At 64.5% G+C, this 227,860-nt stretch carries 204 protein-coding genes and 4 pseudogenes (2 of these 208 running past the window's edge); 125 read left to right on the plus strand and 83 right to left on the minus strand.

Features of this window, described 5'->3' with window-relative positions; translation table 11 throughout:
• A protein-coding gene (locus ACVWYQ_RS35580; protein ID WP_456727031.1) for a CYTH and CHAD domain-containing protein crosses the window boundary here: on the minus strand, positions 1-204 show its 5' end (the start). Its footprint begins 1,311 nt before the window's first position; only the first 204 of its 1,515 coding nucleotides appear in the window; it begins with the start codon at positions 202-204; its stop codon lies beyond the left edge, outside the window.
• A gap of 113 nt (positions 205-317) precedes the next feature.
• The gene (locus tag ACVWYQ_RS35585; RefSeq protein WP_456727032.1) at positions 318-566 is read right to left on the minus strand and encodes a hypothetical protein; all 249 of its coding nucleotides are present in this window, start codon (positions 564-566) and stop codon (positions 318-320) included.
• A 675-nt stretch (positions 567-1,241) separates the two neighbouring features.
• Between ACVWYQ_RS35585 and ACVWYQ_RS35590 the strand changes: the two genes are divergently transcribed.
• From ACVWYQ_RS35590 to ACVWYQ_RS35610, 5 genes are all read left to right on the plus strand, one after another.
• Positions 1,242-2,690, plus strand: a complete 1,449-nt coding sequence (locus ACVWYQ_RS35590) for a DUF1254 domain-containing protein (protein ID WP_271542306.1) — start codon at positions 1,242-1,244, stop codon at positions 2,688-2,690.
• A gap of 78 nt (positions 2,691-2,768) precedes the next feature.
• A complete protein-coding gene (locus ACVWYQ_RS35595) occupies positions 2,769-4,211 on the plus strand; it encodes a DUF1254 domain-containing protein (RefSeq protein WP_271542304.1) in 1,443 nt (480 codons plus the stop codon).
• A gap of 134 nt (positions 4,212-4,345) precedes the next feature.
• Positions 4,346-5,350 carry an HAD family hydrolase gene (locus ACVWYQ_RS35600; RefSeq protein ID WP_404546280.1) on the plus strand — a complete coding sequence of 335 codons (1,005 nt, stop codon included), beginning with the start codon at positions 4,346-4,348 and terminating at the stop codon, positions 5,348-5,350.
• A 277-nt stretch (positions 5,351-5,627) separates the two neighbouring features.
• Positions 5,628-6,617: a SphA family protein gene (locus ACVWYQ_RS35605; protein ID WP_404542851.1), complete on the plus strand. Its 990-nt coding sequence runs from the start codon at positions 5,628-5,630 to the stop codon at positions 6,615-6,617.
• 27 nt (positions 6,618-6,644) lie between these two features.
• Complete coding sequence (locus ACVWYQ_RS35610) at positions 6,645-7,076, plus strand: DUF2721 domain-containing protein (RefSeq protein WP_404542850.1); 432 nt, start codon at positions 6,645-6,647, stop codon at positions 7,074-7,076.
• Between the two features lie 410 nt (positions 7,077-7,486).
• Here ACVWYQ_RS35610 and ACVWYQ_RS35615 read toward each other — a convergent pair whose 3' ends face one another.
• Positions 7,487-7,786, minus strand: coding sequence for an HGGxSTG domain-containing protein (locus ACVWYQ_RS35615; RefSeq protein WP_456727033.1), 300 nt, complete (start codon positions 7,784-7,786; stop codon positions 7,487-7,489).
• Positions 7,753-8,388, minus strand: a complete 636-nt coding sequence (locus tag ACVWYQ_RS35620; RefSeq protein WP_456727034.1) for a hypothetical protein — start codon at positions 8,386-8,388, stop codon at positions 7,753-7,755. Before ACVWYQ_RS35620 ends, ACVWYQ_RS35615 begins: the two co-directional genes overlap by 34 nt.
• A gap of 430 nt (positions 8,389-8,818) precedes the next feature.
• Between ACVWYQ_RS35620 and ACVWYQ_RS35625 the strand changes: the two genes are divergently transcribed.
• Positions 8,819-9,802 carry a Bug family tripartite tricarboxylate transporter substrate binding protein gene (locus tag ACVWYQ_RS35625; RefSeq protein WP_456727035.1) on the plus strand — a complete coding sequence of 328 codons (984 nt, stop codon included), beginning with the start codon at positions 8,819-8,821 and terminating at the stop codon, positions 9,800-9,802.
• A gap of 11 nt (positions 9,803-9,813) precedes the next feature.
• Here ACVWYQ_RS35625 and ACVWYQ_RS35630 read toward each other — a convergent pair whose 3' ends face one another.
• Positions 9,814-10,272 (minus strand): NUDIX domain-containing protein, encoded by a 459-nt coding sequence (locus ACVWYQ_RS35630; protein ID WP_157287046.1) that lies wholly within the window; start codon positions 10,270-10,272, stop codon positions 9,814-9,816.
• Between the two features lie 86 nt (positions 10,273-10,358).
• Here ACVWYQ_RS35630 and ACVWYQ_RS35635 point away from each other — a divergent pair, with 86 nt between their 5' ends.
• Complete coding sequence (locus ACVWYQ_RS35635) at positions 10,359-11,423, plus strand: DUF1236 domain-containing protein (protein WP_456727036.1); 1,065 nt, start codon at positions 10,359-10,361, stop codon at positions 11,421-11,423.
• 42 nt (positions 11,424-11,465) lie between these two features.
• Here the strand turns inward: ACVWYQ_RS35635 and ACVWYQ_RS35640 are convergent, their stop codons facing one another.
• The gene (locus ACVWYQ_RS35640) at positions 11,466-12,428 is read right to left on the minus strand and encodes a lytic transglycosylase domain-containing protein (RefSeq protein ID WP_271545637.1); all 963 of its coding nucleotides are present in this window, start codon (positions 12,426-12,428) and stop codon (positions 11,466-11,468) included.
• Positions 12,429-12,606: 178 nt separating this feature from the next.
• Between ACVWYQ_RS35640 and ACVWYQ_RS35645 the strand changes: the two genes are divergently transcribed.
• Positions 12,607-13,644, plus strand: a complete 1,038-nt coding sequence (locus ACVWYQ_RS35645) for a L,D-transpeptidase family protein (protein WP_439099740.1) — start codon at positions 12,607-12,609, stop codon at positions 13,642-13,644.
• Here ACVWYQ_RS35645 and ACVWYQ_RS35650 read toward each other — a convergent pair.
• From ACVWYQ_RS35650 to ACVWYQ_RS35660, 3 genes are all read right to left on the minus strand, one after another.
• Positions 13,641-13,916 carry a hypothetical protein gene (locus ACVWYQ_RS35650; RefSeq protein ID WP_271545635.1) on the minus strand — a complete coding sequence of 92 codons (276 nt, stop codon included), beginning with the start codon at positions 13,914-13,916 and terminating at the stop codon, positions 13,641-13,643. The genes ACVWYQ_RS35645 and ACVWYQ_RS35650 overlap by 4 nt on opposite strands.
• Positions 13,917-13,992: 76 nt before the next feature.
• Positions 13,993-14,850, minus strand: coding sequence for a VOC family protein (locus tag ACVWYQ_RS35655; protein ID WP_271545633.1), 858 nt, complete (start codon positions 14,848-14,850; stop codon positions 13,993-13,995).
• A gap of 146 nt (positions 14,851-14,996) precedes the next feature.
• Positions 14,997-16,187 carry a urate hydroxylase PuuD gene (locus tag ACVWYQ_RS35660; protein WP_404546278.1) on the minus strand — a complete coding sequence of 397 codons (1,191 nt, stop codon included), beginning with the start codon at positions 16,185-16,187 and terminating at the stop codon, positions 14,997-14,999.
• A 263-nt stretch (positions 16,188-16,450) separates the two neighbouring features.
• Between ACVWYQ_RS35660 and ACVWYQ_RS35665 the strand changes: the two genes are divergently transcribed.
• Together ACVWYQ_RS35665 and ACVWYQ_RS35670 are read left to right on the plus strand one after the other, a co-directional pair.
• Positions 16,451-17,755: a PQQ-dependent sugar dehydrogenase gene (locus tag ACVWYQ_RS35665; protein ID WP_404546276.1), complete on the plus strand. Its 1,305-nt coding sequence runs from the start codon at positions 16,451-16,453 to the stop codon at positions 17,753-17,755.
• 107 nt (positions 17,756-17,862) lie between these two features.
• Positions 17,863-18,960 carry an ISAs1 family transposase gene (locus ACVWYQ_RS35670; protein ID WP_404542838.1) on the plus strand — a complete coding sequence of 366 codons (1,098 nt, stop codon included), beginning with the start codon at positions 17,863-17,865 and terminating at the stop codon, positions 18,958-18,960.
• A gap of 175 nt (positions 18,961-19,135) precedes the next feature.
• Here ACVWYQ_RS35670 and ACVWYQ_RS35675 read toward each other — a convergent pair whose 3' ends face one another.
• On the minus strand, positions 19,136-19,936 hold the full coding sequence (locus ACVWYQ_RS35675; RefSeq protein ID WP_271545629.1) for an SDR family NAD(P)-dependent oxidoreductase: 801 nt from the start codon (positions 19,934-19,936) through the stop codon (positions 19,136-19,138).
• Positions 19,937-20,179: 243 nt separating this feature from the next.
• On the opposite strand from ACVWYQ_RS35675, the gene ACVWYQ_RS35680 reads away from it, so the two are divergent.
• The 4 genes from ACVWYQ_RS35680 to cyoD are packed head-to-tail and all read left to right on the plus strand — an operon-like array spanning position 20,180 to position 24,027.
• A complete protein-coding gene (locus ACVWYQ_RS35680; RefSeq protein ID WP_271545627.1) occupies positions 20,180-21,013 on the plus strand; it encodes a cytochrome ubiquinol oxidase subunit II family protein in 834 nt (277 codons plus the stop codon).
• Positions 21,003-23,003 (plus strand): cytochrome o ubiquinol oxidase subunit I, encoded by a 2,001-nt coding sequence (gene cyoB / locus ACVWYQ_RS35685; RefSeq protein WP_271545677.1) that lies wholly within the window; start codon positions 21,003-21,005, stop codon positions 23,001-23,003. The genes ACVWYQ_RS35680 and cyoB overlap by 11 nt, the downstream gene beginning before the upstream one ends.
• Complete coding sequence (locus tag ACVWYQ_RS35690) at positions 23,003-23,644, plus strand: cytochrome (ubi)quinol oxidase subunit III (protein WP_036026017.1); 642 nt, start codon at positions 23,003-23,005, stop codon at positions 23,642-23,644. The genes cyoB and ACVWYQ_RS35690 overlap by 1 nt, the downstream gene beginning before the upstream one ends.
• The gene (gene cyoD, locus ACVWYQ_RS35695) at positions 23,641-24,027 is read left to right on the plus strand and encodes a cytochrome o ubiquinol oxidase subunit IV (RefSeq protein ID WP_036026014.1); all 387 of its coding nucleotides are present in this window, start codon (positions 23,641-23,643) and stop codon (positions 24,025-24,027) included. The genes ACVWYQ_RS35690 and cyoD overlap by 4 nt, the downstream gene beginning before the upstream one ends.
• Before the next feature lie 331 nt (positions 24,028-24,358).
• On the opposite strand, the gene ACVWYQ_RS35700 is transcribed toward cyoD, so the two are convergent.
• Entirely contained in the window at positions 24,359-25,147 is a 789-nt protein-coding gene (locus tag ACVWYQ_RS35700) for a thermonuclease family protein (RefSeq protein ID WP_404542834.1), read from the minus strand.
• Positions 25,148-25,348: 201 nt separating this feature from the next.
• Here ACVWYQ_RS35700 and ACVWYQ_RS35705 point away from each other — a divergent pair, with 201 nt between their 5' ends.
• The 3 genes from ACVWYQ_RS35705 to ACVWYQ_RS35715 all read left to right on the plus strand — a co-directional run bounded on the left by ACVWYQ_RS35705 (position 25,349) and on the right by ACVWYQ_RS35715 (position 28,515).
• Positions 25,349-26,947, plus strand: coding sequence for a GMC family oxidoreductase (locus tag ACVWYQ_RS35705; RefSeq protein WP_404542832.1), 1,599 nt, complete (start codon positions 25,349-25,351; stop codon positions 26,945-26,947).
• Positions 26,948-26,954: 7 nt separating this feature from the next.
• Positions 26,955-27,404: a gluconate 2-dehydrogenase subunit 3 family protein gene (locus ACVWYQ_RS35710; protein WP_057026817.1), complete on the plus strand. Its 450-nt coding sequence runs from the start codon at positions 26,955-26,957 to the stop codon at positions 27,402-27,404.
• Between the two features lie 91 nt (positions 27,405-27,495).
• Positions 27,496-28,515 carry a S1C family serine protease gene (locus tag ACVWYQ_RS35715; RefSeq protein WP_404542830.1) on the plus strand — a complete coding sequence of 340 codons (1,020 nt, stop codon included), beginning with the start codon at positions 27,496-27,498 and terminating at the stop codon, positions 28,513-28,515.
• Between the two features lie 145 nt (positions 28,516-28,660).
• Here the strand turns inward: ACVWYQ_RS35715 and ACVWYQ_RS35720 are convergent, their stop codons facing one another.
• Positions 28,661-32,137 (minus strand): indolepyruvate ferredoxin oxidoreductase family protein, encoded by a 3,477-nt coding sequence (locus ACVWYQ_RS35720; RefSeq protein WP_404542828.1) that lies wholly within the window; start codon positions 32,135-32,137, stop codon positions 28,661-28,663.
• 164 nt (positions 32,138-32,301) lie between these two features.
• On the opposite strand from ACVWYQ_RS35720, the pseudogene ACVWYQ_RS35725 reads away from it, so the two are divergent.
• The 3 genes and pseudogenes from ACVWYQ_RS35725 to ACVWYQ_RS35735 all read left to right on the plus strand — a co-directional run bounded on the left by ACVWYQ_RS35725 (position 32,302) and on the right by ACVWYQ_RS35735 (position 35,946).
• Positions 32,302-33,242 (plus strand): annotated as a pseudogene (locus ACVWYQ_RS35725) (hypothetical protein).
• 326 nt (positions 33,243-33,568) lie between these two features.
• Positions 33,569-34,267 carry a cysteine hydrolase family protein gene (locus tag ACVWYQ_RS35730; protein WP_225139651.1) on the plus strand — a complete coding sequence of 233 codons (699 nt, stop codon included), beginning with the start codon at positions 33,569-33,571 and terminating at the stop codon, positions 34,265-34,267.
• An 11-nt stretch (positions 34,268-34,278) separates the two neighbouring features.
• Positions 34,279-35,946 (plus strand): regulator, encoded by a 1,668-nt coding sequence (locus ACVWYQ_RS35735; RefSeq protein WP_456727037.1) that lies wholly within the window; start codon positions 34,279-34,281, stop codon positions 35,944-35,946.
• 52 nt (positions 35,947-35,998) lie between these two features.
• On the opposite strand, the gene soxA is transcribed toward ACVWYQ_RS35735, so the two are convergent.
• The 7 genes from soxA to ACVWYQ_RS35770 all read right to left on the minus strand — a co-directional run bounded on the left by soxA (position 35,999) and on the right by ACVWYQ_RS35770 (position 42,225).
• Positions 35,999-36,778 (minus strand): sulfur oxidation c-type cytochrome SoxA, encoded by a 780-nt coding sequence (gene soxA, locus ACVWYQ_RS35740; protein WP_404542822.1) that lies wholly within the window; start codon positions 36,776-36,778, stop codon positions 35,999-36,001.
• Positions 36,775-37,092 carry a thiosulfate oxidation carrier complex protein SoxZ gene (gene soxZ, locus ACVWYQ_RS35745; RefSeq protein ID WP_404542820.1) on the minus strand — a complete coding sequence of 106 codons (318 nt, stop codon included), beginning with the start codon at positions 37,090-37,092 and terminating at the stop codon, positions 36,775-36,777. The genes soxA and soxZ overlap by 4 nt, the downstream gene beginning before the upstream one ends.
• Positions 37,092-37,559, minus strand: a complete 468-nt coding sequence (locus tag ACVWYQ_RS35750; protein ID WP_157280931.1) for a SoxY-related AACIE arm protein — start codon at positions 37,557-37,559, stop codon at positions 37,092-37,094. The genes soxZ and ACVWYQ_RS35750 overlap by 1 nt, the downstream gene beginning before the upstream one ends.
• Before the next feature lie 4 nt (positions 37,560-37,563).
• Positions 37,564-38,007, minus strand: coding sequence for a sulfur oxidation c-type cytochrome SoxX (soxX, locus tag ACVWYQ_RS35755; protein WP_271545676.1), 444 nt, complete (start codon positions 38,005-38,007; stop codon positions 37,564-37,566).
• Between the two features lie 193 nt (positions 38,008-38,200).
• Positions 38,201-39,472, minus strand: coding sequence for an FCSD flavin-binding domain-containing protein (locus ACVWYQ_RS35760; RefSeq protein ID WP_404542817.1), 1,272 nt, complete (start codon positions 39,470-39,472; stop codon positions 38,201-38,203).
• Positions 39,473-39,576: 104 nt separating this feature from the next.
• The gene (locus ACVWYQ_RS35765; RefSeq protein WP_404542814.1) at positions 39,577-41,763 is read right to left on the minus strand and encodes a xanthine dehydrogenase family protein molybdopterin-binding subunit; all 2,187 of its coding nucleotides are present in this window, start codon (positions 41,761-41,763) and stop codon (positions 39,577-39,579) included.
• 12 nt (positions 41,764-41,775) lie between these two features.
• Entirely contained in the window at positions 41,776-42,225 is a 450-nt protein-coding gene (locus ACVWYQ_RS35770; RefSeq protein WP_271545607.1) for a (2Fe-2S)-binding protein, read from the minus strand.
• Positions 42,226-42,582: 357 nt separating this feature from the next.
• Between ACVWYQ_RS35770 and ACVWYQ_RS35775 the strand changes: the two genes are divergently transcribed.
• A complete protein-coding gene (locus ACVWYQ_RS35775) occupies positions 42,583-44,187 on the plus strand; it encodes a B12-binding domain-containing radical SAM protein (RefSeq protein ID WP_271545606.1) in 1,605 nt (534 codons plus the stop codon).
• Positions 44,188-44,191: 4 nt separating this feature from the next.
• On the opposite strand, the gene ACVWYQ_RS35780 is transcribed toward ACVWYQ_RS35775, so the two are convergent.
• On the minus strand, positions 44,192-45,580 hold the full coding sequence (locus ACVWYQ_RS35780) for an MFS transporter (RefSeq protein WP_404542811.1): 1,389 nt from the start codon (positions 45,578-45,580) through the stop codon (positions 44,192-44,194).
• Positions 45,581-45,990: 410 nt separating this feature from the next.
• On the opposite strand from ACVWYQ_RS35780, the gene cax reads away from it, so the two are divergent.
• Positions 45,991-47,094 carry a calcium/proton exchanger gene (gene cax / locus ACVWYQ_RS35785; protein WP_271545604.1) on the plus strand — a complete coding sequence of 368 codons (1,104 nt, stop codon included), beginning with the start codon at positions 45,991-45,993 and terminating at the stop codon, positions 47,092-47,094.
• A 49-nt stretch (positions 47,095-47,143) separates the two neighbouring features.
• Here the strand turns inward: cax and ACVWYQ_RS35790 are convergent, their stop codons facing one another.
• The 5 genes from ACVWYQ_RS35790 to ACVWYQ_RS35810 form a co-directional block, all read right to left on the minus strand.
• Positions 47,144-48,010 (minus strand): SDR family NAD(P)-dependent oxidoreductase, encoded by an 867-nt coding sequence (locus tag ACVWYQ_RS35790; RefSeq protein ID WP_404542807.1) that lies wholly within the window; start codon positions 48,008-48,010, stop codon positions 47,144-47,146.
• A gap of 38 nt (positions 48,011-48,048) precedes the next feature.
• A complete protein-coding gene (locus ACVWYQ_RS35795; protein ID WP_271545599.1) occupies positions 48,049-48,960 on the minus strand; it encodes an MBL fold metallo-hydrolase in 912 nt (303 codons plus the stop codon).
• A 32-nt stretch (positions 48,961-48,992) separates the two neighbouring features.
• Positions 48,993-50,198 carry an NAD(P)/FAD-dependent oxidoreductase gene (locus ACVWYQ_RS35800; RefSeq protein ID WP_271545597.1) on the minus strand — a complete coding sequence of 402 codons (1,206 nt, stop codon included), beginning with the start codon at positions 50,196-50,198 and terminating at the stop codon, positions 48,993-48,995.
• Positions 50,199-50,240: 42 nt separating this feature from the next.
• Positions 50,241-51,230 carry an alpha/beta fold hydrolase gene (locus ACVWYQ_RS35805; RefSeq protein WP_271545595.1) on the minus strand — a complete coding sequence of 330 codons (990 nt, stop codon included), beginning with the start codon at positions 51,228-51,230 and terminating at the stop codon, positions 50,241-50,243.
• Positions 51,231-51,328: 98 nt separating this feature from the next.
• Entirely contained in the window at positions 51,329-52,279 is a 951-nt protein-coding gene (locus tag ACVWYQ_RS35810) for a helix-turn-helix domain-containing protein (RefSeq protein WP_157280942.1), read from the minus strand.
• A gap of 472 nt (positions 52,280-52,751) precedes the next feature.
• Here ACVWYQ_RS35810 and ACVWYQ_RS35815 point away from each other — a divergent pair, with 472 nt between their 5' ends.
• Positions 52,752-53,681 carry a helix-turn-helix domain-containing protein gene (locus ACVWYQ_RS35815; RefSeq protein WP_271545592.1) on the plus strand — a complete coding sequence of 310 codons (930 nt, stop codon included), beginning with the start codon at positions 52,752-52,754 and terminating at the stop codon, positions 53,679-53,681.
• 18 nt (positions 53,682-53,699) lie between these two features.
• Here the strand turns inward: ACVWYQ_RS35815 and ACVWYQ_RS35820 are convergent, their stop codons facing one another.
• Positions 53,700-53,975, minus strand: a complete 276-nt coding sequence (locus tag ACVWYQ_RS35820; protein WP_271545591.1) for a hypothetical protein — start codon at positions 53,973-53,975, stop codon at positions 53,700-53,702.
• Between the two features lie 14 nt (positions 53,976-53,989).
• Complete coding sequence (locus tag ACVWYQ_RS35825; protein WP_157280943.1) at positions 53,990-54,421, minus strand: pyridoxamine 5'-phosphate oxidase family protein; 432 nt, start codon at positions 54,419-54,421, stop codon at positions 53,990-53,992.
• Positions 54,422-55,682: 1,261 nt separating this feature from the next.
• Between ACVWYQ_RS35825 and ACVWYQ_RS35830 the strand changes: the two genes are divergently transcribed.
• The 4 genes from ACVWYQ_RS35830 to ACVWYQ_RS35845 all read left to right on the plus strand — a co-directional run bounded on the left by ACVWYQ_RS35830 (position 55,683) and on the right by ACVWYQ_RS35845 (position 59,672).
• Positions 55,683-57,308, plus strand: a complete 1,626-nt coding sequence (locus ACVWYQ_RS35830; protein WP_271545588.1) for a coiled-coil domain-containing protein — start codon at positions 55,683-55,685, stop codon at positions 57,306-57,308.
• Between the two features lie 61 nt (positions 57,309-57,369).
• On the plus strand, positions 57,370-58,413 hold the full coding sequence (locus tag ACVWYQ_RS35835; RefSeq protein ID WP_271545586.1) for a TAXI family TRAP transporter solute-binding subunit: 1,044 nt from the start codon (positions 57,370-57,372) through the stop codon (positions 58,411-58,413).
• Positions 58,410-59,039, plus strand: coding sequence for a hypothetical protein (locus ACVWYQ_RS35840; RefSeq protein ID WP_271545584.1), 630 nt, complete (start codon positions 58,410-58,412; stop codon positions 59,037-59,039). The genes ACVWYQ_RS35835 and ACVWYQ_RS35840 overlap by 4 nt, the downstream gene beginning before the upstream one ends.
• Before the next feature lie 24 nt (positions 59,040-59,063).
• On the plus strand, positions 59,064-59,672 hold the full coding sequence (locus ACVWYQ_RS35845) for a DsrE family protein (protein WP_275496730.1): 609 nt from the start codon (positions 59,064-59,066) through the stop codon (positions 59,670-59,672).
• Between the two features lie 188 nt (positions 59,673-59,860).
• On the opposite strand, the gene ACVWYQ_RS35850 is transcribed toward ACVWYQ_RS35845, so the two are convergent.
• Positions 59,861-60,175, minus strand: coding sequence for an SDR family oxidoreductase (locus tag ACVWYQ_RS35850; protein ID WP_271545580.1), 315 nt, complete (start codon positions 60,173-60,175; stop codon positions 59,861-59,863).
• A gap of 141 nt (positions 60,176-60,316) precedes the next feature.
• Here ACVWYQ_RS35850 and ACVWYQ_RS35855 point away from each other — a divergent pair, with 141 nt between their 5' ends.
• The 3 genes and pseudogenes from ACVWYQ_RS35855 (at position 60,317) to ACVWYQ_RS35865 (ending at position 63,326) form a co-directional block, all read left to right on the plus strand.
• Complete coding sequence (locus ACVWYQ_RS35855; protein ID WP_271545578.1) at positions 60,317-61,087, plus strand: methyltransferase domain-containing protein; 771 nt, start codon at positions 60,317-60,319, stop codon at positions 61,085-61,087.
• 262 nt (positions 61,088-61,349) lie between these two features.
• Positions 61,350-61,826 (plus strand): annotated as a pseudogene (locus ACVWYQ_RS35860) (TRAP transporter small permease); the annotation flags it as partial.
• Positions 61,827-62,045: 219 nt separating this feature from the next.
• Positions 62,046-63,326, plus strand: coding sequence for a TRAP transporter large permease (locus tag ACVWYQ_RS35865; RefSeq protein WP_246732131.1), 1,281 nt, complete (start codon positions 62,046-62,048; stop codon positions 63,324-63,326).
• A 241-nt stretch (positions 63,327-63,567) separates the two neighbouring features.
• On the opposite strand, the gene ACVWYQ_RS35870 is transcribed toward ACVWYQ_RS35865, so the two are convergent.
• Positions 63,568-64,638, minus strand: a complete 1,071-nt coding sequence (locus tag ACVWYQ_RS35870) for a glycosyltransferase family 4 protein (protein ID WP_271545576.1) — start codon at positions 64,636-64,638, stop codon at positions 63,568-63,570.
• A gap of 275 nt (positions 64,639-64,913) precedes the next feature.
• Between ACVWYQ_RS35870 and ACVWYQ_RS35875 the strand changes: the two genes are divergently transcribed.
• The 4 genes from ACVWYQ_RS35875 to ACVWYQ_RS35890 are packed head-to-tail and all read left to right on the plus strand — an operon-like array spanning position 64,914 to position 70,817.
• Positions 64,914-66,677, plus strand: coding sequence for an ABC transporter ATP-binding protein (locus ACVWYQ_RS35875; RefSeq protein ID WP_157280949.1), 1,764 nt, complete (start codon positions 64,914-64,916; stop codon positions 66,675-66,677).
• A 58-nt stretch (positions 66,678-66,735) separates the two neighbouring features.
• Positions 66,736-68,940, plus strand: coding sequence for an amylo-alpha-1,6-glucosidase (locus ACVWYQ_RS35880; protein WP_271545574.1), 2,205 nt, complete (start codon positions 66,736-66,738; stop codon positions 68,938-68,940).
• Positions 68,941-68,958: 18 nt separating this feature from the next.
• Positions 68,959-69,480: a PRC-barrel domain-containing protein gene (locus ACVWYQ_RS35885; protein WP_271545572.1), complete on the plus strand. Its 522-nt coding sequence runs from the start codon at positions 68,959-68,961 to the stop codon at positions 69,478-69,480.
• A 23-nt stretch (positions 69,481-69,503) separates the two neighbouring features.
• Positions 69,504-70,817 carry an MFS transporter gene (locus ACVWYQ_RS35890; RefSeq protein ID WP_275496725.1) on the plus strand — a complete coding sequence of 438 codons (1,314 nt, stop codon included), beginning with the start codon at positions 69,504-69,506 and terminating at the stop codon, positions 70,815-70,817.
• 42 nt (positions 70,818-70,859) lie between these two features.
• On the opposite strand, the gene ACVWYQ_RS35895 is transcribed toward ACVWYQ_RS35890, so the two are convergent.
• The 4 genes from ACVWYQ_RS35895 to fixL form a co-directional block, all read right to left on the minus strand.
• Entirely contained in the window at positions 70,860-71,558 is a 699-nt protein-coding gene (locus tag ACVWYQ_RS35895) for a helix-turn-helix domain-containing protein (RefSeq protein ID WP_198399623.1), read from the minus strand.
• 103 nt (positions 71,559-71,661) lie between these two features.
• The gene (locus tag ACVWYQ_RS35900; protein WP_271545567.1) at positions 71,662-72,078 is read right to left on the minus strand and encodes a response regulator transcription factor; all 417 of its coding nucleotides are present in this window, start codon (positions 72,076-72,078) and stop codon (positions 71,662-71,664) included.
• Between the two features lie 43 nt (positions 72,079-72,121).
• Positions 72,122-72,739 (minus strand): response regulator FixJ, encoded by a 618-nt coding sequence (fixJ, locus tag ACVWYQ_RS35905; RefSeq protein ID WP_157280953.1) that lies wholly within the window; start codon positions 72,737-72,739, stop codon positions 72,122-72,124.
• A 3-nt stretch (positions 72,740-72,742) separates the two neighbouring features.
• A complete protein-coding gene (gene fixL / locus ACVWYQ_RS35910; protein WP_404542794.1) occupies positions 72,743-74,260 on the minus strand; it encodes a sensor protein FixL in 1,518 nt (505 codons plus the stop codon).
• Positions 74,261-74,480: 220 nt separating this feature from the next.
• On the opposite strand from fixL, the gene ACVWYQ_RS35915 reads away from it, so the two are divergent.
• From ACVWYQ_RS35915 to ccoS, 10 genes are all read left to right on the plus strand, one after another.
• A complete protein-coding gene (locus tag ACVWYQ_RS35915) occupies positions 74,481-75,314 on the plus strand; it encodes a universal stress protein (RefSeq protein WP_456727038.1) in 834 nt (277 codons plus the stop codon).
• Between the two features lie 41 nt (positions 75,315-75,355).
• Entirely contained in the window at positions 75,356-75,781 is a 426-nt protein-coding gene (locus ACVWYQ_RS35920; RefSeq protein WP_271545560.1) for a CBS domain-containing protein, read from the plus strand.
• A gap of 197 nt (positions 75,782-75,978) precedes the next feature.
• Positions 75,979-77,628, plus strand: coding sequence for a cytochrome-c oxidase, cbb3-type subunit I (ccoN, locus tag ACVWYQ_RS35925; RefSeq protein ID WP_456727039.1), 1,650 nt, complete (start codon positions 75,979-75,981; stop codon positions 77,626-77,628).
• 12 nt (positions 77,629-77,640) lie between these two features.
• Complete coding sequence (ccoO, locus tag ACVWYQ_RS35930) at positions 77,641-78,375, plus strand: cytochrome-c oxidase, cbb3-type subunit II (RefSeq protein WP_271545556.1); 735 nt, start codon at positions 77,641-77,643, stop codon at positions 78,373-78,375.
• A 13-nt stretch (positions 78,376-78,388) separates the two neighbouring features.
• Positions 78,389-78,553 (plus strand): cbb3-type cytochrome oxidase subunit 3, encoded by a 165-nt coding sequence (locus ACVWYQ_RS35935; RefSeq protein ID WP_025034779.1) that lies wholly within the window; start codon positions 78,389-78,391, stop codon positions 78,551-78,553.
• Between the two features lie 6 nt (positions 78,554-78,559).
• Positions 78,560-79,435, plus strand: coding sequence for a cytochrome-c oxidase, cbb3-type subunit III (ccoP, locus tag ACVWYQ_RS35940; RefSeq protein ID WP_271545553.1), 876 nt, complete (start codon positions 78,560-78,562; stop codon positions 79,433-79,435).
• Between the two features lie 110 nt (positions 79,436-79,545).
• Positions 79,546-81,012 carry a cytochrome c oxidase accessory protein CcoG gene (gene ccoG / locus ACVWYQ_RS35945; protein WP_404652778.1) on the plus strand — a complete coding sequence of 489 codons (1,467 nt, stop codon included), beginning with the start codon at positions 79,546-79,548 and terminating at the stop codon, positions 81,010-81,012.
• A gap of 15 nt (positions 81,013-81,027) precedes the next feature.
• The gene (locus tag ACVWYQ_RS35950; RefSeq protein ID WP_271545549.1) at positions 81,028-81,513 is read left to right on the plus strand and encodes a FixH family protein; all 486 of its coding nucleotides are present in this window, start codon (positions 81,028-81,030) and stop codon (positions 81,511-81,513) included.
• Positions 81,514-81,524: 11 nt separating this feature from the next.
• Positions 81,525-83,714 (plus strand): cation-translocating P-type ATPase, encoded by a 2,190-nt coding sequence (locus tag ACVWYQ_RS35955; RefSeq protein ID WP_456727040.1) that lies wholly within the window; start codon positions 81,525-81,527, stop codon positions 83,712-83,714.
• The gene (gene ccoS / locus ACVWYQ_RS35960) at positions 83,714-83,881 is read left to right on the plus strand and encodes a cbb3-type cytochrome oxidase assembly protein CcoS (RefSeq protein ID WP_008550618.1); all 168 of its coding nucleotides are present in this window, start codon (positions 83,714-83,716) and stop codon (positions 83,879-83,881) included. Before ACVWYQ_RS35955 ends, ccoS begins: the two co-directional genes overlap by 1 nt.
• On the opposite strand, the gene ACVWYQ_RS35965 is transcribed toward ccoS, so the two are convergent.
• The gene (locus tag ACVWYQ_RS35965; protein ID WP_271545545.1) at positions 83,878-85,080 is read right to left on the minus strand and encodes an MFS transporter; all 1,203 of its coding nucleotides are present in this window, start codon (positions 85,078-85,080) and stop codon (positions 83,878-83,880) included. The genes ccoS and ACVWYQ_RS35965 overlap by 4 nt on opposite strands.
• A gap of 107 nt (positions 85,081-85,187) precedes the next feature.
• On the minus strand, positions 85,188-85,667 hold the full coding sequence (locus ACVWYQ_RS35970) for a cupin domain-containing protein (protein WP_404652770.1): 480 nt from the start codon (positions 85,665-85,667) through the stop codon (positions 85,188-85,190).
• A 272-nt stretch (positions 85,668-85,939) separates the two neighbouring features.
• Between ACVWYQ_RS35970 and ACVWYQ_RS35975 the strand changes: the two genes are divergently transcribed.
• Positions 85,940-86,656 (plus strand): peroxiredoxin-like family protein, encoded by a 717-nt coding sequence (locus ACVWYQ_RS35975; protein WP_404652768.1) that lies wholly within the window; start codon positions 85,940-85,942, stop codon positions 86,654-86,656.
• Between the two features lie 9 nt (positions 86,657-86,665).
• On the opposite strand, the gene ACVWYQ_RS35980 is transcribed toward ACVWYQ_RS35975, so the two are convergent.
• On the minus strand, positions 86,666-87,553 hold the full coding sequence (locus ACVWYQ_RS35980) for a LysR family transcriptional regulator (protein WP_456727041.1): 888 nt from the start codon (positions 87,551-87,553) through the stop codon (positions 86,666-86,668).
• A 180-nt stretch (positions 87,554-87,733) separates the two neighbouring features.
• Between ACVWYQ_RS35980 and ACVWYQ_RS35985 the strand changes: the two genes are divergently transcribed.
• The 3 genes from ACVWYQ_RS35985 (at position 87,734) to ACVWYQ_RS35995 (ending at position 90,804) form a co-directional block, all read left to right on the plus strand.
• Positions 87,734-88,558, plus strand: a complete 825-nt coding sequence (locus tag ACVWYQ_RS35985) for a 3-hydroxybutyrate dehydrogenase (RefSeq protein WP_456727042.1) — start codon at positions 87,734-87,736, stop codon at positions 88,556-88,558.
• 58 nt (positions 88,559-88,616) lie between these two features.
• Positions 88,617-89,762, plus strand: a complete 1,146-nt coding sequence (locus ACVWYQ_RS35990) for a patatin-like phospholipase family protein (RefSeq protein ID WP_456727043.1) — start codon at positions 88,617-88,619, stop codon at positions 89,760-89,762.
• A 91-nt stretch (positions 89,763-89,853) separates the two neighbouring features.
• Positions 89,854-90,804: an oxygenase MpaB family protein gene (locus ACVWYQ_RS35995; protein WP_456727044.1), complete on the plus strand. Its 951-nt coding sequence runs from the start codon at positions 89,854-89,856 to the stop codon at positions 90,802-90,804.
• A 306-nt stretch (positions 90,805-91,110) separates the two neighbouring features.
• Here the strand turns inward: ACVWYQ_RS35995 and glgA are convergent, their stop codons facing one another.
• Positions 91,111-92,526 carry a glycogen synthase GlgA gene (gene glgA, locus ACVWYQ_RS36000; protein WP_271545533.1) on the minus strand — a complete coding sequence of 472 codons (1,416 nt, stop codon included), beginning with the start codon at positions 92,524-92,526 and terminating at the stop codon, positions 91,111-91,113.
• Positions 92,527-92,719: 193 nt separating this feature from the next.
• On the opposite strand from glgA, the gene ACVWYQ_RS36005 reads away from it, so the two are divergent.
• The 8 genes from ACVWYQ_RS36005 (at position 92,720) to ACVWYQ_RS36040 (ending at position 101,713) form a co-directional block, all read left to right on the plus strand.
• Positions 92,720-93,916, plus strand: a complete 1,197-nt coding sequence (locus tag ACVWYQ_RS36005) for a CaiB/BaiF CoA transferase family protein (protein ID WP_404542751.1) — start codon at positions 92,720-92,722, stop codon at positions 93,914-93,916.
• A gap of 131 nt (positions 93,917-94,047) precedes the next feature.
• Entirely contained in the window at positions 94,048-95,583 is a 1,536-nt protein-coding gene (locus ACVWYQ_RS36010; RefSeq protein ID WP_404542748.1) for an ABC transporter substrate-binding protein, read from the plus strand.
• 7 nt (positions 95,584-95,590) lie between these two features.
• On the plus strand, positions 95,591-96,541 hold the full coding sequence (locus ACVWYQ_RS36015; protein ID WP_404542745.1) for an ABC transporter permease: 951 nt from the start codon (positions 95,591-95,593) through the stop codon (positions 96,539-96,541).
• Positions 96,528-97,400 (plus strand): ABC transporter permease, encoded by an 873-nt coding sequence (locus ACVWYQ_RS36020; protein ID WP_404542742.1) that lies wholly within the window; start codon positions 96,528-96,530, stop codon positions 97,398-97,400. Before ACVWYQ_RS36015 ends, ACVWYQ_RS36020 begins: the two co-directional genes overlap by 14 nt.
• Entirely contained in the window at positions 97,397-98,389 is a 993-nt protein-coding gene (locus ACVWYQ_RS36025; protein WP_404542739.1) for an ABC transporter ATP-binding protein, read from the plus strand. The genes ACVWYQ_RS36020 and ACVWYQ_RS36025 overlap by 4 nt, the downstream gene beginning before the upstream one ends.
• Positions 98,386-99,357, plus strand: a complete 972-nt coding sequence (locus ACVWYQ_RS36030) for an ABC transporter ATP-binding protein (RefSeq protein WP_271545502.1) — start codon at positions 98,386-98,388, stop codon at positions 99,355-99,357. Before ACVWYQ_RS36025 ends, ACVWYQ_RS36030 begins: the two co-directional genes overlap by 4 nt.
• A 75-nt stretch (positions 99,358-99,432) precedes the next feature.
• Complete coding sequence (locus ACVWYQ_RS36035) at positions 99,433-100,500, plus strand: alcohol dehydrogenase (protein ID WP_036037755.1); 1,068 nt, start codon at positions 99,433-99,435, stop codon at positions 100,498-100,500.
• A gap of 133 nt (positions 100,501-100,633) precedes the next feature.
• Positions 100,634-101,713 (plus strand): isocitrate/isopropylmalate dehydrogenase family protein, encoded by a 1,080-nt coding sequence (locus tag ACVWYQ_RS36040; RefSeq protein ID WP_404542736.1) that lies wholly within the window; start codon positions 100,634-100,636, stop codon positions 101,711-101,713.
• A gap of 33 nt (positions 101,714-101,746) precedes the next feature.
• Here ACVWYQ_RS36040 and ACVWYQ_RS36045 read toward each other — a convergent pair whose 3' ends face one another.
• The 3 genes from ACVWYQ_RS36045 to ACVWYQ_RS36055 form a co-directional block, all read right to left on the minus strand.
• Positions 101,747-102,568: an enoyl-CoA hydratase gene (locus ACVWYQ_RS36045; RefSeq protein WP_404542734.1), complete on the minus strand. Its 822-nt coding sequence runs from the start codon at positions 102,566-102,568 to the stop codon at positions 101,747-101,749.
• Between the two features lie 298 nt (positions 102,569-102,866).
• Positions 102,867-103,238, minus strand: coding sequence for a helix-turn-helix domain-containing protein (locus ACVWYQ_RS36050; RefSeq protein ID WP_020608151.1), 372 nt, complete (start codon positions 103,236-103,238; stop codon positions 102,867-102,869).
• Positions 103,239-103,267: 29 nt separating this feature from the next.
• Positions 103,268-104,317 carry a LysR family transcriptional regulator gene (locus ACVWYQ_RS36055; protein ID WP_157280992.1) on the minus strand — a complete coding sequence of 350 codons (1,050 nt, stop codon included), beginning with the start codon at positions 104,315-104,317 and terminating at the stop codon, positions 103,268-103,270.
• 485 nt (positions 104,318-104,802) lie between these two features.
• On the opposite strand from ACVWYQ_RS36055, the gene ACVWYQ_RS36060 reads away from it, so the two are divergent.
• The 4 genes from ACVWYQ_RS36060 (at position 104,803) to ACVWYQ_RS36075 (ending at position 108,229) form a co-directional block, all read left to right on the plus strand.
• Positions 104,803-105,069, plus strand: a complete 267-nt coding sequence (locus ACVWYQ_RS36060; RefSeq protein ID WP_275508917.1) for a hypothetical protein — start codon at positions 104,803-104,805, stop codon at positions 105,067-105,069.
• A gap of 206 nt (positions 105,070-105,275) precedes the next feature.
• Positions 105,276-106,007, plus strand: a complete 732-nt coding sequence (locus ACVWYQ_RS36065) for a cytochrome c biogenesis CcdA family protein (protein WP_157280996.1) — start codon at positions 105,276-105,278, stop codon at positions 106,005-106,007.
• Between the two features lie 143 nt (positions 106,008-106,150).
• On the plus strand, positions 106,151-106,423 hold the full coding sequence (locus ACVWYQ_RS36070) for a hypothetical protein (RefSeq protein ID WP_036025895.1): 273 nt from the start codon (positions 106,151-106,153) through the stop codon (positions 106,421-106,423).
• Positions 106,424-106,681: 258 nt separating this feature from the next.
• Positions 106,682-108,229: a peroxidase family protein gene (locus ACVWYQ_RS36075; protein WP_456727045.1), complete on the plus strand. Its 1,548-nt coding sequence runs from the start codon at positions 106,682-106,684 to the stop codon at positions 108,227-108,229.
• A gap of 79 nt (positions 108,230-108,308) precedes the next feature.
• Here ACVWYQ_RS36075 and ACVWYQ_RS36080 read toward each other — a convergent pair whose 3' ends face one another.
• The 7 genes and pseudogenes from ACVWYQ_RS36080 to ACVWYQ_RS36110 all read right to left on the minus strand — a co-directional run.
• Positions 108,309-109,364, minus strand: coding sequence for an ABC transporter substrate-binding protein (locus ACVWYQ_RS36080; RefSeq protein ID WP_404542728.1), 1,056 nt, complete (start codon positions 109,362-109,364; stop codon positions 108,309-108,311).
• A gap of 4 nt (positions 109,365-109,368) precedes the next feature.
• Positions 109,369-109,701, minus strand: coding sequence for a hypothetical protein (locus tag ACVWYQ_RS36085; RefSeq protein ID WP_404542726.1), 333 nt, complete (start codon positions 109,699-109,701; stop codon positions 109,369-109,371).
• Complete coding sequence (locus ACVWYQ_RS36090; protein ID WP_157281004.1) at positions 109,698-110,456, minus strand: ABC transporter ATP-binding protein; 759 nt, start codon at positions 110,454-110,456, stop codon at positions 109,698-109,700. The genes ACVWYQ_RS36085 and ACVWYQ_RS36090 overlap by 4 nt, the downstream gene beginning before the upstream one ends.
• Positions 110,453-111,259, minus strand: coding sequence for an ABC transporter permease (locus ACVWYQ_RS36095; RefSeq protein ID WP_036004520.1), 807 nt, complete (start codon positions 111,257-111,259; stop codon positions 110,453-110,455). Before ACVWYQ_RS36095 ends, ACVWYQ_RS36090 begins: the two co-directional genes overlap by 4 nt.
• Positions 111,256-112,077, minus strand: a complete 822-nt coding sequence (locus tag ACVWYQ_RS36100; RefSeq protein WP_271545488.1) for an ABC transporter permease — start codon at positions 112,075-112,077, stop codon at positions 111,256-111,258. The genes ACVWYQ_RS36095 and ACVWYQ_RS36100 overlap by 4 nt, the downstream gene beginning before the upstream one ends.
• 153 nt (positions 112,078-112,230) lie before the next feature.
• Positions 112,231-113,049 carry a FadR/GntR family transcriptional regulator gene (locus tag ACVWYQ_RS36105; RefSeq protein WP_271545486.1) on the minus strand — a complete coding sequence of 273 codons (819 nt, stop codon included), beginning with the start codon at positions 113,047-113,049 and terminating at the stop codon, positions 112,231-112,233.
• Between the two features lie 197 nt (positions 113,050-113,246).
• A pseudogene (locus ACVWYQ_RS36110) lies at positions 113,247-113,417 on the minus strand (sensor histidine kinase); the annotation flags it as partial.
• A gap of 248 nt (positions 113,418-113,665) precedes the next feature.
• Between ACVWYQ_RS36110 and ACVWYQ_RS36115 the strand changes: the two are divergent.
• The 3 genes from ACVWYQ_RS36115 (at position 113,666) to ACVWYQ_RS36125 (ending at position 116,578) form a co-directional block, all read left to right on the plus strand.
• Positions 113,666-114,664 carry a TRAP transporter substrate-binding protein gene (locus ACVWYQ_RS36115; RefSeq protein ID WP_271545484.1) on the plus strand — a complete coding sequence of 333 codons (999 nt, stop codon included), beginning with the start codon at positions 113,666-113,668 and terminating at the stop codon, positions 114,662-114,664.
• An 82-nt stretch (positions 114,665-114,746) separates the two neighbouring features.
• On the plus strand, positions 114,747-115,262 hold the full coding sequence (locus tag ACVWYQ_RS36120) for a TRAP transporter small permease (RefSeq protein WP_271545482.1): 516 nt from the start codon (positions 114,747-114,749) through the stop codon (positions 115,260-115,262).
• Positions 115,259-116,578, plus strand: coding sequence for a TRAP transporter large permease (locus tag ACVWYQ_RS36125; protein ID WP_271545480.1), 1,320 nt, complete (start codon positions 115,259-115,261; stop codon positions 116,576-116,578). The genes ACVWYQ_RS36120 and ACVWYQ_RS36125 overlap by 4 nt, the downstream gene beginning before the upstream one ends.
• Positions 116,579-116,630: 52 nt before the next feature.
• On the opposite strand, the gene ACVWYQ_RS36130 is transcribed toward ACVWYQ_RS36125, so the two are convergent.
• Positions 116,631-117,905, minus strand: a complete 1,275-nt coding sequence (locus ACVWYQ_RS36130; protein WP_271545478.1) for a serine hydrolase domain-containing protein — start codon at positions 117,903-117,905, stop codon at positions 116,631-116,633.
• A gap of 154 nt (positions 117,906-118,059) precedes the next feature.
• Here ACVWYQ_RS36130 and ACVWYQ_RS36135 point away from each other — a divergent pair, with 154 nt between their 5' ends.
• The gene (locus tag ACVWYQ_RS36135) at positions 118,060-118,977 is read left to right on the plus strand and encodes an intradiol ring-cleavage dioxygenase (RefSeq protein ID WP_456727046.1); all 918 of its coding nucleotides are present in this window, start codon (positions 118,060-118,062) and stop codon (positions 118,975-118,977) included.
• Between the two features lie 16 nt (positions 118,978-118,993).
• On the opposite strand, the gene ACVWYQ_RS36140 is transcribed toward ACVWYQ_RS36135, so the two are convergent.
• Positions 118,994-119,884, minus strand: coding sequence for a LysR family transcriptional regulator (locus ACVWYQ_RS36140; protein ID WP_157281018.1), 891 nt, complete (start codon positions 119,882-119,884; stop codon positions 118,994-118,996).
• 102 nt (positions 119,885-119,986) lie between these two features.
• On the opposite strand from ACVWYQ_RS36140, the gene ACVWYQ_RS36145 reads away from it, so the two are divergent.
• Complete coding sequence (locus ACVWYQ_RS36145; RefSeq protein ID WP_456727047.1) at positions 119,987-120,856, plus strand: SDR family oxidoreductase; 870 nt, start codon at positions 119,987-119,989, stop codon at positions 120,854-120,856.
• A 75-nt stretch (positions 120,857-120,931) separates the two neighbouring features.
• On the opposite strand, the gene ACVWYQ_RS36150 is transcribed toward ACVWYQ_RS36145, so the two are convergent.
• Complete coding sequence (locus tag ACVWYQ_RS36150; RefSeq protein ID WP_456727236.1) at positions 120,932-122,668, minus strand: protein kinase domain-containing protein; 1,737 nt, start codon at positions 122,666-122,668, stop codon at positions 120,932-120,934.
• A gap of 60 nt (positions 122,669-122,728) precedes the next feature.
• Positions 122,729-123,568 (minus strand): formate/nitrite transporter family protein, encoded by an 840-nt coding sequence (locus ACVWYQ_RS36155; protein ID WP_456727048.1) that lies wholly within the window; start codon positions 123,566-123,568, stop codon positions 122,729-122,731.
• A gap of 675 nt (positions 123,569-124,243) precedes the next feature.
• Here ACVWYQ_RS36155 and ACVWYQ_RS36160 point away from each other — a divergent pair.
• The 11 genes from ACVWYQ_RS36160 to ACVWYQ_RS36210 all read left to right on the plus strand — a co-directional run bounded on the left by ACVWYQ_RS36160 (position 124,244) and on the right by ACVWYQ_RS36210 (position 138,094).
• A complete protein-coding gene (locus ACVWYQ_RS36160; RefSeq protein ID WP_404652732.1) occupies positions 124,244-125,563 on the plus strand; it encodes a CmpA/NrtA family ABC transporter substrate-binding protein in 1,320 nt (439 codons plus the stop codon).
• Positions 125,564-125,628: 65 nt separating this feature from the next.
• Positions 125,629-126,525 (plus strand): nitrate ABC transporter permease, encoded by an 897-nt coding sequence (gene ntrB, locus ACVWYQ_RS36165; RefSeq protein WP_157281026.1) that lies wholly within the window; start codon positions 125,629-125,631, stop codon positions 126,523-126,525.
• 13 nt (positions 126,526-126,538) lie between these two features.
• Entirely contained in the window at positions 126,539-127,333 is a 795-nt protein-coding gene (locus ACVWYQ_RS36170) for an ABC transporter ATP-binding protein (protein WP_157281028.1), read from the plus strand.
• 340 nt (positions 127,334-127,673) lie between these two features.
• Complete coding sequence (locus tag ACVWYQ_RS36175) at positions 127,674-129,065, plus strand: MFS transporter (protein WP_456727049.1); 1,392 nt, start codon at positions 127,674-127,676, stop codon at positions 129,063-129,065.
• Between the two features lie 129 nt (positions 129,066-129,194).
• Positions 129,195-129,623 (plus strand): globin family protein, encoded by a 429-nt coding sequence (locus ACVWYQ_RS36180; protein WP_456727050.1) that lies wholly within the window; start codon positions 129,195-129,197, stop codon positions 129,621-129,623.
• A gap of 10 nt (positions 129,624-129,633) precedes the next feature.
• Positions 129,634-130,851 (plus strand): NAD(P)/FAD-dependent oxidoreductase, encoded by a 1,218-nt coding sequence (locus ACVWYQ_RS36185; RefSeq protein WP_456727051.1) that lies wholly within the window; start codon positions 129,634-129,636, stop codon positions 130,849-130,851.
• 1 nt (position 130,852) lies between these two features.
• Complete coding sequence (locus ACVWYQ_RS36190; protein ID WP_456727052.1) at positions 130,853-133,555, plus strand: nitrate reductase; 2,703 nt, start codon at positions 130,853-130,855, stop codon at positions 133,553-133,555.
• A gap of 357 nt (positions 133,556-133,912) precedes the next feature.
• On the plus strand, positions 133,913-134,809 hold the full coding sequence (locus tag ACVWYQ_RS36195) for an SMP-30/gluconolactonase/LRE family protein (protein WP_404542707.1): 897 nt from the start codon (positions 133,913-133,915) through the stop codon (positions 134,807-134,809).
• Positions 134,810-134,985: 176 nt separating this feature from the next.
• Positions 134,986-135,825: an aldo/keto reductase gene (locus ACVWYQ_RS36200; protein ID WP_404542704.1), complete on the plus strand. Its 840-nt coding sequence runs from the start codon at positions 134,986-134,988 to the stop codon at positions 135,823-135,825.
• 187 nt (positions 135,826-136,012) lie between these two features.
• Positions 136,013-136,954: a DMT family transporter gene (locus tag ACVWYQ_RS36205; protein WP_404546274.1), complete on the plus strand. Its 942-nt coding sequence runs from the start codon at positions 136,013-136,015 to the stop codon at positions 136,952-136,954.
• A 60-nt stretch (positions 136,955-137,014) separates the two neighbouring features.
• Positions 137,015-138,094 (plus strand): zinc-binding dehydrogenase, encoded by a 1,080-nt coding sequence (locus ACVWYQ_RS36210; RefSeq protein ID WP_404542702.1) that lies wholly within the window; start codon positions 137,015-137,017, stop codon positions 138,092-138,094.
• A 5-nt stretch (positions 138,095-138,099) separates the two neighbouring features.
• Here the strand turns inward: ACVWYQ_RS36210 and ppk2 are convergent, their stop codons facing one another.
• Both ppk2 and ACVWYQ_RS36220 read right to left on the minus strand, forming a co-directional pair.
• Positions 138,100-139,020, minus strand: coding sequence for a polyphosphate kinase 2 (gene ppk2, locus ACVWYQ_RS36215; RefSeq protein ID WP_404542699.1), 921 nt, complete (start codon positions 139,018-139,020; stop codon positions 138,100-138,102).
• A gap of 93 nt (positions 139,021-139,113) precedes the next feature.
• Positions 139,114-139,575, minus strand: a complete 462-nt coding sequence (locus tag ACVWYQ_RS36220; protein WP_027571162.1) for an Lrp/AsnC family transcriptional regulator — start codon at positions 139,573-139,575, stop codon at positions 139,114-139,116.
• Between the two features lie 131 nt (positions 139,576-139,706).
• On the opposite strand from ACVWYQ_RS36220, the gene ACVWYQ_RS36225 reads away from it, so the two are divergent.
• From ACVWYQ_RS36225 to bla, 3 genes are all read left to right on the plus strand, one after another.
• The gene (locus tag ACVWYQ_RS36225) at positions 139,707-142,070 is read left to right on the plus strand and encodes a transketolase (protein ID WP_404542693.1); all 2,364 of its coding nucleotides are present in this window, start codon (positions 139,707-139,709) and stop codon (positions 142,068-142,070) included.
• A gap of 266 nt (positions 142,071-142,336) precedes the next feature.
• Entirely contained in the window at positions 142,337-143,767 is a 1,431-nt protein-coding gene (locus ACVWYQ_RS36230) for an aldehyde dehydrogenase family protein (RefSeq protein WP_157281048.1), read from the plus strand.
• A gap of 123 nt (positions 143,768-143,890) precedes the next feature.
• Entirely contained in the window at positions 143,891-144,781 is an 891-nt protein-coding gene (gene bla / locus ACVWYQ_RS36235; RefSeq protein ID WP_456727053.1) for a subclass B3 metallo-beta-lactamase, read from the plus strand.
• A 31-nt stretch (positions 144,782-144,812) separates the two neighbouring features.
• Here bla and ACVWYQ_RS36240 read toward each other — a convergent pair whose 3' ends face one another.
• A complete protein-coding gene (locus tag ACVWYQ_RS36240) occupies positions 144,813-145,790 on the minus strand; it encodes an SMP-30/gluconolactonase/LRE family protein (protein WP_456727054.1) in 978 nt (325 codons plus the stop codon).
• Between the two features lie 91 nt (positions 145,791-145,881).
• Between ACVWYQ_RS36240 and ACVWYQ_RS36245 the strand changes: the two genes are divergently transcribed.
• On the plus strand, positions 145,882-146,706 hold the full coding sequence (locus ACVWYQ_RS36245) for an NAD-dependent epimerase/dehydratase family protein (protein WP_225134138.1): 825 nt from the start codon (positions 145,882-145,884) through the stop codon (positions 146,704-146,706).
• Positions 146,707-146,713: 7 nt separating this feature from the next.
• Here the strand turns inward: ACVWYQ_RS36245 and ACVWYQ_RS36250 are convergent, their stop codons facing one another.
• From ACVWYQ_RS36250 to ACVWYQ_RS36270, 5 genes and pseudogenes are all read right to left on the minus strand, one after another.
• A complete protein-coding gene (locus ACVWYQ_RS36250; RefSeq protein ID WP_456727055.1) occupies positions 146,714-147,124 on the minus strand; it encodes a cupin domain-containing protein in 411 nt (136 codons plus the stop codon).
• A gap of 44 nt (positions 147,125-147,168) precedes the next feature.
• On the minus strand, positions 147,169-147,621 hold the full coding sequence (locus tag ACVWYQ_RS36255) for a carboxymuconolactone decarboxylase family protein (RefSeq protein WP_456727056.1): 453 nt from the start codon (positions 147,619-147,621) through the stop codon (positions 147,169-147,171).
• Positions 147,614-148,061, minus strand: a pseudogene (locus ACVWYQ_RS36260) (cupin domain-containing protein). The gene ACVWYQ_RS36255 and the pseudogene ACVWYQ_RS36260 overlap by 8 nt, the downstream one beginning before the upstream one ends.
• A 50-nt stretch (positions 148,062-148,111) precedes the next feature.
• Complete coding sequence (locus ACVWYQ_RS36265) at positions 148,112-148,645, minus strand: YkgB family protein (protein WP_456727057.1); 534 nt, start codon at positions 148,643-148,645, stop codon at positions 148,112-148,114.
• 30 nt (positions 148,646-148,675) lie between these two features.
• The gene (locus ACVWYQ_RS36270; RefSeq protein ID WP_275496679.1) at positions 148,676-149,488 is read right to left on the minus strand and encodes an SDR family NAD(P)-dependent oxidoreductase; all 813 of its coding nucleotides are present in this window, start codon (positions 149,486-149,488) and stop codon (positions 148,676-148,678) included.
• Between the two features lie 105 nt (positions 149,489-149,593).
• On the opposite strand from ACVWYQ_RS36270, the gene ACVWYQ_RS36275 reads away from it, so the two are divergent.
• Positions 149,594-150,526: a LysR family transcriptional regulator gene (locus ACVWYQ_RS36275; protein WP_456727058.1), complete on the plus strand. Its 933-nt coding sequence runs from the start codon at positions 149,594-149,596 to the stop codon at positions 150,524-150,526.
• Positions 150,527-150,541: 15 nt separating this feature from the next.
• Here ACVWYQ_RS36275 and ACVWYQ_RS36280 read toward each other — a convergent pair whose 3' ends face one another.
• A complete protein-coding gene (locus ACVWYQ_RS36280) occupies positions 150,542-151,513 on the minus strand; it encodes a hypothetical protein (protein ID WP_456727059.1) in 972 nt (323 codons plus the stop codon).
• Positions 151,514-151,873: 360 nt separating this feature from the next.
• On the opposite strand from ACVWYQ_RS36280, the gene ACVWYQ_RS36285 reads away from it, so the two are divergent.
• Positions 151,874-153,586: an IlvD/Edd family dehydratase gene (locus ACVWYQ_RS36285; RefSeq protein WP_456727060.1), complete on the plus strand. Its 1,713-nt coding sequence runs from the start codon at positions 151,874-151,876 to the stop codon at positions 153,584-153,586.
• 12 nt (positions 153,587-153,598) lie between these two features.
• Here ACVWYQ_RS36285 and ACVWYQ_RS36290 read toward each other — a convergent pair whose 3' ends face one another.
• A complete protein-coding gene (locus ACVWYQ_RS36290) occupies positions 153,599-154,393 on the minus strand; it encodes an enoyl-CoA hydratase/isomerase family protein (protein ID WP_275508941.1) in 795 nt (264 codons plus the stop codon).
• Positions 154,394-154,619: 226 nt separating this feature from the next.
• Here ACVWYQ_RS36290 and ACVWYQ_RS36295 point away from each other — a divergent pair, with 226 nt between their 5' ends.
• Positions 154,620-155,837, plus strand: coding sequence for an NAD(P)/FAD-dependent oxidoreductase (locus tag ACVWYQ_RS36295; RefSeq protein ID WP_404542674.1), 1,218 nt, complete (start codon positions 154,620-154,622; stop codon positions 155,835-155,837).
• Positions 155,838-155,994: 157 nt separating this feature from the next.
• On the opposite strand, the gene ACVWYQ_RS36300 is transcribed toward ACVWYQ_RS36295, so the two are convergent.
• Both ACVWYQ_RS36300 and ACVWYQ_RS36305 read right to left on the minus strand, forming a co-directional pair.
• On the minus strand, positions 155,995-156,903 hold the full coding sequence (locus tag ACVWYQ_RS36300; protein WP_404542671.1) for a ribokinase: 909 nt from the start codon (positions 156,901-156,903) through the stop codon (positions 155,995-155,997).
• A 6-nt stretch (positions 156,904-156,909) separates the two neighbouring features.
• Entirely contained in the window at positions 156,910-157,803 is an 894-nt protein-coding gene (locus ACVWYQ_RS36305; protein WP_036043087.1) for a sugar kinase, read from the minus strand.
• 212 nt (positions 157,804-158,015) lie between these two features.
• Between ACVWYQ_RS36305 and ACVWYQ_RS36310 the strand changes: the two genes are divergently transcribed.
• The 10 genes from ACVWYQ_RS36310 to ACVWYQ_RS36355 all read left to right on the plus strand — a co-directional run bounded on the left by ACVWYQ_RS36310 (position 158,016) and on the right by ACVWYQ_RS36355 (position 168,061).
• Positions 158,016-158,864 carry a VOC family protein gene (locus tag ACVWYQ_RS36310; protein ID WP_404542669.1) on the plus strand — a complete coding sequence of 283 codons (849 nt, stop codon included), beginning with the start codon at positions 158,016-158,018 and terminating at the stop codon, positions 158,862-158,864.
• Between the two features lie 175 nt (positions 158,865-159,039).
• Positions 159,040-159,747, plus strand: coding sequence for a TetR/AcrR family transcriptional regulator (locus tag ACVWYQ_RS36315; RefSeq protein WP_271545416.1), 708 nt, complete (start codon positions 159,040-159,042; stop codon positions 159,745-159,747).
• Between the two features lie 324 nt (positions 159,748-160,071).
• A complete protein-coding gene (locus ACVWYQ_RS36320; protein WP_128263494.1) occupies positions 160,072-160,881 on the plus strand; it encodes an ABC transporter permease in 810 nt (269 codons plus the stop codon).
• Positions 160,882-160,937: 56 nt separating this feature from the next.
• A complete protein-coding gene (locus ACVWYQ_RS36325; protein ID WP_271545413.1) occupies positions 160,938-161,930 on the plus strand; it encodes an ABC transporter substrate-binding protein in 993 nt (330 codons plus the stop codon).
• Between the two features lie 14 nt (positions 161,931-161,944).
• Complete coding sequence (locus ACVWYQ_RS36330; RefSeq protein ID WP_271545667.1) at positions 161,945-162,775, plus strand: ABC transporter ATP-binding protein; 831 nt, start codon at positions 161,945-161,947, stop codon at positions 162,773-162,775.
• A 202-nt stretch (positions 162,776-162,977) separates the two neighbouring features.
• The gene (locus tag ACVWYQ_RS36335; protein WP_456727061.1) at positions 162,978-164,372 is read left to right on the plus strand and encodes a hypothetical protein; all 1,395 of its coding nucleotides are present in this window, start codon (positions 162,978-162,980) and stop codon (positions 164,370-164,372) included.
• Positions 164,369-165,520, plus strand: a complete 1,152-nt coding sequence (locus ACVWYQ_RS36340) for a Gfo/Idh/MocA family protein (protein ID WP_271545410.1) — start codon at positions 164,369-164,371, stop codon at positions 165,518-165,520. The genes ACVWYQ_RS36335 and ACVWYQ_RS36340 overlap by 4 nt, the downstream gene beginning before the upstream one ends.
• A gap of 129 nt (positions 165,521-165,649) precedes the next feature.
• Positions 165,650-166,840, plus strand: coding sequence for a dihydrodipicolinate synthase family protein (locus ACVWYQ_RS36345; protein ID WP_456727062.1), 1,191 nt, complete (start codon positions 165,650-165,652; stop codon positions 166,838-166,840).
• Positions 166,840-167,703, plus strand: coding sequence for a sugar phosphate isomerase/epimerase family protein (locus ACVWYQ_RS36350; RefSeq protein WP_271545407.1), 864 nt, complete (start codon positions 166,840-166,842; stop codon positions 167,701-167,703). Before ACVWYQ_RS36345 ends, ACVWYQ_RS36350 begins: the two co-directional genes overlap by 1 nt.
• Positions 167,704-167,719: 16 nt before the next feature.
• The gene (locus tag ACVWYQ_RS36355) at positions 167,720-168,061 is read left to right on the plus strand and encodes a hypothetical protein (protein ID WP_333919950.1); all 342 of its coding nucleotides are present in this window, start codon (positions 167,720-167,722) and stop codon (positions 168,059-168,061) included.
• 124 nt (positions 168,062-168,185) lie between these two features.
• On the opposite strand, the gene ACVWYQ_RS36360 is transcribed toward ACVWYQ_RS36355, so the two are convergent.
• From ACVWYQ_RS36360 to ACVWYQ_RS36380, 5 genes are all read right to left on the minus strand, one after another.
• Positions 168,186-171,557 (minus strand): AAA family ATPase, encoded by a 3,372-nt coding sequence (locus ACVWYQ_RS36360; RefSeq protein WP_456727063.1) that lies wholly within the window; start codon positions 171,555-171,557, stop codon positions 168,186-168,188.
• A 37-nt stretch (positions 171,558-171,594) separates the two neighbouring features.
• Positions 171,595-171,981 (minus strand): YybH family protein, encoded by a 387-nt coding sequence (locus ACVWYQ_RS36365; RefSeq protein WP_404542656.1) that lies wholly within the window; start codon positions 171,979-171,981, stop codon positions 171,595-171,597.
• A 100-nt stretch (positions 171,982-172,081) separates the two neighbouring features.
• Positions 172,082-173,536 (minus strand): Spy/CpxP family protein refolding chaperone, encoded by a 1,455-nt coding sequence (locus tag ACVWYQ_RS36370; RefSeq protein WP_271545401.1) that lies wholly within the window; start codon positions 173,534-173,536, stop codon positions 172,082-172,084.
• A 640-nt stretch (positions 173,537-174,176) separates the two neighbouring features.
• Complete coding sequence (gene rocD, locus ACVWYQ_RS36375) at positions 174,177-175,391, minus strand: ornithine--oxo-acid transaminase (protein ID WP_404542654.1); 1,215 nt, start codon at positions 175,389-175,391, stop codon at positions 174,177-174,179.
• Positions 175,392-175,621: 230 nt separating this feature from the next.
• Positions 175,622-176,842 carry a cytochrome P450 gene (locus tag ACVWYQ_RS36380; RefSeq protein ID WP_404542652.1) on the minus strand — a complete coding sequence of 407 codons (1,221 nt, stop codon included), beginning with the start codon at positions 176,840-176,842 and terminating at the stop codon, positions 175,622-175,624.
• A 120-nt stretch (positions 176,843-176,962) separates the two neighbouring features.
• On the opposite strand from ACVWYQ_RS36380, the gene ACVWYQ_RS36385 reads away from it, so the two are divergent.
• The 9 genes from ACVWYQ_RS36385 to cnbZ all read left to right on the plus strand — a co-directional run bounded on the left by ACVWYQ_RS36385 (position 176,963) and on the right by cnbZ (position 188,407).
• Positions 176,963-177,505, plus strand: coding sequence for a phosphonopyruvate decarboxylase (locus ACVWYQ_RS36385; protein ID WP_404542649.1), 543 nt, complete (start codon positions 176,963-176,965; stop codon positions 177,503-177,505).
• A complete protein-coding gene (locus tag ACVWYQ_RS36390; protein WP_404542647.1) occupies positions 177,502-178,092 on the plus strand; it encodes a thiamine pyrophosphate-dependent enzyme in 591 nt (196 codons plus the stop codon). The genes ACVWYQ_RS36385 and ACVWYQ_RS36390 overlap by 4 nt, the downstream gene beginning before the upstream one ends.
• Before the next feature lie 139 nt (positions 178,093-178,231).
• Positions 178,232-178,933: a TetR/AcrR family transcriptional regulator gene (locus tag ACVWYQ_RS36395; RefSeq protein ID WP_157281098.1), complete on the plus strand. Its 702-nt coding sequence runs from the start codon at positions 178,232-178,234 to the stop codon at positions 178,931-178,933.
• Between the two features lies 1 nt (position 178,934).
• The gene (locus ACVWYQ_RS36400; protein ID WP_036004727.1) at positions 178,935-180,128 is read left to right on the plus strand and encodes an efflux RND transporter periplasmic adaptor subunit; all 1,194 of its coding nucleotides are present in this window, start codon (positions 178,935-178,937) and stop codon (positions 180,126-180,128) included.
• Positions 180,129-180,197: 69 nt separating this feature from the next.
• A complete protein-coding gene (locus ACVWYQ_RS36405; protein ID WP_036025801.1) occupies positions 180,198-183,293 on the plus strand; it encodes a MexW/MexI family multidrug efflux RND transporter permease subunit in 3,096 nt (1,031 codons plus the stop codon).
• A gap of 130 nt (positions 183,294-183,423) precedes the next feature.
• Positions 183,424-186,018, plus strand: coding sequence for an ATP-binding protein (locus ACVWYQ_RS36410; RefSeq protein WP_404542644.1), 2,595 nt, complete (start codon positions 183,424-183,426; stop codon positions 186,016-186,018).
• Complete coding sequence (locus ACVWYQ_RS36415; RefSeq protein WP_025034870.1) at positions 186,015-186,404, plus strand: response regulator; 390 nt, start codon at positions 186,015-186,017, stop codon at positions 186,402-186,404. The genes ACVWYQ_RS36410 and ACVWYQ_RS36415 overlap by 4 nt, the downstream gene beginning before the upstream one ends.
• Positions 186,401-187,651, plus strand: coding sequence for an adenylate/guanylate cyclase domain-containing protein (locus ACVWYQ_RS36420; RefSeq protein WP_275496658.1), 1,251 nt, complete (start codon positions 186,401-186,403; stop codon positions 187,649-187,651). Before ACVWYQ_RS36415 ends, ACVWYQ_RS36420 begins: the two co-directional genes overlap by 4 nt.
• Positions 187,652-187,660: 9 nt before the next feature.
• Positions 187,661-188,407, plus strand: a complete 747-nt coding sequence (gene cnbZ, locus ACVWYQ_RS36425; RefSeq protein WP_404542641.1) for a 2-amino-5-chloromuconate deaminase CnbZ — start codon at positions 187,661-187,663, stop codon at positions 188,405-188,407.
• A 21-nt stretch (positions 188,408-188,428) separates the two neighbouring features.
• Here cnbZ and ACVWYQ_RS36430 read toward each other — a convergent pair whose 3' ends face one another.
• The 12 genes from ACVWYQ_RS36430 to ACVWYQ_RS36485 form a co-directional block, all read right to left on the minus strand.
• Positions 188,429-189,313: an ABC transporter permease gene (locus tag ACVWYQ_RS36430; protein ID WP_404542639.1), complete on the minus strand. Its 885-nt coding sequence runs from the start codon at positions 189,311-189,313 to the stop codon at positions 188,429-188,431.
• Between the two features lie 3 nt (positions 189,314-189,316).
• Complete coding sequence (locus ACVWYQ_RS36435) at positions 189,317-190,258, minus strand: ABC transporter permease (RefSeq protein ID WP_025034874.1); 942 nt, start codon at positions 190,256-190,258, stop codon at positions 189,317-189,319.
• A gap of 154 nt (positions 190,259-190,412) precedes the next feature.
• The gene (locus ACVWYQ_RS36440) at positions 190,413-191,921 is read right to left on the minus strand and encodes an ABC transporter substrate-binding protein (RefSeq protein ID WP_271545382.1); all 1,509 of its coding nucleotides are present in this window, start codon (positions 191,919-191,921) and stop codon (positions 190,413-190,415) included.
• A gap of 22 nt (positions 191,922-191,943) precedes the next feature.
• Positions 191,944-193,050 (minus strand): ABC transporter ATP-binding protein, encoded by a 1,107-nt coding sequence (locus ACVWYQ_RS36445; RefSeq protein ID WP_456727064.1) that lies wholly within the window; start codon positions 193,048-193,050, stop codon positions 191,944-191,946.
• A complete protein-coding gene (locus ACVWYQ_RS36450; protein ID WP_275508962.1) occupies positions 193,050-194,039 on the minus strand; it encodes an ABC transporter ATP-binding protein in 990 nt (329 codons plus the stop codon). The genes ACVWYQ_RS36445 and ACVWYQ_RS36450 overlap by 1 nt, the downstream gene beginning before the upstream one ends.
• Positions 194,036-194,746, minus strand: coding sequence for a DUF1028 domain-containing protein (locus ACVWYQ_RS36455; protein WP_404542633.1), 711 nt, complete (start codon positions 194,744-194,746; stop codon positions 194,036-194,038). The genes ACVWYQ_RS36450 and ACVWYQ_RS36455 overlap by 4 nt, the downstream gene beginning before the upstream one ends.
• Positions 194,747-194,755: 9 nt before the next feature.
• The gene (locus ACVWYQ_RS36460; RefSeq protein WP_404542631.1) at positions 194,756-196,561 is read right to left on the minus strand and encodes a gamma-glutamyltransferase family protein; all 1,806 of its coding nucleotides are present in this window, start codon (positions 196,559-196,561) and stop codon (positions 194,756-194,758) included.
• 87 nt (positions 196,562-196,648) lie between these two features.
• Positions 196,649-197,638 (minus strand): ABC transporter ATP-binding protein, encoded by a 990-nt coding sequence (locus ACVWYQ_RS36465; RefSeq protein ID WP_404542629.1) that lies wholly within the window; start codon positions 197,636-197,638, stop codon positions 196,649-196,651.
• Positions 197,635-198,621 (minus strand): ABC transporter ATP-binding protein, encoded by a 987-nt coding sequence (locus ACVWYQ_RS36470; protein WP_404542627.1) that lies wholly within the window; start codon positions 198,619-198,621, stop codon positions 197,635-197,637. Before ACVWYQ_RS36470 ends, ACVWYQ_RS36465 begins: the two co-directional genes overlap by 4 nt.
• Positions 198,622-198,634: 13 nt before the next feature.
• On the minus strand, positions 198,635-199,606 hold the full coding sequence (locus tag ACVWYQ_RS36475; protein ID WP_404542624.1) for an ABC transporter permease: 972 nt from the start codon (positions 199,604-199,606) through the stop codon (positions 198,635-198,637).
• 10 nt (positions 199,607-199,616) lie between these two features.
• Positions 199,617-200,597: an ABC transporter permease gene (locus ACVWYQ_RS36480; RefSeq protein ID WP_036025775.1), complete on the minus strand. Its 981-nt coding sequence runs from the start codon at positions 200,595-200,597 to the stop codon at positions 199,617-199,619.
• Positions 200,598-200,700: 103 nt separating this feature from the next.
• Positions 200,701-202,296 (minus strand): ABC transporter substrate-binding protein, encoded by a 1,596-nt coding sequence (locus tag ACVWYQ_RS36485; protein WP_404542621.1) that lies wholly within the window; start codon positions 202,294-202,296, stop codon positions 200,701-200,703.
• 321 nt (positions 202,297-202,617) lie between these two features.
• On the opposite strand from ACVWYQ_RS36485, the gene ACVWYQ_RS36490 reads away from it, so the two are divergent.
• The 6 genes from ACVWYQ_RS36490 to ACVWYQ_RS36515 all read left to right on the plus strand — a co-directional run bounded on the left by ACVWYQ_RS36490 (position 202,618) and on the right by ACVWYQ_RS36515 (position 210,448).
• Complete coding sequence (locus tag ACVWYQ_RS36490; RefSeq protein ID WP_404542619.1) at positions 202,618-202,875, plus strand: DUF6489 family protein; 258 nt, start codon at positions 202,618-202,620, stop codon at positions 202,873-202,875.
• A complete protein-coding gene (locus ACVWYQ_RS36495) occupies positions 202,875-203,675 on the plus strand; it encodes an esterase/lipase family protein (protein WP_404542617.1) in 801 nt (266 codons plus the stop codon). Before ACVWYQ_RS36490 ends, ACVWYQ_RS36495 begins: the two co-directional genes overlap by 1 nt.
• Before the next feature lie 45 nt (positions 203,676-203,720).
• Positions 203,721-205,271, plus strand: a complete 1,551-nt coding sequence (locus ACVWYQ_RS36500; RefSeq protein ID WP_404542615.1) for a WS/DGAT/MGAT family O-acyltransferase — start codon at positions 203,721-203,723, stop codon at positions 205,269-205,271.
• Positions 205,272-205,281: 10 nt separating this feature from the next.
• The gene (locus ACVWYQ_RS36505) at positions 205,282-206,277 is read left to right on the plus strand and encodes an alpha/beta fold hydrolase (protein ID WP_404542613.1); all 996 of its coding nucleotides are present in this window, start codon (positions 205,282-205,284) and stop codon (positions 206,275-206,277) included.
• 132 nt (positions 206,278-206,409) lie between these two features.
• Entirely contained in the window at positions 206,410-209,646 is a 3,237-nt protein-coding gene (locus ACVWYQ_RS36510; protein WP_404542611.1) for a bifunctional cytochrome P450/NADPH--P450 reductase, read from the plus strand.
• A gap of 127 nt (positions 209,647-209,773) precedes the next feature.
• Positions 209,774-210,448, plus strand: coding sequence for a polyamine aminopropyltransferase (locus tag ACVWYQ_RS36515; RefSeq protein WP_404542608.1), 675 nt, complete (start codon positions 209,774-209,776; stop codon positions 210,446-210,448).
• Positions 210,449-210,461: 13 nt separating this feature from the next.
• Here ACVWYQ_RS36515 and ACVWYQ_RS36520 read toward each other — a convergent pair whose 3' ends face one another.
• Both ACVWYQ_RS36520 and ACVWYQ_RS36525 read right to left on the minus strand, forming a co-directional pair.
• A complete protein-coding gene (locus tag ACVWYQ_RS36520; RefSeq protein WP_404542606.1) occupies positions 210,462-210,923 on the minus strand; it encodes a nuclear transport factor 2 family protein in 462 nt (153 codons plus the stop codon).
• Positions 210,924-211,045: 122 nt separating this feature from the next.
• Positions 211,046-211,960 carry an alpha/beta fold hydrolase gene (locus ACVWYQ_RS36525; RefSeq protein ID WP_404542604.1) on the minus strand — a complete coding sequence of 305 codons (915 nt, stop codon included), beginning with the start codon at positions 211,958-211,960 and terminating at the stop codon, positions 211,046-211,048.
• A gap of 162 nt (positions 211,961-212,122) precedes the next feature.
• Here ACVWYQ_RS36525 and ACVWYQ_RS36530 point away from each other — a divergent pair, with 162 nt between their 5' ends.
• From ACVWYQ_RS36530 to ACVWYQ_RS36605, 16 genes are all read left to right on the plus strand, one after another.
• The gene (locus ACVWYQ_RS36530; RefSeq protein WP_404542602.1) at positions 212,123-212,503 is read left to right on the plus strand and encodes a hypothetical protein; all 381 of its coding nucleotides are present in this window, start codon (positions 212,123-212,125) and stop codon (positions 212,501-212,503) included.
• A complete protein-coding gene (locus ACVWYQ_RS36535) occupies positions 212,500-213,582 on the plus strand; it encodes a PHA/PHB synthase family protein (protein WP_404542599.1) in 1,083 nt (360 codons plus the stop codon). The genes ACVWYQ_RS36530 and ACVWYQ_RS36535 overlap by 4 nt, the downstream gene beginning before the upstream one ends.
• On the plus strand, positions 213,579-214,172 hold the full coding sequence (locus tag ACVWYQ_RS36540; RefSeq protein ID WP_157281140.1) for a GNAT family N-acetyltransferase: 594 nt from the start codon (positions 213,579-213,581) through the stop codon (positions 214,170-214,172). The genes ACVWYQ_RS36535 and ACVWYQ_RS36540 overlap by 4 nt, the downstream gene beginning before the upstream one ends.
• Before the next feature lie 250 nt (positions 214,173-214,422).
• Entirely contained in the window at positions 214,423-214,878 is a 456-nt protein-coding gene (locus tag ACVWYQ_RS36545) for a phasin (protein ID WP_036004804.1), read from the plus strand.
• Between the two features lie 190 nt (positions 214,879-215,068).
• Positions 215,069-216,355: a DUF445 domain-containing protein gene (locus ACVWYQ_RS36550; protein ID WP_404542595.1), complete on the plus strand. Its 1,287-nt coding sequence runs from the start codon at positions 215,069-215,071 to the stop codon at positions 216,353-216,355.
• 202 nt (positions 216,356-216,557) lie between these two features.
• Complete coding sequence (locus tag ACVWYQ_RS36555; RefSeq protein WP_456727065.1) at positions 216,558-217,328, plus strand: esterase/lipase family protein; 771 nt, start codon at positions 216,558-216,560, stop codon at positions 217,326-217,328.
• A gap of 241 nt (positions 217,329-217,569) precedes the next feature.
• Positions 217,570-218,436, plus strand: coding sequence for a phenylacetic acid degradation operon negative regulatory protein PaaX (paaX, locus tag ACVWYQ_RS36560; RefSeq protein WP_275496637.1), 867 nt, complete (start codon positions 217,570-217,572; stop codon positions 218,434-218,436).
• Between the two features lie 75 nt (positions 218,437-218,511).
• Positions 218,512-219,504 (plus strand): 1,2-phenylacetyl-CoA epoxidase subunit PaaA, encoded by a 993-nt coding sequence (gene paaA / locus ACVWYQ_RS36565; protein WP_404542589.1) that lies wholly within the window; start codon positions 218,512-218,514, stop codon positions 219,502-219,504.
• Positions 219,505-219,513: 9 nt separating this feature from the next.
• The gene (paaB, locus tag ACVWYQ_RS36570; RefSeq protein ID WP_109144501.1) at positions 219,514-219,801 is read left to right on the plus strand and encodes a 1,2-phenylacetyl-CoA epoxidase subunit PaaB; all 288 of its coding nucleotides are present in this window, start codon (positions 219,514-219,516) and stop codon (positions 219,799-219,801) included.
• Positions 219,801-220,577 carry a 1,2-phenylacetyl-CoA epoxidase subunit PaaC gene (gene paaC, locus ACVWYQ_RS36575; RefSeq protein ID WP_404542587.1) on the plus strand — a complete coding sequence of 259 codons (777 nt, stop codon included), beginning with the start codon at positions 219,801-219,803 and terminating at the stop codon, positions 220,575-220,577. Before paaB ends, paaC begins: the two co-directional genes overlap by 1 nt.
• Complete coding sequence (gene paaD / locus ACVWYQ_RS36580) at positions 220,571-221,071, plus strand: 1,2-phenylacetyl-CoA epoxidase subunit PaaD (protein ID WP_275508981.1); 501 nt, start codon at positions 220,571-220,573, stop codon at positions 221,069-221,071. Before paaC ends, paaD begins: the two co-directional genes overlap by 7 nt.
• A 2-nt stretch (positions 221,072-221,073) precedes the next feature.
• A complete protein-coding gene (paaE, locus tag ACVWYQ_RS36585; protein WP_404542585.1) occupies positions 221,074-222,156 on the plus strand; it encodes a 1,2-phenylacetyl-CoA epoxidase subunit PaaE in 1,083 nt (360 codons plus the stop codon).
• Between the two features lie 101 nt (positions 222,157-222,257).
• Positions 222,258-222,707 (plus strand): hydroxyphenylacetyl-CoA thioesterase PaaI, encoded by a 450-nt coding sequence (gene paaI, locus ACVWYQ_RS36590; RefSeq protein ID WP_271545359.1) that lies wholly within the window; start codon positions 222,258-222,260, stop codon positions 222,705-222,707.
• Positions 222,708-222,746: 39 nt separating this feature from the next.
• A complete protein-coding gene (gene paaK, locus ACVWYQ_RS36595; RefSeq protein ID WP_157281158.1) occupies positions 222,747-224,078 on the plus strand; it encodes a phenylacetate--CoA ligase PaaK in 1,332 nt (443 codons plus the stop codon).
• 65 nt (positions 224,079-224,143) lie between these two features.
• On the plus strand, positions 224,144-225,145 hold the full coding sequence (locus ACVWYQ_RS36600; RefSeq protein ID WP_404542582.1) for a quinone oxidoreductase family protein: 1,002 nt from the start codon (positions 224,144-224,146) through the stop codon (positions 225,143-225,145).
• Positions 225,146-225,147: 2 nt separating this feature from the next.
• Positions 225,148-226,203, plus strand: a complete 1,056-nt coding sequence (locus ACVWYQ_RS36605) for a YeeE/YedE family protein (protein WP_404542581.1) — start codon at positions 225,148-225,150, stop codon at positions 226,201-226,203.
• Here ACVWYQ_RS36605 and ACVWYQ_RS36610 read toward each other — a convergent pair.
• Positions 226,182-227,096: a DMT family transporter gene (locus ACVWYQ_RS36610; protein ID WP_109144494.1), complete on the minus strand. Its 915-nt coding sequence runs from the start codon at positions 227,094-227,096 to the stop codon at positions 226,182-226,184. The two genes, ACVWYQ_RS36605 and ACVWYQ_RS36610, sit on opposite strands and share 22 nt — an antisense overlap.
• An 83-nt stretch (positions 227,097-227,179) precedes the next feature.
• Between ACVWYQ_RS36610 and pdxR the strand changes: the two genes are divergently transcribed.
• On the plus strand, positions 227,180-227,860 hold the start of the coding sequence (gene pdxR / locus ACVWYQ_RS36615; RefSeq protein WP_404542579.1) for a MocR-like pyridoxine biosynthesis transcription factor PdxR. Its footprint extends 765 nt past the window's final position; 681 of the gene's 1,446 nt are visible here — the first part of the coding sequence; it begins with the start codon at positions 227,180-227,182; its stop codon lies beyond the right edge, outside the window.

Genomic DNA, 227,860 nt, shown 5'->3' on the forward strand with positions numbered 1-227,860 from the left:
GGTCTGCACATAGCGATCGCCAACCTTGCGGACGCGGAGCGTGAGGCCATGGCGCCTGAGCTTCTGCTTGCTGGTGTCGTAGTAGGTCGACACGAGTGCCTGCTCCGACCGGTCGCTGTGTCGTCCGTTCAAAGCGCCGTCGCGCAAGATGGATGACAGCTTTCGCGGCGCAAGGCGGAATTTGAGTTCCGTTTCGGCATTCATCGGACTGTGCTTCCGTTGCCGATTCAAGTCGGCGCCGGTGCGGGAAGTTCCGTGTGCACGGGGTTTTCGAATCTCCATGCGTCCGTCCGTCATCCGCGTCCGGCCGGACGCCATCACGTCAAGTTCCGTAGCAGCTTCAGCGCATCATCCAGCAAACAATCGATCTGTCTCCGCTCGCTGATTGTTTCCCTCGTGAACCATCCATGCTTCCGCGCATTCCGGTTTCGGAACGGCGCGTCGGCAAGACGCTTCTTGTTGTAGGCAACCTGCGTGGTGAGCCCACTGACATTCGCCGTTGCCAGTTCGCAATTCGATTTCAGGATCTCGACCGGCTGCTTTGCGCCGGCAAGCGAAGCCTGCAACTGCGTGACCTTGTACTGGGTCGATTTGAAACAGCACGTCGTTGGCCTTTACCGGCACGTTCGGCTTGATCGGGATCGCCACAACTTGTCCTGCACATTCGATAATTAAAAAGAGCGAGAAATGTCGCGAGGATAGGTCCGCCTGTTAACAGCGAGATAGACCCAAACAACCCGCCCCCATCGCACCAGTTTGAATTTCGAGACACAAGCGACAGCGGAACGACCATATAGGCCAGAATAGTGATCATGGCTGGCCCTCACTGTTAGGTTGTGCTATCGTGATGCGGTGGAGGTAGCCGAAGCCGCACGTCGAAGTGCCCTTCAACGACAAGCTTTATCGCCCAGCAATCCTGTTTCGATTATGCAGACGCCATGCGGCGTCGACGTCGCACGTTCATTTGCACGCTCCCTCGCTCACCAGCGATTCAAGTGGCTCCGTCGTTTTCTGTACAAGGAATGATGTATGCGTATCACAGCACTGAATCAGATTTCGGAACGCTCGGCGTGACCGCGACGTTGTGCGGGACCGAAATAGCGCCTGCCCAGCACACGGCAGCCCTGCCATCCATGAAAAACAATCGGCACCGCCCGCGGCACCCGCCGAGCGCGCGACGCCGAATTCCGAACGAACCGACGATGGAGACCGTATTACATCACTGAAGAGGAGGACCCGATATGTTTCGAGGATTTCTGCCCCTGACGTTGTCTCTCTGCCTCGGCGCGGCAGCCGCGCCCGCGGCGCTCGCCCAGGCGGCCATCACCGAACAGGAGGCGCACGCCATCGCGGTTGACGCCTACGTCTACTTCTACCCGCTGCTGTCGATGGACGTATCCCGCAAGCAGTTCACCAACGGCACCACCGATTTCAAGGGCCCGATGAATACGTTCGTCAACGTGGCCGAATACCCGCCGGCGGATTTCAAGGGCGTGGTGCGTTCCAACTTCGACACGCTGTATTCCGTATCGTGGCTGGACATGACCAAGGAGCCTGTCGTCATCTCGGCGCCGGATACCGATGGACGCTATTATCTGCTGCCGATGCTCGACATGTGGACCGATGTTTTTGCGTCGCCAGGCTGGCGCACGACGGGCACCAAGGCCGGGACGTTTCTGGTGACACCCCCAGGCTGGCGGCCGGATCTGCGCGACAAGTTTGCCGAGGAGTTCAAGCTTCCGAAAGACACCCAGCGCATCAACGCGCCGACGCCTTACGTCTGGCTGATCGGCCGGACCAAGACCGACGGCCCGCCGGACTATGACGCGGTTCGCAAAATCCAGGCCGGCTACAAGGTCACGCTTCTTTCCGAATATGGCAAGGCGCCCAGACCGCTTGATTTCAAGCCCGACCCAAGCGTCGATATGAAGACACCGCCAAAAACCCAGGTCGATACCATGTCGGCGGGCGTCTATTTCGCCAACGCCGCCGAGTTGCTCAAGCTGCATCCGCCACATATCACCGACGAGCCGATCCTCGCGCAGATGAAGAAAATCGGCATCGAAGTTGGCAAGAGCTTTGACATCGGCAAGCTCGATCCCACCGTGCAGCGGGCGGTGGAAGCCGCACCGAAGGATGCGCAAAAGCTGATGGCCTGGAAGCTGCCGACGCTGGCGCGGGTTGCCAACGGCTGGTCGATGAATACCGACACCGTGGGCGTTTATGGCAACTATTACCTGAAGCGGGCCATTCTCTCGCAGCAGGGGCTGGGCGCGAACGTGGTCGAGGACGCCATCTATCCGCTCAATCTCGCCGATGAATCCGGCAAGCCGCTCGATGGCGCGAACAAGTACACCATCACCTTCGAGAAGGGCGCCACCCCTCCGGTCAATGCGTTCTGGTCGATCACGCTCTACGATCAGGACGGATTCCAGGTCGGCAACACACTGAACCGCTTCGCGGTGAGTAGCTGGATGCCGTTCAAGTACAATGCGGATGGTTCGCTCGATCTCTATTTCCAGAACGCGAGCCCCGGCAAGGAGCTCGAAGCCAACTGGCTTCCAGCGCCGAAGGCGCCATTCAACCTGACGATGCGCCTGTACGCGCCGAAGTCTGAGGCGCTGACCGGAAAATGGAATCCGCCGCCGGTCGTGAGGTCGCAAACAACGGTGGGGATCTCGGCCCAATGAAAGTTGACGGCACGCCGGCGCTTCGGCGCCGGCGTTTGACCGCGCGAAAACAATCATCCCTGAAGAGGAGCCGGCACCATGTTGACGAAACGCGACCTTCTCCGTTCCGCGGCGCTTGCTGCAATCACTGTCACGACGACCAAGGCTATCCCGGCCAACGCGCAGGCCAAGACGGAATGGCCGGACATCCGCGAGGCCAAGGCCATCGCCGAGGAAGGCTTCATCTACGGGCTCCCGATCGTGATGAACTACGCTGTGATGTACGAGTATTCTGTCGACAAGAATTCGGGACAATACAAGGCGCCGTTCAATCAGATCAAGAATGAGCCACGGGTCTTCACCTACAAGGACACCGCGGTTATCACCCCCAACAGCGACACACCGTATTCGTTTGCCTGGATGGACCTGCGAGCGGAGCCGGTTGTCCTCTCGGTGCCGGCGGTGGATCCCAAGCGCTACTACTCGATCATGCTGTGCGACGGCAACACGTTCAATTATGGATATATCGGTAGCCGCGCGACCGGCAGCGATGCCGGAGACTATATGGTTGCTGGACCAGACTGGCAGGGCGCAACGCCTGCCGGTATCAAGAAGGTGTTCCGGTCCACGACGCAGTTTTCCATCGCTGGCTATCGGACGCAGCTTTTCAATCCGGCGGACATGCCTAATGTCGAGAAGATACAGGCCGGATTCAAGGTGCAGCCGCTCTCAGCCTATTTGAAGCAATCAGTCACAGTCGGTACGGCCGCCGTGGACTTTCCCAAGATCGACAAGGAGTTGGTGAAGAAGAACTTCTTCGAATATCTCGACTTCTCCTTGCAGTTCGCACCTGCGGGGCCGGAGGAAAAGGAAATCCGCGCGAGGCTCGCGCGCATTGGCGTCGGCCCCGGCAAGACCTTCGATTTCAAGGAACTTCCGATTGCTCACAAGCTCGAAATCGGCTTTGGCATGAAGGACGGCGAGGAGAAGGTTGAGAAGTATCTTGCTGGCGGGCAAAAGGAGGTCAATGGATGGAAAATCGGGTCGCTGTTCGGAGACCGGGCATTCTTCAGCGGCGACTGGCTGAAGCGAGCCGCCGCAGCCAAGGGCGGCATCTATGGCAACGATGCGGAAGAGGCAATGTACCCCTTTACCAAAGCTCTCGCCAATGGTGAGGCGCTCGACGGCAGCAAGCACAATTACACGCTGACCTTCCCGGCAGGACAAGCTCCACCCGTAAATGCATTCTGGTCGGTGACGATGTATGATGGCAAGACGCAGTTGCTGATCGAAAATCCGATCAACCGATACCTGATCAACTCGCCGATGCTGCCCGACATGAAGAAGAATGCCGACGGCTCAGTGACGTTGTACATCCAGCACAAATCGCCAGGCGCTGACAAGGAATCCAACTGGCTGCCAGCACCTAACGGGGATATTTACCTCGTCATGCGGCTGTACTGGCCGAAGACCGAGGCACCGTCGATCCTGCCCCCCGGCAACGGCACCTGGAAGCCGCCGGCGATCGTCGTGGCGAGCTAGCATTCGGGTCGGTCCGCCATCGCCGGAAGGTGATGGCGGACGCAGCCTGGTTGTCGACGTGTGCCCGATCCGAAGCAGGGACAATGGAAAACAAGAGAGGATCCGAACATGGCTTCGGCCAACGGGTTTCCGTTATGAACCGCCGCGCGGTGCTGTCTGCGTTTGCAGCGTTCACCGCGTTTCCTGTCGTGTCCGCCCTGGCGCAAACGCCCGCGGCCGATCCGCTGCCGTCGTGGAATGATACGGCGACCAAAAATTCTATCGTCACCTTCGTCGAGCGCGTGACGAAGCCAGGCTCGCCCGACCTGGTGCCGCCTGCCGAGCGGATTGCCACCTTCGACAATGACGGCACCTTGTGGGCGGAGCAGCCGATCTATTTCCAGGCTGCCTTCGCATTCGACCGCGTGAAGGCGCTCGCCCCGCTGCATCCGGAGTGGAAGGACAAGGAGCCGTTTGCCTCGCTGCTCAAGGGCGACATCAAAGGCGCGCTCGCCGGCGGCGAGGCCGCCATCTTCCAGATCGTGACGGCCACCCATTCCGGCATGACCACGGTGGAATTCGACCAGATCGTGCGCGACTGGATCGCCACAGCCAAACACCCGGTGACCGGGCGCCTCTATACCGAGATGGTCTATCAGCCGATGCTGGAGTTGCTCGCCTATCTGCGCGGCAACGGCTTCAAGACGTTCATCGTCTCCGGCGGCGGCATCGACTTCATGCGCGTCTTTGCCGAGCGGGTCTATGGCGTCCCGCCCGAGCAGGTGGTGGGCAGCAGCGGCAAGCTGAACTTCGAGCTGCGCGACGGCAAACCCGTTCTCATGAAACTGCCCGAACTCGATTTCATTGACGACAAGGCCGGCAAGCCCGTCGGCATCCAGATGCACATCGGCCGCCATCCGATCGCGGCTTTCGGCAACTCCGACGGTGACCTGCAAATGCTCGAATGGGCCAAGGGAGGCGGCGGTGTCCGCTTCGCCCTTATCGTGCACCATACCGACGCCGAACGGGAATGGGCCTACGATCGCCATTCCTCCATTGGCCGCCTCGACAAAGCGCTCGACGCGGCCCAGGCGATGGGCTGGACCGTTGTCGACATGAAGAACGACTGGAGGAAGATATTTCCATTTGGAAGCAAATGAACATCAAGTGGACGGGGCCGTTTTCGCAATGCCCGATGGAGGAATAGTAGGCGATGTTCTCGCGACTTTAGCGCAACAGTTGCGAAGGATTTTTGATCTGGACCGTTTTCAGAGCGATAGCCTACGACGAGCTATTATATCTATGGCAATCTCGGGTAGAGCACTGTGGTCTCCAGCCATTGGGAGCAGGTATATGGCGCACCACCTTCCCAAGCGAAGTTCCAACCGTCAGCGCACGTGCCGCGGCCTCGGCGCGGCTCTGCTAATGTTGGGATCGATGTCCGGGGCGGCCTACGCCGACGAAAGCGGCGTTTCCTACTGGCTTCCCGGACGCTTCGGCAGCCTTGCAGCGACACCTCAGGTGCCGGGCTGGTCCATGGCCGCGGTGTACTATCACACCTCGGTCGAAGCATCGGGCGCCGTCGCCGCGGCAAGGCAGATCCAGATCGGCAGATTCCCGGCAACGGTGAACGTCAATCTTAATGCCAGTCTGAACGCGCAGGCCGATCTGATTCTTTTGAATCCCACTTACACTTTCGGCACACCGGTGCTTGGCGGACAACTGGCCATCGGCATCACTGGCCTGTTCGGCCGAGCAAGTACCGGCATTGACGGAACGCTCACCGCGGCACTCGGACCGCTGGTGATAACCCGCGAGGGAAGCATCTCGGATTCCCTCACCTCCGTCGGCGACCTCTATCCGCAGGCCACATTGAAGTGGAACGCCGGCGTGCACAATTTCATGACCTATGTGACGGGCGACATTCCGGTGGGCGCCTACGATCCCGCGCGCCTCAGCAACCTCGGCATCGGCCACGCCGCGATCGACGCCGGCGGCGGCTACACCTACTTCAACCCGGCCGCGGGACACGAATTCTCCGCCGTCGCGGGCTTCACCTACAACTTCAAGAATCCCGACACGCAATACCAGAACGGGATCGACTTCCATGTCGATTGGGGTATCTCGCAGTTCCTCTCCAAGCAGTTTTTCGTCGGCTTCGTCGGCTACGGATATCAGCAGATCACCGACGACTTCGGCCAGCATCCGCAGCTCGGCGGTTTCCGGTCCCGCGTCTTCGGCATCGGCCCGCAGTTCGGATATCTCTTTCCGATCGGCGACATGCAGGGATATCTCAATCTGAAAGGCTATGGCGAATTTGCCGCCGAGAACCGGCCGTCGGGATGGAATGTCTGGCTGACGTTCGCGATCTCGCCGACGGCCCCCACCAGCACGCTGACACCGGCGCGCCGGGTGGTGACGAAGTAAGGCACATCGCGCGGAAAGCGGCAACCGATGCTACCCGATACGCCGACTGTCAGTCAGCTATCCCACGTTATCTCGCAGGCTGCGGCGCCCGCGTTTCTTCTGGGCGCGCTGGCAGCCTTCATTGCGGTCCTGATCTCCCGTCAAAATCGTATCGTTGACAGAACGATTGTCCTGAACGGGATACCCGAGGACGATGTGAGATGCCGGCTGAAGGCTGATCTGCCACGTTTGATGCGACGTGCGGCCATGCTGAACCGGGCAATCTTCTGGGCCGTGATCGGCAGTATTTCGGTAGCGGTTCTTGTCGTCGTCGCGTTTGCAAGCGCGTTTCTTCAGATTCAGCATGAGCGCGGGGTGGCCATCCTGTTCATGGTTGCCCTTGGTGCGTTCACTGCATCGCTTGTTGATTTTGCCCGCGAGGTGCGAATCGCACTGAGCGAGTTCGATCATTACGCCTGACGCAGTGTTCAACCCACCCATCAGCCGGAAGGGACCAGCACCAATCGCCTGAGTGAATAACCAGCCCAGAGCAGCTCTTTATCGACTGATCAACAGAGAGGCCGGCGGTGACGGCGACGTCGAGCTTGCAACTCCGGGCAATGTCGAATTTCGGCACTCCGTCTGCCACCGGCACAACCAACTGACGTCCCCATCATAGAAACGGTGATAGGCATTTCGGCCTCCCGATCGGTCCGACGCCGTCCCGCACGGCTCAGGCTCTCACTCAATTGCTAATCGAGCTTCGTAGCTTCGTACATATGGCCCCCTAGATCCATCAGAGTCTTCGTCTTCTAGGTCAGGTCTCGCGCCGGAAATGACGCGCTCCAATTCGCCCGTGCCACGACCGGCGCCGGAGGTCGCGCCGCAATCTACTTCAGCTCATTCAGAAGCTTCCGAGCGTCCTCCAGCAAAGTCTTCACTCTGTGTCGCTCGGCGCGACCATCCGGTGTGCACATTCCATGTCGATATGCATTCCGGTTGCCCTTCGGAGCGCCCGACCTCGGCGCGCCGCCATGCATGCGGCAGCGGGGCTTGCCGTGCATCGCCGGCGCGCGGCAGGCGGTGCCGTCGCGCGTCCGCGCCCCGCAGCGCGGGCTCGTCACCATCGCGTGCGTGTTGCGGACGTGGCCGCCGCTCATGCGCGGGCGCCTTGCGTTGCGTCCGCCCATTCGGCTTCGCCGGCCGCGCCCGACGCAGTGTCCGGATGAGCGTCGATCAGATGAGCATGCTGCGTGACGTTGCCCACGATCGCCCGTCCGCCATCCTGCACCGACAGGTTTTGCACCGTGATCCCGCGCTCGTCGCTGTTGCGGTGGCGATTCAGCGCTTCGACCTGGGCGGCGAAAGTGCGGGAGAGCCGGGTCAACGCGCGGGCGATGCCCTCCTGCTGCGCGAGATCGTCGGTGCAGGCGAGCCGGCATGCACAGCGCATCGCCGCCATGTGCACCGACACCATCTGCGACACCAGCATCGCCTCGACGGAATCCTTGGGCGCGATGCTCCTGATCGTCGAGATCATGAAGGCGAGATTGGCTTCATCCGGCTTCTGCCCGACCACACTGGCCTTGACCAATTGCCTCAATATTCCGTGCATCGCGTCACGGTCGGCGGCGCCGAGCGCCTCGACCAGCAGCTGCTCGCCGGCATGCGGGTCGGGATGGCGGATCGCGATGCGCCGCTTGTAGAGCTTTACACGCGGCGGCGCAGCGGGGACGCTGCGATCGGATGCCGCGAGCGGTGAGGGGATGTGGCGTTCGAGAGCTGTCGTCATGGGCATGTGTCCTTTGAGCGCGCAAGCGCGAACGGCCGTTCGCCGCTGCGCGCGAATGCGGATTTAGGAATGTCGATGAAGGGTTTAGGCGCAACCGCGTCGGCACGGGTCCGGGCCGGCAGGCCGTGACGCTCGCGACTGTTGCGATGATGGCATTATGGCACTGTTTTGCCCGACGTGACAGAATTTATTTCGTAAATCCGAAAAATTTTCGTACGCCCCCGCAAGTCCTTGTTCTTACAGGGGCGGTCTACTGTGCATGGGGTTGTTTTCGCACTTTTGTTTCTGGAAGCGGCACGCACGTGCCCTGCGGCGGAATGCCGGCGCTCATACGCGATTGCGAAATCCGGCACGGCCGCTATTCATGACTTCTACGGCGTCGCACCAACAAGCATGCACAAGCGGCGCCAAGAGGTCTGGGAGAGAACGAATGCAACGAACCGCCCGCCTGCTGGCAGTCATCGCAGGTCTATGCGCCTTGGCGCTGGCGACAGAGGCTCTCGCGCAGAAATATCCGTCGCGGCCGGTCAAGATCATGGTCGGCTTCAGCGCGGGCGGCCCGGTCGACGTCGTCGCGCGCATCATCGGCGATCGGCTCAGCAACAAGCTCGGCCAGCCCTTCGTGGTCGAGAACCGCGCCGGCGCCAACGGCATGATCGCGGCCGAAGGCGTCGCGCGTGCGGACGCGGACGGCTACACTATGCTCGCCTGCAATTCGTCCACGATCACGCTCAACAAGACGCTGTTCAAGGACATCCGCTACGATCCGCAAGTCGATTTTGCGCCGCTCACCACGGTGGTCTCGGCGCCGCTCGTCCTCGTCGTCAACCCCGAGAATCCCAAGACGGCGAACGTCAAGTCGGTGGCCGATCTCGTCGCTGCGGCGAAGGCCGCGCCCGGCGCGCTCGCCTACGGCTCCGGCGGCAACGGCAATCTCGCCCATCTCGCCATGGAGCTGCTCAGCCAGAAAGCCGGCATCAAGCTGATCCATGTGCCCTATCGCGGCGGCTCGGCCGCCGAGGTCGGCATTCTCGCGCAGGAGGTGCTGGCGGTGTTCGATCCGCTCTCCGCCGTGCCGCTGGTCAAGGCCGGCAAGCTGCGCGCGCTGGCGGTGTCCTCGGCCGAGCGGCTGCCGGCGCTGCCCGACGTGCCGACCGTGGCGGAAGCCGGCTATCCCGGATTCGACATCTCGTTCTGGGTCGGCTTCTTCATGCCCAAGGCAACGCCCGCGCCGATCCTGGAAACCCTGCACCGGGAGATCGTCGCCGCCGCCAAGGATCCCTCGGCCGAGGAGAAGCTTGGCGCGCAGGGCGTCGTCAGCGTGCTCAGCCCGGCCGACTACGCCGCGAAGATCGCCAAGGAGACCAAGGAGCTCGCAGAGGTGGTCGCGGCGGCGAACATCAAGGCGGAATAGGGAGCGACGCGCTATCTGCCGATCAGCAGCGTAAGCCGGTCGAGCAGCGGACGCTGTCCTGCATTGATCTTCTCCTGCGCCGCGTCGAGCGTGAACCATTCGGCGCGGTCGACTTCCGGAAAGGCCTGCCGCTTGCCGCTGCGCGGCGGCCATTCCATCTCGAACGTGTTGCTGCGAATGCTGCGCACGTCGAGATCGAGCTCGGCCGCGAAAGCGGTGACGAGCTTGCCCCCGCGCTGCCTGACCTGGCCGAGCGGAGTCAGCGGCATGGAAAGCTCCTGCCCCAGCTCCTCGGCGAACTCACGTCGCGCAGCGGTCTCTGCGTCATCTCCGTCCGCGTACTCGCCTTTCGGGATCGACCATGCGCCGAGATCCTTGTTGCGCCAGAACGGCCCTCCGGGATGGACCAGGAGCACCTCGATGTTCCCACGCCTGCGATAAGCGATGATCCCGGCACTCTTCGATGGCATTGCAGGTTCCGGCACGGGAAAAAGTGGAACTGAGCGTCTTAGCGCAGGTTAGTAGCGCAGTTTCATTTGTTGAAAGGGAGTGAACCATGATCCGCCTGTTGGCAACCACCGCATTGGGGGTGGTGCTGGCGAGCGCCGCGTATGCGCAATCGCCCAGCACGAATCCGCCGTCTCAGCAGACGACGCAGTCCCAGTCGAACTCCACCGCGCCATCCACGACCTCGCCGTCGAGCGCGACCGACACGCAGCAGACCACATCGCAACCGCAGCAATCCCCGCCGTCGGGAACGTCGACCCAGACCACGCAGACCAATCCACCATCGTCCGGCTCCGGCACCGCCAATACGGGCTCGACTGCGCAGTCGCAAAGCGGGACGGCAAATTCCAATGCAGCCGGCAACCAGCCTGCAACGCAGCAGAGCGCCAACCCGCCACCTGCGAACACCAACCAGGCGCAGGACCAGTCCAATCCGCCGCCGGCCAGCAATCAAGCCCAGCAGGCACCGGCCGCATCTGGAACCAACCAGGCCCAGCAGGCACCGACTGCGCCGACGAGCAACCAGGCGGCCGCCCAGACCGACGTCAACCTCAACAAGCAGCAGGAGACCAAGATCAGCGCGTCGATCTCGCACCTCAACGTGCGGCCGCTGACCAACGTCAATTTCTCGCTGAACGTCGGCACGGTGGTGCCGCGCGACGTGCACCTCTCGACGCTGCCGCCCGACGTCGTTGAGATCGTGCCGCAATATCGCGGCTACAGCTTTGCGCTGGTGAAAGATCAGATCGTCGTGGTCGATCCGGCGACCTACAAGATCGTGACGGTGCTGCCGTATTCAGGCCAGTCCACGGCGACAACGACGACCACGCGCGAGCGTAGCGCCAGCAAGTTCTCGGATCGCGATCGCGAGGTGATCCGCAAGCATGCGAAAACCCGTACCGAGGGGCGCAAGGAAGTACGGACCACCGGCAGCACAGCGCGCAGTGAGATCCGCGTCGGTGACCGTCTTCCCGAGAGCGTCGAGGTCGAGGAGTTCCCGACCACGGTCTACCGCGATGCGCCGGGCTTGCGTGAATATCGCTACATCCACCGCGACACCCGGACCTATGTCATCGAGCCGCGCGAGCGGAGGGTGATCGAGGAGATCGACTAGGTCGATGGCGATTGGAGCCGCGCAAGGGAGCGGCTCCGATCGTTAGCCTGATGTCCGTTCGCGCGATGCGAGACGAACGGCGCGCGCCTTCGCGCTCTTTCCGGCCGCGCGTGCCGCGATCATGCTGCGGGCCTTGCCGGGAGCCGTGACATTCTTCCGCAACAGTGTGGCGAGCCGCTTGCGGGCGAGATTCGTCGTCACGCGCGCCGCGAGTTGCTCACCCTTGCGAATGATGTTCGCAACCGAAGGCGTCAGGTTCACCGGAACCCAGGCGACGTCCTTGGCCTTCGAAAGACTGCCGATGCCTTCGCATGGCGCTTCGCGCGGCAGGTCGATGCGGATCGCGAGCGCCTCCGACCGTTCGGTCCAGTCTTCGGCCTTGGTGCCGGTGATGATCCGGACATAGTCACGCGTTTCGCGCGGCAGCTCGCTCTGCCTGGCAAGCCATTTCTGGATGCGGCCGGGACCGGCATTGTAGGCGGCGGCAGCAAGGCCGAGATTGCCGAAATCGTCGCGCAGCTTGCGCAGGAATTTTGCCGACGCCGGCAGCGCCTTCATCGGATCGAAGGGATCGTCGAGCCCGACCTCGGCGGCCGTCCCCGGCATGAACTGCGCGACGCCCTGCGCGCCAGCATGGCTGACCTCGTCGGACTTGAAGCGGCTCTCCTGCCAGATCAGGCGCGCGAAGAACGGCACCGGAATGCCGCTGGATTCTGCGGCCTCGCGCAGCGCGTGACAAAATCGTTCGGTTGGCGAGGGCTCCGCCTGCACGACCGGCTCAACCGCGCGCGGTGGCTCGATCACCTGCTCGTACGCCGCGTGCGCATTGGCAAGCTCGATCGCCTGCACGCTGGCGACGAAGAGCTCGACCACCGGAACAAGTGACGAGGCATGATTGTTCTTGAGAACAGTGGTGTCGAAACGTGATGCTTGGCGGGATGCCGACGGATCGAGATCGCACATCAGAAGCAGAAACGCGGCGCAAGCCGCGACGACAAATCGCATTTGCTGGGACAACCTCGAACTGTGTGGATGAACGGCCAGCGATGCGCCGGCGATAGGAAGTTCTTAACCGTCCGATTGCGGCAAAGCTGCGATCTCGTCGGTTCCTTCGGTGTTACTACGGTGTTCCCGAAGCGAAACCATCCGCGGTTTTGCGGGCCGTTTGCGAGTGGGATGCGCGATGACGATGCGATGGATGCTTGGCGCGGTGATTGTGCTGTGGCTCGCCGGCCCGGCGCTCGCAGGCAATCTCGATCCGGCCGCGGTGAACGAGGCTGCGCGTCCTGCGAAGCCGCCGGCCACCGACAAGCTGAATGCAGCCGTGGTGAAGCTTCAGGTGCTGCTCGATCGCGCGCAATTTTCGCCCGGCGAGATCGACGGCAAGCTCGGCGAGAACGCGCAGAAGGCGCTCAAGGCGTTCGCGGAGCAGAACGGCATCGCATCCGACAAGGTTGTGGCGCCGGAGCTCTGGGACAGGCTGACCGCAGCGAGCGAGGGCCCGATTCTCGTCGACTACAAGATCACCGACGCCGACGTGAAGGGACCGTTCTTAAAGAAGCTGCCGGCCAGGCTCGATGACATGAAGTCGCTGGACGCGCTGAGCTACACCAGCCCGCTCGAAGGACTTGCCGAGAAATTCCACATGAGCGCGGATCTGCTCAAGGCGCTCAATCCGGGCAAGGCGTTCGACAAGGCCGGAGAGACGATCGTGGTTGCCAATGTTCCGGCGCGGCGCGAGCTGCCGCGCATTGCCCGGCTCGAAGTCGATAAGACCAACGGGACCTTGAAAGCGTTCGACGCAAGCGGCGCTCTGCTGGCGTTCTATCCGGCGTCAGTCGGCAGTCCGGATCGCCCGACGCCAACGGGAACGCTGAAGGTCACCGCCAGCCACGAGCTGCCGACCTACCGCTACAATCCCGAGTACAAGTTCAAGAGCGTCAAGTCCAAGAGACCGTTCGACATCAAGCCGGGACCGAACAATCCGGTGGGCGCATATTGGATCGGCCTGTCGGCGCAGGGCTACGGCATCCACGGAACGGCAGAGCCCGACAAGGTCAGCAAGTCGGCGTCGCACGGCTGCGTTCGGCTCACCAATTGGGACGCGCGGGTGCTTGGCGAGAACGTGAAGCGCGGCATGCCCGTCGTCTTCCTCGATGCGCCGACGGAATCTTCATCGAAGCGGCAGGGCACGCCCGCTGCGAAGCGTGCCGCGAACTAGTCCTTGGGAAAATCCTTGCGCATCGCGATCTCCGCGGCGTCGCCGGGCGACAGCACGTTTTGATCGAAGGCGGCCTGCGGCGTCGTCATGATGTCGTAGAGCGAGATGCCCTTGATCGGCTTGCCCATGAGCTCGCGGACGCATTCGGCGAGCGTGCCGTTGTAGACGAGATAGGGCGAACCGCGATCCTTCAGCCGCTCGCCCTTCAGCGACGGCCATTTCTTCAACTCGGCCGGCGCGTCATAGGCGATCGGCGATCCCTCTTTGAACATGCGTTTGGCCCCGGTGGCTTGATGGCCGGGAAGTCTACAGCCGCCGGGTAAACGCCCGTTAAAGAATTGGTTCAAATCAGCCGGCAATGAAGGCGAGCAGGGTGCCGTTGGCCTTGGCCGGCGGCACGCAGATCGCAGCTCCGCTCCGCACGGCGGCCGGCCCCAGCGCCTTCTCGGTCGCGGCGAGATCGCCGCTGACCAGCACCAGCGCGGCGCCACCGCGTTCGGAGAGGCCGGTCAGCGACACGCCGGGATAGCGCTTGGCGAGCTGGTCCAGCGTCAGATAGACGAAGTCGGCGCGATCGCCGCCGGAGGGCACGATGACGGCGCCGTCCGCGTCGGTCTTCGCCTCGCGGTCGATCAGGCGGGCGAGATGCGCGGCCTCCTTGGCAGGCTCTGGCGTTGCGATCAGCGTCTGCTTGATCCGCTTGGCCGCATTGGCGTGGGTCATCAGCTCGGGGATCCACACGGTCTCGCGGGTCTTGTGCTGGCAGGCGAAGATGCGCACGCCGCCCGGCGCTTCAGCCGTCGGCCACATGAAGGTGCGGAATTTCGCCGCCGAGATCGTGCCGTCTGGCAGCGTGACGGGGCGTTCGAAATCGGTCGGGCCGATCGGCTCCAGGCCCCGTGCACGGATCTCCTCGGCGCCGGCGGCGCTATCGACTGCAGTGAAAGCGATGCGCTCGATGCCCTCGCCATGGCGCTCGACGAAGGCGCGGGCCGGCGCATTGTGCTCGGTTGCCACGAGCACGCCGAGCAGCTCCATGTAATCGGGGTCGAACATGATGGTGTAATTGCCGGTGCCCATATGCGCGCTGTGGGTGCCGCGCGGCGAGACCGTGAAGCCGAGTTGCCGATAATTCTCGGCAGCCTTGTCGAGATCCTTCACCATGACGACTGCGTGGTCGATACCGATGACGTTCTTGAGGGCCACTGTTGTTATTCCCCGATTGCAAGCTGATTTTGCGCCGCGCCGGCGGCTGCCGGCCATGTCTACGCCGGATGGGCCGTCAAGTCATTTTCAATTCGGCGAGAGATGCGGAATTTCATTCCGCGCGATGCATCCTCGTCCGGCGTGCGTCAGCGCGCCTGTTCGATATAGGCCGCGAGGACGGCGCGCTCCTCGCCGGTCATCTCGGTGATGTTGCCGGGCGGCATAGAATTGGACCAGGCCGCGACCCGTCCGATCAGGCGGATGTTGCGATGGATGTGCTCGGGCGTGTCTAGCACAATGCCCTTCGGCGCGGTGACGATGCCGGCCCAGACCGGCTCGGCCGCGTGACACATGCTGCAGCGGGACATCACGATCTCCTCGACATTGGCGGCCGTGACGGGCGCCGACAATGCGCCCGTCTTCACCTCGCGCGGTCCGGCGGCGGAGAGGAGGAGGATCGCAATCACGCCGGCCGCGGCCACGCCCCACACCCACCAGGGCGATTTGCGCCCGGCATGACGCTCGTTGAAGAAGTGGCGGATCACCGGCCCGAGCGCCAGGACGATCGCGACGATGATCCAGTTGAAGCGCGTGGCGTAGAGCAGGGGATAGTGGTTGCTGATCATCAGCACGACGACGGGAAGCGTCAGGTAATTGTTGTGGACCGAGCGTTCCTTGCTGGCCTTGCCGAGCTTGGGATCAGGCGCCTGTCCGGCGATCAGGCTGGCCACGATCTTCTTCTGGTTCGGGATGATTAGCGTGAAGACGTTGGCCACCATGATGGTGCCGATGATCGCGCCGATCTGGTTGAAGGCGCCGCGTCCGCTCAGCACATGGGTGAAGGCGTAAGTGAGTGCGACCAGGAACAGATAGCCGCCGATGGCGAAGGGCAGTTCGCGCTGGGCGAGCCCGGTGCGGCAGGCGGCCTCATAGAGCAGCCATGCCAGCGCCAGGCTGCAGAAGCTGAACAGTCCAGCCTGGAATGATGTGAGGTCGAGGATCGACTTGTCGACCAGGAACAACTCGGCCTCGAGATAATACACCACCACCATCAGCGCGAAGCCGGACAGCCAGGTGGTGTAGGCCTCCCATTTGAACCAGGTCAGCTCGTCCGGCATCTGGCTGGGCGCGACCAGGTATTTCATGATCCGGTAGAAGCCGCCGCCATGGACCTGCCAGGCCTCGCCCTGCACGCCGCCCGGCAGGTCGGCCTTCGGCTTCAGGCTGAGGTCGAGGGCGATGAAATAGAAGGAACTGCCGATCCAGGCGATTGCGGCCACCACGTGCAGCCAGCGCAGCAGCAGGCTCGCCCATTCCGATATGACGGATCCCCACATGATCTCCTCATCCGGCGCGACCTGGATGCCGCAGCCTCCATGACCGTAACCGGCGATCGCCGCCCTCACAATGTGTCGCACCGTTCAACCGCATTTTCCAGTATGATGGACTGCGGCTGATGCACATCGTGCGGGCATGAACTGACGTGGGATTCGGCAGTCGCCAAACTCGCCGAGAGACCTTTTGCGGGTGATCGGCGTTGACGCACGACACGCCCAAGGCGGAGGACGACGAATTGAGCGACAGGATAACGTTCGTGGCGATGCTCGCAGCGCTGCTGGCCGCTGCTGCGGCGGCCGGTGCACACGCCGAGCCCGTGTTGCAGGGCAAGGACGCCTATGGCGATTGGCGCGCCGACAAGCCCGGCACGGTCAGGCTGATCCGGCCGCAGGATCTGGTCAGGCCCGGCGCCACGCGATCGGTTGCGAGCTCGTCGCGCGTGGTGCCGCGTCCGCCGGAAGCCCAGCTCCAGGTGCCGGCCGGCTTCAAGATCGAGCTGTTCGCCGAAGGCCTGCGTGCGCCGCGCATCATCCGCGCGGCGCCGAATGGCGACGTGTTCGTTGCGGAAACACGCGCCGGTACCATTCGCGTGCTGCGCGCAGGCGAGGGCGGCAAGGTCGCCACCAACGAGGTGTTCGCCAGTGGTCTGCGGCAGCCGTTCGGCATCGCTTTTTTTCCGAACGGCGACAATCCGCAATGGGTCTATGTCGCCAACACCGACAGCGTCGTTCGCTTTCCGTACAAGGCCGGCGAACTGAAGGCGCGCGGCAAGGCGGAGACGGTTGTCGCAAGCCTGCCGGATGGGGGCCATTCCACCCGCGATATCGTCTTCACGCCCGACAACACGCGTATGCTGGTGTCGGTGGGTTCGCTCAGCAACGTCGCCGAAGGCATGGGCACGCCGCCCGGCGGGATGGAGGCGTGGGCGAAGACGCAGCCGCTCGGCGCCACATGGGCCAGCGAGCTCGAGCGCGGCGCGGTGCTGGCCTTCAACCCTGACGGCAAGGAGCGAAAGATCCATGCCACCGGTATCCGCAACTGCGTCGGCCTCGCGATCCAGCCGCAGACCGGTCTACCCTGGTGCTCGACCAATGAGCGCGACGGTCTCGGCGACGACCTCGTGCCCGATTACGTCACGAGCGTGAAGGAAGGCGCGTTCTACGGCTGGCCGTGGTTCTATATCGGTGGCAATGAAGACCCGCGCCATGCCGGCGCGCGGCCGGATCTCAAGGACAAGGTGACGGTGCCCGATGTGCTGATCCAGCCGCACTCGGCCTCACTCGGCATGACCTTCTACCACGGCGCGCAGTTTCCGCCCGAATACCAGGGCGACGCCTTCGCCGCCCAGCACGGCTCCTGGAACAGGTCGAAACGCACCGGCTACAAGGTGATCCGCATCCGCATGAAGGACGGCAAGCCGACCGGCGAGTACGAGGATTTCGTGACGGGGTTCGTCGTGAACGATACGGAAGTGTGGGGCAGGCCGGTGGGAGTGGCGGTGGCGAAGGATGGATCGCTGCTGATCTCGGAAGATGGCAACGGCACGATCTGGCGGGTGACGCACTGATCTTACCCTCCCCTGGAGGGCAGGGGAATCGCATGTAATCCTAAGGCATTGCGATTTGGAGAGAAATCGATTCTGAAGGTGACTCCCGGAGTTGGAAGGAGCGACCGATGGATCGATTTTCGGAGTGCTTCGAAGAGCTGCCCGACCCGCGTGCGGACAATGCGCTGCACGACCTGACGGAGCTTTTGTTCATCGCCCTGATGGCTACGTTGTGCGGAGCGACAAGTTGCACCGACATGGCGCTGTTTGCGCGGCTGAAGGCTTACCTTTGGCAGGACGTGCTGGTGCTTAAGCATGGATTACCGAGCCATGATACGTTCAGCCGTGTGTTCCGCATGCTCGATCCAAAAGCGTTCGAAGCGGCATTCCGACGCTTTATGGAGGCTTTCGCTCAAGGTGCGAAGATTGCACAGCCACAAGGCGTGATCGCGTTAGACGGCAAGGCGCTGCGGCGTGGCTACGAGAGCGGCAAAAGCCACATGCCGCCGGTCATGGTGACGGCCTGGGCGGCGCAGACGCGTATGGCGTTGGCCAATGTTCTGGCGCCAAACAACAACGAAGCTCTCGGCGCTTTGCAACTCCTCGAACTCTTGCAACTCAAAGGCTGCGTAGTGACGGCGGATGCACTGCATTGCCACCGCGGCATGGCCGAAAAGATCGTGACGCGGGGCGGCGATTACGTGCTGGCTGTGAAGGAGAATCAGCCCGCGCTGTTGGCTGACGCCAAGGCAGCGATTGCCGCAGCCACGCGCAAGGGTCAGAAGCCGGTCGCCACCACGGATGCAGACCATGGGCGAAAAGAAAAGCGCAGCGCGCTTGTCGTGCCCGTCAAAGACATGGCCCAAAAGCATAACTTTCCTGGCCTCAAGGCAGTCGCGCGGATCAGGAGCAAGCGGGGGAACGATAAAACCGTCGAACGCTACTTCCTGATGAGCCAGAACTACAGTCGAACGCAGGTTTTGCGCATTGTTCGCACCCATTGGACCATCGAAAACGGCCTGCACTGGCCGCTCGATGTCATCCTCGACGAGGATCTGGCCCGCAATCGCAAGGACAACGGTCCGGCCAACCTTGCCGTGCTCAGACGACTCGCCCTCAACGTCGCCAGAGCTCACCCCGATACAAAAATCTCCTTGCGCCTCAAGCTCAAGCGCGCCGGCTGGAACGATACCTTCTTCTTCGAACTCCTAGGCCACATGCGATAGCCCTGCCCTGGAGGGGGAGGGTCGGCGCGAAGCGCCAGGGTGGGGTGATCTCTCCACTCCGGCAGCGTTCGATGCGGAGAGACCGTCACCTCACCCCGCTGCGCATTCCGCTTCGCTGCATGCGCATCGACCCTCCCCCTTTAGGGGAGGGTAAGAGCAGCACGCTCGCCTCGACCTAGCCCCGTCTCACGCTCGCACCACCATCCACCGGCAGCGTCACGCCGGTGATGAAATTCGCCTCATCGCTCGCCAGGAACAGCGCGGCGTTGGCGACGTCCCAGCCCGTGCCCATCTTTCTGCGCAGCGGCACCTTGCTGTCGCGTTCGGCTTCGACCTCGGCGCGGGTTTTGTGCCATTCGCGGGCGCGGGTGTCGACGGCCATCGGCGTGTTCATCAGGCCGGGCAGGATGACGTTGGCGCGGATGCCGTATTCGGCGTTCTGGTAGGCGAGCTGTTCGGTGAAGGCGATCATCGCCGACTTCGTCGCTTTGTAGGCGACGTAAGGATAGGTGGTGATCGCGGCCATCGACGAGATGTTGATGATGGCGCCGCTTCTCTGCGCGCGCATGATCGGGATCACTTCCTTCGCCGCGAGAATGCAGCTCTTCAGATTGATGGCGACGACGCGATCGAAGGCCTCCTCGGTCAATTGCAGCAGCTCGGCATCGCCACCGGCGAGGCTGACGCCGACATTGTTGTGCAGCACGTCGATACGTTCCCAGCGCGATTGCGCGTCCGCAACCATCGCCTTGATGTCCGCAGCCTTGGTCACGTCCGCCTTGAAGGCCGCCGCCGTGCCACCTTTCGCGGTGATCATCGTGACCGTCTCCTGCGCCGATTCCGGATGGTGGTCGACACACAAGACCTTGGCGCCCTCGCGCGCGAAGGTAAGCGCGGTCGCGCGGCCGTTGCCCATGCCTTCGCCGGGGCTTTGCCCGGCCCCGACGACGATCGCGACCTTGTCCTTCAAGCGCATCTCGGCTCACTCCCGTCCTTGTCATTATTTTCGTGCAGACTAGCAATCGCGCTCCTGGGAGAGAAGAGCGCGCTTTCCGCGTTCATGTCATTGACATCACACGGAATTGCATGTGGCGGCCGGTCCATCGCGCATGGCTGGCCGTTGCGGTCCAGGAACCGTTCCGGCTTCGCTGCGTTTGTCGCGGAGCCTTTCCCGCGCTAGGCTCAGTCCCGGGGCTTCCCAACCACCAGTGGCTTGCCGATGAATCTGCTCGATCCGCAAGGGCCCGTGGCTGCTGGCAACAGCACCATCCTGGTCGATTCGGTCTTCATCATGCTCGTGATCGTGGTGCCGACCATTTTCGCGATTCTGGCTTTCGCGTTCTGGTTTCGCGCCTCGAATCCGAGGGCACGCTACCAGCCGGAGTTCGTCTATTCCGGCCGCGTCGAGATGGTGGTGTGGTCTATTCCGGCGCTCACCGTGATCCTGCTCGGCGGCGTCGCCTGGATCGGCTCGCACCAGCTCGATCCCGCCGCGCCCGTGCCGGGCACCGGCAGCCCGGTGCGAATCCAGGCGGTCTCGCTCGACTGGAAATGGCTGTTCATCTATCCGGACCAGCGCATCGCCACCGTCAACACGCTGACGGTGCCGGCCGGCGCCGAGCTGAATTTCCAGCTGACGTCATCGAGCGTGATGAACACGTTCTTCATCCCGCAGCTCGGCAGCATGATCTACACCATGAACGGCATGGTGACGAAGCTGAACCTGCGCGCCGACAACGAAGGCAAGCTTCAGGGCCTGTCCGCGCATTTCTCCGGCGACGGTTTCCCGGACATGATGTTCGACGTCAACGTAATCTCGCCGCTCGCCTTCCCAGACTGGGTGGCGAATACGGCGAAGACGGACGCGGTGCTGAACGAGGACAGCTACAAGAAGCTGATGCAGCAGGGCATTGAGAAGGGCAGGCCGGTCTACCGCCTCGACGATCCGCGCCTGTTCGATTTGATCGCGACCCAGCACATTCCGCCGGGGCCCGGGCCGGCCCTCGCCTCCGATGCAGGCCGGTCGCACAGTGGGGGCCATGATGCTCGGTAAGCTCGATTGGTCGGCCATCCCGCTGGACCAGCCGATTCCGCTCGTCGCCGGCGGGGTGGTGCTTGTCGCGATCCTCGGCGTGCTGGGCTGGGTCGTGGTGAAGGGACATCTGCCCTATCTCTGGCACGAATGGATCACCAGCGTCGACCACAAGCGCATCGGTGTCATGTACATCCTGCTCGCCTCGGTCATGCTGCTGCGCGGCGGCAGCGACGCCATCATGATGCGGATCCAGCAGGCTGTGGCGTATCAGTCGCAGGGCTATCTGCCGCCGGAGCACTACAACCAGATCTTCTCCGCGCACGGCACGATCATGATCTTCTTCGTGGCGATGCCGTTCGTGATCGGGCTGATGAACCTCATCGTACCGCTCCAGCTCGGCGTGCGCGACGTCGCCTTCCCGACGCTCAATTCGGTCGGCTTCTGGCTGACGGCGACGGGTGCGCTCTTGGTCAATATCTCACTCGTGGTCGGCGAATTCGCGCGCACCGGCTGGCTCGCCTTTCCGCCGCTGTCGGAACTGTCCTATTCGCCCGGCGTCGGCGTCGACTATTACGCCTGGTCGCTGCAGATTTCCGGCGTCGGCACGCTGGTGGCCGGCATCAACCTCGTCACCACCGTGCTGAAGCTGCGCACCAAGGGCATGAATTACCTGCGCATGCCGATGTTCTGCTGGACCACGCTGGCCTCGAACCTCCTCATCGTCGCGGCGTTCCCGATCCTTACCGCGACGCTGGCGATGCTGCTGCTCGACCGCTATCTCGGCTTCCACTTCTTCACCAACGAGGCCGGCGGCAACGTCATGATGTTCATGAACCTGATCTGGGCCTGGGGTCATCCCGAGGTCTACATCCTGGTGCTGCCCGCCTTCGGCATCTTCTCTGAGGTGGTCTCGACCTTCTCCGGCAAGGCGCTGTTCGGCTATCGCTCCATGGTGCTCGCGACCATGGCGATCTGTGTCGTCTCCTTCATGGTCTGGCTGCACCACTTCTTCACGATGGGCGCAGGTCCCAACGTCAATGCCATCTTCGGCATCGCCAGCATGATCATTGCGATACCGACCGGCGTGAAGATTTACAATTGGCTGTTCACGATGTATGGCGGCCGCATCCGTTTTGCGACCCCGATGTTGTGGTCGGTCGGCTTCATGGTGACGTTCCTCATCGGCGGACTGACCGGCGTGCTGCTCGCGGTGCCGCCGGCCGACTTCATGCTCCACAACAGCATGTTCCTGGTGGCGCACTTCCACAACGTGATCATCGGCGGCGTGCTGTTCGGCGTTTTTGCCGGCTTCGAGTACTGGTTCCCGAAGGCGTTCGGCTTCCGTCTCGACGAACGCTGGGGCAAGGCCGCGTTCTGGTTCACCTTCATCGGTTTCTTCATAACATTCATGCCGCTCTACATTGCCGGCATGCTCGGCATGACCCGGCGCATGCAGCACTACGACGTGGCGGCCTGGCGGCCCTGGATGATCGTTGCGGCGGTCGGCGTGGCGGTGCTGACGATCGGGGTGATCTGCCAGATCGTGCAGCTCGTCGTCAGCATCCGCAATCGCGAGGCGTTGCGCGACCGCACCGGCGATCCCTGGGACGGGCGCTCGCTGGAATGGGCAACCTCGTCGCCGCCGCCGGCGTTCAACTTCGCCTTCAACCCCGATGTGCGCGGCGAGGACGCCTATTGGGATATGAAGGCGCGCGCGAAGCAGCAATCGCTCGCGCATGAGACGCCGGATTATCAGGACATCGAGATGCCCCGGAATTCCCCGACCGGATTCGTCTGTGCCTTCTTCGCCACCATCATGGGATTCGCGCTGATCTGGCACATCTGGTGGATGGTGATCCTGGGCGGCTTGGGCGCTTGGGCGACCTTCGTCGTGTTCGCCTGGCGCGACCATGACGAATACGTCATTCCGGCCGAGGAGGTCGCCCGCATCGACCGCAGCAACATCCAGGAACGGCGCAACCTCGTCAGCATGGCGGGAGCAGTCTGATGGCGATGACCGCGACCGCAGGCCACGCCCACGCCGATCCCCATCATATCGGCCTCGTCATCGAGCATCCTGGCCCCGCGCCGAAGCGGATCGTGACCGCCTACGGCTTCTGGATCTTCCTGCTCTCCGACATCGTGATGTTCTCCTGCTTCTTCGCGGCCTATGCGGTGCTGTCAGGCCAGACCGCCGGCGGCCCCAAGGGCGCGGAGATCTTCGAGCAGAGGAACGTGGCGATCGAGACGGTCTGCCTGCTGCTGTCGAGCTTCACCTGCGGCATGGCCAGCATCGCCGCCGACGTGCGCAACCGGTTCTGGTTTTATCTTAGCATGACCGTGACCTGCGTGCTCGGGCTGATATTCCTCGTGCTGGAGTTTCGCGAATTTGCCGACCTCATCGCGCGTGGCTATGGCCCGTCACGAAGTGCGTTCCTGACCGCGTTCTTCTCGCTGGTCGGCTGCCATGGTCTGCACGTCTCGGCCGGCGTGCTGTGGCTGCTCACCATGATGGCCCAGGTGTTCGCAAAGGGCTTTCGCGCCGACATCTTGCGCCGGATGACGTGCTTTGCGCTGTTCTGGCACGCGCTCGACATCGTCTGGGTCGCAGTGTTCTCCGTCGTTTACCTGCTCGGAAGCGCGCCATGAGTGAGCAGACGCATGGGATGGTCAAACGCGACCTCGCGCCGGGCGAGGAAGAAGAGCATAGCGTCGGCGCAAGGATCCTCGGTTACGTCGTCGGGCTCGTGCTCGCGCTGCTGCTCACGGCGACGTCGTTCTTCATCGCCGGCACGGACCTGGTCTGGCAGCCCTCGATTCCCGTCGCGCTGATCGTGCTCGCGATCGCACAGATGGGCGTGCATCTGGTGTTCTTCCTGCACATCACCACCGGCCCCGACAACACCAACAACGTGCTGGCGCTCGCCTTCGGGCTGCTGGTGGTGTTCCTGGTGGTCGGCGGCACGGTCTGGATCATGGCGAATCTCAACGCCAACATGCCGCCGATGGACCAGATCATGCGGATGCAGTGATGGCGCTCTTTCGTGCAATGAGATTGGAATCGGTCGCTGTTCGGGTTCACCTCTCCCTTCGGGAGAGGTGAACCCCGGAGCTCGCATCGATTCAAAGTGTCGCTTTGCTTTAGCGACGCACAAAAAGAAAGAGCCGCTTGTTTGTGACAAGCGGCCCAAGTCTAGGGAGGAAACGCCCAAGCAAAGACAATCGGCCGAAGCCGGATTGCTGCCAAGGAACGCTCGCGCAAGGCGCTTGCGTAGGCTTACAAATGCAGCAACCGCCGACGAAGTTCAATTCCGGATCAATACGGTCTCGGATTACCACTCACGGGTGCGTGAGGGAGCTTGCTCACCTTGGCCGGCGGCAATTGTAGGCCTTGCGGAAGCCGGCCGCCTGGGCGTCGTCCTCCGAGCAGAACCAGCGATCCGGTGTCGTGGTCGCGGGATAGCTCGGGCATCCCCGCAGATGGTAGATGCCGATATTGCCGGTGACGCGGGCGCGCACCGCGAGCTTGCCCTTGATGCTGCAGTTGGGGGGCATCGTCAGCTCCTCCGGAAACAGCACGGCGCGGATTTCCTTGTCGCGGTCCGGGCGGCAGGCGGTGCCCAGCAGCGCGCCGTCCTTCTTGCCGCTGCGGAACTCTTGCGGTGCAACAAAACAGCCCTTCCAGATCCCCGCCGCCGTCGTCTTGGCCTCGGTGGCTGCCGGCTTGACGTTGGCCTTCATCGGCTCGCGTGCGAGGGCAAAGCCGAGCTTGATCAGCTGCTCGTTCAAGCTGGCCTTGTCACCTTCGGCCGTGCAGATGGCGCGGTGCCGCTTGCCAAAGCTCTTCTCGGGTCCGACATCGTCGCAGCGCACCGTTCGTTTGTTGATGAGCTTCGTGAGCTGGTCGCGGGCCTCGATGCCGCAGGTCCAGGCATCGGCTTTATTGTCGATGCAGACCTGGTCGAGCTCCGGCGCGTCGACGCCGTCGAGCCGGTAGGTGACGTCGCCGAGCTGGACCGAGTTGCCGTCACGGGCCGTCGCGGCGCCGGTGAGCGCGGAAACTGGTCCGGACGAGGCCAGAAATCCGGACAAGGCGAGAAACGAAACGAGCGCAAAAGCGCGGGCGGCGGCAAAGAATTTCTGGAAGGACATACGGTCTCGCTATCGATGGCTCGTGCGCCCCGTTCCTAGCATCCGGATGGGGCGAGACCAATGGTCTGCGCCTCGCGAAGTGCAACATTCCGGCCCCGCGGCTTTACTCCGCCGTCGCTCTGCCCGTATCGTTTGCCGGCCTTGCGAGGCGCGAAAGGCCGAATCGCCCGGTAAGCGGCGAGGGGGGAGGACAAGGTTGCGATGAAAGACCCTGTGGATGTCCTGATCATCGGCGCCGGCGCTTCGGGCGCGGCGGTGGCGTGGTCGCTGGCCGAGACCAAGATGCACATCCTCTGCCTGGAGCAAGGCGGCTGGATGAACCCGGCGGAATATCCCAGCACGGGCCGCGACTGGGAGGCTAAGTTCTACGGCGAATGGTCGTCGAGCCCGAACGTGCGCGCCCGGCCCGAGGACTACCCGATCAACGACGACAACTCTCCGATCAAGGTCGTGAACTACAACGCGGTCGGCGGCTCGACGGTGATGTACACCGCGCACTGGCCGCGGCTGCATCCCTCCGATTTCAAGGTGAAGACGCTCGACGGCGTCGCCGACGACTGGCCGATCGACTACGAGGCATTGACTCCGTTCTTCGAAGAGAACGATCGCATGATGGGCACGTCGGGCCTGTCAGGCGATCCGCTGTCGCCGCTGACGCATCCGCCGATGCCGCAGCAGCCGATGGGCCTGTCCGGCGCCATCATCGGCAAGGCCATGAACACGCTCGGCTGGCACTGGTGGCCGTCGGACACCACGGTCGCGACGATGGACTACGAGGGCCGGGCGCGCTGCATCAATCTCGGCCATTGCACGCCAGCCTGCGCGCAAGGCGCAAAATCCTCCACCGACATCACCTATTGGCCGCATGCGATCCGCGCCGGCGTCGAGCTGCGCACGCATTGCCGGGTGCGCGAGATCACCACCGACGAGAACGGCATGGCCTCGGGCGTGGTCTATTACGACAAGGACGGCATCGAGCAGTTTCAGCCCGCGCATGTCGTCGTCATCGCCTGCAACGGCGTCGGCACGCCGCGGCTGCTGCTCAACTCGGCATCGGGCCGCTTCCCCAACGGTCTCGCCAATTCGTCGGGCCTCGTCGGCAAGAACCTGATGTTCCATCCCTATGCGCAGATCTACGGCTATGTGAAGGAGCCGACCGACTCCAACCGCGCGCCGCCGACCTGCCTGTGGAGCAAGCAATGGTACGACACCGACCTGTCGCGCGGTTTCGTGCGCGGCTATGGCGTTCAGTTCGTGCGCGGGGCCGGGCCGGTGTTCGAAGCGGTCGTGAGCGAGCAGAAGGGCATCTTGCCGTGGGGCGAGGATCACCACCGCGTGTTCCGCAGGCTCAACGGCCATCGCTTGGGTTTCTCCGCGATTTGCGAGGACCTGCCCGAGGAGCACAATCGCGTCACGCTCGATCCGGTGCTGAAGGACAGCCACGGCATTCCCGCGCCGAAGGTCGACTACACCATCAGCGAGAACAGCCGAAAGATGATGGAGCACGCGCTGGCGCGCGGCCGCGAGTTTCTCGAGACGGCCGGCGCGACCGACATCTGCGTCAACTCGCCGATTCCCTGGGGCGGCTGGCACCTGCTCGGCACCGCGCGCATGGGCACCGACCCCGAGCGCTCCGTCGTCAACGAATGGGGCCGCTCGCACGACGTGAAGAACCTCTTCATCGTCGACGGCAGCATCTTCGTCACCTCGGGCGGCGTGAACCCGACTTCCACCATCCAGGCCCTCGCGCTCTACATTGCCGACCAGATGAAGCAGCGCCTCGCCAATTTGTTCGATTGAGGCTGTAATGTCCGCAGACAACCAACTGACACGCAGGCAGCGCGACGATCTCCGCGCTATCGCCGCGATGATCATCCCGGCCAGTGACGAGTACAAGGTGCCGGGCGCCGATGATCCCGCGATCCAGGCGGACATGCTAGCAACGCTCGGTCGCGATACCAAATTGGTCGCGGCGGCGCTGGATCATTTGGCGCGGCTCGCCGGCGCCCCGCTCGCCGAGCTCGATGCCGCCAGACGCGATGCGGTGGTGCACGAGTTTCGGAAGAGCGGCGGTGCCGCCGCGGCAACGCTCGTCCGTGTCGTGCTGCAATGCTATTACCGCGACGACCGCGTGCTGGGCTCGCTGGGGCTCGAGCTGCGCGCGCCATTCCCCAAGGGCCATGTGCTCCCAGAGGGGGACTGGTCGCTGCTCGATCCGGTCAAGGCGAGAGGTGGTTCGCTGCGGCGCCCGCCCTAGCCATCTGGGCAGTCCGGCCCAGCGCTCCAGGCGGGCCACTTGCATCGGCGGGAGCAGGCCACCATCTGTGTGAGCCTCAAGGACTCTTGCCATGTTGGACTTCACCTCAGATATCGCCGATGACGCACCGTCATCGCGGACGACGGCGCCTGGCCCGGCCGATGACCGGGCGCTGCTGGACGCCTATTCCCATGCCGTGATCGACGTCACCGATCGCGTCGGCCCTGCGGTCGTGCGCGTCGAGACCGGCCCCAAGGTGCCGAACGGCCGGAAGCGCGGCGGGCTCGGCTCCGGCATCGTGATCTCGCCGGACGGACTCGTGCTCACCAACAGCCATGTCGTCGGCACGTCGAAGGAGATCCGGCTGCGCGACGTCGAAGGCCATGTCGGCGACGCCCAGGTGCTCGGCGTCGATCCCGACACGGATCTGGCGCTGTTGCGCGCCAATGGCGTGCGGCACTTGCCCTATGCCGCGCTCGGCAATTCCAAGAATCTGCGGCGCGGCCAGCTTGTGATCGCGATCGGCAATCCGCTCGGCTTCGAATCGACGGTGACGGCCGGCGTGGTCTCCGCGCTCGGCCGCTCGATCCGCTCGGTGAGCGGGCGCACCATCGAGGACGTGATCCAGACCGACGCCGCGCTCAATCCCGGCAATTCCGGCGGGCCGCTGGTGTCGTCGCATGCCGAGGTGATCGGCATCAACACCGCGATCATCAATGGCGCGCAAGGAATCTGTTTTGCGGTGGCCAGCAACACCGCGCAATTCGTGCTGTCGGAGATCATCCGCCACGGCTATGTCCGCCGCGCCTATATCGGTGTCGCCGGGCAGACCGCGCCGGTCCCGCGGCGGCACGCGGTGCTGGCCGGGGTCGAGAACAAGATGGGCGCGCTTCTGATGCAGATCGAGCCGGATGGACCAGCGGCGAAGGCAGGCCTGTTGCCCGGCGACGTCGTGATCAGGCTCGACGGCGTCGAGATCAACGGCGTCGACGATCTGATCCGCGTGCTGGACCGCGACCGGATCGGCCGCCGGCTACCCATGGACGTGCTGCGCCTCGGCCGCCTCCGGGCGATCGACATCGATCCCGTAGAGCGCAAGCCGGCGCGCTAGCGCAGAGCGGTAGCGAGCACGTCTCCACGATCTCGTCATTGCGAGCGAAGCGAAGCAATCCAGACTGTCTCGGCGGAAAGACTCTGGATTGCTTCGTCGCAAGGGCTCCTCGCAATGACGCGGAGAGAGCATGGGCCTTCCCCCGCTACTCCGCAGCCGCGGCGAAGCGGCTGTTCTCGAGCTCCGCTTCCAGCCGCGCCGTCTCGGTCGCCGCCAGCTTGATGTTGGCCTCCTTGACGTGGCCGAAGCCGCGGATGGTCTCCGGCACGCGCGCAAGCCGCGTCAGCAGCGAGATCTGCTCCGGCTTCAGCCCTGTGATCCGCTGATCGATCATCGCCAGATAATCCGCGATCAACTTCCGCTCGGTCCGGCGCTCCTCGGTGCGGCCGAACGGATCGAACACGCTGCCGCGCAGGACCTTGAGCCTGGCGAGCAGGCGGAAGCCGTGGATCATCCAGCTGCCGAATTCCTGTTTCTGCAGGTGCCCGGTCGTCTTGTCGCGCTTGGCGAAGATCGGCGGTGCCAGATGGTACTTCAGCGTAAAGTCACCATCGAATTTTTCGGACACCTTTTTTGCAAAACTGCCGTCGGTATAAAGTCGGGCGACCTCATATTCGTCCTTGTAGGACATCAGCTTGAACAGGTTCTTTGCGACCGCTTCTGTGAGCTCGGTTGACCCGGGCGAAGCCGCGCTCTCCGCCTTGCGCACCTTCGCGACGGCTGCGATGTAGCGGTCGGCATAGGCCTTGTCCTGATAGGAGTTCAGGAATTCCGCGCGCGTCGCGATGGTGTCGTCGAGCGATTTCGCCGGCGCGGACGCTCTCGCCTTGAACTGAAGCACGCTGCGCACGCGCGACATGTCGTGGGCTGCGAGACGGCCCCAGGTGAAGGCGAGCTTGTTCATCTCGATCGCAGCGCCGTTGATCTCGATGGCACGGAGCAGGGCCTCCAGCGACAGCGGGATCGCGCCCTTCTGGAACGCAAAGCCCAGCATGAACGGGTTGGTTGCGATGGAATCGCCCATCAGGGCCGCGGCAATGCCTGTCGCGTCGATGATGTCGAGGTTGTTGTCGCCGATAGCGTCGCGGAGCACGGTCTGCATCGCGCCCATCTCGAAATCGAGATCGGGGTTTTGCACGAAGCTCGCGGTCGGCTGCAGATCGGCGTTGATGTAGGCCGTGGTCACGCCGCGCTCGGCGCGGCTCAGCGCCGTCGGGCCCGCGGAGACGATCATGTCGCAGCCGAGGATGACATCGGCGCCGCCGGTGGTGATGCGGACGGCGGAGATGTCTTCCGGCCTCCGTGCGATGCGGACATGGCTCATCACCGCGCCGTTCTTCTGCGACAGGCCGGTGAAGTCGAGCGCCGAGCAGCCGCGGCCGTCGACATGGGCGGCCATGCCGAGCAGGGCTCCGATGGTGATGACGCCGGTGCCGCCGATGCCGGTGACGAGGACGTTGTAGGGCCCGTCCAGCTCACGCGCCGGCGGCAGCGGCAGATCCGCGAACAGCTGGCCGGAATCCACAGCCGAGGTCTTCATCCGCTTCAGCGAGCCGCCATGGACGGTGACAAAGCTCGGGCAAAAGCCCTCGACGCAGGAAAAGTCCTTGTTGCAGTTCGACTGGTCGATCTGGCGCTTGCGGCCGAATTCGGTCTCCAGCGGCTGCACCGAGACGCAGTTCGAGGCCTGCGAGCAATCGCCGCAGCCTTCGCAGACCAGCTCATTGATGAAGGCGCGCTTGGCGGGATCGGGATAGAGCCCGCGCTTACGGCGGCGGCGCTTCTCGGCGGCGCAGGTCTGGTCGTAGATGATGACCGTTAGGCCCTTGATATCGCGCAGCTCGCGCTGCACGGCATCGAGCTCGCGGCGGTGGTGGATGGTCGCGCCCTGCGGGAAGTAATTGCCTTGCGGGTATTTGCTGGGATCATCGGAGACGATCGCAAGCCGCTTGACGCCTTCGGCCCAGACTTGATGGGCGATCTGCGCGACGTTGAAGGCGCCTTCGGCGGGCTGGCCGCCGGTCATCGCCACGGCGTCGTTGTAGAGGATCTTGTAGGTGATGTTGATGCCGGCGGCCGAAGCTGCGCGAAGCGCGAGAAGCCCGGAATGGGTGTAGGTGCCGTCGCCGAGATTCTGGAAGATGTGCGTCTCGTTCGTGAAGGGCGACTGGCCGATCCAGTTCACGCCCTCGGCGCCCATATGCGAGATCAAGTCCGTGCGGCGGGTCGGCATGCTCAGGGCCATGCCGTGGCAGCCGATGCCGGCCATGGCGCGGCTGCCATCGGGCACCCGCGTCGAGGTGTTGTGCGGGCAGCCCGAGCAGAAGAACGGCGTGCGCGCTAGCTTGATCGGCGTGCTGGTCGTGACGGGATTGTCGAAGGCCTCGAGCCGGGCGAGGCGCTGCTCCAGCACGGGACTGTGATGGCCGAGCTTGCGCAAGCGCGCCACCAGCCCGCCAGCGACGATGGTCGGCGTCAGCTCGCCCTCGCTCGGCAACAGCGGTGCGCCGCGCTCATCGCGCTTGCCGGTGACGGTCGGGCGCTTTGAGGCATCGACGTTGTAGAGGATCCGCATCAGCTGGTCTTCGATGAAGCCGCGCTTCTCCTCGACCACCAGCACGTCCTGAAGGCTTTCGGCGAAACGCCTGGCGCCGCTTTCCTCCAGCGGCCAGGTCATCGCCACCTTGTAGATGCGCAAACCCAGGTCCTGCGCGTCCTTGTCGGTGATCCCCAGGTCGGCGAGCGCCTGGCGCAGATCGAGATAGGCCTTGCCGGTGGCGACGATGCCGAGCCGGGCGGGCTTGGAATCGAGCACGATGCGGTCAAGCTGGTTGGCGCGGGCGAAGGCCTGCACCGCGGCCATCTTCGGCCCGAACAGCCGCTTCTCAGCCTCCAGCGGCGGATCGGGCCAGCGGATGTTGAGGCCGCCGGGCGGCATCTCGAAATCGTCGGGCACCACGATCTTGATGCGTTCGGGGTCGCTATAGATCGAGGCCGAGCTCTCCACCGTCTCGCTGATCGCCTTGAAGCCGACCCAGCAGCCCGAGAAGCGCGACAGCGCAAAGCCGTAGAGGCCGAGGTCGAGATAGTCCTGCAGCGTCGCCGGATTGATCACCGGAATCAGCGCCGCCGCGAACACCTGCTCGCTCTGATGCGCCAGCGTCGAGGATTGGCAGCCGTGGTCGTCCCCGGCGAGCGCCAGCACGCCGCCATGAAGCGAGGTGCCGGCGGCATTGGCATGCTTGAGCGCATCGACCGAGCGGTCGACGCCCGGGCCCTTGCCGTACCAGATGCCGAACACGCCATCGACCTTGGCGCCGGGAAACAGGCCGACCTGCTGGCTGCCCCAGACGGCGGTTGCGGCGAGGTCCTCGTTCAGGCCTGGGACGAAAGCGATGTCGTGCTGCTGAAGGTGCGACTTCGCGCGCCACAACGCGTGGTCGTACATGCCGAGCGGCGAACCGCGATAGCCCGAGATGAAGCCGCCGGTGTTGAGCCCCTGAAGCCGGTCGCGTTCGCGCTGCAACATGGGCAGGCGGACCAGGGCCTGCGTCCCGGACAGGAAGATCCGCTTCGATTCGAGCCGGTATTTGTCGTCCAGCTCGACCTGCAACAGCGTCATTTCGGAAGTCCTCGTCTTTCGTTCGGCGGGAGGTTTGCGCTGCGGGAGGGATCGCGGCTGCGCGACGCGAATTGTGACAGTCAAAAGGAAGGGCCAGCGAAGTCAATATCGCTGGCCGCATCCGTGGCGCTCCTGCTAGTCATGGCTTGCACGCGGAGGAAAACATGACGGCGTTCGAGACCGAGATCACTCAGACCGGAGGCGCCTTGGTCGGGCCGTGGCGCCGGCCTCGCCAGATGCTGCAGGCGCAGACCTACGACGCGCACGCCTCGATCCATGACGACGCCACCGCGCAGAAGCTTGGCTTCAAGGGCGGGACGATCGAGGGTCCGACGCATTTCAGCCAGTTTGCCCCGCTTTGCGAGCGGCAATGGGGGCAGGTTTGGTTCGAAAGAGGTTGCCTTTCTGCCCACTATCGCAGCGTCTGCTACGAGGGGGAAGAGGTGCAGGCGATCCTGATGGCTTCTTCGGATGAGCAACCGGAGTGTCAAATTCAAATGGTCAAGCGGGACGGCACCGAGGTGCTGCGCGGCACGGCCTCCATCATCGACAGCCCAACGGCCCTTGGTCTGCGTCTGCGTGAGCTTAAGCCGCTCGCCGACCCGGTGATCTTCGCGACGTGCAAGTCGGCGTGACCAGCAAGCGGCAATCGGTGCGCATGGCGTTCGACCAGAATATGGGCGACCTCTATCCGTTCTCGCTTCGGCAGAAGCTCGCCGTCATCACCGAGAGCTCGCCGTACTATTCGGGCGCGGACAATCCGTGGGGCAAGCCCATCATCCCGATGGAGATGCTGAGCGTGCTGTTCCAGTACCGCTCCAAGGACGATCCGCTGCCGGCCAAGGGCCCGGCAGTCGGCCTGTTCGCCGACCAGGAGATCCGCCTGCTGAAGGGGCCGCTCTTCGAGGGCGAGGAATACGAGGTCGAGCGCGAAGTCGTCGCGCTCTCGGGCAGCCGCCGCACCGAAAGCGCCTGGGTCAAGACGCGCGTGTTCGACAAGGCGGGCACGATGGTCGCAACCATGTTGCTCAACGCGGCAACGCTGAAGGAGTCTTACGCCCCGTATGAGGAAGAGCATCGGCGGTTGTATGGGGCGGGGCGGTAGCCTCTGCTCGTCATTCCGGGGCGCGCGTAGCGCGAACTATGATGCGCAATTGCGCATCAGAGAATCCATCTCACCTCGCGCACTGCCGCCCGATGGATTCCGGGCTCGACGCTTCGCGTCGCCCCGGAATGACGAGCGGAGGCCGCTCATCCTTTAAGCAGATGCACGGTGCGAAGCCGTCGCACAGGGAATAAGCAGGCGCCGATCGCCGGCGTAACCTTCTGACTGCGCAACTAATTCCCTCGCGGCTCTCGCCCCATCGCAATTGTACACAATGGCACGGCCTTTGCAGAACTCCCGGCCAGGAGAGTTCTCGCGGGGCCGTCATGTTGAACTCAGCCAAGCCGACAAGGGGCGTCGTCAGCGCCGAGCCCGAGCCGATCACGCTCGACTGGCCCGCCACCGCGCTCCTCATCATCGACATGCAGCGCGACTTCATGGAGCCCGGCGGTTTCGGCGAAACGCTAGGCAACGACGTCAGCCAGCTCGCGCGCGCGGTGAAGCCGATCGGCGCGGTGCTGACGGCGGCGCGCGACACCGGCATGCTGGTCATTCACACGCGCGAGGGGCATCTGCCCGATCTCTCCGACGCGCCGCCGGCCAAGGTCGAGCGCGGCGCGCCGAGCCTTCGCATCGGCGATCCCGGTCCGATGGGGCGCATCCTCATTCGCGGCGAGGCCGGCCACGACATCATTCCCGAGCTCTATCCGCTCGACAGCGAAATCGTGATCGACAAGCCCGGCAAGGGGGCGTTCTACGCGACCGAGCTCGGCGAGGTCCTGGAGAAATACGGCATCGAGAATTTGCTGGTGTGCGGCGTCACCACCGAAGTGTGCGTCAACACCACCGTGCGCGAGGCCAACGACCGCGGCTATCGCTGCGTCGTCATCGCCGACGGCTGCGCGTCCTACTTCCCCGAGTTTCACGAGATGGGCCTGAAGATGATCAAGGCCCAGGGCGGGATCTTCGGCTGGGTCGCGGATTCAGCCGCAGTTCTGGAGGCAATGAAGGTTTCGACCACATAGGGGGTATTGTCATGAGCACATTGACGGGGGCGGCCGGCAGTTCTGATCTGAACAACTCCGACTTCAAGCCGGCGCTCTGGACGTCGGGCGACTGGAACGCGTTGTTCGGCTTCGGCACCAACATCCTCGTCAACATGTTGGTGCTCACGGGCCTGTTGCGCTTCGTGCTGAAGATGCCCGACAGCCTCGTGTTCGGCCGCATCCTGCCCGCGCTGGGGCTGATGATGTGTCTCTCCACTTTCTACTACGCCTATCTCGCCTACCGCCTCGCCCAGAAGACCGGCCGCAACGATGTCTGCGCGCTGCCGTCGGGCGTCAGCGTGCCGCACATGTTCATCGTGACCTTCGTGATCATGCTGCCGATCACGCTCAAGACCGGCGATCCGCTCAAGGGCTGGTCGGCGGGTCTCGTCTGGGTATTCTTCCAGAGTTTTATTTTAATGATCGGCGGCTTCATCGCGCCGTTCATCCGCAAGATCACGCCGCGCGCGGCGCTGCTCGGCACGCTCGCGGGCGTCTCCGTCACCTTCATCTCGATGCGGCCGGCGCTCGAGATGTACATGACGCCGCAGATCGGTCTCGTCTGCTTCGCCATCATCCTGGTGAGCTGGTTCGGCGGCGTGAAATATTGGCGCGGCATTCCCGCGGGCCTCGTCGCGATCGCGGCCGGCATGATCATCGCCTGGGGCTCGAACCTGTTCGGGCTCGGCCTCGGCGGCCTGAGCATCGCGGGTGTTGGCGCGGCCTTTGCCAATTTCGGGTTCTCGGTGCCGATCCCGGCGCTGGGCTATGTCTTCTCCGGCTTCGAATTCCTCGGCATCATCCTGGTCACGGCCATTCCGTTCGGCATCTACGACCTCGTCGAGGCCATGGACAATGTCGAGAGCGCGGAAGCGGCCGGAGACGACTATCCGACCACGCGCGTGCTCACCGCCGACGGCGTCGTCAGCCTGATCGGCTGCCTGATGGGCAATCCCTTCATCAACGCCGTCTATATCGGTCATCCCGGCTGGAAGGCGATGGGCGGCCGGATCGGCTATTCGGCTGCGACTGGCGTCATGGTGGTGGTGCTGTCCTGGTTCGGCATCATCTCGGTGCTGCTGGCGCTGGTGCCCGTCGTCGCAATCTCGCCGATCCTGCTCTACATCGGCATGCTGATCGGCGCGCAGGCGTTCCAGACCACGCCGGTCAAGCACGCGCCTGCGATCGTGCTGGCACTGACCCCGCACCTTGCGGCGTGGGCCAAGCTCCAGATCGATACGATGCTGGCCTCGACCATGACTGCGGCAGCAACCGTCGGCGGGATGGCGGCGGGCAAGGCCGACGCAGTCAAAACGGCTGCGATTGCCGCGCTGCCGCAGCAAGGCGTGTTCTATCACGGCCTCGAGGTGATGGGCGGCGGCTCCATCCTCGGCGGCCTCATCCTCGGCGCCATTGGTGTCTTCATCATTGAGCGCGATTTCGAGAAGGCCTCCGCCTTTGCGCTGGTCGGGGCAACCCTGACCTATTTCGGCTTCATGCATGGCGAGGCCGTCGGCATCGGCGGCGGCTTTGGCGTGACCCCCGCGGTCGCGCTGGCCTACGCCGTGATGGCCGCCGGCCTGTTCGCCGCCAGCAAGCTCGGCGCTAGCGAGCACTATGCCGCGCATCCGGAGATGTCGGCCGCGCCGGCGGAGTAGGCCTGGCTTTCACTTGAGGAAGCGGCCGGGCGATCGCCCGGCCGCTTCTGTTTCAGGGGCGTACCGCCGGCGTTTCCATCGGCAGGCCGCGCGCCCGCGACATCAGGTACAGTTCGAGCGCAACCAGCTCGGGTGAGCCGTAATCATAGGCCTGGGCGCGGACGCCGCTCATGCAGCTGCGCAGCCGCCGCTCCAGCGACCCCAGCGTCTGCCATTCCAGTCGATACAGCGGATAGCCGGTCGGCTGTCCTTGCGTGATCGGGGCGCCGGCGAGGCGCTTGTCGAAATTGTCGTCATGGCAGTTGGTGCAGGCAAGGTTGAGCTGGCCTTCGCGCTGCATGAAGAGGTCGCGGCCCTGGTCGACAAACGGCTTGAGCTGCGGATCGTCGCCGGCGGTGATCGGAATGCTGCGTGACTGGTGGCCGACGAGGGCGGACAATGCGAGCAGGTCGCGGCTCTCGTAAGGTAGCGGCGTTGCCTGCTGATGATTGGCCCGGCAGAGATTGATGCGCTGGTCGAGCGTGACGGGGCGCGCAAGTGCTTTGTCGAAGGCGGGATAACGCGCCGCGACGCCCTTCATGCTGGTGCGCGCATCGCCATGACAATCGGCGCATGCCCTGTCGGCGCTGCCGGTCTTCTTCTTCCACAGCTGCTCGCCGTCGAGCACGAACAGCATGCCGGGATTGGCGGTGTCGTCATCCTGCATCGCGCGGGTGTCCGGACCCATGAAGGCATAGCCGGAGCGGCGCGCATCGGACGGGATCTCTCCGGCGAGCAGGGCGGGGGCCGTGACGAGCAATATCGCCGCCGCTATCGCGCGCCAAGAGATCATCCGACCGTGATCGATGCCGATGCGGTGGACGAATAGCCGTTGTCGCCAATCCACTCGAACTCGAACTTGCCGCTCTCCTTGGCCACCGTGAAGAACGACAGATATGGGTTCGCCGCAATCGCCGGAAACAGGTCGGCACGAAAGATCTCGGCGCCGTTGTAGCGGCAGATGAAGCTCGTGATGATGTCGCGCGGCACGAGCTTGCCGTCCGCGGTGTGGCGGAATCCCGTTTCCATGATGTGCGAGGTCAGCGTGCGGATCTCGATGATCTCGCCGCGTCTGGCTTTCGAGGGAACGTTGATGAGGGCGGCCATCAGTTCATCTCCTCGGTGCAGGCCGCCAGCGTCACGACGACATCGGCGGCAACCTGCCAGAACGTGTCGTCGGACAGGCGCGCGATCGCGACCACCTTCTGGGTGTCGGCGAGCCGGATCCGGGTCGAGACCTGGGCTCGGCCGGCGGAAGGACCAAGATAGAAATTGCCGATGTTCGGCTGCGGGTTCTTCTCGTTGAAGACGTGGATGCTCTTGACGTGGTCATCCGCCGTCATCGGGCTCGCAACGCTGACTGTCACCGGCACCGTGTTGCCGTTCTCGACCAGCGGCGGAATGTCGAGCCTGATCCTGCCGTTGCGAAGCTGGGCTTCGCCGACGAGGTTACGGATCGCAGCGTTGAGCATCGCCGGCGTCGCTTGAAGCGGCCGCAGCGTCACGATCGGGACCGTGCCGGCGACTGTCACGCCTCCGGCAAGGTTCAAGAATTGTCGTCGCGTCGTTGGCATGAACCTAGTCCCGAAGCGTTGCAAGAAAGGCCACGATGTCCTCGATCTCCGCAGCCGACAGGATCGGCTTGCCGGCGAAGTTGCGTCCGACGCGGACGAGGCCATCGTTGCGATAATAGAACGGCATGATGGTGTCCGGATTGAAGCGCGAGGCATCGACCAGTCGAAGCCGCAACTGGCTCGCGGACCACCGGTTCCCGGCACCGGCAAGATCAGGCGCGAGGTCGCCCTGGAACCGCGTTTCCGGAAATGGGCCCGAATGGCAGAGGATGCACGTCGTCGTGCGAGTGAGCACCAGCGCGCGCCCGCGCGCGGCATCGCCGGGTGAGCCGGTGAGCGAGGCGGGAATGCCGTCGCCGACGATCTTGTAGGGTACGAGCTCTTCGGCTCTCGCCCCAGCGGCAAGTGCAAGGCTTAGCGTAATCACCGCAGCGACGACCGATGGAATGTGAGACGAGAGATCCAGCCGCAAGCTCCTCTTACCTCTCCCGCTTGCGGGAGAGGTCGGCGCGCAGCGCCGGGTGAGGGCTCTTTCCTCTTGGGGGGTCTCGCGAGCGGAGACACCCTCTCCCCAACCCTCCCCCGCAGACGGGGGAGGGGGCGCACTGTGGTCGTGGCGGCGGGCTCGTTCCATCATTGCCCTAGCCAAAGGTGTCCGCCGTGATGGCTTCAAACCAGCGCTCCGCCTCTGCCGCTTCGCGCGCCCGCAGTTCGGGCGGCGCGCCGACCGGGCTGGTGGTGCCGCCCTCGATCTCGGCGAAGATGTCGCCCCTGGGCTCGTAATTGCCGGCCAGCGAGAAGCCGTAACCGGGCGCGACGACGTTGTAGCAGACGCCTGTCAGGCGCGGCGTCTCCGGCCCGCGGCCTGCAAAGAGATTCACGATCGCGCCAGCACAGGCCATGCCTTGCGCACTCGCAGCGGATGCCGATTTTGGAATGCCGCCGCCGAGGCAGGCATCGCCAACGACGTGGACGTTCGGAACGAGTTTCGACTCGAACGTGACGGGATCGATCGGGCACCAGCCCGTCGCGTCCGCAGCGCCCGCGATGGCGGCGATGCGCCCCGCGCGCTGCGGCGGGATGACGTTGGCGACATCAGGGGTGTAGTTGCCGAACTCCGTGACGATGGTTCGCGTCGTCGGATCGATCGAGGTGACGCGGCCGCCTTGCGACAGTGCGACGCGCTCGATCATGTCGCCATAGAGCTCCTTCCACGCCTTCTCGAACAGCCGCTGTTGCGAGAAGGCGTCCTTGGCATCGAGGATCAGAACTTTCGACCGCGGCTTTCTCGACTTCAGGTAATGCGCGATCAGGCTCGCGCGCTCGTAGGGCGCTGGCGGGCACCGGGAAGGATTGGCCGGGATTGCAATGGCGACCGTGCCGCCGTCCGCCATCGCCTCCAATTGCCGGCGCAGCAAAAGCGTTTGCGCGCCAGCCTTCCAGCCATGCGGCATCGTCTCCGACGCGGCACCGTCGTAGCCGGGCAGGGCCTCGAGATGGAAGTCGATGCCGGGCGAAAGCACGAGGCGGTCATAGCCAAACGTGGTGCCATCGCCCGTCGTCACACGACGCGTCTGCGTGTCGATGCCCGTCGCAGCTTGTGTGACGATGCCGATGCCCCCGGCGGCAAGCTTGTCATAGCCGAACTGCTGCGCCTCTATCTCGCGCAGGCCCGCGATCACCTCGTTGCTGAAGGGACAGGAGATGTAGGTCTGGTTCGGCTCGATCAGGGTGACCTGTAATTTAGCATCGGCGCGCGCGAGCGCGCGGGCGCAAGCCGCGCCGCCAAAGCCGCCGCCGACCACGACGACGCGGCCCGCCGATTGCGCGCGCAGGATCGAAGGTGCGGCGAGCGATGTAGCCGCGACGGCGATGCCGAGGACGGCATTCCGCCGCGTCACCGGCGCATTCATGAGACTTGTCCGGAAAATGCTGCGGCGGCCGATACGGCCGCCGCGATTTGACGTTTGAGCATGATCTTTTCGGACAACCGCTCCACACTTCTCCGGATCATGCTTTACGCGAAGGTGATGTTCTGGTCGCGCAGCGGCACATGGCGGATGCGCTTGCCGGTCGCGGCGAAATACGCGTTCAGCACCGCCGGCGCCGCGATGCCGATGGTCGGCTCGCCGACGCCGCCCCAGAACCCGCCGCTCGGCACCATCACCGTCTCCACCTTCGGCATCTCGTTGATGCGCATCGAATTGTAGGTGTCGAAGTTGGTCTGCTCGATCTTGCCGCCCTTCACCGTGCAGCCGCCGTAGAACAGCGCGGAGAGGCCATAGACGAAGGAGCCGGCGACCTGCCGTTCCACCTGCGCCGGATTGACGACGTAGCCGGGGTCGGTGGAGGCGACGATGCGATGCACCTTGATCTTGCTGCCCTCTGTCACCGAGATCTCGGCGGCGCCGGCGACATAGCTGCCATAGCCCATCACCTGCGCGATGCCGCGATAGACGCCTTGCGGCGCCGGCGTGTTCCAGCCGATCTTCTCGGCCACCGCATTGAGCACCGCGAGGTGCTTGGGATGATTGCCCATCAGCTTGCGGCGGAATTCGAGCGGGTCCTGGCCTGCGGCATGGGCGAGCTCGTCCATGAAGCATTCCATGTAGATCGCGTTGTGATTGACGTTTACGCCGCGCCAGAAGCCGGGTGGGACGTGCGGGTTGCGCATCGCATGCTCGACCAGAAGGTTCGGCACCGAATAGCCGAATGCGGCTTCGCCGGATTGGGCGACGCCCTGGAATGCCGCGGGATCCATGCCGTTCTGCAACGCTTCGGGGCGGAGCGAGAACAGGATCGATTGCCCGGACAGGCGGTAGTGCAGCGCGATCAGGTTGTTGTTGGCATCGAACGCGCCGGTCATCTTGCACTGGGTGATCGGGTGATACCTGCCGTGCGCCATGTCCTCTTCGCGCGACCACAGCAGCTTGACCGGCGTGCCCGGCATCTGCTTGGCGATCATGACGGCCTGGCGGACATAGTCGGTCTGGCCGCGCCGGCCGAAGCCGCCGCCTAACATCACCTTGTGCACGTCGCACTTCTCGGCCGGCAGGCCGGACGCTTCCAGCACCGCTGCAAACGCCGCCTCGCCGTTCTGCGTGCCGCACCAGACCTCGCATCGGTCCGCCGTGTAGAGCGCGGTGGCATTCATCGGCTCCATCGTGGCGTGGTTCTGGTAGGGATAGGAGTAGACGGCCTCGACCTTCTTGGCGGCGCCGGCAATCGCGGCCTTCGCGTCGCCGTTCTTGTTGCCGACATAGGCCGGCTGCGCATTGTCGAGGCCCTCGGCCAGCCATTTCGCAATCGACTCGCTGGAGACTTTTGCGTTGTCGCCTTCGTCCCAGACGATCGGCAGCGCCTCCAGCGCGGTCTTGGCGTGCCACCAGGTGTCGGCGACGACGGCGACGGCGGTGTCGCCGACCTTGACCACCTTCTTGACACCTTTCATGTTGGCGATCTTGGCTTCGTCAAAGCTCTTCAGCTTGCCGCCGAACACCGGGCAGTCCTTGATCGCGGCGTTCAGCATGCCCGGCAGCCTGACGTCGGCGCCGTAGATCATGGCGCCGGTGGTCTTGTCGACCGTGTCGAGCCGATTGACGCCCTTGCCGATCAGCTTCCAGTCCTTCGGATCCTTCAGCTTGACGTCAGCCGGCGGCGTCAGTTTCGCCGCGGCCTCGGCGACCTTGCCGTAGGTCGTGGTCTGGCCCGAGGGCGTATGGGTGATGACGCTGTTCGCGGCCCTGCATTCGGACGCCGGCACTTTCCATGCGTCGGCTGCGGCCTGGATCAGCATCACGCGCGCGGTGGCGCCGCCCTTGCGGACATAGTCCTGCGAGGAGCGGATGCCGCGGCTGCCGCCGGTCGAGAAATCACCCCAGACGCGCTTGCGGGCGACGCTCTGGCCGGGGGTCGGATATTCGGTCGTGACCTTGGTCCAGTCGCATTCGAGCTCCTCGGCAACGAGCTGGGCGAGGCCGGTCAGCGAGCCCTGGCCCATCTCCGAGCGGGCGATGCGGATCACCACGGTGTCGTCGGGCCTGACCACGACCCAGGCGCCGATCTCCGGCGAGCCGTCGGCGGCGCGGACCACGGCGGGGCCGCCGAAGGGCAGGTCGAGGCCGATGGCAAGGCCGGCACCGACCGCAGCGGTGCCGATGACGAAGGCGCGGCGGTTGAGCCGCGGCGATATATGCTTGTTCATGTGGGGATTTCCTTACGCGCTCGCGATCGTGTGGATCGCCTCGCGCACCTGCTGGAAGGTGCCGCAGCGGCAGATATTGGTGATGGCCTCGTCGATGTCGGCGTCGGTCGGCTTCGGCTTCTCGTTCAAGAGCGCGGCCACCGCCATGATCATGCCGCTCTGGCAATAGCCGCATTGCGGCACGTCCTGGGCGATCCAGGCCTCCTGCACCTTGTGCAGCGTATTGCCCGAGGCGAGCCCCTCGATGGTGGTGATCTGCTTGCCCTCGGCCTCGCTGACCGAGATGCCGCAGGAGCGCATCGCAACGCCGTCGAGGTGAACCGTGCAGGCACCGCATTGTGCAATGCCGCAACCGTATTTGGTGCCGGTCAGGCCGGCATTCTCGCGGATCGCCCAGAGCAGCGGCGTATCCGGCTCGACGTCGAGCGTGAAGGTTTTTCCGTTGATTGTTAGGTTTGCCATCGCAAGTCCCCTGATTGGCCCAATCCACCGATTGAACTCAGGGGCGCAATGTGTGCGGCAAACTGGAACGGTTCAAATCAACAGTCCGAGGTTCAAATCAACAAACCGAGCGCGGCCAGGGCGCATGGGCCCCGCTCTGGGGTATGGACCGGGAGGCCGTTTTGGCTCATCCAATCGCAATCGATTCGGGTTGAGGCCTTGTTCCGAGGGCGCCAATCCCCGGCTTGAGGCGACGTCCGGCTGTGAATGCCGGTTCCAGGTCCCCGCGCCGCTTGCCCAGCGGCGACAGTTTGTCCCTATTGCCGGGGTGCAAGTCGCGGGCGCTTTGGTACACTGCGCCGACGCAAAAGGAGTTCCATGAACGTGCCGAGTCCCTGCAACGTACTGATGCTCTACCCGCTGTTCTCGGCAGAGTCCTTCTGGACCTTCGGCGAATCCTGCAAAGTGATGGGCGTCAAGCGCCCGGCCGCCCCCCTGGGCCTGATCACCGTCGCTGCGATGCTGCCCGAGAGCTGGACCGTCCGGCTGATCGATTGCAACACGGCACCCTTCGGCGAGGAGGATCTCGCCTGGGCCGACGTCGTCTTCACCGGCGGAATGTTGCCCCAGCAGGCCGACACTTTGCGTCTGATCGAGCTCTGCCGCGCCGCGGGCAAGCCGGTCGTGGTCGGCGGTCCCGACCCCACCTCGAGCCCCCACATCTACGAGCGGGCCGACTTCCGGGTGCTCGGCGAGGCCGAGAGCGTCATGAACGAATTCATCGCGGCCTGGGAGAGCGGCGCGCGATCCGGCCTCTTCACCGCGCCGAAGTTCCAGGCCGACGTCACCAAGACGCCGGTGCCGCGTTTCGACCTGCTCAAGTTCGAGGACTATCTCTATCTCGGTGTGCAATATTCGCGCGGCTGTCCGTTCACCTGCGAGTTCTGCGACATTATCGAGCTCTACGGGCGCGTGCCGCGGACCAAGACGATCGAGCAGATGTTCGTCGAGCTCGAGACGCTCTACAAGATGGGCTATCGCGGCCATCTCGACTTCGTCGACGACAATTTCATCGGCAACAAGAAGTCGCTGCGGCAGTTCCTGCCGAAGCTCGCCGAATGGCAGCGCACGCACGGCTATCCCTTCGAATTCTCCACGGAAGCCTCGGTCAATCTCGCCGACGACCCGGAGCTGTTGGAGCTGATGGGTGCGGCCAATTTCTTCGGCATCTTCGTCGGCATCGAAAGTCCGGACCCGGCGACGCTGGTCGCGATGCGCAAGAAGCAGAATACGCGGCGCAACATCGCCGAGAGCATCCACAAGATCTACGCCGCCGGCATGCTCGTCACCGCGGGCTTCATCGTTGGCTTCGACAACGAAAAGGTCTCGATGGCGGAGGCGATGATCGACTTCATCGAGGAGGCGGCAATCCCCGTCGCCATGGTCGGCCTGCTCTATGCCTTGCCCAACACGCAGCTCACGCGCCGGCTGGAGCGCGAAGGCCGGCTGCATTCCGGGCACGACGTGGCGCCGACGATTGGCGCCGATCAGTGCACGGCGGGCATCAATTTCGATCCGGTCCGCCCGTTGCGTGACATCCTGACGGACTACAAGCGGGTGCTGGAACACATCTACAGCCCGGCGGCCTATGCAGCACGTGTCGACCGCCTGATGACGCTGCTCGACCGCTCCCGGCAGCGCTCCGAACTTGCCGAAGGTGACATCCGCTCCAAGCTCGGGGCCATGGAGACCGTGCACAAGGTGGTGTCCGCGCTTCCCGAGGCGCGGGGGCCGCTCTGGCAAACCTTCATGAACTGCGCCAAGCGCGACACGTCGTCCGCACGCATCGCCGTGCAGATGATCGCGGCCTATGCGCATCTCGGACCGTACTCGCGCAAGGTCATCGCGGCGATCGACCAGCGCCTGGCCGCGCTGGACAGCGAGGCCGTCGCTCCTGTGGCTGTCGGCGTGACGGCGGCCTGAGGCCTTACTTCACCGCGAGCCGCAGGAAGCTCATCACGCTGCCGAGCGCGGCAAAGCCCGCGCCGAGCGCCAGCGCCAGCGTCGCGCCCTCGTGGCCAGCGAGTGCGAAGCAGGCGGCGGCGAGCGCCGCGCCGGTGGTCTGCCCGGTCAGGCGCGCGGTGGCGACGATGCCGGAGGCGCTGCCGCTGCGGTGCGGCGGCGCGCTTGCCATCACCGCCTTCATGTTCGGCGCCTGGAAGAAGCCGAACCCCATGCCGCAGATCACCATCCGCCAGATGATGTCGGCAATGGCGGGATTGGCCGGCAGCGTCGCCAGCAGCGCCATGCCGAGACCGAGCAGCACGAGCCCGATGCCGCCGAGCAGGCCGACGGCATGGCGGTCGGAGAGGCGGCCTGCGATCGGCGCCATGATGCCGACCACCAGCGGCCAGGGCGTCATGAAGAAGCCGGTCTCGACCTGCGAGCGGCCGAGCACATCCTCGAAATAGAACGGCAGCGAGACGAAGGCGAGGCCCTGGACGGCGAAGGAGCACACCGCCGTTGCCGCCGACAGCGCGAACATCGGCCTGGCGAACAGGTCGATCGGCAGCATTGGCGCGGGATGATCGGCGTGGCGGCGGGTCAGGATCACGCCAAGCACGAGGGCGGTGACCAGCTCGATGCCGACCACGAATGGCGACAGATTGTGCGCGGCGCTGCCGATGCCGGTGATGAACAGGCCGAGGCAGGCGGTGGCCAGGATCGCGCCGAGCAAGTCGAAGCCGTGATCGGCGCGCGGAGTCTTCGGCAGCATGGCAAAGCCAATGCCGATCGCGATGAGGCCGAACGGGATGTTGACGGCGAACAGCCACGGCCACGGTCCGAGCGCGAGGATGGCAGAGGCGATCGAGGGCCCGATGGTGAAGGCGGTCGCGACCACCAGCGCGTTGTGGCCGAAACCGCGGCCGAGCATGCGGCCGGGATAGACGAAGCGCACCAGCGCGGTGTTGACGCTCATGATGCCGCTCGCTCCCAACCCTTGGAGGGACCGCGCCAGCAACAGGCTGTCGAGCGACCAGGCCACCGCGCAGAACAGCGAGGCAATGGTGAACAGGATCAGGCCGCCGAGATAGATGCGCTGGTGCCCGACGATTTCGCCGAGCGCCCCGAGCGGCAAGAGCGTCGCCACCAGCGCGATCTGGTAGACGTTGACGACCCAGACCGATTGCTCCGGCGTGACGTGCAGGTCGGCTGCGATGGCGGGCAGGGCTATGTTGGCGATCGCCGTGTCGAGCGAGGCCATCGCGAGCGCAGTGAAGATCGCCGCGACCGCCCAGCGCCGCTGCGCGGCCGGCAGGCCGTCGGCGGTGGGAGGAGCGGGCTCGCGCGCGGCGGCAGGTAGCGTGATTGTCATTTTCCTTGGCGCGCTGCTCCGGCGGCGGGACGTTCGGCATGTACTACGGAGGCGCCGGCTTCCACAGGCGCAAGCTTGCATGCTGTGTATGCGCGAAGGTCAGGCAATGCGGCTGCGCTGCGAGCGCAGGGCCAAAACAAAAGTCGAAAAACAACCCCATGCACAGTAGGAGGCCCTTTGATCGAAAAGGCATTTTCTCGCCGTGTCGAAAACGGCGGTCGCAGCCGCCATCAAGTTGACCCGTCGGGCAAAACACTGGCAGGATGCCAGCGTGCCAGCGATCAGGCCGGGAGCAGGCCGCATGCGCGTCCTGCGCGCCGTCTCCGCCACGCCGACGTTGAGGCAGATCAACACTCCGCCCGCGCGGCCGCTCGACCTTTCCATCAGCGCATCGATGGAAGGGCGGCCACATGCAGACTCTGCTCAGGGAAATCCGGAATACCCCTTTGCTCTGGATGCTGGCCTTCGTGCCCATCGTGCTGGTGGCAGAGGCGGTGGCGCCGCATTCCCATACGCTGCTGTTCGTGCTCGCGGTGCTGGCCATCGTTCCGCTGGCGGCGCTGCTCAGCCACGCCACCGAGGCGGTTGCCGCGAAGACCGGCGATGCCGTGGGCGGATTGCTCAATGCAACGCTCGGTAATCTGACCGAGTTGATCATCGCCATCACGGCACTGCGGGCCGGCCAGTACATGCTGGTGAAGGCCTCGATCGCGGGCGCGATCGTCACCAACGCGGTGTTCATGCTGGGCGCCTGCCTGCTGCTCGGCGGCCTGCGCTATCACGTGCAGGAATACAACCGCGCCGGTGCGCGGCTTTCGTCCGGCCTGCTGCTGATGGCGACCGTCGCCCTGCTTGCGCCTTCGGCGGTCGCCGATCTCGACCACCTGCCGCAGGGCGGGGGCATCCTCAACAAGCTCAGCCTCGGCATTTCGGTCCTGCTCATCATCGCTTACGGGCTCGGCCTGTTGTTCTCGCTTCGAACGCACAAGGAATTGTTCGCAAGCGCCGGTCACGGCCACGACGACAAGGAGGCGCACTGGCCGATCGGAACGGCCGTCGGCACGCTGCTGGTCGTCACCGTGCTGGTCGCGTTGGTCAGCGAGATCTTCGTCGAATCGGTGCAGAAGGCGGCGGAAACCTTCGGAATGAGCCCGGCCTTCGTCGGCTTCATCGTCGTCTCGCTGGTCGGCGCCGCCGCGGAATTCGCGGTGGCCTTCGCCGCGGCGCGCAAGGACCGGCTCGACATGGCCGTCAGCATCGCGCTCGGCAGCGCCTCGCAGATTGCGCTGTTCGTCGCACCCGCTTTGGTGCTGCTCAGCTATGTCGTGGGGCCGAAGCCGATGGACCTGCAGTTCTGGCCGGGCGCCGTCACCATGATGATGATCGCGACGGTGACGTCGGCCTTCATCACGTCCAGCGGGCGCTCGGCCTGGTTCGTCGGCGCCCTGCTGATCTTCATCTATGCGGTGTTCGCGCTGACGCTGTACGTGGTGCCGCCGGCGGGACAGGGGTGAGATTCGGTGCCCTTCGATCTCGCGCCGGCAGGCTATTGGTCGCGCGAGATCATGCCAGCCCCAGGCCGCCATCGACGGCGATGACCTGACCGGTTACCCACGCCGAGGCCGGACCGGCGAGTTGGACGACCCATTCAGCAACATCCTCGGGCACGCCGCGGCGGCCGAGCGGTATGCTGCCGCGCTCCTGTTCCTCGACCGCTGCGGCCTGCTCCGCCGACAATCCCATCATGCCCGTCAGCGCGCCCGTCTCCGTTGGGCCCGGTGCAACGGCGTTCACCCTGATCCCGAACGGGGCCAGTTCCAAGGCCCAGCATCGCGTCAAATGCTCCACGGCGGCTTTGCTGGCTGCGTAGTGAGATAGTCCCGGCGCCGCTTTGTGTCCGAAGGTGCTGGAGACGTTGACGATCGCGCCGCGCCTGGCCTTGAGATGGGGAAGCGCTGCCGACGCGAGCAGACTTGGGCCGAGCACGTTGACAGCGAAGATGTCTGTGATGCGATCGGCAGTGACATCGGCGAGCGACAGGATTGCGCCCGCGCCGGCATTGTTGACCAGCGCGTCGAGGCGGCCCCATTTGTCGAGCGCCTTCGCAATGGTTCGCTTGGCGTCCTCGGCGGACGCTGCATCCGCCGTCATTCCCGCGATGTTCTCGTGTTGCAGCGTGGTCTCCTGGATCAGGCTCGCCCGGCGGCCGGTGATCAGCACCTGATAACCTTGTTTCGCGAAGCGGAGCGCCGCTGCGCGGCCGATGCCTGACGTGCCGCCGGTGACGACAACGACCTTTTGATCTTGCATGTTCTCATCTCTCGTGCGGTCAGCCGCACCAATTGGTCGGAGTTTGCACGCCGCGGCGGCCGATTCCCGGTGTACCGGCCGCCGTGACGGGTGTGATCTGAAGAGCGCGCGCTCGATCATCCGTGGACGCGCGCTCCCGTTCAGCCGGTTCTTGCCGGTCAGTAGTCCCAGAACACCGGGACCCAGCGGAAGGCATCGCCGGCGGCCGCGACATGGCCGACCGATGGGAACGGCATGTGCGTGGCCACCAGCAGCTCGCCGCTCTGCGCAAGCTCCCGCAACAGCTGGATACGAACGCGCGCCGCCTCCTCAGGGTCGTGCTCGAAGCCGTTGTGCCATTCGGGTTGGTCGAACCCGACCGCAAACACGGCATCGCCGGCAAAGGTCAGCGCTTCGCCGCCGGACGCCACGCGGACCACGCTATGTCCGGGCGTGTGACCGCCGGTGCGGCGGACGACGACACCGGGTGCAACCTCGTGCTGCTCCTCGAACGGCCGGATCTGGCTGCCGTACATCTTCACGAACTGCTTGGCGGCGGCCCGAAGTGCATCGGGAAATCCCTGCGGCATGTTGGTATGCGTGAAATCGGGCGACTCCCAGAACTTGACCTCGGCGGCGGCCACGTGAATCCGCAGGTCCTTGCGCAGCCGCTCCTTCACGCCGTCGACCAGCAAGCCACCGACGTGATCCATGTGCATGTGGGTCAACACGAGATCGGTCACGGACGAGAGGTCGATTCCGGCGGCCTCCAGGCGCTTGATCAACTGTCCGGCGCGCGGCAGATGCAGATCGGGATCGGACCCAAGTCCGGCGTCGATGAGAATGGTCTTGTCGCCACTTCGCACCATCACCGCATTCAGTGCCCAGTCGAACGCATCCTGAGGCAGGAACATCTCGCTCAACCAGTTGGCCCGTACGGCGGGGTCTGCGTTGTGCGCCAGCATGGTGGTCGGGAGCGGCAGCACGCCGTCGCTGACCACCAGCACGTCAATGTCGCCAATGCGCACCGCGTAGCGCGACGGCACGAGCTCTTCGGGTTTCGCGGCGATGGAGGCGTTGTGCAGATTCATGTTGGTCTCCTTTTCAAGGTTGGGGGCAGTTGCTAGAGCGCCGTGACGCGCTCGGGATCGGCGGAGGCGAGCGCTGCGGCGCGTTCGGCTTTGGGCGGATAGATCCAGACCGTGTTGATCTCCTGCTTGGTCTTCTTGGCGACGTCGCCGACCATCTCGACCGTGCGCTCCCAGCCGCGGGTGAACAGCGCGCCGGCTTCGCCGAGGTCGAGGCAGGTGACGTAGGCTTTCTGGTGATAGGGTCTGGTCGGAACGCCCAGCAGCTCGGCGGCGGCGTTGTTGCCGGCGAACGCGCCCATCCGGGTCGCGTGTTGACATGACATCAACGCGTAATTGCCGACATCGTCACACGCCGCCCGTGCGGCATCGCCAGTGGCGAAGACGCCGCTGACCGATGGGACGCGTAATTCGCGGTCGACGAGCAGCCGGCCAAACTGGTCGCGTTCGGCCGGGATCTGCGCCGTCAACGGCGCTGCACGGATGCCGGCGGCCCAGATCACCGTCTCGCACTCGATCTGCTGGCCATTGGAAAGCGTGACGCCGGACTTGTCGAGCGAGGCCACGCCGACACCGAGCCTGGTTTCGATGCCGAGCTTCTGCAGCGCCTCCTCGATGATAGGGCGGGGGCCTGCGCCCATATCCGGGGCGATCGCCTCGTTGCGGTCGACTATGACCACGCGCAGCCGGGCGTCCTTGCCGAGAATCTTGCGCAGGCGCGACGGCACCTCGGTTGCCGCCTCGATGCCGGTGAATCCGCCGCCGGCGACGAGGACGGTATTGCGTGCCTTCGAGGCCGGGCGACTCGACAGCCCGTGCAGGTGACGATCGAGCGCAATGGCATCATCGAGCTGGTCGACGCTGAAACCGTATTCGGCAAGGCCAGGAACGTTCGGCCGGAACAGCCGGCTGCCGGTGGCGACCACCAGCCGGTCGTAGGACAGCTTTCTCCGCGTGCCTTGCGCAGCAGCGATCTCGACCACCTTGGACTTGGTATCGATTGCCTCGGCATGGCCACGGACATAAACGACGTCGATCGCCTTGAAGACGTCCTGCAGCGGTGCGGTAAGGGTCTCGGGCTTTGGTTCGTAGAGTCGCGGGCGAACCACGAGCGTCGGTTCGGGTGCGACGAGCGCGATCTCGAGCTTGTCGGGCGAAGCGCCCTGAATGTCGCGCAGGCGGGCGGCTGAAAGGGCGGCATACATGCCGGCGAAGCCGGCGCCGATGATGGCGATGCGCATGTTGATTTTTCCTCGAGTGATGTGATTGGGATGAAGGCCGGGCTATGCCGTCACGAACCTGAGCAAGTCGGCATTGACGATGTCCGGATGGGTCGTGCAGACGCCGTGTGGCAGCAGATCGTAGATTTTGAGGGTGCTGTGCTTCAAAAGCCGGGCGGACAGCGGCGCGGAGTCGGCGATGGGGACGATCTGGTCGTCGCTGCCGTGCAGGACGAGCGTCGGCACGGCGATGCTCTTCAGGTCTTCGCTGAAATCGGTCTCCGAGAAGGCCTTGATGCCGTCGTAATGGGCCTTGGCGCTGCCCATCATGCCTTGACGCCACCAGTTCCAGATCGCCGCCTGCGAGGGCTCGGCGCCCGGACGGTTGTAGCCGTAGAAGGGGCCGCTCGCGAATTCGAAATAGAACTGCGACCTGTTGGCCGCGAGCTGCCGGCGCAGGCCGTCGAAGACCTCCAGGCGCAATCCACCGGGATTCGACTCGGTCTTCAGCATCAGGGGTGGCACGGCACCGATGAGCACAAGCTTGGCCACGCGGTCACGGCCGTGACGGGCAACGTATCGCGTCGCCTCGCCGCCGCCGGTGGAGTGGCCGACGTGAATGGCATTGCGAAGATCGAGGTGCTGGGCGAGGGCGGCGACATCGGCGGCATAATGATCCATGTCGTGGCCGTCGCTGACCTGGCTGGAGCGGCCATGGCCGCGGCGGTCATGGGCGATCACGCGAAAACCCTTGCCGAGGAAGAACAGCATCTGGGCGTCCCAGTCGTCGGCGCTGAGCGGCCAGCCGTGATGGAAGACGATCGGCTGCGCGGACTTCGGTCCCCAGTCCTTGTAGAAGATTTGGACACCGTCGCTGGTGGTGACGAAGGCTGCACCGTCGTTCTTGCCGACCGAAAGCGCGGCGCTCTCGGCATCGCGGCCTACCGCCGAGGTGGAGCGGACGGTCAATGACGCCGCGTACAGAAGTGTGGTTGCCAGGATATTTCGCCGCGAGGTGCTCGCGAGCCGACTGACGGATGTGATCAAGGGCATTTGCTGCTTCCATTGCAGGTGGGGGGCACCATGAATGTCTAGCGAACCGGGCTTGCCCGTGCCCCAGCGCGATTGCCGCGATTGCATCGCGATTGCTGCTATCGACCGCGCCGCCGCCAATCGCTCGGCGATTCCCCCGTCAGCTTTCGAAACGCGGCGGCAAAGGCGGTCTGGGAGGAGTAGCCGAGCGCGACGGCGATCGAGACGACGGAGGCGTCGGTGTCGCGCAGCATGTTCATGGCTTGCTCGAGCCGGTGCTGGCGCAGCCAGGCATGGGGAGAAAGCCCGGTACTGTCCTTGAATGCGCGGCAGAAGTGAAAGCGCGATAAGCCGGCCTCGGCGGCAAGCGCTGCGAGCGAGACGTCGGCATCACTGTCGGATCGCAACCGCTCGATCGCCCGAAGCAACGTCTTCGGCGCCAAGCCGCCCCTGGCCGGAGCGATCGTGCCCGGCGAGCCGGTGTGCGCAGCCAGAAGACGCGTCGCAAGCAAATCCATGAGTTGCTGTCTGAACAGCGTGTCGAGGGCTTCGTTTCCATCGAGCACGTCCGCTGCGCTCAGGAGCAGGCGGGACGTGACGGGATCGGGATGTGCGGTTCGCTCCAGGAGTTCGGACGGTGCGCCGGCTTCGGCTTCGTCCGCAACGCGCTTCAGCGTTGTCTGCGGAAGGTAGAGCTGTACGACGTCGACCGGTTTTGGAATGTCCCACCGGGAGCTCGACCCCTCCGGAATGATGATGACGACGCCCGGGCGAAAGGTCCCGATTGCGACGGATTGCCCGGAGCGTCGCTCCATGCGCTGCACCGTGCCGTTGTAAGCCATGATGACGTGGTGGCTCATCGGCGCAACGACGTCGTGCAAGGGCTCGTGCTTCCAGTGAGCAATCCCGGCGCCGGAGGAGTCCAGCGCCATGCGGAAAGGCATCGTCCCGAGCACCCGCGCCATCTCCTCACCGGCAGCGGGCCGATCGCCTGACAGGACGACGTCGCGCCGCATTTGAGACGCGGCGGGGATGTCGTTCGGAGATTCGTGCAATACGACTTTGCTCATGGCTTTGCCCGGGTGGCGGCGCGTCGCTGGGGCGCGACAAATCGACCATCGTTTCAGCCGCGCAGAGCGGGGCCGAACAGCCGGTCTTGGCGATCTGCTCAAAGGATGGATCAGGTCCGAAGGCGATCCATCGAGATTCCGATGCCGTTGATTTACAGGTTCTAGGCAGCGCGAAGATCTGTGTCTTTCCTGATACTGCCGCGCATTGCCTGATCCTGCTGCGCGCGTCGGGCGCCCGCTAGTCGCGCGCGTTTGTGAAAAGTCGTGATGTCGACGCTGCGGTTCGGCGGCCCCTCACGTCGCCAAAAGCAAGCACCGAACAATTTGAAATGTTTGACAAATTTGGATGGGATTAGATCGGGGAGGGGTGCGACTTCGTCAATCGTGGACAGCGGTGGGGGATACCGATAAAGGTTCCTGCAAATGGCAGGTTGCTGTGGCCTGCTCTACGACGGCACAGACGAGACACAGGATGATCAGGACAGGCGCGTACGGTGAGCGGATCGGAGCATTCCTCCGCCTCGATGATGTGCCGCCCACGCTGATGACGCGGTCGCTGCGCAACGCCGAGATCGCAGTCACGGAAACGCGAAACGACAATCCGGTGCCGGGTCTGTCCGGTTCGTTTGCTGCGGAAGACGCCTATCTCGTCAGCCTGAAATTGCGCGACTATCCGGAGTGCGAGCTCTGGGAGCAGGGTCGTCACCTCACAAAGGCAGACGTCCATGCCGGGACGACTTATCTATACGATCTCAAGGCCGACCCCCGCTACGTGATCGACAAGCCGTTTCACTCTCTGCATTTCTACGTGCCGCGCTCGGCGCTCGATGGTCTCGCCGATCAGTCGGGGGCGCGGCGCATCGATGCGCTCGACTGCGGCCCCGTCGGGCACGATGATGCCATCATCCGTCATATCGGCGCTTCCTTGCGCGACGGACTGCGCCGGCCGGGCGAGGCCAACCAACTCTTCGTCGACCACATGATGCTGGCGCTCACGGCTCATGTCGCCGAGACCTATGGAGGCTTTCGGCACAAGGCCGAGACCACCCGCGGAGCGCTTGCGCCATGGCAGCTCGCGCGCGCATGCGACAAACTTGAAGCGGATCTCGGCGGCAAGCTGCCGTTGCAGGCGATCGCTGCGGAGCTCGACCTCTCTGTCAGCCACTTCTCTCGTGCGTTTCGCACTGCGACCGGCCTGCCTCCTCATCGCTGGCTTCTGCATCATCGCGTGAGAACCGCCAAGCGCCTGATGCGTGAGCACGGTCTCTCACTGTCCGAGGTTGCTATTTCGGCCGGTTTTGCCAACCAGAGCCACTTCACGAGGGTGTTCTCCGCGATCGTCGGCGTCAGCCCGGGTGCATGGCGGCGCGATGCGCAGGGAGCAGCAAACCGCGAAGGCTAGGCGTGCTTCGTCGCCCCCTTACGGCACAAGCGTGGTGAGCGCGTAGACGACGACCGCAGCGCCGAGACAGCGCCGCCAGGGGTTCACGCCGCGGACGATCTCGTCGGCGCCCCAAATCATCAGTCCGCCTTTGAAGACGATTGTCAGGACGACGCTGGCTCTTCCCGCGGAAGGCCAGATCCAAAGCAGAAGGCCGGCGACGATCACGATCCATAGGATGAGGTTGGGCCATTGCGCGATGGTGATGGCGCCGATTTCGCGGCTCCTGAAGAACCAATCGAGGAATCGGCGCACGATCACCGCGTCGGTCAGATCACGACCTCGCCCTCTTCGCGGCCCTTCCAATACGTGATGCGGTTGGCTTTGACCTTGATCAGGACAATTCCCGGCGTATCGATGCCGTTGTCGAACCACTTGTCGAGGTCGCTGGTCCAATGCTGCTGGAAGGCGGCCTTGTCGCGGATCAGCTCGGCAGTCCCTTCGACCGCGACGTAGATTCCCTTCGAGAATAGGCCCGCCTCCGATGAGAATCCGAGCGCTACCTTGGGATTTCGTTGGATGTCCGACACCGTCCGCGCCTGTTCGTAGGTGAAGTAGTACGAGGTGCCGTCGTAGGCGACGTCGCCATTGTTGCTCATCGGACGGTTGGCAATTTCGCCGTTCTCGGTGTGCGTCGAGAGAATGGCGATGTCGATGCCGGCCATTTGCTTTGAGATTTCGGCGAGCGACTTCTTGGGCATGAACTTTCCTCCAGTGGAGCGGAGGCAACGACTGGATTGGGCCCATGTTCCCTGAAGCCGGGGACGAAGTGCGCGCCCGCGGTTGAGCAATGACTCGCTTATTACCGGCGGCGGTCTGACGGTTGGGCGGTCATGCTCGAAGAGCGTGAGTGTTGCGATCGGCCTCTTGATGCTCCTCGCCGCAGTTCTAGAACTGATCCCGCCGCAGTCCCCATCCACGGGGATCACCGTGCCCATGATTGTACTGCGCCCGCGAGGCGAAAAACACCACGAGCGCACGCACCCATGCGGTCAAACCAGGCCGTTTTCGGCGATTTCGAGCCAGCTGTGGTGGCACGAGAAGAACCGAAGGACACGCCTGAGTGTGTATCGGGCATGGGCCCGATGAGGCAAGTGAAGGACCCGCATCTTGGAGTTACGATCCCAAAATTTGAGGCGCTCCCGACGCGGGCTTGGGCTGTCGACTCGCCTACTGCCAAGATCGGCGCCGCATCGCCAAGGTACCAGTGACTTTTGAACGCTTGCGCATTCGTCGTTCCTCAGCCTTTTCCAGGCGGGTACGAAGGTTCTGAAGCTCCGTCAGTTGAGAGCTGAGCGACAAAACACGTTGACGCAGAATCGCAATACGGTCGCACTGACCACGAGTACTCATGACGCGCCCTAAACTATGACTGTCAGGAAATGAACAGCTGGGCCAAGAAACAGAATGGACTTAAACCTATGAGTGTTGATGACCATAGCAAAGGTTCATGAAATTTGGTTGACACGCGCGGCAGGGACGCCGCCGACCGCGATCGGGACACGCCAAGGGTCAAAGCGCCGTTGGTTCGGTGATTTTGCGCGACCGCCCCAGGTCGATTCCGAGTTCCTTTACGGAAAACCGCTGCTAGAGCACAAGCCCGAGCACCAACCAGCTGGCAACAGACAAACAGACGCCAATTCCCAAATACGGCAATGCAATGCGCATGGTCATTCCTCCATGCCTAGACGCGACGAGAACATGGTCAGATACGCAGATTCGGGGTGCCAGCCCTATATTCCATGCGATGTATGAGCTGTTTAACGGCATCCGACGAGTATATTTAATTTGACTTTTGAATATGGTCAAAATTATATGTATTTGAGTTAATTGTTATATTTAATTTGGGCGTGTCGCCGCGCCGCAACACATTATCTACGCGTGTTCTGATCGGGTGCCGAAACCATGCGAACAGGCTGGGCGATCGCTCCATTGGAGTTGCTCTTGAGAGAGGCGTGATGCATGCGCCAATCAATCGATACTGCACCCAAGGGTCGAGACAACACCCGGATAGATGATGCGGCGGGGGCCGTTGAGCTCGGTCACGGGTTGCCCGAGACGGGCAGATGGGGCGCAAAGGACGGCTCAGCGCTCTGCTCTTCACGGACCCATTGGTTCGGTGAGACCGAGGATATCGATCCCGAGGAGACGGGTAGTTCGCTCATTGCAGCTGTCGTTCTGGTCCCCCTTATCTTCGCTGGGGTAGCCCTGCTCGGTGCTTTCGACCCGTTCAAGGCACAACCGACTGCCGAAATGACTCGAATCGACAGCGGGAGCGCCGCCGGCCTAGACCAGCGGCCTGACTTCGCGACCGGATCGCCAGCACTCCTTCAGAGCGAAACGTCCGAGGCCCCGATTCAGGCAGTCTCTGCAAGCGCGGCGGGCCCGCCACAACGGCTCGACGCCGACGGGCGCAGTGACTCGCTCTCCGGTGAACTGGCCGGCGCGCGCAGGGAGCTCGAAGAGGCGGTCCAGCGCACGCATGCAGCGGAAACTGCTGCGGAGGAGCTGCGGCAGTCTCTTCAAAACGAGCGAGCCCGCAGCGCCGCGTTCGCGGACGAACTTGCCGGAACCCGCCGCGAAGTAGAGGCTCGTATCGCGCAGGCGCGCGAGGCGGACGAGGTGGCCGCACAGCAGAGGGATGCGGCGGCGTGGGAGATCGCTGAACTGCGGCAGTCCCTGCAGCAGGAGCGGGAAAAGAGCGCCGTCCTGGCGACGCGAGTGAGCGCCGCGCAGGCGATAGCGGCAAGCGCTGAGCAAGAACGCTACGAGGCGCAGTCACGCGCCGCCGCCCTCGCGAGCGAGCTTGCCGGCATGACTCGCGGATCGGCTACGGCCGACGGTGCGACGGCGGAGCAAAGCGAGGCGGCGGGCGGGGAGATCGCGGAATTGCGGCAGTCCTTGCAGCAGGAGCGCGAAAGGAACGCAGCCCTCGCGCAACAGGAGGACGCCGCGCGGTCGGCAACGGCGAACGCCGAGCAACAACGCCGTGCCCTCGAAGAGGCACAGGCTCATGCTGCCGCGCTGGAGAGCAAGCTTGCGCAAACGCGCGGCGTCATCGAATCGCTGAACGGGCATCTGCGCGAGGCGAACGATGCAGCCTCGCAGCAGAGACAGGCAGCGAACCGGGAAATCGCCGAACTGCGACAGTCGCTGGAGCGGGAGCGGAGCAGGACTGAAGCCAGGGAGAGAGAGATCGCCTCGGTATCGCGCCTTACCGATCAGCATGCCCCGGCGGCGCAAAGAAGCGACGGCCCGATCTTGTCGACGGCGCAGAACGTGACCGCAACGGAGCCGCCGACGAATCCAGGCCAGGACGAGGTGGAGGCCCGATTGATCCCGCGTGCCAGAGCGTTGCTCGATCAGGGCAATATCGGTGCAGCGCGGATCGTGCTCGAGCTCGCAGCCGAGAAGAACATTGCGCAGGCGACCTTCATGCTCGCGGAGACATATGATCCAGCGGTTCTGGCCGCTTGGGGCGCCTATGGAACGCGCGGCGAGGCGGCCAAGGCGCGCGAGCTCTACGCGAAGGCGCAGAGGAGCGGCATTCGCGGAGCCAAGGAACGACTGGATGCATTGCATCACTGAGAGTGGGCTTTGCATTCATGCTGGGACGAGTGGTTGCAGTGGGCATCCGGAAAGGAACGACATGAACAAGCTGCCAAGGTCGCTCTCGTCGCTCCTGCTCGCCGCGCTGGTGCCGATGGCCGTGCTGCTTCAACCGACTTGCCTGGAAGCACAAACCGCAAGATCCGCCAAGGCGGATGCACAAATCGTCCAACGGCCGCTTCCTCAGGAGAGAGAAAAGGACCGGATGAACGCCTGGACCGTCGGGCTCGCCGGCGGCCTGCTCGAGGGCGCGCCGATCCGCCTCGCGGCCGAAATGGCCCGTGTCGTCGACGACGGAGCACAGCTGCATCTTTTGCCGATCGTCACCCGGGGCGCCACCGACAATCTGAATGCGCTACTCTATCTGCGTGGTGTCGACACCGCGATCATCAATTCCGACGCCCTCGACGAGTACAAGCTTCAGGTTCCGCAGATCCAAAGCCGCATCACCTACCTGCTCAATCTGTTCCCGTCCGAATTGCACATCTTCGTGCGGCCGGAGATCACGAGCCTGCAGGACCTTGCCGGCAAGAAAGTGAACTTCAATACCCAGGGCACCGCAGCCGCCTATTCCGGACCGCTGATCTTCAGCCGCCTCGGCATCGACGTCGACAAGACGTTCATTCCGCATCAGCTTGCCCTGGAACAGATGCGCAAGGGTGAGATGTCGGCCGTGGTGTTCATCACATCGAAGCCCGTCGACGCCTTCGTACGCGGTCGTTGGGAAGCGGGATTCAAGTTTCTCCCGGTCCACTACGACAGGAGATTCGAGGACTATTATCTGCCCGCGACGTTGGACGCGATCGAGTATCCCAATCTGATCAAGCAGGGCGATCGGGTCTCGACCATCGCGGTGCCGACAGCGCTCGTTGCGTTCAACTGGCGGCCAGGCTCGAATCGCTATCAACGCGTGGCGCGCCTCGTCGATTACCTGTTCTCGCGGATCGACCGCCTGCAGGCACCAGGCTTTGATCCGAAATGGCGGTCGATCAATCTCGCCGCAACCATCCCGGGACTCACCCGCTTCCAGGCAGCGCAGGAATGGCTGGATCGCCAGGCACGCAGCGCCCAGGCGAAGCCATGAACGCTGCCGTTGCTCCGCTCGCCGTCGCCTTCAACGTTGCCTGCGGAATCGCTTACGCGCAAAGCACCGGCGATTCCACGGAAGCACTTCGGGCTTGTTCGGGCATGGACGGATCGGCCCGGCAGGAATGTCTTCAAGATTCATCACGTAAGTTGTCACGGCCTGCCCGGCGGGTGTCGGACGATAATTGGCTAGTCAGCGAGACCACCTCGCCGGTCGACTATTCGCCGATCGTCACCGCCACCACATACTCTGTCAGCGGCTCCGATGGAGCCGCGATGCAGCTCGCAATCCACTGCCGCAAAGGCCGCACCGAAGTCACGGTCGCCGGATCGGCGCTGTCACGGAGCGCCAACGAATACGTCATCTCCTTTCGGCTGAATGCGGACACGCCGATGCAACTCGCGGCAGCATCGCCGTCATTCGGCTCCGGCGTCGCTTTCGGGGGCGACGTCGTAAAGTTGCTGAACGCGCTACCCGACGAGGGTCACATCGTCGTGCGCCTTTTCGCCCGCACGGGTCAGGTGCAAGACGGACAATTCCTGCTCAGCGGATTCGAGAAGGTGCGTAGGAGAATGGCGGCTGCATGCAAATGGCCACATAGCGTCGCCAGACCAGGAAGGTGATGGTCAGGGAACGGGAGACACGAGATGATCAATCTGAAGTTGGCGATGGCAGCGATGGCGATGCTGCTCCTGGTCGGATCAGACGCGCAGGCGGAGCTGGACAACCAGTTCAACCCGCACTCGAGCGCGACGAATCAAGTAAGCAATCCGAAGCAACCGGGTAGACAGGCGCAGGCGAGCAAGCCGGGACAGACTCGCACGAGCAAGCAATCCCCTGCGACCAGGGCGGCGATGGCCCAGGCGACAAAGCCCGAGATCGCCAGAAAGCCGCATCAGCTGATATTGCAGGTCAATTCCAATGACCCCGCGATGATGAACCTCACGCTCAACAATGCGAGCAATGTCGCGCAATATTACCGCGATCTCGGTGAACCAGTGTCAATCGAGATCGTCACCTTCGGTCCGGGTCTTCATATGCTGCGCGATGATACCTCGCCGGTAAAGCCACGCATCGAGGTGCTCGCGATGAGCAATCCCGAAATCTCCTTCAAAGCCTGCGGCAACACCCAGGAAAATATGCGGAAGGCGGAGAGCAAGGACGTCAATCTGATTCCGCAGGCGACGGTGGTCAAATCGGGTGTCGTCCGCGTCATGGAGTTGCAGGAACAAGGCTGGAGCTACGTCAAACCGTGAGGTCCGGCGACAATGAGGCCGTCGGATGCGCAGTTGGAGCGGAATGGCTTTAGGTTGAATCGATTGCCATGGGCTCGGTGCAACCTCTCCCGCTCTTGTCCGCCGAAGCCTTGGCGAAGGCGGATGCGGGAGAGGTCACGCCACCTGGCCGCGCCGACGGCGCGCCCGACGACAGGCTCCGGCGCGGGTCAGGGCTTTCTCCTGTCGGGGCTATCCCATTGCGGAAACATTCCCCAGCCCTCTCCCGCAAGCGGGAGAGGGAGTGCACTTACCTTGTAGCAATCAAACTGTCGGCGGCGTGCCAGAAGGCCGCTACGAAGTCCCGCCTTAGAACTGATACCGCCGCAGTCCTCCACCGGGATCACAGTGCCCGTGATGTACCGGGCCACGGGTGAGGCCAGGAACACCGCGAGTGCAGCGAGATCTTCCGGTTCACCCCAATAGCCGACCCGGATCTCCTCCTCGGCAAAACGCTCGCGATAGTCCGGCGGGTATGGTCGCACGCTCCCTTGGTCTTCTGCTTTTGTTGTTCGTTTTCTGCCCTATCCCGTGGGCTTTGCGAATTGCCCGACCGAGACGAGCAGTGGTAACCAAGAGCCTTGCCGAAGGAGCAAGAGCCTTGGCGAAGGAAAAGGCGTCGAAGGATGGTCTGGGATCCGCAGCAATATCTGAAGTTCTCCGGCCATCGGCTCCGGCCGGCCGTCGACCTGTTGATGCGGATTCCGGATTTTGCCCCGCGCGCGATCGCCGATCTCGGCGCCGGCGCCGGCAACGTCACCAAATTGATCAGGGAGCGCTGGCCGGAGGCGCGCGTGACCGGTGTCGAGGGCTCGGCGGAGATGGTCGCGGCAGGACGCAAGGCCGCCCCTGACGTGGAATGGTCACATGAGGATCTCGGCCATTGGAGTCCCGTCGGGCAGTACGACCTGATCTATTCCAATGCCGCACTGCATTGGCTACCCAATCATGCGGCGCTGTTTCCGTCGCTGATGGAGAAGGTGACGCCTGGGGGCATGTTCGCGGTGCAGATGCCGCGCAATTTCCTCGCGCCGTCGCATGTGCTGATCGGCGAGACTGCGCTCGATGGCCCATGGCGGTCCAAGGTGGAGCATCTCGTCACCCCGCCGCCGGTGGAAGGGCCGGCCTTCTATCACGATCTGCTCGCGCCGATGTCGGCCAACATCGACATCTGGGAGACCGAATATCTGCAGGTGCTCGAAGGCGACAATCCCGTGAAGGAATGGACCAAGGGCACCTGGCTGACGCGCTATCTCGACGTTCTCCAAGGCGAAGAGAAGGCCGCGTTCGAAGCCGCCTACGGGATGCGCGTCGCAAGGGCCTATCCGAAGAATGCGGCGGGGCAGACGCTGTTCCCATTCCGGCGCCTCTTCATGGTCGCGCAACGCAAAGGCTGATGACGCTGCCGCAATGCGGCATAGCATGCGTTGCCTTGGACTCGCGCGGATGCCGGCTTGCGCATTCGGCGGTCATCACGTTAGCTTGGCAGCGCTTAGCTCTCGTTGTTACCGACGGCTGCGGCCCAATAGCAACAATACCAACGGTCGGGGGCAATTGCGCTCCCGACCGTTGCGCTTGAACGATCCAATGGGGGGACACAAGTTGCTGCGTGTGCTGAATCGTTTTCTCGATCATCTCGAGGAATGGCTGATCGCGACGATGATCGCGGCTGCGACGTCGCTCATCTTCGTCGCGGTGCTGCACCGTTACGGCGCCGGGCTGTCGATCGACATCGCCAAGTGGGCGGAAGCCCGCAACCTCGCCTTCCTCGCCGTGCCCGCGCGCGCGACGTTCGCCTGGCTCGCTGCGCTCGATTTGTCGTGGGCGCAGGAGCTCTGCATCTACATGTTCATCTGGATGGCGAAGTTCGGCGCCGCCTATGGCGTGCGGACCGGCATCCATGTCGGCGTCGACGTGCTGGTCAACATCCTGCCCGGCGGCTCGCGCCGCCGCATCATCACCTTCGGCCTGCTGTGCGGCGCGCTGTTCACCGCCATCGTCGGCTATTTCGGAGCCGCCTTCGTCACCCACATGTGGCACAGCGGCCAACAGTCCAACGACCTCGAAGCGCCGATGTGGTTCGTGTATCTCACCATCCCGCTCGGCTCCGCCCTGATGTGCTTCCGCTTCCTGCAGGTCGCCTGGTCGTTCTACCGCACCGGCGAGCTGCCGCATCACGATATGGCGGGCGTCGAGGGTGTCGAGGCGGATCCGGTGCATCCGGCGCCGGTCACGCCGACCCAGGTGGTCCGGGACGAGCGCAGCCCGCTCGGCTGGATCCTGATGCTGCTGCCGGTCCTGATCGTCGCGCTGTGCTTCGCGCATGCCGGCCACGTCATCACGCTGCCGCAGGGCCTGCGCGTCTTCATCGTGTTCGCGCTGCTGATCTCGCTGATGCTGACGGGCATGCCGATCTCGATCGCGCTGGGTCTGACCGTGCTCAGCTTCATGTTCACGCTGACTGACGTGCGAACCGAATCGGTGGCGCTGAAGCTGTTCACCGGCATCGAGAATTTCGAGATCATGGCGATCCCGTTCTTCATCCTGGCCGGCAACTTCCTGACCCATGGCGGCGTGGCGCGGCGGATGATCACCTTCGCGACCTCGCTGGTCGGCCATTGGTACGGCGGCCTTGCGCTGTCGGGCGTGGTCGCCTGCGCGCTGTTCGCCGCGATCTCAGGCTCCTCGCCGGCGACCGTGGTGGCGATCGGCTCGGTGATCCTGCCCGCGATGGTCGCGCAAGGCTTTCCCAAGCGGTTCGGCGCCGGCGTGATCACGACGTCGGGCTCGCTCGGCATTCTGATTCCGCCATCGATCCCGATGGTGCTCTACGCCGTCTCCACCAACAGCTCGGTGGGCAAGCTCTTCATCGCCGGCATCGTGCCGGGGCTTGCGCTCGCCACGCTGCTCGGCATGACGACGTTCTATCGCGCCTGGCGCAACGACTATCCGCGGATGCCGAAGGCGACCTTCATGGAGCGTCTCGATGCGTTCCGCAAGTCGATCTGGGGCATCCTCCTGATCGTGATCGTGATCGGCGGCATCTACAGCGGCCTGTTCACGCCGACTGAAGCGGCCGCCGTCAGCGCGGTCTACGCCTTCATCGTCGCGGTGTTCATCTACAAGGACCTGAAGCTGCGCGATGTGCCGCGCGTGCTGCTGTCGTCGGCCAACCTTTCGGCGATGCTGCTCTACATCATTACCAATGCCGTGCTGTTCTCGTTCCTGATGACCTACGAGAACGTGCCGCAGGCGCTGGCGCAATGGATGATCGACCAGGGCCTGGGCTGGATCGGCTTCCTGCTGCTTGTCAATCTGCTGCTGCTGCTCGCGGGCAACGTGATGGAGCCGTCATCGATCATCCTGATCATGGCGCCGATCCTGTTTCCGGTCGCGGTCAAGCTCGGCATCGACCCGATTCATTTCGGCATCCTGATGACGGTCAACATGGAGGTCGGCCTGTGCCATCCGCCCGTCGGCCTCAATCTCTACGTCGCCTCGGGCATCGCCAAGATGGGGATCACCGAGCTCACGGTCGCCGTGTGGCCGTGGCTGCTGACGATGCTGGGCTTCCTCGTGGTGGTGACCTATTGGCCCGGCCTGTCGCTGTGGCTGCCGCGGCTATTGGGGATGTAGCGGTGCGACAGGCATAGGAAGGATGTTCGAGATCGTCGAACCGAAGCGGGCGAGGGTCGGGTAGGAGGCCGTCGCCAAGTCCTCCGTCATTGCGAGCGCAGCGAAGCAATCCAGAGTCCCTCCGCGGAAAGATCCTGGATTGCTTCGCTGCGCTCGCAATGACGAATTGATAGGGCCGGGCGCTTACGCAAATCATGGCCGGTACTCGCCCGGCCATGAGATTTGCGCCTACGTTGCCTTCCTACTCCGCGCTGCTCACCAGCTTGATCCGCGGTGCCTGCGCCTCGGTCAGGCTGCGATAGGCGGCGAGGTAGTCCAGGGCCATGCGCCGCGCGGTGAAGCGCGTCTCGAACTGCTTGCGGATCGCGGTGCGGTCGAGTTGCGGAAGCCGGTTCACCACGCCCGCGGCGCTGATGACGTCCTCGACGATGAAGCCGGTGAGGCCCTCGTCGATGATCTCCGGCACCGAGCCGCGGTTGAAGGCGACGACCGGCGTTCCGCACGCCATGGCCTCGATCATGACGAGGCCGAACGGCTCCGGCCAGTCGATCGGCAGCAAGAGGCCGAGCGCGCTGCTGAGGAAATCCGATTTCTCGTGATCGCTGATCTCGCCGATGAAATCGACCAACGGATTGTTCTCGATCATCGGCCGGATCAGCTCGTCGTAATAATCCTGGTCGGCACGGTCGACCTTGGCCGCGATCTTGAGCGGAATGCCGCAATGGGTCGCGATCTTGATGGCGCGATCGACGCCCTTCTCGGGCGCGATGCGGCCGAGCACGGCGAGGTATTCCTGTTTCGCCGGCTTCGGCGTCAGCAGATTCTCCGGCAGGCCGTGGTGGATCGTCGTCACCCAGTTCGCCTGCGGCACCGGCCGCCGCTGTGCATTGGAGATCGAGATGACCGGCATCTTGGTGAAGGTATTGAAGACCGGCTGATGCTCGGGAAGATCGAGCCGGCCGTGCAAGGTCGTCACGAACGGGGTCGGCTGGCGGTGGAACAACGACCAGGGATAATAGTCGAGATGGAAGTGGAGGAAATCGAACTCCTCGTCGTCACATTTTTGCCGCACCCGCTCCAGCAGCACCATGTGCAGCGCGTTGGGATCGCGCACGGAACCGTCGAGCCGAAGCGCCCGCGGCCATAATGCATCGAGCTTGGCCGATGTCCGCGAGTCGCCGCTGGCGAAAAGCGTCACGTCATGGCCCAGGGCCACCAGCTCTTCCGTCAACCAATGCACCACCCGCTCGGTGCCGCCATACAGCTTGGGTGGAACAGCCTCCGTCAACGGAGCTACCTGCGCGATGCGCATCTCACCATCTCCTCTGCGATCATGAATGTTGAAACCCCCGCCTTTACGGCACCGGCAATGCCAGACGAGGGAACGTTCCCGCACCTGCGAAGTTCCTTCCCGCGAACGTTACATATTCGACACGTCGGGGAAGCGTCGCGATGCTGCCACTACATCTTCGCAGATCGTCCGCATCCGCATGTCGTGATGGGATTGCCCGGGAACCGAGGCGAAGCGGTCGATGTTCACTCGACCAGTAACGAAACGAAAAACCAGCATAACGGGGCGACAGCCATATGGATCAGCTTTCTGGGTACGCGCGTAGGCCATTTGCCTTTGTCCTGCGCTATCTCCGGCGTCGTCTCGCGTCGCATTTGGTGATCCTGGCCGCGGTCGTGGGGGCCGTTGCCTGCTCCGTAGGCACCCAGTATGGCGTGAAAGCCCTGGTCGACGCCTTGTCCGCCGGTCCCTCGTATGGCGGTGGCGTATGGCTGGCATTCATTCTGCTCATGTCACTCATTGCCGCCGACAACTTCCTGTGGCGGATCGCGAGCTGGACAGCGAGCTTCACCTTCGTCCGGGTCACGGGCGATTTACGGCGTGACATATTTCGTCATCTGACCGGCCACGCGCCGAGCTACTTCTCGGACCGGATGCCCGGCATGCTGACGAGCCGCATCACCGCGACCTCGAACGCGGTGTTCACCGTCGAGAACATGTTCGTCTGGAATGTGTTGCCGCCGTGCATTGCCACAATTGCGGCAATCATCCTGATTGGAACCGTCAGTCCCTATATGGCGCTCGGCCTGATCGCGATCGCGGGCGGCATGGTGGTTGCGATGTTTCGTCTCGCCGCGGCAGGCAAGCCGCTGCATGACGATTTCGCCGACAAGGCCGCGCTGGTCGACGGCGAGATGATCGACGTCATCAGCAACATGCCGCTGGTGCGCGCCTTTTGCGGCATCACCCACGAGCATGAGCGGTTCGACGCGACGGTGAACCAGGAGCTGACCGCGCGCAGCCGCAGCCTGCGTTATCTGGAGAAGCTGCGGCTGTTGCATGCCGTGATCACCGTGCTTCTGACCATTGCGCTGATGGCCTGGGCGATCTCGCTCTGGCAAAAGGGCCAGGCGACGACCGGCGACGTCGTGCTGGTCTGTACGCTCGGCATCTCGATCCTGAGCGCGACGCGCGATCTCGCGGTGGCGCTGGTCGACGTCACCCAGCACGTCGCGCGTCTGACCGAGGCGATCGCCACGCTACTGGTGCCGCACGAGCTCCGCGATCACCCCGAGGCCGAGCCCCTGGTGAAGAGCGGCGCGGCCATCGCGTACAACAACGTCACCTTCGGCTATCCCGGCAGCGACAAGATCTTCGAGCGCTTCAGCCTGCGCCTCCAGCCCGGACAGCGCGTCGGACTGGTCGGCCAGTCCGGCGGCGGCAAGTCGACGCTGTTCACGTTGCTGCAGCGCTTCTACGACGTCGACGAGGGCAACATCACCATCGACGGCCAGGACATCTCGAAGGTGACGCAGCTGAGCCTGCGCGAGGCGATTTCCGTCGTGCCGCAGGACATTTCCTTGTTCCATCGCTCCATTCGCGAGAACATCCGCTACGGCCGGCCGAACGCGACCGACGACGAGGTGCTGCGCGCGGCGATCGCGGCGCGCTGCGACTTCGTCGAGAGCCTGCCCGAGGGCCTCGACACCATGGTCGGCGACCGCGGCGTCAAGATGTCGGGCGGCCAGCGCCAGCGCATCGCCATCGCGCGCGCCTTTCTGAAGGACGCGCCGATCCTGCTGCTGGACGAGGCGACCGCCGCGCTCGACAGCGAATCCGAGGAGGCGATCCGCGAGGCGCTGTCGCGCCTGATGCGCGGCCGCACCGTGATCGCGATCGCCCATCGCCTCGCGACGCTGCGCAATTTCGATCGCGTCGTGGTGTTGAGGAATGGTAAGATCATCGAGGACGGCTCGCCCGAGCGCCTGATGCAGGGCCACGGGCCGTATCGTGAGCTGGTCACGCAGGAAATGAGCCGGCTCGCGCAAGCCGCCGCGTAGACCAACAGTCGCGTTCTCGAGTCGGTCGCGTTTCGAATCAAGCGCAGGGGAGCAGCTCATGTCGGCAGAAGCCGTAACCCAGTTCGTCTCCGTGACGCGGACCTCGGAACAGGTCGCGGAACAGCCTTTCTACATTCCGATGACCGGGCCCTCGGCCCGGCCGCGGCGCTCGCTCAAGCACGACGACACCTTCATCGTGCTCGACAGCCATGGCGACATCGGCGCGTCCGCCGGTGGGCCGGACGGGCTGTTCCATCATGACACGCGCTATCTTGCGCGGCTGGAGCTCGTGCTCGACGATCTCCAGCCGCTGCTGCTCGGCTCGAATCTGCGCGACGACAATTCGGCGTTGACCGTCGACCTCACCAATCCGGACATCTACCGGCAGGGCAGCCTCGTTCTGCAAAAGGACCTGCTGCACATCGTGCGCACGATCTTCCTGTGGCGCGGCACCGCCTATCAGCGCATCGGCGTGCAGAACCATGGCGAAGGGCGCACCAGCTTCAACTTGACGCTGCTGTTCGGCAACGACTTCGCCGATCTGTTCGAGGTCCGCGGCGAGCGGCGACCGCGCCGCGGCATCGGAACGAGCCGGCTGCTCGGACCGACCGACGTCCTGTTCGAATATCGCGGTCTGGACGACACCGAGCGGACCACCGGGCTGCATTTCGATCCGCGCCCGACGCGGCTCTCGGTCGATGCCGCGACCTGGGAGCTCGACCTGGAGCCGCACCAGGCCAAATCGCTGTTCGTCGCCGTGTCCTGCAACCGGCCGCTCGCGGAAAAGCCGGTGCGGTTCTTCCCGGGCCTGCTGGCGCACCGCCGCGAGATGCGGCACCAGACGGCTGGCGCGGCCAGCATCGAGACCTCCAACAACATCTTCAACGAGGTGCTGTGCCAGGCCATGGCCGACCTCAACATGTTGATGACCGAGACGCCACAGGGACGTTATCCCTATGCCGGCATTCCCTGGTACTCGACGACGTTTGGGCGCGACGGCCTCATCACCGCGCTGCAGATGCTCTGGGTCGATCCGCGCATTGCCAAGGGCGTCCTGCGCCGGCTCGCGCATTTCCAGGCCGCGGCGGTCGATCCGCTCGCGGACGCCGCGCCCGGCAAGATCCTGCACGAGATGCGCGGCGGCGAGATGGCCGCGCTCGGGGAAGTGCCGTTCGCGCATTATTACGGCAGCGTCGATTCGACCGCGCTGTTCGTGCTGCTCGCAGGCAGCTATTTCGAGCGCACCGGCGACAAGGCCACGTTGATCGAGCTGTGGCCCGCGATCGAGGCGGGGCTCGCCTGGATCGACGGTCCTGGTGATCCCGATCAGGACGGCTTCGTCGAATACCAGCGTGCCACCGAGAAGGGGCTGGCGAACCAGGGCTGGAAGGATTCCTATGACGCGATCTTCCATGCCGACGGCCGGCTTGCCGAGGGCAACATCGCGCTCGCGGAGGTCCAGGGCTACGTCTTTGCCGCCAAGCAGCTCGCCGCGCGTTGCGCGCTGCGGCTCGGCAAGCCGGACCGCGTTCGCAAGCTCGAGGCCGAAGCCAAGGCGCTCGCCGAGCGCTTCGAGCAGGCGTTCTGGTGCGAGGAGCTCGGCACCTATGCGCTTGCGCTGGACGGCAAGAAGCGGCCCTGCAAGGTCAGGACCTCGAATGCCGGGCAGGTCCTGTTCAGCGGTATGGTCCGCGAGGACCGCGCGCGTCTCGTCGCCGCCGATCTGATGCGGCCGCATTTCTTCTCGGGCTGGGGCATCCGCACCGTCGCGCAAGGCGAGGTGCGCTACAACCCGATGTCCTATCATGACGGATCGATCTGGCCGCACGACAACGCGCTGATCGCGCTGGGCCTGGCGCGCTACGGCCTCAAGCATTCGGTGGCGCATGTCTTCAAGGGTCTGTTCGATGCCGCGACCTACATGGACCTGCGCCGGTTGCCCGAATTGTTCTGCGGCTTCCGGCGCGAGAAGCGGCGCGGGCCGACGCTCTACCCGGTCGCCTGCGCACCGCAGGCCTGGGCCAGCGCCACGCCGTTCACGCTCCTGGAAGCGGCGCTCGGCCTCGAGTTCGACGTGGCGCGGGGCGAAATTCGCCTGCGCAACCCGCATCTGCCGGCGTTCCTCAACGAGGTGATCCTGCACGATCTGCGCCTCGGCGAATCCAGCGTCGATCTTCGCGTCAGCCGTCACGGCGACGACGTGGCGCTGGAAGTGTTGCGCACGCGCGGTCAGATCCAGGTCTCGATCGTGCTGGCGCGCTAGAGGCGCGAGGAGGAGTTCATGCGTGCGACCGGATGGTTGATCCTGAGCGTGGCGATCGTCGCGGGCTTGACGGTCGCCGGATCGCGCGCGGCCGAGGAGCCGCCCGCATCCCCGAGCGAAGCAAAGGCACCGGCAACGGTGCAACCGCCGGCTTCCACGGTGCCCGTCACGCCCAAGGACGCCGCGCCACCGCCATCGGTGACCATCATCGGCGCGAGCGAGGCCCACGGTGTTCTCGGCCGCGACGTTCGCAGCGCCGCCGGCGAGGACATGGGTCGCATCGTCGACGTCATCGTCGATCGCACCGGTCATGTCCGCGCTGCGGCGATCGATTTCGGCGGCTTCCTCGGAGTCGGCAGCCGCAAGATCGTCGTCGACTGGAACGCGCTGCGCTTCGGCAAGATCGCCAACAAGAAGGACAGCATCACGCTGGAATTGACCAAGGCGCAGGTCGCGGCCGCACCGGAATACAAGGAGGACACGCCGATCGTCGTGCTCGGCGCGTCCGGCAGCCTTCAGCCGCTGCAAGCGATCCAGTGAGGTGCAGGGAGGGCTGACCGCCCGTGTTGTTATCGAGGAAGCCGAACCATGCAGATCGCGGCGGCGTCGTCGAGCAGGACAACGTCGTGGAGCCGGCGGCTGCGGGCATTCCGGCCCCGTCGCGGCAGAGCCTCCGCGGCCTCGACTGGTTCATCTTCTTCCTCGCCGACGTGCAGACCGGATTCGGTCCCTTCATCGCGGTCTATCTGACGACGCAGAAATGGACCCAGGTCGAGATCGGGTTCGTGCTGTCGATCGGCGGCATCGTCGCCCTGATTGGCCAGATGCCGGGCGGCGCGATCATCGATGCCGCGAAATCGGAGCGCCTCGTCGCCGCCCTCGCGATCGCGACCATCGGCGCCTGCGCGCTGGCCTATGCGGCGATGCCGATCTTCGCCGTCGTGGTGACCGCCGCCACGCTGCATGCGATGGCGAGCTGCGTGCTCGGGCCGGCGATCGCCGCGATCAGCCTCGGCCTCGTCGGCCCGCTCGCGATCGGCGAGCGGCTCGGGCGCAACGCGCGCTTCGCCTCGCTCGGGAACGGCGTCGCGGCGGCGGTGATGGGCACCGCGGGCTACCTGTTATCGAGCCGCTCGGTCTTCCTGGTCACCTTCCTGCTCGTGATTCCAACCCTGATCGCTCTGTCGCGCATCCGCGAGAACGAGGTCGACATCAGGCGCTGTCACGGCGAGCTGCCGCCTGAAGCCGCCGAGCGCGGCGACCCCAATATCTGGCACCTGATCCGGCAGCGCCCTCTCATCGTGTTCGCGCTCAGCGTGCTGCTGCTGCAGCTGGCGAATGCCGCGATGATGCCGCTGATGGCGAGCGCGGTGACGGCGCGATCGAGCCAATGGGCGACCGTGCTCGTCGCCTTTTGCATCGTCGTTCCGCAAGCGATCGTGGCGCTGCTGTCGCCGACGGTCGGGCGCAAGGCGCAAGCGTGGGGCCGGCGGCCCTTGCTGCTGATCGGATTCGGTGCTCTGGCGATTCGCGGCCTGTTGTTTGCGACCGTTCGCGATCCGTATCTGTTGGTGCTGGTGCAGGTGTTCGACGGCATCACCGCGGCGGTCTTCGCGGTGATGATCCCGCTGATCGTCGCCGACGTGGCCTTCGGCAGCGGGCATTTCAATCTGGCGCAGGGGATCGTCGGCACCGCGACGGGCATCGGCGCGTCGCTGAGCACGGTGCTTGGCGGCTATGTCAGCGACAAGTTCGGCAATGCCACCGCATTCATCGGGCTGTCCGGCGTTGCGGCAGCGGGACTCCTGCTGATCCTGTTTGTGATGCCGGAGACGCGGCGCACGGGTCTGACCGCCACCAAAGAAATGGCCGGCTGAACGAATTCAGCCGGCCAAAGTCGGTGGGGAGGAAGATTGGGATCAGGCATCGAGATTGTGCAGGCGCTGGCGGTTGCGCAGCACGATCTGGCGGGCACCGGAGAAACCGAGGATGCCCTGAGCGTGAAGCTGCGACAGCGCGCGCGACACGGTCTCCAAGGTGAGGCCGAGATAGTCGCCGATGTCGCGGCGGCACATCGGCAGCGCCATCATGCCGGCGACGGCGAGGCGGCGGTCCATTTCGAGCAGGAAGGTCGCGACGCGCTCCATCGCAGTCTTGCGGCCCAGCAGCAGCATGTGGTCCTCGGCATGGCGCAGCTCGCCGGCGGTCATGGCCCAGAGCTTGCGGGCGACCTGCACGTCGGTGCCGGCGGCCTTTTCCAGGCTTGCGCGCTTCACGAGGCGAACGGTGGTGTCGATGATGGCTTCAGCGGCGAGGCGGTGAGTGGGACCGGATTCGAGGCCGAACACGTCGCCGGGAAGATGGAAGGCGCCGATCTGGCGGCGGCCGTCGGAGAGAAGCTTGTAGCTGCGCACCGCGCCGGTAACGACCTGATAGACATATTCGGCCGCCTCGTCCTCGCCATAGATCTCCTCGTCCTTGCTGTAGGAGAACTCGGTGGCGACCAGGCCGACATGGCCCGCGATGGCGCCGAACTGGTCGGTAACGGGGTGGGCAGGAGCAATCTTGCCACCGACTTGGGTGTTGATCGCCTGGGTGTTGAGCGTCTGGGTCAGCATCTGCGCCATCTCCGTTGTGATGGAGCACTGCTACGATGAAACACGCAATCCGGAAATTTCGCGCGTTATCTTAGGGATGTTTACTTACGTAGAGTCCCGTAGGTCACGCCCCGGGGCGGTCCTGGATGGCGTGGCGGATGCATTTGACCAGGTTTTCGTCGAGAAGCGGCTTCAAAACCACGTCCTTGATGCCCGCTGTCGCGGCCCTGGCCGAGATGTTCTCGTCGGGGTAGCCGGTGATCAGGATCACCGGCGCGTCGCGGTGCGATTTGCGCAGCCGGCCGGTCAGGTCGATGCCGTTGATGTCGGGCATCTTGTAGTCGATGACGTAGCAGTCCGGCCCGGGCGCGGCGCCGAGATTGAGCAGCGCCGTGCCGCTCCTGAAGGTCCGCACGGAAAAGCCGTCGGTCTCCAGCAGGAACCGCAGGGATCCGAGGACTGCGGCATCATCGTCGACCACAAAGATGGTGGGTTGTGGGGAGGACGACGGCCGCGCAAGATGTGGGCTGACATCAACCATGCTGTCTGGTTAGCACGGCGCCGTGAAGCCACCTTGACCTGCCTCAATCCTCGAGCATGCCTGCGCGCATCGCCAAGCGAACCAGTTCCGAAAGGCTGCTCGCCTGCATCTTGGTCATGACGTTGGCCCGGTAGACCTCGATGGTCCGCGGGCTGATGTCGTATTCGCGGGCGATCAGCTTGTTGGAGAGGCCCGCGACCAGCCCCTCCATGACCTGGCGCTCCCGCGGGCTCAAGGATGCGACGCGGGCGGCGATGTCTTGTGCGAGCGCCTCGTTCCTGGCGGCGGGCTCGGCCTGGCGGAGCGCCGACTCGATCATGGCGGTGAGCCGGTCATCGTCGAACGGCTTCTCCAGGAAGTCGACGGCCCCGAGCTTCATCGCCTCGACTGCCAGCGGCACGTCGCCATGACCGGTCATGATCAGGATCGGGAACGGGCTTTGCTGCGCCTTCATCCGCTTCAAGAGCTCGATGCCGTCAAGGCCGGGCATGCGCACGTCGGAGATGACGCAGCCGAAACCGAGGCCGGGCAGGGCTTCGAGAAAGGCGAGCGCGTCGTCGAACAAAGTGACGGCGAAGCCGGCGGAATCCAGCAGGAAGTTCAGCGAGTCCCGCATCGCCGCGTCGTCGTCGATGACGTAAACATGTCCCTTGGTCGTCATGGATCAGCTCTCGTCGGTTGCCGGCAGGGTGAAGCGGAACGTCGCTCCGCCCGCTGCGTTGCTCTCGGCCCACATGCGGCCGCCATGGGCCTCGATGATCGAGCGGCTGATGGAGAGTCCCACGCCCATGCCGGTGTCCTTGGTGGTGAAGAAGGTCTGGAACAGGTTTGGAATGATGTCTTCCCGGAAGCCGATGCCGGTGTCGGAGACCTCCACCTCGATCATGCCGTCGGTGACACGGATGTTGGCGACAACGAGCTCGCGCCGCTGCGACTGCGCCATCGCTTCGAGCGCGTTGCGGAACAGGTTGACCAGCACCTGCTGAATCTGCACCCGGTCGGCGAGAACGAGGTCGGCGTCCGGATCGAGGCTGAAGCGGAGCTGCACGTTCTGCTCGCGCGCGCCGGCGAGCCCGAGCGCGCCGGCTTCCTCGATCAGCTTGGACAGGCTCTCGACCCGCTTCTCGGACTCGCCGCGGGAGACGAAGTCGCGCAGGCGGCGGATGATCTGGCCGGCGCGCTGTGCCTGCTCCGCCGCCCGGTCCAGCGCGCTTTCGACCTTCGGCATGTTGGGATCGGTGCTGCCGGCGAGGAGGCGCCGCGATCCCTTCATGTAATTGCTGATCGCCGCCAGCGGCTGGTTGAGCTCGTGGGCGAGCGCGGAAGCCATCTCGCCCATCGCGGTCAGCCGCGACACGTGCACGAGCTCGGATTGCAGCTCCTGGAGCCGCGCCTGGGTCTGCTGGTGCTCGGTGAGGTCGCGCACGAAGCCGGTGAAATAGGGCTCGCCCGCGCGTTGCGTCTTCCCGACGGACAGGTGCATCGGGAACGTCGTGCCGTCGCGGCGTTTGCCGGTCACGATGCGGCCGATGCCGATGATGTGCGCATCATTGGTCCTGAGATAGCGCGCGAGATAGCTGTCGTGACGCGACTGATCGGGTTCCGGCATGAGAATGCTCACGTTTCGGCCGATCGCTTCCTGCCTGCTGTAGCCGAACAGCCGCTCCGCGGCGCTGCTGAAGAGCTGCATGATGCCGCGTGAATCGATGACGATCATGGCATCGGGCACGGTTTCGAGAATCGAGCGAAGATGATTCTCTTGGGATCGCAGGGCTTCCTCGAGCTGCTTCTCCTCGTTGATGTCGAGGAATATCCCGCTGAGGTGACGCGGCGTGCCCGCATCGTCGCGGATCACGCCGGCCCTGGCCCGGATCCATTGACCCTTCCCGGATGCGCCCCCGATCTTGAAGGACAGGTCGAGACCCCCGCCGCCTTCCGACGTGCGCTCGATCGCCTTCAGGAGGTGGTCCCGATCGCCCGGCTGCAAGAGCGACAGAAAGAGATCGTAGCTCACCTCCTGGTCCGGCTGCAGGCCAAACAGCCGCCTGGCCATGTCCGACCATTCGAGTTCGCGGGTCTGCAGGTCGAGGTCCCAGGTGCCGACGCCGAATCCCTCGATGCGGACTCGGAAATGCTCGCCCCGACCATCGTCTGCCTGATGGGTTACGCGGGTCGGCGCCAAGCTCTGCTCCTCTTCTCGGCGGGTCGGCAGGACGCCTTTACCGCTCCGGGAATGTCGCCCAAGGCTTGGCCTGAGGCAAGCGCGGACGTTGAATCCGCTGGCGAATTCCCCATTGCCGGGAGAGCGGGCCACCAGAGGCGTCGGATTTGATCTATCTCAGCCTGTTGCGTGGCAACAGGTCTAGGATTCGAAAGAAATTCTGTAATGCTGGAGATCCCCGATGACATACGCGACCGTCATGGTCAGCCTGGCGCTCGATCAGCCCAACGAAGCGCGTCTTCAGGTCGCTGGCGAGCTCGCCGAACGATTCGAGGCCGCCATCGTCGGGGTCGCTGCGGCGCAGTTCGCCCCGCCGCTCTATTTCACCGACGGCGCAGAAGCGCAAGCGCTGATCGACGAGGGCGAAGCTTCGATCAGGCGGCGGCTGGCCGGGCTCGAAGCGCAATTCCGGGCGGCCATGAAAAATCGCGGTGGGCATGCGGAGTGGCGCAGCGCGATGGATTATCCGGCCCGCTTCGTCACGGCGCAGGCGCGTTGCGCCGACATCGTCGTTAGTGGTGGGCAGAGCCCGGCCTTCTCCGATGCTTTCTCGCTGGCGAGCCCCAAGGACCTGGTGATGCAGGCCGGCCGCCCGTTGCTCGTCGTTCCCGACCGGGCCAACTGGCTCGACCTGCGCAGCGTGCTGGTGGCGTGGAAGGACACGCCGGAAGCGCGGCGGGCGGTGGCGGGCGCGCTGCCGATGCTGCACAAGGCGAAGGACGTCACCATCGTGGAAATCCCGGAGCGGGGCGACGACCGTTCGGCCGTGATGGCCGGTGTCAGCGACGTTGCCGCCTGGCTCGGCCGCCACGGCATCACCGCGACTGCGCGGGTCCTCGAGGCCGCAGGAAACGAAACCGCTGCCGCGCGGTTGGAGAAAGTCGCCGGCGACACCGGCGCGGGCCTGATCGTCGCGGGCGCCTATGGTCATTCGAGATTTCGCGAACTGATCCTCGGAGGCGTCACCCAATATCTGGTGACGCAAACCGTCCGCAGCGTGCTGCTGTCGCACTGACCATCGGCCGGCCAGTTTGAGGAAATCGAGGAGGACGCGCCGTGTACCAATTTCTTGAACAGACCGTCGACGGCTACATGACGCGCAACGTCAAGACGGTGCAGCGCGGCCTCGACTTGTTCCAGCTCAGCGAGATGTTCGAGACCGACGATTTCAATTCCTATCCGGTCGAAGACGACGGGCAGGTGGTCGGCATCGTCACCAAGTTCGACATCCTGAAGTGCTTCGCCTTCACGCCGAGCCAGATGTTGCCGCGCTACGACGACCTGATGAGCCGCAAGATCGGCGACGTGATGACGCCCGAGTTCATCTACGTCAGCCCCGACACGCGGCTGACACGCGTGCTCCAGATCATGGTGGAGCATCGCATCAGGAGCATCATCGTGCTCGACGGCACACAGAAGCTGGTCGGCATCATCGCGCGCGAGGACGTCATCGCGGCGCTCAAGGCGACGGCGCGGGAGTGAGGACTGGATCCTTTGGTTCCAATCCGTGATTTCACGGATGTGTCTGCGTGCGATGGCCCTGCGCGCGGGGAAGGAAGGCACCTCAGCTGGCGGCACATCGGCTCACATTAACAGAAATCCATCCAGCTTGATTTCAATCAATTCGCCGCGAGGGTGGATGTGGTTTATGGCAGCGTGTTCTTTCAGAGAGAATCCGCATGAGCCAGCCCTCCATCTCAAAATCCATGACCATCGGTGAAAGCGGCTTGGCTGTCGTATTCGCAGTCACCGCTTTCCTCTGCGTGATCGCCTCGGCCAAGGCGCTCGATGCGCCCTTCGCGTTCCACGCCGCGCTCAGCGCGGCGGCCAGCCTCGCTGCGGTGTTCTTCATCGTCAACCGCTACTTCGAGCGGCCGGCGGCGCTGCCGGCCCAGGAGATCAACGGCCGCCCGAACTACAGCATGGGGCCGATCAAGTTCTCGGCCTTCATGGCGATGTTCTGGGGCATTGCCGGATTCCTCGTCGGCCTCATCATCGCCTCGCAGCTGGCCTGGCCCGCGCTGAACTTCGATCTGCCCTGGATCAGCTTCGGCCGCCTGCGTCCGCTGCACACCTCCGCCGTGATCTTCGCCTTCGGCGGCAACGTGTTGATCGCGACCTCGTTCTACGTGGTGCAGAAGTCCTGCCGCGCGCGCCTTGCCGGCGACCTCGCGCCGTGGTTCGTCGTGCTCGGCTACAACTTCTTCATCCTGATCGCCGGCACCGGCTATCTGCTCGGCGTCACCCAGTCAAAGGAATATGCCGAGCCGGAATGGTACGCCGATCTGTGGCTGACCATCGTCTGGGTCGTCTATCTGCTTGTCTTCCTTGCCACCATCTTCAAGCGCAAGGAGCCGCACATCTTCGTCGCGAACTGGTTCTATCTCGCTTTCATCGTGACGATCGCGGTGCTGCATCTCGGCAACAACCCGGCGCTGCCCGTTTCGGTGTTCGGCTCGAAGTCCTACGTCGCCTGGGGCGGCATCCAGGACGCCATGTTCCAGTGGTGGTACGGCCACAACGCGGTCGGCTTCTTCCTGACCGCCGGCTTCCTCGCCATCATGTACTACTTCATTCCGAAGCGCGCCGAGCGGCCGATCTATTCCTACCGGTTGTCGATCATCCACTTCTGGGCGCTGATCTTCCTCTACATCTGGGCCGGTCCCCACCATCTGCACTACACGGCGCTGCCGGACTGGACGCAGACGCTCGGCATGACCTTCTCGATCATGCTGTGGATGCCCTCCTGGGGCGGCATGATCAACGGCCTGATGACGCTGTCGGGGGCCTGGGACAAGCTGCGCACCGATCCCGTGCTGCGCATGCTCGTCGTCTCCGTCGCCTTCTACGGCATGTCGACCTTCGAAGGCCCGATGATGTCGATCAAGGTGGTCAACTCGCTCAGCCACTACACCGACTGGACCATCGGCCACGTGCATTCCGGCGCGCTCGGCTGGGTCGGCTTCGTCTCCTTCGGCGCGCTGTACTGCTTGGCGCCGTGGGCCTGGAATCGCAAGGGCCTCTACAGCCTCAAGCTCGTCAACTGGCACTTCTGGGTCGCCACGCTCGGCATCGTTCTCTACATCTCGGCGATGTGGGTCTCCGGCATCCTGCAAGGCCTGATGTGGCGCGCCTACACCTCGCTCGGCTTCCTCGAATATTCCTTCATCGAGACCGTCGAGGCCATGCATCCCTTCTACATCATCCGCGCCGCAGGCGGCGGCCTGTTCCTGATCGGCTCGCTGATCATGGCCTACAATCTCTGGATGACGGTTCGCGTCGGCGAGCAGGAAGTCCAGATGCCCGTCGCCCTTCAGCCGGCGGAGTGAGGAGCTCAAGCAATGTCGTTCTGGACACGTCACCAAATCTTCGAAAAGAACTCGATCATCCTGATTGTCGGCATCCTGCTGGTGGTCGCGGTCGGTGGTCTCGTCGAGATCACCCCGCTGTTCTACCTCAAGAGTACGATCGAGAAGGTCGATGGGGTCAGGCCCTACACGCCGCTCGAGCTGGCGGGGCGCAACGTCTATGTCCGCGAGGGCTGCTATCTCTGCCACTCGCAGATGGTTCGCCCCCTGCGCGACGAGGTCGAGCGCTACGGCCACTTCTCGCTCGCGGCCGAGAGCATGTACGATCACCCGTTCCAGTGGGGCTCCAAGCGCACCGGCCCGGACCTCGCCCGCGTCGGCGCCAAATATTCCGACGAATGGCACGTCACCCATCTGGCCAACCCGCGCGCGATCGTGCCGCAGTCCGTGATGCCCGGCTATCCGTTCCTCGGCAAGGCCGAGATCGACCCGGATGCGATCGCCGGCGACATGCGCGCGCTCAGGACCGTAGGGGTGCCCTATAGCGACGAGCAACTCGCCAATGCCGCCGCCGACCTGAAGGCCCAGGCCGATCCGGACAATGCCGGCACCGACGCATTCACCAAGCGCTACGCCAAGGCCGTTGTGCGCAATTTCGACGGCAAGACCGGCACGCCGACCGAGATGGACGCGCTGGTTGCGTACCTGCAGATGCTGGGCACGCTGGTCGACTTCAAGATCTACAACGAGAAAGCCAATCTTCGCTGAGAAGGCATGAACGATGAAAGCCATCCTGACCGTCCATAATCTTGCGTCCGACCTCGTGACCACGATCTGGACACCGGTGTTCGTCGCGATCTTTCTCGCGATCATCGCCTACGCATTTTGGCCCCGTAACAAGGCTGCGTTCGACAAGGCAGCGCACCTGCCCTTGCGGGAGGAGTGAGAAACCATGACCGATCATTCTAGCGACATCGATTCCGTCTCCGGCAAGTCCACGACCGGACACGAGTGGGACGGCATCAAGGAGCTCAACACGCCGCTGCCGCGGTGGTGGGTGATCAGCTTTTATCTCACCATCCTCTGGTCGATCGGCTACTGGATCGTCTATCCGGCCTGGCCGCTGATCCAAAGCAACACCACCGGCCTGTTCGGCTATTCCTCGCGCGCCGACGTCGCGGTCGAGCTCGCCAACCTCGAGAAGATCCGGGGTGACAAGATGGCGGCGCTGGGCACGGCCTCGCTCACCGACATCCAGAAGGATCCGGCTCTGCTCGCGCTTGCGCGCGCCAAGGGCAAGACGGTGTTCGGCGACAATTGCGCGCCGTGCCACGGCACGGGTGCGACGGGGTCCAAGGGCTATCCCAACCTGAACGACGACGAATGGCTGTGGGGCGGCTCGCTCGACCAGATCATGCAGACTATCCAGTTCGGCGTGCGGTCGGGCCATGCCAAGACCCATGAGGGGCAGATGCTCGCCTTCGGCAAGGATGGCGTGTTGAAGTCGGACGAGATCGTCACCGCCGCCAATTACGTGCGGTCGCTGTCGGGCCTTTCGACCCGCAACGGCTATGACGCCGCCAAGGGCCAGAAGATCTTCGCGGAGAATTGCGCCGCCTGCCATGGCGACGCCGGCAAGGGCAACCAGGAGATGGGCGCACCTGATCTGACCGACAAGATCTGGCTCTACGGTTCCGAGGAGGCGAGCTTGGTCGAGACCATCGCCCAAGGCCGCGCCGGCGTGATGCCGGCCTGGGAAGGCCGGCTCGATCCCGCCACCATCAAGGCGATGGCGGTCTACGTCCACTCGCTGGGCGGCGGAAAATAGCAGAATAGGCACCAAACGGGGGGCAACAAAAGCGCCCCCGTTTGCGCTGGATCAACTGACGCGGCGATGTCGGGTCTAGGTTTAATCGCACCTCTTGAAAAGATTTGGCGATGAACAAGACCGTGAACCCGAAAGACCTCACATCGGACGATGATTACGGGCCACTCTACGCGGCCCGCAAGAAGGTCTATCCCCAGAGCGTCTCCGGTACTTTCCGCCGCATCAAATGGGGCCTGATGGCATTCTGCCTCGGCGTCTATTATCTCCTGCCCTTCGTACGTTGGAATCGCGGTCTCGGCGCGCCGAGCCAGGCGGTGCTGATCGATCTTCCCAACAGCCGCTTCTATTTCTTCTTCATCGAGCTGTGGCCGCAGGAGGTCTATTACTTCACCGGTCTGTTGATCGTCGCCGCGGTGGCGCTGTTCCTGATGAACTCCATCGGCGGCCGGATCTGGTGCGGCTATCTCTGTCCGCAGACGGTGTGGACCGACCTGTTCTACGCCGTCGAGCGTCTGATCGAGGGCGACCGGCGCGAACGGATGAAGAAGGACAAATCGTCCGATCCGATGAAGCTGGAGCGCATCTCCGAGATCGTGCTCAAGCACTCGATCTGGCTCATGATCGCCTGGTGGACCGGCGGCGCCTGGGTGCTCTACTTCAACGACGCGCCGACCCTGGTGAAGGAACTCATCACCTTCCAGGCGCCGATGATCGCCTATATCTGGATCGGGATCCTCACCGCGACGACCTATCTGCTCGCCGGCTTCATGCGCGAGCAGGTCTGCACCTATATGTGCCCGTGGCCACGCATCCAGGCCGCGCTCACTGACGAATGGGCGCTCAACGTCACCTATCGCTACGACCGCGGCGAGAAGCGCACCTCGGTGAAGAAGGCCGCCGAGCTGCGCGCGCTCGGCCAGCAGGTCGGCGATTGCGTCGACTGCTACCAGTGCGTCGCGGTCTGCCCGACCGGCATCGACATCCGCAACGGACCGCAGATGGAATGCATCCAGTGCGGGCTCTGCATCGACGCGTGCGACAACGTGATGACGAAGATCGGTCGGCCGAAGCGGCTGATCGGCTACGACAACGACATCAACATCCACCGCCGCCAGGAAGGCAAGGCGCCGATCTATCGGATCGTGCGGCCTCGCACCGTCGTCTATAGTGCGATCATCGCGGCCATCGGCGGCTTCATGGTCTACACGCTGGCGACCCGCAGCCTGCTCGACGTCAACGTGCTGCACGACCGCAATCCGGTCGCGGTCAAGCTCAGCGACGGCTCGATCCGCAACGCCTATACGGTCCGGCTCCTGAACAAGAGCGGCTACGACCGCGCCATCGCCATCGACGTCGAGGGGCCCGTGAACCCAACGATGCACGTCGTCGGCGTCGATTCGGTCACGCCGGACCGTCCGATCATTGTGATCCCGCGCGATGCGACCAGCGAGCTGCGGCTGCTGGTCACCGCGCCGGCCGAAAACAATCCGGAGAAGTCGATTCCGGTCCGCTTCCACGTCATGGACATCGGGCTCGGCGTCGCCGCGAGCGCCACCGACAATTTCGTCGCGCCGTAAATCCAGGAGACCGTCATGTCATCCAAGCCGCTGACCGGAACCAAAGTCTTCCTGATGCTGGTCGCCTTTTTCGGTCTCGTGATCGGCGTCAACGCGACCATGATGAAGCTCGCGATCGCGACGCTGCCCGGCACCGACGTCGACAGCCCCTATGCCGCGGGCCTCGTCTACGATCGCGAGATCTCGGCGGCGCAGGACCAGGCGGCGCGGAAGTGGAAGGTCAACGCCCATGTCGAGCGCCGCAACGACGGCGGCGCTTCGGTCCAGGTCGAAGCCCGCGATGCTGGCGGCCAGCCGATCTCCGGGCTGAAGTTCGGTGGCCGGCTGGAGCGGCCGACCGACAAGCGCTCCGACCTCGCCGTCGAGCTCAGCGAATCCGGCATCGGCCTCTATCGCGGCAATGCGGCGTCCGTCGCGCCGGGCCAATGGGATCTGGTGATCGAGGGCGAGGCGCGGGGGACGCGCGTGTTCATGTCGCGCAACCGCGTGATCCTGAACTGAAGGATTCCGTCATGCAGGTCACGCGCGATTTCTCTCACTATGTCCGCGATGCGGGCGAGGGCCTCCGGCACATCGATCTCGCCGTCGAGGGCGTCCACTGCGCCGGCTGCATGGCCAAGATCGAGCGCGGGCTCTCGGCCATCCCCGACGTCACGCTGGCCCGCGTCAACCTCACCGACCGCCGCGTTGCGCTGGAATGGAAGGCGGGCACGCTCGACCCCGGCCGCTTCATCGACCGCCTCGAGGAACTCGGCTACAAGGCCTATCCGTTCGAGACCGAGAGCGCGGAGGTGGCCGAGGTCGCCGAATCCCGCTTCCTGCTGCGCTGCCTCGGCGTTGCGGCCTTCGCCACCATGAACGTGATGATGCTGTCGATCCCGGTATGGTCGGGCAACGCCTCGGACATGCTGCCGGAGCAGCGCGATTTCTTCCACTGGCTGTCGGCGCTGATCGCGCTGCCGGCGGCAGCCTATGCCGGCCAGCCGTTCTTCCACTCGGCCTGGCGCGCGCTGTCGGCCAAGACCACCAACATGGACGTGCCGATCTCGATCGGCGTGATCCTGGCGCTCGGCATGTCCGTGGTCGAGACCATCCACCACGCCGAGCATGCCTATTTCGATGCGGCGATCATGCTGCTGACCTTCCTCCTGGTCGGGCGCTTCCTCGACCAGAACATGCGGCGGCGGACCCGCGCGGTCGCCGGCAATCTCGCCGCGCTGAAGGCGGAGACGGCGGCGAAGTTCATCGGGCGCGACGAGATCTCGCAGGTGCCGGTTGCGGCGATCCATCCCGGCGACATCGTGCTGCTCCGGCCGGGCGAGCGCTGCGCGGTCGACGGCACCGTGATCGAAGGGCGTTCCGAGATCGACCAGAGCCTGATTACCGGCGAGACGCTCTACGTCACGGCCGAGCAGGGTACGCCGGTCTATGCGGGATCGATGAACATCTCCGGCAGCTTGCGGGTGCGGGTCTCGGCCGCCTCCGAGGCGACGCTGCTCGCCGAGATCACGCGGTTGCTCGACAACGCGCTCCAGGCGCGTTCGCGCTACATGCGCCTCGCCGATAGGGCGTCGCGGCTCTATGCGCCGGTGGTGCATGCGACCGCGCTCCTGACAATTCTCGGCTGGGTCATCGCCGGTGCGAGCTGGCACGATGCGATCGTGACCGGCGTCGCCGTGCTGATCATCACCTGTCCCTGCGCGCTCGGGCTCGCAATCCCGACGGTGCAGACGGTGGCTTCGGGTGCGATGTTTAGGGCGGGTGTGCTGCTCAATGCGGGCGATGCGATCGAGCGGCTGGCCGAAGCCGATCATGTCATCTTCGACAAGACCGGCACGCTGACGCTGCCCGAGCTCGAAGTCATGAATGCCGCCGACATCCCCGCCGAAATCTTCGAGCTCGCCGGCCGGCTCGCACTCTCGAGCCATCATCCGGTCGCGGCTGCGGTTGCGCAGGCAGCCGGTGCGAAATCTCCGATCCTGAGTGCGGTGGAGGAGGCCGGGCAGGGCGTCCGTGCCACCGTCGACGGCGTTGAGATTCGCCTTGGTCGCCCCTCTTTCTGCGACGCAGAGGCGCTGATCGGCGGCCTCATGGTCGATCCCGAAGCCTCCATCGTCGCGTTCAGCAAGGGGAGCGAAAGGTTCGTCCTCACGGTTCGCCAGGGTCTGCGCCCCGATGCGCAGGTTGTTATCGCAGCGCTGAAGGAGCGCAACATCGGCATCGAAATCTTGTCCGGCGATCGAGAGCCTGCAGTGACGGCGGCGGCACATGCGCTCGGCATTCCCGAATGGCGCGCCGGCGTCACCCCAGCCGACAAGATTGAGCGGATTGAAGAATTGAAACGGAGCGGCGCGAAAGTGCTGATGGTCGGCGACGGCGTGAACGATGCGCCCTCGCTCGCGGCAGCCCATGTCTCGATGTCGCCGATCTCGGCCGCGCATCTCAGCCAGGCCACCGCCGATCTCGTCTTCCTCGGCCGGCCGCTGGCGCCGGTGGTTGCCGCCATCGACGCTTCGCGCAAGGCGCTGCATTTGATGCGGCAGAACCTCTGGCTTGCGGTCGGCTACAATGTGCTCGCGGTGCCGGTTGCGATCAGCGGCGTCGTGACGCCCCTGATCGCCGCTGCCGCCATGAGCGGATCGTCGATCCTGGTGATGCTGAACTCGCTGCGCGCCCGCAGCGCCTCGCGGGAGATCGTGTAATGGAGATCCTGGTCATCCTGGTCCCGCTGGCCTTGATGCTCGGAGGTGCCGGGCTCGTGGCTTTCCTGTGGTCGCTCAGAAGCGGCCAGTACGACGATCTCGACGGCGCCGCCTGGCGCGCCATCGCCGATGACGAGCCGCCGCAGGAAGCGCCGGCCAAGCGCTAGCGTTTCAGGGCGGATGTAAGCAGGGCTGCGGCCGCGAGCGCCGCGCCCACGCCGAATATGCACGCCTGCCATCCGAAAGCGTCGAACAGGCGCCCGAGCACGGCGGTGCCGACCAGTCCGCCGCAGAAGTAACACGCAAGATAGCTCCCGCTGGCGATGCCGCGATTGTCGGCTGCGGCCTGTCCGACGAAACTCGTCGCGGCGGCCTGTGCGAAGAATGTGCCGACCCCGACCAGGACCATGCCGGCGAGCACTTCGCCCAGACGCGGCGACAGCATCAAGGGCAGGCCGAGTCCGGCGACAGCGAGCGCGCTCCAGATCGTGGGCCTTGTTCCCAGCCGTACAGTCACCTTGCCGGCGAGAAGCGTCGTGACGATAGAGGGCAGGAACACGAAATAGACGAGGCCGAGATCCATCATGCCGAGCGACAGCGGCGGCCGCACCAGCACGAAATTGACGTAGGTGAAGGTGCCGATGAAGGCGAACAGGATGCAGAAGCCGATGCCGAACGCGGCGCGCAGCTGCGGATTGCGCCAGTGCGCGATGGTGGCGGCAAGCGGCGACGCCGCCGGCATCGTCGCATGCATCGGCCGCACGCGTCGAATCGTGAAATAGACCAGCGCCGCGCCGGCCAGATTGAGCGCTGCGAACAGATAGAAATTCCAGGCGAGGCCGAACCCGTCGGCAATTGCGGCCGAGATCAGCCGGCCGACGAGGTTGCTCGCGACATTGCCGGTGATATAGGCGGCAAACGCGCCGCCGGCGTCCATGGCGCTGCATTGCTCGCCGAGATAGGCGAGGGTGAGCGCGAAGGCGGACGCCATGCACAGGCCCTGCGCGACCCGTAGGGCGGTAAAGACGGCAAGATTGGGCGCGACGGCAAGCAGGCTGGTGGGGACCGCAAGCAGGACGAGGCTCAGCAGGATGCCGGTTCGCCGTTCGATACGCGGACTCAAGAAACCGACCACGAGGCTGGCTGCGGCCATGCCGAAGGTGCTGGCATTGACGGCAAAACCCATTGCCGCGGGTGTGACGCCGTAGTGCCGTGTCAGCGAGGGCAGGATCGCCTGCGTGGCGAACAGATCGACGACGGTCAGGAAGGCGGTGAGGCCAATCACGAGCGAGCGAAGCGCGAGGCCAGGGGATTGCGCATCCATCGTGATCGCGGTCGGTTTGATCGACGCGGAAAGATCGGTCATGGCGTGCATTCCCTTCTGTCATTCCGGGCTGGTGCGCGATCACCAGACCCGGACTCTCGAGATTCCGGGTTCGCTTCGCGCCCCGGAATGACGGACATCAAAGGCCGTCACATATGATTATCGTTAGGATCCCTACGGACGTCGCCGACATAGAGAATGACGGTCTCCTTGCCGAGGTTCTTCCACCAGTGCGAGGTGCCGTGGACTTCGGGGCGGATGTCGCCGGCCTTGTGCACGATCGGGTCGACGCAGTTGGAGGCGTATTCGACGATCTCGCCCTGCTGCACGAAGATCAGGGCAGGACGGTCGTCATGGCTGTGCCAGGGCACGATGCCGCCGGGTGCGATGGTCAGCTTGCGGAAGCGCAGCTCGCGGCCCTCGATACGGGCGGGCTGCTTGCCGAGATCGATCGTGCCGAGCGTCACGTCGGTGACGCCGACCGGCTTGTAGTCGACCATCGGCTGCGCATTCGGCTTGGTCTTGCCGGCCGGACATTCGCCGGCGAGGACCGGCGTCGCAAACGTCAGGGCGCCGAGAACGGCGACGCCTGTCCACACCGCCCGCGGAAATGTGAGATGCCTGGACATGGAAGGTCTCCTCTGCTGGCCGCGACCCCTGATGGTCGCGGGTGTGGCAGGAGCTTCGTCGAGACGCTCTTCATCTTGAAATGCCGGCTTGCTTTCGATGCGATAGCCCGACGCTATGCCGATAGGCGGCAGCTATCGAACCGATTGGGCATCGGCATTTCCGCTTTCGCAGCATCCGGCGTCCGATGCCAGCACGCCCGATTGCGGTCGCCCCTTGCGGGCGGGCAAACCGGGAAACTAATATTCGCCCGCAAGGAAGCCGGAGCAGGAAGATGACGTCTCTCTCGCCAGCCGATGCCGAACAGCTCAGGCTCGCGTTCCAGCGCTGCCGCGACATGGACAGCACGCTGAACGAACAGCTTCGCGCCTATGCCGATGCCAGCCGCGAGGTCTTTCCGGCCTATGGCGAGGCGGTCGATCGCCTGGTCGCGCGATTGAGCGACAACGGCGGCGGCGAGACCGCGCCGCGGCCGGGCGATCCGATGCCGCCGTTCATGCTGCCCGACGAGGGTGTGCGTCTCGTGTCGCTGCCCTCGCTGCTGGAGGGCGGCCCCGTCGCGGTGATGTTCTTCCGCGGCCATTGGTGTCCCTATTGCCGGCTCAATGTCCGCGCCGTGGTCCAGGCGCTGGACCGCATCAAGGCGATGGGGGCGCAGGTCGTCGCGATCGTGCCGGAGACGCAGGAATATACCGGACAGCTCAAGGCTGAATCCGGTGCGCCGTTTCCGATCCTGACGGATCTCGACAACGGCTATGCGCTGTCGCTCAACCTCGCGATCTGGCTCGGCGCCGAGATTCAGCAATTGCTGTCCTATCAGGACATGGCGAAATTCCACGGCAATGACGGCTGGATGCTGCCGATCCCGGCGGTGTTCGTGGTCGGACGCGACGGCATTGTGAAAGCCCGCTTCGTCGATCCGGATTTCCGCAAGCGCATGGAGATCGACGATTTGATCGAAGCGCTGGAGCGCGCGAGCCGGGAGAATTGATCGGCGGCGCTACCCCGCGATCTCGCGCCAGTCGGCGCCGCGCAGCATGCGCATCACCGCGTTGCCCACGGCGGTGCGTTGCCGGCCGGCGACCCCATAGAGATTGACGGTGCGGCGGGCGTCCAGCCCCGTGACCGCGGCGCGGGTCAACCGCTCCGGCACTGGCGAGGTGTGCGGCACCATGGCGATGCCCATCTCGGCCTCGACCAGCTCGATCAAGTCGCGCTCGTTCGAGACCTCATGACCCTGTTCGATGTCGATGCCGTGCTCGCGCAGGCTCGCGGAGATGCGACGCGCGTGCTCGCAGAAGGTTCGGCTCAGCAGCAGCTCCGATCGCAGATCGTCCATCTCGACCGAGCTGCGTCCGGCCAGCCGGTGCCCGTCGCCGACGACGAGCTCTAAGCTCTCGGTGAACAGCGGCCAGACATCCAGCCGGTCCCAAGCCTCGTCGATCTCGGCTGCGATGCCGAGCTCGGCTTCGCCCTTCTTCAGGAAGTCCCCGACCTCCCGGCTCGAGCCGCGCAGGAAGCGGAATTCGAGCCGGTTGAACTGCCGCTTGATCTCGTTGAGATGCGGAATCAGCAAAGCGAGGTCGATCGAATGCGTCAGCGCGATGCGGAGCGCACCGATCTCTCCGCTCCGAAACGAGGAGGCCAGCGAGCGCGCGCCAACGGCCGCGTCATAGCACTGCTTCAGGAGCGGATGCATGCGCTGGCCGAGCTCGGTCAATTGCGCGGCGGGCCGCTCGCGGCGGAACAAATCGCCGCCAAGCTCGGCCTCGAGCTGCTTGATTGCGCGCGTCAGCGACGGCTGCGTGACGTTGCACTCCTCGGCCGCGCGCGTGAAGTTCAAGAGCTGCGCCACCGCGAGGAAATAGCGGACTTGGTGCATTTCCATGGATCGGCCCCCAGCGAAAATCGACCGGAAATCTAGCCGATCAGGGCGGGAAATGACATCCCGCCTGCGATAGCGCGGATGTATGGACTCGGAAGCCAACCGGCATTTCCCCAAGTCCAGGAGATCCCGCAGATTTCGCTCCAGCCTGGCGCGGTGTTGCGCCGAGAAGAGGTCTGGACCATGAATATCCCCATCAAGACGCAGACGTCCGCTTCGTCACGCGTGCTGGCCGGCAAGGTGGCGCTCGTCACCGGGTCGACCAGCGGCATCGGTCTCGGCATCGCACGGGCACTCGCTGCCTCTGGCGCCGACATCGCGCTCAACGGCCTTGGCGTCGCCAGCGAGATCGGCCGGACGCGCGAACAGATCGCCGCCGAGTTCGGCGTCAAGGCCAGCTATTCGCCGGCGGACATGACGAGGCCGAAATCGATCGCCGAGATGATCGCGGCGACGGTGGCCCAATCCGGCCGGCTGGACATCCTGGTCAACAACGCTGGCATCCAGCATGTCGCGCCGCTCGACCAGTTTCCGGTCGAGAAGTGGGACCAGATCCTCGCGATCAACCTGTCCTCGGCCTTCCACGCCACGCGGCTCGCGTTGCCCGCAATGCGGCAGAACGGTTTCGGCCGGATCATCAACATTGCCTCCACGCACGGCCTGGTCGGTTCGCCGTTCAAGGCAGCCTATGTCACCGCCAAGCATGGCATCGTCGGCCTCACCAAGGTGACGGCGCTGGAGACGGCGGAGCAGGGCATCACCTGCAACGCGATCTGCCCTGGTTATGTCCATACGCCGCTGGTCGAGGCGCAGATCGACGGCCAGGCCAAGGCCCATGGCATCTCCCGCGATCAGGTGATCCGCGACGTGCTGCTGGCGCAACAGCCGAACAAGCGCTTTGTTACGGTCGAGGAGCTCGGCGCACTCGCGGTGTTCCTGTCGACGGATGTGGCGGCCTCGATCACCGGCGTTGCGCTGCCGGTCGACGGCGGTTGGACCGCGCATTGACATGGGCCGGCGCAGCAAGTCGAATGTTCCAACGGTGCAAGCTCACCAGGAGCGAGACATGGGCACGCAGGACAATTCTCAGCATAAGCAGCACGACCTGCCGGGTCAGGTCGTGCTCGTGCTTCAGGGCGGCGGCGCGCTCGGCTCGTACCAGGCCGGGGTCTACCAGGCCTTGCACGAAGCCGGCATCGAGCCGGACTGGATCATCGGCACGTCGATCGGCGCCATCAATGCGAGCCTCATCGCCGGCAACGCGCCCGAGCACCGCCTCGCGCGCTTGCGTGAGTTCTGGAAGCGGATGGAGCAGCAGCCGGTCTGGAACTGGCGCACCGCGTTTCCCGGCTTCAACGAGAAGCTGGCCTATTGGTCGACCGTGACCCACGGCATTGCCGGTTTCTTCCGGCCCAATCCGCTGGCCCATGCCGGCGATTCCTATCCGCTGGGCGCCGATCACGCCGGCTATTATTCGACCGCGCCGCTGGAGAAGACGCTGAGCGAGCTCGTCGATTTTGATCTCGCCAACCGTTGCGCGCCGCGTCTGACGGTCGGTGCGGCTCATGTCGGCACCAGCGAAATGCGCTATTTCGACAGCCGCGACGGCGAGCTGACGGTGAAGCATGTGATGGCCTCGGGCGCGCTGCCGCCGGCTTTCCCCGCCGTGCGCATCGACGGCGAGCTCTATTGGGACGGCGGCATCCTGTCGAACACGCCGACCGAAGCTGTGTTCGACGACAATCCGCGCAGGAACTCGCTGATCTTCTCCGTGCATCTGTGGAATCCGGTCGGGCCGGAGCCGACCACGATGGCGGAGGTGCTGAACCGGCACAAGGACGTGCAATATTCCAGCCGCATCGCCAGCCAGATCGTGCGACAGCAGCAGGCCCATCGTCTGCGCCATGTCATCAACCAGCTTGCGGCGCGGCTGGCCGAGAGCGAGCGCAACGATCCCGCGGTGAGGGAGCTGACGAGCTACGGCTGCCCGACCCGCATGCATGTGGTGCGTCTGCTGGCGCCGCAGCTCGAGCACGAGACCCATACCAAGGATATCGACTTCAGTCCGTCCGGGATCACGCGGCGCTGGCATGCCGGCTATGCGCACACGAAATCGGTGCTGGCGCGCAAGCCCTGGATCGGCGAATTCGATCCGCTCGCCGGCGTCGTGCTGCACGAGCATATGGACGAGATGCCGATGGCAGCGGAATGAGGGTCCTGTTCGTCATTGCTTTGCACGACGACGATTTCGCAGGCGCGCGGTCCGGAGTATGGTCGCCGTATCTTCGTCGCGAGGCTTGCAATTGGTCGCTGAGAAAGATCTGGAGGAGTCGCTCGTTACGCTGCGTGTCAACGCGGCGGGACCGGTCGCGGGCGTGTTCGGTCCGGCCTCACTGACCTGGCAGATCGACCGGGAGGCCGTGCTCTTTCTCGGCGCCGGCCGTGCGCTGCTGCTGCAACTGGCCCATCCCTGGGTGGCGGCGGCGATCGCCGAGCATTCGCGCACCCTTGCCGATCCGATCGGCCGCTTCCATCGCACCTTCGACATCGTCTTTACGATGGTGTTCGGCTCGCTGGACCGGGCGCTGCTGTCATCCCGGCAGCTGCATCGGCGTCACAGCATGATCGTCGGCGAGATGCCCGAGACCGTGGGGCCGTTCGCGGCCGGTTCGCGCTACTGCGCCAACGACATCCCCGCGCTACGCTGGGTCCACGCCACGCTGGTCGAGACCGCGCTCATGGCACATGATCTGGTGCTGCCGCCACTCTCGGCGGAGGAGCGCGATCGCTATTGGAGCGAGGCCAGGCTGTACGGCGCCCTCTTCGGATTGAAGGGGGATGATTTGCCGGCGGACTGGTCCGGCTTCGTCGCCTACACCAAGGCAATGGCGCAGTCGGAGACGCTAACCGTTGGCCCTGCGGCGCGCGAGATCGCCGCGCAGATATTCAGCGGCGCGCGCCCGTGGCTGCGGCCGCCGCGCTGGTATTGCGCGCTCACCGCGAGCATGCTGCCCGAGCGCTTGCGCGCGGGCTTCGGCTTTGAGCTCGACGAGCGCGGGATCCGATCTGCCGACAACGCGCTGCGATGGATCAGGCTCGTCTATCCGAAATTGCCTGGCCGGCTGCGCTATGTCGGTCCCTACCAGGAAGCGCAGGCGCGGCTGCGGGGCGAAGCGCAGCCTGATTGGATGACGCGGTGTCTTAATCGCGCCTGGATCGGCCGTCCGCAGATGGATGTGCGCGGGAAGGGGTGACGGCCGATCGCTCGTGTCCCGGACAAGCCGCAACGCATGAGCGTTGCGGCGCAGAGCCGGGACCCAGAGGCCACGAACTCCTGTGCAGCGTGGGCCCCGGCTCAGCAGCGCACCACGTCGCAAGGGCGACGCGCTGCGCTGCGTCCGGGGCACGAGAGCGGAGTGGGGCGCGCGAGTTTCTCCGCATCGTCATTGCGAGCGCAGCGAAGCAATCCAGACTGTCACCGCTGAGGGATTCTGGATTGCTTCGTCGCTTCGCTCCTCGCAATGACGGAGAATGAGTACGCTCCTCGGGGCGCCTCATCCTCACACCGATGCCAGCTTGCGGTACAGCGCGCTGTAGCTGCCGGCCGAGACGCTCCAGGAGAACGAGCGCCCCATGGCGCTGCGGCGCATGGTGTCGAGCTGGTCGTGGGCCATGAAGGCCGAGAAGGCGCGCCGCACGCCGCCGAGGAAGGACTCGCGCGAGGGCTTCGAGAACAGGAATCCGGTCTCGCCGTCGCTGATGGTCTCGGCGAGGCCGCCGGTCTGGTGACCGATCGGCAGCGAGCCGAAGCGCTGCGCGTACATCTGGCTGAGCCCGCACGGCTCGAACCGCGACGGCATCAGGGTGAAGTCGCTGCCGGCAAAGATGCGCCGCGCCTGGGCGTCGTTGAAGCCGATCGCAACCCCGATCGCGTCGGGGCGGCGGCGGTGCGCGTCGATCAAGGCCTGCTCGAGCGCCGGCTCGCCGGAGCCGGTGACCACGATCTGCCCGCCGGCGTCGACGATCTCGTCCGCCGCTGACAGAACGAGGTCGATGCCCTTCTGGTGCACGAGGCGCGCGACGATGCCGAACATCGGTCCGCGCGAGACCGCCAGCCCGAACTGCTTGCGGACGTAATCCGCATTGGCCTTCTTGCCGACCCAGTCGCCGGCACCGAATTGCTGGGCGAGCTGGGCGCAGGAGCGCGGGTCCCAGCTCTCGTCGATGCCGTTGAGGATGCCGGTGAGCTCGGCGGCGTCCGAGCGCAGGCGGAGCAGGCCCTCCAGGCCACAGCCGAATTCGGCCGTGGTGATCTCCCGCGCATAGGTGCCGCTCACCGTGGTGAGGTGGGAGGCGTAGACGAGGCCCGCCTTGAGGAAGGAGACCTGGTCGTAGAACTCGACGCCGTCGATGTGGAAGGAGCTCTCCGGTGCGCCGATCCGCCGCAGCGAGTCCTTCGGGAAGAGGCCCTGATAGGCGAGGTTATGGATGGTCAGGATGGATGGGAGCTTGGCGCCCTGCCAGGCCAGGTAGGCCGGCACGAGCGAGGCCTGCCAGTCGTTGGCATGGATCAGGTCTGCTGCCCAATTCTTGTCCAGCTTGCCCATGGCGAGCTCAGCCGCGGCCGAGGCGAAGCGCGCGAAGCGGATGTCGTTGTCGGGCCAATCGCGCCCGAGCTCGTCGCCATAGGGGTTGCCGGGCCGGTCGTAGAGCTGCGAGCACAACAGCACATAGACCGGCAGCCCGTCCTTGGTCGCGGCACGGCCAAGCGAGCAGGCCGGCATCTCCGCGAATGCCGGACAGCGGCCAACGATCTGGATATGGGTGAGTTGCTCGATGATGTCGCGATAGCCGGGCAGCATGATCCGGATATCGGCGAAGGAGCGAAGTGCGCGGGGAAGGGCGGCGGAAACGGCGCCCAGTCCGCCGACGCGAACGAAGTCGTCCATCTCAGTGGTGACGAACAAGACCCTCAAGAACAGCCGCCCTTTTCCGATCCCGCTCGCTGCTATGCAAGAACGGGTCCAGTTGTGCTGGAATTCCAAAGCCCGCCCACGCGGCACGTCTGTTCGGTAAACACTTTCCTACTCAGCCGCCGCCCTCTAGGGTCGCCGCATCAACAACAAAGAACTTCGATGGTTCCCACGAGATCCGAGGGCGCAGGCAGGCATGCAGCTAGCAGATAAGCATGAGGGGACGACGACAAAGGCCTTCGCGGGCCTGCGGGTGCTGGATTTTTCGACCACCATCGCCGGGCCCCATTGCACACGGATGCTCGCCGACATGGGCGCCGAGGTCATCAAGATCGAGACCGATGGCGGGGAGACGATGCGGACCCGGCCTCCTCTCCGCAACGGCTGCAGCACCGCGTTCGGCCAGCTCAATGTCGGCAAGAAGAGCGTGGTCCTCGACCTCAAGTCCGAGGACGGCAAGGAGGCGGTGCGCCGGCTGGCCGCGACGTCCGACATTCTGGTCGAGAACTTCCGTCCCGGCGTGATGCGCCGCCTTCGGCTCGACTACGACAGCCTGCGTCAGGTCAACCCGAGGCTGATCTACTGCTCGATCTCGGGCTATGGCCAGACCGGCCCTTCGGCCGAGCTGCCGGCCTACGCCCCGGTGATCCACGCGGCCTCGGGCTATGACATGGCCCATCTCGCCTACCAGCCGGGCCGCAACCGTCCCGACTATTGCGGTATCTACCACGCCGACGTCGTCACCGGGACCTATGGTTTTGGCGCGATCGCGTCGGCGCTCTATCAACGCAGCGTGACGGGCGCCGGCCAGCACATCGACGTCTCCATGCTGGAAACCATGCTGTCGCTGACGCTGACCGAGCTGCAGAGCTCGCAATTCGCGGTGCCGCCGCCGCCGCGCCCCATGTTCGGGCCGACCGAGACGGCAAGCGGCTACGTCATGATCACGATCGCCAGCGAGAAGACGTTCCAGGCCCTGATGGGGGTGATCGGCCGCCCGGACTGGGTTTCCGATCCACGCTTCGCCACCTATGCCGCGCGCCGCGAGAACTGGGCCGAGCTGATGGACGGCGTCGAAATCTGGTCGCGGCAGCTTTCGACCGAGGCGTGCCTGCGCGCACTCGGGGCTGCCGGCGTGCCGGCCTCGGCCTATCGCAGCGTGTCCGAGGCCTTGGCTGATCCGCAGCTTGCGCATCGCCGTGCGCTCTCAGAGGTGCGGGACGAGGGCGGCTCATTCCAGGTGCTCAACCTGCCGTTCCGGATGTCGGGCGCTGACACGGCGCCGGCCAAGACCGTGTCCGTGCTCGGCGAGCACACCGCCGCCTTGCGCCAGGAGATCGGGCTTGCGGACGGTGGGGCAATTCCGCCAGGCAAAACGGCGGCGACATCCTGAGTCTTATCGCCGCCACATGCGGCGTTTGAACTCTCGTTCGTTCCTCTTGCCGAGGCGAGCATTTGTCGCCAAGCTCGCCTCCGAGTCATTCAACGATCCGAAACATCGGACGAGGGATCCCGGGAGGAACCATGACGAACGCGGCGGCCTTGGCACGCAGGCGCGTGCCTATTTTCCTCGTTGCGGCATTTGCACTGGCTACGCCAGCGCAGGCGCAGAAATCGGGCGGCAGCATCACGGTCGGACAGGAGCTGGAGATCGCAGGCTTCGATCCGCTCAAGGTCGGCGTCTACGACACCTCGACCTTCACCGCTGCCGCCGCGATCTTCGACACGCTGACGACGCTGAATGACAAGGGCGAGGCCGCGCCGAAGCTCGCGGTGTCGTGGGCCCATTCCGACGACTACAAGACCTGGACCTTCAAGCTCCGCGAAGGCGTCAAATTCCACGACGGCACACCGTTCAATGCGCAGGCCTTCAAGGAGAATTTCGACCGCCAGAAGGACCCCGCCAACAAGTGCCGCTGCGCCTTCTACATCACCAACGTCAAGGAGGTGCTGGCGCCGGACGAATACACAATCGTCTACAATCTCACCGATCCTAGCGTGAACCTGCCGGCGACGATCACCATCCAGAGCCAGAACAACGTCATCCATTCGCCGACCGCCTGGAAGACCAAGGGCGACGATTACAACCGCAATCCCGTCGGCACCGGTCCCTACATCCTGAAGTCATGGACCGCCGGCGACCGCATGGTGCTGGAGAAGAACCCGAACTATTGGGACAAGGGCCGTCCCTATCTCGACCGCATCGTCCTGAAGCCGCTGCCGGATGCGCAGTCGCGCTTCGCCTCGCTGCAATCGGGCGAAGCCGACATCATCTGGGACGACGAGAACGACGCCGACAACATCACGAAGGCGCAGAAGGACCCCAAGCTCACCGTTCACACCTACAAGGGCTCGGGCGCTGCGGTCTATGCCTTCAACACCAAGGCGGCGCCGTTCGACGACGTGCGGGTGCGCCAGGCGCTGGTGATGGCGATCGACCGTCCCAAGATGTCGCAGGCGATCAGCAACGGCCTGAGCCGGCCCGCGAGCAATCCTTACGGCGACGGCTCCTGGGTCAAGTGCAAGGACGACGGGGCGCTGCCGTTCGACGTCGAGAAGGCCAAGGCGCTGATCAAGGATTATGGCAAGCCGGTCGAGTTCAAGATGCTGGTGACGGCAACGCCGCGCGGCCGCATCATCGGCCAGGTGCTGCAGCAGTTCTGGAAGCGCGTCGGCGCCAACATGGAGATCGAGCAGGTCGACCAGGCCACGATTCCGACGCGAGCCTTCACGCGGCAATTCCAGCTGACGCCGTGGCGCATCGTCGATCTCGCCGATCCCGATCCGCAGATGTACGCGAATTTCCGCAGCGGCAGTCCGCTGTCGCTCTCCGGATATTCGAACCCCGAGCTCGACAGGCTGCTGGATCATGCACGCGTGACCGCAGATATGGGCCAACGCAGCGAGGATTACTGCGCCATCAGCCGCCTGATCAACAAGGAGGCGATCTGGTTCTGGACCTTCCAGAACACCTATTACGCGCTGTCGAGTGCCAAGCTGAAAGGCTTTCCGAAGATGTACAACGGCGTGATGGACGTCTCCAGAACCTGGCTGGAATGATGGCGCGATGCTGAACTTCATCGTTCGGCGGCTGCTTGCCATGCTGCCGGTGCTGCTCGCCGTCTCGTTGCTGACGTTCCTGATCGCCTCGCTGCTGCCGGGCGATCTCGCGCTCGTCATCCTCGGCGACCAGGCAACGCCGGAGAACGTCGCGGCGTTGCGCCGCGACATGGGGCTCGACCAGCCGCTGTGGTGGCGCTACCTGAGCTGGCTCGGCCACGTGGTGCAGGGCGATCTCGGCCGCTCGTTTCGCACCGGGCAGACGGTGCTGCAGGCGGTGGCCGAGCGCATTCCGGTCTCGCTGCAGCTGATGCTGATGGCCGAGTTCATCGGGCTCCTGATCGGCGTTCCCGTCGCGATCGCCTGTGCCGCGCGCGCCGGCGGCGCGTTCGACCGCTTCATGACCGGCAGTGCCTTCGCGATGCTGTCGATGCCGTCGTTCCTGGTAGCGATCCTGCTGATCTATCTGTTCGCGGTCGAGCTGCGCTGGCTGCCGGCGACCGGCTATGTGCCGTTCACCGAGGCACCGCTGGCCAATTTGCGCTTCTTCGTGCTGCCGGCGCTGACGCTGGCGCTGGCGGAGTGGCCGGGCATCATGCGTGTGCTGCGCTCGGACATGATCGCCGCCTTGCAGGAGGACTATATCGCGCTGGCGAAAGCAAAGGGTCTCAAGCCATCGCGCATCCTGTTCGTGCATGCGCTCAAGCCGTCGTCGCTGACCCTGGTGACGGTGACGGGCATCAATATCGGCCGCCTGCTCGGCGGCACGCTGATCGTGGAATCGATCTTCGCGCTGCCCGGCATCGGCCGGCTGCTGGTCGGGGCGATCTACACCCGCGACCTCGTCATCCTCCAGGGCGTCGTGCTGCTGGTCGCCTGCGGTTTCGTCATCGTCAACTTCATCGTCGACATGCTCTATGCCGTGCTCGACCCCAGGATCCGCCATGGCCACGCTTGAGCTGTCGATCCAGGACGAGGACGTGGCTGCGCCGGTCGGCCGCAAGCCCAAGCTCGGCCTGTTGTTCTGGATCGCAAGCGCCTGGGTTGCGATCATCATTTCGCTAGCGATCCTGGCGCCGGTGCTGCCGCTGCAGAACCCGACCGACATGGACATGCTGGAACGGCGCGCCGCCTTCTCCAGCGAACATTGGCTCGGCACCGACGGGCTCGGCCGCGACGAGCTCGCCCGGCTGATCTTTGGCGCGCGGGTGTCGCTGACGGTCGGGCTGATCGCGCCCATGATCGGCCTCGTCGTCGGCGGCGCGCTCGGCCTGCTGGCCGGCTATTTCCGCGGCCGGTTCGAGACGCTGGTGGTCGGCAGCATGGACGTGCTGCTCGCGTTTCCGCCGCTGATCTTCGCGCTCGCGGTGGTCGCCTATCTCGGGCAGTCGGTCCCCAACCTCACTGTCGTCCTCGGCGTGCTCGGTATTCCCGCCTTCATGCGCGTGGCGCGCGCAGCGACGCTGACGCTGGCGCGGCGAGAATTCGTGATCGCGGCCGAGGCGTTAGGGGCGAGCCATGCGCGCATCCTGCTGCGCGAGCTGCTGCCGAACGTCATCCTGCCGCTGCTCGCCTTCTTCCTGCTCGGCGTCGCCGTCACCATCGTGGTCGAGGGCGCGCTGTCCTTCCTCGGCCTCGGCGTGCCGCCGCCGATGCCGAGCTGGGGCAGCATGATCGGGGAGGGACGTGACAGTCTGGACGTCGCGCCGCGTCTCGCCTTCCTGCCGGCGGCAGCACTGTTCGCGACCGTGCTGGCGTTCAACCTCGTCGGCGACACCTTGCGGGCCCTCACCGACCCACGTCAGGGGGCGCTGTGACCGCGCCGCTCCTGGCCATCGAGGATGTCGCGGTCGAGCTGCCGACCCCGCGCGGAAACCTGCGCGCCGTCGATCACGTCGACCTTTCGCTGCAGGCCGGCCGCACGCTTGGGATCGTCGGCGAATCCGGCTGCGGCAAGACCATGCTCTCGCGCGCCGTGCTGCAGCTGCTGCCGAAGAAGGCGAAGCTGACGGGCCGAGTGATGTTCGACGGCGAGGATCTGGTGCGGCTCGAGCCTGAAAGCCTGCGGCGCCTGCGTGGACGCGACCTCGCGGTCGTGTTCCAGGACCCGATGACCTCGCTCAACCCGGTGCTCACCATCGGCACGCAGCTGATGGAGACGATCCAGGAGCACCTCGAGCTTGACGCTCCCGCCGCGAAGGCCCGCAGCATCGAGCTGCTCGCCGCCGTCGGCATTCCCGCCCCGGAGCAGCGGCTCACACAATATCCCCATCAATGCTCCGGCGGCATGCGCCAGCGCATCGCGATTGCGATCGCACTGTCCTGCGAGCCGAAGCTGTTGATCGCGGACGAGCCGACCACCGCGCTCGACGTCACCATCCAGGCTCAGATCCTCGATCTGCTCGCGCGCGAGCAGCGCCGCCGCCACATGGCGATGATCATCATCACCCACGATCTCGGCGTCGTCGCTGGCCGGGCCGACGAGGTCGCGGTGATGTATGCCGGCCGGGTGGTGGAGCGCGCGCCGACGCAAGCCTTGTTCAAGCGCATGCACATGCCCTACACCGAGGCGTTGCTGGCGGCGATCCCGAAGCTCGAGACCGCGCCGCATACGCCGCTGCCGGCGATCTCGGGCCGTCCACCCGATCCGACGCGGCCTCTGAAAGGCTGCTCCTTCGCGCCGCGCTGCAATTATGCCACGGCGCGCTGTCATGAGGCCAAGCCGGTCCTGACGAGTGCCGAGATGGCGGAACATCTCTATGCCTGCTTCCATCCGATCCGGATGGCGGAGGGGATCGAGGCATGATGCAGCTTGCCGCGCGCCCCGCGCCGCTTCTGAGCGTCGACAATCTCGTCGTCGAATATGGTCTGGGTAACAAGATTGTTCATGCCGTCTCCGGTGTCAGCCTCGAGGTCGCGCGCGGCGAGACGCTGGGACTGGTCGGCGAATCCGGCTGCGGCAAGTCGACGCTCGGCCGCGCGGTGCTGCAACTGCGCCGCGCTAAGTCCGGCCGCGTGATGTTCGACGGCGAGGACCTCACCGCCATGGAGGGCGAGGCGCTGCGCAGGATGCGCCGGCGCGTGCAGCTGATCTTCCAGGATCCGATTGCTTCCCTCAATCCGCGCCGGCGCATCGGCGACATCGTCGCCGAGCCGCTGATCATCGCCGGGATCAAGGATGCCGCCGAGCGCAAACGGCGCGTTCACGAGGTGCTCTCCGCGGTCGGGCTCGACCCCGATCTCGTGGCGAACCGCCTGCCGCACGAATTCTCCGGCGGCCAGTGCCAGCGCATCTGCATCGCGCGCTCGCTGGTGCTCAAACCCGAATTCATCGTCTGCGACGAGCCGGTGTCGGCCCTCGACGTCTCCATTCGCGCGCAGATCCTCAACCTTCTGGAGGAGATGAAGGCGCGCTTCGGTCTGACGCTGCTGTTCATCGCGCACGACCTCGCCGTGGTCAAAGCAGTCAGCGATCGCGTCGCGGTGATGTATCTCGGCCGGCTCTGCGAGGTCGCTCCCTCCCAGCAATTGTTCGCGCGGCCTGCGCATCCCTACACCGCGCTGCTGTTGCAGGCGATCCCGGTGCCGGATCCGGACGTGCGTCCCGTCGAAAGTGTGGCGGCCGGCGAGCCGCCATCGCCGATTGCGCCGCCATCCGGCTGCCGCTTCCGCACCCGCTGCCCGCGCGCAGATCAGCGTTGCAGCGCGGAGATACCGGAGTTGCGCCAGATCGCACCCGGCCAGTTCGCGGCTTGCCACCATCCGCTGGCCTGAACTAAGACCGGTTTGTCTGGTCGCGCCGACCATGGCATGGTGGCGCGACAACAAGAAGCATGCGGGAGGACGCCGATGAAGAGTTTCAAGGTTGCCGATTTCAAGGCACCGCTGTTGGAGGTCGACGAGGCGACGCCGCAGCCCTCGGGCACACAGGTGCTGATCAAGGTGAAGGCCGCCGGCGTCTGCCACAGCGACCTCCACATCTGGGAAGGCGGCTATGATCTCGGCCATGGCCGCAAGCCGCTCTCGCTGAAGGACCGCGGCATCAATCTGCCGCTGACCATGGGCCACGAGACGGTCGGCGAAGTCCTCGCCTTCGGACCCGACGTGAAGCCGACCGATCAGGGCGACCTGAAGGTCGGCGATGTCGGGCTGGTCTATCCCTGGATCGGCTGCGGCAAATGTGCCACGTGCCTCGCCGGTGACGAGAACATGTGCCTGACGCCGCGCTCGCTCGGGGTCTATTGCGACGGCGGCTATTCCGATCACATGCTGGTGCCGCATCCGCGCTACCTGCTCAATCTGAAAGGCCTCGATCCTGCGACGACCGCGCCCTATGCCTGCTCGGGCGTCACCACCTACAGTGCGCTGAAGAAGGTCGAGCAGCATTTCGACACGCCGATCGTGATGTTCGGCGCCGGCGGCCTCGGGCTGATGGCGCTGTCGCTGCTCAAGGCGATGGGCGGCAAGGGCGCGATCATGGTCGATATCGACGCGAGGAAGCGCGAGGCGGCAGAGAAGGCCGGTGCGCTCGCGACCGTCGATCCCAAGGCGCCGGACGCGCTGGAGCAACTTGCCAAGAAGGCGGGTGGCCCGATCCGCGCCGTGATCGATCTCGTCGGCAATGCCGCCACGACGCAGCTCGGCTTCGACTGCCTGACCAAAGGCGGCAAGCTCGTCATCGTCGGCCTGTTCGGCGGCGGCGCGACCTGGGCGCTGCCGCTGATTCCGATCAAGGCGGTGACGATCCAGGGCAGCTATGTCGGCAATTTGCGCGAGACGCAGGAGCTGCTCGACCTGGTGCGGTCGAAGAAGGTGCCGCCGATCCCGGTGACGCAACAACCGCTCGCCAAGGCCAACGACGCCCTGCTGCAATTGCAGCAGGGCGCGGTGGTCGGGCGTACGGTGCTGACGCCGTAACGAACGCCCTCTCCCTCGTCATTGCGAGGAGCGAAGCGACGAAGCAATCCAGAATGTCTCCGTGGATGCAGTTCTGGATTGCTTCGCTTCGCTCGCAATGACGACCTGGTTGACACCTTCCTTGAGGCCTTAAATGTCCGCAAACAACGCCTTCCACATTGCCGTGCTCGCCGGTGACGGCATCGGCCCTGAAGTCATGGCGCCGGCGCTGGAGGTGCTGCGCAAGGTCGGCGAGAAGTCCGGCCTCGGCTTCCGCTTCACCGAGGCGCCGGCCGGCGCCAACCATTATCTCGCGACCGGCAAGTCGATGCCGGATAGCACCATCAAGCTATGCGAGGAGGCGGACGCGATCCTGCTCGGGGCCTGCGGCCTGCCGTCGGTGCGCTACCCCGACAACACCGAGATCGCGCCGCAGATCGAGCTGCGCTTCATCTTCGATCTCTATGCCGGCGTGCGTCCGGCGCGGCTCATTCCGGGCGTGCCGAGCCCGATCGTCGGCGCGGACCAGCGCGGCATCGATCTCGTCGTGATCCGGGAGTCCACCGAGGGCCTGTTCGCCTCGATGGGGAAGGGCATCGTTACCCATGAGGACGCGCGCGAGACCCTGGTGATCACGCGCAAAACCTCGGAGCGTCTGTTCGAGTTCTCGTTTCGCCTCGCCGAGCGGCGCAAGGTGCGCGGCAAGCCGGGGTCGCTTGCCTGTGTCGACAAGGCAAATGTGTTCAAGGCGTTCGCCTTCTTCCGCCGGATCTTTGACGAGGCCGCTAAACGTCATCCGGACGTGAAGACGGATCATCTCTATGTTGACGCCTGCTCGGCGATGCTGGTCAAGCGTCCCTGGGATTTCGACGTGATGGTGATGGAGAACATGTTCGGCGACATCGTCTCCGATATCACCGCGAGCCTGATCGGCGGCCTCGGCATGGCGCCGTCCGCCGACATCGGTGACAAATACGCGGTGTTCCAGCCGTGCCACGGCACGGCGCCTGACATCATGGGGCAGGGCAAGGCCAACCCCACCGGCATGATCCTGTCCGCCGCGATGATGCTGGATTGGCTCGCCGACAAGCACGGCGTAGAAATTGCGGCCGAGGCGGGTGAGCAAATCGAGCGCGCGATGGACCAGGTCTATGCCGGCGGCATCAAGCCGATGGAGTTCGGCGGCAGCAACGGCACCGCCGACATCACGAAGGCGGTGCTGGGAGCGCTGTAGGGGCTGTGCTCCTCGCCTCTCTCCACGACGAAATTACTTTCCCCTAAACTGCGGCTTGCGCTTTTCCATGAAGGCCTGCCGGCCCTCGCGGAAATCCGCGCTGTCCATGCAGGCATTGCCGATCGCCTTGATCGCCTCCATGTCGCGCCGGCTCTCGTCCTTCAGCACCTGCGCGATGGTGATCTTGGCCGCCTTGATCGCGAGCGGGGCGTTCTGCGCGATCGTCTCGGCCATCGCCATGGTCTCGCCCCAGAGCTCGCCTTGCGGAAACACACGCTCGACGAGGCCGATGCGAAGCGCCTCGGCGGAATCGATGCGCATGCCCGTGTACATCAGAAGCCGCGCCCAGGACGGCCCGACCAGCGACACCAGATGCCGCAGGCCGTCATAGCCATAGGCGATGCCGAGCTTGGCGGCGGGAATGCCGAACTGGCTGTCCTGCGAGGCGAGGCGGATGTCGGCGAGCATCGCGACCTGCATGCCGCCGCCGAGGCAATAGCCGTCGATGCAGGCGATGGTCGGCTTGGGATAATCGGCGAGCAGCGCGCGCTGGGCGGCGCTGCGCTTGGCGTATTGCTCGGACGCCGCCGCATTGTGCCTCACTTTCTCGAACTGGCTGATGTCGGCACCCGAGACGAACGCCTTGCCGCCGGCGCCGCGCAGGATCACGACGCGCACCGTGTCGTCGTCGCGCAAGGCCGTCAGCGCCTCGCCAAATCCCTCCCACATCTCCAGCGACATCGCGTTGCGCTTGTCGGGATTGTTGAAGGTGATCACGCCGACGCCATCGGCCGTGTGCGTCAGAATCTTGCCGTCGGCGTAAGGTGTTCCGGTCGTGCTGATAACGTCTGGCATCGCGCGCTCGCTGCTCGGTGGCGAGGCGCAATGTGCGGCGCAGGCGCCGCCGCGGTCAACCGGCGCGGGAGAGCAGAGGCTGCATCCGCCTGTGCTGCGATTGCATGGCGCGCCGCGTTCGACGGAGGCGGAAACGTCGAAGGAAGACCGCCAAGAAAAAGGGGCGGCCAGGCCGCCCCGAGACGGGCCGCGCGCAGTTGCGCGCAGACATCTTTCGGCCGATCTCGTGCAATCCGGCCGCGCCCCCGTGACGCGGCGGATTGAACGTCGGCCGTGAAGGCCGGGCCGTCGACCGGCCTCAGCTCTCGTTCGCCGCGATCGATTCCATCAGCGAGACGAGCTGACGCTGCACCGTCTGGTCCTTGATCTTGCTGTAGGCGCGCAGCAGGCGGAGGCTGAAGGCCGAGTCGAGGAAGAGCAGGCTCTCGACTTCGCGGGCCTTGTTGTCGCCGTCGTAGAAGAAGGTCACGGGCACATCGAGGGCGGAGGCGATCTGCTGAAGCCGAGCCGCGCCGACGCGATTGACGCCCTTCTCGTATTTCTGCACCTGCTGGAAGCTGACGCCGAGCTTCTCGCCGAGCTCGGCCTGCGAGATCTTCATCTCGACGCGCCGCAGACGGATCCGCTTGCCAAGCTCGATGTCCGGCTTGCCCGCGCTGCGCTGCTTCATTCTTTTCGCCGCTGCTTTCATCTCTGTTTTCACCTTTGTTCTTCGGTTGAAAATCCCCCGAAGAGCTGGGTCAGGGGTTCGCCCATATACGAGTCCTTGAATTCATGCGGGTGCACGAACTCTTCCTTAAACCACGGGAAGCGGGCCGGATTGAAAGCCTCGATCAGCCAGTCAATCATGTGCCGCACGCGGGGGATACGGCCGCTACCGGGGTGGTAGGACAACCAGATATCCAGCGGCCGGTTCAGCTCGACCTCCAGTGGAATTAGTTTCCCGCCGAGCGCAATGGCGTAGCTCGGGAAGACACCGATGCCGGCGCCGTTCGCGACCGCCCAATAATTGGCGCTCGAGACGTTCGTCTTCATGACCAGAAGGTCACGTTCGGACACGCCCGGGAAGAAGCTCTCGAAGGATTCCTTGGCGGCGAGCTGGTCGGCGAATTGCAGCACCAGACGATGCTTGATCAATTCCGCCGCCGAGCGCGGCGCGCCATGCTTTGCGATGTATTTCTCGGAGGCCCAGAACATCAGATGCATGCGGCCGAGCCGCACCAGCTTGATGTCCAGCGCCGAGGGACGAGACAGATGAATGGCGACGTCGGCCTCGTGGCGCGAGACGTCGGCCGAGCGCATCGCGCAATGCAGGTCCACCAGGATTTTCGGATAGGCCTGCTGGAATTCGACCAGGCGGGGGGCAAGCCAGAATGTGCCGAGCCCTTCGGTGACGGCCACGCGGACCTCGCCCGACAGCGCGTTGGCCATCGAATCGCTGGCGCGCAGCACGTCGAAGGTGGCCGCCTCCATGCGTTCGACAGCGGAGACTACCAAGGCGCCCTCATCGGTCAGATGGGTGCCGTGGACGTCGCGCGTGAATAACGTGGTGCCGGTCTGGCGTTCGAAATCGTCGATCCGACGCCGCACGGCGTTGATCGACAGAGACAGGCGCTCGGCCGCCGAGCGAAAGCTTCCGCATCGGACGACTTCCAAGAATATGCGGGCGGCGTCCCAATCGGAGAGGCCGCTGATATTTGTCTTTGGGCGTTCCGCCAGAGGAACGCCCCTTTCCGCCAAGGAGTGCATACAATTCCCTTTGGAACGCTAAACTGGCAGAATCTGGCGCAAACCACAACCACGACGGGTTGGGGAACGACGAGTTTTGAACGTCATCCTTACTACCTTAGGGCGGTATTTGGATGCTCCCATGGGCTGGGAATTCGGGCGAGGCTAATCGGCTCGAGTGAGGGGTATGACGTGAGTTCCGTTGCGAGCCGCGAGATGGCTGCGGGAGTGCCGGCGCTGACTGCAATGAACGGTCTTGCGCAGGAGTCGGTGCTCTTCGCCGTTGCCGGATCAATCGCACCGCGTCAGGCGTTCGCTCCCGGAGCATTGCTGCGGTCGCCAAAGGCGTCGCATGGCGATGCGAGCGGGAACCCGGTTCCGCAGCACAAACACACTGAAATCAGGTTCGAAGGCGCAGTCGCCTCGTGCTATCTATCGTCTTCCATGGGGGCCGAAGGGGGCGTGACAGATACGTCTCGCAGGCCGAATTAACGGAAAGAACGCCGGTGTCGCATTCAGACGAACAGTTGCAGTCGGTGCTGGAAACGCTCGAGGAGTGCCGCAGGGTTCTCAATGCCTGCAACAGCCGCGAGTCGGCCGAGATGCTGTCCATCGTCATCCTCGACGTCAGGATGAAACTGAAAGGAATCGACAGTGCCGATCTCAAGGCGCTGTGCGACGAAATGCTGCGGAGCGCTGCCAGCGAGCCGCCGGCCCCTTCCAAGCAGACGCAGGACCAGCCCCGGCGTCCGCTGCTCCGCGTGGTGAAGTAGCCGCGCCGCCCAATCTCGCTTTCCGGCGAGGTTTGTGCGCGTCCCGATGCCGCATCTGTGATCACGGAGGGCATCGGGCGGAGCCCTGGCTTTGTGCGCCTCTGTTGCGCATTCTCCGGCATGGGCTACACCAGAGCCGGTTCGGCTCCGGGTCGGGCGCGATCCCTGCGCGCCTTGACGGGGCCTGAGATGGCTCCGATTGCATCATGCAAAATGTTTCGATTCCGGCCGCACTGATTGCCGGCCTCGTCAGCTTCCTCTCGCCTTGCGTCCTGCCTCTGGTTCCGCCCTATCTGGTCTACCTCACGGGCGCCACGATCGAGCATGTCGAGAGCGACGAGCCGGTCGCGGCCTCCAAGCGCGCGATCATGATGTCGGCGCTCCTGTTCGTGCTCGGCTTCTCCACCATCTTCGTGGCGCTCGGCGCCAGCGCTTCGCTGATCGGCGGGCTGATCCGTGCCTGGTCGGCGGAGCTGTCGATCCTCGCCGGCATCGTCATCATCATCATGGGCCTGCACTTCCTCGGCCTGACGCGGATCGGCTTTCTGATGCGGGAAGGACGCCTGCCGATCCCCAAACCGGTCGGCCTGTGGGGCGCCTATATCATGGGCCTCGCATTTGCGTTCGGCTGGACGCCTTGCATCGGCCCGATCCTCGCCGCGATCCTCTCGGTCGCCGCGGCGGAAGCCACGGTGACGAGGGGCGCCGGCCTGCTCGCGGTCTATTCCGCGGGCCTCGGCATCCCATTCCTGATCGCCGCGCTGATGATCGAACAGTTCTCCGCGCTGTTCGCGCGCATGAAGGGCCAACTCGTCAACGTCGAGCGCGCCATGGGCGTCCTGATGGTGCTCACCGGCATCGGCTTTCTCACCGGCGCGGTCTCGAATGTGAGCATCTGGCTGCTGGAGACGTTTCCGGTGCTGCAGACGATCGGTTAGGGCGCGCGGGGACCGGGTTCTCACGGACGAAAAAGTAGAGGAACCGTTGAAATCGGTCAGGCATGCTGCCACGGAACGACGATTCCAAACCTTTCCGGTCCCGAGGCGTTGCATCGTGGGACAACTCGCATGGTGGAGATCACGTGACCAAGACACTGCGCTTAGAACCCCTGTCGGACAACGCGGCGTTGGTTGCCTGGCAATTTTTGGGGCAGCCGTTGCAGGAGTGGCCGAGCTGGGTTCAGTCGAATTGCTCGCTGCAGAAGGATGCCGACGGAAAATTCGAGCTTCGGCACGAGCGGCGCAGCGGCACACAGATCGTCTATCTCGGCGAGTGGCTGGTGAGAGATCTCGATGGCGGCGTGGACTTCTACACGGACGCTGAGATCTGGTCGCGGTTCGCTGCTAAGCGCTGACGCGCTGAGCGATTCAGCCGACGCGTCGATCGCGCCTTAGTCTTTCCTGCTCGAGCTTCGGACGATCAAAAGCCTGTGTGGCTGGTGGGGCAAAAGGCCTCGCGGTAGGACACATCCACAGAATGCAATCTGTGGTAATATTCCTTCGTACTGCACCCTGAGGGGCAATTCTTCTGAACGTATACTGAAACGAGAATTTCAGACAATCGACATCTTCGGCGCCCCTCTCCCTTACAGCATATTGAGCAGGAGCAAGCGATGGGAACCGACGTGAATGTTCATCCCGGTCATGGCAAGGCCGGACGTCAACCGACGCGACAATTTCTGGATACGCTTTCCGGACACGACGATCCGGGCATGTTTGGCCGGATGTTTCCGACCCTGGAGCCGCTCGCTGTCGACGACGGTCCGCTGCGCGAACTCGCCGACGCGATGAAGGATCCCGCCCCCGGCGATGCCGCGGGAAACAACGCCAACGTCCCGGCGGGTTTCACCTATCTCGGCCAATTCGTCGATCATGACATCACGCTCGATCTGACCTCCTTCGGCGAGAAGGAAGCCGATCCGATGGCGGTCACGAACTTTCGCACGCCCGCACTCGATCTCGACAGCATCTATGGTCTCGGTCCCGACGGGAGCCGTCATCTGTACGCGCGCAATTCGGCGGGCGACAACGGCAAGACTCCGGGTCCCAAGCTCCTGATCGGCAAGACCGTCAACGTCGACACCATCACCGGAGATCATCGCAACGACCTGCCGCGCAATCCCGAGGGGTTTGCCCTGATCGGCGATCATCGCAACGACGAGAACCTGGTCGTCGCGCAAACCCATCTTGCGATGCTGAAGTTTCACAACAAGGTCTGCGATCAGTTCGCGGCGTCCGGCAAGCCGGCGGGCGAGATCTTCGAGGAAGCGCGCCGGATCGTGACCTGGCACTACCAATGGATGGTCCTGCACGATTTCGTGGAGCGGATCACCGAGAAGGGTATCGTTGCGAAGATCCTCGAGCAGGGTCGGCGCTTCTACCGCTTCAAGAAGATCCCCTACATGCCCGTCGAGTTTTCGGGGGCGGTCTATCGTCTCGGCCACAGCATGGTGCGCCAGGCCTATAGCCACAACCGGATTTTCACGTTCGGCCCCGGCGGTATTCCTGCAACTCTCGATTTGCTGTTCAGGTTCACCGGCCTTTCGGGAGGAATCATCGGAGACCTCGCACCCAATCCGATTCAGCCGCCGCTCCCGCTTCCGTTGCTTTCGAGCAACTGGATCATCGACTGGCGGCGCTACTTTCAGGTGCTGCCGAACAACCCTGCGGGCGTGACGCTCAATCCCTCGCGCAAGATCGACCCCTTCATCGTGCCGCAACTCCATACCCTGCCTGGCGACGGCGGCAGCCTGCCGTTCCGCAACCTCAAGCGCGGCGTGTTGCTGGGATTGCCGTCCGGGCAGGACGTCGCCAAGGCCATGAAGATCAAGAATCCGCTGACGCCGGAAGAAATCTCGAAGGGGAGCGACGGCGCCGTGGCGAAAAAGCATGGCCTGCACCAGCATACCCCGCTCTGGTACTACATCCTCAAGGAGGCGGAGCAGCGGGGCAGCGGCGAAAGGCTCGGGCCGGTTGGCGCGACCCTGCTTGCCGAGGTCTTCGTCGGCCTCGTCCATGGCGACCACCAGTCGTATCTCTGGCTCAAGGGCAAGACCTGGAAGCCGACGCTGCCGTCGCAAGTGCCGGGCGAATTCACGATGGCCGACCTGCTGCGTTTCGTCGGGGATATCAGCCCGATCGACGGCATCTCGACGGTCTAGACCAGACGCCCGCCAGCGTTGCAGACGGTGGGCCGGACCGGCGTGCATGGCGCGCCGGTCTGGACGTTTGCAACAATGCTCAGGGCTTGAACACGTAGCCCGGCGTGATCGCCGCCGTCTCCGGGATCGGCGGCAGGTCGGCGAACAGCTCAGGACGGTCTTTCATGACCTTGAGAATGTGCTTCGGCTCAATATGCGCATTGACATCGAAGGTCGATTTGAGGATGCCGAGCCGGGTGAGCCGGTCCTGGGCGCTCCATAGCGCGCGGTAGTTGTTCGCCGACAGCCGGCGGTCCGCCTGCTGGATGTTGAACTGCATCGCGGCCTCCGCGACCTCCTGCTTCAGGCCTGGAATCCAGCGCGTCGCGACTTGTGCCGCCAGCTTCGGGTTCTTGCGCATCCATTGGTCGGCCTCGGAGACGGCGGCGAGGAATTTCTCGATGGTCTCGCCGTTGGCCTGCACCCATGGGCGCAGCGCGACGTTGAAGCCGATATAGGAGATCACGTCGCCGCCCCGAATGATCTCGACGGCGCCCGGCACGTCCTTGCCCGCAACGATCGGCCAGGGGTCCCAGCCCGAGAACGCGTCGATGCCCTTGGCGAGCAGGGCGACGGTCATGTCCGGGGGCGGGGTGTTGACCAATGTTACGTCGTCGGGTTTCAGTCCGGCCCTCTCCAGCGTCGCCAGGATGTAGAGATGGTTGATCGTGCCGAACGACGCCGCGATCTTCTTGCCCTTCAACGTCGAAAGGTCGCCCTTGACGATGCCCGAGCCTTCGCGCGCGATGATCGCCATCGTGGCATCGGAGCCGGCCTTGGTGGCGTTGCCGCTGTAATTGCCCAGAGCGACGAGGTCCATGCCGCGCAGCACCGCGCCGATCATGGGTACGCCGACCTGCACGATCTCGCTCTCGCCGGCCTGCAACGCGTTCAGCGCGTCGACGCCGGTGGCGTAGGGGCGTGCGATCGTGACGTCGAGCCCGTACTTCTCGAAGAAGCCGCGCTCGAGCGCGATGGGCAGGCCGATCTGGTCGATGCCGGTGACCATGCCGGCCTTGAGTTTCGTCAGGGTTTGGGCGCTTGCCGGCACCATGCCGGCCAGAAGCGCCAATCCAAGCAGCAAGAGTCGTTTCATAGTCTCAGCCTCCCTCTTTTATCGGCCCCACCGACGTCACCCAATAGGGCCGGGCCACGGCATTGAGGTCCGTTCTTTTGACACCGCGCAGCTCGATCGAATGCTCGTCCGTGCCCGAGACGCGTCCGTATTGCTGGAAGGCGAGCACGTGGAAACGCTCCGGCGTGAACGGCAGCTCGATCTGCACGTTCACCTTGTCCGATGTGCCCGCGAGCTGCGGCGAGATCTTTCCAGGCGCTGCCACCGTCAGCCAGACCTGAAACAGTGCCCATGCGGCCACCGCGCCGAGAACGACACGGCTCTTGGGCGAGCGAAGAACGTCGGCGGCGATGCTCATGCTGCGCGCACCATCTGCAGCACGCGCGCCGAAAGCTGCTTGAACTGGTCGTCCCGGACGAGATCGTCCCAGATGCGGGGACGCGGCAGGTCGACCGCGACCTGGTCGAGCACGCGTCCCTTCGACAGCACGACGACGCGGTTGGCGAGAAACACCGCTTCCGACACGTCATGGGTGATGAAGATCACCGTCGGCTTGCGCTCCTGCCAGATGCGGGTCAGTTCCTCCTGGAGCGTCATGCGCGTCTGCGCGTCGACGCTGGCGAACGGCTCGTCCATCAAGAGGACGTCGGGGTTGTTGGCGAGTGCGCGCACCACGCCGACGCGCTGCTGCATGCCCCCGGAGAGCTCGTTGGGATAGCGGTGCGCCGCATGCGAGAGCCCGGCAAGCGCGAGATATTCATGCGCGATGCGGTCGCGCTCGGCCTTCGGCACGCCGCGCATCTTCGGCCCGAAGCCGACATTGTCGAGCACGGTCTTCCAGGGAAACAGCGCGAACGACTGGAACACGACGCCGCGCTCGGGGCCGGGCCCGTGCACCGGCTTGCCGTCGAGCAGGATGTCCCCCTTCGAATAGGGAATGAAGCCGGCGATCATGTTCAGGATCGTCGTCTTGCCGCAGCCGGAGGGGCCGACCACCGAGATGAACTCGCCGGGCTCGACGTCGAGTGAGACGTCGTGGACGGCGGTGACATGCGCGCCTGCATAAGGGTCGAAATAGGTCTTGCCGAGATTGCGCAGCGAGAGCGTCTTCATGATGTCACCAATCCCCAACGCTGGCCGGTCGCACGCTCGAGCGGGGCGAGAATCCAGGCGTCCACGATGTACCAGAGCAGTCCGAGAATGATCATGCCGAGGATGATCTCGACGGTCGAGCCGGCGCGGCGCGCATCGAACATCATGAAGCCGATCCCTGAGGTGCCGACGATCATCTCGACGGCGATCAGCGCGCGCCAGCCGTAACCGAGTCCGTTGCGCAGGCCCGTGATGATGTTGGGCAGCGCTCCCGGCAGCGTCACCTCCCAGAGCACGCGCGCCCGCGAAGCCCCGAGGCTCAAGGCGGCGCGTGACAGATCGCGCGGCACCGATTCGACGCCGAGCACGGTGTTGAGCACGACGGGAAACAGCACGGTGTAGACGATGACGAAGGTCATCGTCGTCAGACCGAAGCCGAACCAGATCAGAAGGATAGGCAGCCAGGCGATGTCGCCGATGGCCTGGAAGAACAGCAGCACCGGCCAGCAGATGCGATGCGCCCAGCGGCTGGTGCCGATCAGGATGCCCAAGGGTATGCCGAGCGCCATCCCGACCGCGGCGCCGGTCGCGAGCCGGATCAGGCTGTCCTGGAGATAGTCGGGCAGGATGCCCTTGTAGGTCAGCGTGAAGAATGCGCGGATGACGTCGGCCGGGCCGGGGAAGAACGCGCGTGGAAACAGCCCTGCCTCGCTGACCGCGGTCCACAGCGCCAGCACCGGGATGAAGGGAATGATCGCGGCGATGCCCGGCCAGCGTCGGGTCAGGCGGGCATAGCCGGCCCAGATTTGCAGCAGGACGTTCATGCGCGCCTCACCATGCCCCAGCGCTCGATGGTCGCGCGTTCCAGCGGGACCAGCAACAGACGGTCGATCAGAAGCCAGAGCACGCCGATCACGATCATGCCGAACACGATCACCTCGGTGCGGTAGAAATCGCGCGCGACGAACAGCATGTAGCCGAGCCCGACATTGGTCGCGATCATCTCCGCGGCGATCAGGCCGCGCCAGGCAAAGCCCAGGCCGGTGCGAATGCCGGTGACGATATTGGGCAGCGCGCCCGGCAGCAGTACTTCGGTCAGCAGCGCCCAGCGGCCGGCGCCGAGCGAGGCGGCAGCGTTGCGCAGCGTGTGCGGGATGGTCCTGACGCCGAGAAGCGTGTTGTAGGCGACGACGAAGAATACCGCGTTGAAGATCACGAAGACGATCGCGCCGAAACCGTAACCGAACCACAGCGTCGCGATCGGGATCCAGGCAATGCCGGCGAGCACCGAGAAGAACCGGAACAGCGGCGTGAGAAAGGCCGCGACCGTCGGGCTGACGCCCATGGCGATGCCGAGCGGCACCGCGGTGGCGATGCCGATCAGTGTCCCCAGGCCGACGCGCAAAAGACTGGCGCCGACATGCGCGAACAACGTGCCGTCCCGGATCGAGTCAAGCGCGGCGGTGCCGACCGCGCCGACCGAGGGAAACACGCGCGGATTGACGTTGAACAGCGGGATCACGGCGGCCCAGACCGCGACCAGCGCAAGCAGCGGCGCGATGAACATTGCAGCGCCGGCCAGCGAGTTGACGCTGCGCATCAGCCGCGACGATCGGCCTTTCAGACTGCCCGTCAGCTGCATTCGACCTCCCTGACGCTCAGCTATGCCTGTACCGGCATTTCCCACTGATCATTGCTGGTATCGTAGCCGCGTCTCGCCCAATCGCATATCTGTATCGGTTGCGACCCTCCTCGCGATCCGCGCGGAGCGGGGATCCGGGCCGAGCCCCTCATGTCACGGTGCATGGCGCTTTCTCTTGTTGAGGCTCGGCTTCCTGACGGCGCGCAGGGTCGATCCATCCGCTTTGCGAGCCGCCGCGGCGATAATGGTCTTTCGGTTCGACAGCTTCGATCGGGTGTAGCCCAGCAGCCGTTCCATCGCGGCGCGCGCCTTCTCCGGGTTGCCGCTCTCGATGGCCCGCGCCGCCATGACGTGGTTCGGCAGATTGTCCTTGAACCAGCCGCCGGGGCCGCCGACGGCAACGGTGAAGACGGTGCCCAGAATGGTATCGATCGCGCCGCGAAAGCCCTGGAGGACCGGATTGTGGGTCGCGTCCAGGATGGCGAGATGGAAAGCCTTGTCGGCAGCGAGGGCGCTGGCCTGGTCCTTTGCAGTCTGCATCGCCGCCAGGGCCGTGTCGATCCGCCAGCGGTCGTTCCTTGTTGCACGCTCGGCCGCAAGCGCTGCGGCAGCGGGCTCGATGATCGAGCGCACCTCCTGGATTGCCAGCAGAAGGTCCCGATCCGGCTCGTCCTGGCCGACCAGCCAGCTCAGCACGTCGCGGTCGAGCAGGCTCCATTCGTGGCGCGGCAGCACGTGTGTGCCGTGGCGCGGCCGCACGCTGACCAGACCTTTGGCGGCGAGCGTCTTGATGGCTTCGCGCACCACGCCGCGCCCGACTCCGAAGCGGGCTTCGAGCTCAGGCTCCGGCGGCAGGGCTGTCCCGACCGGAATGAGATCCTGCGCGATCTCCCGGCCGAGCGTCGTCAGCACCGCGCGAATGCGGCCGGGCTTGATCGGCTTGTCGACGGGGCTCGGGCGCGCTCTTGCCACTCGTACGTTTCTCCCGTCCGGCCTGTCGCGGCTGGTTCGTTTGTATTTGGCTGCCACGCCCCGGCAGCTGCAATCATCGGATGTTTAACATCGGATGAATGGATGAGGGCAAGCACTATTGTCGCAGCACACCCCGTGTTGCGTTGCGATATGCGCGTGGACCGCGGATCAAAGCATCTCCTCCAGCGTGCAGGTCAAAGTGCAGACGACGCCGCGCGGCAGAGGCAAGCCCCCGTGATCCGCTGCACCTCGGCATCGAGCACCATGCGCACGCTACGCACCGTTTCCAGCACACGGCGCGCAGCCTCGCTGCGATCCTGACGGTAGTTGTAATTGGCAAGGCCCACCGCGAAAACGATCAGCGGCAGCGTCGTTCCGGCCCCCGTCCAGCGCGCTCCTGATCGCCGGAGACCTCGCGCCTCCGCCGCACACCGAAGTGGCGAGTTGCAGTGCAGCAGGCGTTTACGTGCAGTCCTGCGACGAAGGGGTAGCTCCAGCGCACGCAAAATGACTTCCGTCCCGCCGAGGTTTTTCATACGCTTGCGTCTCGCAAGCCGCATAACGGCTGCGCTCACGGCCCGGCGACAGGGCCGGAGCATCAAAGGGAGGGGAGACGATGAAGCGAAGGTCATTTCTCGCTGGGATCGGGGCAACCACTGCGGCAGCTGCCATCGGCATGCCGTCGATCCTGAGGGCGCAAGCCCCGATCACGCTGAACGGTGCCGTGCAGTTCAATGACGACCATGCCTTCAACCGGGCCCTGCTGCGGTTCGAGGAGCTGGTGAAGAAATATTACGGCAAGCCCGTCAACTTCACCCTGCACAGAAACTCCTCGCTCGGCCTCGAGAAGCAGTATTTCGAGTACATGTCGCAAGGTAAGGCGGTCGATTACGCCATCGTCTCGCCGGCGCATATGTCGACCTTCGCCAAGGCGGCCCCGTTCATCGATGCGCCCTTCGTGTTCAAGGGCATCGAGCACATGAACAAGGTGGTCGAAGCCAACATCCTGGCGCCGGTCGCCGACGAGGTCGCGGCCAAGGCCGAGGTGGTTCTGATCGGCTATGCCGGCGGTGGCATCCGCAACATCTTCGCCAACAAGCCGCTCAAGAACCTCGCCGATCTCAAAGGCCTCAAGGTGCGCGTGCAGGGCGCGCCGATCTGGTCGAAGACCTTCGCGGCCGTCGGCATGAGCCCCACCGTGATCGCCTATAACGAAGTCTACAACGCGATCCAAAACGGAGTGATATCAGCCGGCGAGAACGAAGCGGCCGGCGTCGAGGCGATGAAGTTCTATGAAGTGGCGCCGCATCTCAACTTGACTCAGCACGCCGTGTCGATCCGGCCGATCTGCTTCTCGGTGAAGACGCTGAAGACCCTGCCCAAGGATCTGCAGGACGCGATCATGAAGGCGGGCAAGGAGGCCGGCGATTACGGCCGTCAGCTCGAGTCGAGTGAAGAGGTCGTCAAGCTCGACGCGCTAGAGAAGGCCGGCAAGCTCAAGCGCGTTCCGTTCGAGGAGCGGGATGCCATGAAGAAGCTCGCCGACCCCGTGATGGCCACCTACGCCAAGGAGATCGGCGCGGAGGGCATCTTCGAGAAGATCAACGTCGTCTGAGGCCGCCCCGTCCGCCGACAGCATTTCGGGCAGGCCCCGCTTCCTGCCCGGACTCGGCGGATGAGCGCCGTACGGAGCCCCCATGTCCGAAATGCACGTCCTGTCCACGCCGTCGCTGTGGCGTCGCGTCACCGCAGCCTATGCGAAATTGCTGGAATTCCTGCTCGCCGCCTGCGTCGGCATCCTGGTCATCCCCGTCACGTTGCAAATCGTCTCACGTTACACGCCGTTCATTCCCTCCTACATCTGGACCGAGGAGATGGCACGGTTCCTGTTCGTCTGGACGATCATGATCGGGGCGATGGTCGGCATCCGGGAAGCGCAGCACTTCGAAGTCGACGTCTGGCCCGATCTGTCGCGGCGATCGGAGGCCGCTGTACGGATTCTCGCGCGCCTCGGCGTGCTGGCACTGGCCCTCGTGTTCTTGTGGGCCGGAATCGAATTCACGCGCTTCGCCTGGAACAGAACGTCGGAGCTGGCCGATCTGCCGCTCTGGCTGATCCACGTCGCCTGGCCGGTGGCCGGCGTGACCTGGATCGTGTTTGCGGGCGAACAGATCCTGGACGAAATGCGCATTCTGGTCGGGGCACAGAGATGAGCGGCACTGTACTTTCTGCCGGACAGGCCGCCATGGTGCTGTTCGGGGTCTTCATCGGGCTGCTGATCGTGCGCGTGCCGGTCGCCTTCGCGCTCGGCCTTGCCTGCGTGCCGATCCTTCTGATCGAGCCGCGCCTGTCGTTGATGACGCTCGCGCAGGAGACCTTCAACGCCTACAATTCGTTCATTCTGCTCGCGGTGCCGTTCTTCCTCTTGACGGCGAACCTGATGAGCATCGGTGGCATCACCGACCGCCTCGTGGCGCTGTCGCGCTCGATGGTCGGGCACTGGCCGGGATCGCTGGCGCAGATCAACGTGGTGCTGTCGGTGTTCTTTGCCGGCATCTCGGGCTCCTCGACCGCAGATGCCGCCAGTCAGTCCAAGATCTTCATCGATGCGCAGAACAAGGAGGGCTACGACCTTTCGTTCTCCATTGCCATCACCGCGGTGTCGGCGGTGCTTGCCGTCATCATCCCGCCGTCGATCCTGATGATCGTCTGGGGCGGGCTGATCTCGACCTCGATCGCGGCGATGTATCTGGCCGGCATCGTGCCGGGCCTTTTGATCGCGGGCGCGCAGATGGTGACGGTGCACATCTATGCCGTGCGCCGCGGCTACCCCACCTATCCGAAATCGACCTGGGTCGAGATGGGATCCGCTATCTGGCGATCGATCCCGGCGCTGATGACGCCGTTCATCATCGTCGGCGGCATTCTGCTCGGCTGGTTCACGGCGACCGAGTCCGCCTGCGTCGCCGTGCTTTATTCCGTGGTGCTCTCCGCGTTCTTCTACCGCGAGACGGGCTTGCGGGAATTGTACAAGGCGCTGCTCGACACCGGGCGCCTTGCCGGCGTGGCGCTGTTTTGCGTCGGCACCGCAAGTGCATTCGGGTGGCTGCTGGCCTACTACAAGATCCCGCAGGAGCTTTTGGCGAATGTCTCGACCTGGGGCATGGGCACGGTCACGGCGGGCTTCTTCATCGCCTTCTGCTTTCTGGTTGTGGGCTGCTTCCTCGACGCGATCCCGGCGATCGTCATTGTCGGCACCGTGCTGGAGCCGCTCGCCAGGTCGGTCGATCTCCATCCAGTCCAGTTCGCGATCATCTCCATCGTGTCGCTGGCCTTCGGACTGGTGACGCCACCCTACGGCCTCTGTCTAATGATCGCCTGTTCGATCGCGGGCGTGCGGCTGCGCTATGCCCTGAAGGACACGGTGATCATGCTGATCCCGATGCTGCTCGTGCTGGCGGCGGTGATCATTTGGCCCAGCGTGTCGTTGTTCCTGCCGCGCCTGCTTGTGCCGGAAATGCTGAAATGAGCGTTTGATCGTGCGATCCCGCGGTCGTGGACCGCGGGACCGTTCCGGTGGGCTACAGATTGCTTTCAGTGATCGCGGCGTAGACCATGCTGCGCAGCTCGCGGCGGATCGGATAGGCGCTCGACGGCAGCACCTGGGTCATGAAGATCGCGATCAGGTCCTCTGCCGGATCGATCCAGAACGAGGTCGTGGCGGCGCCGCCCCAATTGTATTCGCCGGGGCTGCCGGCGATCAACGTCTCGGCCGGGCGCATGGTGACGGCGAAGCCGAGACCGAAGCCGATGCCGTTATAGGTCGCTTCCGAGAACAGCGAGCGCGAGACTTCCGGCAGCGCTCGGCCGCCCGGAATGTGGTTGGTCGTCATCAGGGCCAGCGTCTTCGGGCCGATCAGCCTGACGCCGCCGAGCTCGCCGCCATTGAGCAGCGTGCGGCAGAAGGTGAGATAGTCGGCGACCGTCGAGCACAGGCCTCCGCCGCCGGAGATGAACGAGGGGGGCGACAGGAACGAGCTCGTTGCCGGGTCGTCCTGCAGCGTCAGGCCTTCGCGTCGCTGGCCGGCATGGAAGGTCATGCCGCCGCCGGGATCGGCGGAATAGCAGGCTGCGAAGCGATGTGCCTTCGAGGCCGGCACGTGGAAGTCGGTGTCGATCATGCCGAGCGGATCGAGGATGCGCTGTTTCAAGAACTGCTCGAACGGCACGCCGGAGATCTTGCCGACGAGATAGCCGATCACGTCGGTCGCAACGGAGTAATTCCAGGACTCGCCCGGCGAAAACTCCAGCGGGATCTTGGCCAGGCCTTCGATCATGGTTTGGAGTGTGCCTGACTTCTCGACCTCGCCGATCTTTTCAGTTCGATAGGCGGCATCGACGTTGGAGCGTTGCTGGAAGCCATAGGTGAGCCCAGACGTGTGGCGCAAGAGGTCGACGATCAGCATCGGCCGGGACGGCGGCCGGGTCAGGAACGCCGGGTAGGTGCCGGCGACGAACACGCCGAGGTCCTTCCACTCCGGAATGTATTTGGCGACGGGCTCGTCGATGGCGACGAGGCCTTCCTCGACCAGCATCATGAAGGCGACGCTGGTGAGCGGCTTGGTCATGGAATAGATGCGATAGATCGTGTCGTCCTTCACCGGCACCTTGCGCTCGACATCGGCAAAGCCCTGCACTGAGCTGTGCGCGACCTTGCCGCGGCGGTAGACCAGAAGATGCGTGCCCGGAAAACGGCCGGCATCGATGTACCGGCGCTTGAGATGTGCATCGACGCGGTCGAGCGCGGCCTTGGACATGCCGACGGATTCGGGCGAGGCGGGGGTGGGGGCGAGCATCGGTTCCTCCGGGCGTTTTGTCGTTGATACCGAAATGGCGGCCGCATTCCAAGTCGGTTGCGCTTAACGGGGCCGGGCCGGCTGGTGTAGACTCGGCCTCGGAACGCAAGGAGCCCGCCAGGGCCAACGAGAAGAACGCGAGGGCAAACGCACCATGACTCAGTTCACCGAGACCGAACTCACCGAAGCCGTCGTCAGGAGCTTCGACCACACGCCCGATCCGCGTGCGAAATTCCTGCTGCAGGAATTGGTGAAGTCGCTGCACGATTACGTGAGCAAGACCGGTCTCACCTTCGAGGAATGGGAATACGCGATCGATTTCCTGACCCGGACCGGGCAGAAATGCACCGACACCCGCCAGGAATTCATCCTTCTGTCCGATGTGCTCGGCGTCTCCATGCTGGTCGACGCCGTCAATCACAGGGATCGCGACGGTGCCACGGAGACCACGGTGCTCGGCCCGTTCTATGTCGGCGAGCACAAGGTGACTGCGCACGGCACTGACATCTCGCCGAACAACCAGACGGGCGAGCGGATGTTCGTGCAGAGCCGCGTCACCGATCTCGAGGGCAAGCCGCTCGCCGGCGTTCCCGTCGACGTCTGGCACGCCGATGACGACGGCTTCTACGATTCCCAGAAGCCGAACTACGATGAGGTCGGCGCCTCGGCGCGGGCGCGCTTCATCACCGATGACGATGGCCGCTTCTTCTTCCGCACCATCCTGCCGTGTAGCTATCCGATCCCGACCGATGGTCCGGTCGGCGAGATGATCGTTCAGACCGGCCGCCACCCGATGCGCCCGGCACATGTGCACTTCCTAGTCAACGCCAAGGGCTATGAGCCGCTGATCACGCACGTCTTCATGGACGGTGACAAATATCTCGATTCCGACGTGGTGTTCGGCGTGAAGGACGATCTCGTCGCCAAGGTCGAGCCGCGCAATGATCCCACAATGCCCGACGGCACCAAGGCGAACGGGCAGTGGCATTTGATGACTTACGAATTCCACCTCAAGCCCGGCGGCGGCATGGCGCCGAAGCCGCTCGGGGTGAAGGCGACCGAGCCGGCGTGAGGATGCGAAATCTCAGTCATCCCCCGATATAGGCTGCCAACTCGTCGGGCGTACCCTTTGGAAAGGCGTCTTTCAGATAATCGAGGAAAGCGGAGACGCGCGCACTGAGCAATCGCCGCGACGGATAGAGCGTCCATAGGGCGATGTCGGCTCCCTCGACGTCGCCCCAGCGAACGAGCGTGCCGGCGGCAAGATCGTGGCTGACGAGCGACAGCGGCAGCCTTGCGGCGCCGATACCGGCTCTCACGGCATCGCGAACCATCATCAGGGATGACAGTCGAAGCACAGGATCGATCGCGATGCGCGATGGGCCGCTTGGCCGTCTGATGTCCCAAACCGCAGCTTTGTCATCGCCGCGCACGATGGCCGGAACGGCGAGGTTTCCTCTCGGGTGCTTCAGAGCGGGGCTGGCGACGACCAGCATTCGGTCGCGCAAGAAGATGCGGCCGACCAGGCTTTCATCCGGATCGGGATTGACCCGGATCACGAGATCAAAGCCTTCCTCGATCATGTCGACGTAACGGTCATCGGTCGTAACTTCGAGCCGGACTTGCGGATGCCGAACGGCGAAGCCGGCCGCGAGACGGCCCATCGCGGTTTGCGAGAAGAGCAGGGGTGCGCTGATCCGCAACCTGCCCTTTGGCTTGTCCCCGCCCGAGGCGATCGCGGCCGCGGTCTCGTCGAGCTCGGTGAGGAGTGCGCCCGTCCGCTCGTAGAGCGCGCGCCCTTCCTGGGTGAGCTTGAGCGTGCGCCCGCCGCGCTCGAACAGACGCAGATCAAGACTGCTCTCCAGTTCGGACACACGTCGAGACAAGGTCGCTTTCGGACGTCCCGCTGCCCGCGCGGCCTTTCCGAACCCTCCGTGACGGGCGACGAGATTGAAATCGGCAAGCGCAAGCAAATCCATCTGTTCCACCAATGAGACGGTCTGTCCAAATATAACGTCTATCGGCTCGCATGTGGATCATTAGTTTCCGGGTGTCTTCCAAAACCCAACCGGAGTGATCCCATGACCATCCTCGTTACCGGCGCCACCGGCACCATCGGCCGCAACGTCGTTGAGCAACTCGTCAAGCGCGGCGCCGATGTGCGCGCACTCGTCCGAAATCCCGAGAAGGCCAACCTTCCGGCAGGTGTCGCCGTCGCCCAAGGCGACTTGCTGGACGTCGATTCCGTGCGCGCTGCGTTTTCGGGCGTCTCGACACTGTTCCTGCTCAACGCCGTGGTGCCCGACGAATTCACTCAGGCGCTGACTACGCTCAACCTTGCCCGCGAAGCCGGCATCGAGCGGTTCGTCTATCTGTCGGTCATTCACAGCGACCTCTACGTGAATGTGCCGCACTTCGCCGGCAAGTTCGGGGTCGAGCGCATGATCGAGCAGATGGGCTTCAAGGCGACCATCCTGCGGCCCGCCTATTTCATGAACAACGAGCTCATGATCAAGGATGCCGTGACCGGATATGGCGTCTATCCGATGCCGATCGGCAGCAAGGGCCTTGCGATGATCGACGCGCGCGACATCGGCGAGATCGCTGCGATCGAACTGATCCGCCGCGAGACATCCGCAGCGCCGCTTCCGCTCGAACGCATCAATCTTGTTGGCCCTGAGACACTCACTGGCGCGAAGGCCGCCGCGATCTGGTCGGAGGTGCTCGGCCGCGCGATCGCCTACGGCGGAGACGACACCGCGGGGTTCGAGAAGAACCTCAGGCAGTTCATGCCGCCCTGGATGGCTTTCGAAATGCGGGTGATGGGCGAGCGCTTCCTCACCGAGGGGATGATCCCTGAACCCGGCGACGTCGAGCGTCTGACCGGCATGCTGGGCCGTCCCTTGCGCTCCTATCGCGACTTCGTCGCCGAGATCGCGGCCCCCGTTTGAGGCTTGCCAGAGCAGAAGCGCAGGCGGGCTGGCTGCGCCGCTCGCTATTGATCATGTGGCGAGCGGCAATCTCGATCAGCGCGCATGCAGCAAGGCCAGCAGCACGACGACGGCGCAGGCGAGCGCCGCCGTTGTCAGCTTCCAGAACATCAGCGGGCTGCGCTCCAGGAGCGGTGTGATGCGCGTGTCGAGATAGGCCGGGTTGGGCGTGCGAAGCTCGAAGATGAATTCCGAGAGATCCTCGTGCCGCTTGTAGGGATCGGGATGGAGCGCGCGCCGGAGCGCGCCGTCGACCCAGGCGGGGACATTGCGGTCATCGTCGGCGGCGCGATATTTAAGCTTTCGCACATCCGCCTTGCGCCGGATTTTGGCGATTTGGGTGCCGTAGGGCAGCTTTCCCGTCAGCATCTGGTAGCAGATCACGGCCAGCGAAAACATGTCGGAGCGCGGCGAGCCGCCTTGCCCCAGGAAATATTCCGGCGCCGTGTACTGGACGGTGCCCAGGATTTCGTCGGCCTCCCCCGGCGGCGCCGCCTCGGCCACGCCGGCGACCCTGACCGATCCGAAGTCGATGATCTTGGCGGTGCCGGTCTTGTCGATCAGGATGTTGTCGGGCCTGAGGTCTTGATGCAGCATCTCCATGCGATGGAAGGCGCGCAGGCCCGCGGCGATCTGCTCGATGAGGCCGCGCACGGTTTCGAGATCGGGCCGCGGATTGTCGGTCATCCACTGCTTCAAGGTCTGCCCCTCGACGAACTCGGTCGCGACGTAGAGATAGCCGCGTCGCCGCGACTGCGACAGCGGTTTGAGCACATGCGGGCTGTCGATCCGGCGCGCGATCCACTCCTCCATCAGGAAGCGCTTGAGATAGGCGGCGTTGTCGCGTAGGTCGACCGACGGCAGCTTGAGCGCGACCGGCTGCTCAGTCTCGGTGTCGACCGCGAGATAGATATGGCTGCGGCTGCTGCCGTGGATCTCGCGGACGATCCGGTAGCCGTCGAAGAGCGACCGCGGCTCCGGCAGCGCGGGCACGGGTAATTCCGCGCTCTGATTGAAGATGGCAGCCGGCTCGCGCTGCGGCACCGCATCGATCCGCAGGATCTGCACGGTGATGTTGTCGTCGCTGCCGCGGCGATAGGCTTCCTCCACGATCGCCTTCGCCGCCCCGTCCAGCTCGGCTGCATGCTCGCTTAGCGCGCTCGTGATGAAACGGGAGTCGACGAATTCATAGGCGCCATCGGTCGCCAGCAGGAAGGTGTCGCCGGCCTCGATTTCGATCGCCTGATAGTCGATCTCGAGCTGCGGATTAATGCCGAGCGCGCGGCCAAGATAGGTCTGCTCGGACGAGACGATGATGCGGTGATCGTCGGTCAGTTGCTCCAGCGCCTTGCCGGCGACGCGATAGACGCGGCAATCGCCGACATGGAAGATGTGCGCGGTGGTTGCCTTGATGACCATGGCGCTGAGGGTGCAGACATAACCCTTGTCGCGGTCATAGGCATATTGGCTCTTGCGCGTCTGCGCATGCAGCCAGGAATTGGTCGCCTCCAGCACGCGGCGGGCGGAGGTCTTCACCGTCCACGATTCCGACGTGCAGTAATAATCCATCAGGAAGCTCTTGACCGCCGACTCGCTGGCGATCTGGCTTACCGTGCTCGAGGAAATTCCGTCGGCGAGAACCGCCGCGATGCCCTTCAGGCTGAGCAGCGGCTCTTCCGGAATCAGGACGCCGTGAAAGTCCTGGTTGATGGGCTTGCGGCCCTTGTCGGAATGCTGGCCGACTGAAATCAGGAGTCCGCGGGTCATCGCCATCCCCGGCAAGGAGGAGCCTCACCCTGATCGGGCGAGGCTCCCCTGTCGATATCTGTTCGATCAGGCCGCGACGCGGGGCTTCGCGGGCTTCTCCGCCTGTCGCTTCGGCAGGGTCATGACGTGGGTGGCATAGAGGGTCATGCCGGTGAAGGCGAGGCCGCCGACGAGGTTGCCGAGCACGGTCGGGATCTCGTTCCAGATCAGATAATCCATGATCGAGAACTTCGCGCCGAGCAGCAGGCCCGACGGGAACAGGAACATGTTCACGACGGAATGCTCGAACACCATGTAGAAGAACACCAGGATCGGCATCCACATCGCGATCACCTTGCCGGGCACGGAGGTCGAGATCATGGCGCCGACGACGCCGGTCGAGACCATCCAGTTGCAGAGCATGCCGCGCAAGAACAGCGTCGCCATGCCGGCCGCGCCGTGCGCGGCATAGCCAAGGGTTCGGCCCTCGCCAATATTGCCGATGGCGGCGCCGACCCTGTCGGGCGCCTGCGTGAAGCCGAAGGTCGTGACGAAGGCCATCATGAAGGCGACGGTGAAGGCGCCGGCGAAATTGCCGACGAAGACGAGACCCCAATTGCGCAGCACGCCGTTGAGCGTGACGCCCGGGCGCTTGTCGATCAGCGCGAGCGGCGAGAGCACGAACACGCCGGTCAGGAGGTCGAAGCCCAGGAGATAGAGCATGACGAAGCCGACCGGGAACAAGAGCGCGCCGACCAGCGGCTGGCCGGTGTTCACGGTGATCGTGACGGCAAACCAGGCTGCGAGGGCCAGGATCGCGCCGGCCATATAGGCGCGGATGATGGTATCCCGGGTGGACATGAAGATCTTGGACTCGCCCGCATCCACCATCTTGGTGACGAATTCCGAAGGCGCGAGATACGACATCAATGGTTCCTTTTGCTCGTAAGTGAGATCGACACGCCCCCGACGAGGGCGCGGCTGAACGTCATCGGCCGTGCGGGCAGCCTGCCGCGCACGAGGGCTATGGAAAGTCTGGAAGCCTTGGGAATCGCGTCACGAGGACTCTGAAGCCGGAGACCGCGAAGCAGGTGAGCTTCCGGGATGCAGCCGCCAGAGGCTGCATCAATGCGGCCAAGCCGCAGTCGTCGTTGACGCAACCTCAGAAGCAATTTGTGTGCCGTGGTGCGTCGATCGAAAAAGCGAGCAAATTCAGCTGGATGTCAGCTGCAGGGGGATGATTGGCAGAACTGCGCCGCCTCTTGCTTGAGCGACTGCACAACTTTTGTGCGGCGCACAAGGATTGAGCAGATCGCAAACTTCGCGTGCGGAACAGGTCTGCGTTAGTCAGGCGCGAAATTACCAAGCCCCTGATTTTCCATCATTTTTGACGGTGGCAGGCTTGGCATGAAGCTTGAATAGTTCCAGGCCGACGCCATTGAAGCCGTCCCGCGAGACTTCTCATCCGAATTGCTGACGCACCCAAACGGGGTCTCCCCGTCGCGCGTTCGCATGCGCCTTTTTCTGGCGTCACGGACGGACGGGCTGCTCGTGCGCACTGACGCAATCATTCCGCAACGACGCAAAAGGACGACACGACCTATGACCAAGCGCATTCGCCGGCCCTCCGAGACTGGCCTCAGCCGCCGTCAATTGTTGAAAGCCACCGGCTCGACCGCCGCACTGCTCGCCGCCGCCAAGCTGAATTTCCCCGCCGGCGCCTTCGCGCAGGACGGAGGCCCCGAGGTCAAGGGCGCCAAGCTCGGCTTCATTGCGCTCTCCGACGCCGGCCCGCTGTTCGTCGCCAAGGACAAGGGCCTCTTCGCAAAGCACGGGGTGCCCGACACCGACGTGCAGAAGCAGGCATCCTGGGGCACCACGCGCGACAACCTCGTGCTCGGCTCCGAAGGCAACGGCATCGACGGCGCGCACATCCTCACCCCGATGCCGTACCTGATCTCGGCCGGCAAGGTGACGCAGAACAACCAGCCGACGCCGATGTACATCCTGGCGCGGCTCAATCTCGATGCGCAGTGCATCTCGGTCGCCAAGGAATATGCCGACCTCAAGGTTGGCGCGGACGCCTCGGTGCTCAAGGCCGCATTCGAGAAGAAGAAGGCCGAAGGCAAGTCGGCCAAGGTCGCGATGACCTTCCCGGGCGGCACGCATGACCTCTGGATCCGCTACTGGCTCGCCGCCGGCGGCATCGACCCCGACAAGGACGTCGAGACCATCACCGTGCCGCCGCCCCAGATGGTGGCGAACATGAAGGTCGGCACCATGGACGCCTTCTGCGTCGGCGAGCCCTGGCCCGGGCAGTTGGTCCACCAGAAGATCGGCTATACCGCCGTCAACACCGGCGAGATCTGGAGCAAGCATCCCGAAAAGTCGTTCGGCATGCGAGCGGCCTGGGTCGACAAGAACCCCAAGGCTGCAAAGGCGATCCTGATGGCCGTGATGGAGGCCCAGCAATGGGCCGACAAGATGGAGAACAAGGAAGAGCTCGCCACCATCATGGCGAAGCGCCAGTGGATCAACTGCCCGGTCGAGGACATCGCCGATCGTGCCAAGGGCAAGTTCGACTACGGCATTCCCGGCAAGGTGGTCGAGAACTCGCCGCACATCATGAAGTACTGGCGCGATCATGCCTCCTATCCGTTCCGGAGCCACGATCTCTGGTTCATGACCGAGGACATCCGCTGGGGCAAATACGAGGCCGGCTTCGACAGCAAGGCGCTTATCGCCAAGGTCAACCGCGAGGACCTCTGGAAGGATGCGGCCAAGACCCTGGGCGTTGCCGCCGCCGACATTCCGGCCTCCACCTCGCGCGGCAAGGAGACCTTCTTCGACGGCAAGGTGTTCGATCCGGAAAATCCGGCCGCCTATCTGAAGTCGCTCGCGATCAAGCGCGTCGAAGTCTGATGGAGCCCTGCGGCCGCCTTTAGGGGGCGGCCGCATCGTCCTTGCCACGCCGGAGAGAGATAGCGATGAACATGACCGCCACCAAGATCGAGGTTGAGACTGCGACGCCTGCCGCAACGATTGCGCCGGTCGTCGCGCTGACGCCCAAGCGTCCCCCGCGCGCTGAAACTTACGCACGCATGGCGCGCGAGACAGCCGTGCGCGTGATCCCGCCGCTGGTCGTGATCGCGCTGCTGACGCTGGTGTGGGAGCTGGTCTGCAGGAGAGCCGGTTCGGCGCTGCCGCCGCCCTCAAAAGTATTTGCGGATACCAAGGAGCTGATCTTCGATCCGTTCTTCGATCATGGCGGCATCGACAAAGGCCTGTTCTGGCACCTGTCCGCCAGTCTCCAGCGCGTCGCCTTCGGCTACTCGCTCTCGGCCATCGCCGGCATCGCGCTCGGCGTGCTGGTCGGACAGTCGGTCTGGGCGATGCGCGGGCTCGATCCGCTGTTCCAGGTGCTGCGCACCATTCCGCCGCTGGCCTGGCTGCCGCTCTCGCTCGCGGCCTTCCGCGACGGCCAGCCTAGCGCGATCTTCGTCATCTTCATCACGTCGATCTGGCCGATCATCATCAACACCGCGGTCGGCATCCGCAACATCCCGCAGGACTATCGCAACGTTGCCGCGGTGGTGCAGCTCAATCCGCTGGAATTCTTCGCAAAGATCATGATCCCGGCGGCGGCGCCCTACATCTTCACGGGCCTGCGCATCGGCATCGGCCTGTCCTGGCTCGCGATCGTCGCCGCCGAAATGCTGATCGGCGGCGTCGGCATCGGCTTTTTCATCTGGGACGCCTGGAACTCCTCGCATATCAGCGAGATCGTCCTGGCGCTGTTCTATGTCGGCATCGTCGGCTTCGTGCTGGACCGCCTGATCGCGGGGCTCGGCAAGATCGTCACCCGCGGCACCGCGCAGAACTGAGAGGGGAGGGCACATGACCGCCTATCTGAAGCTCGACCACATCGACAAGGTCTTCACCCGCGGCGCCGCCAGCACGGAGGTGCTGAAGGACATCAACCTGACCATCGAGAAGGGCGAATACGTCTCGATCATCGGCCATTCCGGCTGCGGCAAGTCGACCCTGCTCAACATCATCGCAGGGCTGACCGGCGCCACCACGGGCGGCGTGCTGCTGGAAAACCGCGAGGTGAACTCGCCGGGGCCCGATCGCGCCGTGGTGTTCCAGAACCACAGCCTGCTGCCATGGCTGACCGTCTACGAAAACGTCAGGCTCGGCGTCGACAAGGTCTTTGCCAAGACCAAGTCCCGTGCCGAGCGCGACGCCTGGGTGATGCACAATCTCAACCTCGTGCAGATGGCCCATGCCAGGGACAAGCGTCCTTCGGAGATCTCCGGCGGCATGAAGCAGCGCGTCGGCATCGCCCGGGCGCTGGCGATGGAGCCGAAGGTGCTGCTGCTCGACGAGCCGTTCGGCGCGCTCGACGCGCTGACCCGCGCCCACTTGCAGGACTCGGTGATGGCGCTGCATCAGAAGCTCGGCAATACCATCCTGATGATCACCCACGACGTCGACGAAGCCGTGCTCCTATCTGATCGCATCGTGATGATGACCAACGGACCGAGCGCGCGCATCGGCGAGGTGCTGGAGGTGCCGCTGGCGCGGCCGCGCAAGCGGCTCGACCTCGCCACCAACGCCACTTATCTGAAGTGCCGCCAGCGCGTGCTCGAATTCCTCTACGAGCGTCATCGCTTCGTCGAAGCCGCGTAAGTCACGCGTTCACGCGAGATCTGCCCGCGCCCAATTAATCGACATCAAGCTCAATCCTTGTGCGTCGCACAGGGATTGAGCGAAACGCAAATTTAGCGTGCGGAAAAGCCCTGCAAACAATTCGGGCAATACGAATAACATCCTGAAATCCCTGTGTTTCCTGCGTGCGCGCAACTGGCACGGAAATTGAAACGTCTTTGCGCGACGCCAACGACGACGTCCCTCAACATCATCAATCAGCATCGTGATCTCGCCACCGGGGGTGAAGCCTCGGAGCGCGCCTCCGTGACCGGAGGCAGAGCCTGCAACGACGCAGCGGTGAGCCTGGAAGGGATACGCAATGACGAAGAATCCGACCCTGAACTCCAGCTGGATTTCAGACTGGCGCCCCGAGGATGAGGCGTTCTGGAACACGACCGGCAAGTCGATCGCGCGGCGCAATCTGATCTGGTCGATCGTCGCCGAACATATCGGCTTCTCCGTCTGGCTGATCTGGAGCATCGTCACCACCAAGCTGCCGCAGGCCGGCTTCCACTACACCACCGACCAGCTGTTCCAGCTCGTCGCCGTGCCGGGCCTGATCGGCGCCTTCATGCGCTTTCCCTACACCTTCGCGGTGACGACGTTCGGCGGCCGCAACTGGACCATCTTCAGCGCGGCGATCCTGTTCATCCCGACCTTGTCGCTTGCCTATTTCGTCAGCCAGCCCGACACGCCGTTCTGGCTCATGCTGCTGGTCGCCTCGACCGCAGGTCTCGGCGGCGGCAATTTCGCCTCCAGCATGACCAACATCTCCTTCTTCTTTCCCGACCGGATGAAGGGATGGGCGCTGGGCCTCAACGCGGCCGGCGGCAATATCGGTGTCTCCAGCGTGCAGCTCCTGACCCCGATCCTGATGACGCTCGCCGTCTTCAACCTGTATCAGGCGACGCCTGTTGACGGCATCTTCCTGCAGAATGCCGGCCTGATGTGGGTGCTGCCGATCGCAATCGCGGTGTTCGGCGCGGTGTTCTTCATGAACAACCTCACCACGGCGAAATCGTCGGTGAAGAACCAGCTCGCGATCGTCAAGCGCAAGCACACCTGGATCATGGCTTATCTCTATATCGGCACGTTCGGGTCCTTCATCGGCTATTCGGCGGCGTTTCCGCTGCTGCTCAAGACGCAGTTCCCCACCGTGACAATCTCGATCGCCTTCCTCGGCCCGCTGGTCGGCTCGCTGTCGCGTCCGCTCGGCGGCTGGCTCGCAGACCGGGTCGGCGGCTCCATCATCACGTTCTGGAATTTCATCGTGATGGCGGGCGCCACGGTCGGCGCGCTCTATTTCGTCGGACACAAGGATTTCATCGGCTTCCTGTCGATGTTCCTGATTCTGTTCGTGACGACGGGCATCGGCAACGGCTCGACCTACCGCATGATCCCCTCGATCTTCCGCGAGGAGAACCTGTTCAAGGTGCGCGGCAAGGGCGATGCGGCACGCAGCGCTGCCCTGAAGACCGCGAGCATCGAGAGCGGCGCGGCCGTCGGCTTCATCGGCGCAGTCGGTGCCGTCGGCGGCTATCTGATCCCGAGCGGCTTCGGCAAGTCGATCGCCATGACCGGCGGGCCGCAGCTCGCGCTCGCGGTCTATCTCGGCTTCTACGCCTCCTGCCTCGCTCTGACCTGGTGGTTCTACCTGCGTCGCAGTCCGCAGGGTGAGGGCGCGCCAAGCCTCGCCGAGGCGCGTGTGTGAGCACGACAAATTGGCACGAATGTCGCTTCTCCCCGTACGCGTGGAGAAATCTCTCTGATGACGTTTGACTCATGAACTTTGTCCGCAATGGCGCGGACGAAGGCAGACCGAAACAGACAGGAGAACATCATGACGCCCGAGCAGATCACCCTCATTCAGCAGAGCTTCGCCAAGGTCGCCCCGATTTCGGAAGCCGCTGCGGTGCTGTTCTACGACCGCCTGTTCGAGGTGGCGCCGTCCGTGCGCGCGATGTTTCCCGAGGACATGACCGAGCAGCGCAAGAAGCTGATGCGCATGCTCGCCGCCGTGGTCGGCGGCCTGTCGAATCTGGAATCGATTCTTCCCGCGGCCTCCGCGCTCGCCAAGCGTCACGTCGACTATGGCGCCAAGGCCGAGCACTACCCCGTGGTCGGCGCGAGCTTGCTTTGGACCCTCGAGAAGGGCCTTGGCGAAGCCTGGACGCCCGAACTCGCCGCAGCGTGGACCGACGCCTATGGCGTGCTGTCCGGCTACATGATTTCCGAGGCCTACGGCGCGCAAGCGCAGGCCGCCGAATAGGAGATGCGTTGTGAGTGAACCGCTGGTCATCGTCGGTAACGGTATGGCGGCCGCGCGTCTGGTCGACGAGCTCGCCAAGACCGCGCTCGGCCGCTACGCGGTCGCCGTGATCGGCGAAGAGCCGCGGCTCGCTTACAATCGCGTGCTCCTCTCCTCCGTGCTGGCGGGCGAGACCGGCTCGCACGAGATCGAGCTGCGGCCGGCCGGTTGGTGGCGAGACCGCGGCGTCACGGTACGCTACGGCTATCGCGTCAGCGAGATCGATGTCGGCCGCCGTGAGCTCAAGATCGCGGGCGAGGAGAGCATGGAATATTCCAAGCTCGTGCTCGCCACGGGATCGACGCCGCTGCGGCTCAACGTGCCGGGGGCCGATCTTGCCGGCGTGCACACGTTTCGCGACACCCGCGACGTCGACCTGCTGCTGACGCTGGCCGCGGCCAGGAAGCGCGTCGTCGTGGTCGGCGGCGGCCTGCTCGGGTTAGAGGCGGCCTACGGTCTCGCCAAGGCCGGCGCACCGGTGACGCTGCTGCATCTGATGGACCGGCTGATGGAGCGTCAGCTCGACGCGCCCGCGGCCGACCTGCTCAAGACGCTGGTCGAGCGCAAGGGTATCCGCATCATGCTCAATGCCGCGACGGCCCGCATCCACGGCGACGGCCACGTCCAGGCGGTCGAGCTCGCCGATGGCAGTCGCATCGCGGCCGATGCGGTGATCTTCGCCGCGGGCATCAAGCCGAACGTCGCGCTGGCGAAAGAGGCGGGGATCGCGGTCAACCGCGGCGTCGTCGTCAACGACGTGATGCAGACCTCCGCGTCCGACATCTTTGCGCTCGGCGAATGCGCCGAGCATCGCGGCACCTGCTATGGCCTGGTCGAGCCCGCCTACGAGCAGGCGCGCGTGCTGGCGCGGCATCTGGCCGGCCGGCCCGCCGCTTATCAGGGCAGCGTGGTCTCGACCAACCTGAAAGTCTCCGGCGTCAGCGTGTTCTCCGCCGGCGACTTCATGGGCGGGGAGGGCAGCGAGAGCCTCGTGCTGTCGGATCGCAGGCGCGGCACTTACAAGAAGCTCGTCATCGCCGACGGTCGGCTCACCGGCGCGGTGCTGATCGGCGATACGATCGATGCGCTCTGGTATCTCGAGCTGATCCGCAATCGCGACAAGGTCGCTTCGATCCGCACCGACATGATGTTCGGCCGCGCGCTGGCGCAGCCTTCGAAAGCGGCGTGATATGACGGCGATCGATCCAAATCTCCGCACCACCAAGACCACCTGTCCCTATTGCGGCGTCGGCTGCGGCGTCCTGGCGACGCCCGACGGCAAGGGCGGCGCGGCGATCGCGGGCGACCCCGATCATCCCGCCAATTTCGGCCGGCTGTGCTCAAAGGGCTCCGCGCTCGGCGAGACCGTCGGCCTGGAAGGGCGGCTGCTCTATCCGATGATCCGCTGCAAGGGCGTGCTCGAGCGGGTCGCCTGGAGCGATGCGCTGGACCACGTCGCCCACCGCATGCAGCACATCGTGGCGCGCGATGGCGCCGACGCGGTCGCGTTCTATCTCTCCGGCCAGCTCCTCACCGAAGACTATTACGTCGCCAACAAGCTGATGAAGGGGTTTGTCGGCACCGCCAATGTCGACACCAATTCCCGGCTCTGCATGTCGTCCTCGGTTGCGGGCCATCGCCGCGCTTTCGGCGCCGACACGGTGCCTGGCTGCTATGAGGATCTCGACCAGGCCGATCTGCTCGTCTTCGTCGGCTCGAACGCGGCCTGGTGCCATCCGGTGCTGTTCCAGCGCATGGTGAAGAACAGGCAGGAGCGCGGCGCCCGCATGATCGTGATCGATCCGCGCCGCACCGATACCGCCAGCGATGTCGACCTGTTCCTCGGCCTCAAGCCCGGCACCGACACCGCGCTGTTCTCCGGCCTGTTCGTGCATCTCGCCGACAATGGCGTGCTGGACCAGGATTACATCGCGCAGAACACGTCGGGCTTCGATGATGCGCTGGCGCGCGCGCGCAACATCGCCGGCAGCGTCACCGCGACCGCGCTCGCCACGGGCCTCTCCGAGCAGGACGTCGCCGCCTTCTTCAGGATGTTCCGCGACACCGAGAAGGTCGTCACGCTCTATTCGCAAGGGGTCAACCAGTCGGCGCAGGGCACCGACAAGGTCAACGCCATCCTGAACTGCCATCTCGCCACGGGGCGGATCGGCAAGCCGGGCGCCTCGCCGTTCTCGCTGACCGGCCAGCCCAACGCGATGGGCGGCCGCGAGGTCGGCGGCCTCGCCAACATGCTCGCCGCCCATATGGGTTTCACGCCGCCCGACATCGACCGCGTCAGGCGGTTCTGGAAGGCGCCGCGCATCGCCACCCATGAGGGGCTGAAAGCGGTGCAGCTGTTCGAGGCGATCAACCGCGGCGAGGTCAAGGCGCTCTGGGTGATGGGCACCAACCCCGCGGTGTCGCTGCCCGATGCCGACATGGTGCGCGACGCTCTGAAGAAGCTCGAGCTGTTCGTGGTGTCCGAGAACGTGCTCTCCAACGACACCGTCGCGGCCGGCCCGCACGTGCTGCTGCCGGCGCTGGCCTGGGGCGAGAAGTCGGGCACGGTGACCAATTCGGAGCGGCGCATCTCGCGCCAGCGCGCGTTCCTGCCGGCGCCGGGGGAAGCGCGTCCTGACTGGTGGATCCTGAGCGAGACTGCAAAACGTCTCGGCTTCGGCGACAGCTTCAATTACAAATCGGCCGCCGATATCTTCCGTGAGCATGCCGCGCTCTCGGCGTTCGAGAACAATGGCAGCCGCGATTTCGACATCGGCGCGCTGACCTCGCTGTCGGACGAAGCCTTCGATGGTTTGAAGCCGGTGCAATGGCCGGTGCGCGAGGGCGGGACGCCCGGCGAGCGCTTCTTCGCGCAGGGCGGCTTCTTCACCAATGACGGCAAGGGCCGCTTCGTTGCGCCGGAGGTGCCGGCGCTGCGCGGCGAGACCGGCCCGTCGCGTCCCCTGAGGCTCAACACCGGGCGCATCCGCGACCAGTGGCACACCATGACGCGCACCGGCCTGAGCCAGCGCCTGGGCGCGCATCTGCCCGAGCCTTTCGTCGAGATCCATCCCGACGATGCCGGCAAATACGGCATCGCCCATGACGGCTATGCCCGCATCACCACCGATTACGGCCAGTGCATCCTCAAGGTCGTCGTCAGCGACCGCCAGCAGCGCGGCACCCTGTTCGTGCCGATCCACTGGAGCGCGATGAACGCCTCGCACGGCCGCGTCGGGGCGATGGTAGCACCGTTCACCGATCCGTTCTCGGGACAGCCGGAAGCCAAGGCGACGCCGGCCGCGATCGCGCCTTACGAATTCGTCTTCCGCGGCTTTGCATTGTCGCGCAAGCCGCTCGATCTGCCGCAGAACCTGTTGTGGACGCGCGTGACCGTCAGCGGCGGCTTCGGCTATCTGTTCGCCGACAATGCCGATCTCGCCCGCTGGCCCGCCTGGCTCGAGAGCGTCGCCGGAGAGGACGTTGCCGAATATCGCGATTTCGGCGGCGGGGTTTTTCGCGCGGCTTCGTTTGTTGGGGATCGAATCGAGACCTGCCTGTTCGTCGGCCCCGCGCACGATGCCGGCGACTGGGAGGTGGTGAAGAGCCTGTTCGCGGCCGATCAGGTCACGGATGAGCAGCGCCGCATGCTGCTGTCGGGCAGGTCCAGCGAAGGCGCGGCCTCGACCGGCCCGATCGTCTGCGCCTGCTTCGGCGTCGGCCGCGGCACCATCTGCGACAGCATCGCTGGCGGCGCGCGCACGGCCGCCGAAATCGGCGCCAAGCTCAAGGCCGGCACCAATTGCGGCTCCTGCATCCCCGAGCTGAAACGCCTGATCGCCACGACGGAAGTGCCAGCAAAGCAGGCGAAGATCGCAAGCGCGGCGGGATAGGGCTGGCTCTCTCAACCGTCATTGCGAGCGCAGCGAAGCAATCCAGAATCTTTCAGCAGAGGGATTCTGGATTGCGTCGCTGCGCTCGCAATGAGTTGATGCAGGTGCGCACCAAATCGATCATCTCGTGCCCCGGACGCAGCGCAGCGCATAGCGATGCGCTGCAGAGCCGGGGCCCATGTTGCACCGAGTTGCGTGGCTTCCTGGGTCCCGGCTCTGCGCAGCAGCGTTTCACGCTGCAGCGCGCCCGGGACACGAGAGCGACGTGGACGCAGCCATGCCCCCCGCGCCAATCGACGCGCCCTCGATTGTGCCCTATGCTGCCCGCGCTCCCCCTCAACAAACACAACAACAAAGATGTACCTGGAAACGCCGCCGCGCCTGATCGAAACCAGGCTGTTCACCGCCATGCCCGAAAAGTTTCGCCGCAAGGGCGTGCGAACCGATTGGGCCGATGCCAACCGGCCGAACATGCCAACCGAGAGCTTCATCGAGGGGCCGTCATTCGACAAGGACGGCAATCTCTACATCGTCGACATTCCGTTCGGCCGCATCTTCCGGATTGCGCCCGACGGCGAATGGTCGCTCGTGGTCGAATATGAGGGCTGGCCGAACGGGCTGAAGATCGCATCCGACGGACGCATCCTGGTCGCCGACTACAGGCATGGCATCATGGAGCTCGATGCCGAAGCCGGCCGCGTCAAGCCGGTCGTGACCGGGCGCAATTCGGAATCGTTTCGCGGCTGCAACGACCTGCATCTCGCCTCCAACGGCGATATCTATTTTACCGACCAGGGGCAGACCGGGCTGCATGATCCGAGCGGGCGCGTCTATCGGCTGGGTTCGAACGGCCGGCTCGATTGCCTGCTCGACACCGGCATCAGTCCGAACGGCCTGGTGCTCGACCCAACCGAAACCGTGCTGTTCGTCGCGATGACGCGCGACAACGCGGTGTGGCGGCTGCCGTTCATGAAGGACGGCAGCGTGTCCAAGGTCGGCCGCTTCTGCTCGCTGTTCGGCACCAGCGGCCCCGACGGTTTGACCATGGATGCCAAGGGCCGCCTGTTCGTCGGCCACCCCTCGCTCGGCCACGTCTTCGTGTTCGCGCCGAACGGGGAACTGATCGCGCGCATCAAATCGTGCGCGGGACCGAACTGCACCAATGTCGCGATCGGTGGCGAGAACAAGGATCGGCTCTATATCACGGAGTCCGCGACCGGCAGCGTGCTGGTGGCGGATATCGGGGGATTGTAGCGCTGACTCTTAGCCTCTCCCCGCTTGTGGGGAGAGGCCGACGCGCAAAGCGCGGCGGCGGGGGGGACTCTGCGCGAGTCTCTTTGCTATCGAGTTTGCGGAAGCAGCCCCTCACCCCGACCCTCTCCCCGTAAGAACGGGGAGAGGGAGAAATAACAGCGGAGATCGGAGCGACCATGAACACAAAACCCTTCGGCAAGACCGGCGCAAACGTCTCCGTCATCGGGCAGGGCACCTGGTATCTCGACCACGGCGACCGCAAGCGCGCGATCGCGGCGCTGCAGCGCGGGCTCGATCTCGGCATGACCCACATCGATACCGCCGAGATGTACGGCGATGCCGAGCTCGTCATTGCGGATGCGATCGCAGGCCGGCGCGATGAAGTGTTTCTCGTTTCGAAAGTGCTGCCCAGCAACGCCTCGCGCCGCGGCACCATCACCGCCTGCGAGCGCTCGCTGAAGCGACTGAAGACCGACCGGCTCGACTGTTATCTGTTGCACTGGCGCGGCTCCTATCCGCTGGAGGACACCGTCGCTGCGTTTGAAGAGTTGGTGCAATCAGGCAAGATCAAATCCTGGGGCGTCTCCAATTTCGATGCCGACGATCTCGACGAGATTCTCGAAGTCTCCGGCGAGGGCCGGATCGCCTGCAACCAAGTGCTCTATCATCTGAAGGAGCGCGCGATCGAGCATGCGGTCGTCCCGTGGTGCGAACGGCACACTGTTGCCGTCGTCGCCTACTCGCCGTTCGGCCACGACGATTTCCCCGCAAGCAGCAGCAAGGGCGGCGCCGTGCTGGCGCGCATCGCGGAAGCGCATCGTGCGACGCCGCGTCAGGTCGCGCTGGGCTTCCTGACCCGTGCGACTACGGTGTTCGCGATTCCGAAGGCCTCGTCCGCGGAACATGCCGGCGAGAATGCGGCGGCGGGCGATCTCGTGCTGACGAAAGATGAGGTTGACGCGCTCGACGCGGTGTTTCCGCGCGGGCCGAGGCCGCGCGGCCTGCCCATGCTGTAGTGCACAACGGGCAATATTAACGGAGCATTGACGCGCGCAGCGGCTCGCGCATATCGGCATCCTGTTTTCGGAAGTTGTGAACGCGGGGCATTTGTCGTTTTTTACGGCTGTTCTCGATTCGCATTTTGCCCGGGTTCCAGCCGTGACACCGCCGCCCGCCGCAGCCGCAAGGCTCGACAGTATTCCCATGCCTGTGCCGGAGAAGAAGCAGCAGGCTCGCCGCGCGCCTGCGCGCGTCGATCATCCCTTCAAGGGCATCGCGCTGATCCTGCTCTCGACGGTGTTTCTCGGCTGCTCCGACGTCACTGCGAAATATCTTTCGACCAGCCTGCCCTCGATCGAGATCACCTGGATCCGGTTCCTGACTTTCACGCTGCTGTTCACGCCCGTGATGCTGCCCGCTTCGCCGTTCTATGCGATGCGGACCAAGCGTCCCGGCCTGCACGTGATGCGCGGGGCGGCCCTGCTCGGCTCCTCGCTGTTCTTCATCACGGGCCTCGGCTTCCTGCCGATCGCGGAAGCGTCCGCCACCGGTTTCGTCGCGCCGCTGTTCGTCACGGCGCTCTCGATCGTGTTCCTCGGCGAGAAGGTCGGCATGCGCCGCTGGCTCGCCACCGCGCTCGGCTTGATCGGCGTGCTGATCATCCTGCGCCCGGGCACCAGCGCGTTTCACCCCGCTGCCTTCTTTCCGTTGGTCTCGGCGGCGTGCTGGGCCGGCACGCTGATCCTGACGCGGATGATGAGCGGACGCGAAGCCGTCGTCACCACCATGGCTTATTCCTCGCTCACCGGCCTTGCCATCCTCACCGCGATCGTGCCGTTCGTCTGGGTGACGCCGTCCTGGACCGCGATCGCGCTCGGTATCTTCATCGGCGTCGCCTCGACCGCGGGCCAGTGGATCGTCGTGCTCGCCTATCGCTACGGCGATGCCTCGGTGCTGGCGCCGTTCTCCTACTCCCAATTGTTGTGGGTCAGCATTCTCGGCTTCTTCATCTTCGGCGAGATCCCGAGCATCTGGACCGTCGTTGGTGCAGCCTTCATCGTTGCCAGCGGTCTCTACATCGCCCATCGCGAGCGCGTCCGCCGCGCCCAGCTGCTCGTGCTGGAAGAGCGGTCTCCGAACGCCTGACGCAAGTTCGCAGCTTTCGCGTCATGCTATCAACGGCTCCAACGATCAGGGAGGAGCCGGATGCGCGCCGCGATTTTCAGGAACGGTGAAATCGTCGTAGGTCGGATGGCCGAGCCGACGCCGGGCCCCGGCCAGGTTCTGGTCAAGACGCTCGCCTGCGGCATCTGCGGCTCCGATCTGCACGCGCGCCAGCACGCCCATCGCATGGTGGAGATGGCGCGTAAGACCGGACGCAAGCCGATGGATCTCAGCCGCGACGTCGTGTTCGGCCACGAATTCTGCTGCGAGATCGTCGACTACGGCGCCGGCACATCGCGCAAGCTGAAGCCGGGAACCCAGGTCTGCTCGCTTCCCGCGCTGGTGACGCCGCAGGGCATCGAAGGGATCGGCTATTCCAACGACAATATCGGCGGCTATGCCGAGGCGATGCTGCTGAGCGAAGCGCTGCTGCTCGAAGTACCCAATGGCCTCGCGCCGGAGCATGCCGCGCTCACCGAGCCGCTCGCCGTCGGCGTTCATGCCGTCGCCAAAGCCAATATTCGTGGCGGCGAGGTGCCGCTCGTGATCGGCTGCGGCCCGGTCGGGCTTGCGGTGATCGCGGCGCTGCGGATCAAGGGCCTGCATCCGATCATCGCGGCCGACTATTCGCCGGCGCGGCGCGCGCTCGCCGCAAAACTCGGCGCCGACATCGTCGTCGATCCCCGCACGTCGCAGCCTTATACGACCTGGGCCGAGCACGCGCAGATGTCGGAGGCCGAGAAGGCGGCGCGGCCGCCGTTCCAGGCCATGCTGCCCGCGCTGAAGCCCGCCATCATCTTCGAATGCGTCGGCGTGCCCGGCCTGTTGCAGCAGGTATTCGAGGGTGCCCCGCGCGATGCGCGCATCGTCGTGGTCGGCGTCTGCATGGAGAGCGACAGAAGCGAGCCCATGCTCGGCATCATGAAGGAGCTCAACGTCCAATACGTGCTCGGCTACACCCCGGAGGAGTTTGCTGCGGCGCTGCGCCTGATCGCCGAAGGGCAGGTGGACGCGGCCGCGATGGTCACCGCCGAAGTCGGCCTCGACGGCGTCGCCAAGGCCTTCGCCGATCTCGCCAACCCCGAAGCCCACACCAAGATCATCGTGCAGCCGTGGCGGTAGGAGTGTCAATATTTCGCCGGCACGTACATCTCCGGCGGGACCGGGCCTCGCTGATAGTCGGGATGTCGCACGCGCGGCGGCAGCGTCACCGGAGCCCGCACGACCTCCTGGTACGGGATCTGAGTCAATAGATGTGCGATGCAGTTGAGCCGGGCGCGCTTCTTGTCCACGGCATCGACGATCCACCACGGGCTATCCGGCAGATGCGTGTGCTCCAGCATCGTCTCCTTGGCCTTGGTGTACGCCTCCCAGCGACTGCGGGACTCGACGTCCATCGGGCTCAGCTTCCACTGCTTGAGCGGATCCTTGATCCGCATGGTGAAGCGGAACTGCTGCTCGTCGTCGGTGATCGAGAACCAGTATTTGACCAGGATGATGCCGGAGCGGATCAGCATGCGCTCGAACTCCGGCACTGTCTTGAAGAACTCCTGATATTCGTTCTCCGAGCAGAAGCCCATGACGCGCTCGACGCCGGCGCGGTTGTACCAGCTGCGATCGAACAGCACGATCTCGCCGCCGGCCGGCAGGTGCGCGACGTAGCGCTGGAAATACCATTGCGTGCGCTCGCGCTCGTTCGGCGCGGGGAGCGCCGCGACGCGGCAGATACGCGGATTGAGCCGTTGCGTGATGCGCTTGATCACGCCGCCCTTGCCGGCGGCGTCGCGGCCCTCGAACAGCACCACGACCTTCTTCCTCTCGCTCTGCACCCAGTCCTGGAGCTTGATCAACTCGCCCTGGAGGCGAAGCAGTTCCCGGAAATAGAGCCTGCGATCGACCGTCGGTTTCAGGGTTCCGGTCTCGTCGAGGAGCTCGTCGAGACGGGCATCATCCAGCTCCATCTCAAGTTCCTCGTCGAGATCATCGGCCATTTCCTGGATGATGCGCGCGCGCTTGGAGATCTCGGATTTGCGATCGGCTGCGGTCATGGGTCCTTCTCTCCGCTAGGATGCCAGTTACCAACGACCATCGGCGGGCTTTGTTGCGCCCATGTGACAACCCGCCAATACCTCGGAGCCAGGTCACACCGGCAGGGCGATCGAATATTTCACCTGGCTGAGCGCAAAGCTGGACTCGATCGAGGCAATGCCGTCGAGCCGGGTCAGCTTGGTCTTCAGGAACGTCTCGTAGGAGGCGAGGTCGGCGGCGACGACGCGGAGCAGGTAGTCGCGGTTGCCGGTCATCAGATAGCATTCCAGCACCTCGTCCCATTTCGAGATGGCGCGCGCGAAGCGGTTGAGGTCCTCCTCCTTCTGCCGTGCCAGCTTGATCGAGATGAACACGCTGACATGCAGTCCCAGCGCCTTCTGGTCCACGGTCGCGACATAGCGCGAGATGACGCCGCGCTCCTCCAGGAGCTTGACCCGGCGATGGCAGGGCGAGACCGAGAGCCCGACCTTGTCGGCGAGCTCCTGCATGGTCAGGCGGCTGTCGTTCTGAAGGTGGCTGAGGATCTTGCGGTCGATGGCGTCGAGCTCGGGCATTGGGATGAAACCTGCATTTTGTCTGCTACGTTGGTAAAGTATCCCAATATCGGAGGGTACGGCGCGAAAAATTGAGAAGTTTGACGCACCGCGCAGGCGTATGATCGGTGCATATTTCCCGGAGCATCGCCATGCCCGTTGACCCCGCCCGTCTCGAAATCCTGACCGCCCTCAGCCGCAAGGCGCTGTGGCTGTCGTCCTGGACCATCCACCACGCCAACCACATCCGCTCCAATGCGGATGGCCTCAAGGTCGGCGGCCACCAGGCCTCGTCCGCCTCGCTCGCCACCATCATGTCGGCGCTGTACTTCCACGTGCTGCGCCCTGAGGACCGCGTCGCGGTGAAGCCGCATGCGAGCCCGGTGTTCCACGCCATCCAGTATTTGTTCGGCCGGCAGAGCCGCGAGAAGCTGGAGAATTTTCGCGGCTTCAAGGGCGCGCAGTCCTATCCCTCGCGCACCAAGGACGTCGACGACGTCGACTTCTCCACCGGCTCGGTCGGCCTCGGCGTCGCGCAGACGCTGTTCTCCTCGCTGGTGCAGGACTACGTCAAGGCGCACGGCTGGATGAAGGACCGCCGCGAGGGGCGGATGATCGCCCTCGTCGGCGATGCCGAGATGGACGAAGGCAACATCTTCGAAGCGCTCGCGGAGGGCTGGAAGCACGGCCTGCGCAACACCTGGTGGGTGGTCGACTACAACAGGCAGTCGCTCGATGCCGTCGTGCGCGAAGGTCTCTGGGAAAAGTTCGAGACCATGTTCCGCAATTTCGGCTGGGACGTCGTCATCGTGAAATACGGCCGACTGATGCGCGAGGCCTTCGCCGAGCCCGGCGGCGAGGCGCTGAAGCGCTGGATCGACAATTGCCCGAACGCGCTCTATGCGGCGCTGTGCTTCCAGGGCGGCGCAGCCTTCCGCAAGCACCTCCATGATGAGATCGGCGACCAGGGCCCGATCACAAGACTGATCGACAAGCGCAGCGACGAGGAGCTCTTGGCGCTGATGTCGAATCTCGGCGGCCACGACATGGCGAGCATGCTGGAGGCGTTCGACGCGATCGATCACGACCGCCCGGTCTGCTTCATCGCCTACACCATCAAGGGCGTCGGCCTGCCGTTCCAGGGCCACAAGGACAACCACGCCGGTCTGATGACTGTTGCGCAGATGGAGAAGTATCGCGAGAGCCAGAACATCCGGCCCGGCCACGAATGGGACAAGTTCGAAGGGCTGTCGCAGGATGCAGCCGAGCTCGAGGCCTTCCTCGCGCGGGTGCCGTTCAACCAGGATGGCCGCCGGCTCACGGCGCCCGTCGTCGAGGTGGCGCAACAGCTCGCCTTCAAGCCGTCGCCGCAGATGTCGACCCAGCAGGGCTTTGGCCTCGTGCTGAACGAGATCGCGCGCAGCGACAGCGAGCTCGCCAGGCGCATCGTCACGACCTCGCCGGACGTCACCGTCTCCACCAATCTCGGCCCCTGGGTCAATCGCCGCGGCCTGTTCGCGCGGGCCGAGAAGGCGGACTTATTCCGCAGCGAGAAAATTCCTTCGACCTACAATTGGGACGCTTCGCCAAAGGGCCAGCATCTGGAGCTCGGCATCGCCGAGATGAACCTGTTCATCATGCTCTCGGCGCTCGGCCTGTCGCACCAGATCAACGGCGAGCGGCTCTTGCCGGTCGGCACGCTCTACGATCCCTTCATCGAGCGCGGCCTCGATGCGCTGAACTACGCCTGCTACCAGGACGCCCGCTTCATGGTGGCGGCGACGCCGTCGGGTATCACGCTCGCGCCCGAAGGCGGCGCGCATCAGTCGATCGCAACGCCCTTGATCGGCATGGCGCAAGACGGCCTCGCCTCGTTCGAGCCGGCCTTCGTCGACGAGCTCGCCGTGATCATGGCTTTCGGCTTCGAGCACATGCAGCGCGATCCAGGCGAGGGCGGCTCGGTCTATTTGCGGCTCTCGACGCGCTCAATCGAGCAGGCGCAGCGGATCATGACACCGGAGCTGCGACAGGGCATCACCGACGGCGCCTATTGGCTGCGCAAGCCGGGGCCGAATGCCGAGGTCGTGATCGCCTATACCGGCGCGGTCGCGCCTGAGGCGATCGAGGCGACCGGCTTCATCGGCGAGAGCCGCCGCGACGTCGGGCTGCTCGCGATCACCTCGGCCGATCGTCTCCATGCGGGGTGGACCGCCGCGCGGAAATTGCGGCGCGACCGCCGCGGCGTGCAGCATCTCAGCCACATCGAAAAGCTCCTGGCGCCGCTGCCGCGCGACTGCGGCATCGTGACCGTGATCGACGGCCATCCGTCTGCGCTCGGTTGGCTCGGCAGCGTCCGCGGCCACCGTGCCGAGGCGCTCGGCGTCGAGCAGTTCGGCCAGACCGGCAGCATCGCGGACCTTTATCGGCACTACGGCATCGATGCGAACGCGATCATCGATGCGGCCGAAAGCCTCACCACCGGCGCGCCGGTGCTGCACCGGAAGATGGCGGTGTAGTGGAGGTAACTCCCTCGTCATTCCGGGGCGACGCGCAGCGTCGAGCCCGGAATCCATAACCACGATCGGGAGTATGGATTCCGGGCTCGCGCTCCGCGCGCCCCGGAATGACGGCTGAGAGTGCCTTGCCACGTTCCCGCCACCGGCTCATATAACCTCCGTCCGCCGCAACGCTGGCCCCGCATATGGCGGGTTCAATTGCCGGCGCTTTCGTGCAAGGATGCCTGCCGAAACGCCCCCTCCAAGCCCCCAAGAAGAGGTTAACGATGGTCAATCGCATGCAATTCTACATCGACGGCGCCTGGGTCGATCCCGCCGTCAAGAAGTCCACCGCCGTGATCAATCCGGCGACGGAAGAGGCGATGTACGAGGTTGCGCTCGGCTCCAAGGCCGATGTCGACAAGGCGGTCGCCGCCGCCAAGCGCGCTTTCGAGACCTTCTCCCAGACCAGCCGCGAGGAGCGCGTCGCGCTGCTCGGCAAGATCATCGAGATCTACAAGGGCCGCCTCAAGGAGATCGGCGCCGCCGTCTCCGACGAGATGGGCGCGCCGCTGCCGATGGCGGAGAAGCTGCAGGCCGGCGCCGGCCTCGGCCATCTCATGACCACGCTCGACGTGCTCAAGAACTACCATTTCGAGGAGCCGGTCGGCACCGCCATGGTGCTGCGCGAGCCGATCGGCGTGGTCGGCATGATCACGCCCTGGAACTGGCCGCTGAACCAGATCGCCTGCAAGGTCGCGCCCGCGCTCGCCGCCGGCTGCACCATGATCCTGAAGCCCAGCGAGTTCACGCCGACCTCTGCGCTGATCTTCGCGGAGATCCTGCATGAAGCTGGCGTGCCCAAGGGCGTGTTCAACCTCGTCAACGGCCTCGGCCCCGAGGTCGGCGCCGCCATGAGCGAGCACCCCGACATCGACATGATCTCATTCACCGGCTCGACCCGCGCCGGCATCGACGTTGCGAAGCGCGCAGCGCCGACCGTCAAGCGCGTCAGCCAGGAGCTTGGCGGCAAGTCGCCGAACGTCATCCTCGAAGGCGCCGACCTCACGAAGGCGGTGACCGGCGGCGTGATGCACATGTTCAACAATTCCGGTCAGTCCTGCAACGCGCCCTCGCGCATGATCGTGCCGCTGTCGAAGATGAAGGAAGTCGCCGCGATCGCGAAGGCCGTCGCCGACAAGACCAAGGCCGGTGATCCCCGCGCCGAAGGCACCACCATCGGCCCGGTGGTCAATCGCGGTCAGTGGGACAAGATCCAGGGGCTGATCAAGAAGGGCATCGACGAGGGCGCAACGCTCGTCGCCGGCGGCCCGGGCCTGCCCGAAGGCGTCAACAAGGGCTTCTATGTCCGCCCGACCATCTTCGCCGACGTCACCCCTGACATGACGATCGCGCGCGAGGAGATCTTCGGGCCGGTGCTGACCATCATCGGCGCCAAGGACGAAGCCGACGCGGTCAAGATCGCCAACGATACGCCGTATGGCCTCGCCGGTTACGTCACCGGCCCGACGGTCGAGGACGCCAAGCGCGTCGGCCGCCAGATCCGCGCCGGCAATGTCAACCTGCAGGGCGTACCCAACGACCGCACCGCGCCGTTCGGCGGCTACAAGCAGTCCGGTAACGGCCGCGAGTGGGGCAAGTTCGGCCTCGAGGACTTCCTCGAAGTGAAGGCGGTCGCCGGCTTCAACGCGGCGTAGTTCATACGGCGCTTGCGCCGCGAGGGGATGCCGGCTTCCAGGGAAGCCGGCATCTTTGCTGTGAGACCAGCCGCTTCACGGCGACAACAGCCCGTCAAATCAATAAAAGCAAAGGGACGGAACGTGAGAAAACTGATCATCGCATTCGTTGCGCTGCTGACGCTGTCAGGCGCTGCGCAGGCCCAGACGGTGAAGGATCTGCTCAACACGCTCAGGGCGAAATGGAACGAACCGACCGAGCCGTTCAAGATCGTCGACAACGTCTACTATGTCGGCACTAACGGCCTCGCGTCCTACCTGATCACGTCGCCACAGGGGCATATTCTGGTCGATACCGTGATGCCGGAATCGACGTCGCAGATCAGGACGAGCATCGAGAAGCTCGGCTTCAAGATCAGCGACATCAAATATCTCCTCAACACCCACGCCCATATCGACCACACCGGCGGCTTCGCCGAATTGAAGCAGGCGAGCGGCGCGCAGATGGTCGCGGGCGAGGCCGACAAGCCGTTGCTCGAAGGCGGCTATTATCCGGGTGCGCAGGAGGAGAAGGCGCTCGACTTTCCGCCGGTGAAAGTCGACCGCACGGTGCGTGAGGGCGACACCGTCGCGGTCGGCAGCGTCACGCTAACGGCGCGCGAGACGCCCGGCCATTCGCCGGGCTGCACCAGCTGGGCCTTCTCGGTGAAGGATGGCGATGCAACACGCTCGGTGTTGATCTTCTGCAGCGGCACCGTCGCGCTGAACCGGCTTGTCGGCAGCCCGACCTATGCCGGCATCGTCGACGACTATCGCAAGACCTTTGCGCGTGCCAAGGACATGAAGGTCGACATCCTGCTGGCTCCCCATCCCGAGATGTACAAGATGGCCGAGAAGCGCGCCAAGCTCGCCGGCGGCGGGCCCAATCCGTTCGTCGACCCGGGCGAGTTCAAGGTCTATGCGGCATCGCTGGAAAAGGCGTTCGAAGACGCGCTCGTCAAGCAGACCGCGGCGGTACAGGAGAAGAAGGGGTAGAGGCGGTCGGTGGTTGGGCGCGCTGTGGAGCCTATCCCCCCACCGCACCCTGCGTGTTCACATACAGCGCGTAGATCGACTGGCTCGCGGCCATGAACAGGCGGTTGCGCTTGACGCCGCCGAAGCAGACATTGGCGCAGCGCTCGGGCAGGGCGATGCGGCCGATCATGACGCCGTCGGGTGCGAACACCACCACGCCGTCGAGCTCGGGATCGCCCATGCCCCAGCCGCACCAGAGATTGCCGTCGATGTCGCAGCGCATGCCGTCGGGCGTGCCCGGGCCGGCATCGATATGGACGCGCTTGTTCGAGATCGTGGTGCCCTCGGGCGAAACGTCATAGGCGAGGATCTTGCGGTTCGGAACGCCCCGCGATTCCACGACATAGAGGATCTTCTCGTCCGGCGAGAAGCACAGCCCGTTCGGTCCGAGCACGCCTTCGGCGACGATGGTCGCCTTGCCGGTCTCGGGATCGAGCCGATAGACGTTCGGATCGATCTCGGGTTCCGCCTTGTAGCCCTCGTAATTGCCGAGCAGGCCGAAGGTCGGATCGGTGAACCAGATCGAGCCGTCCGATTTAACAACGACATCGTTCGGCGAGTTCAACCGCTTGCCGTTGAATTGATCCATCAGCACGGTGATGCTGCCGTCATACTCGGTGCGCACCACGCGCCGGCCGCCGTGCTCGCAGGTGATCAGCCGGCCCTGCCGGTCGCGCGTGTTGCCGTTGGCAAAATTCGAGGGCTTGCGGAACACACTGACGGCACCGGTCTCCTCCTCCCATTTGAGGATGCGCTGGTTCGGGATGTCGCTGCACAGGAGATAGCGCCCATCGCCGAACCACACCGGCCCCTCGGCCCAGCGCAGGCCGGTCGCCAGCCGCTCCACCGCCGAAAGCTTCAGCCAGTATTTTTCGAAGCGGGGATCGAGCGCTTTGATCGCGGGATCGGGGTAATGGGTCGCCGGCCGCCAGCCTGGCCGTTCCTCCGTGTGGGACGATGCCTCATTCATGCCGGTTCTCTCGTTTCGTTCCCTCTGGACAATCCTGCTATCATTAGAGACACGTGATCGCAAATTCGGTCACCAACGGCGAGGGACGAACATGCCGCGTATTCTGATGACGGGAGCTTCGGGCGGGATCGGCACGAGCCTGCGGAAGCTGTTGCCGCCGATCTACCCGGATCTCCTACTGTCCGACATCAAGCCGCCGGCTGATCTCGGCCCCGATGAAAAATTCAAGGCCGCGGACCTCGCCGACCTCGCGCAATGCGAGGCGATCTGCGAGGGCGTCGACGGCATCCTGCATTTCGGCGGTTATTCGGTCGAAGGCACCTGGGATCAGATCCTCCAGGCCAACATCATCGGCGGCTACAATCTGTTCGAGGCGGCGTACCGCAAGGGCGTCAAGCGCGTGGTGTTCGCCTCGTCGAACCACGCCGTCGGCTTCTATCCGCGCCACCACAAGATCGGCACCGACGTCACCCCGCGCCCCGACGGCCGCTATGGCGTCAGCAAGGTGTTCGGCGAGGCCGTTGGCGCGCTCTACGCCGACAAGCACGGGATGAAGGTGACCTGCCTGCGCATCGGCAATTTCGGCGACATGCCGCTGGACAAGCGCCGGCTCTCGATCTGGCTCAAGCCCGATGACCTCGTGCAGCTCTGCCGCATCGGGCTCGAGCACCCCGACATCCATTTCGAGATCTTCTACGGCGCCTCCTTCAACGAGCGCGCCTGGTGGGACAACCACCGCGCCTACGAATTCGGCTATCGCCCGACAGGCCGCGCCGAAGATTTCCGCGAGCACGCCATGGCCGAGCAGGCCAAGCTGAAGCCGGATCCGGTTGGCGATTATTTCCAGGGCGGCACGTTCTGCAGCATGGAGTTCGACGCTGATCCGGGTCGTGTGATCGACTGGAATAAGCGGTAGAGATCGGTCACCGGCCGAGCGTCAACAGCGGCTTGCCCGTCTCGACGATGTAGGTCGCAAGCTCCGCGGCATTGCCGCTGCCCACATTCTTCACCGCATGATGCACTCCGTGAGGAATGAGAAGCACGTCGCCGGCCTTCAGGATCAGCGGCGGCCTTCCGTCGAGCCGATATTCCAGCTCGCCTTCGATCAGATAGACGAGCTCTTCGCCCGGGTGACTGTGCCTGACGGCAACGACGCCCGGAGGAAAGTCGACGCGGACCTGGACGACCTCGCGCCCGGGGGCACTCAGTGGTTCCTTCATGAGCTGTGTGCGCTTGATGTCTCCCAGTCGTGGCTCTTCGGATCGTGCCGAGAGCGACGCCAGGCTGGTTGCGGCGATCAGCGCCGCCGCAACCACGATCCAACGTTTCGTCATGTGAATGTCCTTTCGAGTTGTGCAGGATGTTGTCGCGGAGCGCATCAGCCGGCGGCAGCCGCCGGCGTTGCGCGAAAGCTGATGGCCATGCGGTTGTAGGCGTTCATCAGGCTGATCGCGATCGTGAGGTCGACGAGCTCGCGCTCCTCGAACACGACCCTTGCGGCCTGGTATGCCTCGTCCGGCACGCCCGTCTCGGCAACCCGCGTCACCGTCTCTGCCCAGGCCAGCGCGGCCTGCTCGCGTCCGTCGAAGAGATTGCCGGCCTCGCGCCATGCCTGCAGCAGCGCGATCTTCTCGACCTTCTCTCCCTTCTTGAGCAGGTCGCGGGTGTGCATGTCCAGGCAGTAGGCGCAATTGTTGATTTGAGAGATCCGCAGATAGACCAGCTCGATCAGCGTGGCGGAAAGCCGGCTCTGCAGGACGTACCCGTAGACGCCGCCGAGCGCCTTGATGCCGGCCGGAGCGATCTGGTTGTAGTCGAGACGCTTACTCATGTTTCTCTCCTTGATGGTGTTTCTGCTGGACGGCAGTGGTCAGTTCCTTCTCGCCGCTGTCGACGACGAATACTGCGAGCAGGCTTGCGGGCTCGGACCGGCTCGCATTGCGGCTGACAGGATGCTTGGAGCCCGGCGGCTCGTAAAAGCTCTCGCCGGCGCGATAGACCCGCCTAGGTCCATCGTTCACCTGTGACTCGATTGCGCCTGACAGCACGTAACCAAAGGATGAAGGCCGACTTTGCGTGGATGTGCGAAGGCGATCTTCCGCCGGGTTCATAGTTCACAACCAGGGCCACAAGTGACTTGCCCGGGATGTTGGGGATCGATTGCTCGAAATGGGGCGTGACCGTTTCGCCGATGCCGTGGGCGGCGCTGGGCGCCGCACTCGCAATGGAAATGGCAACGCAAGCCGCAGCGAGAATGGATGGCACTTTCATGGAGGATCTCCTGTTTAGAGTTCGTGTCTGTTGTGCTGTGGTGCCTTTGTTCACCTGCGGATGGCGGCCTTCAGCGAGTCCGTGAACACCCAGAAGGAAGCGGCGAGCAGGCCGACGTCCTTCAGCAGGAACTGTCCCGGAGCGACCGTGATCGCGGGGGCCCCGAGCTCCGGCACGACGACGCCGGGCGTCGAGATCATGAAGCTCAGCGTGGTGACGAACAGCCCGGCCGACAACAGGCCGCCGGCCGCGGAGTAGATCGGGCTGGACAGGCGGAGCGCGATCAGAACCCCGATGCTGAGTTCGACGAAACCGAGAAAGGTCGAGAAGCCGCGGACCGAGAACAGCGTGTAGAACCATCGCAGCAGCGGGCTGTTCTCGACCAGGGGCACCAGCCCCTGTGCTTCGTAATCGGTGAATTTCATGCCGCCGAACCAGGCGTAGATGATTGCGAGCGACGCGTAGAGACCGATTCGGCTGATCGGTTCGGCGTAAGCAAGCATGCGTTCAGACTGTTCGCGCCAACTGATCGTGCGGCGCAGGGCGATGGTTGAGGTGGACGCATGGCTGATGATGCGTGACATGGTGATCTCCGTTTGATGCCGGTTGTTCGCTCACGCACTCACGTGCGTGTGCAGGTTGTAGCGAGGGGCGGGAATGGTGCTCGAGAGCTTGTTCGTCATGGCAAGCCGCGCGCTCTCGTGGCGATCCCACTCCGACTTGTCGGCCAGCGCCGGGATCGTCACGACTTCGCCGAGGTCGAGACCGGCGAGGGCGGCGTCGACCAGGTCGTCGGCCGACATGACGATCTCTGCCGGCAGCTGGTGAACCGGCGTGCCCGCGATGTCCCAAAACTCCGTCGCAGTGGCGCCCGGCAGCACGGCCTGAATGCGGATGCCCTTCCCGGCGAGCTCGTGAACGAGTGACTGGGTGAATGCGAGCACGAAAGCTTTCGAGCCGCCGTAGACGCCGTTGAGCAGCTCCGGCGCGATCGCGACGATGGAAGCGATGTTGATGATCGTGCCGTGGCCGCGGGCGATGAATCCGGGCACCGCTGCGTAGGTCAGGCGCGTCAGTGCACCGACGTTGAGACGGATCATGTCCTCCATCTTGTCGATGTCGGAATCGATCAGCGGGGCCGAGGCGCCGACGCCGGCGTTGTTGACCAGCACCGAAATGTCGCCGTTGGTTCTGATGAGTTGCTCGACGCGGCGGAGGTCGGCAGGGGATGTGAGATCGGCTTCCACCGTTTCCACCTTGCGGCCAGTTTCGTTGCCGAGCCTGCGCGCGAGCGATGCGAGCCGCTGCCTGTTGCGCGCAACGAGGATGAGGTCGTGGCCGCGCTTCGCCAGGCGATCGGCGTAGATCGCGCCGATTCCGGTCGAAGCTCCGGTGATGAGGGCAGTGCCTTTTCTGGTCTGGGTCATTTTCGTCTCTCCTTCGGTTTGGGTGCGGAGAGGAATAGGCACTTCCGGAAATGGTGGGTATCTGGCAAAATCGGGATCTTTCCTTCCAGAATATGGAAGTGTCCCATGGATCGTCTCGAAAGCATGTCGGTGGTCTTGGCGGTGGCGGAGGCGGGCAGCCTGTCTGCTGCCGCGCGCCGTCAGAAAATGCCGTTGGCAACGGTGAGCCGGAAGGTTTCGGAGCTCGAGGAGCACCTCCAGACCAAGCTGTTTCATCGCTCGAGCCGCGCGCTCGTCCCAACGGACGCCGGTCGCTCTTACATCGCCGCGGCCAAGCGAATTCTCGCCGATCTCACCGAAGCCGAGCGCGTTGCCTCCGGCGAATACACCACGCCGCGTGGCGATCTCAGCATCACGACGCTGGTCGCGCTCGGTCGGCTATGCTTGCAGCCGATCCTTGCCGAGTTCCTTGCGGCATTTCCGGAAGTGGATGTTCAGCTCATCTTGCAGGACCGGACGCTCAACCTTCTGGACGAGAACATTGACGTCGCGCTTCGTGTCGGCGATCTCGCCGACAGCGGCCTGATCGCCGTGCGCGTGGGGGAAATTCACCGCGTCGCCTGCGCCAGCCCGTCCTATCTGAAGCTACGGGGAACGCCGAAGGCTCCCGATGATGTCTCCGCCCACGACTGCATCAGCTATCCTCCGCTTCAATCGCCGGGCACGTGGAGATTCAAACGAGGGCAGACCGAGTATGCAGTGCCGGTTCGGTCGCGCTTCATTGCGAGCAATCTGGAATCGGCCATCGATGCCGCGCGCGCAGGCATCGGGATCACCGTCGTGTTCTCCTACCTGGCATCGGATGCGCTGAGGTCTGGAGAGCTCGTTGCGCTCCTGCAGGACTATCAACCGCCGCCGCAGCCGGTCAGCTTCGTCTATTCGCCCAACCGCTTCATGCCGGCGAAGCTGCGCGCGTTTCTCGACTTCGCAGGGCCGCGCCTGAGGGCGCGCTTGGCCGACAGTCCCGGAAACGTTGCGCCGCGGAGGCCGCGGGCGTAACTGCGGGCCCGCATATCAGAAATGCAGGTTGAGCCGCAACAGCGCCTGGTGCCGCTCGAACTGATCGAGGTTGAGGCTGCGAACGTCGCCGATCGCCTGGCCGGCAACCTGCATCTGCCAGGTGCCGGAGATGCCGACCTCCTTCGAGATGTTGTAGGAAAAGGTTGGGCCAGCAAAGACGGCGTCTCCCAAAAAGCGATCGAGGCCGCCGCCGTCATAGGCCCGCGCGTAGCGTACGCCGAGGCCAAACACGAGGTCGGGCTGCACTGCGTACGAGATCGCAGCCTGTAGCTGCATCTCGGAATCGTGTCGCCAAAGATTGGTCGAGATCTCGCGGGTTCCGCCGGTCCCGTACCAGACGTTGAAGGCGGCGAACAGCCTGTCCTTGACCAACTCGCTGTCGAACAGCGCGGCAAACTCTGCGCCATATTGCGCGATATGCATGCCGCTGGCGTCGTCGATCCGGCTCCAGCCGGGCTGGGCGTGGAGTGTCAACCCGAATGGCGCGACGGCACGATCGATCAGCTTGTAGCGCAGTTCGAGCGCGACGCCGCCGAAAGCGAGGTCGCGATGATCGGCAAGACCCGGAACGCCCCTGATGTGCTGTCCGGTCAGTGCAAATCCGGGTGCTATCCGGAAGTTGTCCGAGACCGTGTATTTGACCTGATTGAGATTGGCCCAGGCTGCGTAAGTGCCGGAGCGCTTGCCGAACGCGCCGACATTCTCGAACTCGATCTCCATTTCGCCGGGCTTGCCGATGTCGGAGCCCATGCTGAAACCGAAGATGTGCTCGGTGTCGATCTCCGAATGAGCCGACGGCAAACCTCCCGTCAGCTTGCTGACGCCGGGGGCCGGTGCGGAGCCAGCCCAGGCATAGGCGAGGCCGCGTGGACCGTCGTCGGCAGAGGCGGAGACGCAACTCGCCAGATGACCGGCGACGACAATTGCAGCCGCTGTTGCGCCCCGGAAGTTCGACTTTCTCAGCACGACATCCACCAACCCACGCGAACCAAGGGCACTAATCGAGCAAGGAGCTTGGTTCACGCGCAGCCCCTGAGATTGCAAGTCATTCGCAACAAAGATTCCACAGAATGACCGGCCGTGCAACTACTTGCTAATCATTCTTAGTTGCGTTCAATGGAGCTACGGCGGGCTGGCGGGCCGGAGACGTCCGCGCCGCAGAGTTGGAAGCGGGAGATTCCGTGCGCGTCGGGCGCCGTCGCGTGCGGCAAGGCCGTGCGATGCTCGGGACCGCCCCGAAAACCAAGCGTCAGGCCTGCAAGTCGAGTTATTGACAATCAGGGGGCTGGCCTTACCACCACGACAAAAGCTGAAGGGAGCGCCCTGATGACGAGTGGCTTGCGCAAGGGTCTGACGAGCTATGGCGATGCCGGTTTCTCGCTGTTCCTGCGCAAGGCGTTCATCAAGGCCATGGGCTATTCTGACGACGCGCTGGAGCGCCCGATCGTCGGCATCACCAACACCTATAGCGATTACAATCCCTGCCACGGCAACGTCCCGCAGATCATCGAAGCCGCCAAGCGCGGTGTGATGCTGTCGGGCGCGATGCCGTTCGTGTTCCCGACCATCTCGATCGCCGAGAGCTTTGCGCATCCGACCTCGATGTACCTGCGCAATCTGATGGCGATGGACACCGAGGAGATGATCCGCGCCCAGCCGATGGATGCGGTGATCGTGATCGGCGGCTGCGACAAGACGCTGCCGGCGCAGGTGATGGCCGCGATCAGCGCCGACCTGCCGACTGTGGTCATCCCCGTCGGGCCGATGGTGGTCGGTCATCACAAGGGCGAGGTGCTGGGGGCCTGCACCGATTGCCGACGTCTCTGGGCGAAATATCGCGCCGGCGACATGGATGATGCCGAGATCGAAGCGGTGAACGGCCGGTTGGCGCCATCGGTCGGCACCTGCATGGTGATGGGCACGGCCTCGACCATGGCCTGCATGATCGAGGCGATGGGCCTGTCGCTCCCGATGAGCGCGACGATTCCTGCGCCTCATGCCGAGCGCTTCCGTCTCGCCGAGGCCAGCGGCAAGGTTGCCGCGGAGATGGCCAAGACCAAGGGTCCGAAGCCGAGCGACGTGTTGACGCCGGCCTCATTCAAGAACGCGCAAGTCGTGCTGCAGGCGATCGGCGGCTCGACCAACGGCTTGATCCATCTGACCGCGATGGCGCATCGCTCGCCGCACCGGCTCGACCTCGCAGCGTTCGACCAGATCGGCCGCGAGGTGCCGGTGCTGGTCGATCTCAAGCCATCCGGCGAGCACTATATGGAGCACTTCCACCACGCCGGCGGGGTGCCGAAATTGCTGGCGCAGCTCGGCGATCTCGTCGATCTCGATGCCAGGACCATCAGCGGCCAGACGCTGCGTGAGATCGCGGCGAATGCGGAGGACGTGCCGGGCCAGGATGCCATCCGCTCGCGCGACAATCCGATCAAGAAGGAGGGCGGCCTCGCGATCCTGCACGGCAATCTCGCCCCGCGCGGCGCGGTCATCAAGCAATCGGCCGCGAGCCCGAAGCTGCTGCAGCACACCGGGCGCGCCGTCGTGTTCGAATCCGTCGAGGACATGACCTTGCGGGTCGACGATCCCGATCTCGACGTCACGGCAGAGGACGTGCTGGTGCTGCGCAACGCCGGCCCGAAGGGCGCGCCGGGCATGCCGGAAGCCGGTTATCTGCCGATCCCGAAGAAGCTCGCGCGCGGCGGCACCAAGGACATGGTGCGCATCTCGGATGCGCGCATGAGCGGCACCGCGTTCGGCACCATCGTGCTGCACATCACCCCGGAATCCGCCGTCGGCGGACCGCTGGCGCTGGTTGAGAACGGCGACATGATCCGCCTCGACGTGGCCAAGCGCAGCATCGAGCTCTTGATTGACGCCGCCGAGCTGGAGCGGCGCCGCGCTGCGTTGAAGCCGGTGGCCGCGCCGGAGGAGGCACGGCGGGGCTACGCCTGGCTGTTCAACGAGACCATCCTGCAGGCCGACGAGGGCTGCGATTTTGACTTCATGCAGAGGACGGGCCCCGCGAAGGGCTGAGCCACCGCCTCGCTACTTGCTCTTGCTCGTGAACTTCTTCACGGCGGTGCGGAACGCTTCCGTGTTCATCGCCATGATGATCTTGTGCTCCTCGGCATCGAGCTGCTGCTTCACCGGCGTGGTCGCCGCTTGATAGACCAGCTGCTTGGTGCCGGCGATCGAAGCCGGCGGGTTCTGCGCGAGACGCTCGGCAAGTTTTCGCGTCGCGGTCTTCAGCTCGGCGGCAGGAGCGACCTTCGCGACCAGGCCCCATTCATAGGCCTGCTGCGCGGTAAAATTGTCCTCGGACAGAAAGATCTGCAGCGCCCGGCGCGAGCCGACCGTGCCGACGATGCCAACCGTCGAGCCACCGTCCGGCGACACCCCGATCTTGGCATAAGCCGGCGTGAACTTGGCGTCGTCAGCGGCGATGCAGAGGTCGGTGACGAAGGCGAGGCCCATGCCGGCGCCGGCGGCCGAGCCGTGCACGCTCGACAGCGAGATCTTCGGCATGCGCCTGATGATCTCGATGAAGGCGTGATAGTGCTTCAATAGCTCGCCGACGACGGGCGTCACCGTGCCGGCTTCGGCGGCGGCCCCGATCGTCTGCAGATCACCGCCGGCGCAGAACGCGCGGCCTTCACCCTCGAGCACGACGACGCGGATGTCGTCGGCGCCTTCGAGATAGGCCGCGAGCTGCTCGAGCTTCTGCGCAATCGCAAGGTCGATTGCGTTGAACGCGGCAGGGCGGTTCAGCGTGATGGTCGCGATCGGGCCGTCGATCCGCAGCAGGGCGGGATCGTCGGGCTTTGAGACGGGAGCGGTCATCTGGATTCTCCGGCAGGAGGTCGAGGCTCGAACTAAATCGCAGAAGGGCAGGGGTGACAATCCCCGAACGACCGCTCTTGCGCCGGGCGGAACGATAGGCTCAAATGGAGCCGCTTTCGCCAAGGGACGGACACGAGCGCCGGCTCCTCGCAAGGCCAGCAAACAAAATCAGCGAGAGAGGAGGCGGCATGGGTCACGCTCGTGTCTTCCGGAAATGGGCTGTCCGATGACTGGCCCGGTGATCATCGTCGGTGCCGGCCATGGCGGCTACCAGATCGCGGCATCGCTGCGCCAGGCCGGCTTTGCCGAGCGCATCTGCCTGATCAATGACGAGCCGCATCTGCCCTATCAGCGGCCGCCGCTGTCCAAGGCCTACATCAAGGGCTCCGCGGGTCCGGAGAGCCTGATGTTCCGGCCTGAGAAGTTTTACCAGGACCAGACCATCGAGCTGATCGCGGGCCGCGCCGCCTCGATCGACCGCTCCGCGCGTAAGGTGCATCTCGCATCCGGCGAGACGCTGGACTATTGGCACCTCGTGCTGGCGACCGGCGCGCGCAATCGCCTGCTCGATCTGCCCAATGCCAATCTGCCCGACGTGAAATATTTGCGTATCCTCGACGACAGCGAGGCGCTGCGCGCGATCATGCCGTCGAAGATGCGCGCCGTGATCATCGGCGCCGGCTTCATCGGCCTCGAATTCGCCGCGACCGCCCGCATCAAGGGCCTCGAGGTCGACGTGCTCGAGCTCGCCCCGCGCGTGATGGCGCGGGCGGTGACGGCGGAGGTCTCCGAATATTTCCAGGCGCGGCATCGCGAAGCCGGCATCCGTATCCATCTCGGCGTGCAGGCCACCGCGATCGAAGCCGAGGCCGGCAAGGTCACCGGCGTGTCCTTGAGCGACGGGCGGCATCTGCCCGCCGACCTCGTCGTGGTCGGCGTCGGCGTGCTGCCGAACATCGAACTCGCGGCCGAGGCAGGGCTGCCGGTCGCGGCCGGCATCATCGTCGATGAATATCTGTCGACGGCTGATCCCAACATTTCGGCCATCGGCGATTGCGCGCTGTTCGCAAGCCCGCGCTTCGGCGGATCGCTGCGGCTGGAATCGGTGCAGAACGCCACCGACCAGGCCCGCTGTCTCGCCGCAAAGCTGACCGGCGACAAGAAGCCGTACGACAGCCATCCCTGGTTCTGGAGCGACCAGGGCGACGACAAGCTCCAGATCGCAGGTCTCACCACGGGCTACGACCGCGTCGTGCTGCGCGGCGATCCCGCCAAGAAGGCGTTTTCGGCGTTCTGCTATCACGGCGACAAGCTGCTCGGCATCGAATCGATCAACCGCGCCGGCGATCACATGTTCGGCCGCCGCTTGCAGAGCATGGACCGCACGATCACGCCGGAGCAGGCCGCGGACGAGAGCTTCGACCTCAAGAGCGCGCTGGCGTGAAGTTCTTCTCCCTCTCCTCGTTCTTACGGGGAGAGGGTCGGGGTGAGGGGCTTTCTCCGCGCATACGATGGCAGTCGGACTCGCGGAGAGTTCACCCGGAATTTGCTCTCGCAAAATTCCGACCTCTCCCCGCAAGCGGGGAGAGGCGAAGAGGCCTCTACAGCACCGCCGTCACTTCGGCCGCCGTCGGCATCGACGGTCCGGCGCCCATCCGCTGCACGCTGATCGAGGCGGCGGCGTTGGCGAATCTCAGCGAGTCGCGCAAGGCTGCGCCGTCCGCGAGTTGCGCGGCGAGCGCGCCGACGAAGCAGTCGCCGGCGCCGGTGGTGTCGAGTGCCTTCACCACACGGCCGGCAACCGAGATTTCCTCGCGCCCGGCCAGCGCGAGCACGCCGCGCTTGCCGAGCGTGACGCAGATGGTTTGGTCCTGCCGCGCCTGAAGTTTTCGCGCGACGTCGATGATCTTCGCGGCCTCATCGTCGTCCGACAGCTCGCTGCCTGCGAGAAAGCCGAGCTCGGTCTCGTTCAGGACGAGGATGTCAACCAGCGCCAGCAGCTCGCCCGGCATCTTCTGCGCCGGCGCCGGGTTCAGCACGGTCACCGCCCCCGCCGCGCGGGCGCGGTCGAAGAAGGCGGCGATGGCCGGCAGCGGAATCTCGAACTGGCTGACGGCGACGTCACCCTTCAGTAGCGGCACGACCTTGACGTCATCAGCGCCGACCAGCCCGTTGGCTCCGGGAACGACGACGATGGTGTTGTCGGCCTCGGCCACCGTGATGATGGCCGTCCCGGTGTGCGCCTCGGCCGTTTCGACGACGTAGCCGAGGTCGATGCCCTGCTCGCCGAGAAAGGCCTTCAGTTCAGTGCCGAACGAATCCCTGCCCAGCCGTCCGATCAGCGTGGTCCGCGCCCCTAACCGCGAGGCCGCGACAGCCTGGTTCGCGCCCTTGCCGCCCGGGAAATACAGCACCTGGCGGCCGGCGACGGTCTCGCCGACACGTGGATGGCGATCGGCCGTCGCCACCACATCCATGTTGATGCTGCCGGCAACGAAGACGCGTCCCATCTTTTTCTAGACCCTGACCTCGAACTCGTGCCTGACCTTGGCGATATCGACCAGCGTCGGCAAGCCGGCCTCGTTGCCGAGGCGCTGGATCTTGAAGGTCGAGGCGGCGCGGGCGAAATCGAAATGCTCGCGCCAGCTTTTGCCGGGATGGGCGAGGTAGGAATAGACATAGGCGCCGTGGAAGACGTCGCCAGCGCCGTTGGTGTCGATCACGCGCTCGCGCGGGATCGGCATCGCCGGCATCACCTGCACCGTCCCGGTTTCGTCGTACCAGAACAGGCCCTTCTCGCCCATGGTGACGCCGCCGATCTTGCAGCCGCGGCCCTTGAGGTAGTCGAGCATCTTCTCCGGCGTCAGGTCCATCTGCTCGCACAGGCGCTCGGCGACGATGGCGACGTCGATGAATTCCAGCAGCTCATGGGTGTTGGTGCGCAGGCCGCCGCCGTCGAGCGAGGTCAGGATGCCGGCCTCGCGGCACACCTTGGCGTAGTGGATGGCGGCATCCGGCTGGTGGCCGTCGACGTGCAGCGCGCGGCAGCCGCCGAGATTGAGCATCGGAAAGGGGTGGATGTGCTCGTCGTCGCGACAGCGGACGATGGCGCGCTTGCCGTCCTTGGGCATGATGAAGGAGAGCGAGGACTGGTTGACCTTGCGCCCATGCAGCGAGATGCCGTACTTCGCGCACATATCCTGGAACATGCGCCCCAGCCAGTCATTGGCTGCGGTCGCGATCAGGTCCGGCACGATGCCGAGCTTGGCGCAGCAGAACGCCGCCGTCACCGCATTGCCGCCGAATGAGACCGCGTAGTCGCGCGCCACGTGCTTCTCGTCGCCGGTCGGCATGTGGTCGGTGATGAAGACGACGTCGATATAGGTCTGTCCGATGAAGAGAGCCTGCATTGCTTGTCCGTGATGCGCTTGTGGTCCCGGCCGGCGAGATTACTCTAGCACCGGTTCCGCTCCGGAGGGACGCTGAAATTATTCGCAAAACTGCCGCCCGAAGCGCTTGAGGTCAGCATGGTCCGAGAATACGACCATCACAGGCCAATGCCAAGCCCGGAGAAACGCCGTCGTTCGCTCCCGGGGTTCCCGGTCCACAAAAAGGGTGCAGAATGATCACCGGCCTCGATCACGTCGTCGTTCTGGTGAGCGATATCGGTGCGGCCAAGGCGGCCTATCAGACGCTGCTCGCCCGCGCGCCGGCCTGGCAGAACTCGGGCGAGGGCGCCGACCGGGTGCTGTTCACCCTCGACAACATGACCATCGAGCTGATGGCCCCTCACGGCTTCAGCGTCACCGCCGACCGTATGCGCGCACTGCTCGGCGACCAGGAAGGCATGCTCGCCAGCCTGTGCTTTCGTGTCGCCGACATCGGCAAGATGCACCGGCGGCTGGAGCGGGTGGCCCTGAGGCCGGACCCGGTCGCGGAGGTCGAGAGCAGCGACGCCGGCACCGACGCCGTGCTGCACTGGAAGCGCACGCGGGCCGCCACCGAGCTGACGCGCGGCGTGCGCATGTTCTTCCTGGAGCTGGCCGACGAGCGTCCGAAGTCCGCCGTGACCGACATCGGGCCGATCGAGGGGCTCGACCACGTCGTCGTCACCACCGAGGATTCCGAGCGCGCCGCCGCGCTCTACGGCGCCCGGCTCGGCCTTGATCTCGCGCTCGACCGCTCGCACCAGGACTGGGGCCAGCTGATGTTCTTCCGCTGCGGCGACCTCATCGTCGAGGTGGTGCGCCGCCCGGTCGCGGGCGGCGATGCCGCGCATGACCGGCTCTGGGGCCTGAGCTGGCGGGTCAGCGACATCGACGCCACCCGCGCCCGCCTGATCGCGAGCGGACTCGACGTCTCAGAGGTCCGCACCGGCCGCAAGCCGGGCACGCGCATCATGACCGTGCGGAGCGGCACCTGCGGGATTCAGACCGTGCTGCTGGAGCGCTCGCCGAAGCCGGTGGATTGATTCTGTCATTCCGGGGCGATGCGTAGCATCGAACCCGGAATCCATTTCGCGACTGACTCTGCCGCCAAATGGATTCCGGGCTCGCGCCAAGAGGCGCGCCCCGGAATGACGAGACGTTCTCAAACGCACGCTCGCGTGCTACACGCGTCTTGTCAGCACCCAGCGAGCACCCGGTTTGGCGAAGGCAAAGCGAACTCTGAAATGGCAGCGCGACCCCGAGGGGATGCGGCTGCGCATTCTCGAAGCCGCCAAGCAGGAGTTTTCCGCCCATGGTCTTGCCGGCGCACGCGTCGACCGCATCGCGGCCAAGGCCGGCGCCAACAAGCGCATGCTCTACTATCACGTCGGCAACAAGGACGAGCTCTATCTCGCCGTCCTCGAAGGCGCCTATGACAAGATTCGCAGCGAGGAGCGGGGGCTCGATCTCGAGCACCTCGATCCGCCCGAGGCGATCCGCCGCCTGATCGAGTTCACCTGGAACTACTTCCTGCGCAATCCCGAATTCCTCTCGCTGCTGCAGACCGAGAACCTCGCGCGCGCAAAGCACCTGAAGAAATCGACCAAGGTCAAGTCGATGCACTCGCCCTTCGTCGAGATGATCCGCACCGTGGTGCGCCGCGGTGTCGAGAGCGGCGATTTCCAGGTCGCGGTCGATCCGGTGCAGCTCTACATCTCCATCGCGGCGCTCAGCTTCTTCTATCTCTCCAATTCGGCAACGCTCAGCGTGATCTTCGGCCGCGACTTGCTGGACAAGAAAGCCAAGGACGAGCGGCTGGCGCATATGGTGGGCCTTGTGCTGGCCGCGCTGACGGGGCAATCCGCGGCGCTGTTCGAGATCGCGAAGACGCCGAAGTCGCGCGCCGCGATCGTGCAGGCGGTGTAGCTCGTAGCCATGATGGGGCGCCTTGCTCCGTCATTGCGAGCGCAGCGAAGCAATCCAGACTGTCTCCGCGGAAAGTTTCTGGATTGCTTCGCTGCGCTCGCAATGACCACGTGGAAGCGGCGTGCACCTCACTCCGCCCCCGTGCCCCGGACGCAGCGCAGCAACGCTTACATTGCAGCGCGTCCGGGACACGGAAGGCGATAGTCCGGTCCCCAAAAAGCTCCCGGAACCTCGAGCACAAAACGTCACAGGGAAAGCTCTGGACAGTATTTATCCAACGGGTTAATTTCTCCCCATAACGAAGAAGACTGCCGGGAGTGAAAATTGGCCGAGCCGAAGCCGCAAAACGCTGTTTCCAAGCTGCTGAATGCAGCCTGGGTTCGGCCGTTCTTGTTCCTGGTCTTCATCGTCGTCGCCTGGGATCTCGCGATCCGGCTGTTCAGAATCCCCGCGTACCAGATCCCGGCGCCGCTCGACGTCGTCGCCGTGCTGCGCACCGAATGGCCGGAGCTGCTGCGCCAGTCCTGGCCGACCACCTATGCGACCGTCTGCGGCTTCCTGCTGTCGGCGCTGTTCGGCATTCCCGTCGCGATGCTGATCGCGGGCTCGAAGACGGTGGAGAGCTATATCTATCCACTGCTGGTGTTCTCGCAATCGGTGCCGAAGATCGCGATCGCACCGCTGTTCGTGGTCTGGTTCGGTTTCGGCATCATTCCGAAGGTGATCTCGGCGTTCCTGCTCGGCTTCTTCCCGGTGGTGGTCTCCGCGGTGCAGGGCTTCAAGTCGGTGGACCCCGATATGGTCGATCTCGCCCGCGCCATGCAGGGCAGCCGCTTGCAGGTGTTCCGCGCGGTGAACCTGCCGCATGCGCTGCCGGCGATCTTCTCCGGCCTCAAAGTGTCGGTGACGCTGGCCGTGGTCGGCGCGGTGGTCGGCGAGTTCGTCGGCTCCAATTCCGGCATCGGCTACGTGATGCAGCGCTCGATCGGCACCTTCGACCTGCCGACGATGTTCGCGGCGCTGGTGATCCTGGCGCTGCTCGGCGTGGTCCTGTTCTGGATCGTCGACCGCATCGAGAAGCTGGTCATTCCCTGGCATGTCAGCCAGCGCGAGGACGTGATCTTTGCATCCTGACTAAAGCAACGAGCGGCCGCCAACGGCCGACGCAACAACGGCAAGGGAGAGAAACGATGAAGCGGTTGATTGGAGCTGCATCCGTAGCACTGATGGCGTTCGCAGCCATGCCGGCGCAGGCAGCCGACAAGGTCGTGCTGATGCTGAACTGGTACGTCTATGGCGAGCACGCGCCGTTCTATTACGGCAAGGCCAAGGGCATCTACGCCGCCGAAGGCATCGAGCTCGAGATCCAGGAAGGCCGCGGCTCGGCTGCGACCACGCAGGCGGTTGCCGCCAAGACCGCCGACTTCGGCTATGTCGACGTCCCCACCATGATGCGCGCCGCGATCAAGGGCGCGCCCGTGGTTGCAACCGGCGTGCTGCTGCAGACCTCCCCGATGTCCGCGATGGGCTTCGCCGACAAGAACATCAGGAAGCCCGAGGACATCAAGGGCAAGACGGTGGCGATCACGCCCGCGGACTCCATGACCCAGATCTGGCCGCTGTTCCTGAAGAAGACGGGCCTGAAGGAGAGCGACTTCAAGACCGTCGCCGGCGACGGTCAGACCAAGCTCAACGCCGTCATCAACGGCCAGGCCGATCTGTTGCTCGGCTACGTTATGGACCAGTCGATGAAGATCAAGGACGCGACGGGCAAGGAGGTCTACCCGATCAAGTTCGCCGACTACGGCATCAACATGGTCTCCTCGGGCGTCATCGCCAATACCGACTATGTGAAGGCCAATGCGGACCTCGTCCGCCGCTTCATGTCGGCGACGACGAAGGCGGTCGAAGCTGCCGAGAAGGAGCCGAAGGCGGCGGCGCAGTCGATCCTCGATGCCAACCCCAAGGGCGGCAAGATCGACACGCTGACGCAGGGGTTTGAGCTGACCATCCCGCTGTACCGGACCGCGGAGACCAAGGGCAAGCGGCCGTTCCAGGTCACCGACCAGAACATGACCGAGACCGTCAATCTGCTGGTCGAATATGGCGGCCTTGACGCCAAGGCCAAGGAGAACCCGAAGGCTTTCTACACCAGCGATTACCTGCCGAAGAGCGGCTCGTGAAACCTGCGACTGTCATGAGTGAAACCGCGCAGTCGGCCGCTCATCTGAGACTGGTGAGCGACCGGGCTGCCGGTGATGCGTCGGGCATCAAGCTGTCGGGCGTGTCGAAGACCTACCGGACGCGCGACGGCGACGTGCCGTCGCTGCGGCCGCTCGACTTCCACATCAATGACGGCGAGTTCTTCGTCGTGGTCGGCCCTTCCGGCTGCGGCAAGTCCACGCTGCTCAAATTGATCTCGGGCCTGCTGGCGCCGACCACGGGCGAGATCCTGGTCGAGGGCCAGAAGGTGACGACGCCGCACGGCAATGTCGGCATCGTGTTCCAGAACGCGCTGCTGCTGCCCTGGCGCAACATCCTGGGCAACGTGATGCTGCCGATCGACATGAAGCGGCTGCCGCGGCAGGAATATCTCGACCGCGCCAAGTCGCTGCTGAAGCTGGTCGGCCTCGAAGGCTTCGAGAAGAAGCTGCCCTGGCAGCTCTCCGGCGGCATGCAGCAGCGCGCCTCGATCTGCCGCGCGCTGGTGCACGACCCGAAGATCATGCTGATGGACGAGCCGTTCGGCGCGCTCGACGCGCTGACGCGCGAGCGCATGAATGTCGAATTGATGCGGATCCAGCGTGAGACGAAGAAGACCGTGCTCCTGATCACGCATTCGATTCCGGAAGCCGTGTTCCTCGCCGACCGCGTGCTGGTCATGACCGAGCGCCCCGGCGCGATCGCCGCGATCTACGACGTGCCGCTGCCGCGTCCGCGCTCGCTCGACGCGATGGCAGACCCGGTGTTCACCGAGCTCGTGCAGCGCATCCGCAAGCATTTCTTCTCGCAAGGGGCGTTGGATTGACGGCCGTGGGACTCTCGTCGATTGCGGCAAGCACAGTGCGCTTCCTCCCCCGCCTGCGGGGGAGGGCTGGTGAGAGGGTGTCTCCACATCGGGACACTCCCCCAGAGGAGAAAACCCTCACCCGGCGCTGCACGCCGACCTCTCCCGCAAGCGGGAGAGGTGCACCGCCGCCTGCGCGACATCTCGGAAGCCAGTTAACACCATGTCCTCCCGCCTGAAGCTGCGAGACATCGCCTTCTTCGAACGTCCCGTGCAGTTCGCGCGGCCGTTCCGCTTCGGTGCGATCACGATCAACGCGACGCCGCAGCTGTTCGTGCGGGCCGAGATCGAGGTCGAGGGCAGGGGAACCGCGGTCGGTGCCAGCGCCGAACTGCTGGTGCCAAAATGGTTCGACAAGCGGCCGGAGCTGTCGCCGGCGCAGACGGTGGACGGTCTGCAACGCTCGCTTCAGATCGCGCGAGGGCTCTATCTGGCACGGACCGGATTCCAGACGGCGTTCGATCTGCATGCCTCATGCATCGGTGCCCAGGTCGCAATCTGTGCGAAGGAGAACATTCCGGCCCTTGCGGCGGCTTATGGCCCCGCTGAGATCGACAAGGCGATCCTCGACGCGCTGCTGCGCGGTGCGGAGGCCAACTTCTTCGACGGCATGGCCGGCAACATCGCCGGCATCGATGCGCGACTATCTCCTGACGTGAGCGAGAGGGACATCCGGACGTTCCTCGCCGGCCGGGGGGCGCTGGCGCGCGTTGCCGTCAGGCACACCGTCGGCCTCGATGATGTCGTGGAAGGGACCGGCGGCGTTGCCGATCGCAGCGAGAACGGCGGTGCGCGCTATTTCAAGCTCAAACTATCGGGCGATCCCGCAGCCGATGCGGCACGGCTTGCCCGCATCGGCAAGGAGCTCGCGACGCTCGAAGACGACACCAGGGTGACGCTCGACGCCAACGAGCAATATGCGGACCTCGCCGCGTTACAGGCGCTGATGGACGGGCTCAATCGCGACGCCGCGCTACGCCCGATTGCCGCGCGCCTGCTCTATGTCGAGCAGCCGATGCCGCGCGACATCACGCGGCGATCGCCGCTCGGCGCGCTGGGCACACGTGGCTTCATCATCGACGAAGCCGACGATTCCTACGACGCGTTCCCGGCAGCACGGGCGCTCGGCTATCGCGGCATCTCCTCGAAATCCTGCAAGGGATTTTACAAGTCCATCATCAACGCCACGCGCGCAGCGAAATGGACCGCGGAGGGCGAGACCTTTTTCGTCACCGGCGAGGATCTCACCTGCCAGGCGGGCCTTGCCCTGCAGCAGGATCTTGCGCTCGGCGCCTTCCTTGGCGTTCCCCATGCCGAACGCAACGGCCACCACTACGTCGATGGCTTTGGTGAAACGCCCATAGCAGAAGCTCAGGCCTACGCCGCCGCGCATCCCGATCTCTATGCCGATGCCGGGCGGGGCATCCGCCTCTCCATTCACGACGGCGATCTCCTGACGGGATCGCTTCATTGCGCGGGCTTCGCCTCGTCGGTCCATCCGGACTGGTCGGCATTGCGCCCGCTCGCCCAGCCAAGATCTCAGGAGCAATTGGCATGACCACGCAACGCCTCGGCCTCATCATGAACGGCGTCACCGGCCGCATGGGGCTCAACCAGCATCTGATCCGCTCGATCGTCGCGATCCGCGACCAGGGTGGCGTCCGCTTGAAGAACGGCGACCGCGTCATGCCCGATCCGATCCTGGTCGGCCGCAGCGCCGACAAGGTCGAGGCGCTCGCCAAGCGCTTCAACATCACGCGCTGGACCACCGATCTCGATGCCGCGCTCGCCGACAAGAACGACACCATGTTCTTCGACGCCGCGACCACGCAGGCGCGGCCCGGCCTGTTGACCCAGGCCATCAACGCCGGCAAGCATGTCTATTGCGAGAAGCCGATCGCGACCAATTTCGAGGAAGCCGTCAAGGTCGTGAAGCTCGCCAATGCCAAGGGCGTCAAGCACGGCACGGTGCAGGACAAGCTGTTTCTGCCGGGCCTGAAGAAGATTGCCTTCCTGCGCGATTCTGGCTTCTTCGGCCGCATCCTCTCGGTGCGCGGCGAGTTCGGCTATTGGGTATTCGAGGGCGGCTGGCAGGAGGCGCAGCGGCCGTCCTGGAACTATCGCGATGAGGATGGCGGCGGCATCATCCTCGACATGGTCTGCCATTGGCGCTACGTGCTGGACAACCTCTTCGGCAACGTCCAGAGCGTGAGCTGCATCGGCAACACCGATATCCCCGAGCGCTATGACGAGCAGGGCCAGAAGTACAAGGCGACCGCGGACGATTCCGCCTACGCCACGTTCCAGCTCGAAGGCGGCATCATCGCCCACATCAACATGTCCTGGGTCACGCGCGTCTATCGCGACGACCTCGTCACCTTCCAGGTTGACGGTACGCTCGGCTCGGCGGTCGCGGGACTCACCGATTGCATGATCCAGGCGCGGCAGGCGACACCGCGCCCGGTGTGGAATCCCGACGAGAAGCGGCTGCACGATTTCTACGGCGACTGGCAGAAGCTGCCCGATAACGTCACCTACGACAACGGCTTCAAAGAGCAGTGGGAAATGTTCATCCGCCACGTCTACGAGGACGCTCCTTACAAGTTCACGCTGCTCGAAGGCGCCAAGGGCGTGCAGCTCGCCGAATGCGCGCTGAAGAGCTGGAAGGAGCGGCGTTGGATCGACGTCGCCCCCATCAAGGTTTGAGGTCAGTCGGATAATCCCGATGTCTACTGAGCCGTCATTGCGAGCGAAGCGAAGCAATCCAGAATCTTTCCGCGGAGGCAGTCTGGATTGCTTCGCTTCGCTCGCAATGACGAGGAGAGGTTCGAAATCATGAACAAGCCAGTCCAACCGATCTCGTCTTTGTCGCTGAAGCTCCCCAAGCCCGATCGCTCGATCGAGACCTATCGGCTCGCGGCCTCGCGCACCTTTCCCGCAAAGCTCGAAGGGCCGCTGAACCGCATCGCCTTCTCGGCCGTGCACACCGTTGCCGATCCCTTCGCCGACAACGATCCCTGGCTGTCGGCCGCGGTCGACTGGGACAGGACCATCGCCTTCCGCGAGCACGTCTGGGACCTCGGTCTCGGCGTTGCCGAAGCCATGGACACCGCGCAGCGCGGCATGGGGCTGGACTGGCCGACCTCGCTGGGGCTGATCACGCGCTCCGTCGCCGCCGCCAAGCGCCGCAACGCGCTGGTGTTCTCCGGTGCAGGCACGGATCATCTCGCAGTGGAGGACGCGAGAAACCTCGACGACGTCATCCGCGCCTATGAAGAGCAGATCTCGGCGGTGGAGAAAGTCGGCGGCCGCATCATCCTGATGGCCTCGCGGGCCCTCGCAAAACTCGGTCGCAATGCCGACGACTACGCCAAAGTCTATGATCGCGTGCTTTCGCAGGTCCGTGAGCCCGTCATCATCCACTGGCTCGGCGACATGTTCGATCCGGCGCTGGCGGGATATTGGGGCACGAGGGATCTCGACAAGGCCATGGACATTGCCGTCGCCATCATCAACGGCAACGCCGCCAAGGTCGACGGCGTCAAGGTTTCGCTGCTCGACAAGCAGCGCGAGATTGACATGCGTCGCCGGCTCGACAAGCGCATCAAGATGTACACCGGCGACGATTTCAACTACGCGGAGCTGATCGCCGGCGACAGCGAAGGCTTTTCGCACGCGCTGCTCGGCATCTTCGATGCCATCGCGCCGGCGGCGTCCTACGCGCTGTCGCGGCTGGCGGCCGGCGACGAGGCTGGCTTCCATGACGTGCTGGGCCCGACGGTGCCGCTGTCGCGTCATATCTTCAAGGCGCCGACGCGGTTCTACAAGACCGGCGTCGTCTTCATGGCCTACCTCAACGGCCACCAGGATCATTTCACCATGGTCGGCGGACAGGAGAGCACCCGCTCCACGCTGCATCTCGCCGAGCTGTTCCGTCTCGCCGACAAGGCCGGCCTGCTCGCCAATCCTGAACTCGCGACGCAACGGATGAAGACCGTGCTCGCCACCCACGGTATCGAATCCTGATGCGCGCTTTTTCGTCCGATCACCGCTGGCTGTCGCTGAACACGGCGACGGTCCGCAAGCAGGGTGACCTCATCGAGATTATCGATGCCTGCGCACGTCACGGCATCCGAGCCATCGATCCCTGGCGTGACCAGGTCGCGAACGTCGGTCTCGACCGCGCCGCGCGCGCGGTGCGCGAGACTGGCCTTGATCTCTCAGGCTATTGCCGCGGCGGCATGTTCACCTCGGATGTCTCGCGCCGGGGCGAAGTGCGCGACGATAACAGGCGCTGTGTCGATGAAGCCAAGGCACTAGGCGCGCCCTGCATCGTCCTCGTCGTCGGCGGCCTGCCGCAATATTCGCGGCCGGGCAGTGAGGCTTCGAAGGATCTGGTGGCAGCGCGCGGGCAAGTCGAGGAAGCGCTCGCTGACATGCTCGACTACGCGAGGCAAGCCAAGCTGCCGCTGGCGATCGAGCCGTTGCATCCGGCCTATGCGGCCGACCGCGCCTGCGTGAACACAACCAAGCAGGCGCTCGATATCTGCGACCGGCTCGATCCCGGCCGCACCGGCATGCTCGGCGTCGCGCTCGATGTCTATCACATCTGGTGGGATCCGGAGCTGATGGACCAGATCGCACGCGCCGGCCGGGACCGCCTGCTGGCGTTCCATGTCTGCGACTGGCTGGTGCCGACAAAAGACATCCTCAACGACCGCGGCATGATGGGCGACGGCGTCATCGACATCAAATCGGTGCGCGCGGCCGTCGAAGCGCAGGGCTTTGCCGGCTATTCCGAGATCGAGATTTTCTCCAACGACTGGTGGGGCAAGCCGATGGACGAGGTGCTTCGCACCTGCATCACGCGGCATAGAACGGTGGTGTAGTTGCCTCGAGTGTCTCGTGAAAAGTCAGACGATTGCGCTATCATCGATTTTTCCGTTGAATCCCGAACTATCACTCGTCAATTCGATCTGCGAAGCTCTGACGACACAAATGCGCTTGCAACCAAGCAGGCGCGGAGGGAGGTTCGCAGTGGAGAAAGTGCGACGCTTGCGTGCGATGAGCTCACTGTGCCGTCAACAGGCCGCGTACAACAGCATGAACAAATGGAAGCTGCTCGCAGAGGCAGAATACTGGGATCATCTGGCTGACCTCGAGCTATCTTCCCATTTCCAACAATGCAACGCCATCGTCTTGAATGAGGTAGAGCAGCCTCAAGCGATCACAGATGCGAAGTGCTGAGCGGAAGACGATTTCCGCCGCGTGAGGAAAGGCCGTGTACTCATAAAATCACGCAAGTAGAGGGTTGCCGTATCACCCGTGTGCTCGCTGTACGGCAACGTCTGAAGCTTGAAAAGGCGCGCGATCATGATTGGGAAAGCTCCTCCATGAGCGCCTTGGCGGAACGAAGGTCCGGCGTTTCGAAGCCTTCCGTAAACCAGCCGTAAACCGAGCCAAGAAGGCACCGCGCGTCGGCTATCCTACCCTGGTCGCGCCAAAGCCGAGCCAAATGCATTGCGGCACGTAATTCAAAGGACTTTGCGCTCTGGCTTTGGGCGACCTTGAGTGCAGTTTGCAAATACCCCTCGACCTCGTCAGCTGGAGCACCGCGAATTCGGTGCAGTTCGCCATCGATGCATGCAAGTTCTGCCTCCCACATATGCTCGTCGCTGCGGGCGGCAAGGACCTTTGCTTCGGCAAGGGCAGCGACGCCGTTGTCGTGGTCACCTAAGTGGAGGTAGGTGGCCGCGAGCATCCATAAGTACCGAACCTGGTACCAACTGGCTCCGAGCCTGTTCCGCTCGTTGAGACTGAGGCGCATGAGCGCCAGGCCGCCCTCCACGTTGCCCTCTTGGGCCATGGCCCAGCCCCGCAGGATGAGGCCGCTCTCGCGCCAATAGTTCAAGCTGTTCTGATCGGCGAGATCGATGATGGCCTCGGCGTGCGCTTTGACGGCCGCCACGTCACCCATTAGCTCCGCAGTGGCCGCCCCGCCATAGACCTGCACATGCGCGGTAAGGTTCGTCTGATTCAACTCAATAGCGTATTGAGATGCGGCACGGCTAGTCCGCTGAGCCTGTTCGGGGTAACCCAGAACCCAAAGCACAATCGCCAAGTAGGGTAGCGCCGAGGCCTTTGGGTCATGTACGTAGTGCACAGGTGGCGGCCGATGCGCCTCCGGCTGATAGCGACTCAAGATCGTTTCGAACTCCGAGCGTGCGGTCAGAAAATCACCGGCATGCATGGCGGTGAGCGCGGCCAGACGATGCACAGCTAGTTCCAGCGCTGTGTCACTGGTGCGCTCGGCGGCGCGCTGCGCCTCGGCAACGAGGCTCTGCATGGCAGCAAAGTCGCCGCGCACGAAGTGGAAGATGAATTTGCCGCTAAGGGTGGAAAACAAGGCGCCCGTGTCGTCGAGTTCATAGCAGAGCGCATGAGCCCTGCTGAAGGCTGTGCCAAGCTGCGGAGCCGTGTATCCGTGAATGGCAATCAGTGGACCTCCGATTGCTGTTTGCAGAGCGAGCTCCTGGCGATCGCGCTCCGGCCCTTGTGGATTGGACCTGAGTGCCTCCAGCCCCCTTGTGAGATGAGTGATCGCTTCGAGATTTGCGGAACGCCCGGCCGCAATGCGGCCGGCCCGCAGCCAATAGTCCACCGCCTTTCCTGCCAGTCCACCCTCGGTGAGATGCAGAGCGATCGTCTCCGGCTCTGCCTCAGCACGGGCAGGGTAATGTTGTTCGAGAGCTGCAGCTATGCGGGCATGGATCTGCTGCCGCTTGCTCTTTAGAAGACTCTCGTGCGCGATGTCCTGCACCAGCGCATGTTTGAAGCTGTAGCCAACATTCGGAGGTACGCCACGACGGAATATCAGTTCCGCGGCCAATAGGTCATTGAGAGCATGCTGGAGCGCGTGCTCGTCGAGCGCCGTTACAAGGCGCAGAAGATCGTGTCCGAATTCGCGTCCGATGCAAGCTGCAATCTGGGCAACTTCCTTGACCGGCGCCAATCGATCAAGCCGGGCCATCAAGGAGTCCTGCAGCGTCGTCGGGATCGCCAGCGGCGGTAATGGGCCGATCAGCTCATAACGGCTGCCGTGGTCTTTGAGCAGACCGGATTCGACGACGGCTTTGGTGAGCTCCTCGACGAACAACGGCACGCCGTCGGTCTTGGCCAGAATCTGCTCAAGCACCTCCTGAGGGAGTGTTTTGCCGCCCGTGATCCGGTCAACGACTGCCGCCCCTTGCCGACGTCCCAGCCGGCTTAGAAAGAGCGCTGTCACATGTCCATGACCCGTCCAGCGCGGAATGAACTCGGGCCGGAAGGTAACGATCATCAAAATCGGAAGTCGCTGCACCTCGTCGACAAGCCGATCGAGGAATTCGAGCATAGTAGGGTCCGCCCAATGGACGTCCTCGTAGACGGCAAGCACTGGCTGTTTTGTCGCTAAGCCTTGTATCTGTTCCAGAAGGGCCTGGAAGGTTCGCTCCTTCTTCTGGTGCGGACTGAGTGCGAGGGGCGGGTATCTCTCCCCGGTCGGGATTGCCAAGAGATCCGCGAGAACCGGCGCGCTCTCATGCACATCGTCCGCACCAAGCGCGAGCATGGCCTCGAGTTTATCGAGCTGTTCGTCGGAAGCGTCCTCCCGCCGTATTGCCGCTGCCCGTTCAAGGAGGCCAACGACGGGATACAGAGCGGTGTTGGTATGAAATGGTGAACAGAAATGGCTCAGCGGCGTGTGCGGCACACGGGCGACCTGGTCGCGTAAGGCTCGCACGAGCCGCGACTTGCCAATGCCGGCTTCGCCGCCGAGCAGGACGATCTGTCCTTCCCGCTCTTTCGCCCGCTCCCAGCGATCCAGGAGCAATGCAAGTTCTTCATTCCGTCCGACCAGTGCGGTCGTTGCCAAGCCATGCCGGGCCTCGAACCTGCTCTCTGCCGCGCCTTCACCAATGACAAGCCACGCCTGCACCAGTTCCGGGAAACCTTTGAGAGGCACCGTGCCGAGGTCGTGGTACGTGAAAGCTTCGCCGAGTAGGCGGCGGGTCGATTCCGCAATCACCACATCACTTGGGTTGGCCAGATCTTGCAGTCGGGCGGCTAGGTTTGGTGTTTCGCCGATGACTGCGCGCTCGCGAGCCTCTCCCTCGCCAATCAGCTCGCCGACCACGACCAGACCGGTTGCGATGCCGACGCGAGCGGCGAGCGCTGCACCACCCGGTTCGGTAAGGGAGGCGACCGCCTTGGTCACTCGAAGCCCGGCGCGAACGGCGCGCTCCGCCTCATCTTCGTGCGCCCGCGGCCAGCCGAAATAAGCGAGAACGCCATCGCCCAGGAATTTGGCTATGTGGCCTTCGAATCGGTCGATCTCGCCCACCACGGTGTTATGGTAGGCCTGCAAGAGGTCACGCAACTCCTCGGGATCCCGCCCTGAAGCAAGTGCCGTCGAGCCGACCAGGTCGACGAACATGACTGTGAGCTGTCGACGCTCCGCGTCCGAAGGGATCGATGGCTTCGCGTAGTCGGCAGGTCCATTGGCGTTGACAGCCACCGGGGTGATCGGCGGAGCGAGTGCATGGATTGCCTTTAGCACAGCCTTGCGTGGGCCGAGTGGCAAGCCAAGCTCCCGCAGGTCGGCTTCGGTCAGTTCTGGCAAAATTTCGGACGTGATTTCAGCGTCACAAAAGGTCTTTATGTAGCGCTCCAGCCCGAGACCGCAAAGCCATTGCGCGATATCCACGACAAGCCTCCTCGTGCCGCATCAGGCAACGGTCAGCTCAATTGAACGTATGCAACTTCAGCTTCAGCGAACCATCTGCCTGACGCTCAAACACGTGGGTTGCGATCCCGCCTGCAGGTTGGCTGGCGCCATCCTCTGTCTTACCGTTGGCGCTCCAATGGGCCGTGCCGTAGACGATCTTCTCATCTCCGCCGGCGTCGATGAGGACCAACCTGTGATCGGTGAATCCGCTTGAAAACAGCCCAGCAAAGAAGCTCTCGATCTCTGTCGGACCGGATATCACTTGATGCGTTGGCGGCAACAATTTGGCGTCTGGCACGTAAGTCGCCGCGATAGCCCTGGCATCTGCTTTGTTGAATGCTGAATCCCACGCGGCGTACGCCGCAGCAATGTCGTGTTTTATGGAGGAAGCTAAGGCTGTCATGATCCCTCCCTCAATCGCGGGCTTGCTTTCGTTGGAGAACGATTGCGTCACCCCGCTTGGTCGACCGCTGCGTAAATTGCAACGAGAGAAAGCGACGCCCTCATTGGCCTGCGACCTGTTGCAGCCTGTTGAAGCGCGCCTTCTGCTCGCTGCTCAGCGTGGCATAGAACTCGTCCAGGGCGGGTTCGACCAGCTTGGCGGCGGTCAACATGGCCTCGAGCCGATGCTGCATCGTCTCCAGCCGTCCGACAGGTGTCAGCGGCGCATCGTTCGGACAGGCTGCCTGTAGGCTTTCAACGCCCTTCGCCGTCGCTTCACTGAGGCGGTCGAGCGCCTCCTTCTGCTTGCCGGCCGGGTGGAGCACAGCCTCGATCCTCTGGATCGGCAACTGCGTGAGCCCGGACTTCGGATCGCCACAGCCCTCGCTACTCGCCTCCTGCTGCTGCGGCGAGCGCTCGCCGACATTGGGGCCAAGCGCGTTGAAGCGGGCCTGCTGCTCGTCACTGAGCGAGTTGTAGAAATTCTCCAGTGCCGGACGAACGATCTTGACGGCTTCAAGCGTCGCGCTGATGCGGTTCATCATCGCGCGCAAGCGGCCAGGGGGAGTCAGTGCATAAGTCTCCGCGCAGGAATCCTTGAACACACCGGCAGCGTTGGCCGCCGCCGTCTTCAGCTCATCCAACAATGCGCGTTGCTCCGGCGTCGGCCGCACCGCCTGTGCGATATCGGCAAGCGGCCAGGCGGTCACGCCCTTGTCCGGCGTGGCACACAATTGTTGAAGCGTCTGCGGGCTCACGCTGGCACGCTGGCGCGCGCGGTAGCCGCCGCCGGCTTGCGGAGTGTCATACGGGTTGGTGCTAGCATAAGCGGAGTAAGGGCCGTCACCGCCCCAGAACACGGTGTCGACGAAGTCGTCATAGGCGTACGCCCAATATCCGGGCTCGTAGCCATAGGACCAGAACGTGTAGTTGAAGATGTCGGAATAGGCGTAAGGCCAGAACACGGGCCCAAGCCAAGCCACGAACACCGCGGGATGACGGTGACGCCAGGCCTGCCGGGGTGCCCAGCCGCTTTGGCGCGTGACGAGAGCCGCTTGGGTCAGCGCAGTGGACTGCTCGCGGAAGCGTTCCGCGAACCGTCCGCGCTCGGCGGCCTGCGCAGCGGCTGCAAGTGCCGGAGCGCGCTCCGCCGGAGCCTGCAGCCCAAGCCGCTGCTGGCGCGCCAGGTCAATTTGCTGCGCGCGCTGCTCTCGGCCAAGCAAGCGGTTTTGCGCCTGGAGCATTCGCTGCTGCGCCCGTTGCGCTTGCACGCCTTCCGGCTTTTGCGACTGCAATTGCTGCACCCGCTGCTGCAGGCGTTCGATGCGGGCCTGGCGCTCCGTTGTTTGGCGCGACAGCATGTCGCGCTGCCGTTGCTCCACCTGCTGCGAACGCTGTTGCACGCGTTGCTCGCGCTCCAGAAGACGGCTCTGCGACTGCAGCAACCGTTGCTGCTGTTGCTGCGCCCTTGCGCCTTCCGGCTTCTGCGATTGCAATTGCTGCACGCGCTGCTGCAAGCGGTCGATGCGGTCTTGGCGTTCCGCGGATTGGCGCGAAAGCATCTCACGCGGCGGTCCCGATCGCTCGCTCACGGCCGGGGGGGCACTTGGGCGCGAAGGGGCGGCGATCTGCGGCGTCGGCCGCGGCGCCATCGCCGGACGTTGCGGCGCTGCCGGCGGGCGCTGGAATTCGCGGCGGGGCGCTGCCACCTGCGGGGCGGCTCGGGGGGCACTGATTTGTGGGGTCGGACGCGGTGGCGGTGAGGCGATGTGCGGCGCCGGACGTGGCGCCATCGCCGGTCGCTGCGGCATGGCTGGCGGCGCGGCCGGACGTGCCATGGCTGGCGGTGCTGCTGGCGGTGCGGCTGGACGAGCCATAGCCGGTGGTGCTGCCGGGCGTGCCATGGCCGGTGGTGCTGATGGCGGCGCTGCGGCTGGTCCTGGTGGTCCTCCACCCCGTCCGTGTCCGTGAGGTCCCTGAGCCGACGCGCTCGTCGTCAGCATCGAGACGCCAACCAAAACAGCCGTCAGGCAAACGCCACGCGGAAGCATGATTCTAGCTCCCAACTCGTAATCGCCCACGACTTTCAACGCACAGACCGTGGAATCGTTCGTCCTTGGCCACGGCCGGCATTGCGATCTTCCGACGCAGCCAGTCTCAAGAGAAATCCTGCGTCAGGATCGCGGCGAACCGCTCCAGCGCCCAGTCGACCTGGTCGCCGGTGATCACCAGCGGTGGGGCGATGCGGATCGTATGCTCATGGGTATCCTTGGCGAGGATGCCCTTGGCCTGGAGCGCTTCGCAATAGCGGCGTGCCCGTCCGGCCTCGGGATGCAGCTCGACCGCCAGCATCAGGCCGCGCCCGCGCACGTCGCGGATCGTATTGGCGCGAATGTCCTTCAACCCCTCCAGAAAGCGCGCGCCTTGCCTCGCCGCGTTCTCGATCATGCCTTCCTCGACCAGCACGCGCATCGCCGCGCGGGCCACGGCGCAGGCAAGCGGGTTGCCGCCGAAGGTCGAGCCATGCTGCCCGGGCCGCAAAGTCCCGAGCACGTCGTTGTTCGAGAGCACGGCCGAGACCGGATAGAAGCCGCCGGACAGGGCCTTGCCGAGCAGCGTCACGTCCGCCTCAATTCCCTCGTGCTCTTCGGCGAGCAGCTTGCCGGTGCGACCGAGCCCGGTCTGGATCTCGTCGAGCACCAGCATCACGTTGTTGGCGGTGCAGAGCTCCCGGACCTCAGTGAAATAGCCGGCCGGAGGAATGACGACACCGGCTTCGCCCTGGATCGGCTCGACCAGAAAGGCGACCGTGTTTGGGTTGATTGCTTCCGCAAGCGCCGCGGCGTCGCCGAACGGGATGACCTTGAAGCCCGGCGCGAACGGCCCAAAGTGTCCGCGTGTCTCGGGGTCCGTTGAAAAGCCGACGACGCCCAGCGTGCGTCCGTGGAAATTGTTGGCACAGACGATGATCTCGGCCTGGCCGTCCGGCACGCCCTTCACCTCGTAGCCCCATTTGCGGACCGACTTGATCGCGCTTTCGACCGCCTCGGCGCCGCTGTTCATCGGCAGCACTTTGTGGGAACCGGTGAGCGCGGCGATCTCCTCGTAGAACAAGGCGAGCTGGTCGTTGTGGAAAGCCCTCGAGGTGAGCGTCAACCTGTGCGCCTGTTCGACCATCGCCGCCAGGATCTTGGGGTGGCAGTGGCCCTGGCTGACCGCCGAATAGGCGGACAGACAATCGAGGTACCGGTTGCCTTCAGTATCCCAGACCCAGACACCTTCGCCACGCGACAGGACGACCCCGATCGGCTCGTAATTACGGGCCCCAAAGCGTGCTTCTGTTGCGATGAAATCAATGACCGACGCGCTCATCTGTCGTCACTCCATTGCAGCGTGGGGGGCGTCAATCGACTGCACCGGCGTGTCGCGCCCAAATGAATGTGGGTATCAGTTTGTCAGCTCGGAAGCCTTGATGCGCCGATGGCGCGGCGCGGCCTGATAGTCCCGAAATGTCAGGTGGTTCTGCCGCGCCACAGGGCACCGTTCCGTGACCCAGGCTCTACTGTGCATGGGGTTGTTTTCGCAGTTTGGTTGCCGGCCCCTCAGCCAAGCGCGCAGGGCACGCTCAAGAAGCCGCGGAACCGGACCCGTCCGCCGCGCACGGGCGGTCCGCTCACGGCATAGTTCGGAAAGCGCGCCAGGAAGCGCGAGATCGCAATCGCCCCTTCCAGCCGCGCCAGGGCCATGCCTGCGCATTGATGCGCGCCTGTGGCGAAGGCTAGGTGCCGGTTCGGCGTGCGCGCGATGTCGAAACGTTCGGGGTCGGGAAACTGCGCGGGGTCGCGGTTGGCTGCGCCAATGCACAGCGTCACCGACGTGCCGGCCTCGAGCATGACGCCGCCGAGCTCGACTTTCTCGGTGGTCATGCGGTTGCCGAGCTGGTTCGAGCTCTCGTAGCGCAGCACCTCCTCGATCGTGGTCTTGATCATGTCCGGGTTCTCGATCAGGCGCTGTTTCTGATCGGGATGCCGGTCGAGCGCCACCAGGCCGTTGCCGATCAGGTTGGTGGTGGTCTCGTGGCCGGCATTGAGCAGGAAGATGCAATTGTGCAGCAGCTCGTTCTCGGTCAGCCGCTCGCCGTTCTCTTCCCCCTGAATCAAACGCGTCAGCACGTCGCGCTCGGGATTGCCCGGCTTTGCGCGCCGCCGCGACACCAGCGTCTGCAGATAAGCGAGGAAGTCCGCCACCGCCTTGTTGCCGCGCGCAGCTACTTCGGGCGACACCACGGGTTCGAGAGCACCCAGGATCGCCAGCGACCAGTCGCGCAGCGGCCCGCGCTCCTCGTGAGGCACGTCGAGCAGATTGCCGATCACCTCGATGGGAATCGAAGCGGCAAAATCCTCGATCAGTTCGCAAGCGCCCCTGGTTTCGATGGCATCGAGCAGGCCGTCGACCAGCTTGATGAGGTCCCCCTCCATGCTGGCGATCGCGCGCGGCGACAGCGCGCCCATGATGAGGCGGCGCACGCGAGTGTGCGACGGCGGGTCGTTGAAGACGAGGCTGGTGGTGTGGTGCTCGTAGAGCGGGGTGTCGCCGTATTTCGGCGCGAACTCGCGCTTCTTGTCCGAGCTGAACGATTTCGTGTTCTTGTAGGCGGTGACGAGATCGTCGTAGCGGGTCAGGAACACGGTGCCGCTGCGCAGGCGCTTGACCGGCTCGTTCTCCCGCAGTGCACGATAGGTTGGATAGGGGTTGTCGTAGAACTCCGGCGTCAGCTTCTCGAGGTCGAAGCTTGCCGCCAGCGCCTTCGCATCTGCGTTCATCCCGTTATACTCGCCGGTTAAAGCCGATATGCCGTTTTTGTTGTTCTGGTTGGCGCATGCCTGCGTCTACAGTCTTTGCAGCTTTAGTCTTGGCACCTTGCTAGCCGACCGGACGGGAAAATGCACGCACGCGCTGACGCTGCCGACACGGCGCCGAGCTGGCCCGACGATATTTTCGCGACCTTGCAGCGCTTCGACGTCCGGCAGGTGCCTTACGTGCCGGACGCCGGTCATTCAAAGCTGATCCAGCGCGTGCTGGACTCCTCCACCATGCGTGGCATCGCGCTGACGACGGAGGAGGAGGGCGTGGCGCTGCTCGCCGGCGCCTGGGCCGGCGGACAGCGCGGCGTGCTGCTGATGCAGTCGAGCGGCGTCGGCAATTGCATCAACATGCTGTCGCTGATCCCGATCCTGCGCTTTCCGTTCCTCACGCTGGTGACGATGCGTGGCGAGTGGGGCGAGTTCAATCCATGGCAGGTGCCGATGGGCTCGACCACGCAAGGCGTGTTCGAGCTCTCCGGCGTCAAGGTGCTGCGCGCATCGCACGCAGCCGAGGTGCCGGCCGTGCTGGAGGCCGCCGCATCGCAAGCGTACAACGCGCTGACGCCCACCGCCGTCCTTCTGTCGCAGCGCCTGATCGGCGCCAAGGTTTTCACCAAATGAGCAAGGCCAATCTCCTCGACCGCCGGCAGGTGGTGTCCACGCTGCTGGCGAACCGCAAGGATGTCGTCGCGATCGGCGGCCTTGGCGCTTCCACCAACGACATGTGCGCCGCCGGCGACCACGCCCGCAACTTCTACCTCTGGGGCGGCATGGGCGGCGCCGCGATGATCGGGCTGGGTCTGGCGCTGGCGCAGCCGAAGCTGCCGGTATTGGTCATTACCGGCGACGGCGAGATGCTGATGGGCATGGGCAGCCTTGCCACCATCGGCCTGCAGAAGCCGGCCAACCTCTCGATCGCAGTGCTCGACAACGAGGCCTATGGCGAGACCGGCGGCCAGACCAGCCACACCTCCGCCGCCGCCGACCTCGTCGGCATCGCCAAGGCTTGCGGCATTAACGACAGCCGGGCCGTCACGACCATGGCCGAGGTCGAGGCCTTCGCCAAAGTCGTCCATGACGTCTCCGCGGGTCCGCGCTTTGCCAATGTGAAGATCGACAGCGCCGGCCTGGAGCGGATTCTGCCGACGCGGGACGGGACCTACATCGTCAACCGGATCCGTGCTGACCTCGGCTTCCAGCCGATCTAGGCGGTCCCTCAATCCCTTGCCGAACGCCTGCACGCGGGCCGTGCAGGCTCGACCAATTTCCATTGATTCTAGGTCGCATGCAGGTTGCGATGCAACATAGTGCTTGACTCCTGCGTGGGTGAGTGCTTACTCACCCAGCATGAGCTCATTGCGTATGACGAGCGACCTGAGGCGTCAATTGATCCTCGGCGCCGCAAAGCGCTGCTTTGCCCGACACGGCTATAACGGCACCACGACCAAGAGCGTGGCGGCCGCCGCTGCCATTTCTGAAGCGCTGCTGTTCAAGCATTTCCCGTCCAAGGCGGCGCTCTACGCCGAGATCCTCAGCGACGAATGCGAGGCGGATCCCGCTCTGATGGAGCTGCTCGAGCGCGAGCCGTCGACGGCTACGCTGGTCGAGGTGATCCGCGGCATGGTCGAACACTTCCTCCAGATCGCCGACGGTCCCGATCAGGAAGAGGCCCAGCGCCTGCGGCTAATGGCCACGAGCCATTTGGATGACGGCGAATTCGCCCGATTGCTGTATGCCAAGATCGAGACGCTGATCGGCGCTGTCTTCGTCGCCTCGCTCGAGCGTGCGGTTGCGAGCGGTGACGCGCGGCCCTGCTCTGGCGATCCGCTCAACCTGTTCTGGTTCGCGCATCATGCGGTGATGACCGCGGCGCTGACCAGGCTGCCGGCCACGCCCTGTCTTGCTTATGGCAGGGCGACCGACCTGGAGCGGCAGCTCTGTGAGTTTCTCCTGAGGGGTATCGGACTTAACGACGCCGCAATTGCTTCGCATCTGGGCCGCAATCAGGCCGCGGATGCGAACCGGGCGGCGATTGCAGAAAGTGCATGACATGAACATCGTGGCCGAAAACAAGATTTCGGGGCAACCGATCGACAACAAGGCTCCCAAGCGTCCGGTCCGGCCAGTGCGCTGGTTCATCATCGTTGGCACGCTTCTGGCCGTGCTCGTCGGAGGGCTCGTCTGGTTCAATTACTTCCGCGGCCAGATGATCAAGCAATTCTTCGCCAACAACAAGCCGCCGCCGACCGCCGTCAGCGCGGCCGAGGCGAAGTCCGAGGTGGTGCCGAACCTGCTCACCGCGGTCGGCAGCCTCGTCGCCGTGCATCAGGTCGACGTCAGCGCCGACGTCAACGGCCGTGTCACCGCGATCAAGTTCGAGCCGGGCACGCGCGTCGAGGCCGGCACGCCGCTGGTGCAACTGTTCGACGCGCCCGAGCAGGGCGATCTCGCCAATTACAAGGCGCAAGCGACCGTCGCGCAGCTGTCGCTTGAACGCGCCAAGCAGCTGGCCTCGCGCCAGTTCGGTCCGCAGGCGACCGTCGATACCGCGCAGGCTGCCTATGACCAGGCGCAGGCGGGCATCGCCAAGACCGAGGCGTTGATCTCGCAGAAGCTGGTGCGCGCGCCGTTCGCCGGCGATCTCGGCATGCGCAAGGTCGAGGTCGGCCAGTATCTGACCGCCGGCACGGCGATCGTGTCGCTGACCGATCTGTCCGAGCTGTGGGCCAACTTCACGGTGACGGAAAAGGATTCCGGCAGCCTCAAGGTCGGCCAGGTCGTGCGGTTGAAGGTCGACGCCTATCCGGGCCGCACCTTCGAGGGCAAGATCACCACGATCGAGCCCCAGATCTCGACCGATACTCGCAACATCCGCGTGCAGGCCACGATTGCCAATCCGGAGAAGATCCTGAAGCCCGGCATGTTTGTCACCACGACCGTGGTGCTGCCGGAGAAGCCGGCCGTGATCACGGTGCCTGAAACGGCAGTCGATTACACGCTGTACGGCGACTCGGTGTTCGTGATCACCGAGAAGAAGGAAGAAGACGGCAAGACCAGCCTGTCGGCGGTGCGCACCTTCGTGCAGACCGGCAACCGGGTCGAGGGTCGCGTCGAAATCGTCAAGGGCCTGAAGGTAGGCGACAAGGTCGTCGCTCTCGGCCAGCTCAAGCTGCAATCAGGCGCGCCGGTATCGATCTCGACCGATCCGGCCCCGCAGATCCCGGCGCAGCCGCCGCGCTACTGACAATATCCTCGCGTGATCCGGCCCGGCCGGATCACGCGTCTTGAAAAAAAGAAATCGAGATCGCCCGCGATGGCCTTTACCGACATTTTCATCAAACGACCGGTCCTGTCCGTCGTCGTCAGCCTGCTGATCCTGCTGATCGGCCTGCGCGCGGCAATGGTGCTGCCGATCCGGCAATATCCGAAGCTGTCGAATACGGTCATCAACATCACGACCGTCTATCCCGGCGCGTCCGCAGACCTGATCCAGGGCTTCATCACCACGCCGATCGAGCAGGCGGTCGCGTCCGCCGAAGGCGTCGACTACATCACCTCGTCCTCGGTGCTCGGCACCTCGACGATCCAGGTCTACATCAAGCTGAATTTCGATCCGAACCAGGCGCTCACCGAGGTGCTGGCGAAGACGAATTCGGTGAAGTACCTGATTCCGAAGGAATCCAACGACCCGATCGTCACCAAGACCACCGGCCAGACCACGGCCGTGATGTATCTCGGCTTCTCCTCGGACGAGCTGTCGGGCTCGGCCATCTCCGACTATCTGACGCGCGTGGTGCAGCCGGTGCTGTCGACCGTCGACGGCGTCGCCTCGGCGGACATTCTGGGCGGCCAGACCTTTGCCATGCGGCTGTGGCTCGATCCGGTGAAGATGGCGGGCCGCAACGTATCGCCGGCTGACGTTGCGGCGGCGATCCAGGCCAACAACTTCCAGTCCGCGGCGGGTCAGACCAAGGGCTATCTGATCGTCTCGAACGTCTCGACCAACACGGGCCTGACCAACGTCGATCAGTTCAAGAAGATGATCGTCAAGGCCAAGGACGGCGGCTTCGTGCGGATGGAGGACATCGCCACCGTCGAGCTTGCAGCCCAGAGCACGGATGCCAGCGTCGCCTTTAACGGCGAGCGCGCGATCTTCATTGGCGTGCAGGCGACGCCACAGGGAAATCCGCTGACGCTGGTCAAGGGTGTGCGCGCGCTGTTCCCCGAGCTCGAACGCAACCTCCCGCCCTCGATGAAGATGAAGGTCGCCTACGACTCGACCAAGTTCATCCAATCTTCGATCGACGAGGTGCGGAATACATTGGGCGAAGCCGTCATCATCGTGATCGTGGTCATTTTCCTGTTCCTGGCCTCGCTGCGCTCCGTCATCATTCCCGTCGTCACCATTCCGTTGTCGATGATCGGCGTCTGCACGATGATGTTGGCGCTGGGCTTCAGCTTCAACCTGCTGACCCTGCTCGCGATGGTCCTGGCGATCGGCCTCGTCGTCGACGATGCCATCGTCGTGGTGGAGAACATCCATCGCCATCTGGAGGAGGGCAAGACGCCGGTCCAGGCCTCGCTACAAGGCGCGCGCGAAATCGTCGGGCCGGTCATCTCTATGACCATCACGCTCGCCGCCGTGTACGCGCCGATCGGGTTCCTCGGTGGCCTCACCGGGTCGCTGTTCCGCGAATTTGCCTTTACCCTCGCAGGCTCGGTCATCGTATCAGGCGTGATCGCGCTGACGCTGTCGCCCATGATGTGCTCGGTGCTGCTGAAGAACACCGAAGAGGGCCGCTTCGCCAAGTTGGTGAACCGGGTGTTCGGCGCCATGACGCGGTGGTATGGCCGCAAGCTCGACCGCTCGCTCGACTACAAGGCCATCACCGGCCTGTTCGCCGTGACGATCCTGGGACTCGTCGGCTTCCTCTACATGAACACTTCGAAGGAGCTGGCGCCCGAGGAAGATCAGGGCATCGTGTTCGCGGTGACCAAGGCGCCGAAATACGCCAACATCGACTATGTCGATTTCTACGGCGAGAAGCTCGACAAGGAATTCCAGAAATTTCCCGAGACCGATCTGCGTTTCGTGCTGAACGGCATCAACGGCCCGCAAGGCGGCATTGCCGGCATGCTCTTGAAGCCCTGGGACGAGCGCACACGCTCGTCGATCGCCTTGAAGCCGCTGGTGCAGGCCGAGCTCTCCAAGATCGAGGGCGTGCAGGCGTTCGCGTTCAACCTGCCGCCATTGCCGGGCGGACCCGGCGGTCTGCCGATCCAGATGGTGATCAATTCCACGGCCAGCTTCCAGACCGTCTATGAGCAGATGGAGAAGCTGAAGGAGGCTGCACGCAAGAGCGGCATGTTCATCGTCTCCGATAGCGACCTCGCCTACAACCAGCCGAACGTCGAGGTGACGATCGACCGCACCAAGGCTCAGGACCTCGGCGTCAACATGCAGAACCTCGGCTCGACGCTCGCGGTGCTGCTCGGCGGCAATTACATCAACCGGTTCAACCTCGAGGGCCGCTCCTATCAGGTGATTCCGCAGGTGCCGCGCGGCAAGCGGCTGTCCCCGGAATCGCTCGGTGGCTACTATGTGACGACCAACACCGGGCAGCAGCTTCCGTTGTCGACCGTGGTCTCGATCAGGACCAAGACCGATCCGAATTCGCTGACGCACTACAACCAGCTCAATTCGGCGACGTTCTCCGCCGTGCCGATGCCCGGCGTGACCGTCGGCGCTGCGGTCGACTTCCTCGAAGGCGAGGCCAAGAAGCTGCCGCAAGGCTTCAGCCACGACTATCTGGCTGACTCCCGGCAATACGTGCAGGAAGGCAATCAGCTTGCCATCACCTTCGGCTTCGCGCTGATCATCATCTTCCTGGTGCTGGCGGCCCAGTTCGAGAGCTTGCGCGACCCGCTGGTCATCATGATCTCGGTGCCGATGGCGATCGTCGGTGCGCTGATCCCGCTGTTCTTCGGCATGGCAACCATAAACATCTACACCCAGGTCGGTCTGCTCACCCTGGTCGGCCTGATCACCAAGCACGGCATCCTGATGGTGGAGTTCGCCAACGAGCTCCAGGTTAACGAGCGGCTCGACCGCCGCTCGGCCATCGAGATGTCGGCCCGCATCCGTCTGCGGCCGATCCTGATGACCACGGCCGCGATGGTGACCGGCCTGATCCCGCTCCTGACCGCGACCGGCGCGGGCGCGGCCAGCCGCTTCTCGATCGGTCTCGTTGTCGTCGCCGGCATGTCGATCGGCACGCTGTTCACGCTGTTCGTGCTGCCGGCAGTCTATGTGGTGCTGGCGACCGACCATCGCGCGGCGGCCGATTCGGAGCGGAACAAGCAGATCGGCGAGCTGGACCTCGATTCAAAGGCGCTACGGCCGACCTGAGGCCGTTGGCAGGCTAGTCCCGAAAGGGCGGCAGCGGTGATCCGCTGCCGCCCTTTTCGTTGGGTCTCGGGCGAGCTCCTTGCCGCGCTTGCGAGAGACAAGGTCCGGTCTTCTTGCTAGGTTCCGTGGAATGAGCCTGTCCCTCCACCCCGATACACCTCGAGCCGGGACATTGCCGAGCGCGGCCCCAGGCGAGGTCGCCTCCGGCGACACGGCGGGGCGCGGAATCCGGACCCGGCTCTTCGCCAAATACGTCGCGCTTTTCGTGGCGGTCGTCGCCATTGCGCTGCTCGCCAATGGCCTGTTCGAGGTCTACTTCTATTATCGCGAGCACAAGGCCTCTCTGATCCGGGTCCAGCACGAGCAGGCCGAGGCGGCCGCTGCCAAGATCGGCCGGTTCGTCAAGGAGATCGAGAGCCAGCTCGGCTGGACCACGCAGCTGCCCTGGTCGGGCGGCTCGATCGAGCAGCGCCGGTTCGACGCGCTGCGCCTGTTGCGCCAGGTCCCTGCGATCACCGAGCTGGCCCAGGTGGATTCGACTGGCAAGGAGCGGCTGCGGGTCTCGCGGCTGGCGATGGACGTGCTCGACAGCGGGATCGACCTGTCGAGCGATCGGAAGTTCACCGAAGCGGTCGCGCGCAAGGTCTATTACGGGCCGGTCTATTTTCGCCGGGAGTCCGAGCCCTACATGACGCTGGGGCTGGCGGGCGCACGCAAGGATGCCGGCGTCAGCATCGCCGAGGTCAATCTCAAGCTGATCTGGGACGTCGTGTCCCAGATCAAGGTCGGCGAGCGCGGTAACGCCTACGTGGTCGGCCCGGAGGGCCGCTTGATCGCGCATCCCGACATCAGTCTCGTGCTGCGCAACACCGACATGTCCGGCCTTGCGCAGGTACGCGCCGTGCAGGCCGGCGGCGCCATGCCTGACGTGCTTTCCGAGGCCCACAACATCCAGGGGCGGAAGGTGCTGACCGCATCGGCCCCGATCGAGCCGCTGCGCTGGACCATGTTCGTCGAGCTGCCGGTCGAGGAAGCCTATGCCGCGCTCTATGCTTCGCTGCAGCGCCTTGCAATCGTGCTGCTCGCGGCATCCATCTTCGCGGTGCTGGCCGGGATCTTCCTGGCGCGTCGCATGGTCGGGCCGATTCAGGCGCTGCGGAGCGGCGCGGAACGAATGGGCGGTGGTGATTTCTCCCAGCGCATCTCGATCAATACCGGCGACGAGCTCGAAGGTCTCGCCGACCAGTTCAACGACATGAGCGCGCGCCTGCAGGAATCCTATGCGGACCTCGAGAACAAGGTCGAGCAGCGGACAGCCGAATTGCGGGAGTCGCTCGAGCAACAAACGGCGACGTCGGAGGTGCTCGAAGTCATTAGCTCCTCTCCGGGAGAGTTAGAGCCGGTGTTTCAGAAGATGTTGGAGAATGCTACCCGCGTCTGCGGTGCGAATTTCGGCACGATGAATCTGTGGGACGGCCAGAAATTCAACATCGTCACCGACTACAACATTCCGCCCGATTTCTCCGCCTTCCGTAAGCGGACTCCGATCTTCCCACATCCAGGAACGACGCTGGCTGCAATCATCGCGACGCATCAGCCCGCGCAGATCAACGACTTGAGGGAAAGTCCCGGGTACAAGGCCGGTGTTCCCTTTGTCGTCGGAATGGCCGACGTTGCCGGCGCCCGAACCCTTCTCTCCGTACCCATGCTGAAAGAGGATGATCTGATCGGCGCGATGACGATTTTTCGACAAGAGATTCGCGGCTTCACGGACAAACAAGTCGCGCTGGTGGAGAACTTTACCAAGCAAGCCGTCATCGCGATCGAGAATACGCGCCTGCTGAAGCAATTGCGCGAGCGTACGACCGAGCTATCGCAATCGCTCGACAATCTGCGCACCGCGCAGGACCGCCTGATTCAGACCGAGAAGCTCGCTTCCCTCGGCCAGCTCACCGCCGGCATCGCCCACGAGATCAAGAACCCGCTCAACTTCGTCAACAACTTCTCCGCGGTCTCGACCGAGCTGATCGACGAGCTCAACGAGATCCTGCAATCGGCCGCGCTCGACGGCAAGACGAAGGAGGAGGTCGACGAGCTGACCGGCATGCTCAGGGCCAATCTCGACAAGGTGGTGCAGCACGGCAAGCGCGCCGATTCCATCGTCAGGAACATGCTGCTGCATTCGCGTCAGGGTTCCGGCGAGCATCGCGCCGTCGACATCAATGCGGTGGTCGAGGAGAGTCTCAATCTCGCCTATCACGGCGCGCGCGCCGAAAGGCCTGCCTTCAACGTCACGCTCCAGCGCGATTTCGACCCGGCTGCCGGCATGATCGACGTCTATCCGCAGGAGATTACGCGCGTCTTGCTGAACCTGATCTCGAACGGCTTCTATGCCGCGGCCAAGCGCAAGGAGAGCGAGGGCGATGCGTTCGAGCCCACCTTGCGCGCGGCAACGAAGAACCTCGGAGACAGGGTCCAGATCCGGATTCGCGACAACGGCACCGGGATTCCAGCCGAGGTGAAGGAAAAGATGTTCAATCCCTTCTTCACCACCAAGCCGGCCGGCGAGGGCACAGGACTCGGCCTTTCCATGAGCCACGACATCGTGGTGAAACAACACGGCGGCACGATCGACGTGAATACCACACAAGGTGTATTCACCGAGTTCATCATCACGCTGCCGCGGACGATGGCAGCGGGCGACACTTCCGGAGGAAAGTCTTGAACGTTTACATCCTGGTCGTCGATGACGAGCCCGACGTCGAGGCACTGTTTCGGCAGCAGTTCCGGCGCGACCTGCGCGCCGGCCGGTTTCAGATGGAGTTTGCGCTCTCGGCCCCCGAGGCGCTCGAGCGCGCTGCCGAGGTTCGTGATCCCTCGCTGATCCTGATCCTGTCCGACATCAACATGCCCGGCATGAGCGGGCTCGACATGCTGCCGAAGGTGCGTGCCGCGCATCCCGATGTTCCCGTCATCATGATCACGGCCTATGGCGATGCCGAGACGCGCCGCAAGGCGATCGAACGCGGCGCCGTCGGGCTCCTCACCAAGCCGATCGACTTTGCGCTGCTGCGCCAGGAGATCGATACGAGGCTCGAGCAAGCCGCATGACTGCGACCATCCTCTTCGTCGACGACGAGCCGGACCTCGAGGCGCTGATCCTGCAGAAATTCCGCAGGCAGATCCGCGATGGACGGCTCGCGCTTATCTTCGCGCGCGACGGCCTGGAGGCGCTGGAAGCGCTGGAGCAGAATCCGCATGTCGACATGGTGGTCTCCGACATCAACATGCCGCGGATGGACGGCCTGTCGCTGCTCGCGAAGCTCCAGGAGGCCGAGGAGAAGAAGTCGACCATCATCGTCTCGGCGTACGGCGACATGAGCAACATCCGCACCGCCATGAACCGCGGTGCGTTCGACTTCCTGACCAAGCCGATCGACTTCGCCGACCTCGAAGCCACGATCGAGAAGACCGTCCGCCACGTGGAGATGCTGCGCGAGGTGCGGCGGCGCCAGATGGAAGCCGAGCGCGCCCATGCCTCGCTATCGCGCTTCTTCTCGCCGGAGATCGCAAGGCGGCTGGCCGCGAACGTCGATGGCGACGGCATCGAGGTGCAGTGGCGCGATGTCGCCACCCTGTTCACCGACATTACCGGATTCACCTCGCTGGTCGAGACCGCGCCTCCGCAGACGCTGGGCGAGCTCCTCAACGAATATGTCGGCGGCATGACCGAGATCGTCTTCGCCCATGAGGGGACGGTGGCCAAGATCATCGGCGATGCGATCCAGGTGCTGTTCAACGCCCCCGGCGACCAGCCGGACTATGCAACGCGTGCGGTCGCCTGTGCCCATGCCCTCGACGCCTGGGCAGAGGATTTTTCGGCGCGCTGGAAGGCAAGAGGCGTGAACTTCGGAGCCACCCGCATCGGTGCCCATGCCGGTCCGGCACTGGTCGGCAATTTCGGCGGCAACCGCTTCTTCGATTACACCGCCTATGGCGACACCATCAATATTGCGGCCCGGCTTGAGGCGGCGAACAAGCATCTGGGGACGCGCATTTGCGTCAGTGTCAGCGTGGCAGAAGCCGCTGCAAACTTCCACGGCCGCCCCGTAGGCGACCTGATGCTGCGCGGACGCAGCGAGCCGCTGCGTGCGTTCGAACCGCTACCGCAGGCGAGGTTCGAAGCGCCGGCGACCGCGCAATATGCCGAGGCCTTTGCCAAGATGGAGGCCGGCGACGCCGCCGCCATGCCGTCGTTCGCCGCGCTGGTCGGCATGCACGCCGACGATCCGCTGGCCGGTTTTCACCTGAAGCGCCTGCTCAACGGCGCCAAGGGCACTCGCATGCAACTGGAATAGGAGTCCGTCATGACGCGCGAATTCTCGGCCGGCAATTATCGTTTCATTCCGTCCGTGTTCCAATATTCCGCCGGTGCTGCCGCGGATGAGGGCTACGAGATCGAGCGGGTCCGGTTCGACCGCCTGGTGCCGCTCGCGGAAGGGTTTGCGCTGGCGGCAAAGTTCATCCAGGAGGCGGGCCGCCCGCTGACGGCGTTCTGCGCCTGCGAGCTGCGCTCGCCCGCGGCCTTCAGCGAGGAAGGCTTTCGCGCGTTCAATCTGCACTATGTGAAGACGCTGTCCGAATGGGGCATCTTCGACGGCACCACCAATCCGGTGGCGCGCAGCAATGTCTGTCCGGAGATCGATCCGCCGTCGGAGCCGTCGTTCTATGCGTTCTCCTTCACGCGTCCGACGCGGTCAAATTTGCCGAGCTTCGTCATCGCCGGCGGCGCCGAGGCGCGCGAGGGCAGCGGCACCTATGTCGAGCGCACGGTGCGCTACCGCGACCTCAGCCCGGAGGGGCTGCGCGAGAAGGTGCGCTTCACCACCACGTCGCAGATGGAAAACCGGATGGCGGCCTTCGGCTTCGGCTGGAAGGATACGACCGGCGTGCAGGCCTATTCCGTGCACGACTTTCACCACGCGCTGGTGGACGAGCTGGTCCGCCGCGGCGCGCTCCGTTCCGGGCTGACCTGGCATTTCGCCCGTCCGCCGGTGGTGGATCTGGAATTCGAGATGGATTGCCGCCGCGTGCTGCGGGAAGTGGTGATCTGATCTCCTCACCAAGAGGAATAATCAGCGCTGCCTTGGGTCGAGTGCGTCGCGCAGCCCGTCGCCGAGCAGGTTCAGCGACAGCACGACGAGGAAGATCGCAAGGCCCGGCCAGATTGCCATCCAGGGCGCCTGGGTCAGGAAGCGTTGTGCCGCGTTGAGCATGCTGCCCCACGACGGCGCCGGCGGCTGCTGGCCGAGGCCGAGGAAGGAGAGGGCGGCTTCGGCGATGATGGCCGCAGCGATCGAGAGCGTCGCCTGCACCAGAAGTGCCGGCAGGATGTTCGGCAGGATGTGCGAGAGCGCGATCCGCCACGGCGGATTGCCGAGTGCGCGCGCGGCCTCGACATAGTCTTCGGCTTTGACGACGAGCACCTGGCCGCGGGTCAGGCGGATGAAGATCGGCGTCGCCGAGATGCCGATCGCGATCATGGCATTGCCGAGGCTCGGGCCGAGGAACGCGGCGAGTGCGATCGCCAGGATCAGGAACGGGCAGGCCAGCATCGCATCTGTAATGCGGCTGATCAGCGCGTCGGTGAAGCCGCCGCGGTGGCCGGCAAGGAGACCGAGCGGAACACCGATGCCGAGCGCGATCGCGACCGAGATCAGGCCTGCGAGCAGCGAGGCGCGCGCGCCGTAGACGACGCGGCTGAGGATGTCGCGGCCGAGCTCGTCGGTGCCGAACCAGTGGGCCGAGGTCGGCGGTTTGCGCACCAGGCTCCAGCTCGTCGCGATGGGATCATAGGGCACGATGAGCGGAGCGAGCACGGCAAGGACGATGAATATCGTGAGCACGACGAGCCCGAACACCGCCGCCTTGCGCTTGAACAGCCGCCGACGCGCGCGGCGGGCCGGGCTATCCAGCTCGTCGGCTCGCGTGAGAGGGCTCGGCAGCGCGGCGTCGGTCATGGATCAGCCCCGGAGCCGCGGATTGACGAGGATGTATGCGATGTCGGCCACCAGATTCAGCGTGATGTAGACCGTGGCCGTGACCAGGACGACGCCCTGAACCACGGCATAATCGCGGTTGAATACGGCATCCACGATCAGCTTGCCGAAGCCGGGAATGGAGAAGATCTGCTCGGTCAGGACCGCGCCGGAGAGCAGCGTACCGAGCTCGAGCGCGCCGAGCGTGATGACGGGGGTCAGCGCATTGCGCATGGCATGCTTGAGGATCACCGTGCGCTCCAACAGCCCTTTGGCGCGCGCGGTGCGCACGTAGTCGCTTTCCAGCACCTGAAGCATGGCGCTTCGCGTATGCCGCATCAGGATCGCGGCGATCGCATTGCCGAGCACGAAGGCGGGCATGATGGTGACGGCCAGGCTCGCGCGCCAGTTCTCGGTGAGCGGCACGTAGCCGGAAGCCGGCAGCCATCCAAGCTCGATCGAGAACAGGAAGATCAGCATGATCCCGAGCCAGAAGTTCGGCGTCGAGATGCCCCACAGCGCAAAGAGATTGGCGCCATAGTCCCAGGCGGAACCCTTCTTCACGGCCGCGACGATGCCCGCGGGAATGCCGATCAGCAGCGCGATCAGGATCGCCATCGAGCCGAGCTGCAGCGTCACCGGCAGCTTCTGCGCGATCAGCTCGCGCACCGGCATCTTGTTGCGCAGCGACTCGCCGAAATCGCCCGAGAGCACGCCCTTGATCCAGTAGGCGTACTGCACCGGGACGGGCTGATCGAGCCGGTACTGGCGGCGGATCTGCTCGATCACGGCGGGATCGCGCTCCTCGCCCGCCATCACCAGCGCGGGGTCACCCGGCAGCAATTGCTGCAGCGAGAAGATCAGCACCGAGACGAAGAACAGCGTCGGCACGATCTGCACAAGGCGGCGGGCGAGGAAGTTCAGCATGGTCCCACTCGTGTCCCGGGCGAAGCGCAACATGCAATGTTGCGCTGCTGAACCGGGACCCAGTCACGGTTCGTTGTTGCCATGGGTCCCGGCTCTGCGGAGCAGCGCTTGCGCGCTGCACCGCGTCCGGGACACGGACTGAATGTCGGGCCGATCACTTCAGCTTGAGGCCGACAACGCGGACGAGGCCGTCCGGCATTTGCCTATAGCCTTCGAGCTTGGTCGTGTGCGCGATGATGATGCGGCGGTGGTAGAGGTAGAGGATGGCGTGATCTTCCAGCTCCAGCTTCGCAAGTCTCTCGTAGGCGGCCTTGCGCTGAGCCATGTCCGACGTACGGCGGGCATCGTCGAGCGCCTTGTCCGCGTCGGCATTGGCCCAGGCGCTGTAGTTCTGCGGCGCATCCTTGCGCAGGAACACGTAGGAATTCCCATCGGGATCGATGCGTCCGCTCCATGCGAGCATGAAGGCCTGGTATTCGCCGGACTCGGCCTGCTTCAGCGACGTCGCAAACTCGGTGACGCGGATCTTCATATCGAAGCCCGCCTCGCTCGCCATGGATTGCACCACCTGAGCCACCGCTTCGGTCTCGGCACCCTTTGGTACCAGGAAGTCAACGCTGACTGGCCCAGTGACGCCGGCTTCCTTCAGGAGCGCCTTGGCTTTGGCGATGTCGCGGCCGTGGATCGGAAATGCGCCCTGATAATAGGGGTGATCGGGATTGACCCATTGGTTGCCCGGCTTGAATTCGCCGTTGAACACCACCTGGTTGATCGCCTCGCGATCGATCGACCAGTCGAGTGCCTGCCGCACCTTGGCGGATTGGCTGAGCGGGCCCTTGGCCTTGTCCTTGCCGATGTTGAGCGTGATGCCCTGATAGCCCAGCTCGATGGCGGTCGCGACCTTCAACCGCGAGTCGGCGCGCACCTCCTTGAGGTCGGTGGCGAGCACGCGCTCGATCAGATCGAGGCCGCCGGATTTCAGGTTTGCGAGCCGCACGGTGGCGTCGACAATCGGCTGGAACACGATCTTGTCGATGAAGACGTTGTCCTTGTTCCAGTAGTCGGCGAATTTCTCGAACACGATGCGGTCCTGCTGCACGCGCTCGACGAACTTGTAGGGGCCGGCGCAGATCGGGCGGAGGCCGAACTTGTCGCCGGCCTCCTTGGCCGCCTTCGGCGACATCATCATGCCGGCGCGGTCGGTGAGTTGAGCGAGCAGCGGCGAGAACGGCGACTTCAACACAAGCTTGATCGTGAGGGGATCGACGATTTCGACGTGATCGACCGAGGCGAGCTCCGGCTTGCGGAACGAGCCGGGGAACGTCAGATGCCGCTCCAGCGAGAATTTTGCGGCCTCGGCATCGAACGGCTCACCGTCGTGGAATTTCACGCCGGGCCGCAGCTTGATGACCAGCGCCTTGCCGTCGTCGGCGGTTTCGCTCGAGAGCGCCAGCTGCGGCACGATGTTGAGCTTCTCGTCGATGTCGAACAGCTTGTCGCAGAAGGACGAGAACACGATGCGGCCGACATAGGTGCGCGCCATCGTGGGGTCGAGGATATCGGGGTCTTCGGCGAGGCCGATGCGCAACGTGGTCTGGGCCTGCGCGGCCCCGATCGACACCAGCACAGCGGCGGCTGTTGCGGCCAGGCGAAACATCTTCATCGGTCAATCCCCATTGCTTCGGCTATTTCGTTGCGGACGCGGCGTACTGTATACCAGCCCCGGCGGGGCTGCTGCCCTCCGCCTTTTGGCTGAAGGCCGCGACCAGTTTTGCAAGCGCCGGCGAAAACCCGCCGGCGGTGGGTAGAATGGAGTCTCCAGACGGCAGCTCCGCGGTGCGGTGACAGGCGGTGGCGTGGCCCGTGCGGTCGGCTAGAAGCGCAGGCGCCTCGCTGCGGCAGCGCTCGATCACGAACGGGCAGCGGGTGTGGAAGCGGCAGCCGGCGGGCGGATTGAGGGCGCTCGGGATTTCGCCCTCCAGCAGCACCGTCGTTCGTTTCGCCTTCGGCTGCGGCAGCGGGATCGCCGACAGCAGTGCGCGGCTGTAGGGGTGGCGCGGCGCGACGAACAGCGCGTCGGCTTCCGCCGTCTCGACGATCTGGCCGAGATTTATCACCGCGACGTGGTCGGCGATGTGCTTGACCACGGCAAGGTCGTGCGAGACGAAAATGTAGGCGAGGCCGAGCCGGTCCTGGAGCTCGCGCAGCAGGTTCAGGATCTGGGAGCGGATCGAGACGTCGAGCGCCGAGACCGGCTCGTCGCAGATGATGAGCTTCGGCTCGACCGCGAGTGCGCGGGCGATGGCGATGCGTTGGCGCTGGCCGCCGGAGAATTCATGCGGATAGCGCCGGGCGAGGCGCGGCTCCAGCCCGACCAGCCGCAGCAGTTCGGCAACGCGCTCGGCTCGCCGCACCGGCGGCACCAGATCGTGCAGCGCCAGCGGCTCGGTCAGGATCTGGCCGACCGTCATGCGCGGATTGAGTGAGGCGTAGGGATCCTGGAAGATGATCTGCGCCTCGCGGCGGAAGGCGCGCAAGGTCCCGGCGTCGAGCGCGAGCAGCTCGCGGCCGTCGAAGCGGATCGTGCCGGCATCCGGCTCGATCAGCCGCAGCACCAGGCGGCTGACGGTGGACTTGCCGCAGCCGGATTCGCCGACGAGCGCCAGCGTCTTGCCGGCCTCCAGCGAGAAGGACACGCCATCGACCGCCTTGACGTGCGCCAGTGCGCGGCCGAGCAGCGAACGCTGGGCGACGAAATGCTTGACCAGGCCGTCGACTTCGAGGAGCGCCATCACGACACCAGCAATTCGAGCGGCGCGCGGATGCAGCGCGAGAGATGGCCGCCGCTGACTTCGACCAGCGGCGGCGGCGCCCTGGTGCAGGCGTCGAGCACGAAGGGACACCGCGGGGCGAAGCGGCAACCGGCGGGCGGCTGTGCCATGTTCGGCACCATGCCTTCGATCGTCGCAAGCTGCTCGGCGCGGTGGTCGAGCCGCGGGATCGAGCCGAGCAGGCCGACGGTGTAGGGATGCTGCGGGGCGGAGAACAATTCATCGACAGGCGCACGCTCGACGATCTCGCCGGCATACATCACCGCGACCTCGTCGCAGACTTCGGCGACGACGCCGAGATCGTGGGTGATCAGGATGATCGCGGCGCCGCTCGCGGCCTTCAGCTCGCGCATCAGCTCCAGGATCTGGGCCTGCAGGGTGACGTCGAGCGCGGTGGTCGGCTCGTCCGCGATCAGCAGCCGCGGGTCGCAGGCGAGTGCCATCGCGATCATGACGCGCTGGCGCATGCCGCCGGAGAGCTTGTGCGGGTAGTCGTCGATGCGACGCTCGGGTGAAGGGATATGGACGCGGCGCAACAGCTCGATCGCGCGCTCGCGCGCGCTCTTCCGCGAGCCGCCGCGGTGACGCAGGATCGTCTCGACGATCTGGTCGCCGATCGTGAAGCTCGGATTGAGCGAGGTCATCGGCTCCTGGAAGATCATCGCCAGCCGGTTGCCGCGCAGATCGCGCAACGTCTGGTCCGGCGTGGTCAGCAGGTCGAAACCGTCGAAGCGGATCGCGCCGGATACTTCCGCGCTCTGCTTCGGCAGCAGGCCCATGATCGCCAGCGACGTCACGCTCTTGCCACAGCCGGATTCGCCGACCAGACCGAGCGTCGCGCCATTGGCGACGCTGAGATCGACGCTGTCGACCGCGTGGGTGATACGGCCGTCGTCGCCATGAAAGCGGATACGCAGATCTTTGATCTCGATGAGGGGGCTGGCGCTCATGATCGTCTCGCGCGCGCCGCTTCGATGCTGGCGTCGATGACGCTGCGATCGGTATTGCCGGCCGGGTTCTGCCGCGTCGGCATGGAGGCGCGGAAGTGCACCCAGAGTTCGTGACTGACGCGCTCGAGGCGTTCGAGCTCACCGAGCGGATCGGGATGGTCGTCGGCGCGAATGTCCAGCGCTGGCCATTCCTCCTCGCCGTGGATCACGAGCGCGGCCGATTGCTTGCCGCGCTTGTCGCCGCCGGCGGCTTCGCCGGCGCGCATCGCCGCGAGCAGACGGCGCGGGAAGGGCAGGCTGTCATTTGCGATATATGTCTTCGCGGTCTCGTCGAGCACGTCTGGGCCGGCGAGCATATTGCCGGCGATCGAGAAGCCGCTGCCCGCGACGTGGCCGCACCAATCAACGCAGTCGCGCCCGGTATGCGCGGCGATTGCGCCGCTGGCATCCATGATATGGACCTGGCGGCTCTCGCGGCCGTCATCGGCCGCCAGCAGGGTGGCGAGCACGTCGTGGGCGTTGAGGCCCTCACGCAACAGCTTGACGCCGTCGATGCCGTAATAGGGATTGACGAAGGCCTGCGTCGCGATGGCGCCGAGGCCGGCGGCGACGTAGGGCACACGCGCGCCGACGGCGAAGAAGCGGGTCGCAACCGCGATGCCGAACTGGCCGGTGGCAGGATCGCGCGCGATGATCGACCAGGTCATGTGCTGCTTTCAGCGTCCCGCCGCGTAGCCCTGCATGCCGCGTGGATTGGCGGCTGCGCGCCGGCGCGGACCCACGCGTGAGGCCGCGGTGAGGCGGCCTTCGGACCAGTCGGGGCCGACCTCGACGATATGTCCGCGCTCGCGCAGGTTCTCGATGGTTGCCTTCGGCACGCGGTTCTCGACCACGAGCACCCCGGGACGCGCGGTGCGAGGCCAGAACGAGATCGGGAAATGCTCGGAATGCCAGGCCGGCGCGTCGATCGCTTCCTGGAGATTGAGGTTGCAATGGACGTGGCGCAGGAAGAATTGCGTGATCCACTGGTCCTGCTGATCGCCGCCGGGCGAGCCCCAGGCGAGGTAGGGCTCGCCGTCACGCAAGGCCATAGTTGGCGACAGCGTCGTGCGCGGTCGCTTCCCCGGCGCGAGCGCGGCGGGATGACCTTCCTCCAGCCAGAACATCTGGGCGCGGCTGCCGAGGCAAAAGCCGAGCTCGGGAATAATCGGTGAGGATTGCAGCCAGCCGCCCGACGGCGTCGACGACACCATGTTGCCGTCCCTGTCAATGATGTCGAAATGCACGGTGTCGCCGCGGACCTCGCCGAAGCGGCCCACGGTCGGCTCGCCGGCGCCGAGCGCGCCGACCGCCTCGCGCTGGCCCTCGGCGCGACGCAGCTTGACGACACCGCCGAAGCCCTCGACCGAGCCCGGAATGAAATCGAGCGAAGCCTTGTCGGTGACGAGCTTGCGGCGCTCGTCGTTGTAGGTATCCGACAGCAGCGTTTCGATCGGGATCTCGTTGAACTTGGGATCGCCGTAAAATTTTTCACGGTCGGCGAAGGCGAGCTTGGCGCATTCGATCTGGAGATGGATGAACTCCGGCCCGGTCGGATCGAGGCCGTCGAGTGCAAAGCCCTTCAGCAGCGCGAGCTGCTGCAAGGTGACCGGACCCTGGCTCCAGACGCCGGCCTTGCAGACGGTGTAGCGGCCATAGTCGTAGGTGAGTGGCGCTTCGACCGTCGGCTGCCAGCGCGCCATGTCCTCGGCGGAGAGCACGCCGCGATGCGGCGAGCCGCTGACGTCCATCACCTCCTGGGTGCGGCAGAACTTGTCGATGGCTTCCGCGACGAAGCCTTGCGACCACGCTTTGCGCGCGCGCTCGATCTCGGCATCGCGGCCGCCGGCGCCGCTTTCCGCTTCGCTCAGGATCCGGGCGTAGGTCGCAGCCAGCGTCTTGTTGGTGAACAGCGTGCCGGGCTTCGGCACTTCGCCGTTCGGCAGGTAGACGGCGGCCGAGGTCGGCCAATGCTTGCGGAACAATTGTTCGACCGTCTGGATCGTGGCGCAGGCGCGCTCGACCAGCGGATAACCGTCGCGGGCATAGGAGATCGCGGGCTCCAGCACGTCGCGCACGCGCATCGTGCCGTAGTCCCGCAGCAGCATCATCCAGGATTCGAAGGTGCCGGGAACGCAGGCGGCGAGGAGGCCCGTGCCCGGCACCATGTCGAGGCCTTCGCTTCTGTAATGCGCGATGGTGGCCCGCGCCGGCGCCGGGCCCTGGCCGCAGATTACCTCGGTGCGGCCGCGCTTGACGTCATGCACGATGATGGGCACGTCGCCGCCGGGACCGTTCAGATGCGGCTCGACCACCTGGAGCGTGAAGGCGGTGGCGACGCCGGCATCGAAGGCATTGCCGCCCTTTTCCAGGATGGCCATGCCCACGGCCGTCGCAATCCAGTGCGTCGAGGCGACGACCCCGAACGTGCCCTCGATCTCGGGCCTCGTCGTGAATGGATCGGGATTGATATTACTGCCCATGGGAGTTCACCACCTTATTTCCGGCGCGCGCAATTGATCACAGGGCCACGCCGCCGCCAAATGCACAGGCTGCATGGCACGCGCGCGTCACGCCGGGACCGGCGCGGTGTTGACCGCATGGCAGGCGACGCCGCCGATCAATTCCGGCGTCTCCTTGCGGCAGAGATCGAACGCCAGCGGGCAGCGCGGATTGAAGGCGCAACCGGAGGGCGGGTTGATCGGGTTCGGGATCTCGCCCTTGACCGGAACGCGCTGGCGGCCGCTCATGGCAAGATCAGGCACGGCGCCCAGCAGCATCTTGGTGTAAGGCATGCGCGGATTGGCGAACAGCTCGCGTCCGTCCGCGATCTCGACGATACGGCCGAGATACATCACGCCGACGCGGCTCGCCATGTGGCGCACCACGGCGAGGTTGTGGCTGATGAACATGTAGGTCAGGCCGAACTTGTCCTGGAGGTCGCGCATCAGGTTCAGGATCTGCGCCTGCACAGAGACGTCGAGCGCCGAGGTCGGCTCGTCGCAGACGATGAATTCGGCGTCGGAGGCGAGCGCTCGCGCGATCGCGATGCGCTGGCGCTGGCCGCCGGAGAATTCGTGCGGATATTTCAGCCGGTCGTCCGGATGCAGGCCGACGAGGCTGAGCAGCTCGCCGACGCGAGCCTGGATGTCGCGCTCGCCCTGGATCAGGTCGAAGGCGCGGATCGGCTCGGAGATGATGGCATCGACCCGGAAGCGCGGGTTCAGGCTCGCATAGGGATCCTGGAAGATCATCTGGATACGGCGGCGCAGCTTCCGCCGTGCCAGGGCCTGCCGCGGGTCGGTCATCGAGATGCCGTCGATCAGCACGTCGCCGGCGCTTGGCGGCAGCAGGCCGACGACCATGCGCGCCACCGTGGTCTTGCCGGAGCCGGACTCGCCAACCAGGGCAAACGTCTCACCCTTCCTGATGTCGAAGGTGACGTGATCGACCGCCTTGAGATATTCGAGATGTCCGCCCTCGAGCACGCGGTTGAGCCAGGGTTTCGAGACGTCGAAGACGCGGCGCAGGTTTGTGGCATGGACGAAGGGAGCACTCATGCCACGCTCTCCGCCGGCACGTCGTCATAGAGGTGGCAGGCCACCGATTGCGTGCCGCGCGGCAGCGGCTCCGGCCGCTCGACACGGCAACGATCGAAGGCGAAGGCGCAGCGCGGATTGAACGAGCAGCCGCGCGGAATCGCCGACAGGCGCGGCATCGAGCCCGGGATCTGCACCAGGCGCTTGTCCTCGCCCGCAAGTGTCGGGATCGCGCCCATCAGGCCCTTGGCATAAGGATGCAGCGGATTCTTCACGACGTCCTGCACCGGGCCGATCTCGGCGACACGGCCGGCATACATCACGGCGACGCGGTCCGAGGTCTCGGCGATCACGCCCATGTCGTGCGTCACCAGCATCACCGCGGTGCCGTGGTCGCGCCCAAGGCGCTTGATCAACGAGATGATCTGCGCCTGCACGGAGACGTCGAGCGCGGTGGTCGGCTCGTCGGCGATGATCAGCTCCGGCTCGGCGCAGATCGCGAGCGCAATCACGACGCGCTGGCGCATGCCACCGGAAAACTCGTGGGGATAGCCGTCGATACGCTTTTCAGGCGCGGGAATGCCGACTTCGGCCAGGAGGTCGATGGCGCGGCGGCGGGCGGCCGACTCGGACAGATTGAGGTGGGTGCGGATCGTCTCCACGATCTGGTCGCCGACCTTGTAGAGCGGATTGAGCGACGTCAGCGGATCCTGGAAGATCATGCCGATGCGCTTGCCCCTGATGCGGCGAATCTCCTCCGGCGGCAGATTGTCGATGCGCAGGCCCGCGAGACGAATCTCGCCGCCGGCAATGCGGCCGGGTGGATCGATCAGGCCGATCACCGCGAGGCCGGTGACGGACTTTCCGGCTCCGGACTCGCCGACGACGCCGAGCACCTCGCCCTTGGCGATGTCGAAGGAGACGCCGTCGATGGCGCGCAGCGTGCCGCGGCGGGAGGCAAACTCCACGTGAAGATCGCGCACGGAAAGGACGGGTTCGGTCATGGACGAGGCGTATTCATCGAAGCTTCGGATTGAGCGCGTCGCGCAGCCAGTCGCCGAGCAGATTGATCGACAGGATCAGCGCCGCGAGCGCGAGCCCCGGGAAGGCGACGATCCACCATTCGCCGGCGAACAGATAATTGTTGCCGATGCGGATCAGCGTGCCGAGCGAGGGCATGGTGTCGGGCAGGCCGACGCCGAGGAAGGACAGCGTCGCCTCGGTGATGATGGCGAGCGCAAGGTTGATGGTGGCGATGACCAGGATCGGGCCCATCGTGTTCGGCAGCACGTGCCGCAGCATGATCTTCGGCGCCGGCAGGCCGATCAGCTGCGCGGCGGCGACGTAGTCCTTGTTCTTCTCGACCATCACGGAGCTGCGCACCGTCCGGGCATAGCCGACCCAAAAGCTCAGGCCTATCGAGATCACCAGCACCACCAGCATGCTGGCGGCGTCCAGCCGGTTGCCGAGGATTGATTTCGCGATGCCGTTGACCAGCAGCGCGATCAGGATCGCAGGGAATGTCAGCTGCACGTCGGCGATCCGCATGATCACGCCGTCCACTGCGCCGCCGAAATAGCCGGCGATCAGGCCGAGGGCGATGCCGAGCGCGCCGGCGAAGATCACGCCGGCGACGCCCACGGCGAGCGAGATGCGCATGCCATAGAGAATCGCGGAGAACACATCGCGGCCTTGCTCGTCGGTGCCGAGCAGGAACGGGCTCTGACCGTCCGCGGTCCACAGCGGTGAAATCCGCGAATTCATCAATTGCAGCTGTGCCGGATCGAACGGGTTCTGCACCGCGAGCACGGATGCAAAGATCGCAAGCAGGAAGAACAGGACCGTGATGGCCGCAGCCACCATGGTGAGCTTGGAGCGGCGGAACGAATAGAACAAGTCGCTGTCGAGCGTGCGGCTGAACCAGCCCTGGGCGGCCTGCACCGGCTGCGCGCTCTGCTTGTCGGAATTGGAGACGATTGCGTCGGACATGCAGGCTGCCCTATGCGGCGCGACCGACGGTCGAGCGCAGGCGCGGATCGACCACCGTGTAGAGGATGTCGACCACCAGATTGATGGTGACGAAGATCAGTGAAACCATCAGCAGGTAGGCGGCCATGATCGGAATGTCGACGTTTTGCACGGCCTGGACGAACAGAAGCCCCATGCCCGGCCATTGGAACACGGTTTCGGTGATGATCGAAAATGCAATAACCGAGCCAAACTGAAGCCCTGCCACGGTGATCACCGGAATCAGCGTGTTCTTCAGCGCGTGGCCGAAATGGATCGCACGCGTGGTCAGCCCCCTCGCGCGGGCGAAGCGGATATAGTCGGTCCGCAACACTTCCAGCATCTCCGCGCGCACCAGCCGCATGATCAGGGTCATCTGGAACAGGCCGAGCGTGATCGAAGGCATGATCAGTGCCTTCAGTCCCGACACCGTGAGCAGGCCGGTCGTCCACCAGCCGAGCTTGACCACCTCGCCGCGGCCGAACGAGGGCAACCAGCCCAATGTCACGGCGAACAGGTAGATCAGGAGAATGCCGATCAGGAAGGTCGGCAGCGAGATGCCGATCAGCGAGACCGCCTGGAATAGTTTGGCCAGCACGGTATCGCGCTTGAGCGCCGAATAGACGCCCATCAGGATGCCGAACACCATTGCAAACACGGTCGCACAGATCGCAAGTTCCAGCGTCGCGGGCATGCGCTCCATCAACAGCGTCGCGACCGGCTGGCGGAACTGGTAGGAGACGCCGAACTTGAACTGCGCCGCATCGGCGAAATAGCGCACGAACTGCACCGGCACGGGGTCATCGAGGCCGAGCGACTTGCGCACGATCGCGCGTTCGGCGGCCGAGGTGTCGATCGAGACGATCTGGTTGACGGGGTCGCCGGCGAAGCGGAACATCGAGAACGCGATGATGCCGACGGCGAACATGACGCCGATGGCCTGAACGGCGCGGCGAAGCGTGAAAGCGAGCATGCCTTCCACTGTCCTTGGGTGAGCGTACGGCCGACGTCCTTGGCGGCCGGAAAAGAAAGGTCCCGGAAGGCGGATGCCGCCGGGACCTCGTGTTCAACCGATCCTATTCCTTCTTGGTTGCCCAGTGGAACATGACGAGATTGTCGGCGCGCTGCGGCAGGTTCACCTTCTTCGATACGCCCCAGGCCAGCGCCTGCTGGTGCAGCGGGATGTAGGACCAGTCCTTCATGCCGATTTCGTAGGCCTGCTTGATCAGCTGGTTGCGCTTGGCGGTGTCGGTTTCGACCAGCACCTTGTCGGTGATGGCATCGAAATCCTTATTGCAATAACCGCCGAGATTGGCCTCGCCGCGCGAGGATTTCGCATCGTCGCGGCAGCCCATGATGTCGTAGAGCACGTTGTGGGAGTCCATCGTGCTCGGGGTCCAGCCCAGCAGGTAGAACGAGGTCTGGTAGCCGCCCTGCTTCAGCACCTTGGCGAAGTACTGCGCCTTCGGCTGCGCCAGGAGATTGATCTTGACGCCGATACGGGCGAGCATGCCGACCACGGCCTGGCAGATCGCGGCGTCGTTGACGTAGCGATCGTTCGGGCAGTCCATGGTGACCTCGAAGCCGTCGGGGTAACCGGCTTCGGTCAGGAGCTTCTTGGCGCCGTCAGGATCGAATTTCGGCCGCGTGAACTCCTTGGACAGCACGAACAGTTCCGGTGCGATCATCAGCGCCGACGGCGTCGACAGCCCGCGCATCACGCGCGTCTTGATCAGCTCGATGTCGATCGCCTTGTAGAAGGCCTCGCGGACGCGGACGTCCTTGAACGGGTTCTTGCCCTTGATGTTGGAGTAGAGCAGCTCGTCACGCATCTGGTCAAAGCCGAGGAAGATGGTGCGCAGCTCCGGTCCCTTCAGCACCTGGGCGTTCGGGCTGGAATCAACGCGAGAGATGTCCTGGATCGGAACCGGCTCGATGACGTCGACTTCGCCCGAGAGCAGGGCGGCGACGCGGGTGGCGTCGGAAGCGATCGGGGTGAAGATGATCTCCTTGAGATTGCCCTCGACCTTGCCCCAGTAATTGGGATTGGCCTTGAACACCGTCTTCACGCCGGGCTGATGGCTTTCAATGATGAAGGGACCGGTGCCGTTCTCGTTCAGTGAGGCATAGCTCGGCGTGGTCGCCGCCACCGGCGTCGGATCGACGACGTTGTTCTCCTCGGCCCATTTCTTGTTCATGATGTACCAGACATCCCACGCGTTATGCAGAATGGGATTCGGCGAGGGCAGGACGAAGTCGACGGTGTAGTCGTCGACCTTGACCACCTTGACGTCCGGCGCAAGGCGGGTCTGCATGTTCGACCCCTTCTTGCGGACGCGATCGGCCGAGAACACCACGTCGTCGGCGGTGAAGGGGTTGCCGTTGTGGAATTTCACGCCCTTGCGCAAATGGAAGCGCCAGCGCGTCGGCTCCGGGGTTTCCCAGCTTTCCGCCAGCGCCGGAATGATCTTGAGATCCTTGTCACGCGCGGTGAGGCCCTGATAGACGTGGCCGAGATGAGCGTGGGTGGTGCTCTCGTTCAGGGTATAGGGATCGAGCGACTTCAGGTCACCCTGGTTGGCATAACGTAGCGTCTGGCTGGATGCTGGCGAAACCGCCAACGCAAGCGTGCCGGCGAGCGTCGCCGCAAACAGACTTTGACCGATCGACATTCTTGACCCTCTCCACACTGCTACGCCGGTGATTTTTGATTGTTCGGCGGGCTGACTGAACCATGTTGCCCAGAGTTCTCGACCCGTGCAAGCGTCATTCCAGCAAGGAACGCGCCAAGTTGCACCGCTGTGCAGCAATGCTGCCCGGCAATCCCCGGGCCGGCAGGCGTCCTTCTGCGCGGGTTGCGGGCCGGCCAATTGATTGACCATACCGGTCGATCGGGGAAGCCGGTCTTTGCGGCTTCGCCCAAGGTCGCTTGCGTTGCAGACCTTCTCGCGGTGATACTCCGACAGGCCGCTCGAATCTCATCCGGAGGGGACATGAAGGTTAACATCGAAATCGACTGCACTCCCCTCGAAGCCCGCCAGTTCTTCGGTCTGCCTGACGTGGCGCCGATGCAGACGGCCGTGATGGACAAGCTGCAGCAGCAGGTTCTCAGCAACATCGAGAAGGTTTCGCCGGAATCGCTGATCCAGAGCTGGTTCACCTTCGATCCCAAGATCGCCGAGCGGTTTTCTGACATGTTCGTCGCGATGGCCGGTCTCGGCGGCACGCGCAGCGGCGACAAGAAGAAATAGTGTCGCCCGGACCGGACCGGGCGCTGCAAGAAGGCCGGCTTCGTCCGCCGGGTCTCGGCCTGCTGCTCGCCGAGGCGCGGGGGCTTTTCGAATTGAATGCAAGCCTGCTGCTGTCGCCGCTGCTGATGCGCGCGCCGAGGGGCGATGGCCATCCGGTGCTGGCGCTACCGGGCTTTCTCGCCAGCGACCTCTCGATGGTGCCGATAAGGCGCTATCTCAGTGAGCTCGGCTATGACGCGCATGCCTTGCGGATGGGCCGCAATCTCGGTGGACTGGGGCGGATGCGGGATTCGCTGCGTAGCCGCCTGGCTGAAATTCATGCCGCCACGGGACGCAGGGTCAGCCTGGTCGGGTGGAGCTTAGGTGGCGTCTATGCCCGCGATCTCGCGCTTTGGGCGCCCGACAAAGTCCGTTACGTCATCACCCTTGGCAGCCCTTTCGCCAATGACGTGCGGGCGACCAACGCGACGCGGCTTTACGAGACGCTATCAGGCGAGAAGGTGGAGGACTTTGCCGAAGCGCGCGAGGCGATTGCCGGCGATCTGCCGGTGCCGGCAACGTCGATCTATTCGCGCGCCGACGGCGTCGTGAACTGGCGGACCTGTCTGCTGCGCCCCTCCGACCGTGCCGAGAACATCGAGGTGCACCTGGCGAGCCATATTGGGCTCGGCGTGAACCCGGCGGTGCTGTGGGCCGTGGCGGATCGCCTGGCGCAACCGGAGGGAGACTTCCGGCCATTTGACCGGGCGGGGCCGTTTGCCATTGCATATGCCCCGCCGGACCGGGCAGTATCGGCCTGACGAGAAGCGCCGCCAAGGCGCCCGTCGAATATTCGGGAGGGAACCATGGCTGACGGTAAGAAGCTGTCGTCGCTTGACGCGTCGTTTCTCTATCTGGAAACACCGGAAATGCCGATGCATGTCGGCAGCATGGCGATCTTCCGCCTGCCTGACGACTACAAGGGCGATTTCTTCGAAGACTTCAAGGCGATGATCGTCTCGCGCCTGCACATCGCGCCGATTCTCAAGGCGCGGCTGGAGAAGGCGCCGCTCGACATCGATCATCCATCCTGGGTCGAGGACGATCAGTTCGACATCGACCGCCACATCTTCCGGGCAAGCCTGCCGCAGCCGCGCGACCGCGCCACGCTCGAGCGCATCGTCGGCTGGATGCATGCCAAGCTGCTCAACCGCGCCCGCCCGCTCTGGGAGTTCTACGTGTTCGAGGGCATGAAGGACAACGAGGTTGGGCTCTATTCCAAGATGCACCATGCCGCGATCGATGGCGGCGCCGGTGCGGCGCTGACCAACATGATCTACGACATCTCGCCGATCCCGCGGAAGGTCGATCCGCCGACCGCGGGCAGCAAGCCCGGGCAGGAGCCGCGCGACATCGCCGCCAACCTGCTCGACTCCTATCAGCAGCTGTTCAGCCAACCACTGGAGGCTTCGCAAGCGGCGAAGAACCTGCAGCTGCCCCGCACCGGCAAGAGCGATATCGGCTCGATCCTGTTCGACAACGCTATGTACCAGATCGAGAGCGCGGTGCGCTTCGCCGGCAACATCCCGACCGTGCTCAAGAGCGTCTCCGACGTGCTCGGCAAGATCGCCGATCCCAAGTCGCGCGAGAGCCTTGCCAGCATGGTGTCGCCGCCGACCATGCTCAACAAGACGATCTCGTCTGAGCGGAGCTTTGCCGGCGTGTCGATCCCGCTGTCGCGGGCCAAGGCCCTGGCCAAGCAGGCCGGCGGCAAGCTCAACGACGTGGTGCTGGCGCTCGCCTCCGGCGTCGTCCGCCGCTATCTCCTGCGATATGGCACGCTGCCGGCGAAATCCCTGACCGCAGCGGTGCCGATCTCGCTGCGGGAGGAGGGCAACACCGAGGCCAACAACCAGGTGTTCGGCATGATCTGCTCGATCGCCACCAACATCGAGGATCCCAAGGCGCGGCTGGAAGCGATCATCGCGCAATCAACCAAGTCCAAGGAGATGTCGCATCCTTTGCGGGCCTTGATGCCGCAGGTCTCCAACATCTCGATGCTGGGCGCGCCGATCATGGTGCAGATTCTGGCGCTGCTCTATAGCCGCTCGAACCTCTCCGACGTGCTGCCGCCCGCGGCCAACATCACCGTGTCCAACGTGCCCGGGCCGCGGCAGACGCTCTATGCCGCCGGTGCCGAGCTCTTGCACATCTTCCCGGTGTCTATCTCGACCCACGGGCAGGCACTCAACATCACCGTGCAGAGCTATCGCGACCAGCTCGATTTCGGCTTTATCGTCGGTGCCAACATCATCCCGCATGTGCAGGTGATGTGCGACATGCTGCCCGAGGAGTTCGCTGCGCTGGAGGCGGCCTACGCGCCGCCCGCCACCGATATCAAGGGCGCTGCGGAGTAAGGAATTTGCTATGATTGAAATGCCGCAGCTCAAGTTCGCGACGACGAACGGAATCCGCATGGGCTTCTACGAGGCGGGCCCGGCCGACGACAAGCCGCCGGTCGTGCTGTGCCACGGCTGGCCCGAACTCGCCTTCTCCTGGCGCCACCAGATCAAGGCCCTGAGCGCGGCCGGCATCCGGGTGATCGCGCCCGACCAGCGCGGCTACGGCGCGACCGACCGGCCCGAGCCGGTCGAAGCCTATGACATGGAGCACTTGACCGGCGATCTCGTCGGTCTGCTCGATCATCTCGGGATCGACAAGGCGATTTTCGTCGGTCACGACTGGGGCGGCTTCGTCGTCTGGCAGATGCCGCTACGGCATCCCACGCGCGTCGCCGGTGTGGTTGGCGTCAACACGCCGCACTGGGACCGCATGCCGATCGATCCGATCGCGCTGTTCCGCCAGCGTTTTGGCGACCAGATGTATATCGTCCAGTTCCAGGACCCCGCGCGCGGACCGGACAAGATATTCAGCAGCCGTGTCGAGCAGACCTTTGACGCCTTCATGCGCAAGCCGGCCGCGCGCCCTCCGGGTGCGCCTCAGGAACAGCCGATTGCTGGCATTGGTGCTTCGCCGCGCATCAACCTGGCGTTCCCGCAGATGATCGCGAATTACGACGCCAGACATGATCCGCGCACGCCGATCCTGTCGGCTGACGAGAAGAAGGTGTTCGTCGACACGTTCACGAAGACCGGCTTCACCGGCGGCATCAACTGGTACCGCAACTTCACCCGCAACTGGGAGCGCGCGAAAGGGCTGGACCACCACATCCACGTGCCCTCGTTGATGATCATGGCCGAGAACGATGCCGTGCTGCCGCCCTCGGCGGCCGACGGCATGGAGAAGCTGGTCGATGACCTCGAGAAGTATCTGGTGAAGGACAGCGGCCATTGGACGCAGCAGGAGAAGCCGGAAGAGGTCAGCGCCAAGCTGATCGAATGGCGCAGAAGGCGGTTTGGCTAGCGCTCGTCATTGTGAACTCGTCATTGCGAGGAGCGAAGCGACGAAGCAATCCAGACTGCCTCCGCGGATATATTTCCGGATTTCTTCGCTTCGCTCGCAATGACGACATTGAGGCAGGGGGACTACATTTCGATGTCATCCAAGAACCGTCTGGACCCGATCCCGCAGCCGGCGACCAAGCCGGTAGTCGGCAACATGCTGTCGCTGGACGCGGCCGCTCCCGTGCAGCACCTGACGCGGCTTGCCAAGGAGCTCGGTCCGATCTTCTGGCTCGACATGATGGGCTCGCCGATCGTCGTCGTCTCCGGCCACGATCTCGTCGACGAGCTCTCGGACGAGAAGCGGTTTGACAAGACGGTGCGCGGCGCGCTGCGGCGCGTGCGTGCGGTCGGCGGCGACGGCCTCTTCACCGCCGACACCCGTGAGCCGAACTGGAGCAAGGCGCACAACATTCTGCTGCAACCGTTCGGCAACCGCGCCATGCAGTCCTATCACCCGAGCATGGTCGATATCGCCGAGCAGCTCGTCCAGAAATGGGAGCGGCTCAACGCCGACGACGAGATTGACGTCGTTCACGACATGACCGCGCTGACGTTGGATACGATCGGCCTGTGCGGCTTTGACTACCGCTTCAACTCGTTCTACCGGCGCGACTACCATCCCTTCGTCGAGTCGTTGGTGCGCTCGCTCGAAACCATCATGATGACGCGCGGCCTGCCGTTCGAGCAGCTCTGGATGCAGAAGCGGCGCAAGACGTTGGCCGAAGACGTCGCCTTCATGAACAAGATGGTCGACGAGATCATCGCCGAGCGGCGCAAGAGCGCGGAAGGCATCGACGACAAGAAGGACATGCTCGCCGCAATGATGACCGGCGTCGACCGCTCCACCGGCGAGCAGCTCGACGACGTCAATATCCGCTATCAGATCAACACCTTCCTGATCGCAGGGCACGAGACCACCAGCGGCCTGTTGTCCTACACGCTCTACGCGCTGCTCAAGCACCCGGAGATTCTCAAGAAGGCCTATGACGAGGTCGATCGCGTCTTCGGCCCCGACGTCAACGCCAAGCCGACCTATCAGCAGGTGACGCAGCTCACCTACATCACGCAGATCCTCAAGGAGTCGTTGCGGTTGTGGCCGCCGGCGCCGGCCTACGGCATCTCGCCGCTGAACGACGAGACGATCGGCGGCGGCAAGTACAAGCTCAGGAAAGGAACGTTCGTCACCATTCTGGTGACGGCGTTGCACCGTGATCCCAGCGTGTGGGGTCCCAACCCTGATGCCTTCGATCCCGAGAATTTCAGCCGCGAGGCGGAGGCAAAACGGCCGATCAATGCCTGGAAGCCGTTCGGCAACGGCCAGCGGGCTTGCATCGGCCGCGGCTTCGCCATGCACGAGGCAGCGCTCGCGCTCGGCATGATCCTGCAGCGCTTCAAGCTGATCGACCACCAGCGCTACCAGATGCACCTGAAGGAGACGCTGACCATCAAGCCGGAAGGCTTCAAGATCAAGGTGCGGCCGCGTGCCGATCGCGAGCGCGGCGCCTATGGCGGGCCCGTTGCGGCTGCGTCCTCGGCACCAAAGGCGCAGCGTCAGCCCACCACGCGGCCCGGCCACAACACGCCGATGCTGGTGCTCTACGGCTCCAATCTCGGCACCGCCGAGGAGCTCGCAACGCGCATGGCCGATCTTGCCGAGATCAACGGTTTTGCCGTGCATCTCGGCCCGCTCGACGACTATGTCGGCAAGCTGCCGCAGGAGGGCGGGGTGCTGATCATCTGCGCCTCCTATAACGGCGCGCCGCCGGACAATGCGACGCAGTTCGTCAAATGGCTCGGGGAGAATCTGCCGAGGGATGCCTTCGCCGGTGTGCGCTACGCCGTGTTCGGCTGCGGCAACAGCGACTGGGCCGCGACCTATCAATCGGTGCCGCGCTTCATCGACGAGCAATTGTCGAAGCATGGTGCGCGCGCGGTCTATCCGCGCGGCGAGGGCGATGCGCGCAGCGATCTCGACGGCCAGTTCCAGAAATGGTTCCCCGCCGCCGCGCAAGTCGCGACCAAGGAGTTCGGCATCGACTGGAATTTCACCCGCACCGCCGAGGACGATCCGCTCTATGCGATCGAGCCTGTCGCGGTGACCGCCGTCAACACCATCGTCGCCCAAGGCGGTGCAGTGGCGATGAAGGTGCTGGTCAATGACGAGCTCCAGAACAAGTCCGGCGCGAATCCTTCCGAGCGCTCGACGCGCCACATCGAGGTGCAGCTGCCGGCCAACCTCAGCTATCGCGTCGGCGATCACCTCAGCGTCGTTCCGCGCAACGATCCTACGCTGGTAGACTCGGTCGCGCGCCGCTTCGGCTTTTTGCCGGCCGATCAGATCAGGCTCCAGGTGGCCGAAGGCCGGCGCGCGCAATTGCCGGTCGGCGCGGCCGTGTCGGTCGGCCGCCTGCTCAGCGAGTTCGTCGAGCTGCAGCAGCTCGCGACGCGCAAGCAGATCCAGATCATGGCCGAGCACACCCGCTGCCCCGTCACCAAGCCGAAGCTGCTGGCCTTCGTCGGGGAGGAGGCGGAACCGCTCGAGCGCTATCGCTCCGAGATCCTCGCCAAGCGCAAATCGGTGTTCGACCTGCTGCTCGAATATCCGGCTTGCGAACTACCGTTCCACGTCTATCTCGAGATGCTCTCGCTGCTGGCGCCGCGCTATTACTCGATCTCGTCCTCGCCGTCGGTCGACCCGGCGCGTTGCAGCGTCACGGTCGGCGTGGTCGAAGGTCCGGCCGCCTCCGGCCGCGGCACCTACAAGGGTATCTGCTCGAACTATCTCGCCAATCGGCGGGCGGGCGATACGATCTACGCAACCGTGCGCGAGACCAAGGCGGGCTTCTGCCTGCCGGATGATCCATCCGTGCCGCTCATCATGATCGGTCCGGGCACGGGACTTGCGCCGTTCCGCGGCTTCCTCCAGGAGCGCGCCGCGCGCAAGGCGAAAGGGGCCGCGCTCGGCCCGGCCATGCTGTTCTTCGGCTGCCGCCATCCCGACCAGGATTTTCTTTACGCGGAAGAGCTGAAGGCGCTGGCGGCGAGCGGCATCACCGAGCTGTTCACGGCGTTCTCGCGCGCGGACGGGCCGAAGACCTATGTGCAGCACGTGATCGCGGCGCAGAAGGACAAGGTCTGGCCGCTGATCGAGCGGGGCGCGATCGTCTATGTTTGCGGCGATGGCGCGAAGATGGAGCCGGACGTGAAGGCTGCGCTGGTCGCCATCCACCGCGAGAAGAGCGGCAGCGATGCTGCGGCAAGCGCGCGCTGGATCGAGGAGATGGGCGCGAACAACCGCTATGTGCTGGACGTCTGGGCGGGCGGGTAGCGCGAGACGTGGTCTGTAGCCCGAATGGAGCGCAGCGAAATCCGGGGCGATCTTTCTCACGAGAGTGTTTCCCGGATTGCGCTTCGCTCCATCCGGGCTACGAGCCAAATCGTGCTAAACGTCGCCCATGATTCCCTGGGAAAAGATCGACACTGCCAAAATCCCCGGTTCCGACGAGGAGCTCCGCCTGATGCGGCGGGGCAAGGAGTTTTCCATCAAGCTCGGCACCAACGAGCTGATGAACAGCCGCCTGTCGGGGTCCGAGGCCGCCCTTGCCACGCTTGCGGCGAAGCAGATCGAGAAAGTCGCAAAGCCCGTCGTTCTCATCGGCGGTCTCGGCATGGGTTTTACGCTACGCGCGGCGCTGGCCGTGCTCGGACCCCAAGCGAAGATCGTGGTCTCCGAGTTGGTGCCGTCGGTGGTCGCCTGGGCACGAGGCCCGATGGCGGAGGTCTTCGGCGATAGTCTCGATGATGCCAGGGTGAGCATTCGCGAGATCGATGTCGGTGAAATCATCCGGGCGAAGCGTTCGGCCTTCGACGCCATCCTGCTCGACGTGGACAACGGGCCCGAAGGGCTGACTCGGAAGGGCAATGACGCGCTCTACGATGCGAGCGGGCTGCAGGTTGCGAAGACGGCGCTGCGGCCGGGAGGCGTGCTGGCCGTCTGGTCGTCTGGACCCAATCCGCCGTTCACAGGGCGTCTCAAGCGCGCAGGCTTCGACGTCAACGAAGTCAACGTTCGCGCCACCGGCAGGGGCGGCGGCGCCCGCCACGTGATCTGGATCGCGCGGAAAGGCTAGGCGCGCCTCGAGGCTAGAACATCGTGTTGCCGTTCGCCGGGTTTTCAGGAATCTCCTGAATGACGTCCCAATGCTCGACGATCTTGCCGTTCTCCAGCTTGAAGATGTCCACGATCGCGCGGCCCCTGGTGCCGGGCTCGCGAACGGAGTGGACGTGCAGGATGACGAAGTCGCCCTCCGCGAAGCTGCGCTTGATCTCACTGCGTGAGTTCGGAAACTTCTCGCGCAGGAAGCCGATGAACTTCCGGAAGCCGTCCGGGCCATCGGGAGCGGTTGGATTGTGCTGGACGTAACGGTTGCCGACATAGGCGAGGGCGGCGTCGGCGTCCTTCTGGTTGAGGCCCTTCTCATAGAAGGCCAGCACGGTTTGGCGGTTGGCTTCTTCCTGCGCGCTGGCGGCCATCGCGGCGCCGCCGGCGAGAGACAACATGAGAATGGAAGCGGCCATTGCCGCGGATCGGATGATGAAATGCATGTGAGCTCCGAGAGGCCACAGCCTCTGTTTGGCGTCTGAGACGGCCTGTATAGCCTTCATAGGAACTCCCGTTAAGACAGGCACCGGCAGCTCACATGGTCACCGAGAGGAGACCGGCCGGCCTAAGCCGCCTGCGCCGCCGCGCCATGCGCGTGCTTGTCGATCGCGTCGATGATTTCCGGCCAGAAGCGCATCGGCAGCGCGTGGCCCATGCTCTCGATCATCAGCAGCTTTGCGTTCGGGATCGACGCGGCCGTGTCCTTGCCGCCTTCGGGGCGGACCAACGGATCGACGGTGCCGTGGATCACGAGTGTCGGAACCTTCACGGCGTGCAGCCGTTCCTTGCGGCTGCCGGAGGCAAGCACGGCGCGGAGCTGGCGGCCGACGCCGGCCGGATTGAGCCCGCGTGCAAACACGCGCTCGGCGCGGCCAGGGTCGAGCGCTTCCTCTTCCGGGAAATGCCCGGCGCGCAGCACCTTCCAGGTCTGGCCGTAGCGGTCGATGAACTCCTCCTTGCTGCGCGGCGGCGGCGCCATCAGCACCGCGGCGGCCTCGCGGGTCGGGGGCGGCACGCGCGGATTGCCCGTCGTCGACATGATCGAGGTCAGCGAGCGCACGCGGTGCGGAAACGACAGCGTCACCTCCTGCGCGATCATGCCGCCCATGGACGCTCCGACGAGATGCGCCGACTTGATGCCGAGCGCATCCATCAGCCCGACCGTGTCCTTTGCCATGTCGATCAGCTTGTAGGTTGCGGCCACCGGGATCCGCAACAAGCGCAACTTCAGCAGCTCGAACGGCGTCAGCCGCTTGCCGCCGGTGAGATGGCTCGACTTGCCGATGTCGCGATTGTCGAAGCGGATCACGCGGAAGCCGCGTGCGGCGAGCTGCTCGCAGAACGCATCGTCCCAATGGATCATCTGCGCCCCGAGGCCCATGATCAGCAGCAGCGGCTCGGCATTGTCGTTGCCGAAGATCTCGTAGCAGATGTCGATGCCGTTGGCTCGGACGGTCTGGGGCGGTTGATGGGCGGTCACGGGTTCCTCCTGCTGACCGATGCTGTATCGCACGGTTTCTTTCCACGAAGAAGCCGCGTCTCCGACGTTGCGTCGGTTGCTTGCCGGTTGACCGGCACCGCGCAACGGTGTGGTATGGCCGGACAAGAAGGGTGCAAAGCCCTCCGCATTGGGAGGACGCCGATGACCGACAAGATCACCGATCCGGTCGCCTTGTGGCAGAAGATGGTTGGCGAAATGGAGAAGGGTTTCAACTCCTTCGCGACCAAGGCGATGGAGACGCCCGAATTCTCGCAGGCCATGAACCGCGCCGGCGGCGTTGCTGCAGGTGCTCAGAAGCAATTCGGCAATCTCATGGAGAGGTACCTGATCTCGATGAACCTGCCGAGCCGCGAGCAGATGACCGGCATCGCGGAACGGCTCCAGTCGATCGAAGGCCAGCTCGGCGAGATCAAGTCGATGCTGAGCCAGATGTCGGCCACTTCGGGCGCGCCGCAACCCGGCGCCGCGCCGCGGCCACCGCGAACCAAGCGTCCGCCGTCCGATGGCGGAGACCAAAAATGAACGCGCCGGCGGGACTTGATCTTGCCTCGATCCCGGAGCGCATCCAGTCCGAGGTGCAGCGCGCGATTCAGCGCAGCATCAAGGGCGTTGAATACTTCTCGAGCTCAGGCCCCTCGCTCGGCTCGACGCCAAAGGACGTGCTGCACTCGCGCGGGACCATGAGCCTCTATCACTACCGGCCGATGTCGGACGAGATCTACCGCGTGCCGGTGCTGATCGTGATGGCAACCACCAATCGCGGCTACATCCTCGATCTCGTGCCCGGCCAGAGCTTCATCGAGTTCCTGCTGAAACGCGGCTACGACGTCTACATGCTGGACTGGAGCGCGCCGAGGCCGGAGGAGAAGAGCCTGCGCATGGAGGACTATGTCCTCGACTTCATTCCGGACTGCGTCCGCCGCGTGCAAGCCGACTCCGGCGAGCAGGACGTCTCCGTCATCGGCTATTGCTTTGGCGGCGTGCTGTCGCTGCTCTACGGCTCGATCCACAAGGACGGGCCGATGAAGAACCTGATCTGCTTCACCACGCCGATCGACTTCCGGGAGATGAAGCTGTTCTCGAACTTCTCCGACCGCCGCTATTTCGACGTCGACCACCTCGTCGACAGCGTCGGCAACGTGCCGCCGGAGATGATCCTGTCCTCGTTCGAGATGCTGCGGCCGGCCTCGCGTACGGTGAGCCAGATCCAGCTCTGGGAGAACATCTGGAACGACGAATTCGTGAAGTCGTACCGCATGTTCGACCGCTGGGCGACCGACACGCTGCCGCTCGCCGGCGAATATTTCCGCACCATCACCAAGGACCTGATGTGGGACAACAAGCTGTTCGACAGCACCATGTCGGTCGGCGGCCGTGCGGCCAAGCTCGAGAACATCACGGTGCCGATCCTGCACGCGGTCGCCGAGCACGATCACATCGTGCCCTATGAGGCGGCCAAGCACCTGATCGCCAAGGTCGGCTCGACCGATAAGGAAGAGGTGATCCTGAAGGGCGGTCACGTCTCGCTCGTCGCCGGCGCCAACGCGGTGAAGCGGCTGTGGCCGAAACTGGATTCCTGGCTGGGAAAGAGATCGACATGAGCGAGCAGCGTTCCTATCCGCGCCACGTCACAACCGACGCCGGCGCTATCGAGATCCGCCTGATGTCGCCCGCCGACGAGGCCGCGGTGCTGGCTTTTGGCAAGGGCCTGCCGACCCATGACCTGTTGTTCCTGCCACGCAACATCAGCGAGCCGAAGGTGCTGTCGGCCTGGGTCAAGGAAATCGAGCGCGGAGCTATTCAGAGCCTGCTCGCGGTGAGAGAGGGCAGGGTCGTTGGTTGCGGCACGCTGGTGCGCGATCCCCATTCCTGGTCGCCTCATGTCGGTGAGATCCGGATGGTGGTTTCGCCCGAGGTCCGCGGCAAGGGCGTGGGCAAGGCGCTGTCGCAGGAGACCTTTGCGCTCGCGCTCGGAGCGGGCCTGGAAAAGCTCTCGGTCCAGATGACGGTGGATCAGCAGGCAGCGATCGCCCTCTTCGAGAGCCTCGGCTTCAAGGCTGAGGCCCTGCTGCGGGACCATGTCCGGGACGTCGACGGCAAGACCCACGACATCGTCGTGCTCGGCCATAACATCGCGCAGGTCCAGGCTCAGATGGAGGCCTACGGCCTGCCTGGCGCCGTCCAGCACTAGAAGGCGCCGTCCAACACTAAGGGAGCGCCACCCTGCAATCAAAAACTCGAAAAACAACCCCATGCACAGTAGGCGGGCTGGCTAGGAAGGCTGCCATCTGCCTTCAGATGAGGCTGATCACGATTTCGTGATATCGCAGTGCAATACGAATATTGCATCGCACAATTAACCGTGGCATATAAGCCGTGCCCCGGGCCATCGAGGACGGGGTGAGCCCATAGCTCAAACCATTGAGGATGGAGAGAACGCCATGACCACTGAAACCAATACCGCTTTCGAGGGCTTCAAGGACGCTTTCAAGAACATCCAGAACCTGGAAGTTCCCGAGGCCGCCCGCGAATTCGTCAAGAAGACTGCCAACACCGCCAAGGACCGTGCTGCCGAGGTGTTCGCTGGCTCCGAGCGAGTGACCGCCGCCGTCGAGAACGCGGTGACCGAGTCCATCACCGAGGCCGGCAAGATCAGCCGCAACATCCAGCAGGCGATCTACGAGGACGCCGAGGCGTTCTTCTCGGGCATCGACAAGCTCGCGTCCGCCAAGTCGGTCAGCGAAGCCGTCGAGATCCAGTCGAGCCTGCTCCGCTCCCGCGGCGAAGTGTTCGTCTCGCGCGCCAAGGCGACCGCCGACTATCTCGGCAAGCTCGCCGCCAACGGTGCGAAGTCCGCTCAGGACAATTTCGCCAAGGTCTACAGCAAGACCGCCTGATCTGGCGCCTGAGCACAAACTGAATTTGAGGCCCGCTTCGGCGGGCCTTTGTTTTGCGCCGCCGTCATTGCGAGGAGCTCGCGACAAAATTGCGTAGCAATTTTGCGCTGATGCGACGAACAAAGTCTTTCCTCTGAAAGATTCTGGATTGCTTCGCTTCGCTCGCAATGACGAGTACTGTGATGCCGTCATGGACTCGTCTGTCACCTTCTCCTTCGACGCCCCCGGCGATGCCGCACGCGCGGCCGAGCTGCGCCGCGTCAAGGCTCTGGCGACTTTGGTGCTGGCCGCGACGCTCGCACTGTTCGTCGTCGCGAAATGGCTTCTGCCCGTGCATCCCGTGTTCGGCTTCATTGCCGCCTTCGCCGAGGCCGCGACCATCGGCGGGCTCGCCGACTGGTATGCCGTGGTGGCGCTGTTCAAGCGGCCGCTCGGCCTGCCGATCCCGCACACCGCGATCATCCAGAGCAACCAGGCCCGCATCGCCGACAAGCTCGGCGAATTCATCCAGGTGCATTTCCTCGAGGCGGGTCCCGTCGAAGCCAAGCTGAAGGAGATCGATTTCGGCTCCTTCGTCGCCGACTGGCTGCGTGACCGCAAGCGCAGCGACGACCTCGCGCGCTTTACGCTGCGTCTGTTGCCGGAGGCCCTCTCCGCAACGGAGACCTCCGGCCTGATGAGCTTCATCGTCCGCCGCATGTCCTCGCAGCTCCAGGCGATCGACCTCGCACCGCTCGCGGCCGGCACGCTGCGCGGCTTCGTCGCGGAGGGACGGCACCAGATCCTGTTCGACGATCTGCTGCGCGTGATGCACGAGACCTTGAATCAGACAGAGACGATGGCGATGATCCGCGAGAAGGTGCGCGCGGAATTGCCGACCCTGCTCAAGCTCTATCGCGCTGACAAGTTTCTGGTGAACAAGATCGTGGCGTCCGCCACCGCCTTCTTCAACGAAGTGCGCAGCGATCCCAAGCATCCGTTCCGCGGCGAGTTCGACCGCATGGTGCTGAACTTCGTCGACAGGCTCGGCACCGATCAAGCGTATATCGACCGCATCGACGGCCTGAAACGCGATCTCCTGGCGCGGCCGGAGCTTGCCGATCTCGCCCGCACCGTCTGGGCCAACACGCGCTCCTTCATCGAGCGCAGCGCGAGCGGCGAGACGCAGGTGCTGCAACATCATCTCGCCGGGATGTTCGTTTCGGCCGGCGAGGCGCTCGCCGGCGATGCCGAGCTGCGCGGCGAGATCAACAAGGGTCTCGTGACCGTGCTGCGCAGCTTCGTCGCGGACCAGAAGAGCGGCGTCTCGACCTTCATCTCCGATCAGGTCAAGGCGTGGAATATGACGCAGCTGATTTCGCTGATCGAAATCAACATCGGCCGCGACCTGCAATACATCCGCTTCAACGGCTCATTGATCGGTGGGCTCGCCGGGCTCGCGCTCTACACCGTAGAATCCCTGCTTCGATGGTTGTGACTTTTGCGTCACGGCCGTTAGCATTAACGCGCGGACCTATTGTCGCCCCGCGTCTCTCCCGCTTGAATGTCGGGAACCGGCCGCCTAGCTGATTCATGTTGCGCTGCGGAACGATCAAGAAGCCGGTGCATTGGAATTCATGCCGACTTGCCGGTCTCGCTGCCGGCGGCCTTTCCAGGAATTCTTCCCAGGGGAAACATTGATGACCGCAACTGCCCAGACGCTGCGCCCGCCGTCCCGCACCTTGATGTTTCTGGAGGGGCGCGCGATCCACGAGTTCGGCGCATTCCTCGGCGCGCTGCCGCTGCTCAGCCTTGCGCCGCGCGGCGATGGGCATCCGGTGCTGGTGCTGCCGGGCCTTGTGGCTTCCGATGTCTCCACACGTGCGCTGCGCGCGTTTCTGACGAGCAAGGGCTATGCGGTGAGCGGCTGGCGCCAGGGGCGCAATTATGGCCTGCGCGAGGGCGTTCAGGACGCCATGGTTGATCTGGTCCATGAACTCAGTGACACGCACGGCCGCAAGATCAGCCTGGTCGGCTGGAGCCTTGGCGGCCTCTACGCGCGCCAGCTCGCCAAGATGATGCCGGAGCGCGTGCGCCAGGTGATCACGCTCGGCAGCCCCTTCGCCGGCGATCCGCGCTCGACCAATGCCTGGCGCGTCTATGAATGGGCGAGCGGGCGCAAGGCCGACGAGGTCGATCCGCGTTTTGGCGGCGAGCTCGCCGTGCCGCCGCCGGTGCCGACCACCGCCATCTTCAGCCGCAGCGACGGCGTCTGCGCCTGGCAGGGCTGCATGGAAAAGCCGAGCGCACAGACCGAGAGCATCGAGGTCGAAAGCAGCCATTGCGGCATGGGGCACCATCCCGCCGCGGTCTATGCCGTGGCCGATCGCCTCGCGCAGAAGGAAGGCCAATGGCGCCCGTTCGATCGCAGCGGCTGGCGCAGCCTGGCCTATCCCGATCCGCATCGGTGATGTCTTGCCTCTCCCCGCCTGCGGGGAGAGGCCGACACGCGCCGAGCGATGCGGAGCATCGTCCGAAGCGTGGCGGGTGAGGGGGACTCTCCGCGAGTCTGTCTGTCACTGATTTTGCGGATGCAGCCCCTCACCCCGACCCTCTCCCCGCAAGAACGGGGAGAGGGACGATCAAGAGCTCTCCGCGAAAGCGTAGCCCCCTCCATTGTCGCGCCTGCACCAAACGCGCTAAGCCTGCCGCATGGCGCATCCGCTTTCCCGCATCATCGACCAGCTCAAGCGCGAGCCCTCGCGCACCGGCTCCATCGTCATCACCGTGTTCGGCGATGCCATCGTGCCGCGTGGTGGCTCGGTGTGGCTCGGCACGCTTCTGGAATTCTTCGAAAGCCTCGACATCGACAGCGGCGTGGTGCGCACCGCAATGTCGCGGCTTGCCGCCGACGGCTGGCTGACGCGCGAGAAGGTCGGCCGCAACAGTTTCTATCGCCTGGCCGACAAGGGCCGCCAGACCTTCGAGGCCGCGACGCGCCACATCTACGATCCGCCGCCGTCCGACTGGACCGGACGCTTCGAACTGCTGCTGATCGGCAATGGCGAGGATCGCGACGCTTCGCGCGAAGCGCTCCGCAATGCCGGCTTCGGCAGCCCGCTGCCGGGCGTATGGGTCGCGCCATCGGGCGTTCCGGTGCCGGATGAGGCTGCGGGCGCGATCCGGCTCGAAGTCTCGGCGGAGGACGACAGCGGCCGCCGTCTGCTCAGCGCGAGCTGGCCGCTCGATCGGACCGCCGATGCCTATTTGAAATTCATGAAGACGTTCGAGCCGCTGCGCGCTGCGATCGCGCGCGGCACGGATCTGTCCGAGGCCGACGCCTTCACCGCGCGGATCCTCTTGATCCACCATTACCGCCGCGTCGTGCTGCGCGACCCGCTGCTGCCCGAGACCCTGCTGCCGCCGGATTGGCCGGGCAGGGCCGCCCGCGAACTCTGCGGCGAGATCTATCGCGCGCTGCTTGCTTCGTCCGAACAATGGCTCGACAGCCATGGAACCAATGAAAAAGGGCCGTTGCCGCCCGCGCGAAAGCTGCTGGAACGAAGGTTCGGCGGTTGACCATTATGTTACAGAAATATCTTGCATGATGTAAATCTTGTTATATATTCTCTCCCAATAAACGGGAGGATGCGCATGTACACCCAGGCGCTGAACACGGCCGAGACCGCTGATCGCGATCTCGAGGACGCAGGCAAAGCTGCGCAATTCCAGGCCCGCATCGATGCCGAGGAGCGCATCGAGCCGAACGACTGGATGCCGGCGGCCTATCGCAAGACCCTCACCCGCCAGATCTCCCAGCACGCGCATTCCGAAATCGTCGGCATGCTGCCCGAAGGCAACTGGATCACGCGCGCGCCGACTTTGCGCCGCAAGGCCGCGCTGCTCGCCAAGGTGCAGGATGAATGCGGTCACGGGCTCTATCTCTACGCCGCCGCCGAGACGCTCGGCTCCTCGCGCGAGGAGCTGGTCGACGCCATGCTCGCGGGGAAAGCAAAGTACTCTTCGATCTTCAACTATCCGACGCTGACCTGGGCCGACATCGGCACGATCGGCTGGCTGGTCGACGGCGCTGCGATCATGAACCAGATCCCGCTGTGCCGCTGCTCCTACGGGCCCTATGCGCGCGCGATGATCCGCGTCTGCAAGGAGGAGTCCTTCCACCAGCGCCAGGGTTACGAGATCATGGTGACGCTGTGCCGCGGCTCGGAGGAGCAGAAGGCGATGGCGCAGGACGCGCTGAACCGCTGGTGGTGGCCGGTGCTGATGATGTTCGGCCCGCCGGATGCGACGAGCCAGCACAGCGACACCTCGACGAAGTGGAAGATCAAGCGCTTCTCCAATGACGAGCTGCGCCAGAAGTTCGTAGATGCCACCGTGCCGCAGGCGCAATATCTCGGCCTCGCCATTCCCGATCCCGGCATGACGCAGGACGCCGACGGCCACTGGCGCTACAGCGAGATCGACTGGACCGAATTCAAGCAGGTGCTCGCCGGCAACGGCCCCTGTAATCGCGACCGCATGGCCGCGCGCCGCAACGCGCACGAGGAGGGCGCCTGGGTGCGCGAGGCGGCAGCTAGCTATGCCGCCAAGCGCGCCCAGCGTCAGACCGCCCAGGCTGCCGAATAGGAGACCGATATGGCCACGCCGAACACGCCGCTGTGGGAAGTCTTCATTCGCAGCCGCAACGGGCTCGCACACAAGCATGTCGGCTCGCTGCATGCGAGCGATGCGACCATGGCGCTGCAGGCCGCCCGCGACATCTACACCCGGCGCGGCGAGGGCCTGTCGATCTGGGTCGTGCCCTCGAGCGCGATCACCGCGAGCGATCCCGCCGAGAAGGGCATGATGTTCGAGCCGGCGGAATCCAAGATCTACCGGCACCCGACGTTCTACGAGGTGCCGGATGAAGTGGGGCACATGTGATGGTGGTCGCCAACATCCAGGTCTCCGAAACCCCGCTGGTGCTCTACGCGCTGCGCCGCGCCGACGATGCGCTGATCCTCGGTCACAGGCTGTCGGAATGGTGCGGGCACGCGCCGATGCTGGAAGAGGACATGGCGCTCTCCAACATCGCGCTCGACCTGATCGGCCAGGCGCGGGAGCTCTACACCTTTGCCGCCAAGGTCGAAGGCAGGGACAACGACGAGGACAAGCTCGCTTACCTGCGCGACGTGCGGCAGTACCGCAATCTTCTCCTAGTCGAGCAGCCCAACGGCGATTTTGCCCAGACCTTGGTGCGGCAATTCTTCTATTCCGCCTTCGCCGATCTCTATTGGCGTGCGATGATGAATTCGCGCGATGGGACGCTGGCTGCGATTGCTGCGAAATCGGAGAAGGAGAGCGCCTACCATCTGCGCCATGCCTCGGAATGGATCATCCGGCTCGGCGACGGCACTGAGGAGAGCCACACGCGCACGCAAGCAGCGATCGATCATCTCTGGGCCTTTACCGGCGAGATGTTTGCCGTCGACGACGGCGAACGCGCGCTGATCCATGCCGGCATTGCCGTCGATCCCGCAAGCTTGCGCGGGCGCTGGCTGGCGACGCTCTCGGAGGTCACGCGTGAAGCAACGCTCGCGCTGCCGCAGAACGAGTGGATGCAGCAGGGCGGCCGTGCCGGTCGCCACAGCGAGCATCTCGGCCACCTCCTGTCGGAGCTGCAATCGCTGCAGCGGACTTTTCCGGGGCTGACATGGTGACGGTGACCGATGACGCCGCGCTGCGCCAGCGCGCCTGGGACGCCGCCGCAAGCGTGGTCGATCCGGAAATTCCGGTGCTGAGCATCGCCGATCTCGGCGTGCTGCGCGATGTCGTTCTCGACGGCGATCATGTCGAGGTCGCGATCACACCGACCTATTCGGGTTGCCCGGCCATGAACATGATCGCGCTCGAAATCGAGGTCGCGCTGGAGCGCGCCGGTTTCCATAGTCCGAAGGTGCGGACCGTGCTGTCGCCGGCCTGGACCACAGACTGGATGACCGAGGACGGACGCAAGAAGCTGCGCGCCTACGGCATCGCGCCGCCGCAAGCCGCGAGCTCGCGCCGCGCGCTGTTCGGCGCGCAGACGGTGGCGTGCCCGCAATGCGGCTCGGACAAGACCGAGCTGTTGTCCGAATTCGGCTCGACCTCCTGCAAGGCGCTCTGGCGCTGCAAGGCCTGCCGCGAGCCCTTCGATTACTTCAAGTGCCATTGACCATGTCCGCAGCCGCACCGCGCTTCCACCGCCTCGCCGTCAGCGATCTCCGCCGCGAGGCGTCCGACGCTGTGTCTATGACCTTCGCCATTCCTGGCGAACTCGCCGGCGATTACGCCTTCACACCCGGCCAGTATCTGACGTTGCGCGCCACGCTCGACGGCGAAGAGGTCCGCCGCTCCTATTCGATCTGCTCCGGCCCCGACGACGGCGAGATCCGTATCGCGGTGAAGAAGGTCGATGGCGGGGCGTTTTCGAGCTGGGCCGCCGAAGATCTCAAATGCGGCGACGAGCTCGACGTGATGACGCCGACGGGCCGTTTCGGCGTCGTCCCCCCGGCAGAACGTGCGCGTGTTCATGTCGGCTTCGCCGCCGGCTCCGGCATCACGCCGATCCTGTCGATCGTCAAGGGCGTGCTCGCGCGCGAGCCGGGCAGCCGCTTCTTTCTGTTCTACGGCAACCGCACCACCGACAACATCATGTTCCTCGAAGCGCTCGAGGAGCTGAAGGACCGCTTCATCGATCGCCTTTCGATCTTTTACGTGCTCTCCGGCGAGGAGCAGGACATCCCGATCCTGCATGGCCGGCTCGACGGCGACAAGGTGAGGGTGCTGCTCCGCGCGCTGGTGCCGGCGTCAAGCGTCGATCACGTCTTCATCTGCGGTCCTCTTGGCATGAGCGAGGAGATCGAGGCGACCTGCCGCGATCTCGGCATCGCGGACGAGCGCATCCATGTCGAGCGCTTCGTCTCCGAGTTCGGCGGCAAGCCGCGGCCGAAGCGGGCGGTTGCGCCCGACGCGCCGCCGAAGGCGGTCGCCTCGCTGATCATCGACGGCAAGCGCCGCGACGTGCCGGTCGCCGAGGACGAGGCCATCCTCGATGCCGCCCTGCGCGCCGGTGTCGATCTGCCCTTTGCCTGCAAGGGCGGCATGTGCTCGACCTGCCGCGCAAAACTGGTCGAGGGCGAGGCGCCGATGGACATCAACTATTCGCTGGAACCGTGGGAGCTCGAGGCCGGCTTTGTTCTCACCTGCCAGGCCAAGCCGTCCACGGAGCGGGTCGTGGTCGACTATGATCATGTCTGATCGGGCGTTCCGCGGCTCCGCAATGCAAACGCGTCGCATTATTTGACAGTTTTGGCCAAGCAGCAGAACATCATGAGCAACCGTCTGGCCGGGAGAAGCGCGTGAACGTCAAAGCCGCCCTGTCGCCTGAGGATATTGCCCGTGCCTGCGCCGATGCGATGTGGGCCGAGGACGATGCCTCCAAAGGTCTCGGTATGGAGATCGTCGAGATCGGCCCGGGCTTTGCGACGCTCGCCATGACGGTGCGGCCTGATATGGTCAATGGCCAGCGCATCGCCCATGGCGGCTTTATCTTCACGCTGGCCGATTCCGCTTTTGCGTTCGCCTGCAACTCGCACAATGAGCGCGTCGTCGCGGCACAGGGCCAGATCACGTTCATCAAGCCGGGCAAGCTTGGCGATCGTCTCATTGCCAAGGCGCGGGAGATCACGCGCGGCGGCCGCTCCGGCATCTACGATGTGCGTGTCACGGCGGGCGAGGTCGTCATCGCGGAATTCCGCGGACATTCGCGGGTCATTCCCGGCAATTGGCTGCCGGCGCAAGATCAATAAGAACAAACACAAAAGAACAGACAATGTGGGGAAACGAGGATGGCTCTGACGAGGCTCAAGGAAGGTGGCAACGCCTATAGCGCCGAGATGGATGCGCATGAGCGCGCCTCGCGCGGCGAGATCATGGCGCTGCAGAAGCAGCGGTTGGCGTGGTCGCTGAAGCACGCCTACGACAACGTCGCGCATTACCGCAAGGCTTTCGACAAAGCGGGCGTGCATCCGTCCGACTTTCGCGAGCTCTCTGATCTCGCCAAATTCCCGTTCACGGTCAAGACGGACCTGCGCGACAATTATCCCTTCAACATGTTCGCCGTGCCGCGCGAGAAGCTCGTGCGGGTGCATGCTTCATCCGGAACGACCGGAAAGCCGATCGTGGTCGGCTATACGCAGCGCGATATCGACACCTGGTCCGAGGTGATGGCGCGCTCGATCCGCGCCGCCGGCGGCCGCACCGGCATGATCATCCACAATGCGTATGGCTATGGACTCTTCACCGGCGGTCTCGGCGTGCACTACGGCGCCGAGAAGCTTGGCTGCACCGTAGTGCCGATCTCCGGGGGCATGACCGAGCGGCAGGTGCAGCTCATCAACGATTTCCGGCCCGACATCATCACGGTGACGCCGAGCTACATGTTGGCGATCCTCGACGAGTTCAAGCGCCAGAAGCTTGATCCGCGCCAGTGTTCGCTCAAGATCGGCATCTTCGGCGCGGAACCCTGGACCAACGCGATGCGCGCCGAGATCGAGGACGCCTTCGACATGGATGCGACCGACATCTATGGCCTGTCCGAGGTGATCGGCCCGGGCGTCGCGCAGGAATGCATCGAGACCAAGGATGGCCTGCACATCTGGGAGGATCATTTCTACCCGGAAGTGATCGACCCCGAGACCGGCGCGGTGCTGCCCGACGGCGAGAAGGGCGAGCTGGTCTTCACCTCGCTCACCAAGGAAGCCTTTCCGGTGATCCGCTATCGCACCCGCGACCTGACGCGGCTGCTGCCGGGCACGGCGCGGCCGGGCATGCGGCGGATGGAGAAGGTGACCGGGCGCTCGGACGACATGATCATCCTGCGCGGCGTCAATCTGTTCCCGACCCAGATCGAGGAGGTGCTGCTCGCGACCGACTGGTGCGGCGGCCATTTCATCCTCGAGCTCACCCGGGAAGGCCGCATGGACGAGCTCACCATCATCGCCGAGGCGCGGCCCGAGAGCTGGGACGGCCGCGGCCTCGTCGACCATGCGGATCGGATTTCGACTCACATCAAGAATACGATCGGCGTCAGCTCCAGGGTGCAGGTGGTTGCGCCGGCCACGCTGGAGCGCTCGCTCGGCAAGGCCAAGCGGCTCTACGACAAGCGGCCCAAGGACTGACTGGACGGATTGACTCGACCGGCCCCAGGGGCGACAAGGCCCGCGGGAAATCGCGGGTCTTTTTCATGTCAGCCGATGCCAAAACCGTCGAAGCGCGCTGTGTGCGCCTCAACGCCAAAGCTGAAAATGCCGTTGCGCTTGCACCGATCGTTGAGCGCCAGATGCTTGCGCGCGCACCGAACGAGCTCTTGATCGAGGTGAAGGCTGCCGCCGTCAATCCCTCCGACGTCAAGGCTGCGACCGGGCTGATGCCCTATGCGGTGTTCCCCCGCACCCCCGGCCGCGACTATGCCGGCGTGGTGATCGACGGCCCCGCGGGCACAATGGGGCGCGAAGTGTTCGGCTCGTCCGGCGACCTCGGCATCCGTCGTGACGGCACCCATGCGAGCCATCTCGTGGTCGAAGCCGATGCGGTCGTGGAGAAGCCGAAGTCTGTGTCCTGGGAGGAGGCCGCCGGCATCGGCGTGCCCTTCGTCACCGCGATGGAAGGCTTTCGCCGCGCCGGCTTGCCGAAGAGCGGCGAGACCGTTCTGGTGTTCGGCGTCAACGGCAAAGTCGGCCAAGCCGCGGTGCAAATCGCCACCTGGCAGGGCGCGCGCGTGGTCGGCGTGGTGCGCAGGGCGGAAACCTATGAAGGCCACACCAACGCGCCCATCGAGGTGATCGACGCCTCCGTCATCGACGTTGCCGCGCGCGTGCGCGAATTGACCGGCGGCAAGGGCGCCGACATCGTCTTCAATACGGTCGGCGATCCCTATTTCCAGGCCGCGCACAAATCGCTCGCGCTTCGCGGCCGCCAGATCCTGATCGCCGCGATCGACCGCATCGTGCAGTTCAACATCCTCGAATTCTATCGGGGTCAGCACACTTATGTCGGCATCGACACGCTGGGTCTATCGTCGGCTGCGACGGGCGCGGTGCTGCGCGATCTCGGGCCGGGTTTTGCCAGCGGCCATCTGAAGCCGTTTCCGATCAAGGCGAATGCGATCTATCCGCTGGAGCGCGCGAAGGAAGCGTATGTTGCGGTCGCCGGCTCGTCACGTGACCGGGTGATCCTGAAGCCGTAACCATGGAATCCACGCAACTCGTTATCCTCGCCGGCCTTGCCATCGGTCTCGTCTACGGCGCAGTTGGCCTGCTCAGCGGTTTCTGCCTGATGAGCAGCATGCGCGGGTTTCTGGCGGAGGGCGACGGGCGGCTGGTGCGGACCTACGCGCTCGCAATCGCTGTTGCGATCGCTGCGAGCCAGTTCCTCGCCAGCAGCGGCACGGTCGATCTCGGCAAGTCGATCTATTTGCAGCAATCGTTTTCGCCGGCGGTGCTGTTCCTCGGCGGCCTGCTGTTCGGCTACGGCATGGTGCTTTCGAACGGCTGCGGCTCGCGGGCGCTGGTGCTACTCGGCCGCGGCAATCTCCGCTCCTTCGTCGTCGTGATCGTGCTCGCGATTGCCGCGCAGATGACGCTGAAGGGCCTCATCGCACCGGCGCGCATTGCGCTGGTGCAGGCAACGCAAGTCACGGCTCCTGCCAACTCGCTGCCGTCGTTGCTGGCGACGCTCGGCTTTACGGAATCGCTTTCGCGCGCGCTCGCCGCGGCCGCGACAACCGTCGCGTTGAGCCTGTTCGCTTTCGCGCATCCTGCGTTCCGTCGCTCGCCCGGCCAGGTCGTAGCGGGCATCATCGTGGGCCTCCTCGTCGCCGGCGGCTGGCTGGCCACCGGCTATCTCGGTGCCGACGACTTCAATCCGGTCCCCGTGACCTCCCTTACGTTCGTCGCGCCGATCGCCGATAGCCTGCAATACGCCATGCTCTCGACCGGGCTGACGCTCAACTTCGGCATCGCGACGGTGGCCGGCGTCTTCGCCGGCAGTCTGGTTACGGCACTCGCAACAGGCCGCTTCAAGCTCGAAGGCTATTCCTCGCCGCGCCACATGCTCCGCTCAGGGACCGGTGCCGCGCTGATGGGGATCGGCGGCGTGATGGCGTTCGGCTGCTCGATCGGGCAGGGGCTCACGGGCGTGTCTACGCTCGCGCTGGGCTCGTTTGTCGCGGTCGCCGGCATCCTGCTCGGCACCGCGGCGGGCCTGCGCGGGTTTCTGCGGGTTCAGCCTCTCGCGGTGGCCTGACTGCGCAATAACCGATCGCCTAGCGTCGCAAGGCCGATGCCGGAGACGATCAGCGCGGCCGCGACGGCAAGGCTCGCGTCGATGGGTTCACCCAGAAGGATCGCAGCGCTGGCGATGCCGACCAGCGGTGTCCCGGTGGTGCCGAGCGACGTCGTCAGGGCTGAGATGCTCTTGTTGACCATCGACATCGCCCAATAAGCCAGGACCGTTCCGACCAGGCCCGAATAGAGAAACAACAGTACGAGCCTCCACGACCACTCCACATGCGGGAGGCCATCCACAGCTGTCGCGCCGACCGACAGCACGATCGTTGCCACGAGCACCTGCCAAAGCAAAAGCTGAAGCGGAGATCCGATCCAGCGATGCGCGCGGATATAGATGATGTTCGCAGCCCAAGAGATCGCGGCCAGGATGACCATGCCGGCGCCGAGCAGCACGTTTGGGTTGGTCCAGTCGATCGAGGATGGATTCAGGATGACGGCAAGGCCGATCAGCCCGAGCAGAGCGCCGGCGAGCTTCGGCGCCGTCAGCGTGTCCTTGCCGAAAAGGGGCGCGGCGAGTGCGACCCAGAGCGGCGTGGTGTAGCCGAGCACGATCCCCTTGCTTGCGGGCAGGAAGCGAAGGCCGCTGGCAACCAGGATCGAGAACAGCGTCATATGCAGCAGCGCCACGCTCAGAATCACGGGAAAGTCGCGTCGCTCCGGGATCACGAGATTGTTGCTCAGTCCGAGCAGCACGAACAATCCAGCCAGCGCGATCCAACTCCGGATTGCCGCGCTCCACAACGGCGGGACGAACTGCACGAGCTGCTTGGTCACCGACCAATTCACGCCCCAGGCCAGCACCACGATGAGGAACAGGCCGATGGCCGCACGGGGTGACAGGGTGTTCATGTCGCAGGTCCTTGAAGCAGTCCGAGCCGCCGGATAGCATCCCGACTGGCATTTGAAAAAGTGCCAGATTGGAGAAGAAGAGAGTGCCAGTATCCGACACGACGATCTCCGCGTTGATCGAGCTGAAACGGACCGATGGCCAGGGGCTGGTGGCGCAACTGACGAGCCAGCTGCGAGGCCTGATCGCGACCGGCCGCCTCGGCAAAGGCCGCGTGCTGCCGTCGAGCCGACAGCTTGCGAGCGATCTCGGCGTCTCGCGCAACACCGTCACATACGCGTTCGAGCAGCTCGCGGCCGAGGGATATGTCGCAGCGTCTCATGGCCGCCGTCCCGTGGTCATGATCGACGGCCACGAACGCATCGAACGGGGCGCCGTCGCAGCGGGCGAATGCGTCGGCAAACTGCAGCTCTCGCCTTGGGCTACGAAGCTCCAGCAAGCCGACTGGCCGATGTCTTATCGGGGGGAGCTCAAACCGCTGCGCCCGGGGCTGGGCGATTTCAGGGAGTTTCCGAACGAGGTCTGGGCACGCTGCCTGCGCCGCAGTGCCGTGCATGCAGGCAGGCGCGAGCAGGGACCGGTCAACCGGCTGCGCCTGCGGGAGGCGCTGACGCATTATCTGGCGACGAACCGGGACGTCCGCGCCACGGCGGAGCAGATCATGATCCTGCCGAGCGCGCAGGCCGCGCTGACCTTGATTGCTGCCACACTCATTTCGCCGGGCGATCATGTATGGGTTGAAGACCCAGGCTATCCCGGCGCGGCG

This window comes from Bradyrhizobium sp. USDA 3397 (assembly GCF_054060965.1).

Excerpts from the sequence above, each read along its gene's own strand:
- ACVWYQ_RS35965 (WP_271545545.1), bottom strand. The coding sequence starts at position 85,080 with ATGACCGATCTTTCCGCGTCGATCAAACCGACCGCGATCACGATGGAT.
- ACVWYQ_RS36465 (WP_404542629.1), bottom strand. The coding sequence starts at position 197,638 with ATGAGTGCTCCCTTCGTCCATGCCACAAACCTGCGCCGCGTCTTCGAC.
- ACVWYQ_RS36540 (WP_157281140.1), top strand. The coding sequence starts at position 213,579 with ATGAGCGAGCAGCGTTCCTATCCGCGCCACGTCACAACCGACGCCGGC.
- ACVWYQ_RS36120 (WP_271545482.1), top strand. The coding sequence starts at position 114,747 with ATGTCCGAAATGCACGTCCTGTCCACGCCGTCGCTGTGGCGTCGCGTC.
- ACVWYQ_RS36240 (WP_456727054.1), bottom strand. The coding sequence starts at position 145,790 with ATGAATGAGGCATCGTCCCACACGGAGGAACGGCCAGGCTGGCGGCCG.
- ACVWYQ_RS35730 (WP_225139651.1), top strand. The coding sequence starts at position 33,569 with ATGTTGAACTCAGCCAAGCCGACAAGGGGCGTCGTCAGCGCCGAGCCC.
- paaA (WP_404542589.1), top strand. The coding sequence starts at position 218,512 with ATGTACACCCAGGCGCTGAACACGGCCGAGACCGCTGATCGCGATCTC.
- ACVWYQ_RS35790 (WP_404542807.1), bottom strand. The coding sequence starts at position 48,010 with ATGATCGAGCGCGCGCTCTTCAGATCACACCCGTCACGGCGGCCGGTA.
- ACVWYQ_RS35770 (WP_271545607.1), bottom strand. The coding sequence starts at position 42,225 with ATGGCAAACCTAACAATCAACGGAAAAACCTTCACGCTCGACGTCGAG.
- ACVWYQ_RS36010 (WP_404542748.1), top strand. The coding sequence starts at position 94,048 with ATGACGAACGCGGCGGCCTTGGCACGCAGGCGCGTGCCTATTTTCCTC.
- ACVWYQ_RS36330 (WP_271545667.1), top strand. The coding sequence starts at position 161,945 with ATGAGTGAAACCGCGCAGTCGGCCGCTCATCTGAGACTGGTGAGCGAC.
- ACVWYQ_RS35780 (WP_404542811.1), bottom strand. The coding sequence starts at position 45,580 with ATGACAATCACGCTACCTGCCGCCGCGCGCGAGCCCGCTCCTCCCACC.
- ACVWYQ_RS35900 (WP_271545567.1), bottom strand. The coding sequence starts at position 72,078 with ATGGTTGATGTCAGCCCACATCTTGCGCGGCCGTCGTCCTCCCCACAA.
- ACVWYQ_RS35735 (WP_456727037.1), top strand. The coding sequence starts at position 34,279 with ATGAGCACATTGACGGGGGCGGCCGGCAGTTCTGATCTGAACAACTCC.
- ppk2 (WP_404542699.1), bottom strand. The coding sequence starts at position 139,020 with ATGACCGCAGCCGATCGCAAATCCGAGATCTCCAAGCGCGCGCGCATC.
- ACVWYQ_RS35760 (WP_404542817.1), bottom strand. The coding sequence starts at position 39,472 with ATGAATGCGCCGGTGACGCGGCGGAATGCCGTCCTCGGCATCGCCGTC.
- ACVWYQ_RS36095 (WP_036004520.1), bottom strand. The coding sequence starts at position 111,259 with ATGAACGTCCTGCTGCAAATCTGGGCCGGCTATGCCCGCCTGACCCGA.
- ACVWYQ_RS36605 (WP_404542581.1), top strand. The coding sequence starts at position 225,148 with ATGGAATCCACGCAACTCGTTATCCTCGCCGGCCTTGCCATCGGTCTC.
- ACVWYQ_RS36530 (WP_404542602.1), top strand. The coding sequence starts at position 212,123 with ATGACCGACAAGATCACCGATCCGGTCGCCTTGTGGCAGAAGATGGTT.
- ACVWYQ_RS36480 (WP_036025775.1), bottom strand. The coding sequence starts at position 200,597 with ATGCTCGCTTTCACGCTTCGCCGCGCCGTTCAGGCCATCGGCGTCATG.
- ACVWYQ_RS36075 (WP_456727045.1), top strand. The coding sequence starts at position 106,682 with ATGGGAACCGACGTGAATGTTCATCCCGGTCATGGCAAGGCCGGACGT.
- ACVWYQ_RS35620 (WP_456727034.1), bottom strand. The coding sequence starts at position 8,388 with ATGACGACAGCTCTCGAACGCCACATCCCCTCACCGCTCGCGGCATCC.
- ACVWYQ_RS36510 (WP_404542611.1), top strand. The coding sequence starts at position 206,410 with ATGTCATCCAAGAACCGTCTGGACCCGATCCCGCAGCCGGCGACCAAG.
- ACVWYQ_RS36145 (WP_456727047.1), top strand. The coding sequence starts at position 119,987 with ATGACCATCCTCGTTACCGGCGCCACCGGCACCATCGGCCGCAACGTC.
- ACVWYQ_RS36020 (WP_404542742.1), top strand. The coding sequence starts at position 96,528 with ATGGCCACGCTTGAGCTGTCGATCCAGGACGAGGACGTGGCTGCGCCG.
- ACVWYQ_RS36305 (WP_036043087.1), bottom strand. The coding sequence starts at position 157,803 with ATGCAGGCTCTCTTCATCGGACAGACCTATATCGACGTCGTCTTCATC.
- ACVWYQ_RS35775 (WP_271545606.1), top strand. The coding sequence starts at position 42,583 with ATGAACGTGCCGAGTCCCTGCAACGTACTGATGCTCTACCCGCTGTTC.
- ccoO (WP_271545556.1), top strand. The coding sequence starts at position 77,641 with ATGTCGTTCTGGACACGTCACCAAATCTTCGAAAAGAACTCGATCATC.
- ACVWYQ_RS36350 (WP_271545407.1), top strand. The coding sequence starts at position 166,840 with ATGCGCGCTTTTTCGTCCGATCACCGCTGGCTGTCGCTGAACACGGCG.
- ACVWYQ_RS35825 (WP_157280943.1), bottom strand. The coding sequence starts at position 54,421 with ATGCCCAAGAAGTCGCTCGCCGAAATCTCAAAGCAAATGGCCGGCATC.
- soxZ (WP_404542820.1), bottom strand. The coding sequence starts at position 37,092 with ATGGCCGCCCTCATCAACGTTCCCTCGAAAGCCAGACGCGGCGAGATC.
- ACVWYQ_RS36245 (WP_225134138.1), top strand. The coding sequence starts at position 145,882 with ATGCCGCGTATTCTGATGACGGGAGCTTCGGGCGGGATCGGCACGAGC.
- ACVWYQ_RS36090 (WP_157281004.1), bottom strand. The coding sequence starts at position 110,456 with ATGAAGACGCTCTCGCTGCGCAATCTCGGCAAGACCTATTTCGACCCT.
- ACVWYQ_RS36170 (WP_157281028.1), top strand. The coding sequence starts at position 126,539 with ATGACCGCCTATCTGAAGCTCGACCACATCGACAAGGTCTTCACCCGC.
- ACVWYQ_RS35630 (WP_157287046.1), bottom strand. The coding sequence starts at position 10,272 with ATGCCATCGAAGAGTGCCGGGATCATCGCTTATCGCAGGCGTGGGAAC.
- ACVWYQ_RS35835 (WP_271545586.1), top strand. The coding sequence starts at position 57,370 with ATGAACAAGCTGCCAAGGTCGCTCTCGTCGCTCCTGCTCGCCGCGCTG.
- cyoD (WP_036026014.1), top strand. The coding sequence starts at position 23,641 with ATGAGTGAGCAGACGCATGGGATGGTCAAACGCGACCTCGCGCCGGGC.
- ACVWYQ_RS36055 (WP_157280992.1), bottom strand. The coding sequence starts at position 104,317 with ATGCACTCCTTGGCGGAAAGGGGCGTTCCTCTGGCGGAACGCCCAAAG.
- cax (WP_271545604.1), top strand. The coding sequence starts at position 45,991 with ATGCAGACTCTGCTCAGGGAAATCCGGAATACCCCTTTGCTCTGGATG.
- ACVWYQ_RS35670 (WP_404542838.1), top strand. The coding sequence starts at position 17,863 with ATGGATCGATTTTCGGAGTGCTTCGAAGAGCTGCCCGACCCGCGTGCG.
- ACVWYQ_RS36225 (WP_404542693.1), top strand. The coding sequence starts at position 139,707 with ATGCCCGTTGACCCCGCCCGTCTCGAAATCCTGACCGCCCTCAGCCGC.
- ACVWYQ_RS36365 (WP_404542656.1), bottom strand. The coding sequence starts at position 171,981 with ATGACAGCCTTAGCTTCCTCCATAAAACACGACATTGCTGCGGCGTAC.
- ACVWYQ_RS36430 (WP_404542639.1), bottom strand. The coding sequence starts at position 189,313 with ATGACCGACGCCGCGCTGCCGAGCCCTCTCACGCGAGCCGACGAGCTG.
- ACVWYQ_RS35675 (WP_271545629.1), bottom strand. The coding sequence starts at position 19,936 with ATGCGCTTGAAGGACAAGGTCGCGATCGTCGTCGGGGCCGGGCAAAGC.
- ACVWYQ_RS35950 (WP_271545549.1), top strand. The coding sequence starts at position 81,028 with ATGTCATCCAAGCCGCTGACCGGAACCAAAGTCTTCCTGATGCTGGTC.
- ACVWYQ_RS36325 (WP_271545413.1), top strand. The coding sequence starts at position 160,938 with ATGAAGCGGTTGATTGGAGCTGCATCCGTAGCACTGATGGCGTTCGCA.
- fixJ (WP_157280953.1), bottom strand. The coding sequence starts at position 72,739 with ATGACGACCAAGGGACATGTTTACGTCATCGACGACGACGCGGCGATG.
- ACVWYQ_RS35680 (WP_271545627.1), top strand. The coding sequence starts at position 20,180 with ATGAATCTGCTCGATCCGCAAGGGCCCGTGGCTGCTGGCAACAGCACC.
- ACVWYQ_RS36200 (WP_404542704.1), top strand. The coding sequence starts at position 134,986 with ATGAACACAAAACCCTTCGGCAAGACCGGCGCAAACGTCTCCGTCATC.
- ACVWYQ_RS35870 (WP_271545576.1), bottom strand. The coding sequence starts at position 64,638 with ATGCGCATCGCGCAGGTAGCTCCGTTGACGGAGGCTGTTCCACCCAAG.
- ACVWYQ_RS35610 (WP_404542850.1), top strand. The coding sequence starts at position 6,645 with ATGCTACCCGATACGCCGACTGTCAGTCAGCTATCCCACGTTATCTCG.
- ACVWYQ_RS36455 (WP_404542633.1), bottom strand. The coding sequence starts at position 194,746 with ATGACCTGGTCGATCATCGCGCGCGATCCTGCCACCGGCCAGTTCGGC.
- ACVWYQ_RS36050 (WP_020608151.1), bottom strand. The coding sequence starts at position 103,238 with ATGAAGCAGCGCAGCGCGGGCAAGCCGGACATCGAGCTTGGCAAGCGG.
- ACVWYQ_RS36035 (WP_036037755.1), top strand. The coding sequence starts at position 99,433 with ATGAAGAGTTTCAAGGTTGCCGATTTCAAGGCACCGCTGTTGGAGGTC.
- ACVWYQ_RS36505 (WP_404542613.1), top strand. The coding sequence starts at position 205,282 with ATGATTGAAATGCCGCAGCTCAAGTTCGCGACGACGAACGGAATCCGC.
- ACVWYQ_RS36500 (WP_404542615.1), top strand. The coding sequence starts at position 203,721 with ATGGCTGACGGTAAGAAGCTGTCGTCGCTTGACGCGTCGTTTCTCTAT.
- ACVWYQ_RS35615 (WP_456727033.1), bottom strand. The coding sequence starts at position 7,786 with ATGGGCGGACGCAACGCAAGGCGCCCGCGCATGAGCGGCGGCCACGTC.
- ACVWYQ_RS36155 (WP_456727048.1), bottom strand. The coding sequence starts at position 123,568 with ATGTCGTATCTCGCGCCTTCGGAATTCGTCACCAAGATGGTGGATGCG.
- ACVWYQ_RS35805 (WP_271545595.1), bottom strand. The coding sequence starts at position 51,230 with ATGCCCTTGATCACATCCGTCAGTCGGCTCGCGAGCACCTCGCGGCGA.
- ntrB (WP_157281026.1), top strand. The coding sequence starts at position 125,629 with ATGAACATGACCGCCACCAAGATCGAGGTTGAGACTGCGACGCCTGCC.
- ACVWYQ_RS36135 (WP_456727046.1), top strand. The coding sequence starts at position 118,060 with ATGACTCAGTTCACCGAGACCGAACTCACCGAAGCCGTCGTCAGGAGC.
- ACVWYQ_RS35690 (WP_036026017.1), top strand. The coding sequence starts at position 23,003 with ATGGCGATGACCGCGACCGCAGGCCACGCCCACGCCGATCCCCATCAT.
- ACVWYQ_RS36045 (WP_404542734.1), bottom strand. The coding sequence starts at position 102,568 with ATGCCAGACGTTATCAGCACGACCGGAACACCTTACGCCGACGGCAAG.
- paaB (WP_109144501.1), top strand. The coding sequence starts at position 219,514 with ATGGCCACGCCGAACACGCCGCTGTGGGAAGTCTTCATTCGCAGCCGC.
- ACVWYQ_RS36115 (WP_271545484.1), top strand. The coding sequence starts at position 113,666 with ATGAAGCGAAGGTCATTTCTCGCTGGGATCGGGGCAACCACTGCGGCA.
- ACVWYQ_RS36555 (WP_456727065.1), top strand. The coding sequence starts at position 216,558 with ATGACCGCAACTGCCCAGACGCTGCGCCCGCCGTCCCGCACCTTGATG.
- ACVWYQ_RS35985 (WP_456727042.1), top strand. The coding sequence starts at position 87,734 with ATGAATATCCCCATCAAGACGCAGACGTCCGCTTCGTCACGCGTGCTG.
- soxA (WP_404542822.1), bottom strand. The coding sequence starts at position 36,778 with ATGATCTCTTGGCGCGCGATAGCGGCGGCGATATTGCTCGTCACGGCC.
- ACVWYQ_RS35660 (WP_404546278.1), bottom strand. The coding sequence starts at position 16,187 with ATGTGGGGATCCGTCATATCGGAATGGGCGAGCCTGCTGCTGCGCTGG.
- ACVWYQ_RS36405 (WP_036025801.1), top strand. The coding sequence starts at position 180,198 with ATGGCCTTTACCGACATTTTCATCAAACGACCGGTCCTGTCCGTCGTC.
- ACVWYQ_RS35935 (WP_025034779.1), top strand. The coding sequence starts at position 78,389 with ATGAAAGCCATCCTGACCGTCCATAATCTTGCGTCCGACCTCGTGACC.
- ACVWYQ_RS36450 (WP_275508962.1), bottom strand. The coding sequence starts at position 194,039 with ATGAGCGCCAGCCCCCTCATCGAGATCAAAGATCTGCGTATCCGCTTT.
- ACVWYQ_RS36395 (WP_157281098.1), top strand. The coding sequence starts at position 178,232 with ATGAGCTCATTGCGTATGACGAGCGACCTGAGGCGTCAATTGATCCTC.
- cyoB (WP_271545677.1), top strand. The coding sequence starts at position 21,003 with ATGCTCGGTAAGCTCGATTGGTCGGCCATCCCGCTGGACCAGCCGATT.
- ACVWYQ_RS35665 (WP_404546276.1), top strand. The coding sequence starts at position 16,451 with ATGCTCGCAGCGCTGCTGGCCGCTGCTGCGGCGGCCGGTGCACACGCC.
- ACVWYQ_RS36550 (WP_404542595.1), top strand. The coding sequence starts at position 215,069 with ATGGACTCGTCTGTCACCTTCTCCTTCGACGCCCCCGGCGATGCCGCA.
- ACVWYQ_RS35600 (WP_404546280.1), top strand. The coding sequence starts at position 4,346 with ATGAACCGCCGCGCGGTGCTGTCTGCGTTTGCAGCGTTCACCGCGTTT.
- ACVWYQ_RS35810 (WP_157280942.1), bottom strand. The coding sequence starts at position 52,279 with ATGAGCAAAGTCGTATTGCACGAATCTCCGAACGACATCCCCGCCGCG.
- ccoG (WP_404652778.1), top strand. The coding sequence starts at position 79,546 with ATGAACAAGACCGTGAACCCGAAAGACCTCACATCGGACGATGATTAC.
- ACVWYQ_RS35605 (WP_404542851.1), top strand. The coding sequence starts at position 5,628 with ATGTCCGGGGCGGCCTACGCCGACGAAAGCGGCGTTTCCTACTGGCTT.
- ACVWYQ_RS35710 (WP_057026817.1), top strand. The coding sequence starts at position 26,955 with ATGTCCGCAGACAACCAACTGACACGCAGGCAGCGCGACGATCTCCGC.
- ACVWYQ_RS36390 (WP_404542647.1), top strand. The coding sequence starts at position 177,502 with ATGAGCAAGGCCAATCTCCTCGACCGCCGGCAGGTGGTGTCCACGCTG.
- ACVWYQ_RS35815 (WP_271545592.1), top strand. The coding sequence starts at position 52,752 with ATGATCAGGACAGGCGCGTACGGTGAGCGGATCGGAGCATTCCTCCGC.
- ACVWYQ_RS36030 (WP_271545502.1), top strand. The coding sequence starts at position 98,386 with ATGATGCAGCTTGCCGCGCGCCCCGCGCCGCTTCTGAGCGTCGACAAT.
- rocD (WP_404542654.1), bottom strand. The coding sequence starts at position 175,391 with ATGAGCGCGTCGGTCATTGATTTCATCGCAACAGAAGCACGCTTTGGG.
- ACVWYQ_RS35840 (WP_271545584.1), top strand. The coding sequence starts at position 58,410 with ATGAACGCTGCCGTTGCTCCGCTCGCCGTCGCCTTCAACGTTGCCTGC.
- ACVWYQ_RS36230 (WP_157281048.1), top strand. The coding sequence starts at position 142,337 with ATGGTCAATCGCATGCAATTCTACATCGACGGCGCCTGGGTCGATCCC.
- ACVWYQ_RS36140 (WP_157281018.1), bottom strand. The coding sequence starts at position 119,884 with ATGGATTTGCTTGCGCTTGCCGATTTCAATCTCGTCGCCCGTCACGGA.
- ACVWYQ_RS35990 (WP_456727043.1), top strand. The coding sequence starts at position 88,617 with ATGGGCACGCAGGACAATTCTCAGCATAAGCAGCACGACCTGCCGGGT.
- ACVWYQ_RS36210 (WP_404542702.1), top strand. The coding sequence starts at position 137,015 with ATGCGCGCCGCGATTTTCAGGAACGGTGAAATCGTCGTAGGTCGGATG.
- ACVWYQ_RS36005 (WP_404542751.1), top strand. The coding sequence starts at position 92,720 with ATGCAGCTAGCAGATAAGCATGAGGGGACGACGACAAAGGCCTTCGCG.
- ACVWYQ_RS35590 (WP_271542306.1), top strand. The coding sequence starts at position 1,242 with ATGTTTCGAGGATTTCTGCCCCTGACGTTGTCTCTCTGCCTCGGCGCG.
- ACVWYQ_RS36270 (WP_275496679.1), bottom strand. The coding sequence starts at position 149,488 with ATGACCCAGACCAGAAAAGGCACTGCCCTCATCACCGGAGCTTCGACC.
- ccoS (WP_008550618.1), top strand. The coding sequence starts at position 83,714 with ATGGAGATCCTGGTCATCCTGGTCCCGCTGGCCTTGATGCTCGGAGGT.
- ACVWYQ_RS35915 (WP_456727038.1), top strand. The coding sequence starts at position 74,481 with ATGACATACGCGACCGTCATGGTCAGCCTGGCGCTCGATCAGCCCAAC.
- ACVWYQ_RS36275 (WP_456727058.1), top strand. The coding sequence starts at position 149,594 with ATGGATCGTCTCGAAAGCATGTCGGTGGTCTTGGCGGTGGCGGAGGCG.
- ACVWYQ_RS35715 (WP_404542830.1), top strand. The coding sequence starts at position 27,496 with ATGTTGGACTTCACCTCAGATATCGCCGATGACGCACCGTCATCGCGG.
- ACVWYQ_RS36310 (WP_404542669.1), top strand. The coding sequence starts at position 158,016 with ATGATCACCGGCCTCGATCACGTCGTCGTTCTGGTGAGCGATATCGGT.
- ACVWYQ_RS36015 (WP_404542745.1), top strand. The coding sequence starts at position 95,591 with ATGCTGAACTTCATCGTTCGGCGGCTGCTTGCCATGCTGCCGGTGCTG.
- ACVWYQ_RS36380 (WP_404542652.1), bottom strand. The coding sequence starts at position 176,842 with ATGAACGCAGATGCGAAGGCGCTGGCGGCAAGCTTCGACCTCGAGAAG.
- ccoP (WP_271545553.1), top strand. The coding sequence starts at position 78,560 with ATGACCGATCATTCTAGCGACATCGATTCCGTCTCCGGCAAGTCCACG.
- ACVWYQ_RS35875 (WP_157280949.1), top strand. The coding sequence starts at position 64,914 with ATGGATCAGCTTTCTGGGTACGCGCGTAGGCCATTTGCCTTTGTCCTG.
- ACVWYQ_RS36440 (WP_271545382.1), bottom strand. The coding sequence starts at position 191,921 with ATGAAGATGTTTCGCCTGGCCGCAACAGCCGCCGCTGTGCTGGTGTCG.
- ACVWYQ_RS36535 (WP_404542599.1), top strand. The coding sequence starts at position 212,500 with ATGAACGCGCCGGCGGGACTTGATCTTGCCTCGATCCCGGAGCGCATC.
- ACVWYQ_RS36160 (WP_404652732.1), top strand. The coding sequence starts at position 124,244 with ATGACCAAGCGCATTCGCCGGCCCTCCGAGACTGGCCTCAGCCGCCGT.
- ACVWYQ_RS36400 (WP_036004727.1), top strand. The coding sequence starts at position 178,935 with ATGAACATCGTGGCCGAAAACAAGATTTCGGGGCAACCGATCGACAAC.
- ACVWYQ_RS36065 (WP_157280996.1), top strand. The coding sequence starts at position 105,276 with ATGCAAAATGTTTCGATTCCGGCCGCACTGATTGCCGGCCTCGTCAGC.
- ACVWYQ_RS36100 (WP_271545488.1), bottom strand. The coding sequence starts at position 112,077 with ATGCAGCTGACGGGCAGTCTGAAAGGCCGATCGTCGCGGCTGATGCGC.
- ACVWYQ_RS36435 (WP_025034874.1), bottom strand. The coding sequence starts at position 190,258 with ATGCTGAACTTCCTCGCCCGCCGCCTTGTGCAGATCGTGCCGACGCTG.
- paaD (WP_275508981.1), top strand. The coding sequence starts at position 220,571 with ATGGTGACGGTGACCGATGACGCCGCGCTGCGCCAGCGCGCCTGGGAC.
- paaX (WP_275496637.1), top strand. The coding sequence starts at position 217,570 with ATGGCGCATCCGCTTTCCCGCATCATCGACCAGCTCAAGCGCGAGCCC.
- ACVWYQ_RS36150 (WP_456727236.1), bottom strand. The coding sequence starts at position 122,668 with ATGGCGATGACCCGCGGACTCCTGATTTCAGTCGGCCAGCATTCCGAC.
- ACVWYQ_RS36470 (WP_404542627.1), bottom strand. The coding sequence starts at position 198,621 with ATGACCGAACCCGTCCTTTCCGTGCGCGATCTTCACGTGGAGTTTGCC.
- ACVWYQ_RS36445 (WP_456727064.1), bottom strand. The coding sequence starts at position 193,050 with ATGGCGCTCCTCGAAGTCGACGGCCTGGTCAAGCATTTCGTCGCCCAG.
- cnbZ (WP_404542641.1), top strand. The coding sequence starts at position 187,661 with ATGACGCGCGAATTCTCGGCCGGCAATTATCGTTTCATTCCGTCCGTG.
- ACVWYQ_RS36125 (WP_271545480.1), top strand. The coding sequence starts at position 115,259 with ATGAGCGGCACTGTACTTTCTGCCGGACAGGCCGCCATGGTGCTGTTC.
- ACVWYQ_RS35645 (WP_439099740.1), top strand. The coding sequence starts at position 12,607 with ATGACGATGCGATGGATGCTTGGCGCGGTGATTGTGCTGTGGCTCGCC.
- ACVWYQ_RS36340 (WP_271545410.1), top strand. The coding sequence starts at position 164,369 with ATGACCACGCAACGCCTCGGCCTCATCATGAACGGCGTCACCGGCCGC.
- ACVWYQ_RS36265 (WP_456727057.1), bottom strand. The coding sequence starts at position 148,645 with ATGTCACGCATCATCAGCCATGCGTCCACCTCAACCATCGCCCTGCGC.
- paaC (WP_404542587.1), top strand. The coding sequence starts at position 219,801 with ATGGTGGTCGCCAACATCCAGGTCTCCGAAACCCCGCTGGTGCTCTAC.
- ACVWYQ_RS36385 (WP_404542649.1), top strand. The coding sequence starts at position 176,963 with ATGCACGCACGCGCTGACGCTGCCGACACGGCGCCGAGCTGGCCCGAC.
- ACVWYQ_RS35880 (WP_271545574.1), top strand. The coding sequence starts at position 66,736 with ATGTCGGCAGAAGCCGTAACCCAGTTCGTCTCCGTGACGCGGACCTCG.
- ACVWYQ_RS36175 (WP_456727049.1), top strand. The coding sequence starts at position 127,674 with ATGACGAAGAATCCGACCCTGAACTCCAGCTGGATTTCAGACTGGCGC.
- ACVWYQ_RS36335 (WP_456727061.1), top strand. The coding sequence starts at position 162,978 with ATGTCCTCCCGCCTGAAGCTGCGAGACATCGCCTTCTTCGAACGTCCC.
- ACVWYQ_RS35970 (WP_404652770.1), bottom strand. The coding sequence starts at position 85,667 with ATGTCCAGGCATCTCACATTTCCGCGGGCGGTGTGGACAGGCGTCGCC.
- ACVWYQ_RS36485 (WP_404542621.1), bottom strand. The coding sequence starts at position 202,296 with ATGTCGATCGGTCAAAGTCTGTTTGCGGCGACGCTCGCCGGCACGCTT.
- ACVWYQ_RS35720 (WP_404542828.1), bottom strand. The coding sequence starts at position 32,137 with ATGACGCTGTTGCAGGTCGAGCTGGACGACAAATACCGGCTCGAATCG.
- ACVWYQ_RS36255 (WP_456727056.1), bottom strand. The coding sequence starts at position 147,621 with ATGAGTAAGCGTCTCGACTACAACCAGATCGCTCCGGCCGGCATCAAG.
- ACVWYQ_RS35765 (WP_404542814.1), bottom strand. The coding sequence starts at position 41,763 with ATGAACAAGCATATATCGCCGCGGCTCAACCGCCGCGCCTTCGTCATC.
- ACVWYQ_RS35980 (WP_456727041.1), bottom strand. The coding sequence starts at position 87,553 with ATGGAAATGCACCAAGTCCGCTATTTCCTCGCGGTGGCGCAGCTCTTG.
- ACVWYQ_RS36040 (WP_404542736.1), top strand. The coding sequence starts at position 100,634 with ATGTCCGCAAACAACGCCTTCCACATTGCCGTGCTCGCCGGTGACGGC.
- ACVWYQ_RS36085 (WP_404542726.1), bottom strand. The coding sequence starts at position 109,701 with ATGAGCATCGCCGCCGACGTTCTTCGCTCGCCCAAGAGCCGTGTCGTT.
- ACVWYQ_RS35895 (WP_198399623.1), bottom strand. The coding sequence starts at position 71,558 with ATGCTGACCCAGACGCTCAACACCCAGGCGATCAACACCCAAGTCGGT.
- ACVWYQ_RS36080 (WP_404542728.1), bottom strand. The coding sequence starts at position 109,364 with ATGAAACGACTCTTGCTGCTTGGATTGGCGCTTCTGGCCGGCATGGTG.
- ACVWYQ_RS36205 (WP_404546274.1), top strand. The coding sequence starts at position 136,013 with ATGCCTGTGCCGGAGAAGAAGCAGCAGGCTCGCCGCGCGCCTGCGCGC.
- ACVWYQ_RS36295 (WP_404542674.1), top strand. The coding sequence starts at position 154,620 with ATGACTGGCCCGGTGATCATCGTCGGTGCCGGCCATGGCGGCTACCAG.
- paaE (WP_404542585.1), top strand. The coding sequence starts at position 221,074 with ATGTCCGCAGCCGCACCGCGCTTCCACCGCCTCGCCGTCAGCGATCTC.
- ACVWYQ_RS35855 (WP_271545578.1), top strand. The coding sequence starts at position 60,317 with ATGGTCTGGGATCCGCAGCAATATCTGAAGTTCTCCGGCCATCGGCTC.
- ACVWYQ_RS36195 (WP_404542707.1), top strand. The coding sequence starts at position 133,913 with ATGTACCTGGAAACGCCGCCGCGCCTGATCGAAACCAGGCTGTTCACC.
- paaK (WP_157281158.1), top strand. The coding sequence starts at position 222,747 with ATGGCTCTGACGAGGCTCAAGGAAGGTGGCAACGCCTATAGCGCCGAG.
- ACVWYQ_RS36190 (WP_456727052.1), top strand. The coding sequence starts at position 130,853 with ATGACGGCGATCGATCCAAATCTCCGCACCACCAAGACCACCTGTCCC.
- ACVWYQ_RS35845 (WP_275496730.1), top strand. The coding sequence starts at position 59,064 with ATGATCAATCTGAAGTTGGCGATGGCAGCGATGGCGATGCTGCTCCTG.
- ACVWYQ_RS36520 (WP_404542606.1), bottom strand. The coding sequence starts at position 210,923 with ATGCATTTCATCATCCGATCCGCGGCAATGGCCGCTTCCATTCTCATG.
- ACVWYQ_RS36610 (WP_109144494.1), bottom strand. The coding sequence starts at position 227,096 with ATGAACACCCTGTCACCCCGTGCGGCCATCGGCCTGTTCCTCATCGTG.
- ACVWYQ_RS36220 (WP_027571162.1), bottom strand. The coding sequence starts at position 139,575 with ATGCCCGAGCTCGACGCCATCGACCGCAAGATCCTCAGCCACCTTCAG.
- ACVWYQ_RS36460 (WP_404542631.1), bottom strand. The coding sequence starts at position 196,561 with ATGGGCAGTAATATCAATCCCGATCCATTCACGACGAGGCCCGAGATC.
- ACVWYQ_RS35885 (WP_271545572.1), top strand. The coding sequence starts at position 68,959 with ATGCGTGCGACCGGATGGTTGATCCTGAGCGTGGCGATCGTCGCGGGC.
- ACVWYQ_RS35650 (WP_271545635.1), bottom strand. The coding sequence starts at position 13,916 with ATGTTCAAAGAGGGATCGCCGATCGCCTATGACGCGCCGGCCGAGTTG.
- ACVWYQ_RS36345 (WP_456727062.1), top strand. The coding sequence starts at position 165,650 with ATGAACAAGCCAGTCCAACCGATCTCGTCTTTGTCGCTGAAGCTCCCC.
- ccoN (WP_456727039.1), top strand. The coding sequence starts at position 75,979 with ATGAGCCAGCCCTCCATCTCAAAATCCATGACCATCGGTGAAAGCGGC.
- ACVWYQ_RS35795 (WP_271545599.1), bottom strand. The coding sequence starts at position 48,960 with ATGAATCTGCACAACGCCTCCATCGCCGCGAAACCCGAAGAGCTCGTG.
- ACVWYQ_RS36410 (WP_404542644.1), top strand. The coding sequence starts at position 183,424 with ATGAGCCTGTCCCTCCACCCCGATACACCTCGAGCCGGGACATTGCCG.
- ACVWYQ_RS36490 (WP_404542619.1), top strand. The coding sequence starts at position 202,618 with ATGAAGGTTAACATCGAAATCGACTGCACTCCCCTCGAAGCCCGCCAG.
- ACVWYQ_RS36180 (WP_456727050.1), top strand. The coding sequence starts at position 129,195 with ATGACGCCCGAGCAGATCACCCTCATTCAGCAGAGCTTCGCCAAGGTC.
- ACVWYQ_RS36300 (WP_404542671.1), bottom strand. The coding sequence starts at position 156,903 with ATGGGACGCGTCTTCGTTGCCGGCAGCATCAACATGGATGTGGTGGCG.
- ACVWYQ_RS36420 (WP_275496658.1), top strand. The coding sequence starts at position 186,401 with ATGACTGCGACCATCCTCTTCGTCGACGACGAGCCGGACCTCGAGGCG.
- ACVWYQ_RS36515 (WP_404542608.1), top strand. The coding sequence starts at position 209,774 with ATGATTCCCTGGGAAAAGATCGACACTGCCAAAATCCCCGGTTCCGAC.
- ACVWYQ_RS35700 (WP_404542834.1), bottom strand. The coding sequence starts at position 25,147 with ATGTCCTTCCAGAAATTCTTTGCCGCCGCCCGCGCTTTTGCGCTCGTT.
- ACVWYQ_RS36475 (WP_404542624.1), bottom strand. The coding sequence starts at position 199,606 with ATGTCCGACGCAATCGTCTCCAATTCCGACAAGCAGAGCGCGCAGCCG.
- ACVWYQ_RS35800 (WP_271545597.1), bottom strand. The coding sequence starts at position 50,198 with ATGCGCATCGCCATCATCGGCGCCGGCTTCGCCGGCATGTATGCCGCC.
- ACVWYQ_RS35705 (WP_404542832.1), top strand. The coding sequence starts at position 25,349 with ATGAAAGACCCTGTGGATGTCCTGATCATCGGCGCCGGCGCTTCGGGC.
- ACVWYQ_RS35955 (WP_456727040.1), top strand. The coding sequence starts at position 81,525 with ATGCAGGTCACGCGCGATTTCTCTCACTATGTCCGCGATGCGGGCGAG.
- ACVWYQ_RS36600 (WP_404542582.1), top strand. The coding sequence starts at position 224,144 with ATGTCAGCCGATGCCAAAACCGTCGAAGCGCGCTGTGTGCGCCTCAAC.
- ACVWYQ_RS35750 (WP_157280931.1), bottom strand. The coding sequence starts at position 37,559 with ATGCCAACGACGCGACGACAATTCTTGAACCTTGCCGGAGGCGTGACA.
- ACVWYQ_RS36290 (WP_275508941.1), bottom strand. The coding sequence starts at position 154,393 with ATGACCGCTCCCGTCTCAAAGCCCGACGATCCCGCCCTGCTGCGGATC.
- ACVWYQ_RS35625 (WP_456727035.1), top strand. The coding sequence starts at position 8,819 with ATGCAACGAACCGCCCGCCTGCTGGCAGTCATCGCAGGTCTATGCGCC.
- ACVWYQ_RS35595 (WP_271542304.1), top strand. The coding sequence starts at position 2,769 with ATGTTGACGAAACGCGACCTTCTCCGTTCCGCGGCGCTTGCTGCAATC.
- ACVWYQ_RS36130 (WP_271545478.1), bottom strand. The coding sequence starts at position 117,905 with ATGCTCGCCCCCACCCCCGCCTCGCCCGAATCCGTCGGCATGTCCAAG.
- ACVWYQ_RS36250 (WP_456727055.1), bottom strand. The coding sequence starts at position 147,124 with ATGACGAAACGTTGGATCGTGGTTGCGGCGGCGCTGATCGCCGCAACC.
- ACVWYQ_RS35830 (WP_271545588.1), top strand. The coding sequence starts at position 55,683 with ATGCGCCAATCAATCGATACTGCACCCAAGGGTCGAGACAACACCCGG.
- ACVWYQ_RS35640 (WP_271545637.1), bottom strand. The coding sequence starts at position 12,428 with ATGCGATTTGTCGTCGCGGCTTGCGCCGCGTTTCTGCTTCTGATGTGC.
- ACVWYQ_RS35975 (WP_404652768.1), top strand. The coding sequence starts at position 85,940 with ATGACGTCTCTCTCGCCAGCCGATGCCGAACAGCTCAGGCTCGCGTTC.
- ACVWYQ_RS36285 (WP_456727060.1), top strand. The coding sequence starts at position 151,874 with ATGACGAGTGGCTTGCGCAAGGGTCTGACGAGCTATGGCGATGCCGGT.
- ACVWYQ_RS36545 (WP_036004804.1), top strand. The coding sequence starts at position 214,423 with ATGACCACTGAAACCAATACCGCTTTCGAGGGCTTCAAGGACGCTTTC.
- ACVWYQ_RS35635 (WP_456727036.1), top strand. The coding sequence starts at position 10,359 with ATGATCCGCCTGTTGGCAACCACCGCATTGGGGGTGGTGCTGGCGAGC.